Origin of the sequence: Catellatospora coxensis, from assembly GCF_016862635.1 — a bacterium.
Classification (GTDB): Bacteria; Actinomycetota; Actinomycetes; order Mycobacteriales; family Micromonosporaceae; genus Catellatospora; species Catellatospora coxensis.
Genome location: NZ_BONI01000006.1, coordinates 1 through 199,657, shown reverse-complemented (window position 1 = coordinate 199,657; position 199,657 = coordinate 1). Strand labels below are relative to the sequence as shown.

Sequence of the window (199,657 nt, the reverse complement as noted above, 5' to 3'; positions counted from 1 at the left end):
TGGTGCGGGTTCCGCAGGCGCGGGCCGGTGGCGGCCCGGCGAGCCTGCTGGAGATCAGGGATCTGCGGGTGTCGTATCGCGACCGTGGCGTGCCGCTGCCCGCGGTGCGCGGCGTGGATCTCACGCTCGGCGCGGGGCAGACGCTGGGGCTGGCCGGGGAGTCCGGCTGCGGCAAGTCGACGCTGGCGAGCGCGCTGCTGCGGCTGCTGCCGGGCACCGCCGAGGTGTCCGGGGAGATCCTGCTCAACGGCAGCGACGTGCTGAAGATGAGCTGGGGCCAGCTGCGCGCGGTGCGCTGGAACGAGGCGTCGATCGTGTTCCAGGGCGCGATGCACGCGCTCAACCCGGTGCGCGCCATCGGCCGGCAGATCGCCGAGGCGATCCTGCTGCACGCCCCGAAGTCGTCCGCGGCCACCGCGCGCAAGCAGGTCGGCGAGCTGCTGGAGCAGGTGGGCGTGCCCGCGTGGCGGGGTGAGTCGTACCCGCACGAGCTGTCCGGCGGGCAGAAGCAGCGCGTCATGATCGCCATGGCGCTGGCCTGCTCACCCCAGCTGATCATCGCGGACGAGCCGACCACCGCACTCGACGTGATGGTGCAGGCCCAGGTGCTGACCCTGCTCAAGCAGCTGGTCCAGGAGCGGGGCGTCGGCCTGATCCTGATCAGCCATGACCTGTCGGTGCTCGCGTCGACCTGCGACCGCGTCGCCGTGATGTACGCGGGCCGGGTCGTCGAGCAGGGACCGGGGCACCGGCTGTTCGCCGACGCCGCCCACCCGTACGCCCAGGCGCTGGCCGCGGCGTTCCCGGTGATCGGGGACATGGCCTCGCGCCGGGCGCCCCGAGGTCTGCCCGGCGACCCGCCGGACCCGCGCGAGCTGGGCGAGGGCTGCGCCTTCGCACCTCGGTGCCCGGTCGCGCTGCCCGAATGCGTACAGCACGACATCGCACTGCGCCCAGTGGACGCCGACCGCAGCGCGGCCTGCGTACACGTGGGGGTGGCGGCATGAGCGACCGTCTGTCGCGACAGAGCCGAGCGCAGGGTGACGAGCGTAGCGAGGAGCGGGCATGAGCGAGATCTCGGTGCATCCGGTGCTGGAGGCGCGGAACCTGCACGTCGGGTTCGGTGGCCGGGGCAGGGGCATCCCGCCCGTGCGGGCGGTGGACGGGGTGGAGCTGTCTGTCGACAAGGGACAGATCGTCGCGCTGGCCGGGGAGTCGGGCAGCGGCAAGACTACGCTGGCCCGGACCCTGCTCGGCCTGCAGCGGCCGTACCGGGGTGAGGTGCTGCACCACGGCAGGCCGCTGGACTACCGCGGCAAAGGGCTCAAGGCGCTGCGGCGCAGGGTGCAGCTGGTGCTGCAGGATCCGACGGGTGCGCTCAACCCGCGCCGCACCGTGTACGAGGCCGTCGCTGAAGGGCTGCGCATCCACCAGGTGCCCGGTGACGAGCGCGCGCTGGTCGCCAGGGCGCTGTCGCAGGCCGGGCTGCGGCCCGCGGAGCGTTTCTTCGGGCGGTATCCGCACGAGCTGTCCGGCGGGCAGCGCCAGCGCGTCGTCATCGCGGGCGCGCTGGTGCTGGAACCCGAGCTGATCATCGCGGACGAGCCGGTGGCGTCCCTGGACGCGTCGGTGCGCGGCGAGATCCTCGCGCTGCTGCTGTCGCTGCGGGACGAGCTGGGCCTGTCGGTGCTGGTCGTCACGCACGACCTCGGCCTGGCCTGGAACATCGCGGACCGGCTGGCGGTGATGTACCTCGGGCGCATCGTGGAGGTCGGGCGGACCGAGCAGGTGCTGGCCGCGCCGAAGCACCCGTACACGGCGGCGCTGCTGTCGGTGCTGCCGGAGGCTTCGGGGCGTACCCCCGTGATCTTGTCGGGCGAGTCGCCGGACCCGTCGCGGATCCCGGCCGGCTGCCGTTTCCACCCGCGCTGCCCGGCACTGGCCGGCGGCCTCGCCCAGCGGGCGGGCATCGCCGACCGCTGCGTCGGCGAGCCGCTGCCGGTGCTGCCGCTGCACGGCCCGCACGCCGCCGCCTGCCTGCTGTCGGGCCACGTCGGCGACGGCATCGCCGGCGCCGCCGCCGGCTCCCCCACCGGCCTCCACACCCCCTGACCATCCAGATCCGGCACCGCTCCGAAATCGCACGACGCGAGCGCGGCGGCTGCCTTATCGTCGGCCTTTCGGCGATGTCGGAGGGGCAAGTGGACGGGTATCGGGTGCGGTCCGCGAGCGAGGACGACTGGCCGTTGCTGGAGGCGCTGGAGGGGGCGGCTGATCGCGTCTTCGAGCCGATCGGATTCGGGCCGCTGCCGCCGGCCGCCCCGGCCGCCTCCTATGCCGACGCGGACTGCGTGCTGGTCGTGGGCGATCCGCCGGTGGGCTTCGCCCGGCTCGGGCTGGTCGACGGGACGGCCTACCTGGAGCAGTTGTCCGTGCATCCCGACCAGGCCGGGCAAGGCGTCGGCACTGCTCTGCTGGCGGCGGCGTGCGCGTGGGCGCAGGCCGCAGGCCATCGCGAGCTGACCCTGACCACCTACGCCGAGATCCCGTGGAACGGCCCGTTCTACGCCCGCCGCGGCTTCCGCCCGGTCGCCGAACCCGGCCCGCAGATGCGGGAGCTGCGCCTGCACGAGGTCGAGCTGGGCCTGGACGCGCTGGGGCCGCGCGTGGTGATGAGCCGGGCGCTGTGAGCCCGGAGGCGCTCGCGCTGATCGACGTCGACGGGGTGCTCAACCCGCACGGCTCGGCCGCCTGCCCGGCCGGGTACACCGAGCACGAGCTGTTCCCCGGGGAGCTGGTCCGGGTCCGGCCCGAGCACGGGCCGATGCTGCTGCGGCTGGCCGCGCGGTACACCCTGGTCTGGGCCACGTACTGGGAGGACGAGGCGAACCGGCTGCTCGCGCCGCTGCTGGGGCTGCCGCGGCTGCCGGTGATCCCGTGCGCGGGGCCGCCCGGCAGCGGGCAGGACAAGCTGATCGGGATCGCGCCCTGGGTCGCCGACCGGCCCGTGGTGTGGTTCGACGACCTGCACAGCGCGGCCGCCCACGAGTGGGCCGTGAGCCGGAGCGCGCCGACCCGGCTGATCCACGTCGACCCCGTCGGCGGCCTGACCGACGTCCACATCGATCAGGCACTGATGCGCGCGCGCGAGCGCTCCTGAGGGCCGGTGGCGAGCGGGCACAGCAGCACCGGTTCAGGCCGGTCAGCTGGCGAGCGACGCCACGATGACGATTCCGGCGGTCGCGGCGAACGGGGCGCCGGCCATCCAGCCGATGACGAGTCCGACGCCGTTGGCTCCGTCGCGGCGTACGGTCCGGGTGATGCCGAGGGCGACGATGAAGGCGGCGAGCAGCAGCTGGGCGGCGACGCCGCCGACGGCGAAGACCGGGCCCGGGTCGTCGGTCAGGATCGCCGGGAGCAGCGGCAGCGTCACGGCCAGGCCGTGTCCGGCCAGCGCGGTGCCGATGCCGGAGCGCACCCGCTGTACGCGGCGCGGGCCGCGCCCGGCGGCCGGCGGCTCGAAGGCGTCGGCACGGTTCGGGAAGGCCGGGGCGGCGAGCGGTGGGGCGGCGAGCGGCGGGGTGGCCGGCGGCGGGACGGCGAGCGCGGGAGCCCGGTAGGGATTGGGGGTCACCTGTTCATTGCACCAACCCGGCGGCCGTGCGGCCCTTTGCCCCACGAGGTCTTCACAGCATCCACACGACCTGCGCCGTCGGGGGGTGCGCGTTAAGAAGGGCACCTTCTTCAACGCGGAGCGTTGTGAAGGTGCCCTTCCTTTGCTTCAGAAGTCGGTGAGGAGGAGTTCGGCGATCTGGATCGCGTTGAGGGCGGCGCCCTTGCGGAGGTTGTCGCTGGAGCAGAAGAGGGCCAGTCCGTGCGGGGCCGTCTCGTCGCGGCGGATGCGGCCGACGTAGGTCGGGTCCTGGCCGGCGGCCTGCAGCGGGGTGGGCACGTCCGCCAGGATCACGCCGGGGGCGTGCGCGAGCAGCTCGCGGGCGCGCTCGGGGCTGATCGGGTTGGCGAAGCGGGCGTTGAGCTGCAGCGAGTGCCCGGTGAAGACCGGCACCCGGACGCAGGTGCCGGAGACCGGCAGCCCCGGGATGTCGAGGATCTTGCGGGTCTCGTTGCGGAGCTTCTGCTCCTCGTCGGTCTCGTCGGAGCCGTCGGCGACGATCGAGCCCGCGAGCGGGAGCACGTTGAACGCGATCGGGTGCGCGTACACCTTCGGCTCCGGGTAGGCGACGCCCCGGCCGTCGTGGGCGAGCGCGCGGGCCTCGGCGACCACGGCGGTGGCCTGCTCGTGCAGCTCCTCGACGCCGGTCAGGCCGGTGCCGGAGACGGCCTGGTAGGTGCTGGCGATCAGCCCGGTCAGCGTGGCCTCGTCGTGCAGCGGGCGCAGCACCGGCATCGCGGCCATGGTGGTGCAGTTCGGGTTCGCGATGATGCCCTTGGGGCGTACCTTGGCGGCCTGCGGGTTGACCTCGGCGACGACCAGCGGCACGTCCGGGTCCAGCCGCCAGCCGGACGAGTTGTCGATGACGACCGCGCCCGCGGCGGCGACCTTCGGCGCGAGCGCCAGCGAGGTCGTCTTGCCGGCCGAGAACAGCACGATGTCGAGCCCCGCGTAGTCGGCGGTGGCCGCGTCCTCGACGGTGACCTCGCCGTCGCCCCAGGGCAGGGTGCGCCCCGCGGACCGGGACGAGGCGAACAGCCGCAGCTCGTCGACGGGGAACTTGCGCTCAGCGAGCACCCGGCGCATGACGCCGCCGACCTGGCCCGTGGCTCCGACAATGCCGATTCTCATAAGCACAGGTTACTCAGAACGTTGATCTACCAGGCGCGCCGTCCCGTCATCCGGGCTGTGTCGGTCCGTGACGAGCGGCACGTCAGGCCCGGTCGACGCCCGGCGGCGGGGTGGTCAGCCGCGGCCCAGGGTGACGCCGATCGCGCCGACGACGACGCCGAGGGCGGCGAGCAGCCGCCGCCACATGTCGCGCTCACCCAGGAACCGCGCCCCGAGGAACACCACCAGCAGCACGCTGACCTCGCGCAGCGGCGCGACCACGGTCACCGGGGCCATCGTCATCGCGGTCAGCGCCAGCATGTACGCCCCCGGCGAGCAGACCGCGGTGCCGAACACCTCGCGCCGGTGCTCGCGCCACACCTGCCCGACCTTCGCCCGGTGCCGGATCAGCCACGGGGCCAGCAGCAGTGCCCGGCCCGTGTCGCCGCCCCAGTTGACCAGGATCGGCGAGAGCGCGGCGACCGCGACCGCGTTGCGGTCCCACAGGGTGTACGCGGCGATGAAGACGCCCGTCGCCAGCGCGTACAGGATCGGGGCCCGGCGTTTGAGGGCGTCGGGGGAGGGCTTGCCGATCAGGGCGACGCTGACCGACAGCGCGAGCGTGCCCGCCCAGCCGAGCAGGCCGGGGTCCTCGTCGAAGAACGGCACCGCGACGGCGCAGATCAGCACCGGACCCAGGCCCCGGGCGACGGGATACACCACGGACAGGTCACCGACCGCGTAGCCGCGCTGCAGCAGCAGGTAGTACCCGGTGTGCAGCAGCGCCGCGCCGCCGAGCAGCACCAGGCTGCCCCAGCCGAGCGTGTCCCACCCGGTGACCAGCGCCCAGATGCCGAACGGGGCCCAGATCAGCGCGGCGACCACTGACCACACCGCGACGAAGACCGTGCCCGCGACGGCGGCCCGCTTGGACAGCAGGTTCCACGTCGCGTGGCACAGCACCGACGCGGCCACCAGGGCGAACGCGGTGAGTGACATATCAGGCCACCGAGGCGGACTCGAAGGCGGCCGCAGCCTCGGCGTCCGGCGCGGCCCCGGCGGCGGGTCCGTGCCCGGCGACCGGTTCCCGGCCCGCGGTCGGCGGGATGGTCGGCCGCTCGGGGACGAGCGAGGTCCCGGCGAGGTGGCTCTCGCCGATCAGGGGCTGGCCGAGCACCGCCAGCACGGTCGGGGCGACCGATACGTGGCTGACGTCGGTGGGCGGGGCGGTGCCGACGCCCGCGCCGCAGGCGGCCAGCCAGGCGGAACGCTCCCAGCGGCTACGGCCGCCGTGGCCGCCCTCGGCACGGTGCCCGTGGTCGGTGACGACGAGGACCGTCCAGCTCTCGTCGGTGTGCCGGGGGCGGGCCCGGACGGCGCCGAGGACCTGGCCGAGGCGGCGGTCGGCGCGCTCGATCGCCGCCGTGTACTCCGCTCCGGTGCCCAGCTCGTGCGCCACCTCGTCGGGCTCGCCCAGGTAGACGAACGAGGCGTGGAACGTGCCCTGGCCCAGTGCCCGCGCGGCGGCGTCGGCGACGTGCTGGTCGGCCGCGTCGTGGCCGAGCGTGTGCCCGTCGGCGAAGGTGAGCAGGCTGGGCGAGGCGAACATCGGGCCGCCGTACGCCGTGGTGACCAGCGGGGCCCAGCTCGCCCCGACGAACGTGGTGAAGCCGCGGCGTTTGGCCGTGGTGAACACGTCGGGGAAGGCGTCGAGGCGGTGGCCCGTGAAGACGTTGCCGTAGATGCCGTGCACCCGCGGCCACAGCCCGGTCGCGACCGACGCCCAGGTCGGCCCGGACAGGGTGGGCGCGTCGGTGCTCAGCTCGAACTCGGCCAGCCACCCTTCGCGCTCGATCGCGTCCAGGTGGGGGGTGTGCGCCGCGCGGGCGGTGTCCAGCCGGACCCCGTCGATGCCGACGACCAGGATGTGTGCGCTCATGCGGTGGCTCCAGGGTGTTCAGGGCATGGTCGTTGACCTGCCCGCCGCGGGTGGGCGGGCAGGTGGTCAGGGACGTCCGGGCAGGATCAGGCGACGCGCATCCAGACGGCGCCGTTCGGGGCGACCTTCAGGTCCTCCAGCGGGTCGCTGGTGAGCAGCAGGTACTCGTAGGGCGGCAGCTCGGCGGGGGTGCCGCTCAGGTTGACCAGGCAGGCGAAACCGTCGCCGCGCTGGAAGTGCAGCACGCCGTCCGGGGCGGGCAGCCACTGCATCGGGCCGTCGCCGAGGTCCGGCTCGGTGCGGCGCAGGTGCAGGGCTCGGCGGTACAGCTCCAGCATCGAGCGCCGGTCCCCGGTCTGCGCCGCGGCGGACAGCCGAGCCCAGCTCGCCGGTTGCGGCAGCCACGGTTCGGCGGGGGCGCCGTCCGGGCTGAAGCCGTACGGCTTGGCGTCGCCCGACCAGGGCAGCGGCACTCGGCACCCGTCGCGGCCCCGGTCGGTGAACCCGGAACGCAGCCAGCGCGGGTCCTGCAGCAGCTCGTCGGGGATGTCCTCGACCTCCGGCAACCCGAGCTCCTCGCCCTGGTACACGTAGGCCGAGCCCGGCAGGGCCAGCGTGAGCAGCGTGGCGGCACGGGCACGCCGGGTGCCGAGCGCCGGGTCGCTGGGCTCGACGTGCTTGGCGTCGTCGAACGAGTGCGCGGTGTGCTCCCGGCCGTAGCGGGTGGCGTGGCGTACCACGTCGTGGTTGGACAGCACCCAGGTCGCGGGAGCGCCGACCATGGCGTGGGTGGTCAGCGTCGTGTCGATGACGTCGCGGAACGCGGCCGCGTCCCAGGGGCAGGACAGGAACGGGAAGTTGAAGCCGGTGTGCAGCTCGTCGGGGCGCAGGTAGCGGGTGAACCGGTCGGGGTCGTCGTCCCACAGCTCGCCGACGAACACCCCGCGCTGCGGGTACGAGTCAGCGATCTTGCGCCATTCGCGGTAGATCTCGTGCACGCCCTCCTGGTCGCGCCAGGGCCGGATGACCTCCGGGCGCAGCGTCGCCACGTCGGGCAGGGCCGGGTCCTTGACCAGGTGGTCGGCGACGTCGATGCGGAACCCGTCGACGCCCCGGTCGAGCCAGAAGCGCAGCGTGGTCTGGAAGTCCTCGGGCACGGCCGGGTTGTCCCAGTTCCAGTCGGGCTGTTCGGGGGCGAACATGTGCAGGTACCACTCGCCGTCGGGGACCCGGGTCCAGGCCGGGCCGCCGAAGTGCGAACCCCAGTCGGTGGGCGGCAGCTCGCCGTGCTCGCCGCGACCGGGGCGGAACCAGAACAGCTCGCGCTCGGGCGAGCCGGGTCCGGCCGCGAGCGCCGCCTGGAACGCCGGATGCCGGTCGGAGCAGTGGTTGGGCACCACGTCGACGATGACCCGCAGGTGGTGCTGGTGGGCCTCGGTGATGAACAGCTCGGCCTCGGCCAGGGTGCCGAAGATCGGGTCGATGTCGCGGTAGTCGGCCACGTCGTAGCCGGCGTCGGCCATCGGGGAGACGTACCAGGGGCTCAGCCAGAGCGCGTCGACGCCGAGGTCGCGCAGGTACGGCAGGCGCTCGCGCAGGCCGGTGAGGTCGCCGAGGCCGTCGCCGTTCCCGTCGGCGAAGCTGCGCGGGTACACCTGGTAGATGACGGCGTCACGCCACCAGGGGTGTTCGTGTCGTGCGGACATGTCGTCTCCGATGGGCGAGTGCGGGTGGGTAGCCCGATGGTAACGCGATGGAAAACGTTTTCCATCGCGGTCGCTCACCCTACCGGGGCGCTTTACTCACGGTCAACGGTCGGGTCCACGGTCGATGATCCGTTTTCGTGGACGCTGGGTGTCGCTATAGCAGCATCCAGCGTCCACAAAAACGGATCATCGCCGCAGGCGGAACGGCGCACGGCTGCCGCGTGACCGCCGGCCGCGCCGGCCGGGCGCAAGGTCGGTCATGAGTGGCGGGCGAGGAGTGCGGCGACGCGGTCGACCGGGAGGCCTTCCGAAGAGTTGCCGCTGCGGCCGACCACGGTCGGGGCGTTGAGCAGGCTGTTCAGCACGCTCTCCTCCGTCGCCTCGACCACGGCGGCGAAGAACGGGTCGAGCTGGCGGCCCTGCAGCGGGATGACGGTCGAGGCCGTGCCGCGCGGGGCGCGCAGGCCGGTGGCCAGGGCCAGGAAGATCTCGCCGCTGGCGTGGTGCGCGGTGGAGCCGGTGCGGGCCAGGCCGAGCCCGGCGCGGCGGGCCAGCCGCCGGCAGCCCGCCGGATCGATCGGCGCGTCGGTGATCACGATGACGATGCAGGAGCCCGCCGGCGGGGCGGTCGGCGCGGGCGCGGGCGGCAGCAGCCGTCCGACCGGGACACCGGCCACCGTCAGGCGGCCCCGCTCGCCGAAGTTCGTCATCACGAGCACACCCAGGGTGTGACCCGACGGCAGCACCCGAGACGCGGTGCCGATGCCGCCCTTGAAGCCCAGGCAGCTCATACCGGTGCCCGAACCGACCGCGCCTTCGGCGGGCGCGGCGGTGGGCAGTCCGGCCGCGCGGTCGGCGGCGGCCGAGGCGGCGCTCGCCCGCGCGGCGTCCAGCGCGGCGGCCACGTCATCGCGGGTGACCTGCATGCGGCGGGACTCGGACAGGAAGCTGTCGTCGCATTCGGCCACCACCGGGATGACCACGTCGTCGTCGCCGATGCCCGGCTCGGACTCCATGAGCAGCTCGCAGGCCGCGTCGTACACCCGGCCGAGCTGCATCGAGGAGGTCAGGAAGATCGGCGTTTCGACCAGCCCCCACTCCTGCGCGGACATGAAGCCGGTGCATTCGCCCGCCCCGTTGAGGACCGCGCCGCCCGCCGGGATCGGCTCCCGGAACGCGTTGCCACCCGGATCGAGCACCGTCACCCCGGTGCGGGCGACGCCCCGCCCGGCCGGCGGCGGCTCCTCGTCGCGCCACACGGTGGTGTGGCCGACGCCCACGCCGGGCACGTCGAGGATGGAGCGGCTGGGGCCGCTGGGCAGCTCACCGATGGTGATGCCGAGGTCGTCAACACGAGGCATGGGCGCAGCCTAACTGAGTCTCGACTCAGTAACGATCCCCGTCGCGGGCCGCCTGCGCTGGCATCATGCCGGGATGGCGAAGCTGGACCTGCCCGTGGTGTGGAGCGACGACGTGCTGCGGCACGTGCCCGACGCGGAGATCTGGATCGGGGTACGCACTCCCGGCACGGAACTGCCGGAGCGGGCCACGGTGCTGCGCTCGGCGCTGGTGCGGGCCGGGGCGCGGCTGGTCGAGGCGCGACCGCTGGGCGACGAGCTGCTCGCCCAGGCGCACACCCCGGAACTGCTGGCGCACCTCGAAGGCGTCTACGGCCAGTGGGTCGACGGCGGCTACCTGGAGTACCAGAACCGGGTGGTGCCGTACGTCTTCCCGACCCCGGCGATGCTGGAGGGGCTGCCGGTGCGCCGGCCCACGGCCACGCACGCGCGGGCGGGGCAGTTCTGCTACGACACGATGACCCTGGTCGGGCCGGGCACCTGGCCCGCGGCACGGGCTGCCGCGCACGCCGCGGCGACCGCGGCCGACCTGGTCGCCGCAGGGGAGCGGGCGGCGTACGCCATCTGCCGCCCGCCGGGCCACCACGCCACCCGCGGCGGCTTCGGCGGCTCGTGCTACCTCAACAACGCCGCGGTCGCGGTGCTCGCGCTGCAGCGGGCGGGCGTGGGCCGGGTCGCCGTGGTCGATGTGGACGCCCACCACGGCAACGGCACCCAGTCGATCTTCTACGACCGCGCCGACGTGCTCTACACCTCCGTGCACGTGGACCCGGGCGAGGGCTGGTTCCCGCACTACGCGGGCTTCGCCGACGAGACCGGCACCGGCGCGGGCGAGGGCGCGAACCGCAACGTGCCGCTGGCCCCGGGCACCGGCGACGAGGGCTGGCTGGCCGGGGTACGCGAGCTGGTCGAGTTCATCGGCGACCGGGCCGACGCGGTGGTGCTGTCCCTGGGCGTGGACGCGGCCGAGGACGATCCGGAAAGCCCGCTGCGGGTGAGCGAGGACGGCTACGGCCGCACCGGTGAGCTGGTACGCGAGCTGGGCCTGCCCGTCGTCGCCGTGCATGAGGGCGGCTATCACCTGCCGACCCTGGGCCCGCTCACGGTGGCCACCCTGGCGGGCGTCACCGGAACCCGCTAACCTCATCGCGGTAAGCGCTTTCCGACTGGGAGAGGTGGCGGGTCCGCGTGGAGTTCACGGTGGCGGGACGGGTGGTCGCGGAGTACAGCTCGGGCCTGGGGATCGAGGCGACGCTCGGGCCGCGGCCCCACCTGCATCCGATCCGGACGCTCGCCGGGACCGTGGTCACCGACACGCTGCCCGCCGACCACCGGTGGCACCTGGGCCTGTCGCTGGCCATGCAGGACGTCAACCGCAACAACCTCTGGGGCGGGCGTACGTACGTGCGCGACCAGGGGTACACCTGGCTCGACGACCACGGGTCGATCACCGGTGAGGGCTTCGACGAGGTGCGGCCGGACGGGTTCACCCAGCGGCTGGCCTGGCGCGGCGCGGACGGCAAGGTGCTGCTGTCGGAACGGCGCACGATGCGGGCCGCCGCGCTCGACGAGCGGTCCTGGGCGCTGGACCTGGGCTGGGCGCTGACCGCCGACGAGACCGTGACGCTGGGCAGCCCGGCCACGAACGGGCGGCCGGGCGGGGCCGGCTACGGCGGGTGTTTCTGGCGGGTGGCGCCGGGGGCGAACCTGGCGCTGACCGCGGGGGAGCTGACCGGCGAGGAGCAGGTCAACGGGAGTGCGGAGCCCGAGCTGGTGTGGCGGGGCGAGTCCGGCGGCGCGGCGTACACCCTGCGGTTCTCGGGTCTGGGCGACGGTGACCGCTGGTTCGTGCGCACCACCGAGGGACCGACCGGGTATCCGGGGGTCTGCGCGGCCTGGGCCTACGAGCACACCCGCACCATCGAAGCAGGCGACACCCGCACCGGCGCCCTCCGCGTCGTCATCAGCGACTGAGCCGCGCGGCGGGTCAGGCGAGGGCGGCGGGGTCGAGGCCGACCTCGCGGGCGGCGGCCATGCGCATCCATTCGAAGGCTTGCTTGCGGGAGATGGCCTTTTCGTGGACGGTGAGCTGGACGGCGAGGCCGTCGATGATGGCGTTGATGCGCCAGGCCGCGCCGGCCGGGTCGTCGCAGGTGAACGAGCCGTCGGCGACCCCGTTGGCGATGACCTCGGTGAGGCCCTCCTTCCAGCGCAGGTCCATGCGGCGCGACACCTTCTCCAGCTCAGGGGTGCGCAGCGCCTCCGACCAGCCGTCGATCCACATCATCCAGGACTTGGACCGCCCGGTCGGGGCGAGCAGTTTCACCAGCTTCTTGAGCTTCTCGACGGACGACGCGTTGGAGTCGATCACCGCGTGCAGCCGGGCCATGTCCTGCTCGGCGGCGTACGCGAAGGCCTGTGCGAGCAGCGCGTCCTTGCTGGTGAAGTGGTAGAAGACGAGCGCCTGGCTGACCCCGGCCGCCTTGGCGACGTCGGCGGTGCGGGTGTTGGCGAAGCCGCGCTCGACGATCACGTCCACTGCGGTGCGCAGCAGCGCGTCCAGGCGCACTTCGGCAGTTCGTCGAGCCACCGCTGAACCCTAACGCACGCCCGTCCATGCCCCGCCATCCACCAACTCGCCGACCAGCCCACCCGCCCGCCTCGCGGCCGCCCTTCCTGCCGCAACTCTTAAAAACCTGCGGCCTCACGAGAGGCCTGAAGCCGCGACTCTTCAAGAGTTGCGGCAGGTGGGGGAGGGGTCAGTGGGCGGCGGGGGCGGGGGTGGGGAGGGTGGTGGGGTCGGGGTTGGCGGCGGCGTCCGCGGCGATGCGGCGGCTGGCCGTGGTGGCCAGCAGGGCGCCGGTGGCGACCATCGCGGTGGCGATCAGGATGACGACAGTCAGGCTGGTGCCCTGGTTGATGACCAGGCCGGACAGCGACGAGCCGGCCGCGAAGCCGACGTAGATGCCGGTGCCGACCCAGGTGAAGGCCTCGGTGCTGCGCCCGGCCGGGGCGATCCGGGTGACCAGCGCGCACTCGACCGCGGTGGTCGGTGAGATGACCATGCCGCCGAGGAACAGGATCAGCGCCAGGCTGGGCAGGCCGAAGGCGAGCAGCATCGCGCCGAAGCCGATCGTGTTCAGGCACAGCAGCAGCGCGAACAGTTTCGCCTGGCCGAGTTTCGGGTTCATGCCGGAGAACCAGACGCCGCCGACGATGGAGCCCGCACTCCAGGCGGCCACCACCGCGCCCGCGGCCTGCGGCGCGCCCAGGTCGGCGGCGTACTTCGGGATCGCCACCTCCATCACGCCGTACGCGGCGGCTTCGAGCGCGCCGACGACCAGCACGACGACGAGGCTCAGCCGCATCAGCCGGTTGGCGCGCAGCGCGCGGTCACGAGCGGCGGCGCTCCCGTCCGAGCTGGTGGCCGCGGTGGCGAGCGCGGCGGTGCGCACCTCGCGGTAGCGGGCGGTCAGCCCGGGCGCCGCGGCCAGGCCGAGCGAGCCGACGGTGGCCAGCAGGGCGGTGACGACCACCGCGACGTACGGGTTGCTGACCGCGGTGACCAGGGCGATCAGCACCGGGCCGAGCACGTAGGTCAGCTCGACCGTGATGGCGTCGAAGGCGTACGCCGTCTGCACGTGCCCCGGGGCGAGACCGGGCAGCACGACGCGGGTGACCGCGCCGACGGGCGGGTTCGCGGCCCCGGCCAGCGCGGCGAGGCCGATGATCAGGGCCACCGGCTGGTGCGTCCACAGCGCGGCGACCATGCCGGTGAGCAGCAGCGCGTAGAGCACGCCGGTGACCCGCAGCACCGCGACGGCGTGCCCGCGGTCGCACAGCCGCCCCAGCCAGGGCGAGGTGAACGCGGTGATCGCCGAGTGCGCGCCGGTGGCGATGCCGGCCACGGCGTACGAGCCGGTGCCGTGCTGGACGGCGAGGATGAACACGAGGGTCGCCATGCCGTAGGGCAGGCGGCCGATCAGGGACGGCAGGGCCACCCGGGCGACACCCGGGCTGGCCATGAGGGCACGGTAACGGCGGGCAGCGGTGACGACCGCGAGGCCGGACATGGAAAGGTCTCCCAAGCAGGAAGTGAGGAAAGGGTCGACGTCGGCGCGATGGGGGACGTCAACCGAAGCGGCGGGCCGCCTGGTGGTTCCAGCAGCGCTTGCTCACGACGGCGTCGCCGTCGTACGCCTGCAGCGTGATCGCGACCGTCAGGTGGTCGGCGTCGGCGGTCAGCTCGACCGCGCATTCGGTGCTCACGCTGGTCTCGCCCCAGGTGAGCGTGAACCGGGCGGTGGACGTCGACGTCTGCCGCCAGGTGCGCCGGTCGACGCTGACCGAGGCGCTGTACCGGTCGGTGCAGGTGCCGCCGGTGATGTCCCACGTGGAGCCGTGCTCCACGGTGGCCGTGGTGACACGGTCGACGACGTCGTCGCTGATCCGCCACGCGACCGGGTCGCCCTCGACCGCGCGCTGCCCCTGGTCGTAGCGGGGCGCGGGGTCGTGGGCCTGCAGCGCGGGCAGGTGGATCGTGCTGCGGTCGCCGTCCACGGCCAGGGTCACCGGGCGCGGCGGCGCGACGGTGTTCGGCCAGTCCACGCCGCTGATCGACAGCCGCAGCCGGCGTCCGGGCAGCACCGTGTAGGCGCAGGTCTCCAGCTCGACCTCGGCGTCGGTGAATTCCCCCGGCGTGAGCGGGACCGGCTCGGTGCGGCCGTCGCGGTGGGTCAGGTTGAGGAATCCGCGCGTGATCAGCGTCGAGGTGCCGTCGTCGGCGACGTCGCACAACTTCACGGACACGCTCGCCACCGGCTGGTCGGCCGCGATACGCAGGCTGACCCAGCCGAGCCCGATGAGCGTCAGCGGCTCCGTCTCGGCGGGGAAGTCCCAGGTGAGCGAGGCGGCGTCGTCGAAGCGCTGGTCGGTGGGCTGGCCCCAGGGCAGCCGCCCGGCGCAGCTGTTCCACGCGGCGGTGCCGGTGTCGGCGCGGACCGCGAGCACCCGGGTGCCGCCGCCGATCGCCCAGGACAGCGGGCGGCGCCAGGTCGTGTTCGGCCAGTCCGGCATGGACCGCCAGGACCCCGCGACCTGCGCCGCGTCCGGCTCCGGGGTGCCGCCGGATTCGCGCAGGAAGAAGGTGTACGGCGGCTCCGCGTCCACCCCGTTGTCGGCGCCCCGCAGCCAGCGGTCGAACCAGCGCGCCAGCTCGGCGACCAGGTCGAGGTGCGGGCCGGGCAGCGCGGACTCGGCGGACATGTGGCTCCACGGCCCGGCCAGCAGCCGCGCCGGGGTACCCGCGTCGCGCAGCTGCGCGACGGTGCGGAAGCTGTTGTTGCGGTAGCCGTCGGCCCAGCCCGCGACGATCATCGTGGGTACGGCGATGCGGCCGTAGTCGTTGCCGTAGACCTCGTCGGTGTCCAGCGACGGGTCGCGCAGCGAGCCGTGCCGCCAGTACGGGCCGTCGGTCGCCTCGTCGAGCCAGCGCAGCAGCCACGGCTCGGTGCGGTCGAGCCGGTCGTGCCAGCGCTCGCGCCAGTCCGGCCCCGCGATAGACGGCACGGGCGGCAGCGCGTTCATCGCGATCATGTACGTCGGGTAGTCGACGACGTCGAGCAGCCGCAGCGAGCCGCCCATGTAGTGCACGTCGTCGGTGTACCGGTCGTCGGTCGCGTAGATCGGCACGATCGCCTTCAGCGCCGGCGGGCGGCGCATGGCGACCTGGATCGCGTTGAACCCGGAGTAGGACGTGCCGTACATGCCGACGTTCCCGTCGCACCAGGGCCGGCCGGCCAGCCACGCGATGACGGCGACCAGGTCGTCCTGCTCGCGCAGCGGGTACTCGTCGACGGCGATGCCCTCGCTGCTGCCGGTGCCGCGCAGGTCGACCCGGCACACGGCGTACGAGAACTCGTCGCGCAGGCGCTCGTACTCCTCGGCGTACGAGGAGGTGATGTCGTCCTTGCGGTAGGGCAGCGCCTCCAGCAGGCAGGGCTGCGGGCCGTCGGCGGCGGGGAGGTACAGGGACGCGGCAAGGCGGACCCCGTCGTCCATGGTGATCCAGACCTGCTCGCTGCGCCCTGCGGCCCGCGTGGCCATGCCGACACCCCTCCCGGTTCCCCCGCAAGGTTACTTGCTGACTGAGTCATCAGTCAACAAAGCTCGCATGAACCGCAGTGGTCACCCAGGTCACAGCCGTATGACGGGGCCTCAGTTCTTGTCAGGAGCGTGCAGCAGCGCCGTGATGCCGGCGAGAAAGGTGTCCGGATCGGGCCGTCCGAGCAGCACGCGCTGCAGCGCGTACCCGGGCACCATGCTGAACAGCACGGCGCCGACCGCCTCGGGGTCGGCGTCGGCGGGCAGCCGCCCGGCGGCCTGCTGGTCGCGAGCGATCTCGTCGAAGTGGCCGCGGACCCGCCCGTAGATCGTGCGGACGAACGCGGCCAACTCCGGGTTGCGCAGCGACTCGGCCCAGACCTGCAGGGCCATCGGGAACACGCCGTCCGGGCTGAACTGCGGGTCGACGGTCTGCAGCAGGCGGCGCATCACGTCCTCGATCGGCGGTGGGGGGTTGATCGCGCGCACCTCGTCGAGCAGGTCGCTGACTCGGCCGATCACCTGCTCGGCGATGGCGGTGACGAGTTCCTCCTTGCTCTTGAAGTAGCGGTAGAACGCCCCGACCGACAGCCCGGCCTCGGAGATCACGTCCTGCATCGAGGTGGCGTGGAAACCGTTGCGCGCGAAGCAGGCCCGGGCGGCGTCCAGGATCTGCTGGCGGCGGGCGGCGAGGTGGGCTTCGGAGACGCGTGGCATGGCTCTCATCGTAAAACGAACGATCGTTCTTGACAGGTGGCGGGCAGCAGGCGCATGGTTTCGCTAAAGAGAACGAACATTCGTTTTAAGGAGATCCACCATGCGCCGCACCCCGCCCCCGGCGGCCCTGGCCGTGGTCATCGCCGTCGGGGTGATGGCCCTGCAGGCCCTGCTGCTGCCCCTGTTCGCCGGACCCGCCGCCAACCTGGGGCCGCGTGACCTGCCCGTGGCCGTCGCCGGGCCCGCCCCGGCCGTCGAGGCCTTCACGTCCAGGATCGAATCGATGAGCCCGGGCGCGTTCGAGGTCACCGCGGTCGCCGACGCCGCCGCGGCCGACGCGGCGGTGCTCGACCGGCAGGCGTACGCCGCCTTCATCCTCAGCCCCACCGGCGTCACCCTGCACACCGCGTCGGGCGCCGCCCCGGCCGTCGCGAACCTGTTCGCCGCCGCCGCCACGCAGCTCGGCGCGGGCACCGGCATGCAGGTCACGGTCGAGGACCTGGCTCCGCTGACCGCCGACGACCCGCACGGGGCAGGCTTCGCCGCGGGCTTCTTCCCGTTGATCATCACGGCCATGGCCGCCGCGATCGCGCTCTACTTCGCCGTGCCGGCCTTCGCGGCCCGCGTCGTCGGCCTGTTCACCTTCGCCGCGCTGGCCGGTGCCGGCGGTGCGGCCGTGCTGCACAGCTGGCTCGGGGTCGTCGGCGGCGACTGGTGGGCGGTGGCCGGTGTCATCTCGCTGCTCACCCTGGCCATCAGCGCCACCATCCACGGGCTGGCCAGCGTCGCCGGCCCGCGCGGCATCGGCGTGGGCGCGGTGCTCGTCCTGCTGGTCGGCAACGCGCTCGGCGCGGTCGGCGCGGCCCCGGAGATGTTGCCGCAGCCCTGGGGCGAGGTCGGCCAGTGGTTGCCCATCGGGGCGGGCGCGACCCTGCTGCGCTCGGCCGCCTGGTTCGGCGGCGCGGGCGGCGGCGCGGCGGCCTGGGTGCTGGTCTCCTGGGCGCTGATCGGCCTCGCGCTGGTCGCCGTGGGTTGGCTCGGCCGCAAGGAGCAGGCGGCGCCGGCCGACGATGAGGCCCATGAGGCGGCCCGCCGTCTCGGCGCTACGGTGGCTGCCTGAGCTGACATACGCCGGGCGCGCCCGCCTGCGCGCCCGGCGTATCCCCCTGCGAAACGGGGTCCCCCGTACCCGCGGTACGGGAATCCGGAACGATGGTGTTCCGGAACAGGAATGCGCTCCCCGTGCGCGTTGTTGGCTCCGGTGGAACGACCATCTGCAGGAGGCGAACGACGTGCTCGACCCACAGAAGCTCTACCAGCTGACCGACGAACTGCCCGAGCTGGGCCGTCCGGTCCTGCTGCACGCGCTCTCGGGGTTCGTCGACGCCGGTTCGGCCGGCAAGCTCGCCCGCGAGCACCTGCTCGACTCGCTCGACTCGACCGTGGTGGCCGAGTTCGACCTCGACCAGCTCTACGACTACCGCTCCCGCCGGCCGCTGATGCACTTCTCGGCCGACCACTGGGAGGCGTACGACGAGCCCAAGCTGGAGCTGCACGCCCTGCGCGACCACGACGACACCCCGTTCCTGCTGCTCACCGGCCCCGAGCCGGACTTCCAGTGGGAGCGTTTCGTGGCCGCCACGACGGGCCTGATCGAGCAGCTCCAGGTGCGGCTGACCATCGGGGTGCACGCCATCCCGATGTCCGTGCCGCACACCCGCCCCGCCGGCATCACCGCCCACGGCACCCGGCCGGAGCTGGTGGTCGGGCACGAGCCGTGGATCGCCGACGTGCAGGTCCCGGCGAGCATGACCAACCTGCTGGAGTACCGGCTGGGCGAGGCCGGGCACGACGCCATGGGCTTCGCCGCGCACGTGCCGCACTACCTCGCCGACAGCGAGTACCCGCAGGCCGCCGAGCTGCTGCTGACGTCGGTGTCGCGGGCCACCGGCCTGCTGCTGCCGACCGAGGACCTGCGCGAGGCCGGCGACCGGGTGCGCGCCGAGATCGAGCGCCAGCTGACCGACAACCACCAGGCCGCGGCCGTGGTCAAGGCGCTGGAGGAGCAGTACGACGCGTTCATGCGCGGCCGCGCCAGCAACCTGCTGACCGAGCCCGCGCCGCTGCCCACCGCCGACGAGCTGGGCGCGGAGTTGGAGAGGTTCCTCGCCGAGCACAGCAAGGGCGACAAGAACGAGGGCTGACCCGGCACGGGCCCGCGCTGGTTGCGTCCGGCCGTCATCCTGTGCGGCATGGACGACGGGGATTCTCACGACGCAATGCGCCGCGCGCTGGCGTGGTCGGCGCATCCGATAAGCGTGGCCGGACTGGCCCTGCTGCTGGCCAATGACCACCTGTTCAAGGCCTGGCAGCCGGGGCCGGTCACCGGCAAGCTCAGCGACGTCGCGGGGATGCTGATGTTCCCGCCGCTGCTGGCGGTACTGGTGGCGGCCGTCGTGCCGCGCGTGCCGGCCCGCGCGCTCGCGGTCGGCGCGCTGGCCGCGACCGCCGCCGGCTTCGCGTTCGTGAAGGCGACGGCGTACGGCGCACAGCTCGCCTCGCAGGCGTGGTCGCTGGTCAACGAGCCGTCCCTGGTCCGAGCCGACGTCACCGACCTGCTGGCGCTACCCGCGCTGGCGCTGTGCCGGTGGGCCTGGCAGCGCACCGCCCGGCGACCGGCCCCGAGCCGTGGCACGGCCCGCCTGGTGCGCGGGGCGCTCCTGCTGCCGGTCGCGCTGCTGGCCACCACCGCCACCACTGCCAGCCCGCAGCGCGGGCCGGAGGCGATCCTGCTGCACGAGGACGGCGGGCGGGTGGTGCTCGGCGTGAACGGCAGGTCCGACGTCGAGTGGGCCGTCAGCGCCGACGACGGGCTCACCTGGACCGCCCTCGACCGCGAACCGGACAGCGCGACCGCGCTGCAGGCGTCGAGACAGGACTGCGCCGGGAGTGCCTGCTACCGGGTCGTCACGGGCGGACTGCGGGTCGAGTCCAGCGCGGACGGCGGCGTGACCTGGCAGACCGCCTGGGAGATCAGCGGCAGTCAGCTGGCGAAGCTGACCGAAGCCTACGAGCGACGTGGGCTCTTCGGCCCGACGGGTGAGCCGACCGGTGACCTGATGTCGTTCGCGCTGGTCGTGCGCGAGGTGGGCAACGGGCACGTGGTGCTGGTGGCCAACGGGCGTGACGGGATCCTGCGCCGCGGCGCCGACGGTCAGTGGACCCGGCTCGGTTCGTGGCAGGGCGGCGTACTGGAGCCACCGCCCGCGTTGGCGTAGGCGCATCGGGCGGCGGTGCTCGGCGATACGCGCCAGGGCGGCCACCGACGCTCGTACTCGAAGAGACACCGGGGCGGCACGCCGTGCGTGCCGCCCCGTTCCGTTCGGGCTGCCGCCGCTCAGGTCGCCAGGGCGAACTGGAAGCCGGTCGACACGTCCTTCGGCTTGTCCAGGCCGGTCACCACGGTCGCCGGGACGAGCACCGGGTCGAACCCGGTGAACCCGATGCCGACCTGGCCGGAGCTGTTGTCGCCCCAGGCTTTGATGACGCCGTTGCTGATGGCGACGGTGAAACCGCCGTCGAGGCCGGCGCCGGACCCGGCGGTGGAGATGTCGGCGACACCGGTCAGGCCGACCGCTTCGGCGGGGCGCAGCTGCGGGGTCGCCGTCGTGCCGAGGCCGAGCTGGCCGTCGCCGTTCGCGCCCCAGCCCTTCACCCGGCCGTTGACCAGGATCGCGAAGCTGGAGAAGCCGCCCGCGTTCACGGTCCTGGCCCCGGTGAGGTCGACGACCTGGGTCGGGGTCGGCACGGGGTCGGTGCTGGCGGTGCCGTTGCCGACCTGGGCGCGCGAGTTCTCGCCCCAGCCGCGGACGGTCCCGTTGCCGAGCACGGCCAGCGCGTGGCTGTCGCCCGCGTCGACCTGCTTGACCCGTACGCCCGCGAGGCCGCCCACCGTCACCGGCGTGGTCTGCGGGTCGAGGCCGACCTCGCCGATGCCCAGCTGACCCGAGCGGTTGTCGCCCCAGGCGCGCAGCGTGCCGTCGGCCAGCAGCGCCAGGCTGAACTGCGAGCCGGCGGCGATGCCGACGACCTTCAGCCCGGTCAGCCCGGTGACGGGGACCGCGGTGGTGCGGTCGTCGGTGGTGCCGTCGCCGAGCTGGCCGCGGTCGTTGTCGCCCCAGGCCAGCACGGTGCCGTTGGTGAGCAGGGCGAGGCTGTGCGCCCCGCCCGCGGCGAGCGCCTTCACCCCGCGCACGTTCGGCACGGAGCCGGGCACCGGCCGGTCGATGGTGGTGCCGTCGCCGAGCTGGCCGTCCCCGTTGTCGCCCCACGCCTTCACCGTGCCGTTGTGCAGCAGCGCCAGGCTGAACCGGCCGCCTCCCTCGACGTCGCGGACCTCGTCCGGCACGCGGGCGGTGACCGCGCTCGGCCGGGTGATCAGCGTGCCGTCGCCGAGCTGACCGGAGTCGTTGAAACCCCAGGACTCGACGCCCGCGACCGGCAGCTCCGGTTTCGGCTTCGGCTTCGGCTTGCCCTGGCTGCCCCCGCCACCGTGGCTGCCCCCGCCCTTCACGTCCTCCGCTCCGGCGGCGTGTGGCGCCGCCAGGGCGATGATGGTGCTGGCGGCGACAACGCCCAGGACGCGCAGTCCTGTCGTGATAGGTCGCATGTACGTTCCCCCGCATGGTTGCGACATGAGTCGGCCACCCCCGAGCGCGCAACAAATGCGCAGCTCACGGCCTCGTCGCTAGTTGTATCCCACGCCCGCCCCCGAACCACCACGACGCGCAGCGGCACCGGGGCCCGTCTGGCGATCTTGCGCGGGTGGCCTCGCGTCCGTCCGTTATGGGCGTGTCGTGGGGGACACTTACGCAAGATCGTTGCGGGGGTCGCCGACCGTTGCCGGGGTATTGCCGAACGGTGAACGTGCACGCATGATGACGGAACTTCGACGTGCACCGCGTACGAGAGTGAGGCGACGATGCCCTTTTCCAGCCCCATGGCCGACGTCGAGATCCCCGAGGTCTCCGTCCCGCAGCTCGTGATCGGACCCGCGGCGGCGCGCGGCGACCATCCCGCGCTCGTCGACGGCCGCACCGGGCAGACGCTGACGTACGGGCAGCTCGCGCACATGGTGGACCGGCTCGCCGCCGGGCTGGCCGGGGCCGGGCTGAAGCCGGGTGACGTGCTGGCCCTGTTCAGCCCGAACACGCTGCTCTACCCGGTGGTCTTCCACGCCGCCTTGGCCGCGGGTGCGACGGTCACCACCGTCAACGCGCTGGCCACGCCGAAGGACCTGACCACCCAGCTCAGCGACTCCGGCGCGAAGCTGCTGGTCACCGTGTCGCCGTTCCTCGACCGCGCGACGGCCGCCGCCGCCCAGGTGCAGGAGATCCTCGTCTGCGACACGGCTGAGGGATACCGCTCGGTGCAGGAGCTGATGGCCACGACCGAGCCCGCGCCGGTGGTCGAGATCGACCCGGCCACGGCGCTGGCCGTGCTGCCGTACTCCAGCGGGACCACCGGCGTCGCCAAGGGCGTCATGCTCACCCACCGCAACCTGGTCGCCAACATCGCGCAGACCCAGCAGGTCGTGAAGTACGACCCCGCCGACAAGGTGCTGGCGGTGCTGCCGTTCTTCCACATCTACGGGCTGACCGTGCTGATGAACATGGCCCTGTCCAAGGGCGCGACGCTGATCGTGCTGCCGCGCTTCGACCTGGCCGAGTTCCTGACCGCGATGCAGGACCAGAAGGTCAGCCGCGCGTTCGTCGCGCCGCCGATCGTGCTGGCGCTGGCCAAGCACCCGCTCGTCGACCAGTACGACCTGTCCGCCCTGCAGGTCGTGTTCTCCGGCGCGGCCCCGCTCGACGGCGAACTCGCGCAGGCCTGCGCGACCCGGCTGGGCTGCGTGGTGCAGCAGGGCTACGGCATGACCGAGCTGTCGCCGGTGTCGCACGCGCAGGTCCACGGCGACACCCGGGTCAAGCCCGGCACCGTCGGCCCGCTGATCCCGAACACGCTGGCCCGGGTCGTGGACGTGGCCACCGGCGACGACCTCGGCACCGGCGAGCCCGGCGAGCTGTGGATCAAGGGCCCGCAGGTGATGCAGGGCTACCTGGGCCGCCGCGCCGACACCGACGCGACCGTCGACGCCGACGGCTGGCTGCACACGGGTGACGTGGGCCTGGTCGACGCGGACGGGGACTGGTTCATCGTCGACCGGGTCAAGGAGCTGATCAAGTACAAGGGTTACCAGGTGCCGCCGGCTGAGCTGGAGGCGGTGCTGCTGGGCCACCCGTCGATCGCGGACGCGGCGGTGGTCGCCGGGCACGACGCCGAGGGCGAGGAGATCCCGCACGCCTTCGTCGCGGCCGCCCCCGGCGCCGAGCTGAGCGCCCAGGACGTCAAGGACTACGTCGCGGAGCGGGTCGCCCCGTACAAGCGGGTCCGCGCGGTCACCTTCGTCGACGCCATCCCGAAGAGCGCCTCCGGCAAGATCCTCCGCAAGGACCTCCGCGCCCAGCTGTAGCTGCCGCGGGGGGTGTGGGCAAAGGAAGGGCACCTTCTTAACGCTCCGCGTTAAAGAAGGTGCCCTTCTTAACGCGGGATGCGGGGTGAGCAGGGCCGATCGCGCGTGAACGGGCCGGTCGTCCGCCGGTCCACGTGACCGGCGCCCGCATCGGCGTGTTCGCGCCGCCAAGATCGGTCGATGTGCCGGGCACCTGTGCGTATCTTGAGCGCCGATACGACCATATGCCACGCAAATCGGGCGATCATGGCGGCGGTGGTTCGGCGCGCGCGGCACCCGGCTGTGCGGGTGCGGCGGGCCGAGGACTAGCGTGACCAGGTGTTCGCCGCGTTCGCTCCGATCTGGATGATCACCGCCCTGGGCTGGGGCACGATGCGCTTCGGGGTGCTCACCCGGGCCACCCAGCAGGCGCTGGCGCACTTCACCTTCGTCATCGCGATCCCGTGCGTGCTGTTCACGTCGCTGGTCAAGGTGCCGCTCGGGGACCTGCCGCTGCGCCCGCTGGCCGCCATCGCGCTGAGCACGCTGCTGATCGGGCTGTCGGTGTACGCCGTCGCGCGCCGGCTCATGCCCGGCCCCGACGGGGACCGGGTCATCGCGGCGATGGCCTCGGCGTATCTCAACGCGGGCAACCTCGGCGTGCCGGTCGCGGTGTACGTGCTCGACGACGTCTCGCTGATCATGGCGGTGCTGGTCTTCCAGACCATGCTGCTGACCCCGCTGATCGTCGGGCGGCTCGACGCCTCCGCGCACCGGGCCGAGCTGGACCGGCTGGCGGCCGAGGAAGCGGCACGGGCTGCCGTGAACGGTGCGGCCACGGGCGTGAGCACGGGGGAGGGTGTGCACGCCGGGGCGACCGGGCCGGCGCGCGGCACCGGGGCGGGGGAGCGGGCCGGTAGCGTCGCGGTGTCGCGCTGGCGGCGGCTGGCGATGCTGCCGCTGCGTACCCCCGTGATCCTGGGGTCGATGGCAGGTGTGACCGCGAGCGCGGCCGGGTGGCTGCCGCCGGAGTGGCTGCTGCGGCCGCTGGAGCTGCTGGGCGGCGCGGCGGTGCCGGCGGCGCTGTTCGCGCTGGGCATGTCGCTGCACCAGACGGACGCGTCGTCGTGGCGGCTGCCGGGGCGCGAGGTGACCGCGGCGGTGCTACTGAAGGTGGTCGCGCAGCCGCTGGCGGCTTATCTGATCGGGCGATACCTGCTGGGCCTGGACGGTGCGGCGCTGCTGGCGGTGACGCTGGTCGCGGGCCTGCCGACGGCGCAGAACACCTTCGTGTACGCCTCGGAGTTCCGTGCCTCGACCGCGCTGAGCAGGGACGCGATCCTGTTCTCCAGCCTGCTGTCGATGGGCACCCTCACCCTGATCCTCTGGCTGCTCGGCCCGGCCTGACGCGGACCTGCTCCGTGCCTGCTCACGGAGGGTGGAGCGTTAACAAGGTGCCCTTCCTCTACCAATAGCGTTAACAAGGTGCCCTTCCTTTTGGTGTGGTGGGAGGGAATGATGGAGGTGGAGCTGAGGCGCCGTCGTGCGAAGGGCAGAACCATTTGGTTCGTACGGGTGGCGTAGGCCGTGACGTCTGTCGTAGCCGGGTCCGGGCAGGAATCTGCACGTCGACCGAATCACAGACGTCTCAAGGAGAGTGCGTTGACCCCCGATCTCACGTCATCGCCGCACCACCGCCGCCGGTCTGACCGGCGCCTGGTCGCGCTCGGCGCGGCCGCCGCCATGACCGCCGCGACCGCCCTGGCCGGGGTGCTGCTGGCGACCACCGAAGCCTCGGCCGGCACCCTGACCGGCAGCTTCTACCGCGATCCCACGTCCGGCGTGAACCAGTGGCTCGCGGCCAACCCGAACGACTCGCGCGCGTCGCTGATCAGCCAGCGCATCGGCAGCCAGCCGCAGGCGCGCTGGTTCGCCAATTACAACCAGAGCACGATCCAGTCTCAGGTGACGTCATACGTCAACGCCGCGAACAGCGTGAACCAGATCCCGGTGCTCGTGCCGTACATGCTGCCCAACCGCGACTGCGGCGGGGCGAGCGCGGGCGGCGCGCCGACCATCAGCGCGTACCGGACCTGGATCGACAGCTTCGCCGCCGGCCTCGGCACGCGCACCGCCGTGATCATCCTGGAGCCGGACTCGCTGGCCCTGCAGACCTGCCTGTCGTCGACCGAGAAGGCCGACCGCAACTCCGCGATCAGCTACGCGGTGACGAAGTTCAAGCAGGTCAACCCGAGCGTGAAGGTGTATCTCGACGCGGGTCACTCGGCCTGGAACAGCGCGGCGGACACCGCGTCGCGGCTGCAGGCGGCGGGCGTGGCCAACGCGGCCGGTTTCTACTCCAACGCCTCCAACTTCCGCTGGACCGCCGACGAGATCAGCTTCGGCCGCAACGTGCTCACCGCGCTCGGCAACGGCAACCTGCACCAGGTCATCGACACCGCCCGCAACGGCAAGGGCCCGCTGGGCAGCGAGTGGTGCGACCCGGCGGGCCGGGGCACCGGGCAGGCGCCGACGACCGCCACCAACGAGGCGACCGTCGACGCGTTCATCTGGATCAAGCCGCCGGGTGAGGCGGACGGCTGCGCCGCGGCCGCGGGGCAGTTCGTGCCGGACCTGGCGTACTCGCTGGCGCAGAACGGCATCGTGACCAGCCCGCCGCCGAGCCCGTCCACGGTGCCGTCGCCGTCGGTGTCCCCGTCGCGCTCGGCGTCGCCGTCCCCGTCGGCTCCGCCGTCGCCCTCGGCCTCGCCGTCCACCCCGCCCTCGCCGTCCCCGTCGGCCAGCCAGGGCACCGGGGCCTGCTCGGTGAGCTACAAGATCGACAGCCAGTGGAACAACGGCTTCGTGGCGTCGGTGGTCATCACCAACCGTGGGCCGGCGCTCACGTCGTGGACGCTGACCTGGACGTACAGCGGCAACCAGGCGGTCACCAACGCCTGGAACGCCACGGTCACGGCCAGCGGGGCGAACGTCACGGCCCGCAACGCCGGGCACAACGGCAGCATCGCCACGAACGGGACCGCGAACTTCGGCTTCCAGGCGACGTACAGCGGGACCAACACGAATCCGACCGCCTTCAAACTGAACAACGTCACCTGCAGCTGAGAGCGGCTGAGCAGGACCGGAGGGCCGATACGCTCTGTATCGGCCCTCCGCCGTCGGCGCATGTGGTCGGCCCGGGCGGACACGAATACGATTCGGGTCCTACGGTGGATGTTCCGGTGACAGTGGAGGCAGGCATGGCGAAGGCACGTGGTCCGCAGGTGGGCGAGGTGGCCCCCGACTTCGAGCTGCCCTCGCAGGGCGGTGAGACGGTGCGGCTCAGCGACTTCCGCGGCAAGCAGACCGTGGTCCTGTACTTCTACCCCAAGGACAACACCTCCGGCTGCACTGCCGAGGCCTGCTCCTTCCGGGACAGCTACGAGGTCTTCACCGAGGCCGGTGCGCAGGTCATCGGCGTCAGCTCGGACTCCGTCGAGTCGCACGACGGCTTCGCCCAGCGCTACCGGCTGCCGTTCCTGCTGCTGGCCGACGCGGGCGGCGAGGTGCGCAAGGCGTACGACGTCCCGGCCACCTTCGGTCTGCTGCCCGGCCGGGTCACCTACGTCATCGACCGCGAGGGCGTGGTCCGCAACGTCTTCTCCTCCCAGGCCAACATCGGCAAACACGTCACCAGCGCCCTGGAAGTAGTCCAGTCCCTCGCCTGAACAAGAGCAAGCGTCAGGAAGGGCACCTTCTTAACGCTCCGCGTTGTAGAAGGTGCCCTTCCTGACGTCGCGATGCGGCTGAGCAGGGCAGACGTGCCCGGTTGGAGACGGGTGCGCCGCGTCGCCCAGGCGGCCGCCCGGCCGGCCGCGGTGGGCAGGGCGCAGCGGCTCGACGCCGACCGCCTTGGCCCGCGAGGTCGCCGTCGCCTAGGCTCGTGCCTGGACTTCGAAGGCGAAGGGCCGCTCGCCGCGCCCGAGGACCCCGAAGCGCGCGGGCCGCCCGGCGAGGCAGGTTACGACATGGCGCTGGCCCAGCATCCCCTTGACCACCGCTACCACGGCGAACACCCGGTACGCACCGTCGCCTACCTGCTGCGCGAGGACCGCTGGCGGCTGCTGCTCGGGGTGCTGGCGTTCGCCGTCAAGCACAGCCCGACCTGGCTGCTGCCCCTGGTCACCGCCAACGTGATCGACGTCGTGGTGCGCCACGAACCGGTCGAGCGGCTGTGGTGGAACGCGGGCCTCATGCTCGCCTGCCTGAGCCTCAACTACCCCTTCCACGTGCTGTTCGTACGCAACCACAGCGGCTCCGTCCGCCGGATGGGCACCCGCCTGCGCTCGGCCCTGTGCCGCCGGATGCAGGAGCTGTCCATCGGCTACCACTCCCGCTCCAGCGCGGCCGTGCTGCAGTCGAAGGTGATCCGCGACGTCGAGGCGATCGAGCAGATGGTGCAGCAGGCCGGCGACGTGGGCGTGGGCGCGCTGATGATGCTGCTCGGCGGCACCGTCGTGATCGCGCTGCGGGCCCCGCTGTTCCTGCCGGTGTTCCTGGTGCTGGTGCCCTGCGCGGCGTTCCTGGTGATGAAGCTGCGCAACCGGATGCGCACCGACAACGAGTCGTTCCGCCGCGAGGTCGAGCGGCTGTCGTCGCGGGTCGCCGAGATGACCACGCTGATCCCGATCACCCGCGCGCACGGCCTGGAACGCGACGCGCTGCGCCGGGTGGACGGCTCGCTGGACCGCGTACTGCGCGCGGGTCTGCGCCTGGACCTGCTCAACGGCCGCTTCGGCGCGCTGGCCTGGACCCAGATGCAGGTGCTGAGCGTGGCCTGCCTGGCCGGGTCGGCGCTGGTCGCGTACTACGGCTGGGCCCCGATCACCGAGGGCGACGTGGTGATGCTGAGCGCGTACTTCTCCACGCTGACCGGCTCGGTGATGACGCTGATGAGCCTCGGCCCGATCTTCGTCAAGGGGCTGGAGTCGGTGCGCTCGGCGGGCGAGCTGCTGCAGGCCCCCGACCTGGAGGTCAACGCGGGCAAGCTGCGGGTCGACGAGGTGCGCGGCGCGGTGCGGTTCGAGGGCGTGGGTTTCGCGTACGACGGAGCGGCAGGCAGCGCCGTACGCGACTTCGACCTCGACGTCGCGGCGGGTGAGCGCATCGCGCTGGTCGGCCCGTCGGGCGCGGGCAAGTCCACCATCCTGAACCTGGTCATCGGCTTCCTCCGGCCGACCTCGGGCCGCCTGCTGCTCGACGGCCGCGACATGGAGACCCTGGACCTGCGCACCTACCGGCGTTTCGTGTCGGTGGTGCCGCAGGAGCCGATCCTGTTCGAGGGCAGCATCTTCGAGAACGTCACGTACGGCATGGCCGACGTGCCCCTGGACCGGGTCCGCCAGGCGCTGGCCGACGCGAACGCGCTGGACTTCGTCGACCAGCTCACCGACGGCCTGGACACGGTCGTCGGCGAGCGCGGCGCGCGCCTGTCCGGCGGCCAGCGCCAGCGCCTGGCCATCGCGCGGGCGCTGATCCGCGACCCGCGTGTGCTGATCCTCGACGAGGCGACCTCCGCTCTGGACACCCACTCCGAGGCGCTGATCCAGCAGGCCATGGAGCGCCTGGTCGCGGGCCGTACCGTCTTCGTCGTCGCGCACCGGCTGTCCACCATCCGCAACGCCGACCGCATCATCGTCATGCGCGACGGCCGCATCGAGGAGATCGGCGACCACGGCGAGCTTCTCTCCCGCCGCGGCTCGTACGCCCGCCTCCAGTCCACCCAGCTCGCCTGAAGAAAATCCGCAGCTCAGCGGGTGCCGAAGGTTAAGAAGGGCACCTTCTTTAACGCGGAGCGTGAAGAAGGTGCCCTTCCTTTGGGGCCAGCAGGAAGAGTGCGACCGGCACGCCCAGGCCCGCGACGAGGGTGACGAGGCTCGCCCCGAGGTCGAGGCCGGTGAGGGTGCCGTGGTGGAAGGTGTGGAAGCCCAGGTGGAGGGTGTTGAAGGTGATGGAGCCGGCCAGGGCGAGGCGGGCGGTGGCGCGGCGGTAGCGGATCGCGGGTACGGCCAGCAGGACGGCCAGGGTCAGGAACGTCGCGCCCAGGTCGGCCGTGAGGTGCTCGTTGTACGGCGGGTACGCGGCGGTCCAGTGGTGGCCGAGGCCGGGGAACGTGGTGAAGAAGTGGCGCGGGGCGGAGTAGGCCCACAGCCCCCACCACAGGTGCACCACCGCCATGCCGGCCAGCCCGAGCCGGACGATGAGCTGCGTCATGCCTGCTCCTCGCTGCGCTCGTCGCAGGCATGGCCACTGGGCTCATGATTCGCTCGCTGCCGCTCGCTCATGGCCGCAGTGTGCCCTACACCTCCAGCTGCTGTACGGCCGCCTCGATGGCGCGGTGGAAGGTCGGGTACGCGTAGATCATGTGTTGCAGGACGTGCACCGGGACCTGGGCGTGCACGGCGACGGCCAGCGCGCTGAGCACCTCGCCGCCGGTCGGCCCGGCCGAGGTAGCGCCGACCAGCACGTCCCGGTCGCGGTCGGCGACGAGCTTGATGAACCCGTCGTTGCCCGCCTTGTGGATCCAGCCGCGGGTCGCCTCGGGGATCTTGGTGTACGCAGTCTGCACGTGGATGCCCTGGTGGCGGGCCGCCTCCTCGGTCAGCCCGACCGAGCCGATCTCGGGGTCGGTGAAGGTGACCCGGGGGTGCGCCCGGTAGTCGGCGGGCGGCCCCTCCTGGCCGAGGATGTCGCGGATCGCGATGGCCGCCTGGTACATCGCCATGTGCGTGAACGCGCCGTGGCCGGTGCAGTCGCCGACGGCCCACAGCCCGTCGGCGGCCCGCATGTGCCCGTCCACGGTGATCTCCTTGGCCGCCGGGTCCAGGCCGACCGTGTCCAGGCCGAGCTTGTGCAGGTCGGCGGTGCGCCCGGTGGCGACGAGCAGCTTCTCCGAGGCGAACGATCGGCCGTCCGCCAGGTGCACGGTGTTGCCCTCGACCCGGACCGCCCGGCAGCCGGTGTGCACGGCGACGCCGTCCCGCTGGAGCACCTCGGTGATCAGCTCCGACGACTCGGGCTCCTCGTACGCCATCAGCCGGTCCATCGCCTCGATGACGGTGACCCGCACCCCGAAGCGCTGGAACATCTGGGCCAGCTCCAGGCCGATCGCGCCGCCGCCGAGCACGGTCAGCGACGTCGGCAGCTCCTCGACCTCGATGGCCTCCTTGTTGGTCCAGAACGAGGTCTCGGCCAGCCCGGGGATCGGCGGGACCGCGGCCTTGGTGCCGGTGCCGAGGACCACGCCCTTGCGCGCGGTGTACACCTGCCCGTCGACCTCGACCCGCTTCGGCCCGGCCAGCTTGCCGGTGCCGCGCAGGAAGCGGCCGCCGCGCTCGGTGAACCGGTCGACGGCGACCTTGTCGTCCCAGAAGTCGGTGGCCTCCTCGCGGATGCGCTTCGCGACCGGCGCCCAGTCGGGGAAGACCTCCGAGGAGCCCGCCATGCCGTTGATCCGGCGGCCCTCGGCCAGCAGGCCGGAAGCCCGGATCATCATCTTGCTCGGGATGCAGCCCCAGTACGGGCACTCGCCGCCGACGAGCCGGTTCTCGATGCCGAGCACGCTCAGCCCGGCCATGGCCAGCTTGCCGCCGACCTCCTCGCCGCCGACGCCCATGCCGAGGACGATGACGTCCACTTCTTCAGCCATGAGTCCTGTATATCCGAATCCGGTCAGGCTGATGCGCGTACCACGAGTTCGGTCGGCAGGACCACGGACGGCGGGACCTCCTCGCCCGCGATCACCCGCAGCAGCTGGCGGGCCAGCTCGCGGCCCAGCTCCAGGATCGGCTGCCGGACCGTGGTCAGCGGCGGGTCGGTGTACCGGGAGATGTCGAAGTCGTCGAAGCCGACCACGGCGACGTCCTCGGGGATGCGCCGGCCGAGCTCGCGCAGCGTGGTGATGGCCCCGTGCGCCATCAGGTCCGAGGCGACGAAGACCGCGTCGAGCAGCGGGTCGTCCTCCAGCAGCTGGCGCATCGCGGTCGCGCCGGACTCGCGGGTGAAGTCGCCGACGGCCACGATCGAGCGCCGGTCGGAGCCGCGCAGCTCGGCCCGGTAGCCGGCGAGCCGGTCGATGCCGGCGACCATGTCCTGCGGCCCGGCGATGGTGGCGATCCGGGACCGGCCCGAGTCGAGCAGGTGGCGTACGGCGGCCCGCACGCCGCCGATGTGGTCCACGTCGACGTACGGGACCGCCGAGCGGCCCAGCGGGCGGCCGCTGACGACGACCGGCATGCCGAGCCGGTGCAGCTGCCCGGGCAGCGGGTCCACGCCGTGCGTCGAGGCGAACAGCACCCCGTCCACGTGGCGCGCGGTGGTGTAGCGCTCGACCCGCTCGTACCCGCCGACCGTGTTGGTCATCATCAGCACGAGCTGCTTGTCGGCGGCGTCGAGCTCCTGGCTGACGCCGTGGATGATGCTCGGGAAGAACGGGTCGTCGGAGAAGACGCGGCTGGCGCTCTCCGGCAGGACCAGGGCGATCGAGTCGGTGCGCTGGGTGACCAGGCTCCGGGCGGCCGCGTTGGGGATGTAGCCCAGCTCCTCGACGGCCCGGCGCACCGCGCTGCGGATCGGCTCGGCGACCTTGGGCGAGCCGTTGACGACCCGCGACACCGTCGCCCGGGACACCCCCGCCAGACGTGCCACGGCCTCCAGCGTCGGCCGCTCATGTGCCTGGCTCATGCCTTCTCCTCATTGTGCTCATCGCCGGTGGCAATGCCGCCGACCTGTGCCGGATCACATCCCGGCGACCGTGACCTTACCCCGTCCTCGTTACGGCACGAAGCTGCACGTGAGAGCGCTTTCAGGGAGAGAGCGTTTGCACAGCTTGGTAACGAGAAGGTAATCAGCCCTTGACAGGGCTTGAGGACGACTCCATCCTCTGCTGTGAGAGCGCTCTCTCAACCCGGCCGCGAATTGCCCTGATGAGCGGCCGGGTTCCTACTGACACCCCCAAGGAGGGTCGTCATGCGTGCCTCCCTGCGCCGCCTGCTGGTCCCGATCATGGTGACCGGACTGCTGGCGACCGCCGCGTGCGGTTCCGACGAGCAGCCCGGCGGCAACGAGAAGATCACTTTGAACGTCGCACTCTTCGGCGACTTCGGCTTCAAGCCGCTGTACGAGGAGTACCAGAAAGCGCACCCGAACATCACGATCAAGGAGCGGATCTCCGACTACGCCGCCCACCACCAGAGCCTGATCTCGCATCTGGCCACCGGCAGCGGTGCGGCCGACATCGAGGCCGTCGAGATCGGCTACCTGTCCAGCTTCACGGCCACCCCGAACCGCTTCCACAACCTGCTCGACCTGGGCGCGGGCTCGCTGGAGAGCCAGTGGCTGCCGTGGAAGTGGCAGCAGGGCCTGTCGACCGACAAGAAGACGCTGATCGGTCTCGGCACCGACGTGGGCGGCATGGCCATGTGCTACCGCACCGACCTGTTCAAGGCGGCGGGCCTGCCCACCGGCCGCGACGAGGTGTCCAAGCTGTGGCCGACGTGGGAGGAGTACGTCGCCACCGGCAAGAAGTACAAGGCCGCCGCGCCGAAGTCGTACTTCATGGAGGCCTCGGGCAACATGTTCCGGGCCATGGTCGAGCAGGCCTCGACCGGTGTGTACGACGACGCCGACAAGCTCATCGTGGACAGCAACCCGGCCGTGAAGAAGGCCTGGGACCTGACCGTCGACGCGATCGCCTCGGACCAGTCCGCGAAGCTCGCGGCCTGGACGCCGGAGTGGAGCGCGGCGTTCGGCAAGGGCACCTTCGCCACCATCGTGTGCCCGGCGTGGATGACGGCATACATCGAGACCAACGCCAAGGACGCGGCCGGCAAGTGGGACATCGCCGCGGTGCCGGGCGGGGCGGGCAGCATGGGCGGCTCGCACCTGGCGCTGCCCAAGCAGGGCAAGAACGCGCAGGCGGCGTACGACCTGATCAAGTGGCTGACCGCGCCGGAGCAGCAGAAGAAGATCTTCAAGGCGACCGGCAACTTCCCGTCGACCCCGTCGCTGTACACCGACCCGGACCTGACCGGGTTCAGCAAGCCCTTCTTCAACAACGCGCCGCTCGGCAAGATCTTCACGGCCTCGGCGCAGGCGGTGCAGCCGCAGCACCAGGGCCCGAAGCAGGGCGACGTGTTCAACACGATCGGCGCCGGGCTGGGCCGCATCGAGCAGGGCAAGCAGAACGCCGCCGACGCCTGGACCCAGGTCCTGTCCGACGTGGCCAAGCTGGGCTGACGCGCAGAGCATCCACCGATTTCCGGGGGCCGGGCGGCGCACATCGATGCCCGCCCGGTCACCGGGCCCTTCAGGGAAGGGGAGCGCTCCGTGCGCACCTGGCTCTACAAGGCGGACACGCAGCTGTCCCCGTACGTCTACATCTCGCCGTTCTTCATCCTCTTCGCGGTCTTCGGCCTGTTCCCGCTCGGCTACACCGCCTGGGTGTCGCTGCACGACTGGAGCCTGCTGTCCGACGAGCACTCGTTCGTGGGCCTGGGCAACTACTCCGAGCTGCTGGCCGACCCGTACTTCTGGAACGCCCTGCGCAACACCCTGTCCATCCTGGCCCTGTCCACCATCCCGCAGCTGATCCTCGCGTTGATCCTGGCGCACCTGGTGAACCGGCCGCTGCGCGCCAAGACGCTGTGGCGGCTGGGCATGCTGCTGCCGAACGTCACCAGCGTGGTCGCGGTCGTGGTCATCTTCAGCCAGCTGTTCGGCCGCGACTTCGGCCTGATCAACTGGCTGCTGGAGAGCTTCGGCCTCGGGCGCATCGACTGGCAGGCGGGGGTCGCGTCCTCGCACGTGGCCATCGCCGCGATGATCACGTGGCGGTGGACCGGCTACAACGCGCTGATCTTCCTGGCCGCGATGCAGGCCGTGCCCAAGGAGCTGTACGAGTCGGCCACCCTCGACGGGGCCACCGCCGGCCAGCAGCTCCGGAAGATCACCATCCCGTCGATCCGGCCCACCATCATCTTCGTGGTCATCGTGTCGACGATCTACGGCCTGCAGGTCTTCGCCGAGCCGCAGCTGTTCGCCGGAGGCGGGCCCAACGGCATCATCGGCGGCCCCGACCGGCAGTTCCAGACCCTGACCCTCTACATGTACGAGCACGGCTTCAACCGGGGCTTCGAGTTCGGCTACGCCTCGGCCACCGCCTGGGTGATGTTCGGGCTGATCGTGCTCGCCGCCGCCGTCAACTACCTGATCACGCGCCGGATCCGGAGCTCCCGATGACACGCAGACTCGTCTACCTGACGCTGACCGGGGTCCTGATGCTGACCGCGTTCCCGCTGTACTTCAGCGTCGTCGTGGCCAGCCAGGACAACTCCGCACTCTCGCAGGTGCCGCCGCCGGTGCTGCCGGGCGCCAACCTGATCGAGAACATCAAGCGCGTGTTCGAGACCGTGCCGTTCGACCAGGCGCTGCTCAACTCGGTGATCGTGTCGGGCGTCAACACCGCCTCGGTGGTGCTGTTCTCGACGCTGGCCGGGTTCGCGTTCGCGAAGCTGAAGTTCAAGGGGCGCACCGCGCTGCTGCTCACCGTGGTCGGCACCATGATGGTGCCGATGCAGCTCGGCATCATCCCGCTGTTCATGCTGGTCACCAAGCTGGAGTGGCACGACACGCTGCTCGCGGTGACGGTGCCCGCCCTGGTCAACGCGTTCGGTGTGTTCTTCATGACGCAGTACCTGTCCGAGGCGCTGCCGACCGAGCTGCTGGAGGCCGGGCGCATCGACGGCGCGGCCACCCACCGGCTGTTCTGGCACGTGGTGCTGCCGGTGGCCCGGCCCGCCGCGGCCGTGCTCGGCATGCTGACCTTCCTCAACGTCTGGAACGACTACCTCTGGCCGCTGGTCGTGCTGGCCTCGCCGGAGAACCAGACGGTCCAGGTCGCGCTGTCCCAGCTGCGGGCCGGCTACGTGCAGGACTACTCGCTGGCGCTGACCGGCACGATGCTGGCCACGCTGCCGCTGCTGCTCGTGTTCGGCCTGCTCGGCAAGCAGCTGATCGGCGGCATCATGCAGGGCGCGGTGAAGGGATGAGCCAGATGGCACAGGCCGAGGTGGCGGCGGAGACGCTGCAATTCCCGGAGGGCTTCCGGTGGGGGGCCGCGACGGCGGCGTACCAGATCGAAGGGGCCGCGGCCGAGGACGGGCGCGGGCCGTCCATCTGGGACAGCTTCGCGCGCCGGGACGGGCGGGTGTTCGCCGGGCATACCGGGGACGTCGCGTGCGACCACTACCGGCGCTACCGCGAGGACGTCGCGCTGATGGCCGAGCTGGGCATCGGCACGTACCGGTTCTCGATCGCGTGGCCGCGGGTCAAACCCGACGGGACCGGGCCGGTCAACGTACGCGGGCTGGACTTCTATGACCGGCTGGTGGACGAGCTGCTGGCGCACGGGATCGAGCCGATGGTGACGCTCTACCACTGGGATCTGCCGCTCGCGCTGCAGTCCCACGGGCGGGGCGGCTGGGGGGACCGGGACACCGCGGCGTACTTCGGCGAGTACGCCGCGGTGACCGCGTCCCGGCTCGCGGACCGGGTCGGCACCTGGACCACGCTGAACGAGCCGTGGGTCGCGGCGTTCCTCGGGTACGCCAGCGGCGACCACGCGCCGGGGCACACCGACAACCGGCAGGCCTTTCGGGCCGCGCACCATCTGCTGCTCGGGCACGGGCTGGCCGCGCAGGCGCTGCGCGCGGCGGGCGTACGGGAGCTGTCGCTCACCGTGAACCTGGCCCGGGTCAGCCCCGACGACCCGGGCGACCCGCACGACGTGGCGGCGGCCTGGCGCGTCGACGGGGTGCTCAACCGGATCTTCCTGGACCCGGTGCTGCGCGGCCGGTACCCGCTGGACATGCTGGGGCTGTTCGAGCGGTTCGGGGCCGCGGACGCGATCGCCGACGGGGACCTCGCCGTCATCGGCGCGCCGATCGACCTGTTGGGCATCAACTACTACCAGCCCGCCCTGGTACGGGCCCAGGTCGGCGCGGCGGCGCACCCGATGTACCCGGGCAGCGAGGGGGTGGCGTTCCTGCCGCAGCCCGGCCCGGTCACCGACATGGGCTGGACGGTCGACCCGAGCGGCCTGTCCGACCTGCTGCTGCGGCTGTCCCGGGAGTACCCGGGCACGCCGCTGATGGTGACCGAGAACGGCGCGGCGTACGCCGACGCGCGGGCCGGGGACCGGGTGGCCGACCCGGAGCGCATCGCGTACCTCGACGGCCACCTGCGCGCGGTCCACGCGGCGCTGTCCGGGGGCGCGGACGTGCGGGGCTACCTGGCGTGGTCGCTGCTGGACAACTTCGAGTGGGCGTTCGGCTACGACAAGCGCTTCGGTCTGGTGTACGTCGACTACGAGACCCAGCGCCGCTACCCGAAGGACTCGGCGCTCTGGTACCGCGACGTGACCCGGGCCAACACGCTCTGAGGCGCGGGCGCGATCCCGCACGGAGCGGACGACGACGTGTCGACCGGCCCGTGCGGGATCGCCGCGTTCGGCGGTCAGTAGACGGAGACGTTGTACTTGCCGAGCGCCTCCACCACGGGCTGGAAGTAGGTGATGCCGCCGGTCCGGCAGTTGCCCGAGCCGCCGGACGTGAGGCCGAGCGCGGTGCTGCCGGAGTAGAGCGGGCCGCCGCTGTCGCCGCCCTCGGCGCAGATGTCGGTGCGGATCATGCCCTTGACGGTGCCCTCGGCGTAGTGCACGGTCGCGTTCAGGCCGGTCACCGTGCCCGAGCGGGTGCCGGTGGTGCTGCCGCGGCGGGTCGCCGACTGGCCGACCACCGGGTTCGCGGCGGAGCTGAAGCCGCCGGTCTTGGTGACGGACGTGTTGGTGTACCGCACGATGCCGTAGTCGTTGCCCGGGAAGCTGGTGCCGGTCCGGTCGCCGAGCTTGGTGGTGTGGGTGGCGTTGGCGAACCACTCGCTGGCCAGGTCGGTGCAGTGCCCGGCGGTCAGGAAGTAGTACGTGCTGCCGTTGCGCACGTTGAACCCGAGCGAGCAGCGGTATCCGCCGCCGTAGATCGCGTCGCCGGCCCCGATGGTCGGGGTGAGCCGCCCGGCGACCGCCTGCAGCCGGGCCGCGCCGCCGGAACGGGCGACCGCCTGCGCGAGGCCCGTGTAGCGCGCGCCGGTGACGGTGCTGTCGACGTCCACGACGATCTGGTTGCTCACCGGGTCGACCGACCAGGCGGTGCCGACCAGGCCGCGGTCCAGCGCCGCCAGGAGCCGGTCGAGCTGCCGGGTGCTGCGGGTGACGAGGCGCGCCTGCGCGCCGGTGGCGCGTACCGCGTCGGCGGCCGCGGCGTCGGTGACGTTGACGACGGTGCGCCCGGCGGTGTCGACATAGCTGCCGGCGCTGCGGTCGTCGCCCAGCGAGGCGGCGAGCGCGACGCCGTCCACGTGGGACGGCGCCGCCTGGGCGGGTGCGGTGATCCCGACGAGGCCGGCTGCCACGGTGGCGGCGGTCGCGATCGCCAGGACGATTCTGGTGGCCCTCACATGTCCTCCCCTGATGAGCTCCGCCCGGTGGGACGGATCGCGCATCGATTGATGGACATGGTTCCAAGCCGATGGGGTGCGCCTCAACGGACCTTCGGGGGGTACGCCGTCACCTCGCCCGTGACGCGGACGGCGTCACGGGCGGCGGGTGTGCGGCCACGGCGGCTGGGTCATCGCCGCAGGTGAACGCTGGGGCCGCGTTAAGAAGGTGCCCTTGCGCTACCTATCGCGATGTGCAGGTGCCCTTCCTTTGTCCTTACGCCTCGAAGATGAGGCAGGAGGAGGTGGCGTGGGCGAGGAGGCGGCCCCGGTCGTCGGTGAGCTGGGACTGGGCGAGGGCGGTGCGGCGGCCGCGGGAGATGACGGTGCCCTCGCAGCGCAGCAGGCCGGAGTCGACGCTGACCGGACGGAGGAACTTCGTGGTCAGGTCGAGTGAGGTGTAGGCGGTGCCGGCGGGCAGCGTGCTGTGCACGGCGCAGGCGGCGGCCGTGTCGAGCAGGGTGGCCAGGATGCCGCCGTGCACGCCGCCGAGCGGGTTGTAGTGGAACTCCTGGGCGCGCATGGTGACCACGACGCGGCCCTCCTCGGCCTCCAGGCCGTCCATGCCGAGCAGGTGCATCACCGGCGGGGCCGGGAGCTCGCCGCGCGACATCGCCTGCAGCAGCTCCAGGCCGCTGAACCGGCCCAGCTCGGCGGCGTTGCGGCGCGGGTCGGACCAGGAGAAGGTGCGCGTGCGCTCCGCGGCCGCCAGGGGCGCTGTCGGCTCGGTCTGGGTCTGGGTCATGGACTCAGCCTCGCAGGCGGTTGCTGAGTCTGTCAACGAGACTTAGCCTGGTGGGGTGAGACCTAGCGCACTCGACTGGTCGGCCGAGAACTGCACCGTCGCCCGGGCCATGGCCGTGCTCGGCGAGCGGTGGACCCTGGTGGTGCTGCGGGAGGTCTTCAACGGCATCCGCCGCTTCGAGGACATGCGCGAGCACAGCGGCATGCCCCGGCAGGTGCTGGCCAACCGGCTCGCCATGCTGGTCGAGCAGGGTGTGCTGCGCCGGGTGCCGTACCGGGAGCCGGGCGAGCGCGAGCGGCATGAGTACCGGTTGACCGAGAAGGGCTTCGACCTGTATCCGGTGCTGGTCGCCGTACGGGAGTGGGGTGACCGGTATCTGGCCGATCCGGCGGGGCCGCCGGTGGACATGGTGCACCGGGACTGCGGGTCGCCCGTGCACGTGTCGCTGGCCTGCGCGGACGGGCACGAGGTGGGCTCGCCGCGGGAGGTGGTGACCCGGCCGGGGGCGGGGGCGATCCGGCGGGGGCGTACGCCCGCCGCCGCGCAAGCGGCCTGACCCGGCCCGGCGGCGGACCGCTCTCGCCCGAGCTGGTCGAACCCCGGGTGGCAGTGCGGCGGCGAACGGGAATCGGGTTGGTCCCGCACCGCCCAGGCTGGCAGCATGGCGCGGCGTGGAACGAGTGCTGATCCTGCCGCCGCGGGTGACCGAGACCGGGCTGGCCTTCGCGGACGCCGCGCGCCGGCGCGGCATGCGTGTCGAGACCCTGCACACCTGGCGGCTGCCCGAGCACCTGGCGGGCCACCCCGGGGCGCACCTCTACGCCGGGCCGCTGTTCGCCGACGCGGTCGGTGCGGAGCTCGGCGCGGGGCTGCTGGAACCGGATCAGGACTGGCTGGCCCGGCTGCCGCGCGAGGCGACCCGCCGCGACATCGTCTTCACCACGCTCGCGCAGGCGCGCCTGCTGGACCGGCCCGCGTTCGTGAAACCGCCGGACGACAAGAGCTTCCCGGCGAGGGTGTACCCGTCCGGGGCGGACCTGCCCGGCACGGACGTGCTGGAGGACGGCACCGCGGTGCTGATCAGCGACGTGGTGGCGTTCGAGGTGGAGTTCCGCCTGTTCGTGGCGGCGGGCCGGGTGCTCGCCGCGAGCAGGTATGCCGTGGGCGGCGAGCTGGACCTCGCCACGTCCGCGGAGGACGCGCGGTGTGCGGAGGCATCGGCATTCGCGGCGGGGCTGTTCGCCGCGGGGATGCCCGAGCTGCCGAGCGCGGTGGTGATCGACGTCGGGCTGCTCGCGGACCCGGCGACCGGGCGTCCGGAGTGGGCGGTGATCGAGGCGAACGCTGCGTGGGCGAGCGGGCACTACGCGGCCGACCCGGACGGGGCGCTGGACGTGGTGCTCGCGGCGAGCCGCCCGGTGGCCGACATCGCGCCGGCGGATCGGCACTTCCTGCGCCGCCTGCCGTCGGTCTCTCGCTGAGCCGCGCCGGTCGCCCGGCACCGCGCCGGACGTGCTCGGCGGGCCGCGAGGCGGTATCTGGTCAGGCTCGGGTGCTGCCGCCGCAGGGGGTGACGGTGATGGAGGTGAAGCCCTGCTGGGCGGTGGCGCCCTGGATGGTCACCGTGACGAAGATGTTCGTGGCCGCGCCGGTGAAGTGCTTCTTCTCCAGCTTGGGCAGGGTCGCGGTGTACCGGGCCATGGTGGCGTCGCGGGTCAGCGTGACCTCGCCGGTGTAGTCGCCGCCGGTCATCGTGTACCGCGCCTTGGCGGTCACCGGCGTGCCGCCGTCGGCGATCTCCGCGGTCACCGCGACGGTCTGCGGCGGCACGCCGCCGCAGGTCGGGTTGCCGACGGCGGCCACATTGGACTCCACGCGGCTGATGGTCGCGCCGCCGGACGTCGTGGTGGTGGCCGGGCCCGCGGTGGCGGGGCTTCCGGTGGGCCGGGCGGCGGCGGGTGAGGTGACTCTCTCAGGCGTGGCCTGGTCGCGGGTCCACGAGTCGCCGACGCCGATGCAGCCCTGCAGGCTGAACATGGTCACCACCGCGAGCACCGCCGTCACCGGCGCACGGAATCTGAGCACCGTGTGAGCTTAGCCAGGCTAACGGCGTTCGTGGGATCAACGTGTCATCCCATCCCGCCCCGGCGCTACCTGTCCGGGCTCCCACCGGTTTGGATGATCATGAAGTTGTGGCGGTGACACGCCGTCGAACCTGCCCATAAGTTCATGATCAACGCGGGGAGGTGGGGGTGGTGGGGTGGGGGTGGTGGGTCAGCCAGCGGGTGTAGGCGGGGGATTGGGTGGTGGCGTCGGTGTAGGACTCTTCGGCGTAGCGGATCAGGCGGGGGGCCACGCGGGCGGCGGGGGAGTCGGGGTGCCAGCCGAGGAGGTGGCGCCAGCGCAGGGGGGTGCCGGCGAGGGGGACGGTGCGTACGCCGGCGATCTCGCGGAAGGTGGGCTGGCACAGGGCCACCACGCTGCCGCCGCGGACCAGGTCGGAGCAGCCGCCGAGGTCGCTCTCGTGGATCGGGCTGGGGGTGAAGCCGGCGCGGGCGCAGGCGGCGGCGAAGCAGTCGGCGAAGCAGCCGTCGCCGGGAGTCGCCGCCCAGCGGGAGCCGGCCAGGTCGGCGAGCTCGATCTCGTCGGCGTCGGCGTACGGGTGGGAGGCGGGCAGCAGCACGAACACCGGTGCTATGGCGACGGTGTGCCAGCTCAGGCGGCCGTCGTCGGGCGGGGTGGCCTCGCCGCAGGCACCGATGAACGCGAAGTCGAGCCGGGCGTCGGCCAGCATCGCCGCCAGCTCCGCCGACGACCACGACGGGTACGTGCTCAGCTGCGCGCTGGGCTGCGCGGCGGCCAGCCGGTGCACCACGCCGCCGATGAGCGGGCCGTTCACCGCGCCGATCCGGTACCCGGGCAGCCCGTCGCCGCCCGAGTCGCGGGCCAGCCCGGCGAACCGGGTCGCCTCGTCCTGCAATCCCTGCACCGCGGGCAGCAGCACCCGGGCGCGGGCCAGCACCAGCTCGCCGAGCGGGGTCGGGCGGGCGCCGCGGCGGTCACGTTCGAACAGCCGGCCGCCGAAGGCCTGCTCGATGCGCTGCAACTGGGTGGTGAGCGCGGGCGCGGCCAGGCCGAGGACCGCCGCCGCCTTGGTCACGCTGCCGGCGTCGGCTATCGCGCAGACCACCCGCAGGTGCCGCAGCTCCAACCTCACCCGCTGATGTTATGGCCGCACCGGCGGCCCGGGAAGGTGTCGAGCGCGATCATCCGATCGGCCGGTATGGACGGAGATCGAAACTCGTCGGTAGGGTCGAGCCGGCAGGACGGCCCCGCCGGGCCTGGTCCAGGAGGTGGCGATGCGGCGCAGAGCGGCGCTGATCGGGCTGCTCGGCGCCGAGCTGGTGTCGACCGTCGGCTCGCGTATGTCCTTTCTGGCCATTCCCTGGCTGGTCCTGGTGACGACCGACGATCCGACGAAGGTCGGCGTGGTGGCGTTCGCCGAGGCGCTGCCGTACATCCTGGCCGGGATCTTCGGCACGCCGCTGGCGGACCGGTTCGGGGTGCGCGAGGTGTCCATCGGCACCGACCTGGGCAGCGCGCTGGTGGTGGGCGCGATCGCCGCGTTCGGTGGCGGCGACTTCACCGTGCTCGTGGCGCTCGTCGCGACGCTGGGCGCGCTGCGCGGGGTCGGCGACAAGTCCAAGCGGGTGCTGCTGCCGCCGGTGGTGGAGGCGTCGGGCACGCCGATGGCGCGGGTCACCGCGGTCTTCTCCGCGCTCAACCGGATGGCGATGGTGATCGGCGCGGCGGTGGCCGGGGTGCTGATCGCGTGGCTCGGCCCGGTCGGCGCGATCTGGGCCGACGCTGCGACGTTCGCGGCCTGCGCGGGTGTGGTCGTGGTGCTGGTGCGCATCACCCGGGAGCAGAACCACCCGGCCCGGGGCGCGCAGGAATCCTACTGGCAAGGGCTGCGCACCGGGTTCGGCTTCGTGCGGCGGGAGCGGCTGCTGCGCAGCCTGGTCGGCATGATGTTCGTGACGAACCTGTTCAACCAGGCCAGCGCGGTCGTCTTCATCCCGATGTGGGTACGCGAACACCTCGGCTCGCCGGTGGCGCTGGGCTGGATCGGCGGGGCCTTCGCGCTCGGCGCGATCGCGGGCGGGGCGGCGTTCGCGGCGCTGGTGATGCGGCTGCCGCGGTACGCGACCCTCGTGATCGGATACTTCGTCGGCGGCGCGCCGCGCTTCCTGGTGCTGGCGCTCAGCGACGACCTGCGGGTGGCGCTGGCCGTGTCGTTCGTGTCCGGGATGGCCATGTCGTCGGTGAACCCGACGTACGGGCTGCTGATGTTCGAGCGGGTGCCGCGGGCGATGCAGACCCGCGTGTTCGGGCTGACCGGCGCGATCACGTTCGGCGGCATCCCGCTGGGCGGCATGGTCGGCGCGTGGGCGGTGGAGACGCTCGGCCTGTCCGGCGGGCTGTGGCTGGCCGGGGTCGCCTACTTCGCGGCCACGCTGACGCCGGTGTTCGGGTGGCGGATGTGGCGGCAGATCAACGACATCGGTTCCGGCAGGGCCGCCCCGGACGTGCCGCTGTGGCAGGAGTACCTGTCCGAGCTGGGCCGCCGGATGGGGCTGGTGGACACCGGGCCGGCCGTGCCGGTGTCGGTGACGCTGGCGTACGCCGGGGGCGGCTGGACGGTCACCGCCCGCCGCGGCAGGCGGCGGCTGGCGCGGCCGTACGCCGTCACGTCCGCCGCGGCGCTCCAGCACGTCGCCGCGCTGGAGCTGCCCGAGGTGTACGAGACGGTGGAAGAGGTGCACCTGGCCCGCCGCCGGGACGCGCAGCTGCGGGCGGCGGCGGTGCGGGCGAACCTGCGCGAGCTCGAGTCGACGCTGACCGAGCTGCGGGCCGCGTCGGCTCAGTGGCCGCCCGGCCAGCCGGGGGAGCGGCCCAGGTAGGCGACGAGCCGATCGCCGGGCGGGGCGTCCGCGGCCGGTTCGACCATGACGCCGAAGGCCTTGCTGGGGCGGTCGGTGGGCCAGCGCAGGGCGATCTTCATGGCCGACGTGCTCAGGTCAGGGTCGAGCACGGCGTCCGAGCCGGTCGACTTGGCCACGTCCCAGGCGTGCACCAGGAAGTCGACGAAGTGCATGCCGAGCACGGTCTGGGCGGTGAACGCGCCGTAGCCGTACACCTCGATCTTGCGGTCCAGCAGCGTCTTCGCGCTGAACGCCTTGGTGACCAGGGCGACGGAGTCGGCGAACGCCCGGCGGGGGTCGGCGGGCGGGGTCAGGTCGTCCCAGACGGCCGGATCGGTGGGCTTGCCGGCCGCCGCGGCGGCGAAGCCGCGGTTGTGCCCGATCATGTGCCCGAGCAGCTGGCCGAGAGTCCAGTCGCCGCACGGCGAGGGCCGGGCGAGATCGGCGCGCTTGACACGGTTCACGGCCGTTGCGGCCGCGGCGAGCGCACGCCGGTCGAGGTCACGAAGGTCCATGTTCGCACCATAGTGCCGCAGCTCGGTGTGCTCCACCGCTGACACCGCCAGGCGGTAAAGCTGTCCGGACCGTCCAATCAGCTGAGTCGGCAGATATTGACTCGTGCAAACATTTCTTCGTAATTTGAGTCCGCGGCCGGGCCGCAGCTCCCCACGACGGCGCGTGGCCGGACGGCCGCGCCAAGGAGGTTCAACCTGTGAAGCACCCCTCGACGCGGCGGGCGCTGCTCGCCGCGGCCCTGCTGGCCACGACCCTCGGCGTGCTGGCCGGGCCCGGTGGCGGGGCCACCGCGGGCGCGAAGGACGAGTGGGTCGGCTCCTGGTCGGCCGCGCCCACCGGGGCGGGCGCGGGCCTGTCCGGCACCGGCTTCGCCGACCAGACCATCCGCATGATCGTGCACACCTCGGTCGGCGGCAGCGCGGCGCGCATCCGGCTGTCCAACACCTTCGGCACCGGCGCGGTGACCATCGGGCACGCCACCGTGGCCCGGCCCGATGCGGCCACCCCGGCGCTGACCGACGTGCTGCCCGCCAGCGTCGCCGAGCTGACCTTCAACGGCGCGCCCGGCATCACCATCCCCAAGGGCGGCCAGATCGTCAGCGACCCGCTGCCGGTGGCCGTGCCCGAGCTGTCCGACCTGGTGGTCAGCATCTACCTGCCGGTCGCCACCGGCCCGGCGACCTGGCACTGGACCTCGCGGCAGGCGACGTACTACGGCAGCGGCGACACCGCCGCCGAGCCCACCGGCGCGACCCTGACCGGCACCCGCAACTCGTGGTTCTTCCTCACCGGCGTCGACGTGCTCAGCCGCAGGTCGCCCGGTTCGGTGGTGGTGCTCGGCGACTCGATCACCGACGGCAGCCAGTCCACGATCAACGGCAACGCCCGCTGGACCGACCGGCTGGCCGCGCGCCTGCTGGCCGGGCACGCCCCGCACACCGAGGTCGGCGTGCTCAACCAGGGCCTGGCCGGCAACGCGGTCAGCCACGACGGCACCGAGATCGGGTACGCCGAACTGGGCGTGAACGGCCTGGCCCGGCTGCAGCGCGACGTGCTCAGCCAGACCGGCGTGCAGACGGTCGTGCTCGCGCTCGGCATCAACGACCTGCAGATCTACGCCGACCCGGCCGACAAGGTCATCGGCGGGCTGCGGCAGCTCGCCGCGCAGGCCCGGCTTGCCGGAGTGGACGTGGTGATCTCCACGATCACGCCGTTCGAGGGCTTCTCGTCCTGGACGCCGGAGAAGGAGCAGAGCCGCCTGGCGATCAACGAGTACCTCCGCACCCACCGGGCCGAGTTCACCGGCGTGGTCGACTTCGACCAGCTGCTGCGCGACCCGGCCGCGCCGTCGAAGCTGCGGGCCGAGTGGGACAGCGGCGACCACATCCACCCCAACGACGCCGGATACCAGGCCATGGCCGACTTCGTGCCGCTGTGGCTGCTGTCCTGAGCCGTCGCTGACACCGCGGGACCGGCACGGCTGCCCGTGCCGGTCCCGCACATCGGGCACCACCGGGGTCGAGAGGAAGAGGCATGGCCGTCCACGACGATCGTCCACTGCTGCTGATGGTCCGCACCGGCAAGCGCGAGTTCCGGGAGTACCTGCTCCGCTCGCTGGCCCCGGCCTACCGGGTGCACGTGTTCACCGGGGTCGCGCCGACCTGGGAGCTGGACTACGTCGCCGGCGCCACCGAACTGGGCAGCCTGCTGGACGTGACGGCGATGGCCGAGGCCGCCCAGCGGCTGCCCGGCGGCCCGGTCGCGGGCGTGTTCACCTGGGACGAGGCGCGCACGCTGCAGACCGCCGAGCTGGCCGTGGCGCTGGGCCTGCCCGGCGACCCGGCGGTCACCGCCCGCTGCCGCGACAAGCTGCTGACCCGCCGGGCCCTGGCCGCCGCCGGGGTCGCCCAGCCCGCGTCGGTGCCGGTCGGTTCGCTGTCGCAGGCCTTCGCCGAGGCCGCACGCATCGGTTACCCGGTCATCCTCAAGCCCAGCGACCTCGCGCTCAGCGTCGGCGTGATCAAGGTGGCGGAGCCGGCGGAGCTGGCCGCGGCGTACGAGTTCACCAGCGCCGTGCGGCACGGCGCGCTCCCGGACTGGCGGCCGCAGGTGCTGCTGGAGGAGTACGTCGACGGCGAGGAGATCAGCGTCGACGCGGCGGTGCACGACGGCCGGGTCACCCCGCTGTGCCTGGCCCGCAAGGAGATCGGGCACCCGCCGTACTGCATCGAGATCGGGCACTACGTGCACGGCGACGACCCGCTGCTGCACGATCCGCAGCTGCTGCGGCTGCTGCAGGACGCGCACACCGCCCTCGGGTTCCGCGACGGCGTCACCCATACCGAGATCAAGCTGTCCTCGCGCGGGCCGCGGATCATCGAGGTGAACGGGCGGCTCGGCGGCGACATGATCCCGTACCTGGGCCTGCGCGCCACCGGCGTCGACGTGGCGCTGGCCGCCGCCGCGGTCGCCTGCGGGCTGCCCCCGGTCGCGGAGCCCGACCGCAAGCTGGTGGCGGCGGTGCGCTTCTTCTACCCGGCGCGGCCGGACACCGTCATCGAGACGCTGGCGTTCGACCGGGCCGGGCTGCCGAGCGCCGTGGACGAGCTGGCGCTGCTCGCGGACCCCGGCGACCGGCGCTCACCGCCGCCGCAGGGCACGGTCAACGGCCGGGTCGCGTACGCCACCGCGGTGGCCGCCACCGCGCACGAGTGCGAGCGGGCACTCGACGCCGCGGGCGCGGCCCTGCGCGTCAACGGCGAACCTCCGGCTCACCACTCGTAGCCGAGGCGCTCGACGAGGTCGCCGTAGCGGGCCCGGAACGCGGTCAGGTGCTCGGCCGCGAGATGGTTGCGCCAGTCCCCGGCGACGCCGCGGCGGTAGTGGCTGTGCACGTCCTCCTGCCCGCGCTCGCGGCCCTTGGCGAGGCGGTTGAACGAGAACCGGGCGCACGCGTCGGCCACGTAGGCGCCCGGCAGCCGGCGCAGCGGCAGCCGGGGCAGCACGTGGCGCGGGTACGCCAGCGCCTTGGGGATGCCCCGGCGGGCCGCGACGTTCCAGCGGACCGCGGCCATCCGGGCCTGCTCCGGTCCGGAGCCCTCCGGGGTGAGCAGGTCCAGGTGGCCGAGGATCGCGCTCCAGGACTTCACCGGGTCGGTGATGGCGTCCTCCATGCGCACCTCCAGCACCCCGGCGCGGGCGTAGTCCCACTGCGCCATCGGGTCCAGGAACATGCCGCTGAACTCCACCTCGGCCAGCAGGCCGCCGGCCTCGTCGAGGGTGCGCAGGTTGCGCCGGTGCGCCACCAGCTCGGGCCAGGGCACCCCGCCGACCACCTCCGGGTGGCTGTGCAGGTGGCTGAAGTAGCCGGAGACCACGATGTCGCGCGGGTCGCGGATGAGGTGGAAGGCCCGCGTCTCGGGCAGCGTGTCCACCCACTCCGGCTTGGCGTTCGTCATGATCAGCAGGTCGGGGCGGGTGGCGCGGATGTAGTCGCCGAGGCTGTCGTACGGCGCCCACTGGTCCGGCACGTGGATCGTGTCGACCTTGAGGTTCAGCGCGAAGGCCGCTTCGTGCAGGATGGATCTGGCCCAGGTCGACGCAGACTTGTGGCGCGCGAAATACGCACGAAGCACCGGTTCACTCCCTGACGAAAGTCCTGATGGGACGCATTGCCGACGCCGCGGGATTGCTGCGTTGACAATAAATACATCTATGCAGGAAGCTTCGGCAGTGTCAAGAACGTGAATGGGTTGCGGTGGTCAGTCCGCCGGCAGCGCGGCGGCCTTGAGGATCTTCTTGCGCTCCTTGGCGGTCAGCCGGTCCACGTAGACCGTGCCGTCGAGGTGGTCGCACTCGTGCTGCAGGCAGCGCGCGATCAGCTCGGCGCCCTCGATGCGCACCGGCTCGCCGTGCATGTCCACCCCGGTCACCACGGCTACCGCCGTACGCGCCACGTCGCCGCGCCGGCCGGGCAGCGACAGGCAGCCCTCCCCGGACACCGCCAGCTCGCGCGGCGGCGGGGGCAGTTCCAGGACCGGGTTGACCACGTGGGCCACCACGTTCGGGCCGCCCGCCGTGTCGGGGCAGTCCATCACGAACACCCGCAGGCCGACGCCGATCTGGTTCGCGGCCAGGCCGACCCCGTTCGCGGCGTACATGCTGGCGAACATGTCGGCGACCAGCCGGTGCAGGTCCGGCCCGAAGCCGGTGACCGGCGCGGTGGGGCGGTGCAGCACCGGAGTGCCGTACAGCGTGATGTCCCGGGGGATCCCGGACCCGGCGGCCTGCTCGCTCACGCCGCGGTCCCGGCGGGCGGCAGCTCCCCGGTCTCGCGGGTGCCGCCCGAGCAGGGCGCGCCGACCTCCGGCCCGGCGTTCCGGCGGGCGGCGTTGACGAAGAAGTCGATGCGCGGATCGTCCGCGCTGTCCACCTTGAGCTGGTAACCCCAGGCCTGCAGCGAGATCGGCTTGTCCTGGCCCGGGAACGGGCTCAGCATCAGGTACTCCCGCCCCGACACCTTCGCCGCCAGCGCCCGGACGTCGCCGTCGCCGAGGTCCGGCCGGTAGGTGATCCACACCGCGCCGTGCTCCAGGCTGTGCACGGCCCGCTCGCTGGCGATCGGCGCGTCGTAGACGGCCCCGGAGCAGTTCTGCCAGGTGCCGTTGTGCTGCCCGCCGACCGGCGGCTGCTGCGGGTAGACCACCGCGCCCGGCGCGTGGTCCTGGCTCAGCGAGCCCTCGGCCAGGTAGTTGCGCACCCCGTCGATCCCGGCGAGCTGCTGCTGCCACGTGCCGGTCGGCGCGACGGCCGTCGTGCCGCCCGGCGTCTCGGCGCCGTCCCGCAGGTAGTAGAACAGCGCTCCGGCGACCCCGAGGCAGCAGCAGAGCAGCACGGCCACGCCGCCCGCGACCCACGCCCACACGGGCACCGCCGGCTTACGCGGCGGCGTGTTCGTGTAATCCACCATGGCGCGGCCTCCCCAGGAACTCGACTCGCCGCCGCGATCCTATCGACCCCCGCCTACAGGAGCCGAGGGGGCAGGTCAGGCGGTGGGGCGGATGTCGAAGCCGGACAGGCCCTCGGGGGTCTCCTCGAATACCGCCACGTCGTCGACGATGGCCAGCTCGGGGCCGTGCCGGGTCCAGGCGACCAGGCGGTCCACGCCGTCGGGCGTACCCTCGAAGACGGCCTCCACCGTGCGGTCGGGCCGGTTGCGCACCCACCCGGCGACGCCCGCCGCGCGGGCCTGCTGCCGGCAGGTGTCGCGGTAGTAGACGCCCTGCACCTCACCCGAGACCACAACCCGCCTGCGGATCATCCGTCAACCGTAGACTGGCGGCATGGCCCGGCCAAACGAGGTCGTCGCGGCGGCGCTGCAGGAGTACGCCGATCTCATCTCGATCACCGGCGGTGACGCCTTCCGGGCCCGCACCTACGAGAAGGCCGCCCGCGGCGTGGCCGGGCACTCCGCGGACGTGGCGACGCTCGACCCGAAGGGCCTGGAGCAGATCCCCGGCGTCGGCAAGTCGACCGCCGAGAAGATCGTCGAGTTCCTCGCCACCGGCCGGATGGCGGCCCTGGAGCAGCTGCGGGCCAAGGTGCCCGCGGGCGTGCTGGAGCTGATCTCCATCCCGGGCCTGGGTCCGGCCAAGGCCATGGCGCTGCACCGTGAGCTGGGCATCTCTTCGATCGACGAGCTGGTGCACGCGATCGAGGCGGGCAGGCTGGCCGGGCTGCGCGGGTTCGGGGCGAAGACCGCGGAGAACATCCTGCACGGCATCGAGGTGCTGCGGCACAGCGGCGGCCGGGTGCTGGTCTCGGCGGCGCTGGAGGTCGCCGAGGAGGTCATCGCGGCGCTGTCGGCGCTGCCCGGGTGCGAGAAGTGCACGTACGCCGGGTCGCTGCGGCGCGGGCGGGACAGCATCGGCGACGTGGACGTCCTGGTCGCCTCGCGCGACTCGAAGCCGATCATGGCGGCGTTCACGGAGCTGCCGCTGGTCGGCGAGGTCATCGCGGGCGGTCCGGCGAAGACGTCGATCCGCACCACCGGCGGGCTGCAGGTGGACCTGCGGGTGGTGCCGCCGGAGTCGTGGGGCGCGGCGCTGCAGTACTTCACCGGCTCCAAGGAGCACAACATCCGGGTACGCGAGATCGCCGTGCGCAAGGGCCTGAAGCTGTCCGAGTACGGGCTGTTCCGCGCCGAGGACGACACGCTGCTCGTCTCGGAGACCGAGGAGGAGGTGTACGAGCGGCTCGGCCTGCCCTGGATCGCGCCGACCCTGCGCGAGGACCGCGGCGAGGTGGCCGCCGCCCGCAACGGCACCCTGCCGCAGCTCGTCACCGAGGCCGACATCCGCGGCGACCTGCACACCCACACCAACCTCACCGACGGGGTGTCCACGCTGGAGGAGATGCTGGCCGCGGCGCGGGCCCGCGGCTACCGCTACTACGCGGTCACCGACCACGCCAAGAACATGCCGATGCAGCGGATGACCGACGCGAAGATGCTGGCGCAGCGCAAGAAGCTCCAGGCGCTGGCCGGGGACGGCAAGATGGCGCTGCTGCACGGCAGCGAGCTGAACATCGACCCGGACGGCGCGGTGGACTGGGATGCGGACTTCCTGGCCGGGTTCGACATCTGCGTCGCCTCGGTGCACTCGCACTTCACGCAGACCCCGACGGAGTTGACCAACCGGTTCGTGCAGGCGTGCGAGAACCCGTACGTCAACATCATCGGGCATCCGACCACGCGGCTGATCGGGCGGCGCAAGCCCGTCGAGCCCGACTGGGACGCGGTCTTCGACGCGGCCGCCGCGACCGGCACCGCGATGGAGGTGAACGCGTTCCCGGACCGGCTCGACCTGCCCGACGAGCTGATCATGCGGGCGCGCGAGCGCGGGGTGAAGTTCGCGATCAACACGGACTCGCACTCCACGGTGCACCTGGACATGCTGCGCTTCGGCATCGGGATCGCCCAGCGCGGCTGGCTGACCCCGGCCGACGTCATCAACACGTGGACGCTGACCAGGCTCAAGGGGTTCGTCGCCGCAAAGCGGCGCGCCGCGTGAACGCCGGCCGGCGGCCGCCGGCGTTGCGCTGATCCGGCCGCTCGGCGGTTTCCACTGACGTTGGCCTATCTCATCGAAAAATCGTGACTCGGATTCGATGTGATAGGCCAGCGTCTATCGGCGTGAGGCGCGGGCGTCCGCCGGCGCCGGCCGGTCCGGCTGGGGCCGATGTGGTCAGGTGAGGTGGTCGGTGAGCCAGGTGGTCAGTTTGGTCCAGGCCTGGGCGGCGGCGGGGGCGTTGTAGCGGGCGCCGGTGTCGTTGAAGAAGGCGTGGTTGACGTCGGGGTAGGTGACGATCTCGTACGTCAGGCCGGCCTTGCGCAGCGCGTCGCGGGCGGCGTCGCGGCTGGCGTTGACGCGGTCGTCGAGCTGGGCGTATATGCCCAGGACGGCGGCCTGCGGGGAGCCCGACAGGGACGCGCCGGCGGGGAACGGGCCGTAGAAGGGGGCGGCCGCCGACAGGCGGGGTTCGCCCGCGGCCAGCAGGGACCAGACCATGCCGCCGCCGAAGCAGAAGCCCGTCGCGCCGACGGTGTGCCCGGGGTTGCGCCGCAGCAGCTCGTCGATGCCCGCTCTCATGTCGGCGATGAACCGGGCCGGCGGGGCGGCGTTGAGCGCGGCGGTGGCCTGGGCGGGGTCGGTGAACTTCGCGGTGCCGCCCTCCGCGGAGAGCAGGTCGATCGCGAGCGCCGACCAGCCCGCGGCGGCCAGCCGGCCGGCGATCGAGGCGATGTGCTCGGTCAGGCCCTTGTTCTCGTGGACCACCAGCATCGACCCTTTGGGGGTGGCGGCGGCGGCCCAGCGTCCCTGCAGCTGCCCGTTCGGGCCTTGGAAGGTGATCGGCTCGGTGGGGGCGGGGCTGGGACCGGCCGGGCCGGTCACCGCGGGCGTCGGCGCTGCCTGCGGAGGTGTGGTGGTGCCGCGCTGGGCGTCGCACGCGGCCAGCAGCGGGGCTGCGACCGCCGCGCCGACGCCGAGCAGGCCCAGGCGGCGCAGCGCCTCGCGGCGGGAGATCAGGCCGTCGGCGTAGTCGACGACGACCTCGCTCGACAGATATTCGCCCAACTCAGACATGTCTCATTCATACTCCCCCGACCGGGCGGGGTGCGGGAGCCGGGCCCGCGCACGCGGCGCGGGCCCGGCCGAGGCCGCCGGCGAGCGGATCAGCGCTCGTCGAGGCTGTCGACGATGTTCTGCCGCCAGGTGGCGTGGTAGTCGACGAGCGGGTCGAACTTCGGGCCGGACCTGGGCGGGGTCAGGCGCAGCCGGTCGTCGAGGCTGATGCTGCGCCGGCCGACGGCCCACGCGGTGACCGGGTCGAACAGGATCTCGATCGCCGAGTTCCCGTCGGTCTGGCGGATCGCGACCAGCTCGATGTCATCGATCATGACCGTGCCGGCGGTGAGCCCGTCCATGCCCTGGAACGCGCGCAGCAGCGCGGCCCGCAGTTGCGGGCTGAGCAGGATGTCGCACCTCTGGTAGAGGTAGGTCATGGCGTCCCAGAGCTGCTGGTCCTTGGTGAACGTCTCGTTGTCGGGGACGTCGGCCCGCAGCAGGGCCAGCAGCGCCTGCGGTTCCGTTGTCAGTCCGGCAAGCCACTGCGGGGTCGGCGACACGATGCTCGGGCCGTTGTCGCGCAGGAAGTTGCGGGCGTGCTCCAGGTCGCCCTCGCGGTCGGCGCGCCCGCTGTCGAACATGTTCTCGTCGCCGTTCAGCACCTTCAGCGGGATCATGCCCTGCGGGTCCAGCCACAACTCGCGCGGCTGGAACTCGACCGTCCCGGCCCAGTTGTCGGTGAGGTGGACGGCCCAGCCCTCGATGAGCACGTGTACGAACTGCCCTGCTCGCAGGTCGACGGTCTGGGCGCGCTCGGCGGTGCGGGCGAGCTCCTCCAGCGCCGTGATCGCCTCCGGGGTGGTCCGCGTCAGCCCGGGGTTCGTGCCCCGCTCGGTGGGCAGCGGCTGGTGGGAGGCCTCGACCAGGGCGATGTTCGGGGTGGCGAACCGGTGGCCGCCGACCCCGCCGACGGTCACCGCGCCGAGCGCGACCGCCGTCACGGTCAGGCCCGCGGCTACCGGGACCAGCCATCGGGCCAGCCGCCGCGGAGCCCGGCCGCGTGCGGCGGCCTGCCGGGCGCTGAGCAGGTACCAGGTGCGGGAGACGGACTCGTCGGACGGGTCGGGCGAGCCCGGGGGCAGGTCGCGGACCGCGGTGAGGTCGGCGTCGGTGCGGGTCATCGGGAGCCTCCAGTGGCGGCGAGCGCGGACTTGATCTTCGTACGGGCGCGGTGCAGCGCCGACTGCACCGAGCCCAGCGGGATGCCGAGCGCCTGGGCGATCTCGGCGTACTCCAGCTCAGCGACGGCGAACAGCAGCAGCACCTCGCGCTGGCGGCGGGGCAGCTTGGCCAGGGCGGTCGCGACGCGGGCCACGGCGCGCTGCGCGTCGACGCGCTCCGCGGAGCGGGCGTCCGGCGCGACCTCGTCAGCGGCGTGGAACTGGGCGGCGGCCACGGCGCGTAGCGCCCGGACCTCGGTGCGGCGGTGGCGGCGCAGCAGGTTGCCGCAGATGCCGTACAGCCAGGGCAGCATCGCGCCGCGGGTGCTGTCGTAGTGGTGGCGCTGCTCGTACGCCACGAGGAAGGTCTGCGCCACGACGTCCTCGGCGACCTGCTCGCCGACCCGCTGGGCGGCGTAGCGGAGCAGGTCACGCGCGTACGCGTCGAACATGGCACCGAGGTCCGCCGGGTCGGGCGGCTCGGTCGTGCCGAAGGCGTCGGGCGGTTCGGCGGCCTCGACCGGCGGGGCGGCGCCCGGCGGCGGGTCGTGCTGGGTCGTCACGGTCATGCCAGTACTTGCCCACACGCGCCGGCCATGTTCCCGGTTCCTTCCGTCGCGCCCGGCCGCCCCGCGTCGCCGGGCCCCGTCGCCCGGGACGTCGAGGCTACGGGTCGGCGCGGCTGCGCGCTCGCCCCGCTCCGCTCCGCGGCACGTTTTCCGGACGACTGCCGCGTTTCCATGGACCGGTGGACGGGCGATGCGGGAGGCTGGACGGCATGAGTGCGGACGAGCGGGTATTCGTCATCGTCGGTGCGTCGCTGGCCGGGGCCAGGGCCGCCGAGGCGCTGCGGGCCGAGGGGTTCACCGGCCGGGTGTTGCTGATCGGGCAGGAGGAGGAGGTGCCCTACGAGCGCCCCCCGCTGTCCAAGGGCTTCCTGCAGGGCAAGGACCCGCGGGAGAAGGCGTACGTGCACCCGCGCGAGTGGTATGCCGAGCACGACATCGAGCTGATGCTCGGCCGCCGCGCGCTGGCGGTGGACCCGGCCGCCCGCACGGTGACGCTCGACGGTGACGAGCAGGTCTCGTACGACAAGCTGCTGCTGGCCACCGGCTCGAAGGTGCGCACCCTCGACGTGCCCGGGGCGGACGCGGACGGGATCCACTACCTGCGCGCCTACCCCGACTCGGAGGCACTGCGCCGGGCACTGACGGCCGATCCGCGGCCGCAGGTCCTGGTGGTCGGCTCGGGCTGGATCGGCCTGGAGATCGCGGCCGCCGCCCGGGGTTACGGCTGCCCGGTCACCGTCGTGACGCCCGACCGCGCCCCGCTGCGCCATGTGCTCGGCGACGAGCTGGCCGCGCTGTTCCGGGCGCTGCACGAGGCCAACGGGGTCGAGTTCCGGTTCGGCACCGGGGTGAGCTCGTTCGGCAGCCTGGACGGGGCGGTGCGCAGCGCGGTGCTCGACGACGGCACCGAGTTGGCCGCCGACCTCGTGGCGGTCGGCGTCGGCATCCGGCCCGCCACCGAGCTGGCCGAGCAGGCGGGACTGGCCGTGGACAACGGCGTCGTCACCGACGCGGGCCTGCTCACCTCCGATCCGCACATCTACGCCTGCGGCGACGTGGCCTCGTCCCTGAACCCCCTGCTGGACCGGCATCTGCGCACGGAACACTGGGCCAACGCCCGGGCCGGCGGCAAGGCGGCGGGTAAGGCGATGGCCGGGCAGGACGTGACCTACGCCCAGGTGCCGTACTTCTTCACCGACCAGTACGACCTGGGCATGGAGTACTGCGGCTGGGCCGGCCCCGGCGACTACGACCGGGTCGTGTTCCGCGGCGACCCGTCCCTGCGCGACGGCAAGTCCCCCGAGGTGATCGCTTTCTGGCTCACCGACGACGACCGCGTCGTCGCCGCCATGAACATCAACATCTGGGACGTCCAGGACGACCTCTCCGCCCTGGTCAAAGCGGGCTTCGCCGGCACCCCCGCCGACCCCGCCCGCCTCACTGACCCGTCCGTCCCCCTGCCCGCCACGCTGCGTTGATCATGAACTTATGGCACGGGTCGGCGGCGTGTCGCTGCCATAACTTCATGATCGTTGCAGCGGTCGTAGCATCTGTCCGATGGGGACGCGGCTGATCTTCGTACGGCATGGGGAGTCGGTGCACACGGTCGAGCGAATCGTGGGCGGGCGTGCGGGATGCCGCGGGTTGACGGCGCGAGGGCACGAGCAGGCGGCGGCGGCCGCGCGGCGGCTCGCCGGGGATGTGCCGGGGCCGGTCTCGGTGTACTCGTCGGTGCTGCGGCGGGCCGTCGAGACGGCGGCCCCGATCGCGGCGGCGCTGGGCGTCGTGGCGGACACCGACTGCGGGCTGTGCACCTGGCACTATCCGGCGTACGCCGACGGGCAGTCACTCGACGTGCTCAAGGGGGCCGAGCTGCCCGGCGGGGGAGTGCACCGGCCGTTCCAGCGGGAGAACGAGAGCTGGGCGGAGCTGGTGGTGCGGACCGGCCGGGCGATCATCGACATCGCGTACCGGCACGCCGGGGAGACGGTGGTGCTGGTCGGGCACAGCGAGACGGTCAACAGCTCGTTCCACGTGCTGGGGATGCAGCCGCTGCTGCGCGCGTTCGACACCGAGGTCGCGCCGGGCTCGCTGACCGAGTGGACCACCGACGGCGACCCGGCCTCTCCGCCCACCCGCTGGACCCTGCGCCGCTTCAGCGCCTGACCCGGCCCTGGCCGCTGGACTGGGCCCCGCCTCGGCGCCTGACCCGGCCCCACCTGCTGGACCGCGCGCCGGCACCTGGCCCGGCCCACGAACTCGGATCGCCTTTGCGCAGCTCGTCGGCCAAGTGATGTTAAGAAGGGCACCTTCTATAACGCGGAGCGTTAAGAAGGTGCCCTTCCTTTGTTCTTGGCCGGGTTCAGCAGCGGGGGTGGAAGTTGCGGGTGGCGAGCATGGTGCAGAAGGTGGACTTGGCGTTGGTGTATCGGGTCAGGCGGCCGTCGGCGAACCAGGTCGAGTTGACCGGGAAGTCGAAGGTGCCGTCGTTGATGCCGTCCCAGCCGTAGCGGAAGTCCAGGTTGATGTAGACGACGGCCTTGATCACGTTGGACAGGTCGTACGTGCCGGACAGGTTCGGGATGGGGCCGTTGTAGGCGAGCAGGCTGGACAGGCGCTGCATCCACTTGTCGCCGGCGACCGGCTCCAGGCCCGAGGTGTCGGAGCCGTCCGCGGTGAAGTTCATCATCCCGGACTCCGACACGATCATCGGCTTGCCGCGGTCCATGGCGAACTTCATCATCTTCAGCACGTTGCCGTCGTGGTCCCAGCTCTTCCAGACCGCGGTGTCGTTGCCGTACGCGTCCTTGGCCAGGTACGCGTTGCGGCACTGCGACGTGGACACGTCGTAGTTCGCGGGCGGGGTGCCGTTGTACAGGTACCCGTTGTCGTGGATCGGCATGCACAGCTCGTGCGCGAAGATGGAGACGCCGATCCAGTCGGTGACGGCGTCACCGGGGTAGAGCTGCTCGTACTCGCCGCGCACCGGGTGGTAGACGTAGCGCACGTTGCCGCCGACCTGCCCGGCGATGAGCTGCCGGATCTTCGCGAAGGCGTTCTTGTACGACGCGCACGACGCGTCCGTGCAGTGGTAGAAGCTGCTGACCTCGTAGTCGATCCGCAGCTGGAACGTCGCGGCGGGGTACGCCTTGATGAAGTTGACCAGGTTCGTGAACTGCGCCGCGTGCTGGCCGTTCGCGAGTTCCTGGGTGACCGCCCGCGAGCGGGCCGCCTTGGTGTTCTCATCGCCGCTCGTGTAGCCGGGCGGGTTGTCCTTCCAGCTCACGCCTACCTGGACGACCTGGCCGCGCTGGGCGAGCTGGGTGGCGAAGTCGCGATGGTTGGTGTTGACCCAGGTCCCGGACTTGACCTCGTAGTAGACCGAGCCGCCGTCCGGGGTGTCCACGACGCTGTCCATGTCCTGGTAGGACCCGGCGGTGGACTGCCCGGCCAGCATCAGCCGCTGGCCCGCGCCCGGGGTGGTGGTCGGCGACGGGCTCGGCGACGTGGTCGGGGACGCGCTGGGCGGGACGCTGGGCGAGGCGCTCGGCGGCGGGTTGGTGGCCGAGCCGCCGGTGCCGATGAACGTCACGTAGTCGAGGTCGGCGACCGGGGACGAGTCGTTGGACTTGAACACGATCGAGATCGTGGTGACCCCGGACGGGGCGTTGCTGAGGTTGTACGTCAGGTCCTGGTAGGTGGTCCAGGAGCCGGTGCCGAGCACGCCCGGCGAGGCCAGCACCGGGCCGGTCGGGGAGCCGGACCGGACCTCGATGGTGAAGGCGGAGTTGGTGGGCCGCTGCGACGAGTAGCGCAGCTTGATCTGCGTCGGCGCGGGCGAGCCCAGGTTCAGGTTGGTGAAGGTCAGCGATGCGCCGCCGGTGTTGCCGCGCACCTTCGCGCCGCCGGACGCGCCCGCGTCGGACACGATCGAGGCCTGGCTGAGTGTGTTCGCGGACTCGGCCTGGAGCTGGCCGTACGGGTTGCCGCCGGTGCCGCCGGTCGGCGACGGGGACGGGCTCGGCGACGCGGTCGGGCTGGCCGACGGGCTCGGCTGGGTCGACGGGGACGGCTGGGTCGACGGCGACGGTCCCGTGCTCGGAGTCGGCGGCGGGGAGTACGTGCCGGTGCCGTTGACGTACCGCGCGTTGCGCAGTTCGGTCAGGAAGCGCGACTTGATCGTCGGGTCGGCCTGGATGCGCGAGTCGCCCCAGTAGCCGTTGGCGCAGCCCGCCGAGCCGGCCGAACCGGTGCACTGCCACATCGTCTGCGCGTCCCAGTGCGTGTTGATGTAGGCGACGGCCCGGATCACGTCGGCGTTAGCGGCGATGTAGCCGAAGAAGTCGGCGTACCAGGTGTTCCAGATCTGGTCGGCGGTGACCGGCTGCGGGGCCTTGTTCAGGATGCAGCTGGCGGTGCGGGTGCCGGTGGTGAAGCCCTGCGGCGAGGACTCGGCGATCATGACGGGCTTGCCGTGGCCGCGGGCGAACGTGAGCACCCGGTCCTGCAGGGCGCGCGGCGACACGTCGACCCCGCGGCAGCTCCACTGGTACGCGGCGTACGTGCTGCCGTAGAAGGCGGACATGCCGACCCAGTCCACGACGTCGTCACCGGGATACCAGACGTCGTAGTGGTTGGCGGCGGTGACCACGTAGTTCCACTCGGGGTGGTCGGCGTGCTCGTTGAGCGGCCACGCGGCCGACTGCCACACCGTGGCGACCTTGCTCGCGCCGAGAGCGTCGATGCGGCCCTTGATGTAGCGGAACGCCTGCTTGTAGAAGTCGGCGCTGTAGCAGTTCCAGGGGCCGTCGAACTCGTAGCCGATACGCAGGAAGACCTCCCGCCCGGTGTTCTTGAACCAGGTGATCAGCTCGTCGACCTTGGCGCGGTACTGCGGGGTCAGCGTGACGACGTCGGCGTCGCCGGTGCCCGCGATGGCCCGCAGCGGCTGGTTGTAGCAGCCGGTCTTGGTGTCGGACAGGTACAGCCCGACGGCCAGCGCCGCGCCCGGGTACTGCCCGAGGGTGGCGTTGAAGTCGACCAGGCCCGAGCCGTAGTCGACGCCGGAGTTGACCCCGGCCAGGGCGTCCGGGAAGACGATGTTGGTGTACAGGGTGACGCCGCCGGGGCGCGGCGCGGTCGCGTCGGTGTCCAGCACCGCCGACTTGTACTCGGCCAGCGTGGTGCTGTCCTGGCCCATGAAGAAGCGGATCTTGCCGTCGGCGGGGAGGTTGCGGCCGTTGACCGCGGCCCCGGCGGCCGGCGCGAACGCCAGCGCGCCTGCCGCCGCCAGGGTGGCAGCCAGTATTGCCCCGAACGCGGCGCGACCGCGGCGGGGGAGCGAAGAACCCATGAGTGCCTTGCCTTCCGGAGCGAAGGATCGATGGCTGGGCACGCTAGGGCCTGTTACGAACACATGTCGCGAAGTTTCGAAACTCCCACCGCAACGCGCCGCCCCGGTCGCGCTGGGTGAAGGTCGGCGTCAGCGCAACGCGGCGGTGCTGTTGCGGAGGATGAGTTCGGTGTGGAGCTCGATGCGGGGGGCTTCCAGGTGTTCGCCGTTCACCAGGCGCAGGAGCAGGCGGGCGGCGGAGGCGCCCATCTCGTGCAGGGGCTGGCGGATCGTGGTCAGCGGCGGGGCGGTCCACTGGGCGTAGTGCAGGTCGTCGAAACCGACCACGGACAGGTCGTGCGGGATCTGGCGGCCGACCAGGCGCGCGGCCTCGTAGACGCCGGTGGCCTGCTGGTCGCTGCCCGCGAAGATCGCGGTGGGCGGGTCGGCCAGGGCGAGTAGCTGCTGGGCGGCGCGCAGGCCGCCGCTGTGCTGGAAGTTGCCGTAGCGGACCAGGTCGCGGTCGGTGGGCAGGCCCGCGGACTCCAGCGCGGCGCGGTAGCCGGCGATCCGGGCGCGGCTGCACAGCAGCTGCTCGGGGCCGCCGATCGCCCCGATCCGGCGGTGCCCGAGCTTGATCAGGTGCTCGGCGGCGGCGTACCCGCCGGAGAAGTTCGTCGCCCCGACGCTGGGCACGTCCGGCGGGGGCTGGCTGACCCCGTCGACCACGACGAAGGGCAGGGTGCGGCGCTGGAGTTCGGCGCGCTGGTCGTCGGACAGGTCCGACAGGACCAGGATCGCTCCCTGCGAGCCGCGCGAGATCAGCCCCTCCAGCCAGCGCCGGGTCAGGCTGGCCCGGTTGTGCACGGCGGAGACGACCAGGCCCAGCCCGGCGGCCTCGGCGACCTGCTCGACGCCGGTGAGGATCTCCAGGCCCCAGGCGCTGTCCAGCTCGTTTATGACCAGATCGATCAGGTCGCCGCGCTGTGTCTTGCGGCGCGGGGCCCGGGGGCGCTGGTAGCCGTACCGCGTCAGCAGGGTCTCGATCCGGCGGCGGGTCTGCGGCGAGATGTCGCTGTGGCCGTTGAGGACCTTCGACACGGTCGGCACGGACACGTTCGCCTCGCGGGCGATGTCGCCCAGCGTGCAGCGCGGGGCGGCGGCGGTCCGGCCTGGGGTTTCTGGTGCTGCGGTCACCGAGACAGTTTCGCAACACCCTCGACCGGATGACCACCATGTTTCGAAACTTGTTCTCGTTTGTTTCGGCCGCTCCTAGGTTGCTGTCACCGCGCCGCCGCCGGAGCTCCTCGGCATCCCGGCGGCGCGGCGCTCCCCCCAGAACTCATTTCCGGGCCGCCCGCCGGCCCGTTCATCGAGGAGGAACGCATGGCAGCAGGAGGCGTGTTCGCCCGCAGGGGCGTTCGCCTGGCCGCCGGTCTCGTCGCCGGAGCGCTCGCGCTCACCGGCTGCGGCGGCGGCGACGACAGCGCCGGCGAGGGCGACAAGATCACCCTCACCGTCGCCACGTTCAGTGACTTCGGGTACGAGCCGCTGGTCAAGGACTACATGGCCGCGCACCCGAACATCGAGATCAAGCTCCGGGTCACCGAGTTCGACCAGCACCACAAGCAGCTGGCCACCCGCCTGGGCGCGGGCGCCGGCGCGGCCGACATCGAGGCCGTCGAAGAGGGCTACATCCCGCAGTTCCGCCAGTCCAAGGACAAGTTCGTCAACCTGGCCGACTTCGGCGCCAAGGACCTGGCCAAGCAGTGGCTGCCCTGGAAGTGGGAGCAGAGCCTGGCCGACAACGGCAACTTCGTGATGGGCCTCGGCACCGACATGGGCGGCCTGGCCCTGTGCTACCGCTCCGACCTGTTCAAGGCGGCCGGCCTGCCGGTCGAGCGGGACGCGGTGTCGGCGCTGTGGACCGGCTGGGACGAGTACTTCGCGGTCGGCGACCGGTTCATCGGCTCCGGCAGCAAGGCCAAGTGGTTCGACGGCGTGGGCAACATCTACCAGGCCATGATGAACCAGACCCCGTACGGCTACTTCGACACCTCCGACGCATACGTCGGCGACAGCAACCCGGCCGTGAAGACCGCGTTCGACAAGGTCGCCGCGGTGGCCAACAAGCCGGGCATGTCGGCCAAGCTCGACCCGTTCAGCCAGCAGTGGAACGTCGGCTTCAAGCAGGGCACGTTCGCCACGCTGCCGTGCCCGAGCTGGATGCTGGGCCTGATCAAGGACGGCTCCGGCCCGGAGAACGCCGGCAAGTGGGACATCGCCAAGATCCCCGGCAACGGCGGCAACTGGGGCGGGTCGTTCCTGACCGTGCCGAAGCAGGGCAAGCACGCCAAGGAGGCGTACGAGCTGGCGAAGTTCCTCACCTCGCCGGAGTCCGAGGCCAAGATCTTCCAGAACGTCGGCTCGCTGCCGTCGCAGCCGGAGACCCTGAAGAACCCGGCCGTGCTCGGCTTCAAGAACGAGTACTTCAGCAACGCCCCGGTCGGCGAGATCTACGCCAAGTCCGGCGAGACCCTGCAGCCGAACTACCGCGGCACCAAGGACGCCGACGTGCGCCCCGTCTTCGGCCGGGCCCTGGCCCGCGTCGAGCAGGGCAAGCAGTCGGCGGCCGACGCCTGGACGCAGGCCCTGTCCGAGGCCGGCAAGGCCCTCGGCAAGTGAGAACCCGGGCGGCACGGCGCTACCTCTCGGCGCCGTGCCGCCCCCTTCTACCCCTTTCCAGGAGCTGACATGCGCGGGCGCCTCGACCGGCACCTCACCCCGTACCTGTTCGTCGCACCGTTCTTCGTGCTGTTCGCCGTGTTCGGGGCATACCCGCTGCTGGCGACGCTGTGGATGTCGCTGCACGACTGGCACCTCATCAACGGCGACGGCGGTTACATCGGCCTCGCCAACTACAGCGACCTGTTCGCCGATCCGGACTTCTGGAACGCGCTGGTCAACACGCTGAGCCTGTTCGTCATCTCGACGGTGCCGCAGCTGTTCATCGCGCTCGGCCTGGCCGCGCTGCTCAACACCAAGCTGCGCGGGCGCACCTTCTGGCGCGCCGGGGTGCTGGTGCCCAACGTGGTGTCCGTGGTCGCGGTGGCCCTGGTCTTCGCCCAGGTCTTCGGCCGCGACTTCGGCATCGTCAACTGGCTGCTCGGCCTGGTCGGCATGGAGCCGATCGACTGGCCCGCCAACGTGTGGTCCTCGCACCTGGCCATCGCCGCCATCGTGACGTGGCGCTGGACCGGCTACAACGCGCTGATCTACCTGGCCGCGATGCAGGCGGTGCCCAACGACCTCTACGAGTCGGCCCGCCTGGACGGCGCGTCGACCTGGAAGGCGTTCTGGACCGTCACGGTGCCGATAATCCGACCGACGATCCTGTTCACCACGGTCGTGTCCACCATCGGCGGCCTGCAGCTGTTCGCCGAGCCCCTGCTGTTCGAGTCCAAGGGCGCCTCGACCGGCACCGGCGGCTCCGACCGGCAGTACCAGACGATCACGATGTACCTGTACGAGAAGGGCTTCACGCTCTTCGACGCCGGCTCCGCCGCCACCATCGCCTGGGTGCTCTTCCTGATCGTCGCCCTCTTCGCATTGTTCAACTTCGCGGTGGTACGCCGCACCGTCGCGAGCCGCTGAGGAGCCCTCGATGACCACCACCACCGCAGCCACCGCCGTGCCGCGCCGCCGGCGCCGCGCCCGCCCCGCCGGGGGACGCGGCCGCCCGCTGATCTATATGCTGCTGGCCGCCGTGCTCGCCTCGTCGATATTCCCGCTGTACTGGACCTTCGTCGTGGCCAGCTCCGACAACAGCGCCATCGGCGAGGCCACCCCGCCGCTGGTGCCGGGCGGCAACCTGATGGAGAACATCAGCCGCGTCTTCGAGAGCTCCGAGTTCTCCCTCGCGCTGATGAACTCGGCGATCGTGGCCACCACCGTCGCCGTCGGCAACGTGTTCTTCTCGGCGCTGGCCGGCTTCGCGTTCGCCCGGCTGCGCTTCCGCGGCCGCAACGCCCTGCTGGTCACCGTCGTGGCGACCATGATGGTGCCGACCCAGCTCGGCATCATCCCGCTCTACCTGCTCACCACCGAACTCGGCTGGACCGGGCACCTGCAGGCGCTGATCGTGCCCGCGCTGGTGTCGGCGTTCGGCGTGTTCTGGATGCGCCAGGCCGTCGACGAGACCGTGCCCAACGAGCTGGTCGAGGCCGCGATGATGGACGGCTGCTCGCTGGTGCGCATCTTCTGGCACGTGGCGCTGCCCGCGATCCGGCCCGCCGCGGCGGTGCTGGGCCTGTTCACCTTCATGGGCGCGTGGAACGACTTCTTCTGGCCGCTGGTCGTGCTCAACCCGGAGAACCCCACCGTGCAGGTCGCGCTGTCCGTGCTGGCCAGCGGCTACTACACCGACTACGCGCTGATGCTGACCGGCGCGCTGCTCGGCGTGCTGCCGGTGCTCGGCGTGTTCCTGCTGCTGGCCCGCCAGATCGTCGGCGGCATCATGGCGGGCGCGGTGAAGGGATGATCCGCAACCCGATCCTGCCCGGCTTCCACCCGGACCCGTCGATCCTGCGCGTGGGCGAGGACTACTACGTCGCCACGTCGACGTTCGAGTGGATGCCGGGGGTGCGCCTGCACCACTCCCGCGACCTGGTGCACTGGCGGCCGCTGGGCGGCGCGCTCACCGAGCCGCGGCTGCTCGACCTGACCGGCACGCCCGACTCCGGCGGGGTGTGGGCACCCTGCCTGTCGTACGCCGACGGGGTGTTCTACCTGGTGTTCACGAACGTCGCCGGGTATGCGGGCGGGTTCTGGGACGTGCCGAACTACGTCGTCACCGCGACCTCGGTCGAGGGGCCGTGGTCGGACCCGGTGGTGCTGCACGCCCGGGGCTTCGACCCGTCGCTGTTCCACGACGAGGACGGCCGCAGCTGGCTGCTCAGCAACGACCTCGACTGGCGGCCGGGGCACCACTGGTCGGCGGGCATCATCGCGCAGGAGTTCGACCGGGCCACCGGCAAGCTGCTCGGCGAACCGGTGACGATCTTCAGTGGTACGCCCGCGCTGTACACCGAGGGGCCGCACCTGTACCGGCGCGACGGCTGGTACTACCTGCTCACCGCCGAAGGCGGCACGGGCTGGGACCACCAGGTCACGGTGGCGCGGTCACGAACGCTGCTCGGGCCGTACCAGGTCGATCCGCAGACGCCGCTGGTCAGCGCGGCGCGCGAGCCGAGGCTGCCGCTGCAGAAGGCGGGGCACGGCAGCCTGGTCGACACCCCGGCCGGGGAGTGGTACCTGGCGTACCTGGTCGGGCGGCCGCTCACCGAGCGCGACGAGTGCGTGCTCGGGCGGGAGACCGCGCTGGCCCCGGTGAACTGGACCACCGACGGCTGGCCGCGCATCGAGGGAGCACGGCCCGCCCTGACCGTCCCGGCGCCCGACCTCGCTCCGCACCCGTGGCCCGCCGAGCCGGCGACCGACGACTTCGACGCGCCCGTGCTCGGCCCGCAGTGGAGCACGCTGCGGCGGCCGTTCCACGCCGACTGGGCGTCGCTGCATGCCCGGCCCGGCCACCTGCGGCTGCACGGCGGGCGCTCGCCGTCGTCGAAGTTCGACACCAGCCTGGTGGCGCGCCGGGTCACCGCGGCGAAGTGCGGCTTCGCCGCGTCCGTCGAGGCCGATCCGCGCTCGCCGCAGCAGCTGGCGGGGATCACCGCCTTCTACAACACGCGCAACTGGCACTACGCGTACCTGACCTGGCGGGAGGGCCTGGGCCGCTGCCTGGAGCTGCTGTCCTGCGACCGGGGCCGGCTGCACCGCCCGCCGCACACCCCGGTCCCGGTCCCGCCGACCGGCCCGGTCCACCTCCGGGCCGACCTGGACCTGCCCGACCTGCGCTTCAGCTGGTCGCTGGACGGCCAGGACTGGCAGCGCCTGGGCTCGGCGCTGGACGCTCGCATCCTGTCCGACGAGCACGCCATCGAGGCCAGCCCCGAGGGCGTCTTCCAGATCTGGGGCTTCACCGGCGCCTTCGTCGGCCTGTGGTCCCACGACCTGTCCGGCAACGCCATGCCCGCCGACTTCGCCCACGCCACCTACACCGCCTGAGGCACCGTCCAAGGCAAAGGAAGGGCACCTTCTTATCGCTCCGCGTATAAGAAGGTGCCCTTCTTAACCTCGGCCTTCTGTCCGAGGTCGTGTACGGCGACCGCCGGATCGAGGGCGCGGTATGCCGTCCGGCGGGCCCGGTGCAGGTCCACGCTCACGTGATGGGCCAGGTGGATCTCGTCAGGACGGACGTCGAGCGCGTCCCGGGAGGGCCGGGGCAGGCGCGCCAGCGCCGAACGCAGGTTGGCGTACGCGCACCGTTCCGGCGCGGCGGGCCACAGGGTCTGCGCGACCAGGGCTCGCGGCACGGCGGCGCGGCAGCGCATCGCCACGAAGGCCAGCAGCCGGGCCGATCCACCCGACAGCGGCACGGGATCGTCGTGCACGGCGAGCTCGAATCCGCCGAGCAGCGAGAGGTGCGCCGCGGGTGCCGCCCTGTCGTCCTGCGCCCGAGGTAGGGACATCACCAACTCGTCTCGCCTGCCCGGCTGCGGCGCCCACCGCACCCACGAGCAGCCTACGGTCCTGACCATGCCGGTACAGGCCGGATGCCCGATCTGTCCGCTGCGCCGCCGGGGCCGTCACGCCCGCGTCACGTTCGGGTGACGGCGTCCGACCCAGAATGAGTGACCGGAAGCGTTGATCACCGACCGAGGGGAGGAAGACCCCATGCGTACCCGAAAGGTGTCAATTCTATTCGGCACCGCCGCGATAGCGGCCACCCTGGCCGTGTCCGCGCCGGCCTCCGCCGCGCCGGCGTCCTCCGGACCGGTTTCCGCCGCACGGTCGTCCACGGTGGCCGTGCAGGAGCAGCCCGTCATGGATCCGTGGCGCGACGGCTACCGGCAGGGCTACCGCGACGGCTTCAAGGACGCGAAGGAGGACTGCCAGCGTTCGTACGCCAGCCGGCAGTTCGACAACTGGAAGTTCGCCCAGGGCTACGAGGCCGGTTTCGGCGACGGGTGGGAGGCCGGTGTGGCCCGGTACTGCTGACACCGACACCTCAGGTGGGAGGCAGGCGAGGGCACCCTCCGCCGGGGCCCTCGCCATCGCGTACGGGACCGCGGGTCAGCCCCGGGGGTAGTCGAAGTTCTCCGGGGTCCACTGCTTCTCCTCGACGAGGACCAGCCAGTTGCCGGAGTTGTCGCGCATGACCGCCTCGACGCCGTACGGGCGGTCGGCCGGCTCCTGGAGGAAGACCACGCCCTTGGCGCTGAGCTCCTCGAACGTCTTGCGGCAGTCGTCGACGCTCAGGCCGAGCCCGCCCATCTGGCCCTTCTCCAGCTGGCGGCGTACGAAGTCGGCGGCGTCGGCGTCCAGCGGCGGCCCCGGCGTCATCAGGGTGACCTGCAGTTCGGGCTGGCTGGGGTGGCGGACGGTGACCCAGCGGAAACCCTCGCCCATGGTGATGTCGGTGCCGGGCTGGAAGCCGAGCACGTCGACGTAGAAGTCGCGGGCCTTGTCCTGGTCGAGGCAGTACACCGTGACCAGCGAGATGTTTGTGATCATGTCGTCAAGCCTAGGAGTCGGCGCTGAGCTGGGGCTTCTCCGAGATTGCGCCGCCCGCCAGGTCCCGGTTCGGGTGGCCGGTGGTGCCGCCGAGGTCGAACACGCCGCGCATGAACAGGTAGCAGCCGGGCACGTGCGGCCCGCCCCGGGCGGCCCAGCGGTCGCGGTATCCGGTCGGCGACTCACCGGTCAGCGCCGAGAACCGGGCCGAGAACGAGCCCAGGCTGGCGAACCCGACGATCATGCACACCTCGGTCACCGTGAGGTTGGCCAGGCGCAGCAGGTCCTGGGCCCGTTCGATGCGGCGGCGGGTGAGGTAGCGGATCGGGGTCTCCCCGTACGTCGCCTCGAAGCTGCGGACGAAGTGGAACTTCGACACCCGGGCGACCCGGGCCAGCCGGTCGAGGTCGAGCGGCTCGGCGTAGTGGCGGTCGATGTGGTCGCGCGCCCGTCGCAGGTGGGGTAGCAGCTCCACCGCCACCGGCCGGGTCAGCCTCGCCATACGTCCGAGCCTAGAGCCGGCCGCCGACGAAACCGGTCCGAGCATCCGGCCGGGCCGGGTCGGGCTGATCCCGTGCCGATCGGGCACGGGGGCGCTGCGGCCGACGCGTCCCAGGTGGCAGACTCGCGCGATGACCGACGGACTGGTGATCCCTGAACTCGACGCGGGACCGTTCCTGCTGCGCCCGTTCCGGACCGGTGACCTGCCGGTGATCCAGGAGGCCGCCGCGGACCCGTACATTCCGGTGATCAGTTCGGTGCCGGTGCCGTACAGCGCGGCCGACGGGCTGGCGTTCGTCCAGCGGCAGCACGACCGGGCCCGGGAGGGCGTCGGATACTCCCTGGCCATCGCCGACCGGGCCGGGGACCGGGCGGTCGGGCAGATCGGGCTGTGGCTCACCGAGCTGGCCGAAGGACGGGCCGCGACGGGGTACTGGATCGCGCCGTCCGGCCGGGGGCGGGGCGCGGCCGTGCACGCGCTGGCGGCGGTGGCCCGCTGGGCGCTGACCGACCTCGCCGTACCGCGGGTGCACCTGCACGTCGAGCCGTGGAACACGGCCTCGATCCGCACCGCCGAGCGAGCCGGGTTCCGGCGCGAGGGCCTGCTGCGCAGCTGGATGGAGCTGGGCGGCGAGCGTCGTGACATGCTGCTGTACGCCCGCGTGGCCGCCGACGAGCAGGCCCCGCCCGCTCCGTCGATGATGTCACCAGGCGTCGATGCGGTGGGTGCCCGCACGATATCGTCGCCGGATGGCCGCACCCCCGCAGCGATGGCCGCTGGCACCACGTGAGCTGGACGAACCGCATCCTTCCCGGCTGCGCGAGGACCACCCGGAGCGGGCCGAGATCCTGGCCCGGCACGCGGAGGCGCTGCGCGAGGGCTCCCCGGGTTACCTCGATCCGTCGTCCGGGCTGTTCGTGCTGAGTGCCGGTTTCCTGGCCAAGCGCGGTTTCTGCTGCACCCGGGGCTGCCGGCACTGCCCGTACGTGACCTGACCGGCGGGCGCCGGTCGGCGGGACGGCCGCAGTGCTGCGGTTCGGCTAGCCTGCGGTTCGTGATCGAGACGCGGCGTGCGGTGACGGGGGATGCGACGGAGCTGGTCAGGTTGCGGGCGGTGATGCTCGGCGCGATGGCGGGGCAGCCGGTCGAGCCGGGGCCGTGGCAGCAGGAGGCGCTCGCGCTGCTGCGGACGCGGCTGGCGGAGCCGGATCCGGTCATGGCGGCGTACGTGGTGGAGGTGCCGGGCGGGGCGGGGCTGGCGGCGTGCGCCGTGGGCGCGATCGATCTGCGGCTGGGTGGGCCGGGCAATCCGTCGGGGCGGACCGGGTACGTGTACAACGTGGTGACCGACGAGGCGTACCGCCGCAGGGGGTTCTCGCGGGCGTGCATGGAGGCGTTGCTGGGCTGGTTCGCCGAGCGCGGGGTGTCGACGGTCGATCTGCGGGCCACGGCCGACGGTGAGCCGCTCTACCGGGCGCTGGGGTTCGCGCCGGTCTCGCATACCGCGCTGCGATTGGCCGTCGGGCAGCGGTGATCTCGGCCGAAGCCCGCGCCGCGCATGGTCGGACGGAGGACGCGCCGGAAACCGCCGGGTGTGATGATGGCGCCAGATCTCAGCCGCGCCGGCGGCCGGGTCCCACGAGGTCCCCGGACGCGGCGCACCCACGCTGGGCACGACCTGGAGGCGTCAGGCGGGACCTGTCTCTGCATGGTGAGACAGGTCCCGGACTGTACTGCCCGTCGTGCTGCCATCCCGCCGCAGGCCAGCACGCATGCCGCGTTATGAAGGTGCCCTTCCTCTACGCATTTGGTGATGAAGGTGCCCTTCCTTTGGGGGGAGGTTGAGGCGGCCGGTGAGGGTGGCGCGGAGGCGGAGCGTGGTGCCGGGGGGTGGGCTGGTGGGCAGGAGGGCGGCGGGGGTGGCGACGTCGAGGGTGACGGCCGGGTGGACGTGTAGGCGCAGCCAGTGGAAGGGTTCGCCGGTCAGGGTGTTGGTGCGCAGTTCGGCGAGGCGGACGGCACCGTGCAGGCGGGCGCGGGGAGTGGGGGTCCAGGCCGGGTCGGCGTGGTGGGGGCGGGTGAGGTCGTCGCAGACGAGGCCGGGTGGCGTGGGGTCGTCCGGGGTGGGCGGCGGGTTCGGTTCGAGGGATTCGGCCAGGGCGGACAGGGTGATCTGACCGCGGGGGAGGGCGCCGCCGGCGACGTGCAGGGCGGTGTGGTCCTCCAGGTGTACGGCGACGGGGCAGAGCAGGCCGCCGTCGGTCTCGTCGAGCAGGTCCATGACCGCGGTACGGTCGTCGATCAGGCGGATGTTCTCGCAGGCCACCGCCACCGCGCCGCCGGCGAGTGAGGGTTGTACGTGGTGGATGCGGCCCCAGCGGGCCCGGGCGACCACTCGTGCGCCCGAGGTGTCGGTCCACACGTGGTCGCAGAACCGGCGGGAGTGCGGCACCGCGACGCCCGCGGTGACCACCGACATGGTGAGCTGCCGCAGGTCCTCCCGGGCGAGGTCGACGCCTATCGAAGCGAAAAGGCCTGTCACCTTGCCCTCCCCATCAAGGTCGGTCGGTCTACCAACGTACCCCGCAACCGAGGGCTGTCCCGTTGAACGCGCCACGGTACGGTGGGCACTCGGCGCACGCGGGAGACGGAGGCAGAGATGTTCTGGTGGAGGAGGCGAAAGTCGGCCGCCGGCAAGTGGATTGTCGTGGTCAGCCGCGTTCGTCCGCTTGACCCGAATGGTGGCGGACGGGACGAGCTGCGCTGGCCGGAACAGCGCGATGCCGAGCACACCACCGAGTCCCGTGACGCCGCGGACAGCCTCGCCGGTCGGTTGACCGCCGGAGACGGCGTGCAGCGGGGCCAGCACCGGGTGAAGGTGCTCTTCACCGGTCACTGACCTGATCGGACACTCGGGCGGTTTGTCCGAAAGGGATATTTCGCCCGTTTTGTAGTGACGGTGGCCGGCCGGGCCGCCGTCACTGGTCGGCAGGGCGCAGCCGCCGCGGATCGGGATCGCGTTCGGGGAACCGCTGCAGGTACTCCAGCTCCAGCTCGCGGCTGCGCTGATCATGGTTGGCCAGCGCGTGGTCCGAGCCGTGCACGAACGTGTCGTGCCGCGTACGGTGCAGCGACGCCAGCTCGCGGGACAGCTCGTGGTTGCTCAGCGCGGCGGCCGGTATACCGCTGCGGTCGGCCACGTCGGACCTCATCATGCACCTCCGGGTGGGTCAACCGGGCCGGACGGGCATGTCCGGCTCGGTACGATCACAGTGGGCATGTACCCACCGGCCGCGGTGGCTCACCTCTCCAGTCTGGCCTGCTCACGTGGGCCGCACCGGCCGAACCGGGGCACGCCGGCCGAACGAGGAGGTGCGTCGATGTCGGTGCGGACCGTGCGGCAGGTGATGTCCGCGCCGGTGATCAGCGTGGGCACCGCGACGCCGTACAAGGAGATCATCGACCTGCTGGCCGAGCACGGCATCAGCTCGGTGCCGGTGCTGGACCCCGGCGGCACGGTGGTCGGCATCGTCTCCGAGGCCGACCTGCTGCACAAGCTGGCCCTGAGCGGCGAGGAGCCGCAGCGGCACCTGTTCGAGCGGCGGCGCCGCGCGGTGGCCCGGGCCAAGGCGGAGGGCGACCAGGCCGAGGACCTGATGACCAGCCCGGTGATCACGGTCGCGCCGGACGCCTCCGTCGTCGCGGCGGCCCGGCGCATGGAGGACGAGCAGCTCAAACGGCTGCCGGTGGTGGATGCCGACGGCATGCTGGTGGGCATCGTGTCGCGGCGCGACCTGCTGCGCACGTACCGCCGCTCGGACGAGGCGATCCGGCACGACGTCGTGCACGACATCATCCAGGGCATGCTCTTCGTCCAGCCGCCGGAGATCGACGCGACGGTCGAGGACGGCGTGGTGACCCTGACCGGCGGCACCGGCCGGCGCAGCTCGGCCCAGATCGCCGAGCGCCTGGTGCGCGGCGTGCCCGGAGTGATCGACGTGGTCAACGCGCTGACCTTCGAGTACGACGACACCCCGGGCCTGGACAAGCGCTACGAGTTCAACGCCGAGGTGGACGGACCCGAACGTCCCCGCGACGGCACGCTGGGGATCGTCGAGTAGGCAGTGTCGAAGGGACGGGAGGCCCCATGCCGATCCAACGGGAGATGCGCAGCAAGCTGCGCTACCAGTCGAGCCAGACCAAGGAGCAGCTGCTCGGGGTGGCCAAGAAGCTCAACGTCACCGGCCGCTGGCACATGACCAAGGCCGAGCTGGTACGCGCCATCGAGAAGGCGAACAACCCGGCGCGCCGCAACCAGCGCGACCAGGGCTGACCTGGGGGTACTCTCAGCCCGTGCTCATCCCGCTCGCTCCGGGCGACCTCGCTCCAGGCTCACCCGTGCTGGCCGAGCTCGCCAGGCTCTACGCCGGAAACGCCGCCTTCCACCGCCTCAGCGGCGAGTTCGGCCCCGAGCCGGACACCGTCAGCCCGACCGAGGTGGCCGACGCGCTCACCGGCGAGCTGGCGATGCCCGGCGTCGAGGTGCTGCTCGTGCGCGTACCCCGTCCCGAAGCCGCACCCGACAGCGGCGATCCGCTGGCCGGGGTCGTGGCGCTGCTGGACGAGCACCCGGTGGACGGCTTTCCCTGGATCGGGCTGCTGATGGTCGACGCGCGGCGGCAGGGCCGGGGACTGGGCCGGAAGGTCGCGGAGGAGGTCCACGAGCGCCTGCGCCGCGCGGGCCGGCCCGGGGTGCGGCTGGCGGTGCTGGTCAACAACCCGGCCGCGCTCGCCTTCTGGACCCGGCTCGACTACGCCGAGATCGACCGCCGCCCCGACCTCCAAGCCGGCCGCGACTGCGTGGTCATGCACCGCGACCTGTGACCCCGCCGCGCGGCTAGGCTGTCGGGGTGCAGCAGCGAATGCTCGGCCGGACAGGCCGGAATGTGAGCGTGGTCGGGCTCGGCGCATGGCAGCTCGGCGCGGACTGGGGCAGCGTCAGTGAGGACGACGCCCTGGCAGTGCTCGCCACCGCCGTCGACGCGGGTGTGAACTTCATCGACACCGCCGACGTGTACGGCGACGGCCGCAGCGAGACCCTGATCGGAAGGTTCCTGCGCGAGCGCGGGGCCGACCACGGGATCACCGTGGCCACGAAGATGGGCCGCCGGGTCGCCCAGGAGGCGGCCAACTACAACATGGACAACTTCCGGGCATGGAACGACCGGTCCCGGGCCAACCTCGGGGTGGACACGCTGGACCTGGTCCAGCTGCACTGCCCGCCGACCGAGGTGTACTCCGCCGAGGCCGTCTACGACGCGCTGGACACCCTGGTCGAGGAGAAGCGCATCGCCGCGTACGGCGTCAGCGTGGAGACCTGTGACCAGGCGCTGACCGCGATCGCCCGGCCGCACGTGGCGTCCGTGCAGATCATCTTCAATGCGCTGCGGCTCAAGCCGCTGGAGCGGGTGCTGCCCGCCGCCGCGGCCGCCGGGGTGGGCATCATCGCCCGGGTGCCGCTGGCCAGCGGCCTGCTGTCGGGGCGCTACGACGAGCACACCACGTTCGCGGCGGACGACCACCGCACCTACAACCGCCACGGTGAGGCGTTCGACGTCGGCGAGACGTTCTCCGGCGTCGACTTCGCCACCGGCCTGGCCGCGGTGCGCCGCCTCGCCCCGCTGGTGCCGTCCGGCGCGACCATGGCCCAGTTCGCGCTGCGCTGGATCATCGACCAGCCCGGCGTCACCGTGGTCATCCCCGGCGCTCGCAATCCCGAGCAGGCCCGCGCCAACGCCGCCGCCGCCGACCTGCCCGCCCTGCTCCCCGACCAGCTCCGCGTCGTCACCGAGGTCTACGACGACCTGATCCGCCCCCAGATCCACCACCGCTGGTAACCCCGAAGCAAAGGAAGGGCACCTTCCCATCGCTCCGCGATGTAGAAGGTGCCCTTCCCATCTTCATAGGGCTGCGACCTGCGGCGACGACTCGTGCTGTGGCCGGCCGCCGCTCGCAGCACCACCTGTCCGGACCGTCGTCAGCGATCCGTTGCGAGCGGTAGCCGGATCACGTTCCAGGACAGCGGCGGCAGGGTCACGGTGAGGCGGCCGCCGTCGACCGCGGGCGCGGCCGACTCCCGGGGCGTGACGCGCTCGGGTTCGGTCATCGTGTTCGCGGCCGAGGGGTCGTCGTCCGCGAGCACCGAGTGGGTGGCCGGACCGGCCGGGGTGAAGCCGCCCAGGTGCACCGTCAGCGGCAGGGCCGCCGCCGGGTCGCGGTTGACGGCGAAGACGGTGAGCATGCCGTCCTCGCCGTGCACCGCGGTGGCGTGCAGCAGCGGCACGTCACCGAACTTCGGGGTCTCGTACGTCGGCGACGCGACGTGCAGGCGCAGCACCTGCCCGCGGCCGTACCGGGCGGCCTGGGCGAACGGGTGGAAGATGGTCTGCCGCCAGGCCGGGCCGGCGGGCTCGGTCATGATCGGGGCGATGACGTTGACCAGCTGAGCCAGGCAGGCCGCGGTGACCCGGTCGGCGTGGCGCAGCAGCGTGATCAGCAGGGTGCCGAACACGACGGCGTCGGTGACCGTGTAGACGTCCTCCAGCAGCCGCGGCGCCCGCGGCCACTCGCCCTGGCCGGGCCGCTGCCGGGACATGTACCAGATGTTCCACTCGTCGAACGACAGGGACAGCCGCTTCGCCGAGCGGTGCCGGGCGCGGGCCGCGTCGCACAGCGCGATCACGTCGGTGATGAACCGCTCCATGTCCGACGCGCTGGCCAGGTAGGAGGCCGGGTCGCCCGCCTCGGGGTCGTAGTAGGCGTGCAGGGAGATGTAGTCGACCTGGTCGTACGCGTGCGCGAGCACCGTCGACTCCCAGTCGCCGAACGTCGGCATGCCCGATCCGGAGCTGCCGCAGGCGACCAGCCGCACCGACGGGTCGATCATCCGCATCAGCCGGGCGGTCTCGGCGGCCAGGCGCCCGTACTCGTCGGCGGTCTTGTGCCCGACCTGCCACGGCCCGTCCAGCTCGTTGCCCAGGCACCACAGCCGGATGCCGTACGGCTCCGGCGCGCCGTGCGCCCCGCGCAGGTCGGACAGCGTGGTGCCGCTCGGGTGGTTGCAGTACTCCAGCAGGTCGGCGGCCTCGGCCGGTCCCCGGGTGCCGAGGTTGACCGCCATCATCGGCTCCAGCCCGGCGGACCGGGTGAACGCGGTGAACTCGCCGAGGCCGAACCGGTTGGTCTCGATCGTGCGCCAGGCCGGGTCGAGCCGGCGCGGGCGCAGGTCCGCCGGGCCCACGCCGTCCTCCCAGCGGTACGCCGACACGAAGTTGCCGCCCGGGTAGCGGACCATGGTCACGCCGAGCTCGCGGACCAGGGCCAGCACGTCGGTGCGCAGGCCGGCGGCGTCGGCGGTGGGGTGGTCGGGTTCGAACAGTCCGGTGTACACGCACCGGCCCAGGTGTTCGACGAAGGAGCCGAACAGCAGCGGGTCGACCTCACCGACGGTGAAGTGGGGGTCGAGGAAGACGGCGGCGGGGCGGGGTGGCGGCATGACGGCCAGCTTCGCGTACCCGGCGTGCGCCGTCCACAGCCGCGAAACTATCGCTCGCCCGAACCCGCATCGGACGCCGAGGTTGGTGGTGCCGCTCGACTCCTGATCGACGTTGGCCTATCTCATCGAAAATCCGAGCGCCGGATTCGATGAGATAGGCCAACGTCAGTGGAAGGCGCGGCTCAGTCGCGGGGGCGCGGGCTGGGGCGGCGGCGGAGTGTGGCCACCGCGCCGGCGGCCTGGGCCTTCAGGCGGGTGCCCTCCAGGCGGCGGGACAGCGCGGCAGCGAGCCACAGCGCGCCCGCGCCGAGCAGCAGCACGGTCAGGCCGGTCAGCACCAGGGTCGACGTGGACGGGCCCGAGGTGCCGGTCCGGGGCAGCTCGTCATCGCCGTCATCGCCGCCGCCACCGCCGTGGTGGTCGCCGCCGTCGTCATCGCCGTCGTCATCGTCGTCGTCATCGTCGTGGTGCGCCCCGGACACCCCGGTCGTCGGGGTCGCCGAGTCGGTGGGGCCTTCGGACGGCCACTGCGACGGTGCGGCGGTCGGGTCGGTGGGGGCGGTGGACGGGCTGTGCCCGCCGGGCGAGGTGCTGGTCGGCGTCGCCGAGTGGGTGCCGTACCCGCGGTGCTTGCCGCGGTCGTCGGGGCCGGCCGAGCTGGGCGCGACGAGCAGGAACATCACCGAGGCGACCACCATCGCGGTGACCGCGGTCGCGACGGCGGCGAGGCACGCCAGGCGGGACTGCTCTCGGGACATACGCATGGGTCGTCCTTCTCTGGCCGTCCGGGTGGGCGGCGGGTAGGAGGGCTGGCCGGGCTGCGGCACCACATGGACAACGCGTTTCTCCTGGCCCGGATACGGATGAGCTGGGACAAGACAGCGTGAAGCGGGCACGTGCCGCCCTCGATACCCGGCCGTTTCTATGCCGGTATGTCCTGAGTTGAGCCCGCAGAACGAGGGGGCGAACGTGGCGACAGAACCAGCGCGGGTGACACGTCGGCGGCCGCGGGTCGGGGCGGCCCTGGCGGCCGTCGGCGGGCTGGCCGGCGTGGGGCTGGCTGCCTGGTGGGCGACCGGCGGCACACCCGGCACGGGGGCCGGACTGGCGGAGGACGGCCACGACCACGGTCTGCTGCTGGGGCGGCTGACGGCGGAGTTCACCGGGCTGGTCGGCCGGCAGGAGCTGACCCCGGGTTTCGCCGCGCTGGCGATGCTGGTCGCGCTGGCCCTGGGCGCGGGCCACGCGCTCGCCCCGGGGCACGGCAAGCTGCTGATGGCGACGTACCTGGTGAACGAGCGGGGGGCGCTGCGCCAGGCGGTGTCGGTGGCGGGGACGGTCGCGCTCACCCATACCGCCGGGGTCCTGGTCCTGGGGGTGGTGCTGGCCGCCGGGCTGCACTTCGTCCCGCACCGGGTGTACACGCTGCTCACCGTGCTGAGCGGCGCGCTGGTCGTCACCGTGGGGCTGTCGCTGCTGCGCCGGGCCTGGCGCGACCGGGACCGCCCCGGCGCGCCCGCGCACGGACATGCCCACGACGGGCACGCCGGCTGCGCCGGGCACGGGGAGCGGCTGGGCGGGCGCGGGATCGTCGCGATGGGACTCGCGGGCGGGCTGATGCCGAGCCCGTCGGCCGTGGTGGTGCTGCTGGGCGCGGTGGCGCTGGGGCGGGCCTGGTACGGCGTGCTGCTGGTGGCTGCGTACGGCGGGGGCATGGCGCTGTCGCTGCTGGGCGTCGGCCTGCTGCTGACCCGGATGCGCGACCGGCTGGAGCGGGCCCCGCGCGCCTGGATGGCGCACCGCGCGTGGCGGCTGCTGCCGCTGGTCACCTCGTCCGCGGTGATCCTGGTCGGGGTGGGTGTGGCGGCGACGGCACTGCTGGCCTGACCGTCGTTTGTGGATACCCATCAATCTGGCATGGACATTAACAGTTAAGAGAGTTAATAATCAGGGCCATCCATTTCGAGGAGGGCCCGTGACCAGAAGACCACTCGCACTCTCCGCCGCCCTGTCACTGCTGGTCGCGGTCGGCGTCCTCGCCGTCGCCACCCCGGCCTCGGCGGCCAACCTGCTGGCCAACCCCGGTTTCGAGACCGGCACGCTGTCCCCGTGGAGCTGCACCGGCGGCCTCGGCTCCGTGGTCGGCACGCCGGTCCGCAGCGGCGCCAGGGCGCTGCAGGGCGCGGCGTCGGCCTCGGACAACGCCAAGTGCAGCCAGACCGTCGCGGTGCAGCCGAACACGGCGTACGCGCTGACCGGCTGGGTCCGCGGCAACTACGTCTACCTCGGCGTCGACGGCGGCGCGTCCACCTGGACTCCCGGCGCGGCCGCGTTCACGCAGCTCACCGTCAACTTCACCACCGGCGCGTCGCAGACCAGCGTGGTCGTCTACACGCACGGCTGGTACGGCCAGGGCACCTACTTCGCCGACGACATCAGCCTCGACGGCCCCGGCGGCACCGGCGTGCCCGGGGTGCCCGGCAATCCGTCGGCCGGCACGATCACCAACAGCTCCATCGCGCTGTCCTGGGGCGCGTCCAGCGGCACCGTGACCGGCTACCGCGTGTACGAGGGCAGCACCGTGCGGGCCACGGTCACCGGCACGAGCGCGACGATCAGCGGCCTGGCCACCTGCTCGGCGCACACGTACACGGTGGCGGCGTACAACTCCACCGGCGAGTCGGCCAGGAGCGGCGCGGTCAGCGCGACCACCACGGGCTGCACCGGCGTTCCGGCGACGCCGGGCGGCCTGGTCGTCACCGGCTCCACCGGCTCCTCGATCTCGCTGTCCTGGGTCGCCTCCTCCGGCGCGACCGGCTACCGGGTGTACGAGGGCACCGCCGTGGTCGCCACGGTCACCGGCACCACCGCGACGGTAAGCGGCCTGGCCGCGTGCACGACCCACGGCTACACCGTGGCCGCGTACAACGCCTCGGGCGAGTCGGCCAAGAGCGGCGTGGTCAACGGGACCACCACGGGCTGCTCCGTGCCGCCGACCCCGACGAACCTGCGGACCACCGCCATCGGCAACAACTCGGTGACGCTGGCCTGGAACGCCTCGACCGGTGCGACCGGCTACCGGGTGTACGAGGGCGCCACCGTGGTGGCCACCATCAACGGCAGCGGCACTGCGGCGACGATCAGCGGCCTGGCCACCTGCTCGGCGCACACGTACCAGGTCACCGCGGCCAACGCCGCCGGCGAGTCGTCCAAGAGCGGTCCGCTGGGCATCACCACGACCGGCTGCGTCAACACCGGGCTGCCCAAGCATGCGCTCATCGGCTACCTGCACGCCAGCTTCGCCAACGGGTCCGGGTACATGCGGATGGCCGACGTGCCGTCCTCGTGGGACATCATCAACCTGGCGTTCGGCGAGCCGACCTCGGTGACCTCGGGTGACATCCGGTTCCGGCAGTGCCCGGTGGCCGAGTGCCCGAACGTGGAGAGCGAGGCCGACTTCATCGCCGCCATCCGGGCCAAGCAGGCCCAGGGCAAGAAGGTGCTGATCTCCATCGGCGGCGCGAACGGGCAGGTCCAGCTCACCTCGACCGCCGCTCGGGACACGTTCGTCAGCTCGGTCAGCGCGATCATCGACAAGTACGGCCTGAACGGCCTCGACATCGACTTCGAGGGCCACTCGCTGTACCTCAACGCCGGTGACGGCGACATCCGGAACCCGACGACCCCGGTCATCGTGAACCTGATCTCGGCGCTGCGCACGCTGAAGGCGCGCTACGGCTCGAACTTCATCCTGACGATGGCCCCGGAGACGTTCTTCGTGCAGCTCGGGTACCAGTTCTACGGCGGCACGTGCAGCGGCTGCGACAACCGGGCCGGGTCGTACCTGCCGGTGATCTACGCGCTGCGCAACGACATCACGGTGCTGCACGTGCAGGACTACAACTCGGGTCCGATCATGGGGCTGGACAACCAGTACCACAACATGGGCGCGGCGGACTTCCACATCGCCATGACCGACATGCTGGCCGCGGGCTTCCCGGTGGCCAACACGGGCGTCACGTTCCCCGCGCTGCGCGAGGACCAGATCGCGTTCGGCGTGCCGGCCGCGGTCAGCGCGGGTGGCGGGTACACCACCCCCGCCCAGGTCCAGCAGGCCGTCAACTGCCTGGTCAAGAACCAGAACTGCGGCGGGTACACCCTGCGCGGCGGCACCAGCCCCGACTTCCGCGGCCTGATGACCTGGTCCATCAACTGGGACCGCTACTACAACTGGGAGTTCAGCAACTCCCACGAACCCTTCCTCAACGCCCTCCCGTAACCCGCCACCCCGCTCCGAGCCCCGCCCAGACCTCCCCGGCCTGAGCGGGGCTCGGCGTTTTGCGCGTGTTGATCATGAACTTATGGCACGGTTCGACGGCGTGTCACCGCCATAACTTCATGATCAACGAGGTGTGCCGGGCCGCAGGCCGCGGGCCGGGTCAGTCGAGGAGGTGGAGGCGTTTCATGTCCATGCCGCCCAGGCCGCGCGGTATGTCGGGATCTGAGTGCAGGTCCTTGCCGGCGCTGACAGCGTCGCTGGTGCTGGTGCGCTCATGCTCGCTGGCGAAGTCGGCCTCCTCGGCGAGCACCTCGTCCAAGGTCAGCGAATCGCGGGGTTCGGGCTGCATGTGGCCATTGTCCGCCCGCCGGATGGTTCGAGATCGCCCGATCGGGGAATCCCACTGTCAGCCCCGCCCCATCCGCCTGGTCATCGATCATGAAGTTAGGCCCGCGACACGCCGTCGAGCCGTGCCACAGGTTCATGATCAACGTGAAAGAACGGGGTGGGGGGTGGGGTTGGGGGAGTAGGTTGGGCGGTCTCACGTGCCGGTGGTGGATGGACGGGGGTGAGTGCGGTGGTGCAGCGGGAGATGGTGCGGGACGCGGGGGTGCGGATCGCCGATCGGGCCGAGGCCGAGGGGTATGTCGCCAAGGTGTGCTTCAAGACGGGGCCGCCGGGGCGGGTGGGCATCGAGCTGGAGTGGACCACGCACCACCTGGACGATCCGGCGCGGCCGGTCGATCCGGGGGTTCTCGGCTCGGCGCTGGGCGAGCACGCCCCGCGCAGTCTGGTGCCGGACAGCCCGCAGACCCCGCTGCCGTACGGCGGCCGGGTCACCCTCGAACCGGGCGGGCAGGTGGAGATCTCCACCGATACCAGCGACTCCCTCGCCGGGCTGCTCGACGCCACCATGGCGGATCTTCAGCAGCTGACCGGCCTCCTCGACCGCGCGGGCCTGGCACTGGACGGGCAGGGCTGCGACGCCCACCGCCCGCCGGGCCGCATCCTCGACACGCCGCGGTACGCGACCATGGAGCGCGTCTTCGACCGCTTCGGCCCGTACGGCAGGTTGTGGATGTGCGGCACGGCCAGCGTGCAGGTGTGCCTCGACGCGGGCCTGCCCGACCGGGTCGCGCCGCGCTGGCGGGCGCTGCACGCGGTCGGCCCGGCCCTGGTCGCCGCGTTCGCCAACTCGGCACGTTCGGCGGGCACGGACACCGGCTGGGCGTCGGCCCGGATGCGGGCCTGCCTGGCCGCCGACCCGATGCGCAACGGGCCGCCCGCCGACGACGCCGATCCGGTGGCCGGCTGGGCGCGGCGGGTGCTGGACACCCCCGTGCTGTGCGTACGCCGCGACGACGGCTCGTGGGACGTGCCGCCCGGGATCACGTTCGCGGACTGGATCGGCGGCGCGATGACGCCCGCACCGACCTATGCGGACCTCGACTACCACGTGAGCACGATGTTCCCGCCGGTGCGGGCGCGCGGCTACTTCGAGGTGCGCTACCTGGACATGCAGTCCGGCCTGGACTGGGTGGCCCCGGTCGCGGTGCTGGTCGCGCTGTTCGCCCGGGAGGAGACCGTCGACGCGGCGGCGGCGCTGGCCGCGCCCGCGGCGGGGCGCTGGGTGCAGGCGGCCCGGCACGGGCTGGCCGATCCGGCGATCGCCGCGGCCGCCCCGCGCCTGCTGGACCTGGCCTGCGCCGCACTGGAGCACACCGACCTGCCGGCCGCGACCGTCGAGGCGGTGACGGCGGTGGTGGAGCGGCGACTGCGCGAAGGAGGACTGAGATGAGCACGGGACTGCGGGAGCGCGCCGCGGCCGAACTGACCCGGACCCGGCAGCGCAGTGTCGGGCTGACCGACGCGGTGGACGACGACGACCTGGTGCGCCAGCACTCCCGGCTGATGTCGCCGCTGGTCTGGGACCTGGCGCACATCGGCAACCAGGAGGAGCTGTGGCTGGTGCGCGACGTCGGCGGCCGCGAGCCGGTCCGCGCCGACATCGACCAGCTCTACGACGCGTTCAAGCACCCGCGCGGTGAGCGCCCGCAGCTGCCGCTGCTGGGACCCGCCGAGGCGCGGGCGTACGTGCGCACCGTGCGCGAGAAGGTGCTGGACCTGCTCGACTCGGTGGAGCTGGCAGGCCGCCCGCTGGTCGAGCAGGGCTTCGCCTTCGGGATGATCATCCAGCACGAGCAGCAGCACGACGAGACGATGCTGGCCACCCACCAGCTGCGTACGGGTGACCCGGTGCTGGTCGCCGTCCCGCCGCCGCGCTCGCGGGCGATCGTGGCGGGCGAGGCGCTGATCCCGGGCGGCCCGTTCGAGATGGGCACCTCGCTGGAGCCGTGGGCGCTGGACAACGAGCGGCCCGCGCATCAGGTGCACGTGCCGCCGTTCCTCATCGACCGCGCGCCGGTCACCAACGCGCAGTACCAGGCGTTCGTCGACGCGGGCGGGTACGACGACCCGCGCTGGTGGACCGGGCGGGGCTGGGCGCACCGGCAGGAGGCCGGGCTGACCGGCCCGGCGCACTGGCACGGCGACGGCACGTACACCCGGTTCGGGCGGCGCGAGCCGATCGTCGGCGACGAGCCGGTCGTGCACGTGAACTGGTACGAGGCGAGCGCGTACGCGGCCTGGGCCGGACGGCGGCTGCCCACCGAGGCGGAGTGGGAGAAGGCGGCCCGCTTCGACCCGGCGACCGGGCGCTCGCGGCGTTTCCCGTGGGGCGACGAGGATCCGACGCCCGAGCACGCCAACCTCGGCCAGCGGCACCTCTCCCCGGCTCCGGTCGGCGCGTACCCGGCCGGGGCCTCGCCCGCAGGCGTGCACCAGCTCATCGGCGACGTGTGGGAGTGGACCGGCTCGCCGTTCGGCGGCTACCCGGGGTTCCGGGCGTTCCCGTACCGGGAGTACTCCGAGGTGTTCTTCGGCGACGACCACCGGGTGCTGCGCGGCGGCTCGTTCGGCACCGACGCGGCGGCCTGCCGGGGCACGTTCCGCAACTGGGACTACCCGATCCGGCGGCAGATCTTCAGCGGCTTCCGCTGCGCCCGCGACCCGCGCCCGGGGGAGGCGGCCGGCTGATGTGCCGCCACCTGGTCTATCTCGGTCCGCCGGTGCCGCTGGCGGCCCTGCTGGTGGAGCCGCCGTACGGGCTGCAGCACCAGTCCTGGGCGCCCCGCGACATGCGCGGCGGCGGGACGATCAACGTGGACGGTTTCGGGGCGGGCTGGTTCACCACCGCCGGACCGGTGCGCTACCGGCGGGCGGTGCCGATCTGGACGGACCGTAACTTCGCCGCGATCGCCCGGGTCACCGTCACGGGCTCGCTGCTGGCGGCGGTGCGCTCGGCGACGCCGGGCCTGACGGTCACCGACGATGCCTGCGCCCCGTTCAGCGGCGACGGCTGGTTCTTCAGCCACAACGGTTTCGTCGCGGGCTGGCCGGACACGGTGGCGAAGCTCGCCGAGCGGCTGCCGGTGACGGATCTGATGACGATGGACGCGCCCACGGACGCCGCGTTCGTGTGGGTGCTGGTCCGCAACCGGCTGCGCGCCGGGTACGGCCCGGCCGACGCGCTGCGCGCGACGGTGGCGGAGGTGAGCGCCGCCGCGCACGGCTCCCGGCTGAACCTGCTGCTCACCGATGGCGACAAGGCGTACGCGACGACCTTCGGGCACGCGCTGGCGGTCCACCACTCGCCCGGGCGCGTGGTGGTCGCCTCCGAGCCCTTCGACGACGACCCCGGCTGGGTGCAGGTGCCCGACCGCCGACTGGTGGTGGCGCACCCGGCCTCGTACACCGTGGAGGAAATATGAAGCTCGACGTGTACCTCACACCCGACGACCTGAGCGAGCAGCTGCGCGAGGACGCCCGCGAGGGCCTGACCTCGTCGCCGAAGTGGCTGCCGCCGAAGTACTTCTACGACGCGTACGGCAGCGACCTGTTCGAACGCATCACCAGGCTGCCCGAGTACTACCCGACCCGGGCCGAGCGCGCCGTGCTGGCCGAGCATGCGGCCGACATCGCCCAGGAGACCGGCGTGAAGACGCTGGTGGAGCTGGGTTCCGGGTCGTCGGACAAGACCCGGCTGCTGCTCGACGCGCTGCACGACACGGGCACGCTGGCCCAGTTCGTGCCGCTGGACGTGTCGGAGACGGCGCTGCGCTCGGCCGCCAAGTCGATCGACGGTGACTACCCCGACCTGGAGGTGCACGGCATCGTCGGCGACTTCAGCCACGACCTGCACCGCATTCCCGAGGGCGGCCGGCGGATGGTGGTGTTCCTGGGCGGCACCATCGGCAACCTGCCGCCGCTGGAACGGGCCGCGTTCCTGGAGGAGCTGCGCGACGTGCTGCACGAGGGCGAGTGGCTGCTGCTCGGCACGGACCTGGTCAAGGACCCGCAGACGCTGGTCGCGGCGTACGACGACGCGGCGGGGGTGACCGCGGAGTTCAACCTGAACGTGCTGCGGGTGCTCAACCGCAACCTCGGTGCGGACTTCGACCTGACCGCGTTCGAGCACGTGGCGCTGTGGGACCCGAAGCACAACTGGATCGAGATGCGGCTGCGGGCGACCCGGGACATGCGGGTGGAGGTGCCCTCGCTCGACCTGGACGTGGACTTCAAGGCCGGGGAGGAGCTGCGGACCGAGGTGTCGGCGAAGTTCGACCGGGTGCGGGTGGAGGCGGAGCTGTCCCGGGCCGGGTTCAAGGCGGCGCGCTGGTGGACCGACCCGCAGGGCCGCTTCGCGGTGACGCTGGCGCGGGCGGTGGAGTAGCCGGGTTCGGCCCCGGTGCCGCCGCGTTGGTGATGAGATGTCGGGTATGGGGGATCTGCGCCCGCGGATGCCCGGCGAGGTTGTCGAGAAGCCCCGCCTGACCTGGTTCGACTTCGTCATCACCGCCGTCGCGCTGATCGTCGGCCAGATCGACGAGCTGGTCGGCGCCGGCTCGCCGGGGTTGCTCGGCCGGTCCGCCGTCGCCGAGGTGCTCACCCTCGCCGCCGGGCTGTCCCTGCTCGCCCGGCGGCGCTGGCCGCGGGCCACCACGCTCTTCGTGGCGGCCTGCCACCTGCTGGCGTTCACCCCGTTCGTGTTCGCGGTGATGATGTACACGATGGGCGTCATCACCCGGACCTGGTGGCAGCTGGGTGTGCTGTCCGTGTTCGGGGTGGGCGTGCAGGCCCTGTCGGCGGCCGAGGGCCTGGACCCCGACGTGCGCGCCTGGGCGTACACCCTGTCGTTCGCGCTCGGGCCGCTGCTGCTCGGATATGCCGCAGGGGTGCGCCAGGAACTGGTGGTCAGCCTGCGGGAACGGGCCGGGGACCTGGAGCGCGAACGGGACATGATGGCGCAGACCGCGCGCCGCGCCGAGCGCGCCCGGATCGCCCGCGAGATGCACGACGTGGTGGCGCACCGGGTGAGCAACATCGTCGTCACGGCGACGGCGCTGCAGTCCGTTCCCGAGGCCCAGGTCCCGCCGCTGCGCTCGGAGGTGGACCGGATCCGCGAGGAGGGCCGCGCCGCGCTGACCGAGCTGCGCGCCCTGCTCGGGCTGCTCAACGCGCGCGGCGCGGCCGGAGAGCGGGCCCCGCTGGCCCCGCAGGCCACCGCGCGCGACCTGCCCGCGCTCGTCGAGCGCATGCGCGGCGTGGGCCGCATGCCGGTCGAGCTGGACGTCACCGGCTTTCCCGAGCTGCTGCCCGACCAGACCCAGCGGGCCGTGTACCGGGTGGTGCAGGAGTCGCTGACCAACGCGGTCAAACACGCCCCGGGGGCGGCGGTGCGGGTCGGGGTGCGGTGCGCCGCCGACGGCGTGCACGTGACCGTGGACAATGACGGGCCGCCGGGCGGCCGGGACGCGGGCCTGCCCGGCTCGGGGCGCGGCCTGATCGGGCTGAGCGAGCGCGTCGACCTGCTCGGCGGCGAGTTCGCGGCGTCGCCGCTGCCCGGCGGCGGATTCCGGGTGACCGCGGTCATCCCGCCCGCCGGGCGGCCGAGAGCCGTGCCGCCGGCCGGTGTCGCGGCGCGGCCGCGGCTCACCGGGGGAGAGGGCAGTTCATGATCAAGGTGATGATCGTCGACGACAACGACATCGTCCGGCGCGGCCTGCACACCATCATCGACGCCGCCGACGACCTGCGGGTGGTGGCCGACGCGGGCGACGGGCGCAGCGCGATCGAGGCGGCCCGGCGGGCCAGGCCCGACATCGCGCTGGTGGACATCCGCATGCCGGGCATGGACGGGCTGACCGCGACCCGCGAGCTGCTGGCGCTGGAGCAGCCACCGCACGTGATCATTCTGACCACCTTCAACACCGACGAGTACGTCGACGAGGCGATCCGGTCCGGCGCGGCGGGTTTCCTGCTCAAGGACTCCCCGCCGGAGGAGCTGCTGCGGGCGCTGCGCGCGGTGCACTCCGGCCACGCGATGCTCGACCCGGCGGTCACCCGGCAGGTCATCGACGCCATCGCCGACCGGGCGCCCCGGCTGACCGCCGAGGAGAAGGCGCAGCTGGATTCCCTGACGGCGCGGGAGGTCGACGTGCTGCGGCTGGTCGGGCGCGGACTGTCCAACGCCGACATCGGGGCCGAGTTGTTCATGACCGAGGGCACCGTGAAGGGGTACGTCAGCGCGATCCTGGCCAAGCTGGCGGCGGACAACCGCGTCCAGGCCGCCCGGCTGGCCTACCGGGCGGGCCTGGACAACGGCTGAGACCTGAGCCGGGCGGTCGCCACACCAAGAGCATTCGACTTGCCAGGCAGGTGGGCGAATGTGAGGTCAAGATACGCACAGGTGCCAGGCAAGTCGGATGACCTTGACGGCCGCGCGGGCCCGTGGGCGGCGTGGCGCTGGGTGCGATACGAGCAGATGTAGCTGTGGTGGGCGTTACTCGGCGAATATTTCATCATGCGTTGACTTGCTGCCGGGCTTGCGCGTTAAGCTTGCGTTAACGCATTAGTTGTGAAGACGCAAACAATGGGAGCCGCCATGGAGCCGCAGCTCGACCAGCTCGCCCAGGACATCGGGCTGTTCCGGCGTGCGCTCATCCCCGACTTCCTGCTCGGCCTGGTCCGCCGGATGGGCGACGAGGAGCCCAACCTGCTGCAGATGGCCACGCTCTACGTGCTCGACAGCGGCCCGAAGCCGACCGTGCGCGACCTCGCCGAGCAGCTCGGCCGTTCGATGTCGGTGACCAGTCGACTTGTCGACCACATGGTGCGGCGGGACTGGATCGAGCGGACGGAGGACCTGGCCGACCGCCGGGCCAAGCGGCTGCGGATCACCCCGGCCGGCCGCGACTACCTACGTGCCTTCGAGCGCGTCCGGGCCCAGGCGCAGCAGCAGCTGATGACGTACCTGACCGACGACGAGCAGCGCCAGGTGAGCGAGGCGATGGCGCTGCTCGGCAAGGCCTCGAGGAGGCATCTGGATGAGCGAGCGCAGGGAGCGGACCATGTGGGCTGAGACTCGTGCCGTCGACGAGCGCGGCGAGGAGGGGGCATGAGCGCGACGCTTACCCCCGCCACCGACCTCGTCCTCGACTTCGCCGACATCGACGCCGGGATGCTGGCGGTGGTCGGCGGCAAGGCGGGCAACCTGGGTGTGCTGACCCGGGCCGGGCTGCCGGTGCCGCCGGGGCTGTGCCTGACCACGGAGGCATACCGGGTGGTCGCCGACACGGCGCACCTCGACGAGATCCACGCCGCGCTGGCGCGTACCGCCCCGACCGACGTGCCCGCGCTGATCGCGCTGGCCGGCCGGGCGCGGGAGGCGCTGCTGGCGGCCCCGATCCCGGCGGGCATCGCCGCGGCCGTCGCCGCCGGGTACGGCCGGCTCGGTGCCGGTGTGCCGGTGGCGGTGCGCTCCTCGGCGACCGCGGAGGACCTGCCGTTCGCCAGCTTCGCCGGCCAGCAGGACACCTACCTGAACATCATCGGCGAGGACGCGGTCGTCGACGCCGTACGCCGCTGCTGGGCGTCGCTGTGGACCGACCGGGCCGTGGTCTACCGGGCCACCAACGGCATCGACAACCGCACGGTACGGCTCGCCGTGGTCGTGCAGCGCATGGTCGACTCGGCGGTGGCCGGCGTGCTGTTCACGGCGAACCCGGTGACCGGGCGGCGCCGCCAGGCCGTCATCGACGCGAGCCCCGGCCTGGGCGAGGCCGTCGTCTCCGGCGCGGTCAACCCGGACCACTTCGTGGTGGACACGGCGAACGCGACGATCCTCGACCGGCGGCTGGGCGACAAGCGGCTGGCCATCCGGTCGCTGCCCGGCGGCGGCACCGAGCACGTGAGCCTGCCCGCGGGCGGCGACACCGCCTGCGTCACCGACGCGCAGGTGCTCGCGCTGGCCGCGCTCGGCGACCGGGTGGAGGCGCACTACGGCGCGCCGCAGGACACCGAGTGGGCGATCGACGGCGACGGGGCGCTGTGGCTGACCCAGGCCCGTCCCATCACGACACTGTTCCCGCTGCCCGACCGTGCGCCGGGCACGGACACCCGGGCCTACTTCTGCTTCAGCGTGGCCCAGGGGCTGTACCGTCCGATCACGCCGATGGGCATGGCCGCGTTCCGGGTGCTGGCCTCCGCCGCGGCGCGCCTGCTCGGGTTCGGCGTGGCCGACCCGCTGGCCGGGCCGGCCGTGTTCGCCCCGGCGGGGCAGCGGATCTTCATCGACGTCACGACCGCCGTACGCAGCAGCATCGGCCGTACCCTGATCCCGAAGATCCTCGGAGTGATGGAGGCCCGCTCCGCGGCGATCTTCCTGAACCTGTTCGAGGACCCCCGGTTCTCGAACACGCGCCGCTCGCGCCTGCCGTTCCTCCGCCGGGTCGGCGGGGTGGCCGCGAAGCACCGGATACCGCTGAGACTGGTCGGGGCGCTGGCCAAGCCGCGGCGCGGGCTGGCCGCCGTGGACCGGGTCGGCGTGGAGCTGGAGCGCCGGCTCGCCGTGCCGGAGCGGGCGACCGCCGCCCAGCGGCTCGACTTCGTCGAGACGGTGCTCGGCATCGAGGTCGTCCCGCTGCTGCCGCGGGTGATGCCGGTGGCCGCGGCCGGGTTCGTGGCGCTGGGCATCGCCGACAGGCTGCTCGGGGCCGACGCGGCCGTCGGCGAAGTGCAGGCCGTGCTGCGCGGCATCCCGAACAACGTCACCACCGACATGGACCTGGAGCTGTGGCACCTGGCGGTCCGGCTGCGCGCCGACGAGGCCATCGCGCGGCTGTTCGCGTCGGCGAAGGTGGACGAGCTCGCGCATCGGTACACCGCGGGCACCATGCCTGCCGCGGCCCAGTCGGGGATCGCCGAGTTCCTGGCCCGGTACGGCCACCGCGCCGTCGCGGAGATCGACATGGGTATGCCACGCTGGTCCGACGACCCGCGCTACCTGCTCGGCGTGCTCGCCAACTACCTGCGCATGGACCCGGCCGACGGTGCGGCGCTGACCCCCGACCGGCTGTTCGCCCAGGGCGCGGCCGAGGCCGAGGCGATGGTCGAGACCCTGGCCGGGCGGGCCGCTCGGCGCAGCCGCCTGCGCGGCAAGGCGGTGCGGTTGATGCTCGGCCGGGCCCGGCTGCTGGCCGGGGTACGTGAGCTGCCCAAGTACTACATGGTGCGGATCATCGCCGGCTGCCGGCAGCAGATCGCGCTCGTCGGGGCGGAGCTGGCCAAGGAAGGGCGGCTCGAACAGGCCGACGACGTGTTCTTCCTCGACCTCGCCGAGGCCCGCGCGGCACTGTCCGGAACGGACCAGCGTGAGCTGGTCGAAGTGCGCCGTCGGGCGTACGACGAGGAGCTGCGCCGCCGCCACATCCCGCGCGTGCTGCTGTCCGACGGCACCGAACCGCAGGCGAAGCCGACCGAGGGCGGCGCCGACGGGGCGCTCGTCGGCACGCCCGCCTCGGCCGGCCGGGTCACCGGGACCGCCCGGGTGATCCTCGACCCGGTCGGGGCGCACCTGGAGCCCGGCGAGATCCTCGTCGCGCCGTCCACCGACCCCGGCTGGACCCCGCTGTTCCTCACCGCGGGCGGCCTGGTCATGGAGATGGGCGGGGCGAACTCGCACGGGGCCGTGGTCGCCCGCGAGTACGGCATCCCCGCCGTGGTCGGCGTCCCCGACGCCACCCACCGCATCACCACCGGCCGGCAGATCACCGTCGACGGCACCACCGGCACCGTCACCCCCACCTGACCACCCATCCCCTCCCGGGGGCGGCCCGACACCCCTGCGGGCCGCCCCCGCCCCCGCCCCCACCTGGCGCAATTCTTAAAGACATGCGCCATCGGCGGGCCGGTGAGGCCGCGACTCTTTAAGAGTTGCGGCAGGTGGGGCGGCCGGGGTCATTGGCCGAGGGCGCGTTGGAGGGCGCGGTAGATCTTGCCGAAGCGGGCGGCGTCGTCGATGCGGAGCAGGAGGACCTGGGCGCCCTGGGTCTCGGCCCAGACCTCGTAGATGGCGTTGCCGCGGTCGTAGCTGTCGTCGACGCGGTGCAGGGCCCACTCCCACAGCAGCGGCACCAGCCCGAGCGCCAGCAGCAGCACCGCGACCAGTAGCAGCGTGTCCCGCGGGAACGGGAGCCTGCCGAGCGCGGCGGCGACACGGGACTCGCCGTACGCGGATGCGATCAACCCGACCAGCGCGATGAACCCGGCGAAGGCGGACAGGATCATCAGGAGGTTGAGGATCCCGCGGCCGGCCGTGCGGCGGCGTACCCGCCAGTCCGGGCGCTCCTGGCGGTGCCAGACGTAACGCAGCTCGTCCAGGCGGAACCGGCGGTCCTCGACCTGGACGTACGTCGAGGTCACCGCCACCGTCTCATCACGATAGTAGGTGATCACGATCCCTCCGACGCTTCAGCGTTGTCTTAGGATCGCGCAGAGTGACCAAGTCGTCCGTGAGTGAATCGACGGTCCCTCGATCGTCCGACTTGCCCGGCACCCGTGCGTATCTTGAACCCGCTTTCGCCCACCTGCCTGGCAAGTCGAACGATCATCGGACGGGTCCGGCGGCCCTCGTGCGGTGGCCTGGCGCGGGGCCGACATACTGGGATGATGTTCACCCTGGACGAAGCGCGCACCCGGCTCGCCGCGCTGATGCCGCAGCTCGAGGAGCTCATCGGCGTACGGGCCGACCTCGCCGAGCTGCGTGCCGATCTGGACACCGGCGGGCACAGCGAGCTGGGCGGGCTGGCCGAGGCGAAGGCCCTGGAGGCGCGGCTCTACGCCGGGCTGGAGGAGATCGCCGACCAGGACATCGAGGTGAAGGGCTTCGCCCCGCTGCTGCTGGACTTCCCGGGTGAGCTCGACGGCCGCGCGGTGCGCTGGTGCTGGCTGGAGGGCGACGAGGGCATCGACTGGTACCACCGCAGCGACACCGGCTTCGCGGGCCGCCGCCCCTGCTGAGACCCCGTCAGCCGACGCGGTGGGCGCGGGCGGGCAGCTGCGGCCGGGGGCGTAGCAGCAGCCCGGCCTGCGCGGCGGGCAGCGGGCGGGACAGCAGGTAGCCCTGGCCGAGCCGGCAGCCCAGCGAGCGCAGGGCGGTGCGCTGGTCCTCGGTCTCGATGCCCTCGGCGATGGCGACCAGCCCGAGCGAGTCGGCGATGGCCAGGATGGCCCGCACGATGCTGAGGTCGATCTGCCCGCCGCCGGGCCCCGTGACGCCGCTGACGAAGGACTTGTCGATCTTCAGGATCTCGATGGGCAGCCGCTTGAGGTAGCTCAGGTTCGAGTACGCCGTGCCGAAGTCGTCGAGCACCAGGTGCACCCCGGCCGCGCCGAGCGCGCCCGCGTACTCGGTGACCTCGTGGCGCAGGTAGCTGTGCTCGGTGATCTCCAGCCAGATGTCGGCGGGGTGCAGCCCGGCGGCGCGGATGACGTCGAGCGTGCGTTCGGCGGCCTGCGGCTGGTGCAGCTGCACGGGGGACAGGTTGACGCTCATGCCCAGCCCGCGGCCCTCGGGCAGCCGGTGCCAGAGGGCGAGCTGGCGGCAGGCTTGGGCCAGCACCCACTGGCCGATCTCGACGATGGCCCCGGTCTCCTCGGCCAGCGGGATGAACACGTCCGGCGGCACGATGCCGTGGTGCGGGTGTGTCCAGCGCAGCAGCGCCTCGAAGGCGACGATGGCCCGGCTGTCGAGGGCGAAGATCGGCTGGTACGCCAGGTGCAGCTGGCCGCGCGAGCGGGCGAGCAGCAGCTCGGCGCGCAGGTCGAGGCGGTCCCGGGAGCGGTGCGAGGCGTCCTCGTCGAACACCTCGACCTGGCCGGCGCCGCGGGCCTTGGCGACGTACATGGCGGCGTCGGCGTCGCGCAGCATGGCGCTGGGGGTGGCCTGGCCGCGTACGCCGAGCACGCCGCCGATGCTGGCGGAGACCTGCACCTGCTCGCCGCAGACGACGAGCCGGTCGTCGAGGTCGGCGCAGACCCGGGCCCCGATCTCGGCGACCTCGGACAGCTGCTTGACCCGGTCGAGCACGATCACGAACTCGTCGCCGCCGAACCGGGCGAGCAGGTCGTCGGGGCGTACGCTGCCGCGCAGCCGGTCGGCGACCTGCAGCAGCAGCTCGTCGCCGGCCTCGTGGCCGAAGAGGTCGTTGACGGCCTTGAACCCGTCGAGGTCGCAGAACAGCACGCCGACCCGGGTCGGGTCGCCGGCGGACAGCAGGGTGTCCAGGTGCGACACCAGCGCGCTGCGGTTGGCCAGCCCGGTGAGCGGATCGCGGGTGGCCCGCTCGGCGAGCGCATGGTAGAGGTCGGCGTTGGTGAGCGCGACCCCGAGATAGTTCGCGAAGATCGTCATGATTTCGAGGGTGCCCTGCGCGAACGGGCGGGCCTGCTCGCGTCCGGCGCACAGCAGCGCGGTGGCGCCGTTCTCGCGGGAGACCGCGACCTTGAGCACCTCGGGCAGCCCCGCTTCGCAGGCGGGCAGGTCGTCGAGGCTCTTCGCGGGGACGGGCCAGTCCGCGATGATCCCCGGGGTCAGGCCGCGGTGGGCGCGCAGCCGCCCCTGGCCGCCCTCGACGGTGACCACCCAGGCCCGGTCCGCGCGGGTGAGCCGCAGCAGCAGTCCCGCCGCCTCGTCGAGCAGCGGCTCCACCTCCAGGTGGCGGGCCAGCAGGTGGCCGTAGTGGGCGAGCTGCTCGATGATCGCGTGGCGCTCGCGCTCCTCCAGCGCCATGTGCAGGCGGGCCGCGACCGAGGTGAGCATGCGCAGGTCGGGCACGGCGAACGGCTGGTCGAGGCTGCGGAACAGGATGAGCAGGGTGTCGGCGTAGGGCTCGGCCGACAGCGGGATCCACGCGGCCGACCGGATGCCCAGGCCCGCCACCGAACCGGGGACGTCCTCGGCGGGCACGTCGCGGTGCAGGGCGGTCGGCTCGGCGGTGGCCAGGGTGCGGCGTACGGCCTCGCCCACCGGCCAGCCCTCGGTGTAGGCCGGATCGTCCTCGGGCAGCCCGCACGACCCGGACACGATGAGCCGGTCGCCGCACACCCGGGCCATGCAGACGACGTCGGCGAAGAACGCGTCGGACAGCACGTTCAGCATGTCGCCGATGAGCTCCGCAGACCCGGCCGGGCGGCCCAGCAGGTCCAGCAGCTGGATGAGCCGGGTGGTGTCGCGGTAGGCGTCGCGAGCCGCGTCGACGGCTTCGGCGAGCTGCCGTCTGAGCTGCTCGGTCTCGCTGTCGGCGGGCACGTCCGCGGTCACAGCGCGATCGCGGTCAGTGTCGCGTTGTGGTATCCGGCGACGCGGGTGGTCCGGGCGAACTCGCCGTAGGTGTAGAAGCCGAACGTGGCCACGTCGCCGGCCGCGTCCTGGATCAGCGCCGCCTCCTTGGCGCCCTGCTCGGCCAGCACGTCCAGGCGGGCCACGCAGCTGAACGCGAGCAGCACCGACGCGTCGCGGCCGGCCAGGCTCTGCCGGACCACGTCGCCGGTGACCCGCAGCAGGTCCTCGGCCTTGCAGGAGACGATCTGCACCGGGGCGTACAGCGGCAGCGGGCTGAACGTCTTGAGCTCGCCGTCCTCGTCGATGTACGCGCCGCGCACCAGCTTGCTGCCGTCGGGCTGGATGAGCCCGAAGGCGTACGCCGACAGGTAACCCGGCGCGGGTTTGAGCAGGCCGGGGCGTTCGAAGGTGACCTCGTCGTGGAAGTGCTCGCGGAACACCTCGACGGCGGGGCGGCCGGCGATCTCCTGGATGACCAGCCCGTCGGACTTGGTGACCAGCAGCGGCAGGCCCACGTCGTGCCAGCCGTGCTCGGCGACCACGGACAGCGGCGTCGGCGAGGCGATCCAGACGGCGGTGGCCCCGCCGTCGGTGAGCACGTTGTCGTTCTCGAACACGCAGGTGCGGATGAGCAGCCGGTCGTCACCGGCGCTGCCGCCGACCACGGGCACCGGCGCGCCGACCACCTTGTGCACCCCGTTGAGCAGCTCCTGCTGGTGCCCGGCCAGGCCGGTGGTGAGCAGCAGCACCGCGGCGTGCGCGGACGGCTCCGGCCCGGCGGCCGCGCGGGCGGCCCGGGCCAGCCGCTGCCCGGCGTCGTCGCCGTTCTCGGTGACGCCGGTGACCGAGGCGGTGCCGAAGCGGTAGGGCCCCGCGGACAGCGCGAGCACGGACACCCCGAGGCCGGGGTTGATCAGCCTGCCGTCGTGGAACTGCCCGCTGGTCGTCGCGCCGACCAGGGGCGCCTTGCCGGTCGCCCGGCGTACCGCGTGCAGCAGGGCGATCAGGTCGTAGGAGACGGAGGCGTACACGATGATCAGCTCGGGCGGGGTGCCGTGCAGGCCCGCCAGGGCCTCGGCGGCGGCGGCGCGCCCGGCGGTGGCCGCGTCGGCGGCGTCGCTGTAGCCCACGCCCACCCGCAGCGGCTCGGTGACGGGCGTGACGACGGCGGGACGAGGTGCGGGTATGTCGACAGGCATGATCACTCCCGGCGCCCGACGGAGGCCCTCGCGGGCCACCTGACCTGGCACTTCACAAAGCGACCATAACTCGCTAACCGGGCGGCACGCCAAAGATCGCGTCTCATGGCAGCGCCCCCGACAGGGCCACGATCAGCGGCCCCAGCAGCGGCAGCAGCACCGCCGAAAAGGCATAGACGATGGTGTACGACAGCAGCGGCGTGGTGTTGCCCGCCGCCTCCCGCACCGCGTCCACCGCCGGGGTGCTGCACTGCTGGCCCGCGATGGAGCCGGCGACCAGCGGCGCGGGCAGCTTCATCAGCCGGCTGCCCACCCACAGGCTCAGCAGCGCCGGGATCGCCGTCACCAGCACCGCCGTCACCGGCAGCACCGCGCCGTACCGCTTCATCAGCGTGATCGCGGCCGGGCCGGCGCTGAGCCCGACCGCGCACACGAAGGTGGCCAGGCCGAACTGCTGGATCACCTGCGCCGCGGCCGGGTGGTACTGCCCGTAGGTCGGGTGCCGGGCCCGCAGCCAGCCGAAGAACAGCCCGCTGAACAGGCAGCCACCGCCGATGCCCAGCGACAGCGGCACCCCGCCCACCGGCATGGCCAGCTTGCCGACCAGCATGCCCACCACCACACCGAGCGCGATGAAGCTCAGGTCCGCCTTGACCGCCGGGTTGATCCGCACCCCGAGCAGCGGGGTGTACGCGGCGAGGTCGTGCGTCGCGCCGGTGAGCCGCACCGTGTCGCCGGTGGTGATGTCGGTGGACGGCTTGACCGGCAGGTCGTGCTCCATTCGGGACAGGCCGGTGACGAACACGCCGCGCGGCGGGACCTGCCGGTGCAGCTGCTCCAGCGTCCAGCCGCGGTAGCGCGGGTCGGTGATGACGACCTCCACCACGTCCAGGCTCAGCGGGTCGCGGCCGGTGCCCAGCGTCTCCGGCCCGATCAGGCGCTCCGCGTGGATCAGCGTCTCGCGATGGCCGACCACGGCCAGCCGGTCCCCGCTCCGCAGCACCGTGCCGGGCTCGAACGGGGTGATCTCGCCGCCCCGGCGCAGCCGCTCCACCGCCGCGCCGTCACCCAGCGCCTCGGCCAGCTGCGCCATCGTGCGCCCGTGCGCGGCGGCCACCACGTACACCCGGCCCACCACGCCCGGCACCGCGCGGGCCGTGCTCTCCGAGCGCTCGGGCTCGCCGCCGAGCTTGCGCCACAGCGCGCTCGCCTGCTCGCGCAGGTCGACGCGCATCAGCACGGGCACCAGCTGGCTGGTGAACAGGATCAGCGTGACCAGGCTGAAGATGTAGGCGATCGAGTACGAGGTGGCGAGGTTGGACTGCAGCTCGCGGACCCGCTCGGGGCCCACCGGCAGCGCGCCGATCGCCTCCCCGGCCGTGCCGAGCACCGACGACGACGTGGTGCCGCCGGCCAGCAGCCCGGCCGCGGTGCCCTGGTCCAGCCGCAGCGCCACGGTCGTCAGGCAGACCAGCGCGACCAGGGTCACCACCTGGATCGCGGTGAACACGGCGTAGCGCAGCGCCCTGCGGTTCAGGTGGGCGAAGAACGACGGCCCGGCCAGGTAGCCCAGCGTGAAGATGAACAGCGCGAAGGCGACGTTGCGCAGCTCGGGGCTGAGGGTGACGTTCAGCAGGCCGACGGCGAGCGCGACCAGCAGCGTGCCGGCGACGCCGCCGAGGGTGATCTTCCAGAAGCGCACCCGGCCCAGCGCGAAACCGGCCGCCAGGCAGGCGAACAGGGCCAGTCCCGGAGTGCTGCGCAGGAGGTCGCCCAGCCAGTCGAGCACCGTGCACCCCCGCCCCCTGAGTCACCTCATATTAGGACAAAGGGTTCTTCGCGTTACGGCATCTCGACCGTCTCGGCCCGCATGATCTCGGCGAACGCGGCCGTCAGGTACGGCTCCAGCCGCCGTCCCGAGAGGGTGAGCAGGTAAGCCAGCAGCACCGGGGCGTGCCAGGCGAGCCTGCGCGGGTCGGGCCGGGGCGCCCCGTCCTCCTGCTGGTGCACGCCCAGCGCGCCGGTCAGCACGGTGACCAGGGTGTCGACGTCCAGGTCGGCGGTCCAGGCCAGGGTTTCGCGCACGCACTGCTCCAGCACGTCCTGGATGTCCTCGCCGGCCAGGCCGTCCGGGTGCAGATCCTCCAGCAGCGCGCGGACCACGCTGCCGAGCACCAGCCCGACGTGCTCGGCGTCGGCCGCCGCCAGCCGGTCAGCCGCCCCGGCCAGCGCTTCCGCGTCGCGCGCCCGCGCCGCGTCCACCGCGTCGACCGCCGCCTCGGCGATCCCGCGCGCCACCGCCGGCAACCGCCGCAGCTCCCCACTCAACATCCCCGGATACTCCCACGCCCCACCGACCACCCGCCTCGGCCACCCCGCGCCCGCGGGTCGCCCACGCCTCCCCTGGCCCACCCGCCGCCCCGCCCTGCCCGCTCCGTCCTTTAATCGACGTTGGCCTATCACATCGAGTTCGATCGCCGAATACTCGATGTGATAGGCCAACGTCGATGGAAAACGGGTGCGCCAGGACGGCGGGCGGGCGGGGGCGGCGCGAGGCCGCCCCCGGGGTGGGTCAGCTGGGTTGGCTGGAGCGGAGGGAGATGGCCTTGAGGAAGATCTCGCCGATCTTGGCGGGGTCCTTCGCGGAGAAGACGCCGCCGCCGGTCAGCTTGGTGATCTGGTTCAAGGGGTCGGTGCTGACGTCGCCGATGGTGAGGATGACGACCTGGATGGGGCGCGCCGGGTCGGCGATCTCCTTCAGCTTGGCCAGCAGCGCCTCGTGCGAGATGCCGTTGTTGTCGTCGTTGTCGCCGTCGGTCATCAGCACCACGGAGTTGACCCGGCCGGGATCCCAGTCCTTCTGCACGGTCTGGTACGCGGCGAGGATCGTGTCGTAGAGACCCGTGTCACCGGTCGGCTTCGGCTGGATGGCGGACAGCGTCGACAGCATCTTCGTACGGTTCGACGACAGCGGCCCGATCGGCATCAGCTGCTTGTAGTCCTTCTTGCCGTCCAGCTCGGTGGAGAAGGTCCACAGGCCGACCGCCCACGAGTCGTCGAACAGCCCCAGGCCGCGCCGTGCCGCCTCCAGGGTCACCTGGGCACGGGTCGCGCCGCCCGCGGTGGCGACCTGCTGCAGCATCGAGCCGGACACGTCGATCACGGCGAGCATGCGCGCCGGCAGCGTCACGGCCACCCAGGTGGACAGGATGCGCTCGACGGCGGCGGTGGTGGTCGCGGCGGTCGGCGAGGCGGCCGGGGCGGGAGCGCCCATCACCTCGGGCGCGCCGCGCGGTGTCGTCGCGCCCGTGCCGAAGCCGCCGTCCGGCCCGCGCAGGCCGATCTTGGCGAGCCGGTCGCGGAAGGTGGGCGTCTGCAGCGCCTCCAGCAGGCGGCCGGCCGTGGCCTGGCGCTCCGGCTCGATGCCGGGCATCACGGCGTACGGGTAGTCCAGCGCGATCGGCGCCGGCTCCAGGTAGAGCCCGGCCAGCGGCACCGGCGGCTTCGCCGCGTTGTAGGCGATGACGGCCTGCTCGGACAGCGGGGCCGCGCCCAGCCCGGAGGCGATCGCGGCGGGGTCGTTGGCGCGGGGGAACCGGGCCAGTATGTCCTGGCGCAGCGCGGAGCGGCCCGCGGCCAGGGTGCGCAGCGCGCCGGTCGTGGCGGCCTGCGCGTTCGGCGAGGTGCTCGCCGCCGACGCCATGGCCAGCAGGCCGGACAGGCCGGCGGAGTCGCGTGTCGGCTCGACGATGCCGATGTGCAGCTTGGTGCCCGCGGTCATCTGCTGGAGCAGCGCCGGCCAGGTCAGCTTCGCCGTCGGCCAGCCGAGGCCGGTGGCGGCGGGTTCGGGCATGGCCACCACGACCGGGCTGCGCGCGATCGAGGGCGCCTCCTGCACGGCGGTGTTGGGCGCGGCGGCGCTCACCCGGGCCAGCCAGGTCGCCGAGTCCGGGATCCAGACGTCGGGCACCTGGGTGCTGCCGCTGGGCTGGCCGACACCGGTCAGCGAGAGCCCGCGCAGCGCGGCGACGGCGGCAGCCACGTCGGCGGGGTCGGCCGCGGTCACCTGTACGGCGATGCAGGCCCCGTCGATCTCGGCCTTCTGCGCGGAGAGCGCCGCGGCGGTCTCCTGCAGCGCCGGCGCCATCTCCGGCGGCGCGGCCACGGTCAGCGGCGCCTCCCCGGAGCAGGCCGGCTCGGCGAGCTGGCGGTAGGCGAGGAAGGCACCCGAAACGACCAGCGCGACCGCGAAGACTGCGGCGATGGCGCTGGTGGCAGGGTGGAAGCGACGTCTATTGCGATGGCGGCCCGGCACAAGAAGCTATGTTTCGTCAACGTGAAGGCGTCTCGCCACATACGTTCGGACGAATGTTACCGGGAAGGAACTTCCTGAACCGGCCTTGTGTACTGCCTGAACACCGCTAACCCGACGGAAAGATCACCCGTTACTCCTTCTGGCGGACCGGAATTCATCCCGTCCCGTCCCATTCCCCGGGACTTCTGGAGGTGCGGCGATGTGGACGTCCCGAATGCGCGGTTCGGCGCAGCGGCCCGCGGACGACCCGCCGGCCGGGTCCGGGGGACTCGCCCTCGATGACGTATCTCACGCCGACACAGCGCCCCACCAGGACGGGTACGGCGGCGACCCGGAGACCGCACTCGTCGAGTCCTACGACCGGCAGGTGCGCGTCGGCCGGCGGCGGCGCGCGTACGACGAGCCCGGCGAGTCCCGACCGGACGCTCCCGAGCAGTGGGCCGACGGCGACGAGGCCGAACCCTGGGACCTCCCCGAAGCGCGGGCGGGCGAGCCGGGCGGCGTCGAGCTGACCCGGGCGCGGCTGCTCAGCTTCACGCCGTACCAGCCCAAGCGCGACCGGCTCTGCACCGACACCGCGTCGCTGCTGCGGCCGCTGGTCCGGGCGGGGATCATCGACACCTGGGCCACCGACCACAGCTACCCGTCCCACCGGGCGTGGAAGCTGCTGCCCTCGCGCCTGGCGATGCCCCGGCAACTGCCCCTGGACGGCTACGTCGAGCCCGACGGCGGCATCACCCTGCTGCCGCTGCCCGACAGCTACGACGAGCCGCCGCTGTGCATGCTCGACTGGGTCATCGACTGGACCGCCGCGGGCCGCCTCGACAGCCGCTGGTGGACGACCGCCGTGCACGTCACCGCGTCGGCGGGCCTGCCGCCCACGGGCACGCTGCGCCCCTGAACGGCAGGCCGCGGTCAGGCGGCGGCGACCCAGGCGGGCAGGGGCTCGCAGGCCTCCCGCCAGGTGGCGGGCACCGCGTCGAGGCCGGTGCGGGCGGCCACGACACCGCCGACGATCGCGCAGGTCGTGTCGATGTCGCCGCCCGCCGACGCGGTCGCCCACAGCGCCTCGGTCAGGTCGTCGAGGTGCCGCGCGGCACACCACACGGCGTACGGGACCGTGTCCGGGGCGGAGATGCGCAGCCCGCAGCCGACCTCACCGGCCACCCAGGTCGGATGCCGGTCGAACGGCAGCCGCGCCACCCGGCGCAGCCCGGCGGCGACCTCCCCGTCCGGGGTGCGCGCGAGCACGCCCTCGATCAGCTCGCCCGCGGTGGTCCCGGAGACGGCCAGCGCCGCCGCCACGGCGACCGCGACCGCGCCCGCCACCGCCTCGGGGTGCGCGTGGGTGACCTCGGCCGAGGCGCGGGCCTGCGCGACGACCAGGTCCAGGTCGGCGGAGAACCACGCGCCCAGCGGCGCGACCCGCATCGCCGCGCCGTTGCCCCACGAGCCCTGGCCGCCGAACTGCCGCCCGGTGACCTCGCGCCAGTGCTCGCCCTCGAACACCGCGCGCAGCACCCCGTGCATGGACGGCCCGTAGTTGCGGTACGGGTCGGCGTCGTACGCGTTCGCGAACACCGCCGCCAGCGCGTCCTGGTCCACCGCGCCGTGCTCGGTGAGCACGCGCACGAGGGACAGCGCCATCGCGGTGTCGTCGGTCCACGGCCAGGGGCCGGAGCGGGCCTGCCGCTCCTCCAGCAGCCACTGGAACTTGTCGGCGGGCTGGAAGAACCAGGTCTCGCCGAAGGCGTCACCCAGGGCCAGCCCGCGCAGCGAGCACAGCGCCGCGGCACGGTTCGGGGTCATCGTTCGATGATCGCGCGCCACGCAATCGGATAACGCCGTCCGGGCCGCGTGCCGGGTAGGGCGGGTCGGGTTCCGTGCGGGCGGGGTGAGGGGTGATGCTGGTCGGGTGGACATGACCCTGAACGACGTCAGCCGCCCCGGCCGCCTGGCCGCCCCGGACGAGGGCATCAGCGCCGAGGAGCTGGCGCTGGCCGCCCGCAACCACGGCATGCCGCTGGAGGCGCTGCGCTACGACGTGACCCCGGCCGGCCTGCACTACCTGCTGATCCACTACGACATCCCGTACGCCGAGGAGGCGTCCTGGCAGGTCGCGGTCGGCGGGCTGGTCGACCGGCCGCTGATCCTGGACCTGGCGGCGCTGCGCGCGATGCCGTCCCGCACGGTACGGGTGACCATGGAGTGCGCGGGCAACGGCCGGGCCCGGCTGCTGCCCCGCCCGGTCAGCCAGCCGTGGCTGGTGGAGGCCGTCGGCACCGCGGAGTGGACCGGTGTGCCGCTGCGTGACGTGCTGGCCGCGGCCGGGATCGACCCGTTCGCGGTGGAGGTGGTGTTCACCGGGGCCGACCACGGGGTGGAGCGCGGGGTCGAGCAGGACTACCAGCGCAGCCTGCCGGTGGACGAGGCGCTCGGCGAGGACGTGCTGCTGGCGTACCAGATGAACGGCGCGCCGTTGCTGCCGCAGCACGGCTTCCCGGTGCGGCTGGTGGTGCCGGGCTGGTACGGCATGGCGCACGTGAAGTGGCTGCGCGAGATCACCCTGGTGGACCGGCCGTTCGAGGGCTTCCAGCAGGCGGTGGCGTACCGGGTGCGCCGCGACGCCGAGGACCCGGGCGTGCCGGTGACCCGGATCGCGCCGCGGGCGCTGCTGGCCCCGCCGGGTTTCCCCGACTTCATGTCCCGCACCCGGGTGGTGCGCCCGGGGCCGGTGCTGGTGGAGGGGCGGGCCTGGTCCGGCCGCGCGCCGGTGACCTCGGTGGAGGTCAGCGTGGACGGCGGGCAGACCTGGTCGGCGGCCGAGCTGGAGCCGGAGGGCGGGCACCGGTGGGCGTGGCGGCGTTTCACGTACGCGTGGGACGCGGTGCCGGGCTCGCATCTGCTGACCGCCCGCGCCGTCGACGCCCTCGGCGGGGAGCAGCCGATCGACCAGGCCTGGAACCGCGGTGGCTTCGCCAACAACGCGGTGCAGCAGGTGCCGGTCGCCTGCCTGGACTAAAGGGATCCGCGCGGGGCGACCCACTCGACGGGTTGCCCCGTGACGGCCGCGATGCGGTCGTAGTCCGCGTCGTAGTGCAACACGGTCGCGCCATGCTGCTCGGCCGTCGCCGCGATGATCAGATCGGGGAGCCTGAAGTGCCGGTGCTGGCTGCTGGCGGCCAGGCTGAGGTGCACTTCCATCGCCCGGTCCATGGCAGCCGTGGTCACATCAAGCCAGCGCTGACTCAGCATGGCCTCGTGCAGGATCCGGTATGCCTTCGGGTCGGGCGCGTTGTTGAGGAACTCCAGCGCCACCATGTGGCATGCCGCGAGTCTGCCCTCCAGCAGCAGTTGCTCGAACCGGCGGCGTACCTGCTCATGGCGGCTCTGCAGGACGTAGACCGAGGTGTCGGCCAGGAAGATCGGGGACGCCATCACGCCGCCCGGTGCGCGTCCGCCTGGCGGGCGTCCTCCTCCAGCCTGGACAGGTCGCGGCCACCGCCGTGACCGAAAGCGTGCTCCGCACCCGTGTAGTCCATCTGCACCGAGCCGAAAGCGGCGATGATGTCGCGTGCCCTGCGCCGCGCGGCGAACGTGCGCAGCGCCTCGTTGATCGTGGCGACCTTCGTGGTGGTTCCGAGCTCCTCCATCGCAGCCTCCAGCCACTCGTCGTTGACGTCCACCGTGATGCGCGTCATGCCATCGAGCATACACCAAGATCACCATATGGCGCGCACCAAGATCGTGAGATTGGCACACCGTGAGTGATCGGTTGTCGGCATCAGCCCGGAGCGTGAACTGGTCTGCCGGGTACGCCGGCGAGGCTCACTCGGTGGTCGAAAGTTGGGAAGGGCACCTTCACCTCGCGGAGCGATGTGAAGGTGCCCTTCCTTGCGCTCACGGGTGGCGGGGCCACCAGGTGCGGGGGCCGACGTGGTGGACGAGGGCGGGGACCAGGAGGGTGCGGACGACGAAGGTGTCCAGCAGGACGCCGAGGCCGACCAGGATGCCGACCTGGACCATGAAGACGATCGGCATCAGGGACAGCACCGCGAACGTGGCGGCGAGCACGACGCCGGCACTGGTGATCACGCCGCCGGTGACGGACAGGGCGCGGGTGACACCCTGGGCGTGGCCGTGTTCGGCGACCTCCTCGCGGGCCCTGGTCATCAGGAAGATGGTGTAGTCGACGCCGAGCGCCACCAGGAACAGGAAGCCGTGCAGCAGCACGGAACGGTCGATCGCGGGGAAGCCGATCGCGTGGTAGACCAGCGCGGCCGCGCCGAGGGCCGCGCCGAAGGACAGCAGCACGCTGCCGAGCAGGAGCAGCGGCGCGACCAGCGAGCGCAGCAGCACGATCAGCACGCCCAGCACCACCGCCAGGATCAGCGGGATGAGCAGGCGCAGGTCGGCGTCCATGGTGGTGTTCTCGTCGAGTTCCTGCGCGGTCGCGCCGCCGACCAGGGCCGACGGGTCGACGGTGTGCACGGCGTCGCGCAGCCGCAGCACCGTCTGCTCCGCCCGGTCGCTGGACGGCGCGTCGGCGAGCACGATGCGCAACCGGGTCCAGCCGCCCGCCGGTGACGGCTCCGCCTCACCGACCTCGGCCACGCCGGGCAGGGCGCGCAGCGTGCCGGTGACCTGGGTCGCGGTGGCGGTGTTCGTGTACACCTCGGTGGGGTCGCCGGAGCCGGCGGGGAAGTGTTCGGCGAGGGCCTCGAAGCCGCGTACCGAGTCGGGTTTGGTCACGAACGACTCGGACTGGCGCAGGCCGGTGCCGAGGGTGGTGGCCGCGAGGCTGAGCGCGGCCAGGGCGAGCGCGGTGACGATCCAGATCGGGCGGGCGTGCCGGGCCACGAACTCGGCGGTGCGCGCCCACAGGCCCGGTCCGCGGGCCGGCGCCGCGGTGTCGCGTACCGCGGGGATCAGCGGCCAGAACACCCGCCGCCCGCACATCACCAGCAGGGCGGGCAGCAGGGTGGTCATCGCCAGCAGCGCCGAGACGATGCCTAGCGCGGCGACCGGGCCCAGGCCCCGGGTCGAGTTGAGCCCGGCGGCCAGCAGCGTGAGCAGCGCCAGGATCACCGTGGCGGCCGACGCGATGATCGCGGGCAGGCTGTGCCGCAGGGCCAGGCGCATCGCCTGCCGGTGGTCGGCGTGCCGGGTCAGCTCCTCGCGGTAGCGGGAGATCAGCAGCAGCGCGTAGTCGGTGCCCGCGCCGAACACCAGCACGGTGAGGATGCCCGCGCTGGCCCCGTTGACGACCAGGCCGAGGTACTTCGCGCCGACGTAGACCAGCGCGCTCGCGAGCTGGCTGGCGACGCCCACGGCGACCAGCGGCACCAGTAGCAGCACCGGGCTGCGGTAGGTGAGCAGGAGCAGCAGCGCGACCACGCCGACGGTGACCCCGAGCAGCGTGGTGTCCAGCGAGTCGAAGGCGGCGTCGAAGTCGGCCCCGGCGGCCGGTCCGCCGGTCATCCACGCGCCGAGGCCGGTGGGCAGGCCCTCGGCCAGCACCGTGCGGGCCTGGTCCAGCACGGGGCCGATCGCCTCCTCGGCGGTCTGCTGCGGGCTGAGCGGCACGGTGACCAGCAGCGCCGCGCCGTCCTGCGACGGGATCGGCGGGGACACCGGGCCTGCGGCGAGGGCGGCCAGCGCGGTGGCGTCGCCGGCGGCCGCGTCGCGGTCGGCGCTGGTCAGGCCGCCTTCGCGGGCGTACACGAGCAGCAGCTGCTCCGGTTCGGCGGCCGGGAACTCGCGGTCGGCCAGTTCGAGCGCGCGGGTCGACTCGGCCGAGGCCGGCAGCCAGGAGCTGAGGTCGTTGGTCTCGACGTCGCCGACCTTGGCGAACATGGTGGCGGACACGGCGATGAGCAGCCAGCCGACGAGCACGGACCAGGCGGTGCGGCGGCCGGCGGGGGCGGTGGCGATCCGCTGCCAGGCGGAGGACATGGGCGGCCTTCCTGTTCGGGTTCTGGAACCCGGCCAGGTTCCCGGCCCACCCCCGTCGCGCACATCAGCACGAGCGCGTATCCCCACCTACGCCCCGCCGCGCCCAACCCCCGGTCGCAACTCTTGAAGAGATGCGGCTGTGGATCGACGGGATGGGCGCGCCTCTTCAAGAGTCGCGGCAGGCGGGGCGGGGTCAGGGGTGGGGGATGGGGAGGTTGGACTGGTAGGCGATGACGACGAGTTGGGCTCGGTCGCGGGCGTGGAGTTTGATGAGGGCGCGGCTGACGTGGGTGCGTACGGTGGCGGGGCTGACGACGAGGCCCGCGGCGATCTCGTCGTTGGACAGGCCGGTCGCGACCCAGCCCACGATCTCCCGCTCCCGGTCGGTGAGCAGGTGCAGGTCGGGGTGTACGCGCAGCGGCGGAGCCGCCCCCGGGGCCGCGCCGAACCGCTCGATGACCCGGCGGGTCACCGCCGGCGACAGCAGCGAGTCCCCGGCCGCCACGACCCGCACCGCGCGCAGCAGCTCGGCCGGCTCGGCGTCCTTGGTGAGGAAGCCCGACGCCCCGGCCCGCAGCGCCTCGAACACGTACTCGTCCAGCTCGAACGTGGTCAGCACGATCACCCGGGTGGGCCCGTCGAGGCGGCGCAGCACCTCCAGCCCGTCCATCCGCGGCATGCGGATGTCGAGCAGCAGCACGTCCGGGCGTTCGGCGGCGACGAGGTCGAGCGCGCCGACGCCGTCCTCGGCCTCGCCGACGAGTTCGAGGTCGGGTTCGCAGCTGAGCAGGGTGCGCATGGCCAGCCGCAGCAGCGCCTGGTCGTCGGCGAGCGCGACCCGGATCATGCGACCCCGCCCGGCAACGGGTGCACGCCGCGCGCCCGGTCGGGCAGGGGCGGTGGCGCGCTACGTTCCCGGTCGGGCACGGGGGCCGCAGCGGAAGCGTCGCCGTAGGGCAGCACGGCGTGCACCCGGAAACCGCCGCCGGGCAGCGGGCCCGCGTCCAGGACGCCGTGCAGGGCGCGGGCGCGCTCGTGCATGCTGTCCAGGCCGGAGCCGCCGGGCAGCGGGGCGCCGCCGCGGCCGTCGTCGGTGACGGTCAGCGTGACGCCCTGCGGGCCGTAGGCCACGTCCACGGCGGCCTGCCGGGCGGCGGCGTGGCGCAGCACGTTGGTCAAGGCCTCCTGCACGATGCGGTATCCGGCCAGGTCGACCGCGTGCCGCAGCGGCTGGGCGGTCCCGCGTACGTCGAGCTGGACCGCCAGCCGGTCGGAGCTGGTCGCGGCGACGAGTTCGGGCAGCAGGCCCAGCCCGGCCGCGGGGCGGTCGGGGGCGGGGCACGCGCCGGTGAACGCGGACAGGGTGACCCGCAGCTCGTCGAGGGCGGCGGTGCCGGCCTGCCGGATGGCCCGCAGCGACTCCTCGACCTGCGGTGCGGTGTCCGGGCTCCGGCTGAGCACGTGCAGCGCCGCGCCGGCGTTCATGCTGATCACGGCGAGGCTGTGGCCGACCACGTCGTGCACCTCCTGGGCCATGCGCAGGCGTTCCTCGTACGCGTGCCGCCGCCGCTCCTCGATCGCCGACTGCTCCAGCGAATGCCGCCGCACGCGCACCGCGATGCCCGCGATCAGCGGGGTGGCCAGCCAGAAGGTGGTGGTGGCCAGGTTGAACAGCACCCCGTCGGGCTCCTTCTCGACCCACGCGCTCAGCCACACGTAGAGCACGACGAGCACCGACGTCACCGTGACGGACCAGCCCGTGCCACGCCACGCGGCCAGCGAGTACACGGTGATCATGACGTACAGGAACAGCGGCCCGTACGGGTAGCCGGCGCCGATGAACACGGTGACCACGGCGAAGGTGACGGTGCAGGCGAGCACCGCCCAGCGGCGGCGCACCACCAGGGCCAGGGCGCCGAGGGCGAGCAGGGCCAGCGCCGTGGTGTCCAGCCGGAGCCGGTCGGGTTGCTCGCTCTGCGTGGGGAACGAGCAGCCGATCACCAGGACGCCGACGACCAGTGCGAACAGGGTGTCGGCGAGCTGGGGGCGGGCGGCCAGGCGATGGAGCAGGTGCACAGGGCGAGGTTACGGAGTCGGCGGGCCCGGCCGCATCCGCGCGGCGGCGTACGTCGGGCTGCGTACGCAGCGGATCACACCGGCGGCCTGGGCAAAAGGGTTGTTTTGCCGATAACAGACGGTGACTGACCGGAGACTGTTCATGGATACGCCGATGGGAGGGGTTGTCTGTGGGCACGTGTGAGGTCTGCAAGAACGACTACTGGCTGTCGTTCGAGGTGCACACCGCCGGGGGTGCGGTGCACGTCTTCGACTCGTTCGAGTGTGCGGTGCACATGCTGGCGCCGGTGTGCGAGCACTGCGCATGCAAGATCATTGGGCACGGGGTCGAGGTGTCCGGGCATTTCTACTGCTGCGCGCACTGCGCCCGCTCGGCCGACGCGCGGGAGGGCTTCAAGATCCGCGACGCCGTCGGCGTGCATCCGGGCTGAGTCCGGGGTGCTCGAAGGCTCCGTTTCTGCCGAAAGACGGGCACGAACGGAGCTTTTTACTATAAAAAGGTATGAGTCGGGCGCGCAGTACCGCCGGGTGGCGGATGTTTCGGTGCGCCGGGTGCCGGATCGTGGATGTCACGGAAGCACCGGCGCTCGTCGCTCCGCCATGCGGGCAGGCAGGTCCGGTCCTCCGCACCGACCACGACGACGAGCCGGCAGCTGGGAGATGAGCATGTACGTCACCGCGGATCACGCGCTGTGCCTGATCGACCAGGCCGTGGCCACCGGCGGCACGACCGCCCACGACGCCGGCTCGCTGCGCTCGGCGATCCGGGAGGCGTTCGCCAGCAACGCCCCCGTCGAGCACATCGCCACCCGTGCCCGCACCTCCATCCATGACGTGCTCACCGTCGTCAACGAGATGTACGCCGGACGCGCGGACCACTGACGTTCCTCGCACCCATCCCACCCCACCCCGAACACGGCGGCCCGCGAGGCGGCCACGTTCGGCCCCATGGCGCCGCCTGGGACATGCCTGACGACTAGGCTTGTCCCATGGCGGCGCCTGTGTTCGTGGGCCGCGATGCCGAGGTCGAACTCCTGCGGGAGCTGGCCCGGGCGGCGGCCGCCGGAACCGGCGCCGCGGTCCTCGTCGAGGGCGAACCCGGCATCGGCAAGACCAGCCTGCTGGACGCGGCCGCCGGCGAGTGCGGGCGGCTCGGCATGCGGGTGCAGCGGGGCGCGGCCGAGGACCTCGAACAGCAGCTGCCCTTCTCCGCCATCGGCGCGTGCCTCGGGCTGCTGACCGTCACCGACGACCCGGCCCAGGCCCGGGTGGCGCGGCTGCTGCGCGGCGAGGGCGTGCTGGCGCTGAGCGCGGCCGCCGCCAACCACCAGCTCGCGGTCACCGAGGCGATCCTCGACCTGGTCGACGCGTGGTGCGCGGCCGGCCCCGTCGCGGTCATCGTCGACGACGTGCAGTGGGCCGACCCGGCCAGCCTGGTGGTGCTGCACCGCCTCGGCCGCGGCATCGACGAGTACCCGCTGCTGGTCGTGGTCGCCACCCGGGCCACCAGCCGCGCCGAGGCCGCCGGGCTGCTGCGCAGCCTGCAGTCGCGCGGCGCGGACCTGGTCGAGCTGGCCGCGCTGCCCGAGGCGGCGGTGACCGCCCTGGTCGCCGACCGGCTCGGCGCGCCGCCCGGTCCGCGGCTGGGCCGCCTGGTGGCGGGCGCGGGCGGCCACCCGTTCTACGTCACGGAACTGCTGGCCGCGCTGACGCGCGAGGACCGGATCCGGGTGGTACGCGGCACCGCGGAGCTGACGCCGGACGCCGCCGACGCCGGAATGCCGCGCTCGCTGCTCGACACGATCCTGCGCCGGCTGTCCTTCCTGCCCCGCAAGGAGCGCGAGACGCTGCAGCAGGCGGCGGTGCTGGGCCGCGCCATCGACGTCGGGGAACTGGCGGCGGTGCTGGAGATGCCGGCGATGGCGCTGTCGGAGGTCATGTTCACGGCGCTGGACGCCGGCGTGGTCGTCGACGCCGGGCCGTACCTGGAGTTCCGGCACGCGCTGATCCGCCAGGCGCTGTGCGAGGGTGTGCCCGAGCAGATGCGCACGGCGCTGCACCTGCGCGCAGGGCAGGTGCTCACCGCGTCCGGGGCCCCGGTGGAGCGGGTCGCCGAACACCTGATCGCGGGCACCGCCCTCGACGCGGGGACGCTGGACTGGCTGGTCGCCTCCGCCGACGAGCTGATGGCCCGAGCGCCCGCCACGGCCGTACGGCTGCTGCGCCGGGCGCTGGCCGCGGTTTCCGAGGAACGGGCCGGGGAGCTGCGCTTCCACCTGGTGCGGGCGCTGATCTGGGAGAGCAGCCTGGAGGAGGCCGAGCAGACGGCCCGGGAGGCGATCCGGCTCGACCCCGACCCGCACCGGCGCAGCACGCTGTACTGGCTGCTCATGGACGCGCTGTTCCGGCAGGGCCGGCAGGCCGACGCGGTGCAGGTCGCGACGGCGGCGCTGGCGGCCGACGACCTGCCCCCGGCCGACGTCGGGCGCCTGCACGGGTTCTGCGCGAAGTGCCGGTTCTTCCTGCGCGAGCACCAGGCCGCCGCGAACGCCGCGGCGCTCGCGATCAAGCACGGCGAGCAGGCCGGCGACGGGTACGCGGTGGGGCTGGGGCGGCTCGTGCAGGGGGTGCTGCGCTTCGTCGAGGGCGACATCGGGCAGGGGCTGGCGCTGAGCGAGCAGGCTATCGCCGACCTGGGAAAAGGCGTGCTGCCCGACATGCCCGCCGGGCAGTGCGTGCTGCGCGGCTACTGCCTGCTGCAGCTGGACCGGCTGGACGAGGCCGAGCAGGAGCTGGCCGACGCGCTGGTGAGCAACCAGCGCTACGGCGGGCCGTACCTGACGCTGGTCCACGCGCTGCGGGCACAGCTGCGCTTCCTCACCGGGGCCTGGGACGACGCGCTCGCCGAGATCGAGGCCGGGCTGGAGTACCCGGACCCGCTGGGCGACAAGCCGTGGCTGCGCGGCCTGCGCCGGCTCATCGCGATCCACCGCGGCGAGCCGGTGCCGGAGGCCACGATCGTGGCGCAGGGGCAGGGCGGCGCGGCCGAGGCGCAGTACGTCTACCTGGACACCTGGGCGCGGGTGCTGCAGGAGGAGCCCGCGCGGGCGCAGCACTGCCTCGACCTGTTCTACCCGTTCTGGGAGCACGCCTCCGCGCGGGACCACCTGCCGCACCGGGTGATGTACCACATCTGCCCCGACCTGGCCCGGCTCGCGGCCGCGGCGGGCGACCGGGACCGCGCCGCCGCGCTCGTCGCCAAGACCGAGGAGCTGGCCGCCGCGCAGCCCGCGGTGAGCCTGACCGCGACCGCCCGGCTGTGCCGGGGGCTGGCCGAGGGTGATCCTGACCTGCTGCTGGCCGCCGCGGAGTCCTATGCCGACTGCGGCTGGCGGCTGTACGAGGCGCAGGCCCGCGAGGACGCCGCCGTCGCGTACGCGGCGCGTGGCGACGCCGAACCGGCCCGTGCCGCCCTGACCCGCGCGCTGGACCTCTACACCGCGATGGACGCCAGCCGCGACATCTTCCGGGCCGACGCGCGGCTGCGCCGGCTCGGGGTGCGCCGCGGCCGGCCGGGTTCCCGCAAGCGCCCCAAGCACGGCTGGGAGGCGCTCACCGAGACCGAGCACCGGATCGCGCTGCTGGTCGCGTCGGGTATGTCCAACCCCGACATCGCCGCCCAGCTGTTCCTGTCCCGGCGTACCGTCCAGTCACACGTGTCGAACATCCTCGCCAAACTCGGCATCCGCTCCCGTGTCGAACTAGCCGTCACCGCCCACCAGCGCGCCACCTCCCCCTGACGCCCGACCGCGCGGCGCGCGGCGCGTTCATGATCGCTCGACTTGCCTGGCACCTGTGCGTATCTTGAGGCCGCTTTCGCCCACTTGCCTGGCAAATCGAACGATCATGGCGGGCGCGGGCGGCGGTGGGGTAGGTCAGGACCAGCGGACGCGCAGGGGCAGGACGCGGGCGCCGGTCATCAGGCGCGGGTCGTAGAGTTCTACGCCGTCGGCGACGGCCAGGTCGGCGCAGCGGCGCAGCAGGGTCTGCACGGCGATGCGGCCCTCCAGCCTGGCCAGCGGCGCGCCGATGCAGAAGTGGATGCCGTGCCCGAAACTCAGGTGCGGATTCGGCGTACGCGCGATGTCGAAGGTGTCCGGCTCGACGAACTGGGCGGCGTCCCGGTTGGCCGAGGCCACCCACAGGATCAGCACCTTGCCCGCGGGCACCTGCCGCTCGCCGACCATGGCCGGGGCGGTGGTGAGCCGGGCCAGCCGGGGGAACGGCGAGCGGTAACGCAGCACCTCCTCCAGCGCGGCCGGGATGCGTTCGGGATCCGCGCGCAGCGCCGCGGCGGCGTCAGGATTCGCGTCCAGGCAGAGCACCGTGTTGGTGAGCAGCGTGGTGGTGGTGATGTGCCCGGCGATGAGCAGCACGCCGAGGAAGCCGACGATCTCCTCGTCGGCGAGGCGTTCGCCGTCGACCTCGGCCTCGATCAGGGCGTTGGTGAGGTCGTCGGCCGGGTTCGCGCGCCGCTGCCGGATGTGCGCCAGCAGGTAGTCGATCATGCCGCGCAGCCGCTTGCCGGCCTGCTGCATCATCTGCTCGTCCGGGATCACGGTGTCCGGCACCTGGGCGCTGAGCAGCTCGTCGGCCCAGCGCCGGAAGACGTCGCGGTCGGCGGCGGGCACGCCGATCAGCTCGGCGATCACGGTCACCGGCAGCGGGTAGGCCAGGGCCTGGACCAGGTCGACGCGCTCGCGCCCGGTCACCTGGTCGAGCAGCTCGTTCGTGATGGCCTCGATGCGCGGGGCGAGCCCGGCGACCACCCGCGGGGTGAACGCCTTGCTGACGATGCGGCGCATCTTGGTGTGCTGGGGCGGGTCCATGCGCACGAAGTTGCCGCGGCTGAACAGCTCGATCTCCTCCTGCGGCGGGACCAGGCCGGTCAGGTCGGAGGAGAAGACCGCCGGATCGGAGAGCACCTTCTCGATGTCGGCGTACCGGAAGACCTGGTAGGCGCCGTAGTGCTCGTCCCAGCTGACCGGGTCGCGCTCGCGCATGCGGGCGAACCAGCCCAGCACGTCGTCCAGCCGCCCGGGCACCTCGGCGAAGCTCGTGCTCTTGCCGGCAGTCACCACAGCCATCACTCCCCATCGATAACTTTGTCATCTTACCGGGCGATCAAAGGCTGTTTGCCTGATATGCGGAATCGGTCATGGTTTCCGGCGCGCGCGGACCGCTGCGCCTCTCGCCCCGCGCCGTCGCATTCATGACGCGGGGCGCTGCGCTTACCATTTGTCATGTTCGATGGATCGAAGCCCGCTGTCAGGGGAGCCTTCCGCGCCGACGAGACGATCGAGATCGGAATGATCGTGAGTCGTAAATGGAAGATCTGATGACAAACACTGTCCGTGTGGCTATTACTCACCCCTTGTTATATCGGCGGAGTTCATCGTACGATCGGCCGTCTGATGCGGGGGGATCCGCTTCCAGGGCAACAACTTCTGGCAGGTGAAGGACTCAGCGAGGCTCGTCGGGGACGAGGGGGGCGCATGATTCCGTACAGCCGAAGAGGACGGTCGGTCGGCGCCGCCACGGCGCTGCTGGCCGTCGTCTCTCTCCTGGCGCTCGCCGGGTGCTCGGCCGAGGTGCCGGAGCCCGCGGGGCTGCCGACGCAGCCCGCGACGCGCCCGTCGCCCGGTCCCGCGCTCAGCGACGACCAGCAGCGCACCGTCGACGCCGCCTGGACGGCCTTCGAGAAGCTGAACGGCGTCTACCTCACCGCCGGCCAGACCGGCAAGTACGACTGGAACAAGGACATCACCCGGCGGCCGCTCTACCGGTACGCGGCCGGCCGCTACATGGCCCTGCTGGAGCGCGACCTCGGGCTGCTGGCGGAGCAGGGACTGATCCGCACCGGAAAACCCACGGTCACGCTGCGCCGGGTCGTCTCGGTCAGCGCGACCTCGATCGTCGTGGAGGCCTGCGTGGACGACGCCGGCACGGACACCGTCAACAAGAAGACCCGCAAATCCGTCGCGGCCCCCGGGCAGAACAAGCGCTACCCGGTGACCCTGCGCGCCGGGCTCTACCCGGACAGCGTCTGGCGCTGGGTGGACTCGCACACCGACCGGGCGGCGTCGTGCTGACCCGGACCCGCGTGCTGGCCACGCTCGCCACTACCGCGGTCACGCTCGCGCTGACACTGGTCGTGACGCAGAGCCCCGCGCACGCCGACTACATCTACTGCCCGCCCAACAACGGCCCCTGCATCCTCGTCGTCACCGGTGGCGGTGGTGGTGGGGGCGGCGGCGGTGGCGGCGGGGGAGGCGGCGGCGGCAACGGCATCGACTGCGAGCACGAGGACTTCGTCGACCCCATCCCCTGCCACGACCTGAGCATGGGCTGGTTCAACCACACCGACAGCTGCTACTACAACCGCCTGGAGCTCGCCGACGACGACCCGATCTGGGGCGGCCACGACCCGGCGAAGGGCAGGATGTACGCCGTCTGGTGCTGGGGCGGCCTGTCCGCGGGCTGGCAGCAGGGCAGTGACGAGTACCTGACCGCCCCGCCGCCGGGATACGGGGCCATGCCCTCGCCGATGCTGCTGGCCGTGGAAGCGATCAAGTTGATGCCCATCAAGGGGCCCGACATCCACATGGCGCCCGATCCCGGCGGCGCGGGGCTGGTCGGCCTGCCGGTGTGGATGTGGACGCCGGTGCGGGAGGGCACCTGGGGCTCGGTCACCCGCCATGCGTTCGTGCCCGGTCTGACGGTCGAGGCCACCGCGACGGCGACCAAGATCGAATGGAGCATGGGCGACGGCACGACCGTCGTGTGCCACTCGCCCGGCACGCCGTACCACCCCGCCGACGGCAACAAGCCGTCACCGACCTGCGGGCACAGGTACACCCAGCCCTCCCGCGGCGAGGCCGACGGCACCTACGACGTGCGCGGCACCACCACCTGGCACGTGGAGTGGCACGTCGTCGGCGGCGGCGAGACCGGCGACCTCGACATCGAGCGGTTCACCACCACCGAGGTCCGGATCGACGAGATGCAGGTCGTGAACAAGTGAGCCGGCGTCCGGCCGGCGGGAACGTCGAGAAACGAGGCAAGGCGGCATGAGCGTCAACACCAGTGCGCCCGCGCGGGCGCTGCCCGCGGCGCCGATCCCGGTGCCCCGCACCGCTCCCCGGCGGCGGTCGCTGGCCCAGGGCGCGCTCGCCGTGCTCCTCATCATCGTCGGCGCGCTGACCGCGGCGTACGTCGCGCAGCGCATCGGCGGCACGCACGACTACCTGGCGATGGCCCGGCCGGTCGGCAAGGGCGCACAGATCAGCCGCGAGGACCTGGTCGTGGTACGGGTGAACCAGGCGGTGGGCCTGCGCCCGATCCCGGCGGCGAACGCCGCGCAGGTGATCGGCAAGCGCGCCGTCATGGCGCTGGTCCCGGGCACCCTGCTGACGCTGGACCAGGTCACCGAGACGCCCGTGCCGGCGCCCGGCCACCAGCTGATCGGCCTCGCGCTCGGCGAGGACCGGATGCCCTCGGCCGCCCGGCTGTCCGTGGGAGCCCAGGTGCTGCTCGTGGTGGTGCCCGAACGGACCGGCGGGCCGGACGCGCCCGACCTGGTGCCGCCGCGCACCGTCACGGCCACCATCGTGTCGCTGTCCCCGGGCACCAGGTCCGGCCGGACGGTGATCAACGTGGAGGTGGCCACGGTGGACGCGCCCTCGGTGGCCGCGCTCGCCGCCGCCGACCGCATCGTGCTCGCCCTCGACGGATCGTGAGCGGCCGCCGATGACTCTGATCGCGATCGTCTCCGCCAAGGGCTCCCCGGGCGTCTCCACCGCCGCGCTGGCGTTCACGCTGACCTGGCCGTCGCCGGTCCTGCTGGCCGAGTGCGACCCGGCCGGCGGCGACCTGCTGGCCGGCTACCTCGCCCGGTACGAGCTGCCCGCCAACCGCGGGGTGCTGCCGCTGGCGTCGGCGGCGCTGCGCGGCACGGCGGAGCAGGAGCTCGCCGGCAACCTCATCGACCTGGACGCGCCCCGCCAGCAGCGGATGGCGCTGCCCGGGCTGACCGAGCCGGGCCAGAGCGCCACCCTCAACCTCGCCTGGACCAGCCTCGGCGAGTTCTTCGCCCGGATGACGGCACAGATGGTGATCGCCGACTGCGGGCGGCTGTCGTCCGCGCACCCGCCATGGGCGCTGCTGGCACGGGCCGACCTGGTGCTGCTGGCACTGCGGCCGCACTCGCTGCGCACCGTGTCGCCGGCGCTCTCGGCGGTCGGCGCGATGCGCCGCCAGCTGCCGGCCGGGTTCGTGGAGAACAGCCTCGGCCTGCTGCTTATCGGGGGCGGGATCGCGGGCCGGGAGGTCTCCCGGCACCTGGGCGTGCCGGTGGTGGCGAACCTGCCGTGGGACCCGGCGACCGCGGGGGCGCTGTGCGGCGACGGCCGGGGCCGCCGCCGGGCCGCGCTGATGCGCAAGTCGGCCGCAGCCTACGAGAGCGTCACCGGTCTGATCGCGAGCCGCCGGATGGACAGCGCGCTGTCCCGCCGCGACACCGAACCGTTGCCGGTGACGTCGTGACGGCCCCGCGGTTCATCCCGATCCCGCCGGAGCCCGCGGCGGTGCCCCGGGTCAACGGGCACACCCGGGCGAGCTACCCGGTCCAGCAGCCGAGCCACCCCGACCAGCCGCCCGGCTATCCGGCCCAGCCGCCCGCCTACGCGCACCAGCCGCCCGGCGCGCACGCCGCGCCGCCGGCGCCGGTGGACTACGCGGTCGTGCGTCAGCTGCAGGGCCGGGTCACCGAGACGCTGACCCGCCTGCTCGCCGACGCGGCCAACGTCACCCCGGCCCACCGGCGGGAGACGGCGTCGCGGATCGGCCGCGAGGTCATCGCCGACTACGTGGTGGCGATGGCGCACGCCGGCACCCCGGTCAGCCCCGCGTACGAGCAGGCGCTGCTCGACGCGGTGGTGGCCGGCATGTTCGGGGCGGGCCGGCTGCAGCGCCTGCTGGACGACCCGAAGATCACCAACGTGCACATCATCGGCTGCGACCAGGTGCTGCTGCACCACGCCGACGGCAGCCGCAGCCGGGGCGAGCCGGTCGCCGACACCGACGACGAGCTGATCGGCATGCTGCAGGTGCTGGCGATGCGGGTGGCGGCCACCGAGCGGCAGCTGTCGGAGTCCAATCCCGAGCTGGACATGCAGCTGCCCGACGGCTCCCGGATGACGGTGCTGTACAAGGTGTCGCCGCGCCCGATCGTCTACATCCGCAAGCACAGCCTGTTCACGGCGACGCTGGAGGAGCTGCGCGACCGCTGGGGCATGATCGACCTGCTGCTGTACCGGTTCCTGATCAAGGCGCTGGAGTCCGGGGCCAACATCATGATCGCGGGGCTGGCCGCGTCGGGGAAGACCACGCTGCTGCGCGCGCTGGGCCGCACCATCCCGGTCGGCGAGCCGTACATCACCCTGGAGGAGTCCCGGGAGCTGGGGCTGCACGAGTCCCTGCAACCGTCGGACGAGAACTGGGTGATCAGCCTCGAAGCCCTGCAAGGCCACGGGGAGTACGACAACAACGGCAAGCGCCGCGGCGAGAAGACGCTGCACGACATGATGCCGATCACCCAGCGGCTCGGCGTGCGGCGGGTCATCGTCGGTGAGACACGCGGCCGGGAGATCGTGCCGATGCTGCGCGCGATGACGGTCAGCCGCGGCGCGATGTGCACCATCCACGCCCGGCAGGCGCGCGAGGTGATGGACTCGATCGTGCAGCTGGCCTGCTCGTACGGCAACGACATCGGCGCCGACCAGGCGCTGCGCATGGCCGCCCAGGGCATCGACCTGATCGTGTACACGGCGGTCGTCGACGAGCGGGCGATCGGCGGCGGCGAGCACCGCTTCGTGTCGCACGTCATCGAGGTCGGCGGCATGCGCGAGGACCGCGTGGTCACCACCACGGTGTTCGGGCCGGGCCCGGACGGCCGGGCCGTGCCGCGGCACCTGCCCGAGCGCATCCGCGACGACCTGATGGACGTCGGCTACGACCCGCGCGAACTGGTGCCCTACATCGAGGCCGGCTCGCACAACCGGGGCGCCTGGACCAGGGAGCTGCACGTCAAGCGGGTGCGCCAATGATCCGGATCCTCGCGGCGCTGTCCGTGCTGACGGCCGGCTCCGGCATCGTGCTGGCCGTGCTGTTCGCGATCGGCACGACCCGCCCGCCCGGCCCCGCGTCACCGACCCGGCTGTGGCTGCGCCGGTTCTGGCGCGGGCCGGGGCGCACCGCCGCGCAGCGCCGTACCCACCAGGGGGTGCTGATCTTCGCGGTGTGCGCGGGCGCGGCGGCCTGGCTGGTCACCGGATGGCCGGTGGGCGGGGTCATCGTCGCGCTGGCGGTGCCGGGGGTGCCGTGGCTGTTCTCCGCGGCCACCGCCGAGAAGAAGGCGCTGGCCCGGCTCGCCGCGCTGGAGGCGTGGACCAGGCGGGTGAGCGACTACGTGCGCAACGGCATCGGGTTGCAGGCCGCGATCGTGGCCACGGCCCGGACCGCGCCGCCGCTGCTCGGCTCCGAGGTGCGCACGCTCGCCGCGCGGCTGCAGGCGGGCACCGACCTGGCGACCGCGCTGCGCGCGTTCGCCGACGAGCTCGACGACCCCAGCAGCGACGAGGTGGTGGCGCCGCTGATCCTGCAGTCCGCGGACGGCGGTGAGGGCCTGTATCTGGCGCTGCTCGACATCGCCAACGGCCTGGCCGAGGAGATCGTCGCCCGGGCCACGGTGGACAGCGAGCGCTCGTCGGCCCGGTTCACGGTGCGCTTCCTGACCGGGGTGACCGTGCTGATGGTCGGGTTCGGCGCGCTGAACCCCGGCTACGCCGCGCCGTACCGCACCGGGCTCGGCCAGCTCATCCTCGCCTCGCTGGCAGGCCTCTACGTGGCCCTGATGATGTGGATCCGGGGCCTGTCCCTGCCGGAGCGGCTGCCGCGCCTGCTGCGCTCGGACCGGCACGCCGCGGTCCCGGAGGTGACGCCGTGAGCGGGCGATCCAGGTGGAACGGCGAGGTGGCGGCATGATCGGCGGCAACCTGTGGCTGGCGCTGGGCATCGCGGGCGGCGCGCTCGCCGGGTTCGGGCTGTACCTGCTGGTCGTGCAGTTCGTGCCGGCCACGCCGGCGCTCGGGCCGGCGCTGCGGCGGCTGCACCCGGGCGTGGACCCGCACTTCGCCCCGCCCTCGGAGACGCCCGCGCCCGCGGGTGACTGGATGTCGAGGCTGCGGCTGCCCATGGCCGATCTCGCGATCCTGGACCGCAGCCCGGAGCGGCACGTGTCCAGTGTGGCCCTGTCGGGGCTGCTCGGGCTGCTGCTGCCGGTGGTGGCGACGGTGGGCCTGGTGGTGGCCGGCCGCTCGGTGCCGCCGGCCGTGCCGGCGGCCGGGACGCTGCTGTTCGCGCTGGGCATGGCCGCGCTCGCGCACTACGACATGCTCAAGAAGGCGAAGGCCGCCCGGGTCGAGTTCGTCCGGGCGCTGTGCACCTACGCGACGCTCACCGCGCACCAGGTGCGTTCGGGGCACGGCGCGGTCGAGGCGATGGAGCGTTCGGCGAGCATCTGCGACGGCTGGCCGTACGTGCGGCTGCGCACCACGCTGCTGAGCGCGCAGCTGCAGATGCGCGCCCCGTGGGACGAGATGAAGGCGCTCGCCTCGACCATCGGCGTGGTCGAGCTGACCAGCTTCGCCGACATCATGCGCAGCGCCGGCACCGACGGCGCGCAGGTGTACCAGACGCTGCGCGCCCAGGCGGCCTCGCTGCGCGACCAGATCCGGGTGCGGGCGCTGGAGGGGGCCAAGACTCGCACGTCCAAACTGGACATCCCATCCACGATGATGATCATGATCTTGCTGGTCCTGATCGGATATCCGCTGATGGTCAGCCTGTTCACCTACAAATGAGGAGTAGGAGCCCGATGTTCACCAAGTTCTGCGCGGCCGTCGAGGTCCGTTTGCGGACCCTGATGTCCCCGGTCACGCGTGACCGGGGCGAGGGCCCCGTCCCGCACCTGGTCATGGTCGCCATCATGGCGGCCGCCGCTGTCGCTGTCGCCGTCGCCGTGTGGGGTATCGCCGACATCTGGGTCGGCGAGATTCCGGACCAGGCTCCCGCCGGCCCGGCCGGACCGTGATCCCACGCCCACTCCGTGACCGGCTCCGTTCGCGGAGCCGGTCGCGGGCGTGCCCCGACCGCGGCGACGGCCCCGTCGAGTTCGCCATCATCGCGGCTCCACTGCTGCTGCTGTCGCTGATGGTGGTGCAGGTGGCGCTGGTCTTCTACGCCCGCTCGGTCGCGCTCGGCGCGGCGACGCAGGGCGCCAACGCGGGCCGCCAGCACGGCAGCACCGACGCCGCCGCCACGGCCAACGCCAACGACTTCCTGCGCAGCATCGGGCCGGGCCTGCAGGCGCCGGTGGTCACCGTGCGGCGCGACGCCGCCAACACCGAGGTCACCGTGGTCGTCACCGGCCGCGCGGTGAACCTGATCCCGTTCCTGGGGCCGTTCGAGGTCTCGCAGCAGGCGCACGGCCCGGTGGAGAGGTGGGTGCCGTGAACGCGCCCTTCCGGCGGCGGGACCGCGGCTCGGCCGCCATCGAGCTCGCCATCATGGCTCCCTCGGTGCTGCTGTTCTTCGCCGCCGTCATCGTCGCCGGCCGGTACAGCCTGGCCCGGCAGGCCGGTGAGGCCGCCGCGTACGACGCCGCGCGCACCGCGAGCCTGGCCCGCACCGAGGCCGACGCCCGTGCCCAGGCGCTCACCGCCGCGCTCAACTCCTACCGGGCCGCGGGCCTGACCTGCGAACCGCTGGAGGCCGACGTCGACGCGGCCGGGTTCCAGCAGCCGGTGGGCGTCGCCGCCACGGTCACCGTCCGGGTGGTCTGCGTGGCGCGGTTCGAGGACATCTCGATGCCGGGCATCCCGGGCAGCTTCCGCATCGAGTCGTCGTTCACCAGCCCGCTCGACACCTACCGGAGCCGCACATGAGGTGGCGCGACGACCGGGGCAAGGCGACGGTCTTCATGGTGATCATGGCGCAGGCGTGGGTCTTCATGTTCGGCATGGTCGTCGTCGGCGGCGGGCGGATGCGTGCGTACCAGCGCGCCGACAACATCGCCGCCGAGGCCGCGCGCAGCGCCGGGCAGGCCATCGACCCGTCCCGGGCGATCCCGGGCGGCGACAAGGTCATCGACCCGGCGCTGGCCGTGAACGCCGCGAAGGTCTACCTGGACAGCGTCGGCGCGACCGGCACGGTCACCGTCGCGCCCGGCGGCGAGACGGTCACCGTACGTGCCTCCATCACCTACCAGAACCCCTCCGGCCTGGCCTTCCTCGGCGGGGCGACGTGGCGCGCCACCGGCGAGGCCACCGCGACACTCCTCATCGGATAGACCTGCTCGGCCGGCCGAGCAGCCACCAACGAAAGGGCGCGACCATGGCACCAGTCCGGCGCAACCGCCCCCACTGGACCCTGCGCCTGCTCGCCGGGCTGGCCTCGCTGACCGGGATCGTGGCGATCGTCGCGGGCGTGCCCGTGCTGCTGGTGGAGTTCGCGGGCAACCCGCTGCCCCGGCAGCTGCCCTCGCTCGACGAGATCACCACCGCGCTGACCTCGCCCGACAACGGCGACCTGTTCCTGCGCGCGCTCACCCTGGCCGGCTGGGTCGCCTGGGCCACCTTCACCCTCAGCATCCTGGTCGAGATCGGGGCCCGGATCAGCGGCCGCCGCGCCGCCCGGCTGCCCGGCCTCGGCCTGCAGCAGCGGGTCGCGGCCGTGCTGGTGAGCGCGCTGATCGCGGTGTTCGCCGGGGCGAGCGTGGCGACCGCCGCGCTGCCGTCCCTGCCCGCGCCCAGCGCCGCCCGGGTGGTGGCCACCCAGGCGGCCCCGTATGCCGGGGTGGTGGCCGCACCCCGGGTCGCGCCCGCCCTGGCGTACGCCGCGCCCGCGGTCGCGCCCGTGCAGGCCCACGCGGCGCCCGCGCCGGTGCAGGCCGCACCCGCACCCGCCGCGGCCGCGATGGAGCTGCACCAGGCCCCGCCCCGCCAGCGCGTCGAACGCCCCGTGTACGTCGTCAAGAAGGGCGACTACCTCGGCTGCATCGCGCAGCGCTTCACCGGCGACTTCGACCGGTACCAGCAGCTCGCGGCGCTGAACCCGCAGCTGATCCGCAACCCGAACCACATCGAGCCGGGCTGGCGCATCGTGCTGCCCGCCGACGCGCACGACCGCGGCGCGATCCGCCACGCGACCGGCAAGCTGCTGCTGCCCGCCGTCGAGACGCCCGCACCCCAGCAGCCCACCACCCCGCAGCAGCCGACCACGCCGCCCCCGCCCGCCACCCCGGCCCCGGCGACCCCGTCCCCGCAGGCCAGCCCGCCCCCGGCAACGCCCGCCCCGGCGACCGCGGTGACGCCCTCGGCCCCGGCCCCGTCCGGGTCGGCGGTGCCCGCTCCGGCCCACCGTCCGAACGTGATCCCGCTCGACGAGACCGACCCCGGCACCGGCCGGACCAAGGTGCTCGCGGCCGGCGCCGGGCTGGCGCTGGCCGGGGTGCTCGCCGGGCACGTCGTGGTACGCCGCCGGATCCGCCGCCTGCACCGGCTGCGGGTGGGCCGCCGTCGCGGCGTCGGCGGGGTACGCAGCCCGCTCGGCTACCGGGCCCGGGAGGTGCCGCCGCGCCACCGCGCCACCGAACGCCTCGACGCCGGGTTGCGCCAGCTCACCGCGGGCCTGCGCGGCCGCGCCCCGTGGGAGATGCCGGACATCGCCGCCGCCTGGGAGCACGGCGGCGACCTCGCGATCATCCTCGCCGCCCCGTGCGCGGACCCGCCGGAGCCGTTCGACGTGCAGTGGCCCAACACCTGGTCGCTGTCGGCGTCGTCCTGGCTGCCCGACCGCGTCGACACCCCGTCGCTGCTGCCCGGCCTGCTCAAGATCGGCACCTGGCCGCAGGGTGGCGAGCTGTTCGTCGACGGCGAGCGCACCGGCCTGCTGACCCTGCTCGGCGACCCGCAGCGCTGCGACGACCTGCTGCGCTACCTGGTCGCCGAGGCGGCCACCGCCAGCTGGGCCGACGAGGCAGCGGTCACCGTCGCCGGGCTGAGCAGCGCGGACATGCGCGCCCTCGGCTCGCTCAGCGACCGCGTACGCACCAGCTCGTCGGTCAGCGACGCCCTGGCCCGCATCGGCCGCCGCGCCGCCGCCAACGCCGCCGTGCTGCACGACTCGCAGACCGCCGACATGCCGACGGCCCGCATCAACAACGTCACCGGCGACGCCTGGGGCATCCAGCTGCTGTTCGTCGCCGACCCGTGGGGCGAGCACACCGAGCAGCTGCGCGACCTGGACGCGCTGCTGGCCGACCTGGGCCGGGTCGGGGTCGCGGTCATCGCCACGCACCCCACCGGCACCCGCTGGTCGGCGAGCATCTCCGCCGACGGCGGCGTGCACATGTCCTGGCTGGCCGTCACCGACATCACCGCCTGCGAGCTGACCAGCTCCCGGCTGGCCGCGCACGTGGCCGGCCTGGCCCAGGTGGCCCGGGTGCCGGTGCAGTCCACGGGGGCCCGCCACCGGCTGCGCTGACGAGACCTTGTCGACAACTCGTCTGCCCGGTGGACCGCCGCATCGGCCGATGGCTAAGGTCTGCACCGGCGTACGCGGCTGCGGCGACGCCGTCATGCGTGCTCAGGGGGGATCATGTCGGTCGACGACGGCACCGGACGCCGGCTGCGCGTCGGTGGCTGGATCCCCGACGACGGCTCCGCCCCGACGCGGCCGGATCCGCACCTGCCGCCGACGCGCGGGCACGACCAGCGGCAGGCCCCGACCGGACCCGGCCCGGCCGAGCCGGGGCATGACGGCATTCCGCCAGGCGGGGACTTCATTCCGCCAGGCGGTGACGGCACTCCGCCAGGCGGCGACTTCACCGAGGCGGCGCCCGCCTCCCACGGCATCCGCCGCGCCGACCGCCCGGCGTCCGCCAGGCCGGAATGGATCGGCGAGCCGGCCGGTCCGGCCCCGCGAGTCGACGCGCCACCGACGGCGTTCGTCGGCTCCGACGACTCCGACGCCCGTGCCGGCGGTGGTCCGGCCCCGCTCGGCCGTCGCCGGATCGCCACCGCCGGCCCGGGCAGGCGGCCCCTGCTGCTCGCGACGGTCGGCGGGATCGCCGCGTTCGTGGTCGTCGTGGTGGTGGCCGTCGCGTGGCTGACGCCGTCCGGCGTACCGGGGATCGGCGAACCCGGCCTGTTCACAGCCGGTGACGGCGCCGGCAGCGCGCCACCGGCCACCGATCCCGCGGCGGACCCGACCGCGACCCCGTCGGCCGGTCCGTCGGCGTCACCGTCGCCGAGCGCCTCGGCCGGCCCGGCAGCCGCCTTCCGCGCGGTCGCCTACGAGGCCGAGGCCCGCGGCAACACGCTGCTCGGCCAGGCCACGGCCGTCGGCATGGCCGGCGCGTCCGGCGGCACGGTGGTGCGCAACCTCGGCGACGGCACCGGCAAGCGGGACGGCGCGCTGCGGTTCAACGGGGTGACGGTGCCCGCCGCCGGCACGTACACGCTGACGTTCCACTACGCCCAGAGCCCCGGTCCCCGTGCCCACCAGGTGGTGATCAGCGTGGCGGGCGCGGCTCCGGTCACCGTCGCGGTCGACGCGGTGGACGGCTGCTGCGCGAGCCGCTCGGTCCGGGTCAGGCTGCGCCAGGGCGCCAACTCGATCACGTTCGACAATCCGAGCGGGCCCGCGCCCGCCGTCGACCGCATCGTCCTGAGCGCCTGAGCCGCTCGCCACGGCGACCGTCGGCTGGCTACGGTGTCGGCCATGCCGAAGCTTCTCGTCGAGCGCGCCATGGAACTCATGTGCGCCAACTACGTGTTCCCCGAGCGTGCGGTCCCGGCCGCGGCCGACGTCCGCCGCCGCCTGACCGAGGGCGAGTACGACGGCCTGGACGAGGCGTCGCTCGCCGACGCGCTCACCCTGCGGCTGGCCGAGCACTGCGCCGACAAGCATCTACGGGTACGCGTCCGCGACGCCCGCCTGCACACCACCGTCGACCCCGCCGAAGCCGACGCCGTGTACCGCGAGCACCTGCGGGTCACCAATCACGGCATCGCCCGCGTGGAACGCCTCGACGGCAACGTCGGCTGCATCGAGCTGCGCGGCGTCACCGCGGCGGGGCTCGGCGGCCGGGCGATCGCCGCGGCGATGGAACTCGTCTCCCAGACCGAGGCGCTGATCCTCGACCTGCGCCGCAACAGGGGCGGCTCGCCCGACGGCGCGATCTTCTGGACCAGCTACTTCTTCCCCGACGGCGAGACCCACCTCAACAGCATCGAGTCCGGCGCGGGCAGCTCACTGCGCCAGTACTGGAGCGTGGCCTACCTGCCCGGCGAGCGCTACCTGGACCGCCCCGTATACGTCCTCACCAGCGACTTCACCTTCTCCGCCGGCGAGGAACTCAGCTACAACCTCCAGTCCCAGGCCCGCGCCACCCTCATCGGCGAGACCACCCGAGGCGGCGCCCACCCCACCGAACGCTTCCCGATCACCCCCACCCTGGAGATCACCGTCCCGGTGGCCCGCTCCATCAACCCGATCACCGGCACCAACTGGGAGGGCACCGGCGTGATCCCCGACATCCCCGTCCCCGCCGCCCAAGCCTTCCCCCACGCCTACCGCCTGGCCCTGGACCACGTACTGTCCACCACCACATCCCCGGCGACCCGCGACGAGGCCACCACCGCCACCGCCCTCCTCCTTGGTTGATCATGAACTTATGGCACGGGTCGGCGGCGTGTCATCGCCACAACTTCATGATCACCGCTGGTCGGGTGGGTGCAGGTGGTTCCGGTAGTCGGGTGAGGACAGGAAGGCGGTGAGGGCGGGGCGGGCGTAGCCGGCCAGGTCGAGGGCCAGGATCTCGGCCGGGGGTACGAAGAGCATGGCGCGGCCCTCGCCGAGCACGACGTCGGACTGGCGGGCGGTGGTGCGGCCGTGGAAGAGGTAGCCGTACAGCGGGCTTTCCGGCATCGGGCCCGCCCAGAACAGGGCCAGCTCGCCGACGCGCAGGCCGGTCTCCTCGTACAGCTCCCGGTGGGCGACCTCCAGCGGCTGCTCGCCGGGCTCGGCGACCCCGGCAGGGAAGGCCCACTGGTTGGGGAACGTCGGCGCGTGCTCGTCGCGCTCCTGCAACAGCAGCGCCCCGTCGGCGTCGACCAGCAGCACCCCGGCCACGAACTTTCGCATGGGCGGGGATATCAGCCGGGTACGGCACACGGCAGGGGGCCGTTGTCCGGGCCGCTGTGGCGGCCGGGAGCCCGCGCGCAGCGCATGTCTCGCCGTGGTTCACATCATCTTTGCTGTGGCCACAGCAAAGATGATGTGAACGTGCCGAGACCGCTGTCGGTCAGCCGTCGCCACGCCCGGCCGACCGGGTCGACGTCGGCAGAGGACCCGTTCGAGCTGGTGCCGAGCCTGTGGGCGTAACCTGGCCCGGATCGGGGGGGTGCCTGTGCGGGCGGATGTGATCACGACGTTGCGGGCGGCGGGCTGCGTGTTCGCCGAGGACGAGGCCGATCTGCTGATCTCGGCGGCGGCCGGGCCGGACGAGCTGGACGAGCTGGTCGCGCGCCGGGTCGCGGGGCTGCCGCTGGAGCACATCGTCGGCTTCGCCGAGTTCTGCGGGCGGCGCATCGCCGTGGACCCCGGGGTGTTCGTGCCGCGCCGGCGTACCGAGCTGCTGGTCGAGGAGGCCGCGCGGCTGCTGCGGCCGGGGTCCGTGGTGCTGGACATGTGCTGCGGCTCGGGCGCGGCCGCGACCGTGCTCGCCGCGCACGGCGGCGTCGAGGTGCACGCCACCGACATCGACCCCGCCGCGGTGGCCTGCGCCCGCCGCAACGTGGAACCCCTCGGCGGCCACGTGTACGAGGGCGACCTCTACGAACCGCTGCCGGACTCGCTACGCGGCCGGGTGGACGTGCTGGTGGTGAACGTGCCGTACGTCCCGACGGACGCGATCGCGCTGATGCCGCCGGAGGCGCGGCTGTACGAGCCGACGGTCGCCCTCGACGGCGGCCCCGACGGGCTCGACATCGCCCGCCGAGTGCTGAGCGGTGCGAGTGACTGGCTCGCCCCGCAGAGTCGGCTGCTGCTGGAGACCAGCGACGAGCAGGCCGACACAGTTCGTGCCCTGTTCGCCGCTGCGGGTTTGGCCCCCCGCCTTGCCCGCTGCGAGGAACGTGGCGCAGTCGTGGCCGTCGGGCAGCGGGCCTGACGGCCACTGGCGGAGTCTCGGCGCCGGACCCCGGACCAGGCCGCCCACCACCGGGGTATGGAGGCGGTCGACCTTCCGAGGGCTCTCCACACCGGACCGCACCACGCCTTGCGCGGCGCGGGTACGGTTGCCGCGTGCCGATCGCCGCCGCCTCCCGCTGGGCCATGACCCTGTGGCTGGCCGTGCTGTGCACCGGCGCGGCGGTGGACCAGCCGAGCCTCGGCACGATGCTCGCCAGCGCGGCGGCCCTCCTGCTCGTCACCGCCCTGGCCGTGGCAGCCGCCTACGGCATCGGCAGCCGCCCATCGGGCCGGGCCGCGATCGACCTGGCGCTGCGCGAGCTGTCGAAACACGCGGGCGTGCTGCGCCAGCGCGACCCCGACGCGGCGGGCCGCCCGCGCCCCCGAGCACCCGGCTTCTCCCCTCTGGCCTGCTGACCCGGCGTGATCCGGGCGCGGCCGACACGGTCCTCGTCCACGCCCGCCGGTCGACCGACGTCCCGGCCGGGCAGCCGTACCCGCAGAGGGGTCTTTCTTCCATGTTCGCTTCGCTGTTCCATGCCGCGCACACCGCGGTCGTCCACCTGTCCACCGTGCTCGCCCCCGTCGGCGGCGTGGCCGCGGCGGTCGTCGCCGTGACGATGCTGGTGCGGCTGCTGCTGCACCCGCTGACCAGGGCCGCCGTACGCGGCGAGCGGGCCCGTGCCGCGCTCGCGCCGCAGCTGGCCGCCCTGCGCAAGAAGCACGGCAAGGACACCGCCGCGCTCGCCCAGGCCATGACCGACCTGCACCGCGAGGCGGGCGTGTCGCCGCTGGCGGGGTTCCTGCCGATGCTGCTCCAGGCGCCCGTCTTCATCGTGCTGTATCAGCTGTTCGCCAGCGCCACGGTCGCCGGTCAGGCCAACGTGCTGCTGGACAGCACGCTGTTCGGGGTGCCGCTGAGCGCGCACCTGCTCGCCCCGTCGGCGGTGTGGCTGCCGCACCTGGCCGTGTTCGGCGGCGTGGTGGCGGTGCTGACGGCACTGGCGTGGGCCTCGTCACAGCGGGCGGTACGCCTGGCCGCGTTGCATGCCGAACCGCCGACGGGCCTGCTGGCGACGCTGCCGCGGGTGCTGCCGTACGCCATCCTGCTCAGTGCCGTGGTGTTGCCGCTGGCCGCGCTGCTCTACCTGGTCACCTCGACGGCCTGGACGGTCGCCGAGAACGCGCTGCTGCGCCGCGGCTATCCGGCGGGAGCCGCGGCCGTGCGCCCGGCGGGCGGCGGTGCGGTGGCGTGACGTCGGTCAGACAGCCGATCGCGGGCACCGGGGTGCGTCGGTAGCGTCCTGGCGTGACCAAGCATCGGGCGAACGAGGACGACGCGACGACGATCCTGCCCAGGCTGAGCCTGCCGGCGACCGTCGAGGAGCTCGCGGCGCAGGAGCGGGCCTCGGCGCCGAAGCGCTCCCGGCGGCCGGTCGTGATCGTCGCCGCGGTCACCACCGTGCTCGCCACCGCGACGGCGGGCTGGGCGCTGACCCGGCCCGCCGACCAGGTGATCCCGCAGCCCGCGGCGCTGCCCACGGCGGGTTCGCGCGGATACGTCGACGGGTTCGGCGCGGTCGGCGAATCGGTGGCGCCGCCGGTACGCGAGCTGCCGCGCAGCCCGGCGGCGCACCCGTCGGCGGCCGGGCCGTCCTCCGCCGCGCCCGCGCCGGGGCAGTCGCTGGCCCCGTCGGCGCTGGTGGCGGGCACCCAGCGGTCGCTGCGTGCGGCCGACCGCCCGGACCGGTTCGTCCGGCAGAGCGGCGGCCTCGCCTCGCTCGTCAGCGTCACCCTGGCCAGCCCGGGCGGGGTGCGGCAGGCGGCCACCTTCACCGTCGCGGCGGGGCTGGCCGACCGGAACTGCTTCTCGTTCGTCGGCGTCGACGGCGGTTACCTGCGCCACCGGGACTGGCGGATCCGCCACGAGCAGAGCGACGGCTCGCAGCTGTTCCGGGCCGACGCGACGTTCTGCGTCCGGCCGGGCAAGGTGCCGGGCGCGGTCTACCTGGAGTCCTACAACTACCGCGGCTACTACATCCACCTGCGCGGTGAGGAGCTGTGGATCGACCGGTGGCGCGACCGGGACGACCGCTTCGACCGCGAGTGCGCCTTCGCGGTCAGCACACCCTGGGGCTGACCTGCAATTTGCATGGTCCGGGGCCATCCGTAGGCGGTCCCGGTTACTTGCGTATGGCTACGTAGCGCTCTACGGATTGTCGCCACAGCCGTGCTCGGCGATCGTTGAAGGCATGGGTGGACCACCTGGGAACCGCCGAGCGACTCCCCAGCGGCACGTGACTTCGTCTCCGTGTCGCTGGGTGGATTCGCACCCCGTCGGAGGGACCCGAACGGTTTGAAGGTAACGGCCGGTCACCGCCGGCCGGAACCAGTGCTCTCGCTGAGCGGTGTGGCAGGGAGATGCGTCGTCATCCAGAGCTGGCGGCGTACGACCCTGAGGTGGGGGAGCGGCCGATCGTCGCTCCTCCACCACCAGCACGAACAACAGGCTCGATCCACCGTCGCCCGGCCTGTGCCAGGGCCGCGACGGGGCCTGGGGAGGAGGTGGCCTCCGGTGCCGGCAACGGTTCCGGGGGCCGCTCATGCTTCCGCCTCGCTGCGCTCGGCTCCAGCATGAGTCGCTGTGCTCATGATTCGCTCGCTGACGCTCGCTCATGGGCTCAACCGGGCAGGTCCAGCTCCACCCCGGCCAGTTCGGCTCGCGAGTGGACGCCGAGCTTGTGCAGCGAGCGGGCGACGTGCTGCTCGACGGTGCGCGGCGACAGGAACAGCATCTGGGCGATCTCGCGGTTGGTGCGCCCCTGCGCGGCCAGCCGGGCCACCTCCCGTTCCCGGGGCGTGAGGCCGCCGCCGTAGCCGGGCCGCCCGCCCCGCGCCACGACCCCGTGCTCGCGCAGCGTGTGCTGGCAGCGGGCGGCGTCCCAGCCCGCGCCCAGTCCCGTGAACACGGCTCCGGCCGCGGCCAGCACCGCCAGCGCGTCGGCGTCGCCGGGTCGTTGGGCCAGTTCGCTGCGGGCCCGGCCCTCCTCGGCCTGGGCCGCCTCGTACGGGCGCGGCTGCGCCGCGAAGCCCTTCGCCGCGCCGGCGAAGTGGGGCACGGCCTCGGCGTGCCGGTCCTCGGCGGCCAGCAGGTGCCCGCGGCACAGCTCCAGGGACGCCGCCGCGAGCGGCGACTCCCGCCCGGCCATGCCCGCGGCGAACTCGTCGGCCAGGCCGCGCGCCTCGCCGGTCAGGCCCGCCTGGCCCAGCACGTGCACCGCGTACGGGGCCAGCTCGGCGGCCCAGTTCCAGATCCCCTTGGCGCGCACCCGGTCGACGGCGCGGCGGGTCTCGGCGACGGCCTCGTCGAGCTGCCCCCGGGCCGCGAGCACCCGGATGTACGCCCCGGACGCCGCGGCGACCACGGGCACCGTGCTGGTGTGCGGCGCGGCGACGCCCGCCGCCGCGAGTGAGGACTCGGCGGTGTCCCAGTCGCCGCGCGCCATCGCCAGCAGCCCGGTCACCAGGTGGCCCTCGACCTCCGTGGTGGGGCCGTCCGGCCCGATGAACTCGGTGGCCCGGTCGGCGAGGCCGGTCCAGCGGCCCATCGACCAGTCCAGGCGCAGCATCGTGCAGCGGGCCGTGGTGGAGGTGACCGACGCGCCGACCTGCGCGGCGAGGTCGGTGGCCTGGCGCAGGAAGTCCTCGGCGGCGCGGTGGCGGCCCAGCAGGATCGTCGCGTCGGCGAGGTTCTGCAGGCCGCGGGCGACCTGCTGGCGTACGGCCAGGTTCGAGCCGCCCTCGGTGGACAGCCGCTGCGCCACCGTCCACGCCACGGGGTCGCCGCAGTTCATCAGCAGGGTGGCCCGGTTGGCGAGCACGGCCATCTTGATGGCGGCGTCGTCGCAGGCCGCGGCGGCCTCCTCGGCGCGCTCCAGCCAGCCCAGGTCGTGGCTGAACGAGGAGAAGTGCAGCACCGGCCAGGACAGCACGGCCATGGCGCGGGCGGCCAGTGCCGGGCGCTCGTGCAGCTCGTCGACGGCCCGTTCCACCTCGGCCGCGCCCTCGGCGTACTCCCCGGCCTGGTTCATCAGCACCAGCCCCAGCTTGAGCCGCAGCTCGCCGCGGGCGGCGACGGGCAGCCGGTCGTCGGCGATGATGCGGCGCAGCAGCGCGACGGTCTGGTCGGAGCGGCGGCCGACCTCGGCGGTCTGCGCCAGCCGGATCGTCAGCCGGGTGCGCACGTTGCGCGGCACGGTCTGGTCGGCCAGCACCTCCTCCAGGGTGGCGATCGCGGCCTCGTTGTCGCCGTCGGCGATGTAGCGCTCGGCGGCCGCCTCGGCGTGCCGCATCCAGGACTTGTGCTGGCCGGAGCGGCGGTGGTGGTGGGCCAGCCGGGCCAGCTGCGGGGCCGCGTTGCCGTGGGCGAGCGCGGCCGCGGCGCGGCTGTGCAGCTCGCGCCGCCACGGTCCGGGCATCACCTCGTACACGGCGCGGGCGGCCAGCGGGATGCGGTAGCCGTAGCGCCCGTCCTCGGCCTCGGCGAGCACCGCCCCGGCCAGCACCTCCACGAGCGCGTCGCGGCCCTCGCCGGCGTCCATCCCGGACACCTCGGCGAGCAGCTCCTCGGGGACCGGCTCGTCGAGCACGGCGGCAGCCTCGGCGATGCGCCGCCCGGCCGTGGACAGCGCGGCGACGCGGGCGTTGGTCAGCTCGCGCAGCCGGGCGGGCGGCGCGAACCGGCCGAAGCCGTTGCCGTCGGGGTCCTCGCCGGGCAGGCGCAGCTGTTCGAGCACGTCCTCGATGACGCGGGGCACGCCGCCGGTGACCGTGGCGAGCCGGGCGGTGAAGTCGGCCGGCACGTCCGGGTTGGCCCCGCTCTGCCGCCGCACCTGGCGTACCAGTTGGCGCACCTCCTCGGCCTGCAGCGGATGGACCCGCACGGTGGCCGAGCGCATCTGCGGGGCGTACGCCGCGGCGACGCCGAGCGGCAGCCCCGGCACCGCCAGCTCCTCCGGCCGGTACGACAGCACCAGGCACACCTCGGGCAGCGGCGCGGACAGCAGCAGCGACAGCAGGTCGCGTGAGTCCGGGTCGATCCACTGCAGATCCTCGACGACCAGGGTGACCCGGCCCAGCGAGCCCAGCAGCGCGCGGATCGCCCGCAGCATCCGGTGGCGCTCCTCGGCGGGGTCGGCCAGCCCTGGCAGGTCCGGCGGCATGCGCTCGGCGAGTTCGGGCAGCAGCGGGCGCAGCGCGCCGAGCAGCGGGTTCAAGGCGGAGGCCGGCGGCAGGTGCGGCTCGGCGCTCAGCAGCAGGCCCGTCACCGCGGCCAGGGGCAGCGGCGGCCGGATCGGCGGGCACGCGGCGGCCAGCACCGTACCGCCGGCCTGCCGCCGCCACTCGTTGATCAGCCTGGTCTTGCCGCTGCCGGCCTCGCCCGCGACGAACAGCACTGCGGGTGGATCGGCCACAGCGTGGAGGAAGCGTTGCAGAGTCTCGTTGCGCCCGACGAACGCGCGGTCTGTCTGCACGACCGTATCTTCGCCGCTGTCGGGCATCGACGCCAAGTCGTCCCGTGCCGTGATCACGACAGCGGTCGTCCGGGCTTCCCAGGCCGGTCCACCGTGCGGGCCGTGGGTAGTGTGGCGGCGCGGGAAAGAGGAGGCGCGGATGGGCCGGGTCATCGTCATCGGGGACGTCGGCGGTTTCCCCGATCAGCTCAGCACGGCCCTGATCGCGGCCGGGGCGCGCAGGAAGGATCTGCGGCTGCCCGCCGACCTGACCGTCATCCAGGTCGGCGACCTCGTCGACCGCGGCCCGGACAGCTCCGGCGTGCTGCGCATCGTCGCCGGACGCCTCGACGACCAGCCGGACCAGTGGATCCAGCTGCTCGGCAACCACGAGTCGCAGTACCTGCCCGGCGGCGACCACTTCTTCCCGGAACGGCTGTCCAAGGACGACGCCCGCCTCCTGCGCACCTGGTGGGCGGACGGCAGGCTGCGCGTGGCGGCCGCGGTGCGCACCGCCGACGGCGACGACTACCTGCTCAGCCATGCCGGGCTGACGGTCGCCTGCTGGCAGGAGCTGGGCGAGCCGGCGACCGCGGCGGCCGCGGCGCGGCTGCTCGACGAGCGGCCCGAGCCGATGCTGTGGCGCGGTTTCTACACCGGCGCCGACGGCAAGTCCGGGCCGCTGTGGGCCGAGGCCGGCTCGGAGCTGTACGGCGAATGGCTCAGCTTCCACGCCACCGGCGGCTTCGTGCCGTTCGGGCAGATCCACGGCCACTCCCAGGTCGTGGGTTTCCGAGACCGGAGCTGGCGCTGCGGGGGGAAGATCCGGCAGCGGGCGACCGTCGACTGGGAAGCCCGGCACGTGCGGGTGCGCGCGGGCGGGCGGGTGCTCATCGGCGTCGACCCCAAGCACGGCCGCAGCGGGGCAGAATCATGGCGTCCCCTGGAGCTCGACGACACCACGGTGCTCTCCTTCGGCCAGCGGTCCGGCGACGACGTGCGGTCTGGCGACGAGGTGCGGCCTGGCGACGAGGCGCGGACGGGTGCCGCGGCGACCGCGGGTGGCGTACTGCGGTCGGGCGATGCGCCGGCCGGCGCTGCTGCCGGGACGGCGGGCGAGGCCACGCGGCGCGCGGACCGGCCGTACGACGTCGTGCTGTTCGGAGCGACGGGGTACACCGGCGGCCTGACCGCCGAATACCTTGCACACCACGCGCCGGAGGGCTGCCGGTGGGCGCTCGCCGGGCGTGACCAGGCCCGGCTCGCGGCGGTGCGGGACCGGCTGGCCGCCGCCGTGCCCGGCTGCGCCGAGCTGCCGCTGCTGCACGCCGACAGCGGCGACCCGGCGTCGCTGGCCGCGCTGGCCGCCTCGGCCCGCGTGGTGATCAGCACCGTCGGCCCGTACGTGCTGCACGGGGAGCCGCTGGTGGCCGCGTGCGCGTCGGCCGGCACCGACTACGTGGACCTGACCGGGGAGCCGGAGTTCATCGACGACATTTATGTGCGCCACCACGCCGCCGCCGTCGCGTCCGGGGCGCGGCTGGTGCACGCGTGCGGGTTCGACTCTGTGCCGCACGATCTCGGCGTGTACCTGACCGTCGGGCGGCTGCCGGCCGACGGCCCGATCCGGGTCGACGGCCACGTCCGCGCCGGTGGCACGGTGTCCGGCGGCACGCTGGCCTCGGCGCTGCTGGCGTTCTCCCGGCGGCGGGAGACCGCGCGGGCGGGCCGCGAACGCCGCGCGCTCGACCCCCGTCCGGCGGGCAGGCGGATCCGCACACCGCTGGGCGGGCTGCGCCGGGTGCACCCGGACAGCGGGCTCCAGGGCTGGTCGGTGCCGCTGCCGACGGTCGATCCGCAGATCGTGGGCCGGTCCGCGGCGGCGCTGGAGCGGTACGGGCCGGACTTCGCCTACACCCACAGCGCGGCGGTGCGCCGCCTGCCGGTCGCGCTGGCCGGGCTCGCGGGCGCGGCGGTGCTGTTCGTGCTGGCCCAGCTCGGGCCGGTGCGGCGGTGGCTGATGCGGCGGCGGCCGGGCGGGCAGGGGCCGAGCGCCGAGCAGCGGGCGAAGAGCTGGTTCACGGCCCGTTTCGTGGGGGAGGGCGGCGGCCGGCGGGTGGTGACCGAGGTGTCCGGTGGCGACCCCGGCTACGGCGAGACCGCCAAGATGCTCGCCGAGTCGGCGCTGTGCCTGGCCTTCGACGAGCTGCCGCCGACGTCGGGGCAGGTCACCACCGCCGTGGCGATGGGCGACGCGCTGGCCGCGCGGCTGGTGAATGCGGGGCTGCGGATCGAGGTGGAGCAGGCCTGAAGACGGCGATGGCCGCCGGGCGGGTGCCCGGCGGCCATCTGTCTGCCTGGGATCAGGTCAGTTCAGCTCGACCGGCATACGCCGGCGACGGGCCGTCATGAACACGACGACGCCGAGCGCCACGAGCGCGCCGCCCACGCCGGCGATCAGGCCGACCTGGACGCCGGTGACCGGCAGGCCGCCGCCGGTGCCGCCCGCCGCGTGCGTGATCGCCGCGTCGTTGTTGGCGTTGTTCGCGTCGGTCCACGGCTCCCAGCGGCCGACCGGGGTCAGCGTGGACAGGCCGTCCGCGCCGCTGTCGCCGGTGATCTCGAACTTGAAGTCCAGCGTGTACGTCTCACCGGCGCCGAAGAAGTAGCTCTGGTTCCAGCAGTGGTAGTACGTGTACCCGGGCTTGGAGCCCCGGCCCTCGTAGCCGTCGCCGACCTTCTCGATCGCCTCGCACTCCTTCGGCACGCCGACGAGCTTGGCCCATTCGGGCACGGTGATGCCGAACATCAGGATCGGCTCGCCGGAGCTGACCGAGTTCGCCGAGCTGGGGCCTGCGTTCTTCACGCCGAGCTTCGTCGTCACGACGTCACCGACGCCACCGGCCACGTCCGCGCCGATCGCGGCGAGGTCGAACGGGGTGTCGATGAGCCAGCTGGAGTCGGCCCAGTTGTCCCGAGTGTCGATCTCGACGACGCGCGCGCTGCGCTGGCTCGGCATGGTGGCCGGGACCAGCTCGAGGTGCTTGCCTGAGCCGCGCTCGGCGAAGCCCATCCGGGTACGCGCCTGGGCGGGGAGGTCCTCGCCGACGTCCACGCTGGAGCTGCCCCGCTCGAACTTCGAGGTGTCGGCCGCGATGCGGCCCTGGAAACCGCCCTTGATCTCGACGGCCTCGTTGGAGGCCAGCGGCTTCGTCAAGCGCAGGGTGCAGTAGACGTGCGTGCCCTGGGCCTCGTCCCAGACGGCGTACTGGCACTCCTCGTACTCGACGGGGGTGATGCCGTGGGTGAAGCTGAAGGTGAAGCTCAGCGTCGACACGGCCTGGTCGCCGACGTTGCCGACGACCATGGGCAGCGACACGTCCTCGCCGACCTTCGCCGCCTGGTCGTACTTGCCCTGGTCCAGGACGATCAGGTCGGCGCCGCTCTTGACGGTGACCTTGGTGTTGACGGTGTACGGCTCGTGGTCGGCCGACGACGTGGTCACCGGGACCTCGGCGGTCTTGCCCTCGGTCGCGCCTGCCAGCGGCTGCAGCAGCACGGAAATGATGCTGTCGACGCCGCCGTCGGCGAAGGTGCAGGTCGCGGCCTTGTCGACAACCTTGCACCGCTCGTCGTCGGGGTCGAGGAATGAGACCTTGGCGATGCCGTCCAGCTCGGCCAGGTCGAGGACGACCTTGCCGCCGGTGACGTCCTCGCCGAAGATGTACAGCGGGTAGACCTTGCCCGGCGCGCCGGCGGCGCCCATGGTCAGGTCGTCGAACTGGGCGCCGAAGTAGCCGGCGGCGTGGGCGGGCGCGGGGGCCAGCGCGATGGCGGCCGCGGCGACGGCGCCCACCGCCAGCAGGCGGCGGGGGATGGGCAGTCTCATGGGGTGTTGCGTCCTCCCGTGACGATGATCGTGCCGCCGCAGGATACGTAGAGCCTTTCATGTTCGCTGACCCACCGGTCAGGTCGTGGCCGGTCGGCGGCGGTGCTCGTCTTATCGGCTGACCTGCCTGTCGCCGGACGTCGTGCATGAACCGGTTCAGTCGAACGTTCGCCTCCCGGGGTGCGGGGGCCGGAGGGGGCACCTTAACCGGTTGCGCCCATCGGTGCATCAACCTATGCTGATGCCGACGCTTGTAGGGAGCCGTCGGGCTGCGTCATTCCGAGTCCTCGTGTCCGTCCCCCGTGCCGGCCATGCCGGCGGGGCTGCTCCCTCCGAGGTGAACATGAAGAGAAAGATCGCGCTGGCCGCTGCGTCCCTGCTGACGCTGGCCGCCGCCGTGGTGGCGTTCAGCCAGCCCGCGCAGGCCGCCACCGGCATCCGCGTCACCAACGGCAAGCTCGTCGAGGCCAACGGCACCGCGCTCAAGCTGCGCGGCATCAACCACCCGCACGCCTGGTACGCCACCCAGACCAGCTCCTTCGCCAACATCAAGGCGGCCGGGGCCAACTCCGTGCGCGTGGTGCTGTCCGGCGGGCGCTGGACCACCAACACCGCCTCCGACGTCGCCAACGTCATCTCGCTGTGCAAGACCAACAAGCTGATCTGCGTGCTGGAGAACCACGACACCACCGGCTTCGGCGAGCAGAGCGGCGCGGTCAGCCTGGACGCGGCGGTGAACTACTGGATCAGCATCCAGAGCGCGCTGACCGGCCAGGAGAACTACGTCATCCTCAACATCGGCAACGAGCCGATCGGCAACAACGCGGTCACCCCCAACTGGACCGACGCCACCAAGAGCGCCATCCAGCGGCTGCGCAACGCCGGGTTCCAGCACACCATCATGGTGGACGCGCCGAACTGGGGCCAGGACTGGTCGTTCACGATGCGCGACAACGCGCCGAGCGTGCTGGCCGCCGACACCACCGGCAACACCATCTTCAGCGTGCACATGTACGGCGTGTTCGACACCGCCGCCGAGGTGAACGCGTACGTCGACTCCTTCACCAGCCGCAACCTGGCGCTGTGCGTGTGCGAGTTCGGTGACAACCACTCCGACGGCAACCCCGACGAGGACACCATCATGGCCAAGACCCAGACCGCCGGCATCGGCAACATGGGCTGGTCGTGGAGCGGCAACGGCGGCGGTGTCGAGTACCTCGACATGGTGACGAGCTTCAACCCGGCCCAGCGCAGCACCTGGGGCAACCGCTACATCACCGGCAGCAACGGCCTGTCCACCACCTCGACCCAGGCGACCATCTACAACACCGGCGGCGACACGCAGGCCCCGACGACGCCGGGCACCCCGTCGGCGTCGAGCGTGACCTCTTCCTCCCTGTCGCTGTCCTGGACGGCGTCGACGGACAACGTGGGTGTGACCGGCTACGACGTGGTGCGGGTGTCGGGTTCGACGGAGACGGTGCTGGCCTCGCCGAGCACGAACTCGGCGGCGCTGACCGGCCTGTCCGCGGGCACGCAGTACACGCTCGCCGTGTACGCCAAGGACGCCGCGGGCAACCGCTCGGCCCGCTCGAACACGGTGACCGTGACCACCTCGGGCACCGGCGGCGACACGCAGGCCCCGACCACGCCGGGCACCCCGTCGGCGTCGAGCGTGACCTCTTCCTCCCTGTCGCTGTCCTGGACGGCGTCGACGGACAACGTGGGTGTGACCGGCTACGACGTGGTGCGGGTGTCGGGCTCGACGGAGACCGTGCTCGCCTCGCCGAGCGGCAACTCCGCCTCGCTGACCGGCCTGACCGCCGCCACGCAGTACACCCTGGCCGTGTACGCCAAGGACGCCGCGGGCAACCGCTCTTCGCGCTCGTCCACGGTGAGCGTGACCACGCAGTCCGGCGGCGGCACGGGCGGCTGCACGGCGACGTACGCGATCACCAACCAGTGGCCCGGCGGCTTCGGGGCGAACGTGACCGTGACCAACGGCTCCACCGCCAGCACCAGCTGGGCCGTGACCTGGACGTTCGCCAACGGGCAGACCATCACGCAGATCTGGAGCGCCCAGGACACCGCCAGCGGCGCGAGCCACACCGCGCGCAACATGAGTTACAACGGCAACCTCGGCCCGAACGCGTCCACGTCGTTCGGTTTCAACGGGACCTGGAACAACTCGGTCAACGCGGTACCGGCGCTGACCTGTACGCGCAGCTGACAGCCGCTTTGCGAACAGCCGCATCCGCCCCGTACCCGGAGGGCGGGTGCGGCTGTTTAGTTCCCGACAATTCCCTTCTCCATACGTATTGGGGAAATTAGGGCTTATTTGGAGACTTCCGCGTGTAAGAGCCTGAATTCTGCATTCCGCTCGTTAGCCTGTCGCACTGTCAGCGGACACCACACGAGCAGGAGGCTTTCACGCTATGGGTCATCGGAGATCGCTGCCCGTCGGTGCGGCGCTGATGTCTGGAATTCTCTCGATCGCCATGCCCGGCCCGGCCGCGCATGCCGCCGCGCCGCCGACCGCGCCCACCATCACCGAGCCCGGCGCCGACAACATGCTGGTCAGCGCGGCCGACGTGCACATGGAGGCGGCCCCGTTCAGCGACCCGGACGGCGACGCGCACCTGTGCAGCGAGTGGGAGATCGTCACCAGCGGCGGCGAGCGCGTCTGGGCCAGCGGCTGCACCGGCGGCGTGCTGCGCAACCACATCCACATGGGCGACGGCGTCTTCGAGAACTCGCACGTCGGGCGCAGCGACCTGATCCCCGACAAGGACTACGAGCTGCGGGTCCGCTTCAAGGACAGCAGCGGCGACCCGGGCACCGAGTGGAGCAACTGGTCCGAGCGCCCGTTCCGCACCGCCAAGGAGAGCAAGCCGCTGCCCGACGCCCCGCAGTGGGTGGTCAAGCAGGACGGCTACAAGGTCGAGGAGGTGGCCGGCGGGTTCCAGCTGCCGGTCAACATCGCGATGGTGCCCGGCCACGTCGCCGACCCGAGCAAGCCGATGTTCTACGTGACCGAGCTGTACGGCAAGATCAAGGTGGTCAAGGCCGACTACTCGGTGTCCACCTACGCCGACGACCTGCTCAACTACGACCCGACCAAGGCCTTCCCGGGCAGCGGTGAGATGGGCGTGGCGGGCCTGGTGATCGAGCCGCAGACCGGCGACATCTTCGCGTCGATGGTCTACAAGGACGGCGGCAACTACTACCCGAAGGTCGTCCGCTTCCACAGCACCGACGGCGGCAAGACTGCCGCGTCGAAGAAGACCATCCTCGACCTCGACGACGAGCCGCAGAGCGCCTCGCACCAGATCTCGAACCTGAGCATCGGGCCCGACGGCAAGCTCTACGTGCACATGGGCGACGCGATGGAGCCCGACACGTCGCAGGACAAGGACTCGGCGCGGGGCAAGGTGCTGCGGCTCAACCTGGACGGGTCGGTGCCCAGCGACAACCCGTTCTACAACTCCGGCGACGGCATCGGCGCCCGCGACATGATCTTCGCGTACGGCCTGCGCAACCCCTTCGGCGGCGCCTGGCGCGCGGCCGACGGCCAGCACTACTCCGTCGAGAACGGCCCCGGCGCCAACGACCGCCTCGCCCGCATCACCAAGGGCACCGACTACGGCTGGGGCGGCAGCGTCAACGACATGAAGAAGAACGCGCTCTACTACTGGGAGCGCACGCACGCGCCGGTGAACATCACCTTCACCGAGCAGAGCGACCACCACGCGGGCGGCTTCCCCGAGGACAAGTGGGGCCACGCGTTCGTCTCCGAGAGCGGCCCCACCTACGCCAGCGGGCCGCAGGAGAAGGGCAAGCGCATCGTCGAGTTCGGGTTCAACGGCGACGGCTCCGTCACCGGCCCGAAGACGCTGGTCGAGTACAACGGCAGCGGCAAGACCACGGTCGCCGGCCTCGCCGTCGGCCAGGACGGCCTCTACTTCACCGGCCTGTACCCGGACACCGGCACCGACCCCACCAAGGCCGGCGCGAAGATCTACCGGGTGCGCTACGCCCCGTCGCAGGCCGCCTCACCGGTCATGATCTACGGCGACCGCGACTTCAAGGGCTCCTTCCAGGCGCTCGGCGCGGGCGTGCACGACAACGCCAAGGGCGAGCTGGGCTCGGTCGGCAACGACAAGATGAGCTCGCTGAAGGTCGGCCCCGGCTACCGCGTCGTGGTCTGCCAGGACGACAGCTCCCAGGGCCGCACCAACGCCCTGAACCTCGGCGCATGCCGCTACTACGGTCCCGGCCAGCACGAGTTCGTCGGCACGGACCTCAACGACAAGGCGTCGACGATCGCCGTCCTGGGCGGCCCGGCCAAGGGCAAGGGCGTCACGGCGTACACCGGGACGAACTTCTCCGGCAGCTCGCAGGGACTCGGCGTCGGCGGCTTCGAGGCCAGCGTCGGCGAGCTGAACCAGGTCGACACCGAGACCAGCTCGATGAAGGTGGCCACCGGGCACGAGGCGCTGGTCTGCCAGCACGACCGCGACGCGGGCGTCAACAGCGGCCAGGTCGGCCCGTGCCGCTACTTCACCGCGGGCGACCACCCGGCGCTGGGCGACAACTTCGAGGACAACGTGCACCTGATCGCGGTCGGCGGCCCGGCCGTGACCGTGTACAGCGAAGCCGGTCTCACCGGTCTCTCCCAGCAGTTCCAGCCCGGCATCCACCAGGCCTGGCAGGGCAACCTGAACGTCGTCGGCAACGACGCGATCACGTCGTTCCGGGTCGAGCCGGGCTACCGGTTCGTGGCGTGCAGCAACGACGGCAAGAACTTCTCCAACAAGGGCGACCTCGGCCCCTGCCGCACCTTCGGCGCGGGCGAGCACTCGCTGCAGGGCAGCACGCTCGACAACAAGATCTCCCTGATGGCGGTGCTGGCCGGGCCGAGCAACGGCGCGCGCATGACGGTCTACCGGGACCGCGACTTCAAGGGCGTCTACAACAAGTACGGCATCGGCATCTACGAGTCGGCGGAGATCGGCCCGGTCGGCAACGACAAGATCAGCTCGCTGAAGGTGGCGGCCGACCACGAGGCCGTGGTGTGCCGGCACGACAGCGCCAAGGGCGAGGCCGACATCAACCCGTGCCGCCTGTACGTCGCCGGTGACCACAAGTACGTCGGCGCCGACCTCAACGACGACATCTCCCTGGTGGCCATCGCGAAGTGAACGCCCGCGCTCCTCTGCGGGCCGGGGCCGGGCCGGGTGGGGCTAGGGCAGGCCGAGTGTTGCCGGGGCGGCGAGCAGGTTGCGGGTCAGCTCTTCGACCAGGGGGGACTGCTTGCCGCGGCGGGTGATCAGGCCGATGTAGCGGGTCGGGGCGGGGGCGCGCAGGGTCAGCACGGACACCCCGGGCGGCGGACCGGCCAGCGCCACCGACGGGATCAGGCCGATGCCGACCCCGGCCGCGATCAGCGACACCGCGAACCCGTAGTCGGTGGTGCGGCAGGAGACGTTGACCTCGAACCCGGCGATCGCCGCGTACCCGTCGAGCAGCTCGCCGACGCTGACGCAGCCCTGCACCCACCGCTCGCCCGACAGTTCGGCGAGGTCGATCTCGTCGCGCCCGGCGAGCCGGTGCCCGGCGGGCACCACGATCCGCATCGGATCGTCGAGCAGCGGGGTCCAGGCCAGGCCGGACCGGTCGCCGGGCCGGACCGGGGGAGGGCCGTCGAAGTGGTACACCAGTGCCAGCTCCGCCCGGCCCTCGCGGACCAGGGCCAGGCTCTCCTCGGTCTCGCTCTCCAGCACGGTCAGCTCGGCCCGCGGGTGCGCTGCGGCGAACCCGGTGAGCGCGGGCGGGAGCAGCAGCTGCCCGCCGCTGATGAAGGTGGCGACGGCCAGCCGCTCGGCGCGGCCCTGGGCCAGCCGGCTGATGCGCTCCTGGGCGTGCACCAGCTCGGCCAGCACGACGTCGGCGGACTCGACGAGCACCCGGCCCGGGTCGGTGAGGGTGGTGCCCCGGGTGGTGCGTTCCACCACGGGCGTGCCGAGGCTGCGTTCCAGCGCGGCGATCTGCTGGGACACCGCCGACGGCGTGAGCAGTAACGCCGCCGCCGCGCCGCTGAAGCTGCCGTGCTCGGCCACCTCGCGCAGGATGCGCAGCCGCTGTACATCGATCATTAGAACCTCTGTAAGCCGCGTAAGGAAGTCATCACTACCGCTAACAACTCTAGCGCGCGAGGCTGAACACATGAAGCGTCAAGCCTGGGTCCTGCTGGCCGCGATGTCGGTGCTCTGGGGCATCCCGTACCTGTTCATCAAGATCGCGCTGACCGAGCTGTCGCCGCCGGTCGTCGTCCTCGGACGCACGCTCATCGCCGTGGCGGTGCTGCTGCCGCTGGCCCACCGGCGCGGGGCGCTGGCCGCGCTGCGTGGCAGGTGGGCCGCGATCGGGGCGCTGTCGCTGCTGCACGTCGTCGCGCCGCAGCTGCTCATCACGTACGGCGAGGTCCACATCAGCTCGTCGCTGACCGCGCTGCTGCTGGCCTCGCAGCCGCTGGTCATCGCCGTACTGGCGCTGCGCTTCGACGCCTCCGAGCGGGCCGGCGCCCGCAAGCTGCTGGGGCTGCTCGTAGGCCTGGTCGGAGTGGCCGCGGTGGTCGGCTTCGATCTCGGCGGCGGCGACGGCCTGGAACTGCTCGGCGCGGGCCTGGTCCTGCTCGCCGGGGTGTCGTACGCCGGAGCCACCACGCTGGTGAAGAAGCGGCTGTCGGACGTACCGCCGCTGGGTGTGGTCGTCGGCACCACCGGCATCGCCAGCGTGCTGCTCCTGCCGGCGGGCCTGCTGTCGGCCCCCGCGACGCTGCCCGCCCTGGACGTCTCGGCCGCCGTGCTGGCCCTCGGCCTGCTCAGCACCGCCCTGGCGTTCCTGGTCTACTACAGGCTCATCGCCCTGGCCGGCGCCGGCTCCGCCGCCCTGGTCTCCTACACCAGCCCCGCCGTAGCGGTCCTGCTGGGCGTACTCCTGCTCGCCGAACCCCTCACCCCGGCCACCGTCATCGGCTTCGCCCTCATCCTCCTCGGCTCCTGGCTCTCCACCCGCAAACCCGCCCCCAAACCGGCTCCCACCCCCACTCTCGCCCCCCGCCACCCCGCCCTCTCGCGTTGATCATGAACTTATGGCACGGCTGAACGGCGTGTCGCCGCCCTAACTTCATGATCGATCAGGCCCCCCACCCGTGCTGGATGAGGGGCCTGATCGATCATGAAGTTGTGGCCAGGACGCGCCGCCGAACCGTGCCATAAGTTCATGATCAACGCGGCACGGGGTGGCGGGCTGGGTCAGGCGGTGCGGGCGGCGGCGCGGGCCTGGTGGGCGGCGCGCTTGTCCTCGAAGCGGGAGGCGGCGGTGTTGAGCTTGGTGAGGACCTCCACCAGCTCCTCGCGGGTGCGCTCGCCCTCGGCGGACAGGCCGGTGCGCTCCAGGACCTTGAGCTGGCGCAGCACGGGCATGACCACCTCGTCGTGGTGGATGCGCAGGTCGTAGATGCCGGCCATGGCGATCTGCACCGACTTGCGGCCGAAGTTCTCGATGGTGTGGCCGGGCATCTGGAACGCCTTCACCACGCGCAGGATCGCCTCCATGGCCGCGTTCGGGACCAGCTCGAACGCCGCCGTCAGCAGGTTGCGGTAGAAGAGCATGTGCAGGTTCTCGTCGTTGGCGACCTTCGCGAGCAGGGCGTCGCAGATCGGGTCGCCGCTGACGCGCCCGGTGTTGCGGTGCGCGACGCGGGTGGCGAGCTCCTGGAAGGAGACGTACGCCAGGGAGCCGAGCACGTCGGGGTGGTCGGCGGTGTAGCCGGCCTCCATGTGCGTCATGCGGGCCCGCTCGAGGGCGATCGGGTCGACGGCGCGCGTGGTCAGCAGGTAGTCGCGGATCGCGGTGCCGTGCCGGCCCTCCTCGGCCGTCCAGCGGTGCACCCAGGTGCCCCACGCGCCGTCACGGCCGTACAGCGTCGCGATCTCGTGGTGGTAGCTGGGCAGGTTGTCCTCGGTGAGCAGGTTGACGATCAGCGAGGTGCGGGCGACCTCCGACAGCTTCGACTGGCTGGGGTCCCAGGCCTGGCCGCCGAGCGGGCCGTCGAAGTCGCTGCCCTGGCTCCACGGCACGAACTCGTGCGGGAACCACTCCTTCGCGGTGGCCAGGTGGCGGTTGAGGTTGGTCTCCACCACCGGCTCGAGTTCGCGCAGCAGTACCAGGGTGTCGGTGGTTTCGGTCGTCAACGCAGTCCTCCTGAGATGGGCTGGTAACTACGGTACCGTAACCTACGGCACCGTAACTAGTCCTCGTCTGCGGAGTCTTTGACCTGGTCGGGGGCGGGGGCGGTGCCGCCGAGGTGGGCGGGCAGCCACCAGGAGTCCTCGGGGCCCTGAGGTTTGTCCGGATACTGCTGCTGTGCCCGGTCCAGCAGTTCCTGCATACGGCGGTGCAACTCGGCTGTGACGATGTCGGACTTGTCCCGCTTGCTGGGATACATCGGCTCGCCGACCAAGATCGTCACCGCCACGTGCCGCTGGGTCAGCTTGCGCGGCCGCCCCTTCGTCCACAGGCGCTGCGGGCCCCACAGCGCCATCGGGATCAGCGGCACCCCGGCGGCCGCGGCCATCCGCCCCGAACCGCCCTTGAGCTCCTTGACCGTGAACGACTGGCTGATCGTCGCCTCCGGGAAGACGCCGATGACCTCGCCCTCCTTCAGCGCCTCCAGCGCCGCCTTGTACGACGACAGCCCCGCCTCGCGGTCCACCGGGATGTGATGCATCCCACGCATCAGCGGCCCGGCGATCTTGTTGGCGAAGATCTCCTGCTTCGCCATGAACCGGACGAGCCGCTTCGACGGCTGCGCGGCGAACCCGCACAGGATGAAGTCCAGGTAGCTGATGTGGTTGCAGGCCATGACCGCGCCCCCGGTGGTGGGCACGTGCTCGGCTCCCTGCACGTCGATACGCAGGTCAAGAACGCGGAATGCGGTCTTCGCGAGGGCGATCACGGGCGGGTATACGCGGTCCGACATGGCGTAACAGTAGAGCCCGTGGCCGGACGCCCCGACGGCGCGGCAGCCCCCACAGCGTCAGCGCCGCCCCAGCGAGCAGCAGCCCCGCCCCCGCGAACGCCGGGCCCGGCCCGTACGCGGCGGCCAGCGCCCCCAGCGCGACCGAACCCGCGGCCGCGCCCAGCTGCAGCAGCAGCGACTGCACCGACAGCACCGTGGCCCGCTCGCCGGCCTCGACCCGGTCGTGCAGCAGCCGCCCGACCGGCGCCACCGCCGCCCCCAACCCCAGGAACATCAGCAGGTACGCCGCACCGGCCGCGACCACGCCGACCCACCCGTCCAGCGCGGCCGTGCCGGCGAGGCCGCCCAGCGCCAGCGCGGCCAGCACCGTGCCCGCACACGCGGCCCGCCCCGGCGAGCCGAGCCACCTGGTCAGCGGCACCCCGAGCGCGCTGCCCGCCGCGTCCGCCGCGAAGCCGATCGCCGCCACCAGCGCGTACGCGAGCACCCCGCGCCCCGCCCCGCCCGACAGCACCGCCATCCACGCCGGGGTCAGCAGCTCGATCACCGCGAGCCCGGTCCCCGTCGCGGCGGCGACCAGCAGCACCCGCACCAGCACGTGATCACGCCCGGCCAGCCGCAGCCCGGTGCCCACGGTCGCGGGCACCCCGCGCAGGACCGCCCCGAATCGGGGCCGTGATCCCCGCGCCTCCGGCATCCCGAACAGCACGACCAGCAGCAGCACCAGCTCGCACACCGCCGCCAGCAAGACCGGCACGGCCAGCCCGGACGGCACCGTGTCGGGCACGGCCGGATCCCCCGTCGCGGCACCTGGCCAGAGGAACGGGATCAGCCCTCCGGCGAGCACGCCGAGGCCGAGCGCGGCCGAGGCGGCCACCCCTCCGCGGGCCAGGCCCGGACCGAGGTCTGCGTCGCGGCCTTGCGCGGCGTGCACGGCGTCGACGTACCACGCCTCGGCCGGGCCGGAGGACAGCGCGCGGGCCACCCCGCGCAGCACCGCCGAGAGGACCAGCAGCCACACCGCCCCGGTCAGCCCGAGCAGGGCCAGCCCGGCCAGTCCGGCGACGGCGGAGGCGGCCAGCACGGGCCGCCGCCCGAGCACATCGGACAGCCCGCCGGTGGGCAGCTCCAGCACCACGATGGTGATCGAGTACACCGCGCCGATCGCCGCGATCGCGCCCAGGCTCAGCCCGCGATCGAGCATCAGCAGCACCAGCGGAGCGGTGTACAGCCCGGCGGGCAGCCAGGTCAGGAACGCGATCGCCACGTAGCGGCGGCGCGCCGCGTCCGCGGTGATCACGCGGCGTCCCTCGGCAGGCCGGAAACGAGGATGCTGACCGGGCGCGCGGCCGGGTCGGCGGCGTCCTGCGCTACCAGCTCGTCGACGTGCGCGTAGAACCGGGCCCAGAGCGTGTTCACCGAGTCGGGCGTGAGCCGCACCAGCAGGTCGCCGATGCCGCTCGCCTCGACCCACTCCGGGGGCAGCGAGCCGAGCATGGCCTCGTACCCCTCGACGTCCCTGATCAGGACGTCCACCTGCTGGCGGCGCATCACCGCGGACGCCTCGCGGCCCTCCGCGGTGGCCGCCATGGCGGTGGCGCTCCACTCGTTGACCCGGTGCACGGCCTGCCAGCGCCGCGCCCGCGGGTGGCCCGGGTCGCCCGCCTCCGCGATGAACCCGTACTGCGCGAGTTTGCGCAGGTGGTAGCTAGTGGACCCGGTGTCGGTGGCGAACCGATGCGCCAGCTCGGTGGCGGTCGCGGGCCCGTGCTCGCGCAGTGCCCCCAGCAGCCGCGCGCGCAGCGGATGCGCGAGCGCCTTGAACTCCTCGACCTCGCCGACCCGGCGCACGCCGTCACTCTGACTCATGCCCCGCACGGTACCCATGCAGAATTTTCTTTGCAAACAGAATTCTGCAACACGTTGATCGTCCGAGTCGCCCGGCAGGTGTGCGTATCTTGAAGCCGCATACCGGCATGTGCCCGGCAAGTCGGGCGATCATGAGCGGGTGGGCGCCGCCAGACCTGCGGCCCGGAGCCGTGGCGCGATACGGTGGCTGCGGGATCCGTGAGACAGGGGAGGTGGACGTGGCCGTCGTGGTCGCGATCAGCGGCTCGCCGTCACCGACCTCGCGGACCGCGCGCGTGCTGGCCAACGTGGCGGGCGCGCTCGACGCCGAGATCGACACCATCGCCGTGCGCGACCTGCCCGCCGAGGTGCTGCTCGGCTGCGACCCGTCGCATCCGGTGATCCTCGACATCGCCGAGCGCCTGGCCGCCGCCGACGGCGTCATCGTCGCGACGCCGGTGTACAAGGCCGCCTACAGCGGCATCCTCAAGGCGCTGCTCGACCTGCTCCCGCAGTACGCCCTCGCGGGCAAGACGGTGCTTCCCCTGGCCACCGGCGGCACCGTCGCGCACGTGCTGGCCATCGACTACGCGCTGCGGCCCGTGCTCACCACCATGGGCGCGACCCACGTGCTGCCCGGCTACTTCGTGCACGACCAGCTGATCAGCGACGGCCCCGACGGCGACGTGATCATCGCCGAACCGGCCCGCACCCTGCTCGACGGCGTCGTCGCCGCCTTCGCGGCCGCCCTGACCCCGAAGGTGCGCGCCTAACCCGTCACGGCACCGTGCCGCCAGTCGGCGACGACCTCGATGTGCAGGTCGGTCCAGTCGCGATCCTGCCGCGGCCGCCAGTCGTCGACCGACACGCAGTGGTGCGGCGCACCACAACTGCCGCCCGTGCCCGGCCGCGGGCCCTCCGCCAGCCGCCGCAGGCAGTGCCCCCAGCCGCGGAAGGCGACCGTGCCGCCGACGACGAACACCGTGCGTCCCGACAGCTCGATGCGCAGGTGGTCGCGCTGCTCGACGTACCCGCGGGCGTCGTGGTCGACATCCTCGTAGGCGGGCAGCACCCCCGGCGGGATCACCGCCGTGTGCGGCGTGCCGCCCCGCAGCCGTGCCCGCACCTGCTTCCACCGCGACAGCGGAAACTGCAGCCGGTGGTGCAGCAGCAGGTCGAACGACGCCGCGCCGGTCCCCGCGAACGGCGTGTGCGCGGGTGGCGGGGCGGCCCGCATCGGCAGGTACACCAGCGAGTGCGGCGAGATCGTGGCCAGCGCCCACGCGGCGTGCAGCACGGCGGCCGCCGTCCGGTCGGTGTACATCAGCAGGCAGTGCGGTCGGCGGTCGGCACCCGCGGGGAACAGCGCCGCGCGGGGCAGCGTCCGGTAGGGCCGCAGCACGCGGTGGTTCAGCGGCCCCAGCCGCACCTCGTCGACGAGCGCCCGCAGTCGCATCCGGGCGGTCAGCGCTCTCCGGCGATGCGGAAGCCGTCGACGAGCGGGCCGCCGGTCTGCTCGATCAGCTCCGCGGCCAACGCGGGCAAGGCGGTCGGGTCGTCGCGTACGGCGAGCCAGCGCCGGGCGAAACCGGGATCGAAGTCGCGCAGTTCCCGGGCGCGCCACTTGCCGGTGCCGCGCCAGTGCGGCGGACAGGCCGTGGCGCAGGCGGCGTCGGCGACGGCCTGCCACAGCATCGCCGCGGTGGCGGCCGCCTCGACCGGGTCGCTCGCATGCGCCAGGTCGTCCGACAGGTCCGCGAGGCCGTAACGCACCATGTTCAGCTGGTCGGCGGTGAGCGGCCGCGGTCCGGCGGCGAGCACGCCCACGCAGTGCGCCTGCAGCCTGGTCGCGTGCTCGTCCGCGCCGGTGAGCAGCTGTCCCCCGGCGACCATGCGGTGCAGCGCGGGATTCCCGTCCCGCAGGTCGAATCCGAGGTAGCGGTCCAGTCCGGGCTGGTCATAGGCGAACAGGTCGACGTTGAACCCGGCCCACCGCTGCCACTCCCGGAACGGCAGCGCGTCACCCTCGTCGAAGAAGACCAGGATGTCGAGATCGGATCCGGGCGTACGCGCCGCCGTCAGCACGCTGCCGGTGAGCATCGCCCACCGGGCGTGGGGGTACCGGTCCTCGACGAGGCGCCGTGCGGCGGCCACAGGATCATCGTGCACATCTGCCAGGGTCCGGGCCGCGCGCCGCGCGGACAAGCGAATTCCGTCCCGGCCTCAAGCGCAAACCCGGTCGACGCAGCCGGGGCCGTCCTGGATCATCCTGGCCATGACAGTGCCGACGAGGCAGATCCGGGCGCTGCACGACGACGAGACCGTCACCGTCTACCAGGCGTACCGGCCGGAGATCGGTGACGCCGCGGCCGGGCTGGGGCGTTTCCCGGACTGGTACCGCCGCGACCGGATGACCTGGATCAAGCCGTCCTTCCTGTGGATGATGTACCGCTGCGGCTGGGCCACCAAGGAGGGCCAGGAGCGGGTGCTCGCCGTACGCCTGCGCCGCGCCGGCTTCGACGCCGCAGTACGGCAGGCCGTGCCCAGCCACCACGACCGCGACGTGTATCCCGACCAGGCCGCCTGGCGGCGGGCCCTGAAACGCTCCCCGGTGCGCGTGCAGTGGGACCCCGAGCGCGACCTGCACCTGCGCCCGCTGGCGCACCGCGCGATCCAGATCGGCCTGTCCGGCTCCGCCGTCGAGGGCTACGTGGACGAGTGGACCGTCGGCATCGACGACGTGACCCCGCTCGCCCACGAGATCCACGCCCTCGTCCGCTCGGGGAACCTGACCCAGGCGTCCGACCTGCTACCCCGCGAGCGGCCCTACACGGCGTTGGAGATCTAGCAGCTTTGTGGTCGCGCCGACGACCACAAAGCTGCTAGATCTCGTACACCGTGGTCGGCACGCCCGCGGCGAGCAGGGTGTCCGCGACGATCGGCTCGATGCGCTCCCAGCGGCCGCCGGCCAGGCCGCAGCCGATGCGCGGCATGTGCACGGAGGCGCCGAGCCGGATCGCCTCCCCGGCGAGCGTACGCAGGCAGGACTCGACCGCCTCGTACCGGATCGGCGGCCCGGAGCTGCCGGTCTTGATGCCGCGCTGGGCGACCATGTTCGCGACCCAGGTGTCCGGCAGCACCTGCACCAGGCGCACCGCGCCGAGGCCGAAGTCGTTGCGGGCCCGCTCGCGGTGCCAGCGGCGGAAGTCGCGTTCCGGTTCCGGCCAGCGCCGGGAGATCGCCAGCACGAAGCCCTTGCCCCAGCCGCCGATGTCGTTGCAGACGTGCGCGATCACCTTCGGGCCCTTGGCCTGCGGGCTGGTCGCGTCGCCCTTGATGATCGTCAGCGTGGTCACGCCGAGCATCATGCCGCCGGCGTGCGACACCGGTCGACCGAAATCGTGACGCGCGGCGGGCCCGCGCTGGGCGACACTGGCGGGCATGTCACCTCGCAGCGTCGCCGACCTGGTCTCCCTCGCCGAAGCCGGGCGGCGGTGGAAGTACCTGATGTTCTGGGGGCACCAGCCGAACGCCGACGGGAGCATCGGCCCGAGCTGCCTGAGCCAGTGGTGGGAGGCCCCGTTCACGGTCGACGGGCTGAGCTTCGCGACCGCCGAGCACTACATGATGTGGCGCAAGGCGACGCTGTTCGGCGACGCCGACGCCGCCGGGCGGGTGCTCGCGGCCGGGCACCCGCAGCAGGCCAAGGGCGTGGGGCGCGAGGTCCGCGGGTTCAGCCAGGCCGTCTGGGAGCGGGAGCGGTACGGAATCGTGCTGGCGGGCAGCGTCGCGAAGTTCGGCCAGGACGAGGCGCTGCGGTCCTACCTGCTGTCGACGGGCGACCGGGTGCTGGTGGAGGCGAGCCCGGTCGACGCGATCTGGGGCATCGGCCTGTCGGCCCGCGACGGCGACGCGTGGCACCCGCAGCGCTGGCGCGGCCTGAACCTGCTCGGGTTCGCCCTGATGGAGGCCCGCGAGCAGCTCGTGTCCGGCTGAGCCGTCACGTGGCCGGGTGCAGGTTCTCCCAGGAGCGCTCGCCCGGACGCTCGGCCCGCCACCGGTCGAGCAGCTCCCGCGCACGGTCCAGCGGCGCGGCGAGCAGGAACTGCTGGCGGCCGACGGGGATGACCCGCTCCTGCCGCACGGTCGACTCGCTGCAGCACGCGCACAGGTCGCGCCGGGTGGACGGCATCTCCATCCCGTACCTCTCCTGCGCGAACAGGTCGGCGAGCGCCTCCACGTCGGCCTGCTCGGGCGCGTCCGCGTCGACGGTCAGCGTGGCCAGGTCCGAGGGCGTGAACAGGGCGATCTCGTCGAAGACGGGGACGGTCCTGCCGCCGGACACCCGCTCGCCGTTGGGCACGCCGTCGTGCAGGACCACCTCGCCGTACCGGCGGGACGGGCGGAAGGGCACGTTGACGATCCGGGCCCGGGTCGGGCAGATCCGGATCGCCCAGACGACCTCCTGGCCGCCGCCGGTCTCGATGCGTACACAGGTCGGCCCGAGGTCCTCGGTGATCTCGCCGGTGCCGGCCGGCAGCCGCAGCCCGTAACCGGCCCAGGCGTCACGGGCGGTGTCCCATTCGCGCAGCATGGTCGCGGCGATGCCGAGGTTCCAGAACGCGGGCTCCTCCTTGCCGCGCTCGACCAGCGACGCGGCCGTCCGGCCGTGCTCGTAGGCGCGCGCCCAGTCCCGGGCAAACTTGTACGCCAGCGCGGCGTCGAACCAGGCGGCCCGCTGCGCCCTGCCCGCGGGCAGCATCGCCGCGGCGGCGGCGAGCTGATGGCCGGCCAGCGGCCAGTCCTCGGCCTCGAACGCCGCATAGGCGGCGGTGTGGGCGGCACGGGCCGCGGCGGTGATCCGGAAACGCCCCAACATGTGCCCTGCCCCTGGTCCGCAACGTGGTCGCCGCACGCTACCGCACGCCGCCGGACTGTGGGCCCGCGCTGGACGGCGTATCCTCGCGCGATGTGCGTCTCGGCTGACCATGCGGACTTCCGCGGCACGACCGTCTACGCAGGCCGCTGCAACCACCCGGTGCACGGGCGGATCGAGGTGTTCGGCTACCAGAACACCGCGGTGAACCTGGCGTCCGGCCCGAACGCGATGCTGCTGCACCTGCCCGGCCGCCATCTCACCCCGGACAGCTTCATCGACGTCGGACGCCACCGCGACGTGCTGGACCTGATGCTCGAGGCGGTCGGGGGCGGCGCGGCGGCCGCCGACGGCATGGATTGGATGGACGCCCCGGTCCCGCGGGCGCACGTCTTCGACCACGATGTGTACACGGTGGTGCTGGCCGACGACCCGATGGCCGGGTACGCGGCGCTGGAGCGCGTCCCGCCGCACCGGCGGCCGCCGGTGAGCCCGGAACTGTTCGAGTTCTACGCGCTGACCTTCCCGCGCCACACCATCGCGCTGTGCTGCTTCGACAACCGCGACGCGCTCCGGGCGAAACCGTTGCTGCTCTGGTACGAGCCGATCGACCCGGACCGGATCGTGCTGCCGGCCGTGGACTGCCACACCGGCGGCGTGCCGCTGCTCGGCAGCCCGGTGGACCGCGACCACGTGGTGATCTTCGGCGTGGACGAGGCCGACGTCGCCGAGGACTGGGGGCGCAGCCCCGACCACGTGTACAGCGCGGTCATGGACTGGCCGGGGGACATGCGGCACCGCCTGCGCGAGTTCCTGCCCGACCGGATCGTCGCCGCCGCGATCGACGGGCTGGACCGCCCGGACCTGCTGGCCAACGGCGACTTCGCCATCGACCTCGCCGCCCTGCTCGCCGACGAAGGCCTCACCCGCCTCGACAGCCTCCACCTCGTCACCCCCTGGCCCCCGACCTGGCGCAATTCTTGACAAGTCGCGGGCTCCGACGTGGGCCGATGCCGCGACTCTTTAGGAGTTGCGACAAAGAGGTCAGGTCGGGAAGGCGGGGAGGTGGCGGTCGCGGGCTGAGGTGAGGTGCTGGTGCATGGCGTCGGCGGCGGCGTCGGCGTCGCCCTTGGCGATGGCGGAGGCGATGCGCTTGTGCTCGCCGACGGTGTCGCCGGTGCCCGCCGACGGGAAGTAGATCCGGTGCAGGTGCAGGTGGGAGTGCAGCCGGATGATGGACTCGCGCAGCAGGCCGCTGCCGGACACCTCGGCGACGAGATCGTGGAAGCGGGCGTCGAGCGCGGTGAAGGCGGCGTGCCGGCGGTAGCCGTCACCCGGTTCCACGACGGCGACGGTCGCGGCGGCCTCCTCGCGGACCCGGCGGCGCTGCTCGGCGTCGGCGTACGTGGCGGCGCGGCGGGCGGCGGCGGGCTCCAGCAGCAGCCGCATCTCGAACAGCTCGTCGAACTCGGTGCGGGTGAGCAGCGGCGTGGTGGTGTAGCCGGACATGGCCCGCTTGCGCACCAGCCCGTCGGACTCCAGGCGGGCGAGCGCCTCGCGCACCGGGGTGGGGGAGACTTCGAGGGTACGGGCTAGCCCGTCGATGCTCACCCGCTCGCCGGGAGCGATGGCATGCTCCATGATGAGGGTCTTGAGCGACTCGTAGACGTCGTCGGTCAGCGTGAGCCGCTGCGCGGGCCGGATCCGGCCGGAGATGGGCGTAGTGGCCATCGGAACACCCCTTGACTGTCACCGTCGTGAGCGAGTACACCTTACCGATACGGCAATGATATAGGATCTATGATTCTCATGGACGTGACAGGGGGCAGACACGTGCGGATCGACGCGCACCACCACCTGTGGACCGCCGACTACGCCTGGCTGGCCGAACCCGGCCTGGAGCCGCTGCGCCGCGACTTCACCGTCGAGGACCTGCGCCGCGAGCTGCCCACCGGCAAGGTCGACGCCACCGTGCTGGTGGAGGCCGGGCGATGCCGGCTCGACGAGACCGTGGACTTCCTGGCGCTGGCCGCGGACGCCCCGGAGATCGCCGGCGTGGTCGGCTGGGCCTCGCTGACCGATCCGGACCTGCCCGGCACCATCGCCGCGCTGCTCGACGGCGCCGGCGGCGACCTGCTCGTCGGACTGCGCGACCAGGTCCAGGGCGTGACCGACCCGAACCACCTGGCCCGCCCGGACGTACGCGGCGCGCTGCGCGCGATCGGCTCCGCCGGGCTCACCTTCGACCTCGTCGTGCGAGCCGACCAGCTGCCCGCCTGCGCGGCCGCCGTCGCCGCCGTGCCGAACACCATGTTCGTGCTCGACCACCTGGGCAAACCGCGCATCACGCCGGACGGGCTGCGCGAATGGCGGGACGCCGTCGAGCCGCTCGCGGCATGCGACAACGCGGCGGCGAAACTGTCAGGGCTGCTCACCGAGGCCGGTCCGGGCTGGACGGTCGAGGCGATCGCGCCGTTCGTGGAGACCGCGCTGGAGCTGTTCGGCCCCGACCGGCTGCTGATCGGCTCGGACTGGCCGGTCTGCGAACTGGTCGCCTCGTACGCCGACGCGCTGGCCGCGGTCGGTTCCTGCCTGTCGGGGCTGTCGCCCTCGGAGCGGGCCGCCGTGGCGGGCGGCACCGCGATTCGCACCTACGGTCTGGAGATCAATCAATGAAGTTCATGCGGGTCGGCGCCCCGGGCGCGGAGAAACCGGTGCTGCTGTCCGGCGGCCGCCACTACGACCTGACCGGGATCACGCCCGACATCGACGGCGCGTTCCTGGCCGGGGGCGGCGTCGACCGGGCCCGGGCGGCCGCGTCGGACCTGCCCGAGATCGACGTCACCGGCCTGCGGGTGGGCGCGCCGGTGGCCCGGCCGGGCGTCGTGCTCTGCGTCGGGCAGAACTACGCGGCACACGCCGCCGAGTCCGGCGCGGAGCCGCCGACCACCCCGATCGTCTTCTACAAGGCCCCGAACACCGTGGTCGGCCCGTACGACGAGGTGCTGATCCCGCGCGGCTCGGCCGCCACGGACTGGGAGGTGGAGCTGGCCGTGGTGATCGGGCGGCGGGCCCGCTACCTGGAGTCCCCGGCGCAGGCCCTCGACCACGTCGCCGGCTACCTGCTGTCCAACGACGTGTCCGAGCGGGACTTCCAGCTGCGCCAGTCCGGCGGGCAGTGGTCCAAGGGCAAGTCCTGCGAGACGTTCCAGCCGCTCGGTCCGTGGCTGGTCACCCCGGACGAGATCGCCGACGTGCAGGGCCTCGGGCTGCGCTCCTGGGTCAACGGCGAGGTCCGGCAGGACTCCGACACCAAGGACATGATCTTCGACGTGGCGTACCTGATCTGGCACCTGTCGCAGTACACCGTGCTGGAACCGGGCGACGTGCTGAACACCGGCACGCCGGAGGGCGTGGGGCTGTCCGGCCGGTTCCCGTACCTGGCCGCGGGCGACGTGGTCGAGGTCGAGATCGACGGCCTGGGCCGCCAGCGCGTCACCATGGGCCAGGCCTGACGGGGCGATGACCCGGGGGCGGTGCGGGCGGCGGCGTCCCGCACCGCCCCCGTCCTGTGTGTACAGCACGACAGTTTCGGGGACAGCGGGCCTTGCCCGCCTTGCGTAACCTCTGGCGATCGGTCGTTCACACAGAGTCGGGGGACACATGAGACAGTTCAGAATCGCGGCGGGCGCAGCGGCCACCGTCGCGGCGCTGGTCGCGGCGCAGCTCGGCACGGTGTCACCGGCGGCTGCGGCCATCGGTTACGCCTCGATCTATTCCAGCGACCTGACCCGAGAGCTGCGGATGGCCTGCGACGGACCGTCGCACGTCTTCGGCACGGGCGGGCACGGGCACACGAAGTCCGACTTCGACGGCGACTACTCCGAGGACATCGTCACCTTCGGGGTCAACCAGACCACGGGCAACCGGGTGGTGGTCGTCCAGCTCACCGGGAAGCGCTGCGTCTTCTACGGCGCGGCGGCCGGGCTCGACTCCATCGTCTCCATGGCGGCGGGCGACATCGACCACGACGGCTTCGACGACCTGGTGCTCGGCCTGGCAGGGCAGACCGCGGGCGCCGGCGGCGTCTGGGTCGTGCCAGGCCACCCGTCCGGCCTCTACATCTCCGCCGCGGAGTACTGGGACCAGGACACCGCCGGTGTCCCGGGCCAGCGCAACGCGGGCGACGGCTTCGGCTCGGCGCTCGCGCTCGGCGACATCAACGACGACGGGTACGCCGATCTCGCGGTCGGCGCACCGGGCGAGCAGGTGAGCACGTACGCGGGCGAGGGTGCGGTGACCGTGCTCTACGGCTCCGCCACCGGCCTGACCGCCACCGGCGCGCAGCGCTTCCACACCAGCCTGTCCACAGTGCCGGGCACGCCCGCCGGTCCGGGCGAGAACTTCGGCCGGGCGCTGGCGATCGGCGACGTCACCGATGACGGCAACGGCGACCTCGTGGTCGGCTCCGCGGCCGGCGGCGGCAACGTCATGCTGCTGCAGGGTGCGGACACCGGGATCACCACGACCGACGTCGACGTCCTCACCGGCGCGGAGGTGTCCACGGCGAACGTGACCGTGCACGGCTTCGGCACCCGGCTGCTGGTCGCCGACGTCACCGGCGACGGCTTCGGCGACATCGTCGCGGGAACGCCGGACAGCGACGTGAAGGGCAAGTCCGGGGCCGGCGCGGTCGTCGTGCTGGAGGGCAGGGCCGGCGGCGTCCAGGCGACGGGCAAGCAGTTGCTCGGCCAGGGCAGCACGGCCGGCATCCCGGGCACCCCGACCGCGGGCGACCGCTTCGGGGCGTACGTCGCGGCCGGTGAGCTCACCGGCACCGCACCGGTCGACCTCGCGATCGGCGCACCGGGCGAGGACATCGCTGCGCAGCCCGACGCCGGTGTCATCGCGATCGTGCCGGGTCTGGCCACCCTCGGGGTGGGCGCCACGCAGATCAGTCTGTCCTCGATCAACATGGGCTCGCAGCCCGACGGCGAGTTCGGCCTGTGGCTGGCCGTGATCGACCGCTGGCACAACAACGCCCAGTTCGACCTGGTCGTCGGCCTGCCCGGCGCATCGGGCGGCACGCTGCCCCAGAACGGCATCATCTACGCGTTCGAGGGTGTGCCCGGCGGGCAGCAGTACGACGAGCTGTTCCAGGCTTACCTGGTCCAGACGCCGACCGACGTCGTCCTGCAGCGCCTGGGCACGTCCTGACGCACGGCTGAACGAAAGCGGCGCGGTCCCCCTGTGTGGGACCGCGCCGCCGGTCTTTGCGGCCCCGGTCAGCGGACCAGGCGCAGGCCGCTCATGCCGCCGTCGACGGCGAGCGAGGTGCCGGTGGTCGCGCCGGAGCGCGGCGAGGCCAGGTAGACGACGGCCTCGGCGACCTGGTCGGCGGTGACCAGGCGGCCCGTGGGCTGGCGGGCGGCGAGCTTGCGCTTCTCCTCGGCCGGGTCGTCGGCTCCGGCCAGCAGCCGGGCCACCCAGGGCGTGTCGACCGTGCCGGGGGCGACGCTGACCACCCGGATGCCCTCGCCGACCAGGTCGGCGGCCATGGCCAGGGTCAGCGCGTGCACCGCGCCCTTGGTCGCCGAGTACACGGCCCGGTTGACCAGGCCGGCCGTGGCGGCGATCGAGGAGATGTTCACGATCACGCCGCTCTTCGAGCCGCGCAGGTACGGCAGCGCGGCGCGGCTGGCGCGGGCGATCCCGACGACGTTGACGTCGAGGCAACGTTGCCATTCGTCGTCGGCGGCGTCCTCGACCGTGCCGACGGCGCTGATCCCGGCGCAGTTGACCAGGATGTCGAGGCTGCCCAGCCCGCTCGCGACCCGGGCCATCGCCTCGTCCAGCGGCGCGGTGACGTCGGCCGTGACGGCCAGGTGCCGGCCGCCCTCGGCGGGGGCGCGGTCGAGCACGGCCACCGCCGCGCCACGCTCGGCGAGCAGGTCGGCCACGGCCGCGCCGATGCCGGACGCGCCACCCGTGACCGCGGCCACCAGGCCTGCGAACTCAGTCAATTTTCCACTCCGGACCGTCGGGGAAGCTGTAGCGGAGCAGGGACTCCTCATGCATCCTGGCCGAGAAACCGGGCGCCTCGGGGGCGGCGTACCGGCCGTTCACGATGCGGACCGGGTCGGCGAAGTGCTCGTGCAGGTGGTCCACGTACTCGATCATCCGGCCGTCCAGGGAGGCGGCCACCGAGGTGTAGTCGAAGAACGACAGGTGCTGGACCAGCTCGCACAGGCCGACCCCGCCCGCGTGTGGGCAGACCGGCTTGCCGTACGCCGCGGCGAGCAGCAGGATCGCCAGGTTCTCGTTGACGCCGCCGACCCGGGCGGAGTCGATCTGCACCACGTCGATCGCGTCGGCCTGCAGCAGCTGCTTGAACATGACGCGGTTGTGCACGTGCTCGCCGGTGGCCACCCGGATCGGGGTGCCGCCGGGCCCGGCCTGGGACAGTCCGGCGCGGATCGCGGCGTGGCCGAGGATCTCGTCGGGGCTGGTGGGCTCCTCGATCCAGTACGGGTTCAGGTGGCCCAGGGCGCTCACCCAGCCGATCGCCTCGCCGACGCCCCACCGCTGGTTGGCGTCGATGCCGATCGGGAAGTCCGGTCCGAGCGCCTCGCGGGCGGCGGTGAACCGGCGCAGGTCGTCGTTGAGGTCCGCGCCGACCTTCAGCTTCACCATGGCGAATCCGTCGGCTACCGCGCGCAGCGCGCGCCGGGTCACCTTGGCGTCGTCGTAGCCGAGCCAGCCCGCCGAGGTGGTGTACGCCGGGAAGCCGCCGGAGATGAGCTCCCCGGTCCGGGCCGCGCGGCCGGGCGCGCGCTCGACGAGCAGGTCGCGGGCGGCGTCGGGGGTCAGCGCGTCGGTGAGGTAGCGCCAGTCCACGCAGTCCACGATGGTGTCGGGGGACAGGCTGGTCAGGTAGCGCCACAGCGGCAGCCCCGCGCGGCGCGCGGCCAGGTCCCAGGCGGCGTTGAGGACCGCGCCGGCGGCCAGGTGCATGACACCCTTCTCCGGGCCGAGCCAGCGCAGCTGGGAGTCGTGGGTGAGCCGGCGGCCGAACTCGCCGAGGTCCAGGGTGTCCAGGTCCTGGCCGACCACGTACGGTCGAAGCGCTTCGATCGCCGCGGCGCAGACGTCGTTGCCTCGCCCGATGGTGAAGGTGAAGCCGTGCCCGTCGGTGTCGCCGTCGGTGATCAGTTCGACGTAGGCGGCCGAGTAGTCGGGGTCCGGGTTCATCGCGTCGGAGCCGTCGAGGTGGCGGGAGGTGGGGAAGCGGATGTCGCGTACGCGCAGATCAATGACCTTCATCGCGCCGCGCCCCGGGGTGGGCGGTGGTGGGTCGGCATGTGCTTGGCTCCTTCCGGCTACATCCTGGATCCTATAGGATCTAGCCTCAAGAGCAAGATGCCGTCTAGGGAGGAGGACCCCGTCCGTGCGGATCGCACTGTTCGTCACGTGTCTCAACGACGCGCTGTTCCCGCAGGCCGGGATAGCGACGGTGACGGTGCTGGAACGGCTCGGCCACACGGTCGCCTTCCCCGCCGCACAGTCGTGTTGTGGCCAGATGCACGCCAACACCGGCTACGCCGCCCCCGCCCGCCAACTCGAACGCCTCACCGAATCCGCCTTCGCCGGCCACGACGTCATCGTCTCCCCCTCCGGCTCCTGCGTCGCACACCTGCGCGCCCACACCGCCCTCCCCGTCTACGAACTCTCCGAACTCCTCATAGACGTCCTCGACGTCACCGACGTGGGCGCGACCTTCCCCCACCGCGTCACCTACCACCCCACCTGCCACGGCCTCAGATCCCTCCGCCTGGGCGACCGCCCCACCACCCTGCTCCGCGCCGTCCGCGGCCTGGAGCTGATCGACCTCCCCGAACCCGACCAGTGCTGCGGCTTCGGCGGCACCTTCGCCCTCAAGAACGCCGCCGTCTCCGCCGCCATGCTCACCGACAAATGCACCAACGCAGCACTCACCGGCGCCGAATACCTGGCCGCCGCCGACAACTCCTGCCTCTCCCACATCGGCGGCGCCCTCACCCGCCACCCCCACGCCCCCAAACCAATCCACTACGCCGAAATCCTCGCCACCCCCGGACCCCTCTCATGACCCCCCGCCCCACCCACCCCTCCGCCCCGGCGATCTTGCGCGGACTGTGGGTGCGACACGCACTAATCGGACAGATGGCCAACAGTTCACGCAAGATCGTCGCGATCTTGGCCGGCGCGGCGCGGGCGCGGCGCGGCGTGGTGAGGGAGGGGTGCGGTGAGTAGGGGGTTGCCGATCGTGGCGGTGACGCCGTTTCCGGTGGCGGCGGAGCGGGAGCTGGGCGATGCGCAGTTGCGGGGGAATCTGGGGCGGGCGACGCGGACCATTCGGGAGAAGCGGGCGCGGGTGGTGGCCGAGGTCGCGGACTGGGAGGCGATGCGGGAGCGGGCTGCGGCGGTCAAGGACGAGGTGCTGGACGACCTGGGTGAGCTGCTTGCGCGGTTTGAGGCGGCGGCTGTGGCGGCCGGGGCGACGGTGCATCATGCGGCGGACGCGGCGCACGCCAATGCGATCGTGACAGAGCTGGCGACAGCGCAGCGGGCCGAGAGTGTTGTGAAGATCAAGTCGATGGCGACGCAGGAGATCGGGCTGAACGAGGCCCTGGAGGCCGCCGGGATCACGCCGGTGGAGACGGATCTCGCGGAACTCATCGTGCAGCTTGCCGATGACACGCCGTCGCACATCCTGGTTCCGGCGATCCACTACAACCGCAGGCAGATCCGGGAGCTGTTCGCGCGGCGGATGCCGGGGTTCAGCGAGACGTCGGACGAGCCGGCGGTGCTGGCGGGGGCGGCGCGGGAGTATCTGCGGCGGACGTTCCTGGCGGCGAAGGTCGCGGTGTGCGGGGCGAACTTCGCGATCGCGGAGACCGGGTCGCTGGTGATCGTCGAGTCGGAGGGCAACGGGCGGATGTGCCTGACCCTGCCGGAGACGCTGATCGCGGTCGTCGGCGTCGAGAAGCTGCTGCCCCGCTTCGCCGACCTCGGCGACTTCCTGCGGCTGCTGCCGCGCTCGTCGACGGGGGAGCGGATGAACCCGTACACCTCGATCTTCACCGGGGTGACGGCGGGCGACGGGCCGCAGCGGCTGCACATCGTGCTGCTCGACAACGGCCGCACGCACGTCGCGCAGGATCCGCTCGGGCGGGCGGCGCTGCGCTGCATCCGCTGCTCGGCCTGCCTCAACGTGTGCCCGGTGTACGAGCGCGCGGGCGGCCACGCGTACGGCTCCGTCTATCCCGGACCGATCGGGGCGATCCTGTCCCCGCAGCTCACCGGCCAGGACGCGGGGTTCAACAAGACCCTGCCGTACGCCTCGACGCTGTGCGGGGCCTGCTACGACGTCTGCCCCGTGAAGATCAATATCCCGGAGATCCTGGTGCACCTGCGCCAGACCGGGCCGAAGCCGGCCGCCGAGCGGGTCGCGATGTCGACCCTGAGCTGGGTGATGCGCGACCGTCGGCGCTGGCGCGCCGCGCTGCGGGCCGCCCGCACCGGAGCCGCGCCGCTGCGGGCCCTCACCCGCCGCCGGGGCGGCACGCTGCGGCGCGCGCCGTGGCCTCTGTCGGCCTGGACCGCACACCGCGACGCGCCGCTACCCGCGGCGGAGTCCTTTCGAGACTGGTGGAGGCGCACCCATGAGCAGGCATGACAGGACTGTCGCGGGGCCTGTCCGCGCCGTCGGCGAGCCGGTCGGGGAGCGGGTATGAGCCTCGCCGAGCTGTTCGCCGAGCGGGCCGGCGACTACCGCGCCGGGATGCACCACTGCACCGAGGAGGACCTGCCCGAGCTGCTCGGCCGGCTGCTGGCCGGTGCGTCCAAGGTGGTCCTGCCGCCCGGGCTGCCGGGAGCCTGGACGGCGGCGCTGACCGCGCCCGTCCTCCGCGACGGCCTCGCCGTCGGGCCCGGCCTGCTGACCGCGGCCGAGCTGGACCAGGCCGGGGTGTCGGTGCTGACCGCTTGCGCGGTGGCGATCGCGGAGACCGGCACCCTCGTGCTCGACGCCGGGGCGGGGCAGGGGCGGCGGCTGCTGACGCTGGTCCCGGACCACCACGTCTGCGTGGTACACGACGCGCAGATCGTCGCCGACGTGCCCGACATGATCGCCGCGCTGCCCGATCCGACACGTCCCCTGACGATGATCTCCGGGCCGTCCGCGACCAGCGACATCGAACTCAACCGGGTCGAGGGCGTGCACGGGCCGCGCCGCCTCGACATCGTCTGCGTCCACTGAACCCCGGAAAGGCACCTCTCATGACCAGAACGCTCGGCGGCTCCGCCGTCGCGGTCAGCCCGCTGGGCTTCGGCGCGGCGTCCATCGGCAACCTCTACCGGGCCGTCTCGCCGGAGCAGGCCGCGGCCACGGTCGAGGCGGCCTGGCAGGCGGGCATCCGCTACTTCGACACCGCCCCGCACTACGGGATCGGCCTGTCCGAGCAGCGGCTGGGCGGCTACCTGGCCGGCCGGCCGCGCGACGAGTACGTCGTTTCCACCAAGGTCGGCCGCATCCTCGTCGACGACCCGGACGGCGCGGGCGACGACATGGCCAACGGCTTCGCGGTGCCCGCGACCCGGCGGCGGGTATGGGACTACAGCGCCGCCGGGGTGCGCCGCAGCATCGAGGAGAGCCTGGCCAGGCTCGGGCTCGACCGGATCGACGTGGTGCTGATGCACGACCCGGAGGAGAGCCCGGAGCCCGAGCGGGTGCTGCGGGAGGCGTACCCGGTGCTGGACGGGCTGCGCGAGGAGGGCGTCGTCGGCGCGATCGGCGTCGGCTCCAAGGACCCGGCGACCCTGGCCCGGTTCGCGACCGAGACCGATGTGGACGCGCTCATGGTCGCCGGCCGGTACACGCTGCTGGAGCAGCCCGCGCTCGACGACATCCTGCCCGCCTGTGCCGCCCGCGGCATCTCCGTGCTCAATGTCGGCGTGTTCAACAGCGGCCTGCTGGCCGTGGAGTGGCCCGACGAGACCCGGCCGTACGAGTACGGCGCCGCGCCCGCCGACATCCTCGCCCGCGCCCAGGGCATCGCCACCACCTGCCGCCGCCACGGCGTGACGCTGCCGCAGGCCGCGCTCGCGTTCGCCGCCGCGCACCCGGCCGTCGCGTCGGTGGTGGTCGGCGCGGGCAAACCCGAGCACGTGCAGCGCAGCGCCGAGTGGTTCGCCCTGCCCACGCCGCCCGCGTCGCTGTGGGCCGACCTGGTCGCCGAGGGCCTGCTGCGCCCCGACGCCCCGGTGCCGGCGTGACGTACCTGCACCTCGACCTGGACAGCGGCGGCCAGTACACCGAGCCGGCGGTCGGCTGGGGCGGGCCGCTGCAGGCACTGTCCACGCTGCACCAAGCCCTGGCCGGGCCGGTCGACCCGGCCGATCCGCGGCTGCCCGTCGCGCTGGTCACCAGCACCGTCGCCGGGCTCGGCGCGGTCGGCACGGCCCGGGTCGCCGCCGTCGGCGTCTCGCCGCTGTCCGGCACGGTCGCCGAGACCCGTGCGGAAGGCCCATACGCGGCGGGTATGCGCGCAGCCGGGGTCACCGGCATCGGCCTGACCGGGGTGGCAGACCAGCCGTCGTACGTCGTCGTCGAGTCGGGACGGGCCACCGTGCTCCCGGCGGGCGAGCTGTGGGGCATGGAGACCGGCCCGGCCACCGAGGCGCTGCTGGCCCGGCACGGGCGCGACGCCGCCGTCGCCGTCATCGGGCCCGCGGGTGAGGCCGGGGCGCGGTACGCCAATGTGGTCACCTGCGGCGCGTTCCCGCTGCCCCGGCTCGGCTTCGGGGCCGTGCTCGGCGCCCGCCGCATCAAGGCCGTGGTCTGCGTGCCGTCCGGCGCCGCCCCGTGGCCGCACGACGTGCTCGCGGCGCAGGCGCTGTTCACGGCGTACCGCCGGGAGATGCCGGACCACCCGCTGGCCGGCTGGCAGCTCGCGGCCCCGGGTTTCGGGGCCTGGCCGGGCACGTCGACCGAACCGGGCGCGGCCGCCGTGCGCAACTTCGCCGACACCGCCACCGCTCCCGCGTCCTGGCCGGACCTGCACCCCGACCGCTATGCCGGGTTCCTGTCCTGGTCCGGCGGCTGCCCCGGCTGCCCCAACGACTGCGTGAAGGGGTACGCGGGCGCGGGCCTGCACCAGGAGGCCGTGGCGATGCTCGGCCCGAACCTCGGCATCGGCGACCTGGGCGCGATCCTCGCCGCCAACGCCCGCTGCCAGCAGCTCGGCCTCGACCCGGTGTCCCTGGGCGGAACCCTGGCCTGCGTGTTCGAGGCCGCCGAACGTGGCGTGCTGCCGCCGTGGCCGGCCGCCGAGCTGCCTTCGGGAGCCGGGTTCGGGGCGGCCGCGGTGCTGGTCGAGCTGGTCGAGCGCGCCGCCCGGCCGGGGCACCCGCTGGGGGAGGGCGCGGCCCGCCTCGCCGCCCGGATCGGCGCACCCGAGCTGGCCATGACCAGCCGGGACGTGGAGCTGCCGCCGTTCGACCCGCGCGTGCAGCCCGGCCTGGGGCTGATGTACGCGGCCGCGCCGTTCGGCCCGCGCTACGACGCCGTCGAGCACGACCTCGACTTCGATCCGGTGCACGGGCTGCCGCACTGCTACGACGAGGCCGAACGCATCGGGCTGTCCGTGCCCGCGCCCGCGTCCACCCTGGACGTCGCCCGCACGCTGCGCCTGGCCGACCTGTGGAGCGGCCTGGACGCGCTGCTGATCTGCCCGTTCGCCGGCACCCCGACCCGGCCGCTCACCCTGGACCGGGTGTGCGAGCTGGTCCGGGCCACCTCGGGCCGTCCGATCGCCCCGGAGCAGGTGTTCGCGCTGGGGCGGGACCGCCTGCGCGCCCAGCAGGAGATCAACGACCGGCTCGGCGTGCCCGCCGGGACCCTGCCCGCCAGGTTCTTCGACGAGCCCGTGACCACCGGCGTGTTTCGCGGTGCGGCCCTGGACCGGGCGGAGTTCACCACCGCCGTGGACGCCCTGCGCGACCACTGGCGCGCCGCCGCCTGACACGCGGCGCGCGCCCTGTGACCAGCGGCCGCTGCCGCCGCCAAGATCGTCCAACTTGCCTGGCACACGTGGGTATCTCGGGCTCGCTTTCGCGCAGGTGCCTGGCAAGTCGGGTGATCTTCAGCGGGGCGGCCGGCTGGCGGATTCAGTCCTGACCGGAATGCGCGAATCGCTGGATTCGGCACGGTGGAGCGGGGGTCGTTGCCTAGGCTTACGGCATGGCTCGTACCGCCGCTGACCAGGTGCGCAGTGAGGACTTGTTCACGACCGCGCTGTGGGGATACTCCATGGACGAGGTGGACGCCTACGTCGAGGACACCGCGAGACGCATGCGCCGGCTCGCCGCCGAGATCCAGCGGCTGTCCATCGCGGAGAACCAGCTCGGCGCCGCCCGGATCGAGATCTCCAAACTGACCTCCGAACTCGCCGAGGCCCGCCCGCTGGCCGGCGTCGGCCCCCGGGTGCAGGCGATCCTGCGGATGGCCGAACGGGAGGCCGAGACGCTGCGCCGGACCGCGTTCGAAGTGCTGCGCAAGGCCTACGAGGAGGCCCGCGAGGTCCGGCAGAAGACCGAGGACGACGCGTACCAGGCCAAGCGCGACTACGAGCTGGCGCTGGCCCACCGCCGCAAGCACGACAGGGACGAGCTGGCCGCCGCGGCCCTGGCCGAGGCCGCCCCGAGTGCCGAGCCGGAGCCCGAGCCCGAGCCGCGCGAGACCGTGGGGATGCGGGAGCTGTTCGCGGTCGCCTCCGCGAAGAAGCGCCTGCCGGTGGACGAGGCGGAGAAGCACGCGGCGAAGAAGCGCGTGCCGGCGGGCGAGACCGCTCGCAAGCCCAGCGGCGAGCCGGAGGTGCCCGAGGCCGGGTCGGACCTGGAGTTCGCACCGGATCTTGAAGCCGAACGCGACGTCGAGCCGGCTCCCGCCCGGACGGACACCCGCGCTGCGGGCCCGGCCAAGGCGAACGGTCGAGCCGCGGGCCTGCCATCGGCGAACGGCCAGGGTGCGGGCTCGCTGCCAGCGGACCCTCAAGCCGTGCGCTCGGCCCCGCAGGGCGGTCGGGCCGGCGGTGCGGAGCCGGTGAGCGGTGGGAGCGGCAAGTCCGCGGCGGACGTCGCAGCCGCCGATGCCGACCCCGTCGAGGCCGCAGCGCAGGGCGACGAGCCCGAGGGCTGGCCGCAAGCCGTGCCCGAGGTGCTGGAGGACGAGTACCCGGTCATCGAGGAGCCGGTGGAGCGGTTCCACAACGGCTCGAACAAGTCCCGCCGCAAGCGGGCCCGCAACCAGCGCGCCAACCCCGCCAACGCGCAGCCTGCCAACTCACCCGACCCCGCCGACACCCTGCCCGCCAAGCGCCCCTGAGCGGGCCCTCGCGAGGGCGTGAAGATTGTCGTTTGAGGTCATGATCTGCGGTCCGACCGCAGATCATGACCTCAAACAGTGATCACCAATCCGATGCCGCGAAGGTGCGGCGGCGGGGTCAGCGGGCTTCGCGCCAGCCGCGCTTGAGGTCGCCGTTCCAGCCGCGGCGGATGTCGGTGGCGGCGTGCGGCGCTCCGACGCGGAGCACGTCCCAGTGGCGGCGCGGCTCCTCGGAGCTCTTCAGCGTGATCCGGTCACCGACTCTGACCTTGGGCTCCACCCAGCACGTCAGCATCCGGTTTCCGGATCTCAGGTCGACCTGAACCAGCGTTGTCATGACGGCGACGGTAGCAGTGATCTTGATCTAAGTCCCCCGAGTTTCGGGCCCGCCGGGTGGGGACTGGTTCACATTCTGTTCACGGGAAGCGCGGGCGGGGTCACGCTGCGGGTACGGTGCCGCCCGTGACCCTGTACCTGCTCGCCTTCCTGGTGCTCACCGTGGCGGCCTTCGCCCAGGCCATCTCGGGCTTCGGCTTCTCCCTGGTCGCCGTGCCGCTGCTGGCGATGATCGTCGACCCGCAGCCCGCCGTGGTCGCGGCCACGATGGTGAGCTTCTGCCTCAATGCCGTCAACGCGTACGGGCACCGCCGCCACGTCGACACCGGCGCGGCCCGCCGCCTGCTGCTGTGGGTGCTGGCGGGGTTGCCGGTGGGCGTGCTGGCGCTGCGGCTGCTGCCGTCCGGCGCGCTGGTGGCCACGATCGCGCTGGTGACGCTGGGCTGCACGGTGGTGGTGTGGCGGGGCTGGCACATCGCGCCGGGCGGCTGGACCCTGCGTGGCGCGGGCCTGCTGTCCGGGGTGCTGACCACGGCCACCGCCACGAACGGCCCGCCGCTGGTGGCGGCGCTGCAGGCGATGCGGCTGGAGCCGCGCGCGTTCCGGGCCACGCTGGCGGTGCTGTTCGCCGCGGTGTCGCCGGTCGCGGTGGCCGGGTTCCTGGTGGCGGATCTGCTGAGCACCCGGGCGCTGCTGGTCGCGGCGGTCGGCCTGCCCGCGGCGGCGCTGGGCGGCTGGCTGGGCAACCGGGTGTTCGCCCGCTTCGACGCGGCGGCGTTCCGCCGGATGGTGCTGGGCGCGCTGGTGGTCAGCTCGGCGGCGGCGCTGGTCAAGGCGGGGGCCGGGGCGCTGTAGCCGGATGTCGCAGGGTGGGGGCAGGGTGGACGGCGTGACTGATCAACTGGTACGCCTCGTCCCGTGGTCCGACGACGATCTCGACCTGCTGCGCCGGGTCAACACGCCGGAGATGAAGAAGCACCTCGGCGGTCCGGAGACCGAGGAGAAGGTGCTGGCGCGGCACCAGCGTTACCTGGCGCTGCCGAACGGCCGCATGTTCCGGGTCGCGCTGGCGGGGACGGGCGAGCCGGTCGGCACCATCGGCCACTGGGACCGGGAGTGGCAGGGCGAGCAGGTGTACGAGACCGGCTGGAGCGTGCTGCCGGAGTTCCAGGGCCGGGGCATCGCCGTCGCGGCGGCGCGGGCGCTGATCGAGGCGGCGCGGGCCGACGGGCGGCACCGCTGGCTGCACGCGTACCCGGGGGTGGACAACGTGCCGTCGAACGCGATCTGCCGCAAGGCGGGGTTCGAGCTGGTCGGGCCGTACGACTTCGAGTACCCGCCGGGCAGCCTCATGCGCAGCAACGACTGGCGCTACGACCTGCGGAAACAGTGATCGGCCCGTACCCGCTAAAAAAATCTTGGAAGAATCTCCCCGTGGATGTAGAGACGGGCGTGCCGGCTCCGTCCGTGAGATGAGGGCGGGCCGACGGGGCCCGCCGGACCGGAGGGAACACCACGATGAAGTACCTGCTTCTGATCTACGGCAACCAGGAGAAGTGGGCGTCGATCCCGGCGGACGAGTTCCCGGCGGAGGTCGCCAAGCAGGACGCCTGGAACGTGAAGTACAAGGAGACCGGCGAGCTGCTGGGTGCGTACGGGCTCTCCGACGCCGTGGCGGCCAGGCTGGTGCGCCGGGTCGACGGGCAGCCCGCGGTGACCGACGGGCCCTACCTGGAGACCAAGGAGTACATCGCGAGCTTCTACCTGCTCGACTGCGAGAGCCAGCAGCGCGCGGAGGAGATCGCGGCGGACATGCCGTGGACCGACAAGGACCCGGTCGAGCTGTGGCCGGTGCTCCACGAGGCCCCGGGCAACGACCTGTGATCGTCGACCGGCGCGTCGAGGACCTGCTGCGCGAACTCGCGCCGCAGGTCCTCGGCGCGCTGGTGCGCCGCTACGGCATGTTCGACGCCTGCGAGGACGCGGTGCAGGAGGCGCTGCTGGTCGCCGCGCAGAAGTGGCCGGCCGACGGGGTGCCGGACAACCCGCGCGGCTGGCTGATCACGGTCGGCGCGCACCGCCTGCTCGACGAGGTGCGCAGCGAGTCGGCCCGCCGCCGCCGCGAGGAGACGGTCAGCCTGGCCACGCCGCAGTCCGCGCTGGTCGGCGCGCCCGCCGACGCGGAGCCCGACCGCGACGACTCGCTGACGCTGCTGTTCCTGTGCTGCCATCCGGCGCTGGCCGCGCCGAGCCAGGTCGCGCTGACCCTGCGCGCGGTCGGCGGTCTGAGCACCGAGCAGATCGCCACGGCGTTCCTGGTGCCGACGGCGACGATGGCGCAGCGCATCAGCCGGGCCAAGGCGAGCGTGCAGGCGGCGGGCGGGTCGTTCGCGATGCCGGACGCCGCCGAGCGCGCCGGCCGGCTGCGGGCCGTGCTGCAGGTCCTCTACCTGATCTTCAACGAGGGGTACGCCACCACGGCCGGCCCCGACCTCACCGCCCCGCAGCTGTCCGACGAGGCGATCCGGCTCACCCGCTGGCTGCGCCGCCTGCTGCCCGACGACGCCGAGGTCGCGGGCCTGCTCGCCCTGATGCTGCTCACCGACGCCCGCCGCCCCGCCCGCACCACCCCCGACGGCGGCCTCGTCCCCCTGGCCGAGCAGGACCGGCGCTTGTGGGACCGGGCCCGCATCGCCGAGGGCGTGGCCCTGGTCAGCGAGGCGCTACCCCGCGGCCTGGTCGGCCCGTACCAGCTCCAGGCCGCCATCGCCGCCGTGCACGACGAGGCCCCCGCCATGGCCGACACCGACTGGCCCCAGATCCTCGCCCTCTACACCCTGCTGGAACAGGTCGCCCCCAGCCCCGCCGTCACCCTCAACCGCGCCGTCGCGGTCGGCCACGTCCACGGCCCTCAGGCGGGCCTCGACCTCCTGACCACCCTGGACGGCGACTCCCGCATGACCAACCACCACCGCCTCCTGGCCACCCGGGCCCACCTGCTCGAACAAGCCGGCGACCACGCCGCGGCCGCCATCGCCTACCGCGCCGCCGCCGCCCTGGCCACCAACCTCCCCGAACGCCGCCACCTCACCACCCGCGCCACCCGGAACGAAGGAAGGGCACCTTCACAACGCTCCGCGTTGTAGAAGGTGCCCTTCCCCTCTCAGCGGCCGGGCTGAGCAGGCTCGTCGTGCGATTCGGTGCGCTGTCGGGCGGGTCGGCGGGTGGCGAGGCCACGCAGGGCGGCCAGGCCGATGACCAGCCAGACGACGTTGACGGCGACCGACGGGAGCGCGCGGTGCACGACGCCGTTGACCGCGAGCGCCACCGCCCCGGCGAGGTTGAGCAGCTGGTACGTCGTGCCCGCGGCGATCCGCCCGCTGGACAGCAGCCCGTACGCCAGCAGCAGCGCGGCCGCCCCCAGCCAGCCGACCACCTCGACGAGCAGCCCGACGCTCACGGCCGAACCCGGGCGCTCATCGCGGCACCAGCGCGTACGCCCGCACCGGGAACGTGCCGAAGTCGCGCACCGGGGCGGGCACGGCGTGCAGCCGGGCCCCGTGCACGGGCAGCTCGCCCAGCCCGGTCAGGTGCTCCAGGACCGGGACGCCCGCGTGCAGCAGGATCGAGTGCGCGGGCCGGGTCTTGCCGTCGGTGCAGTCGATGTTGACGCTGTCGATGCCGACCAGCTTCACCCCTGCGGCGACCAGGTGGTTCGCGCCGTCCTCGGTCAGGTACGGCGCGGCGACGCCGTACTCGGCGGTGCGCCAGCGCCGGTCCCAGCCGGTGTGCAGCAGCACCGCCTTGCCGGCGACGTCGTACGGCGCGAGCGCCTGCGCGGTGATCGCCCGCTCGGCCGCGCCGGTCAACCGGACCACGACGGCGGGCAGGTCGGCCAGCGACTCCAGCGGCAGCCCGGCCAGGTCCACGCCGCCCTCGTACCGGTGGAACGGGCTGTCCACGTAGGTGCCCGTGTTGCTCAGCATGCTGATCCGGTCGATGGTGAACTCGGTGCCCTCGGCGTAGACGCCGCGCGAGTCGGCGCGGGTCAGGTGCGGCAGGATCTCCGGCCCCGGCAGCCCCGGGTATGTGGTCATCCCGGCCTCGATGACGTGGCTCAGGTCGACCAGCCGGGTGCCCGGCCCGGTGGCGGCCTCGGCGGACGGGCCGCCCCGCGATCCCTTGTGCGCCTCGGTGAACACCTCGACCCCCGACAGCCGCACCTGGCCGACCATCAGCAGGCCGAGGTGGCTGACGAACAGGGCGGCCAGGTCGTCGGCGGTGACGTCCGGGCCGGGCACGTCCAGCCGGAAGCCCTGGACCTGCAGGCCGCCGCCGTTGGAGAAGGTCACGTCCGCGTCGAAGGACGCCCGGTACTCGGTCATGCCTCCATGATCCGCCGATGTCGGCATACAGCACAAGCGACGATCTCTTCACGCGGCATGTAGCCTGACTGAATGCAGATCGACCCGCGCCGCCTCGCCGTGCTGCGCGCCGTCGCCGACGCGGGCGGCGTGCTCGCCGCCGCGTCCGTGCTGCACCTGACCCCGTCGGCGGTGTCCCAGCACATCGCGCGGCTGGAGGCGGAGACCGGGGTGACCCTGCTCGACCGCTCGCAGCTCGGCGGGCGGCGCGCCGCCGGGCTGACCCCGGCCGGGCGGATGCTCGCCGGGCACGCCGCGAAGCTCGGGCAGGTGCTCGCGGCCGCGGAGCACGAGCTGGCCGCGTTCACCGGCCAGGTGGCCGGGCCGGTGAACGTGGGCGCGTTCCCGACCGCGATCCGCCACCTGGTCGTGCCGGTCGCCGCCGAGCTGGGGGAGAGCGCGCCCGCGGTGGCGCTGCGCATCCGGCAGTACGAACCGGAGCCGGGGCGCGCCGCGCTGCGTACCGGCGAGCTGGACCTGCTGATCACGGAGTCCGACGCGGCCGCACCCGCCCGCGATCCGGCGGGACTGCGCACCGTGAAGCTGTTCGACGACCCCTACCGGATCGTCGTGCCCCGCCGCTGGGGCCCGGTCAGCGACCTCGACGTGCTGCGCGACCGCCCCTGGGTGGACGGCCCGCCCGACACCGCCGTACGCCGCGTGCTCGATCGCGTCTGCGCCCAGCACGGCCTGACCCTCGACCGCCGGCACGAGTGCCTGGAGTTCCCCGCCGCACTGGCCGTCGTCGCCGCGGGCCTGGCGGCCGCCGTGGTCCCCGCCCTGGCCCTGCCCGAGCAGCACCCCGCCGTACGCGCCATCACCACCCCGCTGGTCGGCGCCCGCCGCCTCGACCTGATGCACCGCCGCGGCCGCCACGAACCCAGCCCCGCCGCCCGCCTCGTCGCCGCCGCCCTCACCACCCGAGCCCAAGCCACCACCCCATCCTCCTAGGACGCTCCACCAGCCGTGACGAAGGAAGGGCACCTTCTTATCGCTATGCGTTGTAGAAGGTGCCCTTCCCATCCTCGCGACGCTGTGAGCTGCGGCGTCACGTGTCGTCGGAGAGGGTGGCGGTGAGGCGGCCGACGATCGGCTCGAGGACCTGGTACGCGCCGTCGGAGAGGTCGCCGTCGCCGCGCATGTCGCGCAGCTTGGCCAGCAGCTCGCGGGCCTTGTCGGCGGCTTCGTCGTCGCCGTCGCGGCGCAGCCGCTTCTCGATGTCCTGAACCTGCTTGCGCAGCTCGGCGGCGTCCTTGTCGGCGATCCCGCCCGCCCGCGCCAGCCGGTCGATCTCCTGCCGCAACTGCGCGAGCGGGTCGGCGGGGCGGGTGGCCGACGGCTCCGACCGGGGCGCGTCAGCCGCGTTCGAGGCGCCCGGCGCGTTCGACGGCGCGGCCACGGCGGCGTCGCTGGGCGGGGCGCCGGCCGAGGCGAGCACGATCAGCATCAGCCCCGCCACGATGGCCACCACGCCCGCCGTGGCCCACAGCACCGGCCGCAACCAGCGGTCGGGCCGCGTGGGGCGGACGGGCCTGCGGGCGGGTTCGGGCCGCGCGGGCCGGGGCGGCGGCACAGCGGCCACCCCGACCAGGGTGCCCGGGGCCGGCCGGGTTCCGGACGGCGACACCGGCGCGGACACGAGGGTGTCCGACAGCTGAGCCGTCGCGTACGGGTCGGGCACGATCGTCTCGCCGATCGTCAGCAGCTGCGCGGCGACCTGCTCGGCGCTGCCCGGGCGGTGCCGGGGGTCGGCCGCGGTGAGCCGCCCGGCGAGTTCCGCGAGCGGCTCGGGCACCCCGGCGCGCAGCAGGTCGTCGCGTACGCCCTCGCCGTCGTGCCCGGCCGGCGGGGGAGCGCCGGTGAGCATCGCGTACAGCGAGCAGCCGAGCCCGAACACGTCGGTGCGCGCGTCGACGGGGCCGCCGGCGGCCTGCTCGGGTGCGGTGTAGCCGCGGGTGCCGGCGACCAGCGACGGGTAGGCCGCCTCCTGCCAGGCGGCGATGCCGAAGTCGCACACCTTGACCACGCCCGACGAGTTGACCAGCAGGTTCGCCGCGGTCACGTCGCGGTGCACGATGCCGGCCGAGTGCGCGGCGGCCAGCGCGGCGCAGGTCTGCACGGCGATGCCGACGGCCTGGTCGCGGTGCAGCGGGCCGTCCTGCAGCAGGGCGTGCACGCTGGGCCCGTCGACCAGCTCCATCACCACGTACGCCTCGGCGGCCTCGACGGCGACGTCGTACACCGCGACGATGTGCGGGTGCGGCAGCGCGGCGACGGCCTGCGCCTCACGCCAGAAGCGCTGCCGTGTCGCCCGGTCGGCGAACCGCGCCGGGTCCAGGATCTTCACCGCGACCGGGCGGCGCAGGCGCAGGTCCTGTCCACTCCACACGGTCGCCATGCCGCCGTGCCCGATCTCCTCGTCGACCCGGTACCGGGCGCCCAGCATTCTGCCCATCGTGTGGCCCTACCCGATCCGGCGGCCCGCAAACCGATTCCGGCCGACGTCACCCGCCCGAGTCGGGTAGCCGACCCGGGCCGCCGAGGTTTATGCGGATCTTGTGGGCTGTTTAAGGTCTCCACAAGGGAGTCCTCCGTAGCGTTTGCCGCATCGGCCGTGCACCGCGGTCACCGCCGCACGCCGCCGCCCCGCGAGCCGGGTTGCCGGCCGCGTGTGCCCCCGGCAGGAACGGAGTTCACCCCATGCGAAGACTGGTCGCCTACCCGCTGATGGCGCTGGGTCTCGTGACCGCGTCACTGGCGATCGCCTCGCCCGCGTCCGCTCACGGGTACGTCTCGTCGCCGCCGAGCCGCCAGGCGCTGTGCGCGTCGGGCCGGGTCGGCGACTGCGGGCCGATCCAGTACGAGCCGCAGAGCGTCGAGGGCCCGAAGGGGCAGCGCAACTGCCACGGCGGGCTGGCGCAGTTCGCCGTGCTGAACGACGACAGCCGCAACTGGCCCGCAACCTCGGTCGGCTCCTCGGTGACGTTCAACTGGGTGCTCACCGCCCGGCACTCCACCAGCAGCTGGGAGTACTACATCGGCAGCCGGCGGATCGCGTTCTTCGAGGACGGCGGACGCCAGCCCAACGCGACCGTGTCGCATCAGGTGAGCCTGGCCGGGTTCAGCGGCCGGCAGAAGCTGCTGGCGATCTGGAACATCGGCGACACCCCGATGGCCTTCTACAACTGCATCGACCTGCAGGTCGGCGGAGGCGGCCCGTCGCCGACCGCCGCCCCGTCGCCGACGGCCCGGCCCAGCGCGTCGCCGACCGCCCGCCCGAGCACCCGGCCGACGGTGCGGCCGTCGAGCCCCGCGGTCTCGCCGACGCCCCGCCCGACGGGCACCGTGCCCGGCGGCGCGCAGTGGGCCCCGGGCACCACCTACCGGACCGGTGACGAGGTCACCTACCAGGGCGTGCGGTACCGCTGCCGGCAGTCGCACACCTCGATCGTCACGTGGGAGCCCTCGTACTACACGCTGGCGCTCTGGCTGCCGATCTGACGAGCCTCCGGCGGGCCGTCCCCCCGTGCGGCCCGCCGGGCACCACTCCGCCTCCCCGCACCCCCGCCCCGGCGGTCACGCCGTCTCCGAACAGGACCCCGACGATGAGAGAGTTCCGCGTCGCGCTGGCCGCCGCAGCGCTCACCCTGCTCGCCGCCTGCGGCACCGCCGCTCCCGAGCAGACGACCTACCAGGTGCCGACCGCGCCGAAGGCTGATGCCACGTTCAACGCGACCGACGTGATGTTCCTGCAGATGATGGTCACCCACCACCAGCAGGGCCTGGAGATGGTCAAGCTGGCCCGTACGCGCGGGACCAGCGAGCAGGTGGCGATGCTCGCGGGCGCGATCGAGGTCACCCAGACCACCGAGCTGGAGGTCATGCAGGGCTGGCTGACCGGCTGGGGCGAGACGACCACCGCCGACCACCACCCGAACGCGCACGCCTCGCACGGCGGCCTGCCGATCACCGGCGCGGACGAGATGGCGGCGCTGCGCAAGGCCACCGGCAGCCAGTTCCAGACGACGTTCCTGAATCTGCTGATCGGCCACCAGCACAATGCCGTCGAGATGGCCCGCATGGAGACCGACGGCGGTGCCAACCCCCAGGTCAAAGACCTAGCCAACCGCATCACCCTGTCCCGCACCGAGCAGATCAAGCAGATGCTCGGCATGGTCGCGGCCTGATCCCCGCCCTGTCCAAGACCCCGACCGCCGGCGCTCAGGCGCCGGCGGTCTCCGGGCGCAGCACCGAGGAGAGCCAGGTCAGCTGGCGCTGCACCTGGTAGGCCTCGCCGCCTTCGTGGTGGTTGAACGGGTAGGCGTGGATCTCCCGTTCGGGGCGCTCCGGGCGGCCGTTGGCGGCGCCGTAGTGGTTGTGGGCGGCGAACACGCCGCGGGGCGGGCAGACGTTGTCGCGCAGCCCGGTGCCGAAGTGCGCGGGCGCGACGGCGCGGCGGGCGAATGCCACCCCGTCGACGTAGGACAGCGTGCGCCGGACGGCGACCTCGGCTTCCCGGTGTACGGCCAGGAAGTTCACGATCTCGCCGTACGGCGGCGCGTCGGTGATCTCGATGGCGCGCTGCACGTCGCACAGCAGCGGTGCGGTCGTGACCAGCGCCGCGAGGTCGGGTACGAGTCCCGCGACGGCCAGCGCCAGGCCGCCGCCCTGGCTGTTGCCGGTCGCGACGACCCGGCCGTCGACGCCGGGCAGCGCGCGGGCCGCGTCGACGGCCCGGACGGCGTCGGTGATCAGCCGTCGGTAGTAGTAGTCGTGCGGGTCCAGGATGCCGCGGGTCGCCGGCCAGGGGCCGCCGAGCGCGCCACCGTGCGGGTCGGGGGTGTCGCCGCCGCTGCCGTACTGGCCGCCCTGCCCGCGGGCGTCCATCAGCAGATGTGCGTACCCGGCGGCGGGCCAGGTCAGGCGCTCGTGGGGCAGGCCGCGGCCGCGGCCGTAGCCGACGTACTCGACGACCGCGGGCAGTGGGGTGTCGACCCCGGCGGGCCGGGTGTACCAGGCGCGTACGGGGTCGCCGCCGAACCCGCCGAAGGTGACGTCCCAGGTGTCGAGCAGGGGCAGGCCGGTCCGCACCGGGCTGACGTCACCGCGCAGGGGGTGGGCGGCGGCGTCCTTCAGCGTGGCGGACCAGAACTCGTCGAAGTCGGCGGGTTCGGCGACGTCGGGGGTGTAGTCGCGGAGCCGGTCGAGCGGCAGGTCGAACAGGGGCATGTTTCCTCACCGAGGGGTCGGGCGCGACGGTGGCTCGGGGTCCGCGCCGGGAGTCGGGCGCAGGTGCGCGGGTGGGGCGGTCGTCTCGCGGACGATGAGTTCGGTGACCAGGTCGATGCGGCTGGTCGCGGGGCCGGTCTTGTCGGCGAGGTCGAGCAGCATCTGGGCGGCCGCGCCGGCCATGTCGCGCAGCGGCTGGCGGATGGTGGTGAGGGCCGGGTCGGTCCAGGCGGCGACGGGCAGGTCGTCGTAGCCGATGACGGACAGGTCGTCGGGCACGTGCAGGCCTAGCCGGCGGGCGGCGCGGAGCACGCCCATGGCCTGCATGTCGGAGCCGGCGAAGATCGCGGTGGGCCGGTCGGGCCGGTTGAGCAGGTCCAGGGCGTGCTCATGGCCGGTGGTGACGTAGAAGGTGCCGTGCCGGACGAGGTCGGGGTCGACGGGGATGCCGGCTTCCTCGTGGGCGGCGCGGAATCCGGCGGTGCGGGCGCGGCTGCACAGCACGTCCTGCGGGCCGGAGATGACGGCGATCCGGCGGTGGCCGAGTTCGAGCAGGTGGCGGGTGGCGAGCAGGCCGCCGCTCCAGTTGTTCGCGCCGACGGTGGGCACCGAGGCGGAGGTGGCGCTGTCGGTGTCGATGACGACGAACGGAATGGCGCGGCGTTGCAGTTGGCGGCGCTGGGCTTCGGTGAGGTGGCACTGGACGAGCAGCACGCCGCGCGGGCGGCGGGCCACGACGGCGTCGAGCCATTCCTGGGGTGGGCGGTGCCGGCCGTCGAGTTGGGACAGCACGACGTCGATGCGCGCGGGCACGGTGACGGTCTCGATGCCGCGGATGATCTCCATGGCCCAGGCGGAGTCGTACTCGTGGAAGACGAGGTCGATCTGGCCCGCGCCGGTGGGCTGGCGGCGGGCGCGGCGGCGGTAGCGGTGGCGTTCGAGGCTGGCTTCGACGCGGGCCCTGGTCAGGGCGGAGACGTCGAGGCGGCCGTTGAGGACCTTGGAGACGGTGGCGGTGGAGACGCCGACCTCGTCGGCGATGGTCGCGATGGTCACCGTGCCGGAGCCGGTGCTCGGACGGGCCTTCGTCATGTGTCGCCTCGCCGTTTGCCTCGGAAGTTTCGGAGCGGACTCTACCACCACGATCGGCACTTTCGGCCAGAGTGTTCGGTGGAGCGGCTCGCCGGGATTGATGGTCCTCTCCGGATGGTCACGCACTGCAACCGTTTGCGTCAGCACTTCAGCAGCCCTTGACACGTCCGGGTGGGGCGCTTAAGTTGCCCGGCACAGGTAACGCAATATTTCCGAAACTTTCGGTGAAACTCGAAGTCCGGTTCTCGCCGTCCGCCATGGACGGCGGCGTGCCGTACGCCATCGCTTCGGTTTGAACAGGGGAGGTCCTCCGATGAGCGTGCCCGGGACGCTGGACCCGCCGCGGTCCACACCGGAGGTGGGCAAACCGCCTCCCATTCCCGCGCCGCCGCTGCGTCCCCGGCGGCTGACCTGGCGGCGGGCGCTGCGCCGGGACTGGCAGCTGTACTCGCTGGCGGTGCTGCCGCTGCTGTTCTTCGCGGTGTTCCGCTACCTGCCGATGATCGGTAACGTCATCGCGTTCCGTAAGTTCCAGCCCGGCGGCAACCCGCTCGGGGAGTACTGGGTCGGCCTGCGCTACGTCGAGATGTTCCTCAACGACCCGACGTTCTGGAACGTCTTCACCAACACCCTGATCCTCGGCGTGCTGAGCCTGGTCGTCTGCTTCCCGCTGCCGATCGTGCTGGCGCTGCTGTTCAACGAGCTGACCAGCCGCCGGCTCAAGCGTTTCGTGCAGTCGGTGTCCTACCTGCCGCACTTCCTGTCGGTCGTGATCGTCGCGGCGATGGTGATGCAGCTGCTGTCCGTCGACGGCACGGTCAACCAGGTGGTACGGGCGTTCGGCGGCGACCCGATCCCGTTCCTGCAGCAGCCCGAGTGGTTCCGGACCATCTACGTGTCCTCGGAGGCGTGGCAGACCGTCGGCTGGGGCACCATCCTCTACCTGGCCGCGCTGACCACGATCGACTCCGACCTGTACGAGGCGGCCCGCATCGACGGGGCCGGCCGGTGGCGGCAGACCTGGCACGTCACCCTGCCCGGCATCCGCCCGACGATGATCACGCTGCTGATCCTGAACATCGGCACGTTCATGGCGGTCGGCTTCGAGAAGATCCTGCTGCTGTACAACCCGCTGACCTACCCCACCGGCGACGTGATCTCCACGTACCTGTTCCGGATGGGCGTGCTGTCCAACAGCTTCAGCTACGCCGCCGCGATCGGCCTGTTCGAGGCCGTCATCGGCCTGACGCTGGTGCTGGCGGCCAACCTGATCGCCCGCCGCGCGGTGGGGACGAGCCTGTGGTGACCAGACGCCGCCGTATGCAGGTCACCCGCGGCTACCGGGTGTTCCAGGCCGTCAACGCGGTCGTGCTGACCCTCGTGGTGATCGTGACGCTGTACCCGTTCGTCAACGTGGTGGCCCGCTCGCTCAGCCAGGAGGCGTACATCCGGGCCGGGCAGGTCAGCCTGGTGCCGCGCGGGTTCAACCTGCACACGTACAAGCTGGTCATGGCCGACGAGATGTTCTGGGCCAACTACCGCAACACCGTCTTCTACACGGTCGTGGCGACCGCCGTCGCGATCACCCTGACCACCTGCTACGCGTACGTGCTGTCCAAGAAGCAACTGCGCGGGCGCTCGGCGCTGGTCGGCATCGCGGTGTTCACCATGTTCTTCTCCGGCGGCCTGATCCCGAACTACATCCTGGTCACCAGCCTCGGGCTGAAGAACTCGGTGTGGGCGATCGCGCTGCCGAACGCCATCAGCGTGTTCAACCTGCTGGTCATGAAGGCGTTCTTCGAGAGTATGCCGACCGAGCTGGAGGAGGCCGCCGCCGTCGACGGCCTGGACACCTACCGCATCCTGTGGCGCATCGTGCTGCCGCTGTCCAAGGCCATGATCGCGACGATGGTGCTGTTCTACGCGGTGGCGTTCTGGAACTCGTGGTTCTCGGCCTTCCTCTACATGGACCAGTCGGACCTGTTCCCGGTCACCGTCTACCTGCGCAACCTCATCGCCGGGGCGACCGGCGCGGGTTCCGTCGGCGCCGCCGACGCCGATCTGCAAACGGCGGCCAACATCCAGGCCGTGACGATCGTGCTCACCGTCGTGCCGATCCTGCTGGTCTACCCCTTCGTCCAGAGGTATTTCGTGTCCGGCGTGATGCTCGGGGCGGTCAAGGGGTGAACCGGTCGCAAGTCGAACCTTCCACTTCCAACCGGAAAGGCGCTTTCTGATGGCAACCCGCTCCCGCAGACGCGTCGCGGCCTTCGCGGCCGCGCTGCTCGCCGTGTCCCTCGCCGGGTGCACCGGCGACGAACCCACCTCCGACGACCTGTCCGGCAACCGCGTCGGCGCGATGGCCGACTACGGCGTGAACTCGCAGTTCAAGGCCACCGAGGCGCTGAACTTCTCGATCCTGTACAACAACCACCCGAACTATCCGCTCAAGAACGAGTGGCTGTTCTGGTCCGAGCTGACCGCGCGCACGGGCGTCACGCTGACGCCGACCGCGGTGCCGCTGTCGGACTACGAGCAGAAGCGCAGCCTGCTCATCGGCGCGGGCGACGCTCCGCTGATCATCCCGAAGACCTACCCGGGCCAGGAGACGCCGTTCGTGGCGTCGGGGTCGATCCTGCCGGTCAGCGACTACCTCGACCTGATGCCCAACCTCAAGGACAAGATCGCCAAGTGGAACCTGCAGCCTGACATCGACCAGCTGCGCCAGCTCGACGGCAAGTTCTACCTGCTGCCCGGCCTGCACGAGAACGTCTGGACGGACTACTCGCTCGGCGTGCGCACCGACATCCTCGCCCAGCTCAACCTCACCGTGCCCAAGACCTGGGACGAGGTGTACACGATGCTCAAGGCGATGAAGGCCGCGTACCCGAACCAGTACCCGATGTCGGACCGGTGGAGCAAGCCCACGCCCGGCGGCTCGCTGTTCAACTACATGTCGCAGGCGTTCAGCACCAACGGCGGCTGGGGCTACCGCAACGACTACTGGGACGCCAGCGCGAAGAAGTTCGTGTTCACCGGCGCCACCGACGGGTACAAGCAGATGGTCACCTACTTGAACAAGCTGGTGAAGGAGGGCCTGCTCGACCCGGAGAGCTTCACCCAGGACGACGACACCGCGATCCAGAAGCTCGCCACCGGCAAGTCGTTCGTGATCAGCGCCAACGCGCAGGAGCTGGTCAACAAGTACCGGCCGACGATGGCCGCGACCCAGCCCAAGGCCACCATGGTGAAGATCCCGCAGCCGACGGGCCCGGCCGGGGAGGTCAAGGCGGGCAGCCGGCTGGAGAACGGCGTCATGATCTCCAAGAAGGCCCGGGAGAGCAAGAACTTCGTCGCGATGATGCAGTTCATCGACTGGCTGTACTACTCCGACGCGGGCCAGGAGTTCGCCAAGTGGGGCGTGCCCGGCACCACCTACAGCAAGGACGCCTCGGGCAAGTTCACGCTCGCGCCCGACGTCGACTACGTCAAGCTCAACCCGACCGCCACCAAGCACCTGCAGAAGGACTTCGGCTTCGGCAACGGCGTGTTCGCCTACGGCGGCACCACGCAGCTGCTCCAGTCGACGTTCTCGGCCGAGGAGCTGGAGTACCAGAAGGCGATGGACGCCCGGAAGATCCTGCCGGTGCCGCCGCCGCACCCGTACGAGGACGCCGAGGCCGAGCAGGCCACGCTGTGGGAGACGCCGCTGAAGGACCACGTCGCCCAGATGACGCTGAAGTTCATCCTCGGCCAGCGCGACCTGTCCGAGTGGGACGCCTACGTCGCCGAGCTCAAGGCCAAGAACATGGACGCCTACATCGAGCTCGTGAACAAGGCGTACGACCGCTTCGCCAAGCAGCGGGGCTGACCCGAGTCCCGGCCCGGTCGCGCGCTGGCGCGGCCGGGCCGTTCGCACCGACGGTGAGGAACCGCCATGCGCATCCATGTACCCGAGACCGCCTCCGGCCGGCTCACCGACGCCTGGCGGTTCTGCGTCGGCACCGGCCGGTTCGAGCTGGCGCTGCGGCGCGACTACCAGGACTCGCTGGCGATGATCCAGCGCGACATCGGCTTCCGGCACATCCGCGGCCACGGGCTGCTGTCCGACGGCGTCGGCGTGTACCGGCCGTACGAGTACCAGGGCGCGGCCCGCACCCGCTACGCGTTCACGTACGTCGACCAGGTCATCGACGCCTACCTCGACCTCGGCATCAAGCCGTTCCTTGAGCTGGGGTTCATGCCCGCCGCCTTGGCCTCCGGCGAGCAGACCGTGTTCTGGTGGGCCGGCAACGTCACCCCGCCCCGCTCCTGGAGCCAGTGGGCCGACCTGGTCAAGGCGACCGTGTCGCACCTGGTGGACCGGTACGGGATCGAGCAGGTGCGGACCTGGCCGATCGAGGTGTGGAACGAGCCGAACCTGAAGGAGTTCTGGGCCGGCGCCGACCGCGACGCCTACCACCGGCTGTACGAGGTCAGCGCCGACGCGGTCAAGGCGGTCGACGCGTCGCTGCAGGTCGGCGGGCCGGCGATCTCGCCCGGGGCGGACGACTGGCTGATCCCGTTCGCGGAGTTCGCCGACGGGCGCGGGGTGCCCGTCGACTTCGTCAGCAAGCACGCGTACACCTCGGGGCCCGCCCAGCACGTGCCGTTCGGGGTGCACCAGACCCTGGCCCCGGCCGAGCGGCTGCTGGAACAGTTCGCGACCCCTCGCGAGCTGCTGGCCGCGACCGCGCTGGCCGGGCTGCCGGTGCACATCACCGAGTTCAACTCGTCCTACCGGCCCGACAACCCGGTGCACGACACGGCCCTGCACGCCGCGTACCTCGCGCCGGTGCTGGCCAACGGCGGCGACCTGGTCGACTCGTTCTCGTACTGGACGTTCAGCGACATGTTCGAGGAGGCGGGTGTGCCGACGTCGCTGTTCCACGGCGGCTTCGGCCTGCTCACCCACCGGCAGCTGCGCAAACCCACCTACCACCTGTACGCGTTCATGGCCCGGATGGGCGCACACGTCCTCACCCGCGGCGCGGACCACCTGGTGACCCGCGACGACACCGGCCGGGTCACCGTGCTGGCCTGGGCCCCGGTCGACGTCACCGGCGGGCCGCCCGTCGACGGGCACACGGTGCGGCTGTCGATCCCGGTCGGCGGACCCGGCACGGCGTCGGTGTACCTGAGCCGCTCCTCGGTCAGCGAGGAGGCGGGCAACGCCTGGGCGGCGTGGTGCGAGATGGGCCGCCCGGCCTCGCCCGGCACCCGGCAGCTCGCCGACCTGTACGAGGCCGCCGAACCGGTGCGCAGCCACCGCTCCCTGCCCCGCGCCGGCGGCTGCGTCGAGCTGGACCTGGTGCTGGCCCGGCACGAGGTGACCCTGGTCGAGCTGACCCCGGTCGTCGACGAGACCCCGCCCTGGTGGGACGACGACCGCCTGCTCGGCCTGAGCCGCCCCGCCCCGCAGCCCTCGGGGCGCGGTGATGGCTGAGACCGCCCGGTTCGGGCAGGGCGTGCTGTCACGGGCGGCCGCGCTGGTCTACGCGCTGCTGGTCGTGGAGTTGCTGCTCCTGCTGACGACGCTGCCCGGTCTGGTGCCGCTGGTGCTGCTGGCCCGCGACGCCGCCAACATCCCGCTGTACGCGGCCTGCGCGCTGCCGCTCGGCCCGGCCCTGTCCGCCGCCCTGTACGCGTTGCACCACCACCGCTCCGACCTCGCCGATCTCACGCCCGCCACCGCGTTCTGGCGCGGCTACCGGCTCAACGCCGGGCCGGTGCTGCGGGTCTGGGCACCGCTGCTGCTGTGGCTGGCCGTCGTCGCGGTCAACCTGGCCCACCTCGACGCCGCGGCGGTGCCCCGCTGGTGGGCGGGGCTGCTGGTGGTGCTCGTCGTCGCGGCGGCGCTGTGGGCGACGAACCTGCTGGTGATCACGTCGCTGTTCGACTTCCGGGTCCGCGACGCCGCCCGGCTCGCGTCGTACTTCCTCGTCCGCCGCCCGGCCGTCACCCTCGGCAACCTGAGCCTGCTCGTCGCGGCGGCCGGGCTGACCGTGCTGCTGTCCGAGGCGGTGCTCACCCTGTTCGGCGCGGTGCTGGTCCTGGTGCTGCTGCGCAACTGCCGCCCGATGGTCGGCCAGATCCGGATGGAGTTCACGGCATGACCCTGCCCGTCACCTCGAAGATCGGCTACGGCGGCGACTACAACCCCGAGCAGTGGCCGCGCGACGTGTGGACGCAGGACCACGAGCTGTTCGACCTCGCGCACGTCGACACCGTCACCGTCGGCGTGTTCGCCTGGGCGCTGACCCAGCCCGCGCCCGACGTGTACGACTTCACGACGCTGGACGCGATCGTGGAACGCGCCGCCGCCGAGGGCCGCGACGTGTGCCTGGCGACCGGCACCGGCGCGCACCCGGCGTGGCTGGCCCGAGCCCACCCCGAGGTGACCCGCGTCGACTTCGAGGGCCGCCGGCACCGGTTCGGCCAGCGCCATAATTCCTGCCCCAGCTCGCCGGTGTTCCGGCGGCTGTCGGCCGAGCTGGCCCGCCGCATCGCCGCCCGGTACGCCGCCAACCCGGCCGTGGTCGCCTGGCACGTCGGCAACGAGTACGGCGGGGCCTGCTACTGCGAGCTGTGCACCGCCGCGTTCCGGGACTGGCTGCGCGACAAGTACCGCACCCTGGACCGGCTCAACCACGCCTGGTGCACCATGTTCTGGTCGCACACGTTCACCGGCTGGGACGAGATCGAGGCCCCGTCGGCGCTGACCGAGCACTGGCGCGGCCCCGACCACACCGCCTTCCAGGGCATCACCCTGGACTACCTGCGCTTCATGTCGGACGCGATGCTGGCCAACTTCACCGACGAGAAGGCCGCGATCCGCGAGTCCGACCCCGACACCCCCGTGACCACGAACTTCATGGGCATGTACCGGCCGCTGGACTACCACCGCTGGGCCCCGCACCTGGACTTCGCGTCCTGGGACAACTACCCGCCCGACGACCGTTCCGCGGCCCGGATGGCGCTGACCCACGACCTGATGCGCGGCCTCAAGGACGGGCAGCCGTTCTGGCTGATGGAGCAGACCCCGAGCTGCACCGCGTGCCGCGACGTGAACCCGCTGAAACGGCCCGGGATCAACCGGCTGTGGAGCTGGCAGGCCGTCGCGCACGGCGCGGACGCGGTGCTGTACTTCCAGCTGCGGGCCTCGCGGGGCGCGAGCGAGAAGTACCACGGCGCGGTCATCGGGCACGCCGGCCGGGCCGACACCCGGGTGTTCGGCGAGGTCGCGCAGCTCGGCGCGGAACTGTCCCGGCTCGGCGGCGTCAGCCTGGGCGCGCGGACGCCGGCTCGGGTGGCGCTGCTGTTCGACTGGGACAGCTGGTGGGCGCTGGAGATCTCCGACGGGCCGTCCCGGCTGGTCCGCTACCAGCAGGTCGTGCTGGCCTACCACCGGGCGCTGTGGGACGCCGGGACCGACGTGGACGTGGTGCCGGTGACCGCCGACCTGAGCGGCTACGACGTCGTCGTCGCGCCCGCGCTGCACATGGTCAAGGGCGATCTGGCGCAGCGGCTGGAGATGGTCGCGGCCCGGGGCGGCTCGGTGGTGACGACGTTCCTGTCGGGGCGGGTCGACGAGGACGACAACGCGTTCCTGACGGACGTGCCCGGCCCGCTCGGGACCCTGATGGGGGTACGGGTCGACGAGTGGGACGCCCGCGAGGCCGACGTGGTCAACCCGGTGCGGCTGTCGGCGGGCGGCGAGGAACTCGAAGTCGCGTCGCGGCTGCTGTTCGAGCTGGTCATCCCGCAGGGAGCCGACGTCGTCGGGACCTACCGGGCCGACTTCTACGCCGGCACGGCCGCCGTCACGCGCAACACGTTCGGGGCGGGCCACGGCTGGTACGTCGCCGCCGGTCTGGAGCAGGACGGCGTGTCCTGGGTGATGCGGCAGGTGCTGGACCGGCATGGTCTCGTCGGGCCCTACGCCGACGTGGCCGACCTGGAGACCGCCGTGCGGGTCGCCCCGGACGGGACTCGGCTGCTGTTCCTGCTCAACCACGCGGCGGTCGCCGTCGAGGTGCCGGCCTGCGCCACCGGCGTCGACCTGCTCTCGGAGCAGCAGATCGAGCGCGGGCAGCCGCTCAGCCTCGCCCCGGCCGAGGTCATGCTGATCAAGTGCGACGGCGCGCCCGCGGCACCGTGACGGCACCGCAGGACCGTTGATCAGTGAATGCGGCGGCCGTGGGCGTCGGGAATGCCGGACTTGCGGTAGAAGTAGGTGTTGATCTGGTCGCGCCACTCCTGGGCACAGCGCAGCTGCTCATCGAGGCGCTCGCGGACCCGGGCGTCCACATCCGGGTCGACCAGTCCCGCGTCGCCCAGCCGCGCCCAGCTCGACCGCATCAGCGCCACCCGGTCCGCACCGTCGAAGTGCGTGTCGTAGATGTGCTGGACGACCGTCTTCCCGCTGTGCAGCACGTGGGTGTAGGGGACGTGATGGAAGAACAGCAGCAGCTCGTCGGGGCATGAGGCGGGCGACTCGTAGACGTCCGACCAGGGTTTCGGGTACTGGCCGGTGAAGCCGGTGCCGGTGGCGCGGGTGCGGTCGACGCCGATGCCGTCGCGGTCGGCGAAGTGGTAGGTGCCCCACGGGGTGTACTCGTAGCCGTCGACGTCGGGGCCGTAGTGGCTGCCCGGCCGGACCATGAACCCGACGCCCAGCGGTGCGGTGTAGGACTCGTAGACCTGCCACGAGCCGTCCATGACCTTGTGCACGGTGCGCCGGAGCAGGTCGGGGTCGGCGGTCGCGGCCGGGGTGAAGGTCAGCTCGATCCATTCGTCGAGCAGCGCGGCCGGGTCGAGCAGCGGGTTCCAGGCGAGGCGGCCGAAGGCGTACAGGTTGGCCTGGGCGAGCGGGTGGCCGGTCCAGAACGGGTCGTCGCCGACGTTGGACACGGCGACCAGGCCGCCCTGCCCGGACGGCCGCCGGCCGGGTTCGGCCCGCTCGTCGCCGTGGGCTGCCCCGGACGCGACCTCGGCGACGGTCGGCCGCGTCGCGCCCCAGGGCGTGAACGACAGCACCTCGCTCCACATCGGGCCCAGATAGCACACGTGCCGCTGCTGACCGGTGTACTCCTGGGTGACCTGCAATTCCACGGCCAGGTGCGTGCCTGGCATGGCGGCGATCACGGGGGACACCGGCTCGCGGGTCTGGAAGTCGATCGGGCCGTGCTTGACCTGGAGGACCACGTTGCCCGCGAAGTGGCCGTCGAGCGGCGCGAAGTGGTCGTGGGCGGCGCGGGCCCGGTCGGTGGAGCGGTCGCGCCAGTCCTGGTGGTGGTTGTAGACGAAGGCGCGCCAGTGCACGACGCCGCCGTGCGGTTCCAGCGCGGCCGCGAGCGTGTTCGCGCCCTCGGCGTGGGTGCGGCCGTACCCGAACGGGCCGGGCTGGCCCTCCGAGTCGGCCTTGACGACGTAGCCGCCGAAGTCGGGGATCGCCGCGTACACCCGCCGGGTCGTCTCGGCCCACCAGGTGCGCACGCCGGGGTCGAGCGGGTCGGCGGTGGGCAGGCCGCCGAGCGCGACGGGGGAGTTGAAGTTCACCGACAGGTGCACCCGGACGTGGTACGGCCGCAGCACGCCGGCGAGCGCCGCGACGTCGTCGAGCCGGTCGGTGAGCAGGTGTGCCTCGGTGGCGTGCACGTTGACGTTGTTGACGGTGACCGCGTTGACGCCGATCGACGCCAGCAGCCGGGCGTAGGCGCGGACCCGGTCCAGGTCACCGGTCAGCCCGCCGTCGCGCCAGAAGATCGAGCCGCCGGAGTAGCCGCGTTCGACCTGGCCCATCACCGGGTGGGTGTCGATGTTGTCCCAGTGGTTCAGCATCCGCCGCGCCGACACCGGGTGGTGCACGTCGATCGGCAGCGCCGCGCCAAACGCCGCCTCGCCGAGCCGGACCAGGTGGAACAGCCCGTAGAGCAGCCCCGCCGGGCCGTCGGCCAGGAGCACGGTGACGCCCTCGCGCCGGGCGAGCACGAAACCCTCCGTGCCGAGCGACCCGCGTCCCACCCGCCGGTCGACCTCGGCCAGCACCATGGCCGCCGGGCCGGGCAGGTCGTCCGCGCCCGTCAACGCCGACACGAGGTCGAACCCGGCACCTGCCCGGATCGATGCATCGTCGCTGTCGCTGTCGCTGTCGCTGTCGCTGTCGCTGTCGCTGCCGCGGGTGCCGGTGTCGGCCTGCTGCGGTCGTGCGGGCTGGTGGCGCAGGGTGCCGCCGTGCCGGTCCGCGGCTCGGGCGAGTTCCCGCACGACGGTCTGCGCGAGCGGCCCGTCGGCGCGGACCAGGACGCGGCGGGAGCCGACGGGCCGCCACGCCTCGTCGGGCAGCCACGCCGGATGGACCGCGTCACCAGTCATGGACGGTGCCGTCCTTGAGGCGGTTGACCGGCAGGTACGCGGCCACGTACGGGAAGCGGGCGGCGGCCTGCTCGTCGAGTTCGACGCCGAGGCCGGGCTGCTCACCGGGGTGCAGGTAGCCGTCGGTGAAGGTGAACGACTGCCGGAACACCTCGTCGGTCAGCGGGCTGTGCTGCATGTACTCCTGGATGCCGAAGTTGTGGATGGCCAGGTCCAGGTGCAGGGCGGCGGCCATGCCGACGGGGGAGATGTCGGTCGGCCCGTGGATGCCCGACTTGATCTGGTACTGCGCCGCGAAGTCGAGCAGCTTGCGCATGGCGGTGATGCCGCCGGTGTGGGTGACCGCGCTGCGCACGTAGTCGATGAGCTGCTCGCGGATCAGCGTCTGGTAGTCCCAGACGGTGTTGAAGACCTCACCGATGGCCAGCGGCGTCGTGGTGTGCTGCCGGACCAGGCGCAGCGCCTCCTGGTTCTCGGCCGGGGTGCAGTCCTCCAGCCAGAACAGGTCGTAGGGCTCCAGGTCCTTGCCGAGCCGCGCGGCCTGGATCGGGGTCATCCGGTGGTGGCCGTCGTGCAGCAGCGGCAGCTCGGGCCCGAACTCGCTGCGCACGGCCTCGAACACGCCGGGCAGGTGGCGCAGGTAGGCGCGGGTGTCCCAGTCCTCCTCGACCGGCAGCGGGGTGCGCTGGGCGGGCTCGTAGTCGTAGCGTTCGCCCTCGGTCTGCGCGGCGACGCCGTAGACCGCGTTGATGCCGGGCACCGACGTCTGGATGCGGATCGACTTGAAGCCCAGCGCGAGGTGCTTGCGTACGGAGTCGAACAGCTCGGGCAGGTCGCGGCCGGAGGCGTGCCCATACGCCATGATCCCGTTGCGGGACGCGCCGCCGAGCAGCTGGTACAGCGGCATCCCGGCGGCCTTGGCCTTGATGTCCCACAGGGCGACGTCGACGGCGGCGATGGCGGCCATGGTGACCGGGCCGCGCCGCCAGTAGGCCGAGCGGTACAGGTACTGCCAGGTGTCCTCGATGCGGTGGGCGTCGCGGCCGATGAGCAGCGGCACGACGTGGTCGGTCAGGTAGGAGGCGACGGACAGCTCGCGGCCGTTGAGCGTGCCGTCGCCCAGGCCGGTGATCCCGTCCTCCGTCGTGATCTTCAACGTGACGAAGTTGCGGCTGGGGCTGGTGACGATGACTTCCGCGGCGACGATCTTCACGGGGCGCCCTTTCAGGACGGTGCAGGTCCGACCAGCGATGCTAGGCTCATAAATCAGACGTAATCAAGGCCAGTCCACAAACTGGTATGTTGTATGGGATGGACACCCCGCCCGCCGCGTCCCGGCTGCATGCCCGCGTGCTCGACGAGCTCGGCGTCGCGATCTGCGGCGGCACGATCCCGCCCGGCACCGTGCTCTACGTCGACGAGCTGGTCGAGCGGTGCGCCGTGTCGCGGTCGGTGGTCCGCGAGGTGCTGCGGGTGCTGGCCTCGATGGGCCTGGTCGAGGCGCGCCGCCGGGTCGGCACCCGGATCCGTCCCGCCGCCGACTGGAACGTCTTCGACCCGCAGGTCATCCGCTGGCGGCTCGCCTCCGACCAGCGGCTGGCGCAACTGCGCTCGCTGACCGAACTGCGTACCGCCGTCGAGCCGCAGGCGGCCCTGCTCGCCGCCCACCGGGCGTCCTCCGCCGATGCCGCCGACCTGGTCGCGCTCGCCGCGAAGCTGTGGGCCGCGGCCGAATCCGGCGACGAGGCGGGTTTCCTGGCCGCCGACATAGAGTTCCACCGGCGGGTCCTGCTGCACTCCGGCAACGAGATGTTCGCCGGTCTGCACGAACTGGTCGCCGAGTCGCTGACCGGCCGCCACCACTACCACCTCATGCCGCAGCACCCCGACCGGCGGGCGCTCACGCTGCACGCCGACGTAGCCCAGGCGATCCAGCGCCGCGACGCCGACCGCGCCCGCGACGCGATGACCGCCCTCACCCGGCAGATCCACGACGAACTACCCGAGGTCGAAGGAAGGGCACCTTCACAACGCTCCGCGTTGTAGAAGGTGCCCTTCCGAACATGTGCCGGTCAGATGCCGCTGAGGGTCTGGGTGACGCCGGAGGCGAGCAGGGCGTCGTAGTACGCGCCGCCGGGGTAGTGAGTGGCGGTCGTCGTGCCGGCGACGCCGTCGACGGCCCAGGCGACAGCCAGGGACTGGAGGGCGGCGACGTTCTGCGCCTGCGGGGTGCCCGAGGTCAGCGTGCACAGGCCGTCGGTGCTGGCGCCCTCGGCGTCGCAGTGGCACCCGGTGCTCAGCCGTACGCCGAGGAACGGGCGGGGCACGTCGTTCGTCAGCTCGACGGTGCCGCTGGCGTTGCTGTTGGCCAGGTACGGCGGCGACGAGATCGTGTACATCGGCAGGGAGGTGGTCTTCAGGCCGTTGAAGGCGTTGGCCATGCTCTGCCCGACCGGCGACTTCACCGGGTCGAGCAGCACCAGCGCCTTCACCTTGGCGAACTGGGACGCGTACGACGTGCGCAGCCGGTTGGCGACGTAGGAGACGACCTCGCCGCCCGCGGAGTGCCCCGACAGCACGTAGCTGGTCGGCAGGGCCAGCCCGGCGCGCCCGGCCCGGGTGCGCGCGTCGGCGAAGCTGCGGCCGAGCTTGTCGGTGCCGTCCGTGGCCTTGCCGAGCAGGTCGGCGACGTTGTCGAGGAAGTCGGTGTTGTTGCCGATGTTGTTGACCGTGCACCCGTAGAGGTTGGCCGAGGGCAGCGTGGGCGCGAAGACCACGAAGCCCGCGGTGGCGTAGTGCTCGGCCAGGTCCTGCACGTTGCCGTTGCTGCGGGAGAAGCCGTGCTGCAGGTAGACCAGGCCGCGCGGGGCGCCGGCCGGGAAGTACCAGTCGGCGTTGGCCTTCATGGTGTAGAACGCGCAGCGGATGTCGACGGTGTTGCTGACCTCGACGACGCCGGGGGCGGCCGACGCCGCGGCCGGGGCGGTGAGGAAGGTGGCGGCCAGGGCCAGGGCCAGGGCGGCTCTGCGGAACGACATGGTGCCTCCGGTTTCCCTTAGTGAAACAGCGTTTCCCTTAGGGAAGATTAAGGAGGTCGATACCCGGGCAGGTCAAGGTCTTGGATGTGCCAAATTGGACGAAGCCGGGGTGTTGGCGTCCGCGGCGGCCCGGACGAACTCGCGTACCCGGGCGGTGGTGTTGGACTCCAGCCACACCGGCCCCCGCTCGATCGGCGGCGCGTCGGAGATCGGCACGTACGCGATGTCCGGCCGCGGGTGGTAGTGCCGTGTCTGCTCGCCGACCGGCAGCACGCCGCGGCCCAGCGCGACCAGCGACAGCATCTCCGAGAACGTCCGGCCCGACGGCCCCTTCGGCACCGGCCGCCCCGACGGCGTGTGCTCGGGCGTGCGGTCGCGCTTGAACTCCGCCGACGTCACCGCCGGATACTGGACCACCGGATGGTCGCCGAGCACCTCCAGCGGCACCGACTCCCGCCCCGCCAGCGGGTGCGCCGCGGCCACCGCCAGCACCCGCCGCTCCACCATCAGCGCCGGACCGCGCGCCATGCCGTCGAACGGGTACGCCGCGACCAGGATGTCGATCGAGCCGTCCAGCAGGCTCGCCCGCGAGTTGTACAGCTGCACCTCGTGCACCTCGACCTCGCACTCGGGAAACCGCGAGGTGAACAGGTTGACCGCCTTGAGCAGCACCGGCGCGAGGTACTCGCCGAGGAACGCCACCCGCAGCCGCCCCGCCACACCCCGCCCGGCGTCTACGGCCCGGCGCAGCGCCTCGTCCAGCTGCGCCACCAGCGGGGCGAGGTCGTCGGCTAGCTGCCGGCCGATCGGCGTGAGCCGCACGACCCGGCTGGTGCGCTCGAACAGCGGTGCGCCGACGCGCCGCTCCAGCTTCTTGACCACGTGGCTGATCCGGCCGGTCGTCACACCCAGGCGCTGCGCCGTACGGCCGAAATGCAGTTCTTCGGCCAGCGTCAGGAACGTCTCCAGCTCGTGCCGCTCCAGCATGCCGCCTCCGGTTCGTTGAATTCGAGTAAACGATCGTAGTCCGATCATGGCTTGGTCGGACCCGCCGGATGGCGAATCGTAAGAGGTGTCACCGGCCCCCCGGACAGACCGGGAGCAAGGCCCGCCCCGACCCTTCTCGAACGAGGAATCCACCATGACGACGAACATCACCGACTACCTGAGCGGCCTCGACGCCGCGCTGCGGGAGATCGGCGAGCAGGCCCGGCCGGTCATCGACGCCGCCCTGCCCGACGCCGGCAGCGCGATGTGGCACGGCCACCCCGTGTGGGGCCTCGGCGACGTTCCCGGCCGCCGGCCGATCTGCCTGCTGAAGGCGTACACCTCCTATGTCACCTTCGGCCTGTGGCGCGGCCAGGAGATCACCGACCCGTCCGGCCGGCTCGAACCCGGCGCCCGGCAGATGGCCTCGGTGAAGCTGCGCTCGGCCGCCGACGTCGACCCCGTCCTGTTCGCCGGCTGGCTGCGCCAGGCCCGCGCCCTGGAGGCGAACTGATGCGGGTCAAGGCCTTCGACCACCTGGTCCTCAACGTCACCGACGTCGAGCGTGCGCTGCAGTTCTACTGCGGGCTGCTCGGCCTCGAACCGGTCCGGGTCGAGCAGTGGCGCGCCGGGCAGGTCGGCTTCCCGTCCGTGCGGGTCACCGCCGACACCATCATCGACCTGGTACGGCGGCCCCGCGGCGAGTCGAACGTCGACCACCTCTGCCTGGTCGTCGACCCCCTCGACTGGCACGCCGTCATCGCCTCCGGCGTGTTCACCGTCCTGGAGGGACCGGTGCAGCGCTTCGGTGCCCGAGGCACCGCCACCTCCCTTTACGTCCAGGACCCCGACCACAACACCGTCGAGCTGCGCTGGTATCCCGCCGACGCTGAACCCCAGCCCGTTGCCTGACCCTCCCCGCCTGCCCGCTCCGTGCCCGCGGCGCAACCACCCGACGGACCCTCACCGGCGGCTGCGCGCTCGGGCCGGGCTGGTGCGGGACCACCGGAATCGCCGGGAACCGGCTACGCTTCGCGCCGTTCGGCGGCACGGCCATGGGAGGTCGGACGTGGGAACCAGCTACGAGAATCTGCTCCTGATCGGTGAACCTGAGCAGGTGCGCGCGGCGGCGGTCGCGGCCGGGTCGGACGGCTGGCTCGTGCCCGCCGGCCCTGGGCGGGTGGCGCTGCTGCCGCGAGAAGACCGCTGGGACGTCGCGGACGTGGCCGCGCCCGCCTCGCGGCTGAGCGCCGCACTCGGCACACCTGCCCTCACGAACGAGGTCATCGACTCCGACGCGGTCGTGATGACCGTCTACCAGGACGGCCGCGCGGTACACCGGTACGTCTCCGACGAGGCGGTGCTCGTCGACTGGTTCATCGACGACGACGGCAACGCCATGTTCCGGATCGGCGACGTCGAACACCCCGCGGATGCCGCCCACCCGACCGGGCCGTCGGGTGCGGATCCAGAGGTCTTCGCGCCTTTCGGTGTCGGTGTGGTGGACCGGGAACGGCTCGCCGCCGTCCTGCGCGGCGAGCCCGTCGACGGAGAGCGGCTGCGGGCTGACGACCAGCACCACAGGATCATCGAGGCGCTGCACCTCGACCCGGTCGCACTCACCACGGCGTTTCGGGGGTTCCTGGACGGCGACCTGCCCGGTGCGGTCAGGGTCCGGCCGGACGCGCCCCCGATCTGAGCCTCACCGGTCGGCAGGTCCTGCCAGGGACACGGTCGCGACCAGGCAGTCCAGGAAGTGCGCGGCCGGCGTGGCCGGCTCGCCCGGGGTGACCGCCCAGATCCGTCGCGGCGGGGGTGCCGGGCGCAGCGGCCGGACGACGACCCCGGGCACCGGACTGATCAGCGCTGACGCCGGCATGTACCGGCAGCTGCTGTCCGCCGCGCGGGGAACTGGCCGAGCAGGGCACCTTCACGTACGCCGACGACCAGGTCAGCCAGCACGACCTCAACGACATCTTCCGGGGCCGGGTCCGGTGAACCCGGCGGACCTGACAACGGCGGCGCGGCGTTGTACGCTTCCCCGCGATGACTACCTTCTCGATCAGATCGGGGGTCCCGTCCGCAAAAGGTGAGTGCTGATGCGCTCCTTGACTGCGACGACGGATACCCGTCTTGCCCTGTGGCTGCGCGTGCGCGAGTTCGCCGTGCCGCCCTCGATGGTCGAAAGTGCGACCACCCGCCGGGCCGCCGGTGACTGGGCCGGGGCTTGCGCCGCCGCACGTGTCGACGTCGATCTGAATCTGCGCGCCGTGGCGCGCGAGCACGGCCCGGAGTTCGCCGCGCGGGTCCGTGACGATCTCCGCCATCTCGCCCCTGACCTGCTGCGCTGGCACATGCCCAGGGTCGCCCCGGACGGACTGCTGCGCCCGGGACTGACCATCTCCCTGGCCCGCTACGACCTGGCCGGGGACCCGGTGCACCTGGTCGCCCGCACCGCGCCCGCCTGGGCCGACGCCGGGCAGCGGATCAGCCTCGCGCTGTGGGACGCCTCCGGGACCGGCCGGGTGCCGTACCTGCATCCCCATCCGCACCCCGACCGGCGGTTCCGGCTCGACCTGCACCGCCACCTGTGGGACGCACGCCGGTCCGGCGAACTGGCCCACCGGTCCGGAGCAGACGATCCGGCCGGCCTCGACGGACTGCCCGATCCGGACAGCCGACCCGACGTCGGCCTCACCGGCGGTGCTCGGCCGCCGACCGGCGTTCCGGAGGAGATCGGGTGCGCCGTGCACCGGTGGGCCGCGGAGGCGGAGCTGCTGCACGCCGCCGAAGGCCGGTCCGGTGGTGCGGTCACGGTGCGGCTCGACAGCCGGCACCGCTTCACGGTGGACGTCGGCGGCCCGCCGGGCGCGTTGCCGCGGATCACGGCTGTGCCGTCCCGGGACCGCTCGCGGGCCACGCTGCTGCTGCCCGACGCCGCGACCTGGCTGCCGCCCGACCTGGAGCTGCTCCGGCACGGCCTCATCGACGCCGACGGGCTGCACCCGCTCGTCGCGGCGGCGCTCGTGCCGGACCGCCCGCGGCCCACCCCGCGGACCGCCGACGACGCAGGCGGCACGCGGTACGTCGACTGCCGCGGAGCCCGGCACCGGATCGCCCTCGTGGACGGGGTCCTCACCGCGCTCGACCACGACCCGGTCGAGGTCCGCCGCGAGGAACTGCTGACCGCGTTGGGCGGCCCGCCGCTGCCCTGCCTGCGTGCCGTCGACGAGACACACCGGGCTCCGGAGTGCCTGGTCGACGTCCGCGCCCGCCTGGACCACGGCGACGCCGCAGGCGCGCTGGCGGCAGTCGAAGGCCTGCTCGGCCCGGACGTGCTGCTGCGCAGCGGCGCGCTGCGCGACGAGCTGGAGGCGGCGGCACAGGGCCGGATAACGCACGGGCTGTTCCGGGCGGGCCTGGCCGGGCTCGGTCGCGGCCCCGCTTCCCGGGACGAGCGGAGCCGCCTGACCCGCGGCGCCGTCCGGACCCGCCCGCGCCACGCCTCGGGCCGCTGAACCCGGCCTCCGGCTCGTGACCCCGGTCGCCCATCCGCCGTCGCGGAACGGGTGCCCCCATCGCGTCATCCCACCGGCCGCACCGCGGCCCCGCATACCCGAAGGTGATCGAACATGACCCTGCACGCCACTTCCGCAGACCGCCTCGCCGACCCCGCAGTGCCGCAGCTCGACGTCGCCGCCGAGCTGCTCGCGCTGCTCGGCGACACCACCACCGAGCCGCGCCCCGACACGCAACTGGAGGCGCTGACCCTGGCCGTCGCCGCCGACCTGCCGGTGCTGCTGTGGGGCGAGCCGGGGATCGGCAAGACCGCCGCCCTGACCCAGCTCGCCGAGTCCCTCGACCTGCCGCTGACCACGGTCATCGCCAGCGTGCACGAACCGTCGGACTTCTCCGGCCTGCCCGTCGTCGGCGACGACCCCGCCGTGCAGGGCGTGCCCATGGCGCCGCCGGACTGGGCCGTACGCCTGGTGCGGGCCGGGCGGGGGCTGCTGTTCCTCGACGAGCTGTCCACCGCGCCGCCGGCCGTGCAGGCCGCGCTGCTGCGGCTCGTGCTCGAACGCCGGGTCGGGGCGCTGACGCTGCCGCCCGGGGTCCGGATCGTGGCCGCCGCGAACCCGCGCTCGTCGGCCGCCGACGGCTGGGAACTCAGCGCGCCGCTGGCCAACCGGTTCGTCCACCTGCAGTGGACCCACGACCATGACGTCGTGGTACGCGGCCTCGGCGGGACCTGGCCGAGGACGTCGCTGCCGCGGCTCGACCAAAGGCTGCTCAGCGACGCCGTGGCCTACGCCCGCCGGGCCGTGTGCGGCCTGCTGGCGGCCCGCCCCGCGCTCGTGCACCGGCTGCCGAACAGCGAGACCCGCCGCGGCGGGGCCTGGCCGTCGCCGCGCAGCTGGGACATGACGCTGCGGCTGATCGCCTTCGCCACCGCGGCGGGCGCCTCGCGGGAGGTGCTGTCCCTGCTGGTCCGCGGCACCGTCGGCGACGGCCCCGGGCTGGAGCTGCTGGCGAGCCTGGACAGACTCGACCTGCCGGACCCCGAGACGCTGCTGGCCGACCCCGCGTCCGCGGTCCTGCCCGAGCGGGGCGACCTGCGCCAGGCGGTGCTCGACGGCGTCGTCGAGGCGGTCCGCAACCGGCCCGACCAGTCCCGTTGGGACGCGGCCTGGGCCGTGCTGGTCCGCGCCCTGGAGACCGGCGCGCCGGACCTGGTCGTCGTGCCCGCGGCGACGCTCGCCGCCCTGCGCGACGACGGCTGGACCGTGCCCGCGCAGATCGAGCGGCTCGCCGGGGTCGTGGCCCTGTCCCGGCAGGCCGACCTGGCCGCCGAGCGCACCCCCGTCGGCGCCGGCCGATGAGCATGGACACCGAGAAGCTGTACGCCGCCCGCCTGCACGCCGCCCGCGTCCGGCCGTACCTGGCGACGGCGCTGTTCGCGCTGCACGTCGTGGTGTCGCGGCGGGTGCCGACGATGGCCGTGGACCGGCACTGGCGCTGCTACGTCTCACCGGGCTTCGTGGACCGGACCCCGCTCGAAGAACTCGCCGGGGTATGGGTCCACGAAGTCTCCCACCTGCTGCGCGACCACCACCGGCGCGGCAACAGGGTCGCGGCCGAACGCGGCCTGACCGGCCCGGGCGAGCGCCTGCGCATCAACATCGCCGCCGACTGCGAGATCAACGACGACGTGTACGGCGACGGGCTGGCGCGTCCCGCCGACGCCGTCGACCCGGCACTGCTCGGCCTGGCCGACGGCGAGCTGATGGAGGACTACCTGCGGCAGTTCGGCCTCGGTCCGCGTACCCAGAACCTGGTCTGGCTCGACTGCGGCAGCGGCGCCGACGGGCTGGACCGCGAATGGGACCTGGGGCCGTGCGGCGCGCACGGGCTCGACGAGCAGGAGCAGGACGCGGTCCGGTTCCGGGTGGCGCAGGGCGTCACCGGAGCCCCCGGCACCGCCCCGAGGAGCTGGCAGCGGTGGGCGGAAGAGGTGTTCCACCCGCCGCAGGCGTGGCGCGACCTGCTCGGCGCGGCGGTCCGTTCGGCGGCGACCGCCTCCGGCGCGGGCGACGACTACACCTACGGCCGGCCGTCGCGCCGGTCCGCGGGCCTGCCCGGAGTCGTCCTGCCGAGCCTGCGGCGCAGGCCGCCCCGGGTCGCCGTGGTCATCGACACCTCCCGGTCGGTCAGCGACGCCGAACTGGGCAGCGCGCTGCTGGAGGTCACCGCCATCGCCCGCGCGCTCGGCGGGCGGCGTGACCTGGTCACGGTGCTGTCCTGCGACGCGGCGGCCGGGGTCGCGTACGCGCTGTGCCGGGCCGAAGGCATCCCGCTGACCGGCGGCGGGGGCACCGACCTGCGGGAGGGGTTCGCCAAGGCGCTGCGCCTGAACCCGCGCCCGGACGTCGTCGTCGCGCTCACCGACGGCCAGACCCCCTGGCCCGAGACGCAGCCGCCGTGCCGGACGGTGGTGGGACTGTTCCCCCGGGCGAGCCGCTGGAGCGAGGACGACGAGGAGTACGTGCCGGACACGCCACCGGACTGGGCGCGAGTGGTCACCATCGGCTGACCCCCGGACACGGCGTGCCGCGTCCGGGGGTCAGCTCTCGCCTTCCTCCAGCCCGAGACTGCCGGGCAGCCCTTCGATGTACGCGCTCAGGACTCGAGTGCGGCGGCCGCTCGGGCGGCCTGCTCGACGACGGCGTGGTACGCCTCGCGGGCCGCAGGGTCGGTCTGCTCCAGCTGCCCGGCCGCCATCCCGGTCCGGCCGTCGAGCCCCTCCCGCAGGATGTCGGCGTGTCCGGCGTGCCGGGTGGTGTCCTTGAAGACGTGAACCATGATGCCGAACAGCTTCACGTCCGGGTGTGACCACCACGGCACGTGGCCGGGGGTGTCGAGGGGGAGTGCGGCGATCGTCCTGTCGGCGTGCTCGCAGGCGCGCTGGTAGAAGGCGATGATCTGCTCCCGGGTCTCGGTCGCGGTGACCCACAGGTCGCTGCCGTCGGCGTCCTGCCACCGGCCGAGCGGCTCCGGGAACGGGCGGTCGAAGACGGCGCCGAAGTACCAGGCCTCCAGAGTGGCCATGTGCTTGACCAGGCCGAGGAGGTTGGTTCCGGTCGGCGTCAGCGGGCGGCGGACGTCGTACTCGGGCAGGCCGTCGAGCTTCCAGACCAGCGACGTGCGTACCCGCCGCAGCTCGCCGTGCAGGTACTCTTTCGCGAACTCATCGATCATGGAAGAAGAGCCTGCCAGCCGTCGGTGCCGAGCTCAACCCACACTCGGCGACGCGTGCGTGGGCGGTACCTTGGCGGCGTGCCGTACGCGGGATCGAGGACCAAGGACACCGGCACGTGGCTGCTGCCCGCCGACGAGAACGCTTTCGACCGCCTCCTCCGGGAGCGCATCGAGCTCATAGCCTGGCGCTGCTCGCACCCTGGTCCTGTCGGCCTCCATCCGACTCACATGCATCCGACTCTCGCCGAAGCGATGGCCTGCGGCAGTGTGCAGGCGTTTCTCCACCTGCCGTTCGGTGCGGCACTGCCGCAGACGGTGACCTTGGCGAACGGTGTCCGGCCGCCGGCGGGTCCACCGACCGAGGCGACCGTCCAGCTGCTCAGGGCAAGGATCCGGAACGGCCACGACGGGCGGTCCTTCGAGGCCGGCCGGCTGGCTGTGCGCTGGTACGAGAACGAAGTCAGTCCGGAGACGCACCGGACACTGGTCGGGCAGACCAGGCAGATCTGGTCGGCGCTGACCGCCGCGACCCGGCTGGTGCGGGTCGACGGGAGGGAGAAGCCCCTGTTCGGCTTCCGCATCGGCCAGGCCGCGGAAGCGATGATCCGGGAGACGGGCGGGCAGCTCGCCGTGTCGGGTGTGCTGCGGTTCCGGCTGCGTTAAGGCGCATGGCCGGCTTGCGATTCGCGTACGGGGCAAGCAAGGATCTTGGCGGCACGCGCGCTGAATGCCGGCGAGTCGGCGGGTTCAGTCGACACTCCCGCGCTTGGTCGGCATGGCTAGCATTTGCGCGCACCCCCCGACGGGACCGCGTCTCACCACCGGAGGTTTTGTGGCCACCTGGGCGCAACTGGCGAGCACGGAGCTGCTCGCGGCAGGCAATCCCTCCAAGAACCCGCTCGTTGGGCTCTTGCTATGCGTAGTGCTCGTGGCGGCTGCGGTCGGAATGCTTGTCTACGCAACCCGTGGTGACCGCCGTTAGGCCGGATCTGGTTGCGCAACCGTCTCCACGTACGAATCCGGCAGCCCGCGACTCACTCGGCGTCGATTGGTTCGACCTCTTCGGCGGTGGTCATTTCCCAACTCCAAGCTGAGTTGAGCTGAAGCTTAGGCAGCCCTGCCACGCCTCGTGCGGCATCCAGATACTGTGCAGATAGACGGCCGATTGTCAGGCGTTCGCGGCGGAAGTCGGCACGCGACCACTCTTGCTCCCTCGCGCGTGCGCAGAGACGATCAACTTCGCGATCGAGGGAAAGCACCAGATCAGTTAGTCTCGGCGAGGAAACCAGGATGACGGAGTACATTGCGCTGTTCCACATGCTTGTCGCATCGTGGTAGAGCGAGAGCGCCGTTTCCGCCTCCTTGGAAGTCTTGTCTCCCATGAAAGCGATCTCCCTCAGTCGGCGGATGACCACCTGAAGTGCGCTAACTAGTTCGGCGCTGGCCTTGATCTGAGCGTCACGTTGCCATTTAACGCGTTCTTTGCGATCCGAGGCTATAGAAACGAAGAGTCCACCGGCGATCGCCAGGATGCCGCCAACAATCGAGCCAAGGATCGCGTCCATGTGGCGAGTGTGGCTGTCCTGCGCAACGTTCGCCTCCGAGTCCATCGATGACGATCGCATATGGTGATCTCCTTGCGGCGGCGGTCTCAGACCACGTCGAGGGTTCTCGGTGCCGGTGGACTGCGTTTCCGCGACCTCCGCCACTCGTACGCGACATGGCTGATCTCCAGCGGCGTGCGCGTCAAAGAACGTTCAGAAGGTCATGGGACACGAGCAGGCATCAACGAACCGGTACACGCACCACTCTGGCGAGCACGCCAGCCGGGTGCGGAGCGCCTTCGCTGACTTCTCGCTGACTTCGCAACTCAAGACAACTCACAGAACGGCGAAAGCCCCTCCGAAGAGGGGCTCTAACCTGGTGTTCTTG

At 72.7% G+C, this 199,657-nt stretch carries 188 protein-coding genes and 1 pseudogene; 112 read left to right on the top strand and 77 right to left on the bottom strand.

Going from position 1 to position 199,657, the window contains the following annotated elements:
• The 4 genes from Cco03nite_RS05580 to Cco03nite_RS05565 all read left to right on the top strand — a co-directional run.
• Positions 1-1,007 (top strand): ABC transporter ATP-binding protein (locus tag Cco03nite_RS05580; protein WP_308440652.1); only part of this gene is annotated, 1,007 nt, incomplete at its 5' end.
• 58 nt (positions 1,008-1,065) lie between these two features.
• Positions 1,066-2,112 carry an ABC transporter ATP-binding protein gene (locus tag Cco03nite_RS05575; protein WP_203689109.1) on the top strand — a complete coding sequence of 349 codons (1,047 nt, stop codon included), beginning with the start codon at positions 1,066-1,068 and terminating at the stop codon, positions 2,110-2,112.
• A gap of 74 nt (positions 2,113-2,186) precedes the next feature.
• Positions 2,187-2,690 carry a GNAT family N-acetyltransferase gene (locus tag Cco03nite_RS05570; protein WP_203689107.1) on the top strand — a complete coding sequence of 168 codons (504 nt, stop codon included), beginning with the start codon at positions 2,187-2,189 and terminating at the stop codon, positions 2,688-2,690.
• On the top strand, positions 2,687-3,160 hold the full coding sequence (locus Cco03nite_RS05565) for an HAD domain-containing protein (protein WP_203689105.1): 474 nt from the start codon (positions 2,687-2,689) through the stop codon (positions 3,158-3,160). The genes Cco03nite_RS05570 and Cco03nite_RS05565 overlap by 4 nt, the downstream gene beginning before the upstream one ends.
• 42 nt (positions 3,161-3,202) lie before the next feature.
• Here Cco03nite_RS05565 and Cco03nite_RS05560 read toward each other — a convergent pair whose 3' ends face one another.
• From Cco03nite_RS05560 to Cco03nite_RS05535, 6 genes are all read right to left on the bottom strand, one after another.
• Positions 3,203-3,634, bottom strand: a complete 432-nt coding sequence (locus Cco03nite_RS05560) for a hypothetical protein (protein ID WP_203689102.1) — start codon at positions 3,632-3,634, stop codon at positions 3,203-3,205.
• A 147-nt stretch (positions 3,635-3,781) separates the two neighbouring features.
• A complete protein-coding gene (locus tag Cco03nite_RS05555; RefSeq protein WP_203689100.1) occupies positions 3,782-4,804 on the bottom strand; it encodes an aspartate-semialdehyde dehydrogenase in 1,023 nt (340 codons plus the stop codon).
• A 114-nt stretch (positions 4,805-4,918) separates the two neighbouring features.
• Positions 4,919-5,782, bottom strand: coding sequence for an EamA family transporter (locus Cco03nite_RS05550; RefSeq protein ID WP_203689093.1), 864 nt, complete (start codon positions 5,780-5,782; stop codon positions 4,919-4,921).
• Position 5,783: 1 nt separating this feature from the next.
• Positions 5,784-6,722: an alkaline phosphatase family protein gene (locus tag Cco03nite_RS05545; RefSeq protein ID WP_203689090.1), complete on the bottom strand. Its 939-nt coding sequence runs from the start codon at positions 6,720-6,722 to the stop codon at positions 5,784-5,786.
• A gap of 86 nt (positions 6,723-6,808) precedes the next feature.
• Entirely contained in the window at positions 6,809-8,428 is a 1,620-nt protein-coding gene (locus Cco03nite_RS05540; protein ID WP_203689082.1) for a glycoside hydrolase family 13 protein, read from the bottom strand.
• 257 nt (positions 8,429-8,685) lie between these two features.
• Positions 8,686-9,789 (bottom strand): P1 family peptidase, encoded by a 1,104-nt coding sequence (locus tag Cco03nite_RS05535; RefSeq protein ID WP_203689080.1) that lies wholly within the window; start codon positions 9,787-9,789, stop codon positions 8,686-8,688.
• 73 nt (positions 9,790-9,862) lie between these two features.
• Between Cco03nite_RS05535 and Cco03nite_RS05530 the strand changes: the two genes are divergently transcribed.
• Positions 9,863-10,927 carry a histone deacetylase family protein gene (locus Cco03nite_RS05530; RefSeq protein ID WP_203689078.1) on the top strand — a complete coding sequence of 355 codons (1,065 nt, stop codon included), beginning with the start codon at positions 9,863-9,865 and terminating at the stop codon, positions 10,925-10,927.
• A 47-nt stretch (positions 10,928-10,974) separates the two neighbouring features.
• Positions 10,975-11,760: a DUF6807 domain-containing protein gene (locus Cco03nite_RS05525; protein ID WP_203689077.1), complete on the top strand. Its 786-nt coding sequence runs from the start codon at positions 10,975-10,977 to the stop codon at positions 11,758-11,760.
• A gap of 13 nt (positions 11,761-11,773) precedes the next feature.
• Here Cco03nite_RS05525 and Cco03nite_RS05520 read toward each other — a convergent pair whose 3' ends face one another.
• The 4 genes from Cco03nite_RS05520 to Cco03nite_RS05505 all read right to left on the bottom strand — a co-directional run bounded on the left by Cco03nite_RS05520 (position 11,774) and on the right by Cco03nite_RS05505 (position 16,605).
• Complete coding sequence (locus Cco03nite_RS05520) at positions 11,774-12,376, bottom strand: TetR/AcrR family transcriptional regulator (RefSeq protein WP_203689075.1); 603 nt, start codon at positions 12,374-12,376, stop codon at positions 11,774-11,776.
• Between the two features lie 169 nt (positions 12,377-12,545).
• Positions 12,546-13,811 (bottom strand): MFS transporter, encoded by a 1,266-nt coding sequence (locus Cco03nite_RS05515; RefSeq protein ID WP_203689073.1) that lies wholly within the window; start codon positions 13,809-13,811, stop codon positions 12,546-12,548.
• Between the two features lie 106 nt (positions 13,812-13,917).
• Positions 13,918-15,891 carry a CocE/NonD family hydrolase gene (locus Cco03nite_RS05510; RefSeq protein WP_203689071.1) on the bottom strand — a complete coding sequence of 658 codons (1,974 nt, stop codon included), beginning with the start codon at positions 15,889-15,891 and terminating at the stop codon, positions 13,918-13,920.
• Positions 15,892-16,002: 111 nt separating this feature from the next.
• Positions 16,003-16,605 carry a TetR/AcrR family transcriptional regulator gene (locus Cco03nite_RS05505; protein WP_203689064.1) on the bottom strand — a complete coding sequence of 201 codons (603 nt, stop codon included), beginning with the start codon at positions 16,603-16,605 and terminating at the stop codon, positions 16,003-16,005.
• Positions 16,606-16,705: 100 nt separating this feature from the next.
• On the opposite strand from Cco03nite_RS05505, the gene Cco03nite_RS05500 reads away from it, so the two are divergent.
• The 3 genes from Cco03nite_RS05500 to Cco03nite_RS05490 all read left to right on the top strand — a co-directional run bounded on the left by Cco03nite_RS05500 (position 16,706) and on the right by Cco03nite_RS05490 (position 19,883).
• A complete protein-coding gene (locus Cco03nite_RS05500) occupies positions 16,706-17,725 on the top strand; it encodes a hypothetical protein (RefSeq protein ID WP_203689063.1) in 1,020 nt (339 codons plus the stop codon).
• Positions 17,726-17,897: 172 nt separating this feature from the next.
• Entirely contained in the window at positions 17,898-18,809 is a 912-nt protein-coding gene (locus Cco03nite_RS05495) for a proteasome assembly chaperone family protein (RefSeq protein ID WP_203689062.1), read from the top strand.
• Positions 18,810-18,923: 114 nt separating this feature from the next.
• Positions 18,924-19,883: a hypothetical protein gene (locus Cco03nite_RS05490; RefSeq protein ID WP_203689061.1), complete on the top strand. Its 960-nt coding sequence runs from the start codon at positions 18,924-18,926 to the stop codon at positions 19,881-19,883.
• A gap of 119 nt (positions 19,884-20,002) precedes the next feature.
• Here Cco03nite_RS05490 and Cco03nite_RS05485 read toward each other — a convergent pair whose 3' ends face one another.
• Positions 20,003-21,274, bottom strand: coding sequence for an RCC1 domain-containing protein (locus tag Cco03nite_RS05485; protein ID WP_203689060.1), 1,272 nt, complete (start codon positions 21,272-21,274; stop codon positions 20,003-20,005).
• A 312-nt stretch (positions 21,275-21,586) separates the two neighbouring features.
• Here Cco03nite_RS05485 and Cco03nite_RS05480 point away from each other — a divergent pair, with 312 nt between their 5' ends.
• The 5 genes from Cco03nite_RS05480 to Cco03nite_RS05460 all read left to right on the top strand — a co-directional run bounded on the left by Cco03nite_RS05480 (position 21,587) and on the right by Cco03nite_RS05460 (position 28,911).
• Entirely contained in the window at positions 21,587-23,137 is a 1,551-nt protein-coding gene (locus tag Cco03nite_RS05480) for an AMP-binding protein (RefSeq protein WP_203689059.1), read from the top strand.
• A gap of 318 nt (positions 23,138-23,455) precedes the next feature.
• Positions 23,456-24,523, top strand: a complete 1,068-nt coding sequence (locus Cco03nite_RS05475) for an AEC family transporter (RefSeq protein WP_203689058.1) — start codon at positions 23,456-23,458, stop codon at positions 24,521-24,523.
• A 255-nt stretch (positions 24,524-24,778) separates the two neighbouring features.
• A complete protein-coding gene (locus tag Cco03nite_RS05470) occupies positions 24,779-26,242 on the top strand; it encodes a glycoside hydrolase family 6 protein (RefSeq protein ID WP_239167139.1) in 1,464 nt (487 codons plus the stop codon).
• A 134-nt stretch (positions 26,243-26,376) separates the two neighbouring features.
• On the top strand, positions 26,377-26,844 hold the full coding sequence (locus Cco03nite_RS05465) for a peroxiredoxin (RefSeq protein WP_203689056.1): 468 nt from the start codon (positions 26,377-26,379) through the stop codon (positions 26,842-26,844).
• Positions 26,845-26,937: 93 nt separating this feature from the next.
• The gene (locus Cco03nite_RS05460; protein WP_239167138.1) at positions 26,938-28,911 is read left to right on the top strand and encodes an ABC transporter ATP-binding protein; all 1,974 of its coding nucleotides are present in this window, start codon (positions 26,938-26,940) and stop codon (positions 28,909-28,911) included.
• A gap of 49 nt (positions 28,912-28,960) precedes the next feature.
• Here the strand turns inward: Cco03nite_RS05460 and Cco03nite_RS05455 are convergent, their stop codons facing one another.
• The 3 genes from Cco03nite_RS05455 to Cco03nite_RS05445 all read right to left on the bottom strand — a co-directional run bounded on the left by Cco03nite_RS05455 (position 28,961) and on the right by Cco03nite_RS05445 (position 31,858).
• A complete protein-coding gene (locus tag Cco03nite_RS05455) occupies positions 28,961-29,389 on the bottom strand; it encodes a hypothetical protein (RefSeq protein ID WP_203689054.1) in 429 nt (142 codons plus the stop codon).
• Positions 29,390-29,474: 85 nt separating this feature from the next.
• Positions 29,475-30,824, bottom strand: a complete 1,350-nt coding sequence (locus Cco03nite_RS05450; RefSeq protein WP_203689052.1) for a dihydrolipoyl dehydrogenase family protein — start codon at positions 30,822-30,824, stop codon at positions 29,475-29,477.
• Positions 30,825-30,847: 23 nt separating this feature from the next.
• Positions 30,848-31,858, bottom strand: coding sequence for a LacI family DNA-binding transcriptional regulator (locus Cco03nite_RS05445; RefSeq protein WP_203689050.1), 1,011 nt, complete (start codon positions 31,856-31,858; stop codon positions 30,848-30,850).
• Between the two features lie 285 nt (positions 31,859-32,143).
• Here Cco03nite_RS05445 and Cco03nite_RS05440 point away from each other — a divergent pair, with 285 nt between their 5' ends.
• The 4 genes from Cco03nite_RS05440 (at position 32,144) to Cco03nite_RS05425 (ending at position 36,614) form a co-directional block, all read left to right on the top strand.
• Positions 32,144-33,412 (top strand): ABC transporter substrate-binding protein, encoded by a 1,269-nt coding sequence (locus Cco03nite_RS05440; protein ID WP_239167137.1) that lies wholly within the window; start codon positions 32,144-32,146, stop codon positions 33,410-33,412.
• A 90-nt stretch (positions 33,413-33,502) separates the two neighbouring features.
• A complete protein-coding gene (locus Cco03nite_RS05435) occupies positions 33,503-34,414 on the top strand; it encodes a carbohydrate ABC transporter permease (RefSeq protein WP_239167136.1) in 912 nt (303 codons plus the stop codon).
• Positions 34,411-35,223, top strand: coding sequence for a carbohydrate ABC transporter permease (locus Cco03nite_RS05430; RefSeq protein ID WP_203689047.1), 813 nt, complete (start codon positions 34,411-34,413; stop codon positions 35,221-35,223). The genes Cco03nite_RS05435 and Cco03nite_RS05430 overlap by 4 nt, the downstream gene beginning before the upstream one ends.
• A complete protein-coding gene (locus tag Cco03nite_RS05425) occupies positions 35,220-36,614 on the top strand; it encodes a GH1 family beta-glucosidase (RefSeq protein WP_239167135.1) in 1,395 nt (464 codons plus the stop codon). The genes Cco03nite_RS05430 and Cco03nite_RS05425 overlap by 4 nt, the downstream gene beginning before the upstream one ends.
• A gap of 74 nt (positions 36,615-36,688) precedes the next feature.
• Here the strand turns inward: Cco03nite_RS05425 and Cco03nite_RS05420 are convergent, their stop codons facing one another.
• On the bottom strand, positions 36,689-37,687 hold the full coding sequence (locus Cco03nite_RS05420; protein ID WP_239167134.1) for a S1 family peptidase: 999 nt from the start codon (positions 37,685-37,687) through the stop codon (positions 36,689-36,691).
• A gap of 256 nt (positions 37,688-37,943) precedes the next feature.
• A complete protein-coding gene (locus tag Cco03nite_RS05415) occupies positions 37,944-38,471 on the bottom strand; it encodes a PaaI family thioesterase (RefSeq protein ID WP_203689044.1) in 528 nt (175 codons plus the stop codon).
• Between the two features lie 55 nt (positions 38,472-38,526).
• On the opposite strand from Cco03nite_RS05415, the gene Cco03nite_RS05410 reads away from it, so the two are divergent.
• Positions 38,527-39,027, top strand: a complete 501-nt coding sequence (locus Cco03nite_RS05410; RefSeq protein ID WP_239167133.1) for a winged helix-turn-helix transcriptional regulator — start codon at positions 38,527-38,529, stop codon at positions 39,025-39,027.
• Between the two features lie 115 nt (positions 39,028-39,142).
• Positions 39,143-39,952 (top strand): ATP-grasp domain-containing protein, encoded by an 810-nt coding sequence (locus tag Cco03nite_RS05405; RefSeq protein ID WP_239167132.1) that lies wholly within the window; start codon positions 39,143-39,145, stop codon positions 39,950-39,952.
• Positions 39,953-40,013: 61 nt separating this feature from the next.
• On the opposite strand, the gene Cco03nite_RS05400 is transcribed toward Cco03nite_RS05405, so the two are convergent.
• Together Cco03nite_RS05400 and Cco03nite_RS05395 are read right to left on the bottom strand one after the other, a co-directional pair.
• Positions 40,014-40,556: a hypothetical protein gene (locus Cco03nite_RS05400; RefSeq protein ID WP_203689043.1), complete on the bottom strand. Its 543-nt coding sequence runs from the start codon at positions 40,554-40,556 to the stop codon at positions 40,014-40,016.
• 148 nt (positions 40,557-40,704) lie between these two features.
• The gene (locus tag Cco03nite_RS05395) at positions 40,705-41,688 is read right to left on the bottom strand and encodes a LysR family transcriptional regulator (protein ID WP_203689042.1); all 984 of its coding nucleotides are present in this window, start codon (positions 41,686-41,688) and stop codon (positions 40,705-40,707) included.
• A 142-nt stretch (positions 41,689-41,830) separates the two neighbouring features.
• On the opposite strand from Cco03nite_RS05395, the gene Cco03nite_RS05390 reads away from it, so the two are divergent.
• Positions 41,831-43,435 carry an MFS transporter gene (locus Cco03nite_RS05390; RefSeq protein WP_203689041.1) on the top strand — a complete coding sequence of 535 codons (1,605 nt, stop codon included), beginning with the start codon at positions 41,831-41,833 and terminating at the stop codon, positions 43,433-43,435.
• Here Cco03nite_RS05390 and Cco03nite_RS05385 read toward each other — a convergent pair.
• On the bottom strand, positions 43,396-43,971 hold the full coding sequence (locus tag Cco03nite_RS05385; RefSeq protein WP_203689040.1) for a TIGR03086 family metal-binding protein: 576 nt from the start codon (positions 43,969-43,971) through the stop codon (positions 43,396-43,398). The genes Cco03nite_RS05390 and Cco03nite_RS05385 overlap by 40 nt on opposite strands.
• A gap of 197 nt (positions 43,972-44,168) precedes the next feature.
• Between Cco03nite_RS05385 and Cco03nite_RS05380 the strand changes: the two genes are divergently transcribed.
• Both Cco03nite_RS05380 and Cco03nite_RS05375 read left to right on the top strand, forming a co-directional pair.
• Positions 44,169-45,422 (top strand): SGNH/GDSL hydrolase family protein, encoded by a 1,254-nt coding sequence (locus tag Cco03nite_RS05380; RefSeq protein ID WP_239167131.1) that lies wholly within the window; start codon positions 44,169-44,171, stop codon positions 45,420-45,422.
• Positions 45,423-45,505: 83 nt separating this feature from the next.
• On the top strand, positions 45,506-46,756 hold the full coding sequence (locus Cco03nite_RS05375; protein WP_203689039.1) for an ATP-grasp domain-containing protein: 1,251 nt from the start codon (positions 45,506-45,508) through the stop codon (positions 46,754-46,756).
• Here Cco03nite_RS05375 and Cco03nite_RS05370 read toward each other — a convergent pair.
• The 4 genes from Cco03nite_RS05370 to Cco03nite_RS05355 all read right to left on the bottom strand — a co-directional run bounded on the left by Cco03nite_RS05370 (position 46,744) and on the right by Cco03nite_RS05355 (position 49,292).
• A complete protein-coding gene (locus Cco03nite_RS05370; protein ID WP_203689037.1) occupies positions 46,744-47,607 on the bottom strand; it encodes a hypothetical protein in 864 nt (287 codons plus the stop codon). The genes Cco03nite_RS05375 and Cco03nite_RS05370 overlap by 13 nt on opposite strands.
• Positions 47,608-47,733: 126 nt before the next feature.
• Positions 47,734-48,270, bottom strand: coding sequence for a peptide deformylase (gene def / locus Cco03nite_RS05365; RefSeq protein WP_203689035.1), 537 nt, complete (start codon positions 48,268-48,270; stop codon positions 47,734-47,736).
• Complete coding sequence (locus Cco03nite_RS05360; RefSeq protein ID WP_203689033.1) at positions 48,267-48,941, bottom strand: thioredoxin-like domain-containing protein; 675 nt, start codon at positions 48,939-48,941, stop codon at positions 48,267-48,269. Before Cco03nite_RS05360 ends, def begins: the two co-directional genes overlap by 4 nt.
• Positions 48,942-49,016: 75 nt before the next feature.
• Positions 49,017-49,292: an acylphosphatase gene (locus tag Cco03nite_RS05355; RefSeq protein ID WP_203689031.1), complete on the bottom strand. Its 276-nt coding sequence runs from the start codon at positions 49,290-49,292 to the stop codon at positions 49,017-49,019.
• A gap of 22 nt (positions 49,293-49,314) precedes the next feature.
• On the opposite strand from Cco03nite_RS05355, the gene polX reads away from it, so the two are divergent.
• The gene (polX, locus tag Cco03nite_RS05350) at positions 49,315-51,042 is read left to right on the top strand and encodes a DNA polymerase/3'-5' exonuclease PolX (RefSeq protein ID WP_203689029.1); all 1,728 of its coding nucleotides are present in this window, start codon (positions 49,315-49,317) and stop codon (positions 51,040-51,042) included.
• Between the two features lie 174 nt (positions 51,043-51,216).
• Here polX and Cco03nite_RS05345 read toward each other — a convergent pair whose 3' ends face one another.
• The 3 genes from Cco03nite_RS05345 to Cco03nite_RS05335 form a co-directional block, all read right to left on the bottom strand.
• On the bottom strand, positions 51,217-52,116 hold the full coding sequence (locus tag Cco03nite_RS05345; RefSeq protein WP_203689027.1) for a dienelactone hydrolase family protein: 900 nt from the start codon (positions 52,114-52,116) through the stop codon (positions 51,217-51,219).
• 89 nt (positions 52,117-52,205) lie between these two features.
• On the bottom strand, positions 52,206-53,279 hold the full coding sequence (locus Cco03nite_RS05340; RefSeq protein WP_203689026.1) for a hypothetical protein: 1,074 nt from the start codon (positions 53,277-53,279) through the stop codon (positions 52,206-52,208).
• Entirely contained in the window at positions 53,276-53,887 is a 612-nt protein-coding gene (locus Cco03nite_RS05335; RefSeq protein WP_203689024.1) for an RNA polymerase sigma factor, read from the bottom strand. Before Cco03nite_RS05335 ends, Cco03nite_RS05340 begins: the two co-directional genes overlap by 4 nt.
• 209 nt (positions 53,888-54,096) lie before the next feature.
• Here Cco03nite_RS05335 and Cco03nite_RS05330 point away from each other — a divergent pair, with 209 nt between their 5' ends.
• Together Cco03nite_RS05330 and Cco03nite_RS05325 are read left to right on the top strand one after the other, a co-directional pair.
• A complete protein-coding gene (locus tag Cco03nite_RS05330) occupies positions 54,097-55,365 on the top strand; it encodes an NAD(P)/FAD-dependent oxidoreductase (protein WP_203689022.1) in 1,269 nt (422 codons plus the stop codon).
• Between the two features lie 79 nt (positions 55,366-55,444).
• On the top strand, positions 55,445-56,053 hold the full coding sequence (locus Cco03nite_RS05325; RefSeq protein ID WP_203689020.1) for a histidine phosphatase family protein: 609 nt from the start codon (positions 55,445-55,447) through the stop codon (positions 56,051-56,053).
• A gap of 196 nt (positions 56,054-56,249) precedes the next feature.
• Here Cco03nite_RS05325 and Cco03nite_RS05320 read toward each other — a convergent pair whose 3' ends face one another.
• Both Cco03nite_RS05320 and Cco03nite_RS05315 read right to left on the bottom strand, forming a co-directional pair.
• A complete protein-coding gene (locus Cco03nite_RS05320) occupies positions 56,250-59,240 on the bottom strand; it encodes a carbohydrate-binding protein (protein ID WP_203689018.1) in 2,991 nt (996 codons plus the stop codon).
• A gap of 129 nt (positions 59,241-59,369) precedes the next feature.
• Entirely contained in the window at positions 59,370-60,416 is a 1,047-nt protein-coding gene (locus Cco03nite_RS05315; protein ID WP_203689016.1) for a LacI family DNA-binding transcriptional regulator, read from the bottom strand.
• Between the two features lie 189 nt (positions 60,417-60,605).
• Here Cco03nite_RS05315 and Cco03nite_RS05310 point away from each other — a divergent pair, with 189 nt between their 5' ends.
• From Cco03nite_RS05310 to Cco03nite_RS05295, 4 genes are all read left to right on the top strand, one after another.
• Positions 60,606-61,904, top strand: coding sequence for an extracellular solute-binding protein (locus Cco03nite_RS05310; RefSeq protein WP_203689008.1), 1,299 nt, complete (start codon positions 60,606-60,608; stop codon positions 61,902-61,904).
• Between the two features lie 69 nt (positions 61,905-61,973).
• A complete protein-coding gene (locus Cco03nite_RS05305; protein ID WP_203689006.1) occupies positions 61,974-62,873 on the top strand; it encodes a carbohydrate ABC transporter permease in 900 nt (299 codons plus the stop codon).
• 97 nt (positions 62,874-62,970) lie between these two features.
• Positions 62,971-63,759 (top strand): carbohydrate ABC transporter permease, encoded by a 789-nt coding sequence (locus tag Cco03nite_RS05300; protein WP_239167142.1) that lies wholly within the window; start codon positions 62,971-62,973, stop codon positions 63,757-63,759.
• The gene (locus Cco03nite_RS05295; RefSeq protein ID WP_203689001.1) at positions 63,756-65,345 is read left to right on the top strand and encodes a glycoside hydrolase family 43 protein; all 1,590 of its coding nucleotides are present in this window, start codon (positions 63,756-63,758) and stop codon (positions 65,343-65,345) included. The genes Cco03nite_RS05300 and Cco03nite_RS05295 overlap by 4 nt, the downstream gene beginning before the upstream one ends.
• A gap of 32 nt (positions 65,346-65,377) precedes the next feature.
• Here the strand turns inward: Cco03nite_RS05295 and Cco03nite_RS05290 are convergent, their stop codons facing one another.
• The gene (locus tag Cco03nite_RS05290; protein WP_203689000.1) at positions 65,378-65,809 is read right to left on the bottom strand and encodes an AfsR/SARP family transcriptional regulator; all 432 of its coding nucleotides are present in this window, start codon (positions 65,807-65,809) and stop codon (positions 65,378-65,380) included.
• A gap of 331 nt (positions 65,810-66,140) precedes the next feature.
• On the opposite strand from Cco03nite_RS05290, the gene Cco03nite_RS05285 reads away from it, so the two are divergent.
• Positions 66,141-66,338, top strand: coding sequence for a hypothetical protein (locus tag Cco03nite_RS05285; RefSeq protein ID WP_203688997.1), 198 nt, complete (start codon positions 66,141-66,143; stop codon positions 66,336-66,338).
• Positions 66,339-66,413: 75 nt separating this feature from the next.
• On the opposite strand, the gene Cco03nite_RS05280 is transcribed toward Cco03nite_RS05285, so the two are convergent.
• Positions 66,414-66,854 carry a VOC family protein gene (locus Cco03nite_RS05280; RefSeq protein ID WP_203688995.1) on the bottom strand — a complete coding sequence of 147 codons (441 nt, stop codon included), beginning with the start codon at positions 66,852-66,854 and terminating at the stop codon, positions 66,414-66,416.
• A 10-nt stretch (positions 66,855-66,864) separates the two neighbouring features.
• Entirely contained in the window at positions 66,865-67,356 is a 492-nt protein-coding gene (locus Cco03nite_RS05275) for a helix-turn-helix domain-containing protein (RefSeq protein WP_203688987.1), read from the bottom strand.
• Between the two features lie 130 nt (positions 67,357-67,486).
• Between Cco03nite_RS05275 and Cco03nite_RS05270 the strand changes: the two genes are divergently transcribed.
• Genes Cco03nite_RS05270 through Cco03nite_RS05260 form a run of 3 tightly spaced genes read left to right on the top strand, consistent with a single transcriptional unit; the run spans position 67,487 to position 68,890 of the window.
• Positions 67,487-68,146 (top strand): GNAT family N-acetyltransferase, encoded by a 660-nt coding sequence (locus tag Cco03nite_RS05270; protein ID WP_203688985.1) that lies wholly within the window; start codon positions 67,487-67,489, stop codon positions 68,144-68,146.
• Positions 68,106-68,351 (top strand): C1orf53 family protein, encoded by a 246-nt coding sequence (locus tag Cco03nite_RS05265; RefSeq protein ID WP_203688983.1) that lies wholly within the window; start codon positions 68,106-68,108, stop codon positions 68,349-68,351. Before Cco03nite_RS05270 ends, Cco03nite_RS05265 begins: the two co-directional genes overlap by 41 nt.
• A 59-nt stretch (positions 68,352-68,410) precedes the next feature.
• Positions 68,411-68,890, top strand: coding sequence for a GNAT family N-acetyltransferase (locus Cco03nite_RS05260; protein ID WP_203688982.1), 480 nt, complete (start codon positions 68,411-68,413; stop codon positions 68,888-68,890).
• A 246-nt stretch (positions 68,891-69,136) separates the two neighbouring features.
• Here Cco03nite_RS05260 and Cco03nite_RS05255 read toward each other — a convergent pair whose 3' ends face one another.
• On the bottom strand, positions 69,137-69,898 hold the full coding sequence (locus Cco03nite_RS05255) for a hypothetical protein (protein ID WP_203688980.1): 762 nt from the start codon (positions 69,896-69,898) through the stop codon (positions 69,137-69,139).
• A gap of 117 nt (positions 69,899-70,015) precedes the next feature.
• Here Cco03nite_RS05255 and Cco03nite_RS05250 point away from each other — a divergent pair, with 117 nt between their 5' ends.
• A complete protein-coding gene (locus tag Cco03nite_RS05250) occupies positions 70,016-70,255 on the top strand; it encodes a hypothetical protein (protein ID WP_203688978.1) in 240 nt (79 codons plus the stop codon).
• A gap of 79 nt (positions 70,256-70,334) precedes the next feature.
• Here the strand turns inward: Cco03nite_RS05250 and Cco03nite_RS05245 are convergent, their stop codons facing one another.
• A complete protein-coding gene (locus Cco03nite_RS05245) occupies positions 70,335-70,568 on the bottom strand; it encodes a DUF6158 family protein (RefSeq protein WP_239167130.1) in 234 nt (77 codons plus the stop codon).
• Between the two features lie 168 nt (positions 70,569-70,736).
• Between Cco03nite_RS05245 and Cco03nite_RS05240 the strand changes: the two genes are divergently transcribed.
• Genes Cco03nite_RS05240 through Cco03nite_RS05225 form a run of 4 tightly spaced genes read left to right on the top strand, consistent with a single transcriptional unit; the run spans position 70,737 to position 73,253 of the window.
• On the top strand, positions 70,737-71,477 hold the full coding sequence (locus tag Cco03nite_RS05240) for a CBS domain-containing protein (RefSeq protein WP_203688974.1): 741 nt from the start codon (positions 70,737-70,739) through the stop codon (positions 71,475-71,477).
• 26 nt (positions 71,478-71,503) lie between these two features.
• Positions 71,504-71,689 (top strand): hypothetical protein, encoded by a 186-nt coding sequence (locus Cco03nite_RS05235; RefSeq protein WP_203688966.1) that lies wholly within the window; start codon positions 71,504-71,506, stop codon positions 71,687-71,689.
• A 20-nt stretch (positions 71,690-71,709) separates the two neighbouring features.
• Entirely contained in the window at positions 71,710-72,240 is a 531-nt protein-coding gene (locus Cco03nite_RS05230) for a GNAT family N-acetyltransferase (protein ID WP_203688964.1), read from the top strand.
• A 38-nt stretch (positions 72,241-72,278) separates the two neighbouring features.
• Entirely contained in the window at positions 72,279-73,253 is a 975-nt protein-coding gene (locus Cco03nite_RS05225) for an aldo/keto reductase (RefSeq protein ID WP_203689138.1), read from the top strand.
• A 140-nt stretch (positions 73,254-73,393) separates the two neighbouring features.
• Here the strand turns inward: Cco03nite_RS05225 and arfA are convergent, their stop codons facing one another.
• Complete coding sequence (gene arfA / locus Cco03nite_RS05220) at positions 73,394-74,911, bottom strand: arabinosylfuranosidase ArfA (RefSeq protein WP_203688962.1); 1,518 nt, start codon at positions 74,909-74,911, stop codon at positions 73,394-73,396.
• Between the two features lie 182 nt (positions 74,912-75,093).
• Entirely contained in the window at positions 75,094-75,675 is a 582-nt protein-coding gene (locus tag Cco03nite_RS05215) for a hypothetical protein (protein WP_203688960.1), read from the bottom strand.
• A 205-nt stretch (positions 75,676-75,880) separates the two neighbouring features.
• Between Cco03nite_RS05215 and Cco03nite_RS05210 the strand changes: the two genes are divergently transcribed.
• Both Cco03nite_RS05210 and Cco03nite_RS42205 read left to right on the top strand, forming a co-directional pair.
• Positions 75,881-76,798 carry a nickel/cobalt transporter gene (locus Cco03nite_RS05210; RefSeq protein ID WP_203688958.1) on the top strand — a complete coding sequence of 306 codons (918 nt, stop codon included), beginning with the start codon at positions 75,881-75,883 and terminating at the stop codon, positions 76,796-76,798.
• An 88-nt stretch (positions 76,799-76,886) separates the two neighbouring features.
• Positions 76,887-79,190, top strand: a complete 2,304-nt coding sequence (locus Cco03nite_RS42205; protein WP_239167129.1) for a fibronectin type III domain-containing protein — start codon at positions 76,887-76,889, stop codon at positions 79,188-79,190.
• 160 nt (positions 79,191-79,350) lie between these two features.
• Here the strand turns inward: Cco03nite_RS42205 and Cco03nite_RS05195 are convergent, their stop codons facing one another.
• Positions 79,351-79,539, bottom strand: coding sequence for a hypothetical protein (locus Cco03nite_RS05195; RefSeq protein WP_203688956.1), 189 nt, complete (start codon positions 79,537-79,539; stop codon positions 79,351-79,353).
• A 243-nt stretch (positions 79,540-79,782) separates the two neighbouring features.
• Between Cco03nite_RS05195 and egtA the strand changes: the two genes are divergently transcribed.
• From egtA to Cco03nite_RS05155, 8 genes are all read left to right on the top strand, one after another.
• Positions 79,783-80,988, top strand: a complete 1,206-nt coding sequence (gene egtA, locus Cco03nite_RS05190) for an ergothioneine biosynthesis glutamate--cysteine ligase EgtA (RefSeq protein WP_203689136.1) — start codon at positions 79,783-79,785, stop codon at positions 80,986-80,988.
• Complete coding sequence (egtB, locus tag Cco03nite_RS05185) at positions 80,985-82,286, top strand: ergothioneine biosynthesis protein EgtB (RefSeq protein ID WP_203688954.1); 1,302 nt, start codon at positions 80,985-80,987, stop codon at positions 82,284-82,286. The genes egtA and egtB overlap by 4 nt, the downstream gene beginning before the upstream one ends.
• A complete protein-coding gene (gene egtC, locus Cco03nite_RS05180) occupies positions 82,286-83,020 on the top strand; it encodes an ergothioneine biosynthesis protein EgtC (RefSeq protein WP_203688947.1) in 735 nt (244 codons plus the stop codon). The genes egtB and egtC overlap by 1 nt, the downstream gene beginning before the upstream one ends.
• Positions 83,017-83,982, top strand: coding sequence for an L-histidine N(alpha)-methyltransferase (gene egtD, locus Cco03nite_RS05175; RefSeq protein ID WP_203688945.1), 966 nt, complete (start codon positions 83,017-83,019; stop codon positions 83,980-83,982). The genes egtC and egtD overlap by 4 nt, the downstream gene beginning before the upstream one ends.
• A gap of 46 nt (positions 83,983-84,028) precedes the next feature.
• A complete protein-coding gene (locus Cco03nite_RS05170) occupies positions 84,029-85,267 on the top strand; it encodes a sensor histidine kinase (protein WP_203688943.1) in 1,239 nt (412 codons plus the stop codon).
• A complete protein-coding gene (locus Cco03nite_RS05165; protein ID WP_203688941.1) occupies positions 85,264-85,917 on the top strand; it encodes a response regulator in 654 nt (217 codons plus the stop codon). Before Cco03nite_RS05170 ends, Cco03nite_RS05165 begins: the two co-directional genes overlap by 4 nt.
• A gap of 276 nt (positions 85,918-86,193) precedes the next feature.
• The gene (locus Cco03nite_RS05160; protein ID WP_203688939.1) at positions 86,194-86,670 is read left to right on the top strand and encodes a MarR family winged helix-turn-helix transcriptional regulator; all 477 of its coding nucleotides are present in this window, start codon (positions 86,194-86,196) and stop codon (positions 86,668-86,670) included.
• Positions 86,671-86,706: 36 nt separating this feature from the next.
• Positions 86,707-89,397, top strand: a complete 2,691-nt coding sequence (locus Cco03nite_RS05155; protein WP_203688937.1) for a PEP/pyruvate-binding domain-containing protein — start codon at positions 86,707-86,709, stop codon at positions 89,395-89,397.
• A 149-nt stretch (positions 89,398-89,546) separates the two neighbouring features.
• On the opposite strand, the gene Cco03nite_RS05150 is transcribed toward Cco03nite_RS05155, so the two are convergent.
• Positions 89,547-90,044: a DUF6232 family protein gene (locus tag Cco03nite_RS05150; protein WP_203688934.1), complete on the bottom strand. Its 498-nt coding sequence runs from the start codon at positions 90,042-90,044 to the stop codon at positions 89,547-89,549.
• A gap of 213 nt (positions 90,045-90,257) precedes the next feature.
• Here Cco03nite_RS05150 and Cco03nite_RS05145 point away from each other — a divergent pair, with 213 nt between their 5' ends.
• Positions 90,258-90,608: a DUF2203 domain-containing protein gene (locus tag Cco03nite_RS05145; RefSeq protein ID WP_203688932.1), complete on the top strand. Its 351-nt coding sequence runs from the start codon at positions 90,258-90,260 to the stop codon at positions 90,606-90,608.
• Between the two features lie 7 nt (positions 90,609-90,615).
• Here Cco03nite_RS05145 and Cco03nite_RS05140 read toward each other — a convergent pair whose 3' ends face one another.
• From Cco03nite_RS05140 to Cco03nite_RS05120, 5 genes are all read right to left on the bottom strand, one after another.
• Entirely contained in the window at positions 90,616-92,910 is a 2,295-nt protein-coding gene (locus tag Cco03nite_RS05140; protein ID WP_203688930.1) for a putative bifunctional diguanylate cyclase/phosphodiesterase, read from the bottom strand.
• On the bottom strand, positions 92,907-94,130 hold the full coding sequence (locus tag Cco03nite_RS05135; protein WP_203688928.1) for an FIST signal transduction protein: 1,224 nt from the start codon (positions 94,128-94,130) through the stop codon (positions 92,907-92,909). The genes Cco03nite_RS05140 and Cco03nite_RS05135 overlap by 4 nt, the downstream gene beginning before the upstream one ends.
• A gap of 103 nt (positions 94,131-94,233) precedes the next feature.
• Positions 94,234-95,919 carry an aspartate-alanine antiporter gene (gene aspT / locus Cco03nite_RS05130; protein WP_239167127.1) on the bottom strand — a complete coding sequence of 562 codons (1,686 nt, stop codon included), beginning with the start codon at positions 95,917-95,919 and terminating at the stop codon, positions 94,234-94,236.
• A gap of 53 nt (positions 95,920-95,972) precedes the next feature.
• On the bottom strand, positions 95,973-96,461 hold the full coding sequence (locus Cco03nite_RS05125; protein WP_203688919.1) for a hypothetical protein: 489 nt from the start codon (positions 96,459-96,461) through the stop codon (positions 95,973-95,975).
• 241 nt (positions 96,462-96,702) lie between these two features.
• Positions 96,703-98,445: a VWA domain-containing protein gene (locus Cco03nite_RS05120; protein ID WP_203688917.1), complete on the bottom strand. Its 1,743-nt coding sequence runs from the start codon at positions 98,443-98,445 to the stop codon at positions 96,703-96,705.
• 199 nt (positions 98,446-98,644) lie between these two features.
• On the opposite strand from Cco03nite_RS05120, the gene Cco03nite_RS05115 reads away from it, so the two are divergent.
• Entirely contained in the window at positions 98,645-99,346 is a 702-nt protein-coding gene (locus Cco03nite_RS05115) for a hypothetical protein (protein WP_203688915.1), read from the top strand.
• A gap of 14 nt (positions 99,347-99,360) precedes the next feature.
• On the opposite strand, the gene Cco03nite_RS05110 is transcribed toward Cco03nite_RS05115, so the two are convergent.
• Positions 99,361-100,254 (bottom strand): ADP-ribosylglycohydrolase family protein, encoded by an 894-nt coding sequence (locus Cco03nite_RS05110; protein ID WP_203688913.1) that lies wholly within the window; start codon positions 100,252-100,254, stop codon positions 99,361-99,363.
• Between the two features lie 112 nt (positions 100,255-100,366).
• Between Cco03nite_RS05110 and Cco03nite_RS05105 the strand changes: the two genes are divergently transcribed.
• The gene (locus Cco03nite_RS05105) at positions 100,367-101,467 is read left to right on the top strand and encodes a sulfite oxidase (RefSeq protein WP_203689132.1); all 1,101 of its coding nucleotides are present in this window, start codon (positions 100,367-100,369) and stop codon (positions 101,465-101,467) included.
• Here Cco03nite_RS05105 and Cco03nite_RS05100 read toward each other — a convergent pair.
• From Cco03nite_RS05100 to Cco03nite_RS05080, 5 genes are all read right to left on the bottom strand, one after another.
• Complete coding sequence (locus Cco03nite_RS05100; RefSeq protein WP_203688911.1) at positions 101,464-101,883, bottom strand: PIN domain nuclease; 420 nt, start codon at positions 101,881-101,883, stop codon at positions 101,464-101,466. The genes Cco03nite_RS05105 and Cco03nite_RS05100 overlap by 4 nt on opposite strands.
• Entirely contained in the window at positions 101,883-102,146 is a 264-nt protein-coding gene (locus Cco03nite_RS05095; protein ID WP_203688909.1) for a type II toxin-antitoxin system VapB family antitoxin, read from the bottom strand. The genes Cco03nite_RS05100 and Cco03nite_RS05095 overlap by 1 nt, the downstream gene beginning before the upstream one ends.
• Before the next feature lie 199 nt (positions 102,147-102,345).
• Positions 102,346-104,400, bottom strand: coding sequence for an MMPL family transporter (locus Cco03nite_RS05090; protein WP_203688907.1), 2,055 nt, complete (start codon positions 104,398-104,400; stop codon positions 102,346-102,348).
• Between the two features lie 193 nt (positions 104,401-104,593).
• Positions 104,594-105,247 (bottom strand): response regulator, encoded by a 654-nt coding sequence (locus tag Cco03nite_RS05085; RefSeq protein ID WP_203688905.1) that lies wholly within the window; start codon positions 105,245-105,247, stop codon positions 104,594-104,596.
• Positions 105,244-106,476 carry a sensor histidine kinase gene (locus tag Cco03nite_RS05080; RefSeq protein WP_203688903.1) on the bottom strand — a complete coding sequence of 411 codons (1,233 nt, stop codon included), beginning with the start codon at positions 106,474-106,476 and terminating at the stop codon, positions 105,244-105,246. The genes Cco03nite_RS05085 and Cco03nite_RS05080 overlap by 4 nt, the downstream gene beginning before the upstream one ends.
• 170 nt (positions 106,477-106,646) lie before the next feature.
• Between Cco03nite_RS05080 and Cco03nite_RS05075 the strand changes: the two genes are divergently transcribed.
• The 3 genes from Cco03nite_RS05075 to Cco03nite_RS05065 all read left to right on the top strand — a co-directional run bounded on the left by Cco03nite_RS05075 (position 106,647) and on the right by Cco03nite_RS05065 (position 110,276).
• Entirely contained in the window at positions 106,647-106,907 is a 261-nt protein-coding gene (locus tag Cco03nite_RS05075) for a metallothionein (protein ID WP_120318848.1), read from the top strand.
• Between the two features lie 235 nt (positions 106,908-107,142).
• On the top strand, positions 107,143-107,358 hold the full coding sequence (locus tag Cco03nite_RS05070; RefSeq protein WP_203688900.1) for a hypothetical protein: 216 nt from the start codon (positions 107,143-107,145) through the stop codon (positions 107,356-107,358).
• Positions 107,359-107,465: 107 nt separating this feature from the next.
• Positions 107,466-110,276 (top strand): helix-turn-helix transcriptional regulator, encoded by a 2,811-nt coding sequence (locus tag Cco03nite_RS05065; protein WP_203688899.1) that lies wholly within the window; start codon positions 107,466-107,468, stop codon positions 110,274-110,276.
• A gap of 135 nt (positions 110,277-110,411) precedes the next feature.
• Here Cco03nite_RS05065 and Cco03nite_RS05060 read toward each other — a convergent pair whose 3' ends face one another.
• Positions 110,412-111,623, bottom strand: a complete 1,212-nt coding sequence (locus tag Cco03nite_RS05060) for a cytochrome P450 (protein WP_203688897.1) — start codon at positions 111,621-111,623, stop codon at positions 110,412-110,414.
• Positions 111,624-112,031: 408 nt separating this feature from the next.
• On the opposite strand from Cco03nite_RS05060, the gene Cco03nite_RS05055 reads away from it, so the two are divergent.
• The 14 genes from Cco03nite_RS05055 to Cco03nite_RS04990 all read left to right on the top strand — a co-directional run bounded on the left by Cco03nite_RS05055 (position 112,032) and on the right by Cco03nite_RS04990 (position 124,323).
• A complete protein-coding gene (locus tag Cco03nite_RS05055; protein ID WP_203688890.1) occupies positions 112,032-112,628 on the top strand; it encodes a hypothetical protein in 597 nt (198 codons plus the stop codon).
• Positions 112,622-113,560: a hypothetical protein gene (locus Cco03nite_RS05050; RefSeq protein WP_203688888.1), complete on the top strand. Its 939-nt coding sequence runs from the start codon at positions 112,622-112,624 to the stop codon at positions 113,558-113,560. The genes Cco03nite_RS05055 and Cco03nite_RS05050 overlap by 7 nt, the downstream gene beginning before the upstream one ends.
• A 46-nt stretch (positions 113,561-113,606) precedes the next feature.
• Complete coding sequence (locus tag Cco03nite_RS05045; RefSeq protein WP_203688886.1) at positions 113,607-114,275, top strand: SAF domain-containing protein; 669 nt, start codon at positions 113,607-113,609, stop codon at positions 114,273-114,275.
• 10 nt (positions 114,276-114,285) lie between these two features.
• The gene (locus Cco03nite_RS05040) at positions 114,286-115,080 is read left to right on the top strand and encodes a CpaE/TadZ family protein (protein WP_203688884.1); all 795 of its coding nucleotides are present in this window, start codon (positions 114,286-114,288) and stop codon (positions 115,078-115,080) included.
• 41 nt (positions 115,081-115,121) lie between these two features.
• Positions 115,122-116,642: a TadA family conjugal transfer-associated ATPase gene (locus Cco03nite_RS05035; RefSeq protein ID WP_373314212.1), complete on the top strand. Its 1,521-nt coding sequence runs from the start codon at positions 115,122-115,124 to the stop codon at positions 116,640-116,642.
• The gene (locus Cco03nite_RS05030; protein ID WP_203688882.1) at positions 116,639-117,541 is read left to right on the top strand and encodes a type II secretion system F family protein; all 903 of its coding nucleotides are present in this window, start codon (positions 116,639-116,641) and stop codon (positions 117,539-117,541) included. The genes Cco03nite_RS05035 and Cco03nite_RS05030 overlap by 4 nt, the downstream gene beginning before the upstream one ends.
• 34 nt (positions 117,542-117,575) lie before the next feature.
• A complete protein-coding gene (locus Cco03nite_RS05025; RefSeq protein WP_203688881.1) occupies positions 117,576-118,457 on the top strand; it encodes a type II secretion system F family protein in 882 nt (293 codons plus the stop codon).
• Positions 118,458-118,471: 14 nt separating this feature from the next.
• Positions 118,472-118,687, top strand: a complete 216-nt coding sequence (locus tag Cco03nite_RS05020; protein ID WP_203688880.1) for a hypothetical protein — start codon at positions 118,472-118,474, stop codon at positions 118,685-118,687.
• Positions 118,684-119,109, top strand: coding sequence for a TadE family protein (locus Cco03nite_RS05015; protein WP_203688879.1), 426 nt, complete (start codon positions 118,684-118,686; stop codon positions 119,107-119,109). Before Cco03nite_RS05020 ends, Cco03nite_RS05015 begins: the two co-directional genes overlap by 4 nt.
• Positions 119,106-119,540 carry a TadE/TadG family type IV pilus assembly protein gene (locus Cco03nite_RS05010; RefSeq protein ID WP_203688878.1) on the top strand — a complete coding sequence of 145 codons (435 nt, stop codon included), beginning with the start codon at positions 119,106-119,108 and terminating at the stop codon, positions 119,538-119,540. Before Cco03nite_RS05015 ends, Cco03nite_RS05010 begins: the two co-directional genes overlap by 4 nt.
• Complete coding sequence (locus Cco03nite_RS05005) at positions 119,537-119,944, top strand: TadE/TadG family type IV pilus assembly protein (RefSeq protein ID WP_203688877.1); 408 nt, start codon at positions 119,537-119,539, stop codon at positions 119,942-119,944. The genes Cco03nite_RS05010 and Cco03nite_RS05005 overlap by 4 nt, the downstream gene beginning before the upstream one ends.
• A gap of 44 nt (positions 119,945-119,988) precedes the next feature.
• The gene (locus Cco03nite_RS05000; protein WP_203688876.1) at positions 119,989-122,139 is read left to right on the top strand and encodes a LysM peptidoglycan-binding domain-containing protein; all 2,151 of its coding nucleotides are present in this window, start codon (positions 119,989-119,991) and stop codon (positions 122,137-122,139) included.
• 114 nt (positions 122,140-122,253) lie between these two features.
• Positions 122,254-123,336, top strand: coding sequence for a CBM35 domain-containing protein (locus Cco03nite_RS04995; protein WP_203688875.1), 1,083 nt, complete (start codon positions 122,254-122,256; stop codon positions 123,334-123,336).
• A gap of 42 nt (positions 123,337-123,378) precedes the next feature.
• The gene (locus Cco03nite_RS04990) at positions 123,379-124,323 is read left to right on the top strand and encodes a S41 family peptidase (protein WP_203688874.1); all 945 of its coding nucleotides are present in this window, start codon (positions 123,379-123,381) and stop codon (positions 124,321-124,323) included.
• Positions 124,324-124,374: 51 nt separating this feature from the next.
• Here the strand turns inward: Cco03nite_RS04990 and Cco03nite_RS04985 are convergent, their stop codons facing one another.
• Positions 124,375-124,803, bottom strand: a complete 429-nt coding sequence (locus tag Cco03nite_RS04985) for an NUDIX domain-containing protein (RefSeq protein ID WP_203688873.1) — start codon at positions 124,801-124,803, stop codon at positions 124,375-124,377.
• Between the two features lie 265 nt (positions 124,804-125,068).
• On the opposite strand from Cco03nite_RS04985, the gene Cco03nite_RS04980 reads away from it, so the two are divergent.
• The 4 genes from Cco03nite_RS04980 (at position 125,069) to Cco03nite_RS04965 (ending at position 127,990) form a co-directional block, all read left to right on the top strand.
• Complete coding sequence (locus Cco03nite_RS04980) at positions 125,069-125,830, top strand: putative protein N(5)-glutamine methyltransferase (protein ID WP_239167126.1); 762 nt, start codon at positions 125,069-125,071, stop codon at positions 125,828-125,830.
• 134 nt (positions 125,831-125,964) lie between these two features.
• On the top strand, positions 125,965-126,267 hold the full coding sequence (locus tag Cco03nite_RS04975; RefSeq protein WP_239167125.1) for a DUF6412 domain-containing protein: 303 nt from the start codon (positions 125,965-125,967) through the stop codon (positions 126,265-126,267).
• A 101-nt stretch (positions 126,268-126,368) separates the two neighbouring features.
• On the top strand, positions 126,369-127,106 hold the full coding sequence (locus tag Cco03nite_RS04970) for a YidC/Oxa1 family membrane protein insertase (protein WP_203688872.1): 738 nt from the start codon (positions 126,369-126,371) through the stop codon (positions 127,104-127,106).
• 53 nt (positions 127,107-127,159) lie between these two features.
• Complete coding sequence (locus tag Cco03nite_RS04965; RefSeq protein ID WP_203688871.1) at positions 127,160-127,990, top strand: AbfB domain-containing protein; 831 nt, start codon at positions 127,160-127,162, stop codon at positions 127,988-127,990.
• A 541-nt stretch (positions 127,991-128,531) separates the two neighbouring features.
• Here Cco03nite_RS04965 and Cco03nite_RS04960 read toward each other — a convergent pair.
• Positions 128,532-131,384: an ATP-binding protein gene (locus tag Cco03nite_RS04960; RefSeq protein ID WP_203688870.1), complete on the bottom strand. Its 2,853-nt coding sequence runs from the start codon at positions 131,382-131,384 to the stop codon at positions 128,532-128,534.
• Positions 131,385-131,523: 139 nt separating this feature from the next.
• Here Cco03nite_RS04960 and Cco03nite_RS42200 point away from each other — a divergent pair.
• Together Cco03nite_RS42200 and Cco03nite_RS04950 are read left to right on the top strand one after the other, a co-directional pair.
• Positions 131,524-131,907: pseudogene (locus tag Cco03nite_RS42200) on the top strand (metallophosphoesterase); the annotation flags it as partial.
• Between the two features lie 609 nt (positions 131,908-132,516).
• On the top strand, positions 132,517-133,674 hold the full coding sequence (locus tag Cco03nite_RS04950) for a saccharopine dehydrogenase family protein (RefSeq protein WP_239167141.1): 1,158 nt from the start codon (positions 132,517-132,519) through the stop codon (positions 133,672-133,674).
• 57 nt (positions 133,675-133,731) lie between these two features.
• On the opposite strand, the gene Cco03nite_RS04945 is transcribed toward Cco03nite_RS04950, so the two are convergent.
• Positions 133,732-135,252, bottom strand: a complete 1,521-nt coding sequence (locus tag Cco03nite_RS04945) for a hypothetical protein (protein WP_203688869.1) — start codon at positions 135,250-135,252, stop codon at positions 133,732-133,734.
• 343 nt (positions 135,253-135,595) lie between these two features.
• Here Cco03nite_RS04945 and Cco03nite_RS04940 point away from each other — a divergent pair, with 343 nt between their 5' ends.
• Positions 135,596-137,482 (top strand): cellulase family glycosylhydrolase, encoded by a 1,887-nt coding sequence (locus Cco03nite_RS04940; protein WP_203688868.1) that lies wholly within the window; start codon positions 135,596-135,598, stop codon positions 137,480-137,482.
• A gap of 244 nt (positions 137,483-137,726) precedes the next feature.
• Complete coding sequence (locus tag Cco03nite_RS04935) at positions 137,727-140,453, top strand: PQQ-dependent sugar dehydrogenase (RefSeq protein WP_203688867.1); 2,727 nt, start codon at positions 137,727-137,729, stop codon at positions 140,451-140,453.
• 42 nt (positions 140,454-140,495) lie between these two features.
• On the opposite strand, the gene Cco03nite_RS04930 is transcribed toward Cco03nite_RS04935, so the two are convergent.
• Complete coding sequence (locus Cco03nite_RS04930; protein WP_203688866.1) at positions 140,496-141,407, bottom strand: LysR family transcriptional regulator; 912 nt, start codon at positions 141,405-141,407, stop codon at positions 140,496-140,498.
• Positions 141,408-141,477: 70 nt separating this feature from the next.
• Between Cco03nite_RS04930 and Cco03nite_RS04925 the strand changes: the two genes are divergently transcribed.
• Positions 141,478-142,395: a DMT family transporter gene (locus tag Cco03nite_RS04925; protein WP_203688865.1), complete on the top strand. Its 918-nt coding sequence runs from the start codon at positions 141,478-141,480 to the stop codon at positions 142,393-142,395.
• Positions 142,396-142,568: 173 nt separating this feature from the next.
• On the opposite strand, the gene Cco03nite_RS04920 is transcribed toward Cco03nite_RS04925, so the two are convergent.
• The 4 genes from Cco03nite_RS04920 to Cco03nite_RS04905 are packed head-to-tail and all read right to left on the bottom strand — an operon-like array spanning position 142,569 to position 146,167.
• Positions 142,569-143,510 carry an acyl-ACP desaturase gene (locus tag Cco03nite_RS04920; RefSeq protein WP_239167124.1) on the bottom strand — a complete coding sequence of 314 codons (942 nt, stop codon included), beginning with the start codon at positions 143,508-143,510 and terminating at the stop codon, positions 142,569-142,571.
• A 56-nt stretch (positions 143,511-143,566) separates the two neighbouring features.
• Positions 143,567-144,298 carry a lysophospholipid acyltransferase family protein gene (locus Cco03nite_RS04915; RefSeq protein ID WP_203688864.1) on the bottom strand — a complete coding sequence of 244 codons (732 nt, stop codon included), beginning with the start codon at positions 144,296-144,298 and terminating at the stop codon, positions 143,567-143,569.
• Positions 144,237-145,598 carry an MFS transporter gene (locus Cco03nite_RS04910; RefSeq protein ID WP_203688863.1) on the bottom strand — a complete coding sequence of 454 codons (1,362 nt, stop codon included), beginning with the start codon at positions 145,596-145,598 and terminating at the stop codon, positions 144,237-144,239. The genes Cco03nite_RS04915 and Cco03nite_RS04910 overlap by 62 nt, the downstream gene beginning before the upstream one ends.
• A complete protein-coding gene (locus tag Cco03nite_RS04905; RefSeq protein WP_203688862.1) occupies positions 145,595-146,167 on the bottom strand; it encodes a winged helix-turn-helix domain-containing protein in 573 nt (190 codons plus the stop codon). Before Cco03nite_RS04905 ends, Cco03nite_RS04910 begins: the two co-directional genes overlap by 4 nt.
• A 218-nt stretch (positions 146,168-146,385) precedes the next feature.
• Between Cco03nite_RS04905 and ssuE the strand changes: the two genes are divergently transcribed.
• Entirely contained in the window at positions 146,386-146,919 is a 534-nt protein-coding gene (ssuE, locus tag Cco03nite_RS04900) for an NADPH-dependent FMN reductase (protein ID WP_203688861.1), read from the top strand.
• Here ssuE and Cco03nite_RS04895 read toward each other — a convergent pair.
• Positions 146,916-147,602, bottom strand: coding sequence for a hypothetical protein (locus Cco03nite_RS04895; protein ID WP_203688860.1), 687 nt, complete (start codon positions 147,600-147,602; stop codon positions 146,916-146,918). The genes ssuE and Cco03nite_RS04895 overlap by 4 nt on opposite strands.
• Positions 147,603-147,610: 8 nt before the next feature.
• On the bottom strand, positions 147,611-148,300 hold the full coding sequence (locus tag Cco03nite_RS04890; protein ID WP_203688859.1) for a nucleotidyltransferase domain-containing protein: 690 nt from the start codon (positions 148,298-148,300) through the stop codon (positions 147,611-147,613).
• Positions 148,301-148,421: 121 nt separating this feature from the next.
• On the opposite strand from Cco03nite_RS04890, the gene Cco03nite_RS04885 reads away from it, so the two are divergent.
• Entirely contained in the window at positions 148,422-148,994 is a 573-nt protein-coding gene (locus Cco03nite_RS04885; RefSeq protein WP_203688858.1) for a DUF4291 domain-containing protein, read from the top strand.
• 34 nt (positions 148,995-149,028) lie between these two features.
• Here the strand turns inward: Cco03nite_RS04885 and Cco03nite_RS04880 are convergent, their stop codons facing one another.
• Positions 149,029-149,502, bottom strand: coding sequence for a macro domain-containing protein (locus Cco03nite_RS04880; RefSeq protein ID WP_203688857.1), 474 nt, complete (start codon positions 149,500-149,502; stop codon positions 149,029-149,031).
• Between the two features lie 85 nt (positions 149,503-149,587).
• Between Cco03nite_RS04880 and ybiA the strand changes: the two genes are divergently transcribed.
• Positions 149,588-150,142, top strand: coding sequence for a riboflavin biosynthesis intermediates N-glycosidase (gene ybiA / locus Cco03nite_RS04875; RefSeq protein WP_203688856.1), 555 nt, complete (start codon positions 149,588-149,590; stop codon positions 150,140-150,142).
• A 4-nt stretch (positions 150,143-150,146) separates the two neighbouring features.
• On the opposite strand, the gene Cco03nite_RS04870 is transcribed toward ybiA, so the two are convergent.
• Positions 150,147-151,025: a hypothetical protein gene (locus tag Cco03nite_RS04870; protein WP_203688855.1), complete on the bottom strand. Its 879-nt coding sequence runs from the start codon at positions 151,023-151,025 to the stop codon at positions 150,147-150,149.
• Positions 151,026-151,115: 90 nt separating this feature from the next.
• Between Cco03nite_RS04870 and Cco03nite_RS04865 the strand changes: the two genes are divergently transcribed.
• A complete protein-coding gene (locus Cco03nite_RS04865; RefSeq protein WP_203688854.1) occupies positions 151,116-152,006 on the top strand; it encodes a hypothetical protein in 891 nt (296 codons plus the stop codon).
• 60 nt (positions 152,007-152,066) lie between these two features.
• On the opposite strand, the gene Cco03nite_RS04860 is transcribed toward Cco03nite_RS04865, so the two are convergent.
• Positions 152,067-152,753: a GntR family transcriptional regulator gene (locus tag Cco03nite_RS04860; RefSeq protein ID WP_203688853.1), complete on the bottom strand. Its 687-nt coding sequence runs from the start codon at positions 152,751-152,753 to the stop codon at positions 152,067-152,069.
• Between the two features lie 78 nt (positions 152,754-152,831).
• Here Cco03nite_RS04860 and Cco03nite_RS04855 point away from each other — a divergent pair, with 78 nt between their 5' ends.
• The 3 genes from Cco03nite_RS04855 to Cco03nite_RS04845 all read left to right on the top strand — a co-directional run bounded on the left by Cco03nite_RS04855 (position 152,832) and on the right by Cco03nite_RS04845 (position 156,239).
• On the top strand, positions 152,832-153,698 hold the full coding sequence (locus Cco03nite_RS04855) for an amidohydrolase family protein (RefSeq protein ID WP_203688852.1): 867 nt from the start codon (positions 152,832-152,834) through the stop codon (positions 153,696-153,698).
• Positions 153,695-154,537, top strand: coding sequence for a fumarylacetoacetate hydrolase family protein (locus Cco03nite_RS04850; RefSeq protein ID WP_203688851.1), 843 nt, complete (start codon positions 153,695-153,697; stop codon positions 154,535-154,537). Before Cco03nite_RS04855 ends, Cco03nite_RS04850 begins: the two co-directional genes overlap by 4 nt.
• Before the next feature lie 148 nt (positions 154,538-154,685).
• Entirely contained in the window at positions 154,686-156,239 is a 1,554-nt protein-coding gene (locus Cco03nite_RS04845; protein ID WP_203688850.1) for an FG-GAP repeat protein, read from the top strand.
• A gap of 68 nt (positions 156,240-156,307) precedes the next feature.
• Here the strand turns inward: Cco03nite_RS04845 and Cco03nite_RS04840 are convergent, their stop codons facing one another.
• Positions 156,308-157,045 (bottom strand): SDR family NAD(P)-dependent oxidoreductase, encoded by a 738-nt coding sequence (locus Cco03nite_RS04840; RefSeq protein WP_239167122.1) that lies wholly within the window; start codon positions 157,043-157,045, stop codon positions 156,308-156,310.
• Positions 157,038-158,345: an enolase C-terminal domain-like protein gene (locus tag Cco03nite_RS04835; protein WP_203688848.1), complete on the bottom strand. Its 1,308-nt coding sequence runs from the start codon at positions 158,343-158,345 to the stop codon at positions 157,038-157,040. The genes Cco03nite_RS04840 and Cco03nite_RS04835 overlap by 8 nt, the downstream gene beginning before the upstream one ends.
• Positions 158,346-158,469: 124 nt before the next feature.
• Between Cco03nite_RS04835 and Cco03nite_RS04830 the strand changes: the two genes are divergently transcribed.
• The 6 genes from Cco03nite_RS04830 (at position 158,470) to Cco03nite_RS04805 (ending at position 165,447) form a co-directional block, all read left to right on the top strand.
• Complete coding sequence (locus Cco03nite_RS04830; protein WP_203688847.1) at positions 158,470-159,150, top strand: (Fe-S)-binding protein; 681 nt, start codon at positions 158,470-158,472, stop codon at positions 159,148-159,150.
• Between the two features lie 156 nt (positions 159,151-159,306).
• A complete protein-coding gene (locus Cco03nite_RS04825) occupies positions 159,307-160,740 on the top strand; it encodes a lactate utilization protein B (RefSeq protein ID WP_203688846.1) in 1,434 nt (477 codons plus the stop codon).
• A gap of 54 nt (positions 160,741-160,794) precedes the next feature.
• On the top strand, positions 160,795-161,322 hold the full coding sequence (locus Cco03nite_RS04820; RefSeq protein ID WP_203688845.1) for a LutC/YkgG family protein: 528 nt from the start codon (positions 160,795-160,797) through the stop codon (positions 161,320-161,322).
• 20 nt (positions 161,323-161,342) lie between these two features.
• Entirely contained in the window at positions 161,343-162,338 is a 996-nt protein-coding gene (locus tag Cco03nite_RS04815) for an aldo/keto reductase (protein ID WP_203688844.1), read from the top strand.
• A complete protein-coding gene (locus Cco03nite_RS04810; RefSeq protein WP_203688843.1) occupies positions 162,335-164,086 on the top strand; it encodes an aldehyde ferredoxin oxidoreductase C-terminal domain-containing protein in 1,752 nt (583 codons plus the stop codon). The genes Cco03nite_RS04815 and Cco03nite_RS04810 overlap by 4 nt, the downstream gene beginning before the upstream one ends.
• A 218-nt stretch (positions 164,087-164,304) precedes the next feature.
• Positions 164,305-165,447 (top strand): DivIVA domain-containing protein, encoded by a 1,143-nt coding sequence (locus Cco03nite_RS04805; RefSeq protein ID WP_203688842.1) that lies wholly within the window; start codon positions 164,305-164,307, stop codon positions 165,445-165,447.
• 118 nt (positions 165,448-165,565) lie between these two features.
• Here the strand turns inward: Cco03nite_RS04805 and Cco03nite_RS04800 are convergent, their stop codons facing one another.
• Positions 165,566-165,784, bottom strand: a complete 219-nt coding sequence (locus Cco03nite_RS04800) for a hypothetical protein (RefSeq protein ID WP_196279752.1) — start codon at positions 165,782-165,784, stop codon at positions 165,566-165,568.
• Positions 165,785-165,909: 125 nt separating this feature from the next.
• Between Cco03nite_RS04800 and Cco03nite_RS04795 the strand changes: the two genes are divergently transcribed.
• The 4 genes from Cco03nite_RS04795 to Cco03nite_RS04785 all read left to right on the top strand — a co-directional run bounded on the left by Cco03nite_RS04795 (position 165,910) and on the right by Cco03nite_RS04785 (position 168,929).
• Entirely contained in the window at positions 165,910-166,638 is a 729-nt protein-coding gene (locus Cco03nite_RS04795) for a sulfite exporter TauE/SafE family protein (protein WP_203688841.1), read from the top strand.
• 34 nt (positions 166,639-166,672) lie between these two features.
• Complete coding sequence (locus Cco03nite_RS04790; RefSeq protein WP_239167121.1) at positions 166,673-167,176, top strand: GNAT family N-acetyltransferase; 504 nt, start codon at positions 166,673-166,675, stop codon at positions 167,174-167,176.
• Between the two features lie 125 nt (positions 167,177-167,301).
• Positions 167,302-167,667, top strand: coding sequence for a YciI family protein (locus tag Cco03nite_RS42190; protein ID WP_239167120.1), 366 nt, complete (start codon positions 167,302-167,304; stop codon positions 167,665-167,667).
• Positions 167,664-168,929 carry an RNA polymerase sigma factor gene (locus tag Cco03nite_RS04785; RefSeq protein WP_239167119.1) on the top strand — a complete coding sequence of 422 codons (1,266 nt, stop codon included), beginning with the start codon at positions 167,664-167,666 and terminating at the stop codon, positions 168,927-168,929. Before Cco03nite_RS42190 ends, Cco03nite_RS04785 begins: the two co-directional genes overlap by 4 nt.
• Before the next feature lie 17 nt (positions 168,930-168,946).
• On the opposite strand, the gene Cco03nite_RS04780 is transcribed toward Cco03nite_RS04785, so the two are convergent.
• Positions 168,947-169,243, bottom strand: coding sequence for a CBU_0592 family membrane protein (locus Cco03nite_RS04780; RefSeq protein WP_203688838.1), 297 nt, complete (start codon positions 169,241-169,243; stop codon positions 168,947-168,949).
• A gap of 16 nt (positions 169,244-169,259) precedes the next feature.
• Positions 169,260-170,168, bottom strand: coding sequence for a cyclase family protein (locus tag Cco03nite_RS04775; protein WP_203688837.1), 909 nt, complete (start codon positions 170,166-170,168; stop codon positions 169,260-169,262).
• A gap of 72 nt (positions 170,169-170,240) precedes the next feature.
• Here Cco03nite_RS04775 and Cco03nite_RS04770 point away from each other — a divergent pair, with 72 nt between their 5' ends.
• Positions 170,241-171,158 (top strand): LysR family transcriptional regulator, encoded by a 918-nt coding sequence (locus tag Cco03nite_RS04770; protein ID WP_203688836.1) that lies wholly within the window; start codon positions 170,241-170,243, stop codon positions 171,156-171,158.
• Positions 171,159-171,255: 97 nt separating this feature from the next.
• Here Cco03nite_RS04770 and Cco03nite_RS04765 read toward each other — a convergent pair whose 3' ends face one another.
• On the bottom strand, positions 171,256-172,653 hold the full coding sequence (locus tag Cco03nite_RS04765; protein ID WP_203688835.1) for a serine/threonine-protein kinase: 1,398 nt from the start codon (positions 172,651-172,653) through the stop codon (positions 171,256-171,258).
• Positions 172,654-172,907: 254 nt separating this feature from the next.
• Here Cco03nite_RS04765 and Cco03nite_RS04760 point away from each other — a divergent pair, with 254 nt between their 5' ends.
• Positions 172,908-173,708, top strand: a complete 801-nt coding sequence (locus Cco03nite_RS04760) for a lytic polysaccharide monooxygenase (RefSeq protein ID WP_203688834.1) — start codon at positions 172,908-172,910, stop codon at positions 173,706-173,708.
• Positions 173,709-173,812: 104 nt separating this feature from the next.
• The gene (locus Cco03nite_RS04755) at positions 173,813-174,394 is read left to right on the top strand and encodes a DUF305 domain-containing protein (protein ID WP_203688833.1); all 582 of its coding nucleotides are present in this window, start codon (positions 173,813-173,815) and stop codon (positions 174,392-174,394) included.
• Positions 174,395-174,428: 34 nt separating this feature from the next.
• Here the strand turns inward: Cco03nite_RS04755 and Cco03nite_RS04750 are convergent, their stop codons facing one another.
• Positions 174,429-175,436, bottom strand: coding sequence for an acetylxylan esterase (locus Cco03nite_RS04750; protein WP_203688832.1), 1,008 nt, complete (start codon positions 175,434-175,436; stop codon positions 174,429-174,431).
• Positions 175,437-175,442: 6 nt separating this feature from the next.
• Positions 175,443-176,528 (bottom strand): LacI family DNA-binding transcriptional regulator, encoded by a 1,086-nt coding sequence (locus Cco03nite_RS04745; RefSeq protein ID WP_203688831.1) that lies wholly within the window; start codon positions 176,526-176,528, stop codon positions 175,443-175,445.
• A 313-nt stretch (positions 176,529-176,841) separates the two neighbouring features.
• Here Cco03nite_RS04745 and Cco03nite_RS04740 point away from each other — a divergent pair, with 313 nt between their 5' ends.
• The 6 genes from Cco03nite_RS04740 to Cco03nite_RS04715 all read left to right on the top strand — a co-directional run bounded on the left by Cco03nite_RS04740 (position 176,842) and on the right by Cco03nite_RS04715 (position 184,728).
• A complete protein-coding gene (locus Cco03nite_RS04740; RefSeq protein ID WP_203688830.1) occupies positions 176,842-177,834 on the top strand; it encodes an ABC transporter permease in 993 nt (330 codons plus the stop codon).
• On the top strand, positions 177,831-178,715 hold the full coding sequence (locus Cco03nite_RS04735) for a carbohydrate ABC transporter permease (RefSeq protein ID WP_239167118.1): 885 nt from the start codon (positions 177,831-177,833) through the stop codon (positions 178,713-178,715). Before Cco03nite_RS04740 ends, Cco03nite_RS04735 begins: the two co-directional genes overlap by 4 nt.
• 49 nt (positions 178,716-178,764) lie before the next feature.
• On the top strand, positions 178,765-180,399 hold the full coding sequence (locus tag Cco03nite_RS04730) for an ABC transporter substrate-binding protein (RefSeq protein ID WP_203688829.1): 1,635 nt from the start codon (positions 178,765-178,767) through the stop codon (positions 180,397-180,399).
• 66 nt (positions 180,400-180,465) lie between these two features.
• On the top strand, positions 180,466-182,013 hold the full coding sequence (locus tag Cco03nite_RS04725; protein ID WP_203688828.1) for a GH39 family glycosyl hydrolase: 1,548 nt from the start codon (positions 180,466-180,468) through the stop codon (positions 182,011-182,013).
• Complete coding sequence (locus Cco03nite_RS04720; RefSeq protein WP_203688827.1) at positions 182,006-182,683, top strand: YesL family protein; 678 nt, start codon at positions 182,006-182,008, stop codon at positions 182,681-182,683. Before Cco03nite_RS04725 ends, Cco03nite_RS04720 begins: the two co-directional genes overlap by 8 nt.
• The gene (locus tag Cco03nite_RS04715) at positions 182,680-184,728 is read left to right on the top strand and encodes a beta-galactosidase (RefSeq protein WP_203688826.1); all 2,049 of its coding nucleotides are present in this window, start codon (positions 182,680-182,682) and stop codon (positions 184,726-184,728) included. The genes Cco03nite_RS04720 and Cco03nite_RS04715 overlap by 4 nt, the downstream gene beginning before the upstream one ends.
• A 20-nt stretch (positions 184,729-184,748) precedes the next feature.
• On the opposite strand, the gene Cco03nite_RS04710 is transcribed toward Cco03nite_RS04715, so the two are convergent.
• Positions 184,749-186,944: an alpha-glucuronidase gene (locus Cco03nite_RS04710; protein ID WP_203688825.1), complete on the bottom strand. Its 2,196-nt coding sequence runs from the start codon at positions 186,942-186,944 to the stop codon at positions 184,749-184,751.
• Complete coding sequence (gene manD, locus Cco03nite_RS04705; RefSeq protein ID WP_203688824.1) at positions 186,934-188,157, bottom strand: D-mannonate dehydratase ManD; 1,224 nt, start codon at positions 188,155-188,157, stop codon at positions 186,934-186,936. The genes Cco03nite_RS04710 and manD overlap by 11 nt, the downstream gene beginning before the upstream one ends.
• Positions 188,158-188,255: 98 nt before the next feature.
• On the opposite strand from manD, the gene Cco03nite_RS04700 reads away from it, so the two are divergent.
• Positions 188,256-188,990 (top strand): FadR/GntR family transcriptional regulator, encoded by a 735-nt coding sequence (locus Cco03nite_RS04700; RefSeq protein WP_239167117.1) that lies wholly within the window; start codon positions 188,256-188,258, stop codon positions 188,988-188,990.
• A gap of 26 nt (positions 188,991-189,016) precedes the next feature.
• Here the strand turns inward: Cco03nite_RS04700 and Cco03nite_RS04695 are convergent, their stop codons facing one another.
• Together Cco03nite_RS04695 and Cco03nite_RS04690 are read right to left on the bottom strand one after the other, a co-directional pair.
• Positions 189,017-189,982, bottom strand: coding sequence for an alpha/beta hydrolase (locus Cco03nite_RS04695; protein WP_203688822.1), 966 nt, complete (start codon positions 189,980-189,982; stop codon positions 189,017-189,019).
• Positions 189,983-190,054: 72 nt separating this feature from the next.
• Entirely contained in the window at positions 190,055-190,969 is a 915-nt protein-coding gene (locus Cco03nite_RS04690) for a LysR family transcriptional regulator (RefSeq protein WP_203688821.1), read from the bottom strand.
• Positions 190,970-191,123: 154 nt separating this feature from the next.
• Here Cco03nite_RS04690 and Cco03nite_RS04685 point away from each other — a divergent pair, with 154 nt between their 5' ends.
• From Cco03nite_RS04685 to Cco03nite_RS04675, 3 genes are all read left to right on the top strand, one after another.
• The gene (locus Cco03nite_RS04685; RefSeq protein ID WP_203688820.1) at positions 191,124-191,483 is read left to right on the top strand and encodes a DUF1801 domain-containing protein; all 360 of its coding nucleotides are present in this window, start codon (positions 191,124-191,126) and stop codon (positions 191,481-191,483) included.
• A complete protein-coding gene (locus Cco03nite_RS04680) occupies positions 191,483-191,881 on the top strand; it encodes a VOC family protein (RefSeq protein WP_203688819.1) in 399 nt (132 codons plus the stop codon). Before Cco03nite_RS04685 ends, Cco03nite_RS04680 begins: the two co-directional genes overlap by 1 nt.
• Before the next feature lie 157 nt (positions 191,882-192,038).
• Positions 192,039-192,668, top strand: a complete 630-nt coding sequence (locus Cco03nite_RS04675) for a hypothetical protein (RefSeq protein ID WP_203688818.1) — start codon at positions 192,039-192,041, stop codon at positions 192,666-192,668.
• 3 nt (positions 192,669-192,671) lie between these two features.
• Here the strand turns inward: Cco03nite_RS04675 and Cco03nite_RS04670 are convergent, their stop codons facing one another.
• Positions 192,672-192,848: a hypothetical protein gene (locus Cco03nite_RS04670; protein ID WP_203688817.1), complete on the bottom strand. Its 177-nt coding sequence runs from the start codon at positions 192,846-192,848 to the stop codon at positions 192,672-192,674.
• Between the two features lie 220 nt (positions 192,849-193,068).
• On the opposite strand from Cco03nite_RS04670, the gene Cco03nite_RS04665 reads away from it, so the two are divergent.
• From Cco03nite_RS04665 to Cco03nite_RS04655, 3 genes are all read left to right on the top strand, one after another.
• Positions 193,069-194,487 (top strand): hypothetical protein, encoded by a 1,419-nt coding sequence (locus Cco03nite_RS04665; protein WP_203688816.1) that lies wholly within the window; start codon positions 193,069-193,071, stop codon positions 194,485-194,487.
• Positions 194,488-194,601: 114 nt separating this feature from the next.
• On the top strand, positions 194,602-195,849 hold the full coding sequence (locus Cco03nite_RS04660) for an AAA family ATPase (protein WP_203688815.1): 1,248 nt from the start codon (positions 194,602-194,604) through the stop codon (positions 195,847-195,849).
• Positions 195,846-197,060 carry a vWA domain-containing protein gene (locus Cco03nite_RS04655; RefSeq protein ID WP_239167116.1) on the top strand — a complete coding sequence of 405 codons (1,215 nt, stop codon included), beginning with the start codon at positions 195,846-195,848 and terminating at the stop codon, positions 197,058-197,060. The genes Cco03nite_RS04660 and Cco03nite_RS04655 overlap by 4 nt, the downstream gene beginning before the upstream one ends.
• Positions 197,061-197,146: 86 nt before the next feature.
• Here the strand turns inward: Cco03nite_RS04655 and Cco03nite_RS04650 are convergent, their stop codons facing one another.
• A complete protein-coding gene (locus tag Cco03nite_RS04650) occupies positions 197,147-197,725 on the bottom strand; it encodes a DinB family protein (RefSeq protein WP_203688814.1) in 579 nt (192 codons plus the stop codon).
• 228 nt (positions 197,726-197,953) lie between these two features.
• Here Cco03nite_RS04650 and Cco03nite_RS04645 point away from each other — a divergent pair, with 228 nt between their 5' ends.
• Positions 197,954-198,388, top strand: a complete 435-nt coding sequence (locus Cco03nite_RS04645; RefSeq protein ID WP_203688813.1) for a hypothetical protein — start codon at positions 197,954-197,956, stop codon at positions 198,386-198,388.
• A gap of 371 nt (positions 198,389-198,759) precedes the next feature.
• Here Cco03nite_RS04645 and Cco03nite_RS04640 read toward each other — a convergent pair whose 3' ends face one another.
• Positions 198,760-199,290 (bottom strand): hypothetical protein, encoded by a 531-nt coding sequence (locus Cco03nite_RS04640; RefSeq protein WP_203688812.1) that lies wholly within the window; start codon positions 199,288-199,290, stop codon positions 198,760-198,762.
• Positions 199,291-199,657: the final 367 nt, after the last annotated feature.

Excerpts from the sequence above, each read along its gene's own strand:
- Cco03nite_RS05575 (WP_203689109.1), top strand. The coding sequence starts at position 1,066 with ATGAGCGAGATCTCGGTGCATCCGGTGCTGGAGGCGCGGAACCTGCAC.
- Cco03nite_RS05570 (WP_203689107.1), top strand. The coding sequence starts at position 2,187 with ATGTCGGAGGGGCAAGTGGACGGGTATCGGGTGCGGTCCGCGAGCGAG.
- Cco03nite_RS05555 (WP_203689100.1), bottom strand. The coding sequence starts at position 4,804 with ATGAGAATCGGCATTGTCGGAGCCACGGGCCAGGTCGGCGGCGTCATG.
- Cco03nite_RS05550 (WP_203689093.1), bottom strand. The coding sequence starts at position 5,782 with ATGTCACTCACCGCGTTCGCCCTGGTGGCCGCGTCGGTGCTGTGCCAC.
- Cco03nite_RS05545 (WP_203689090.1), bottom strand. The coding sequence starts at position 6,722 with ATGAGCGCACACATCCTGGTCGTCGGCATCGACGGGGTCCGGCTGGAC.
- Cco03nite_RS05540 (WP_203689082.1), bottom strand. The coding sequence starts at position 8,428 with ATGTCCGCACGACACGAACACCCCTGGTGGCGTGACGCCGTCATCTAC.
- Cco03nite_RS05535 (WP_203689080.1), bottom strand. The coding sequence starts at position 9,789 with ATGCCTCGTGTTGACGACCTCGGCATCACCATCGGTGAGCTGCCCAGC.
- Cco03nite_RS05530 (WP_203689078.1), top strand. The coding sequence starts at position 9,863 with ATGGCGAAGCTGGACCTGCCCGTGGTGTGGAGCGACGACGTGCTGCGG.
- Cco03nite_RS05515 (WP_203689073.1), bottom strand. The coding sequence starts at position 13,811 with ATGGCCAGCCCGGGTGTCGCCCGGGTGGCCCTGCCGTCCCTGATCGGC.
- Cco03nite_RS05510 (WP_203689071.1), bottom strand. The coding sequence starts at position 15,891 with ATGGCCACGCGGGCCGCAGGGCGCAGCGAGCAGGTCTGGATCACCATG.
- Cco03nite_RS05505 (WP_203689064.1), bottom strand. The coding sequence starts at position 16,605 with ATGCCACGCGTCTCCGAAGCCCACCTCGCCGCCCGCCGCCAGCAGATC.
- Cco03nite_RS05500 (WP_203689063.1), top strand. The coding sequence starts at position 16,706 with ATGCGCCGCACCCCGCCCCCGGCGGCCCTGGCCGTGGTCATCGCCGTC.
- Cco03nite_RS05485 (WP_203689060.1), bottom strand. The coding sequence starts at position 21,274 with ATGCGACCTATCACGACAGGACTGCGCGTCCTGGGCGTTGTCGCCGCC.
- Cco03nite_RS05480 (WP_203689059.1), top strand. The coding sequence starts at position 21,587 with ATGCCCTTTTCCAGCCCCATGGCCGACGTCGAGATCCCCGAGGTCTCC.
- Cco03nite_RS05465 (WP_203689056.1), top strand. The coding sequence starts at position 26,377 with ATGGCGAAGGCACGTGGTCCGCAGGTGGGCGAGGTGGCCCCCGACTTC.
- Cco03nite_RS05455 (WP_203689054.1), bottom strand. The coding sequence starts at position 29,389 with ATGACGCAGCTCATCGTCCGGCTCGGGCTGGCCGGCATGGCGGTGGTG.
- Cco03nite_RS05450 (WP_203689052.1), bottom strand. The coding sequence starts at position 30,824 with ATGGCTGAAGAAGTGGACGTCATCGTCCTCGGCATGGGCGTCGGCGGC.
- Cco03nite_RS05445 (WP_203689050.1), bottom strand. The coding sequence starts at position 31,858 with ATGAGCCAGGCACATGAGCGGCCGACGCTGGAGGCCGTGGCACGTCTG.
- Cco03nite_RS05440 (WP_239167137.1), top strand. The coding sequence starts at position 32,144 with ATGCGTGCCTCCCTGCGCCGCCTGCTGGTCCCGATCATGGTGACCGGA.
- Cco03nite_RS05430 (WP_203689047.1), top strand. The coding sequence starts at position 34,411 with ATGACACGCAGACTCGTCTACCTGACGCTGACCGGGGTCCTGATGCTG.
- Cco03nite_RS05425 (WP_239167135.1), top strand. The coding sequence starts at position 35,220 with ATGAGCCAGATGGCACAGGCCGAGGTGGCGGCGGAGACGCTGCAATTC.
- Cco03nite_RS05415 (WP_203689044.1), bottom strand. The coding sequence starts at position 38,471 with ATGACCCAGACCCAGACCGAGCCGACAGCGCCCCTGGCGGCCGCGGAG.
- Cco03nite_RS05390 (WP_203689041.1), top strand. The coding sequence starts at position 41,831 with ATGCGGCGCAGAGCGGCGCTGATCGGGCTGCTCGGCGCCGAGCTGGTG.
- Cco03nite_RS05385 (WP_203689040.1), bottom strand. The coding sequence starts at position 43,971 with ATGGACCTTCGTGACCTCGACCGGCGTGCGCTCGCCGCGGCCGCAACG.
- Cco03nite_RS05375 (WP_203689039.1), top strand. The coding sequence starts at position 45,506 with ATGGCCGTCCACGACGATCGTCCACTGCTGCTGATGGTCCGCACCGGC.
- Cco03nite_RS05360 (WP_203689033.1), bottom strand. The coding sequence starts at position 48,941 with ATGGTGGATTACACGAACACGCCGCCGCGTAAGCCGGCGGTGCCCGTG.
- Cco03nite_RS05355 (WP_203689031.1), bottom strand. The coding sequence starts at position 49,292 with ATGATCCGCAGGCGGGTTGTGGTCTCGGGTGAGGTGCAGGGCGTCTAC.
- polX (WP_203689029.1), top strand. The coding sequence starts at position 49,315 with ATGGCCCGGCCAAACGAGGTCGTCGCGGCGGCGCTGCAGGAGTACGCC.
- Cco03nite_RS05345 (WP_203689027.1), bottom strand. The coding sequence starts at position 52,116 with ATGTCTGAGTTGGGCGAATATCTGTCGAGCGAGGTCGTCGTCGACTAC.
- Cco03nite_RS05340 (WP_203689026.1), bottom strand. The coding sequence starts at position 53,279 with ATGACCCGCACCGACGCCGACCTCACCGCGGTCCGCGACCTGCCCCCG.
- Cco03nite_RS05335 (WP_203689024.1), bottom strand. The coding sequence starts at position 53,887 with ATGACCGTGACGACCCAGCACGACCCGCCGCCGGGCGCCGCCCCGCCG.
- Cco03nite_RS05330 (WP_203689022.1), top strand. The coding sequence starts at position 54,097 with ATGAGTGCGGACGAGCGGGTATTCGTCATCGTCGGTGCGTCGCTGGCC.
- Cco03nite_RS05325 (WP_203689020.1), top strand. The coding sequence starts at position 55,445 with ATGGGGACGCGGCTGATCTTCGTACGGCATGGGGAGTCGGTGCACACG.
- Cco03nite_RS05320 (WP_203689018.1), bottom strand. The coding sequence starts at position 59,240 with ATGGGTTCTTCGCTCCCCCGCCGCGGTCGCGCCGCGTTCGGGGCAATA.
- Cco03nite_RS05310 (WP_203689008.1), top strand. The coding sequence starts at position 60,606 with ATGGCAGCAGGAGGCGTGTTCGCCCGCAGGGGCGTTCGCCTGGCCGCC.
- Cco03nite_RS05305 (WP_203689006.1), top strand. The coding sequence starts at position 61,974 with ATGCGCGGGCGCCTCGACCGGCACCTCACCCCGTACCTGTTCGTCGCA.
- Cco03nite_RS05300 (WP_239167142.1), top strand. The coding sequence starts at position 62,971 with ATGCTGCTGGCCGCCGTGCTCGCCTCGTCGATATTCCCGCTGTACTGG.
- Cco03nite_RS05295 (WP_203689001.1), top strand. The coding sequence starts at position 63,756 with ATGATCCGCAACCCGATCCTGCCCGGCTTCCACCCGGACCCGTCGATC.
- Cco03nite_RS05290 (WP_203689000.1), bottom strand. The coding sequence starts at position 65,809 with ATGTCCCTACCTCGGGCGCAGGACGACAGGGCGGCACCCGCGGCGCAC.
- Cco03nite_RS05280 (WP_203688995.1), bottom strand. The coding sequence starts at position 66,854 with ATGATCACAAACATCTCGCTGGTCACGGTGTACTGCCTCGACCAGGAC.
- Cco03nite_RS05275 (WP_203688987.1), bottom strand. The coding sequence starts at position 67,356 with ATGGCGAGGCTGACCCGGCCGGTGGCGGTGGAGCTGCTACCCCACCTG.
- Cco03nite_RS05270 (WP_203688985.1), top strand. The coding sequence starts at position 67,487 with ATGACCGACGGACTGGTGATCCCTGAACTCGACGCGGGACCGTTCCTG.
- Cco03nite_RS05265 (WP_203688983.1), top strand. The coding sequence starts at position 68,106 with ATGGCCGCACCCCCGCAGCGATGGCCGCTGGCACCACGTGAGCTGGAC.
- Cco03nite_RS05250 (WP_203688978.1), top strand. The coding sequence starts at position 70,016 with ATGTTCTGGTGGAGGAGGCGAAAGTCGGCCGCCGGCAAGTGGATTGTC.
- Cco03nite_RS05245 (WP_239167130.1), bottom strand. The coding sequence starts at position 70,568 with ATGAGGTCCGACGTGGCCGACCGCAGCGGTATACCGGCCGCCGCGCTG.
- Cco03nite_RS05240 (WP_203688974.1), top strand. The coding sequence starts at position 70,737 with ATGTCGGTGCGGACCGTGCGGCAGGTGATGTCCGCGCCGGTGATCAGC.
- Cco03nite_RS05235 (WP_203688966.1), top strand. The coding sequence starts at position 71,504 with ATGCCGATCCAACGGGAGATGCGCAGCAAGCTGCGCTACCAGTCGAGC.
- Cco03nite_RS05225 (WP_203689138.1), top strand. The coding sequence starts at position 72,279 with ATGCTCGGCCGGACAGGCCGGAATGTGAGCGTGGTCGGGCTCGGCGCA.
- arfA (WP_203688962.1), bottom strand. The coding sequence starts at position 74,911 with ATGCCGCCACCCCGCCCCGCCGCCGTCTTCCTCGACCCCCACTTCACC.
- Cco03nite_RS05215 (WP_203688960.1), bottom strand. The coding sequence starts at position 75,675 with ATGCGTATGTCCCGAGAGCAGTCCCGCCTGGCGTGCCTCGCCGCCGTC.
- Cco03nite_RS05195 (WP_203688956.1), bottom strand. The coding sequence starts at position 79,539 with ATGCAGCCCGAACCCCGCGATTCGCTGACCTTGGACGAGGTGCTCGCC.
- egtA (WP_203689136.1), top strand. The coding sequence starts at position 79,783 with ATGGTGCGGGACGCGGGGGTGCGGATCGCCGATCGGGCCGAGGCCGAG.
- egtB (WP_203688954.1), top strand. The coding sequence starts at position 80,985 with ATGAGCACGGGACTGCGGGAGCGCGCCGCGGCCGAACTGACCCGGACC.
- egtC (WP_203688947.1), top strand. The coding sequence starts at position 82,286 with ATGTGCCGCCACCTGGTCTATCTCGGTCCGCCGGTGCCGCTGGCGGCC.
- egtD (WP_203688945.1), top strand. The coding sequence starts at position 83,017 with ATGAAGCTCGACGTGTACCTCACACCCGACGACCTGAGCGAGCAGCTG.
- Cco03nite_RS05170 (WP_203688943.1), top strand. The coding sequence starts at position 84,029 with ATGGGGGATCTGCGCCCGCGGATGCCCGGCGAGGTTGTCGAGAAGCCC.
- Cco03nite_RS05165 (WP_203688941.1), top strand. The coding sequence starts at position 85,264 with ATGATCAAGGTGATGATCGTCGACGACAACGACATCGTCCGGCGCGGC.
- Cco03nite_RS05160 (WP_203688939.1), top strand. The coding sequence starts at position 86,194 with ATGGAGCCGCAGCTCGACCAGCTCGCCCAGGACATCGGGCTGTTCCGG.
- Cco03nite_RS05155 (WP_203688937.1), top strand. The coding sequence starts at position 86,707 with ATGAGCGCGACGCTTACCCCCGCCACCGACCTCGTCCTCGACTTCGCC.
- Cco03nite_RS05145 (WP_203688932.1), top strand. The coding sequence starts at position 90,258 with ATGTTCACCCTGGACGAAGCGCGCACCCGGCTCGCCGCGCTGATGCCG.
- Cco03nite_RS05135 (WP_203688928.1), bottom strand. The coding sequence starts at position 94,130 with ATGCCTGTCGACATACCCGCACCTCGTCCCGCCGTCGTCACGCCCGTC.
- Cco03nite_RS05125 (WP_203688919.1), bottom strand. The coding sequence starts at position 96,461 with ATGTTGAGTGGGGAGCTGCGGCGGTTGCCGGCGGTGGCGCGCGGGATC.
- Cco03nite_RS05115 (WP_203688915.1), top strand. The coding sequence starts at position 98,645 with ATGTGGACGTCCCGAATGCGCGGTTCGGCGCAGCGGCCCGCGGACGAC.
- Cco03nite_RS05110 (WP_203688913.1), bottom strand. The coding sequence starts at position 100,254 with ATGACCCCGAACCGTGCCGCGGCGCTGTGCTCGCTGCGCGGGCTGGCC.
- Cco03nite_RS05105 (WP_203689132.1), top strand. The coding sequence starts at position 100,367 with ATGACCCTGAACGACGTCAGCCGCCCCGGCCGCCTGGCCGCCCCGGAC.
- Cco03nite_RS05100 (WP_203688911.1), bottom strand. The coding sequence starts at position 101,883 with ATGGCGTCCCCGATCTTCCTGGCCGACACCTCGGTCTACGTCCTGCAG.
- Cco03nite_RS05095 (WP_203688909.1), bottom strand. The coding sequence starts at position 102,146 with ATGACGCGCATCACGGTGGACGTCAACGACGAGTGGCTGGAGGCTGCG.
- Cco03nite_RS05090 (WP_203688907.1), bottom strand. The coding sequence starts at position 104,400 with ATGTCCTCCGCCTGGCAGCGGATCGCCACCGCCCCCGCCGGCCGCCGC.
- Cco03nite_RS05085 (WP_203688905.1), bottom strand. The coding sequence starts at position 105,247 with ATGATCCGGGTCGCGCTCGCCGACGACCAGGCGCTGCTGCGGCTGGCC.
- Cco03nite_RS05070 (WP_203688900.1), top strand. The coding sequence starts at position 107,143 with ATGTACGTCACCGCGGATCACGCGCTGTGCCTGATCGACCAGGCCGTG.
- Cco03nite_RS05065 (WP_203688899.1), top strand. The coding sequence starts at position 107,466 with ATGGCGGCGCCTGTGTTCGTGGGCCGCGATGCCGAGGTCGAACTCCTG.
- Cco03nite_RS05060 (WP_203688897.1), bottom strand. The coding sequence starts at position 111,623 with ATGGCTGTGGTGACTGCCGGCAAGAGCACGAGCTTCGCCGAGGTGCCC.
- Cco03nite_RS05055 (WP_203688890.1), top strand. The coding sequence starts at position 112,032 with ATGATTCCGTACAGCCGAAGAGGACGGTCGGTCGGCGCCGCCACGGCG.
- Cco03nite_RS05045 (WP_203688886.1), top strand. The coding sequence starts at position 113,607 with ATGAGCGTCAACACCAGTGCGCCCGCGCGGGCGCTGCCCGCGGCGCCG.
- Cco03nite_RS05040 (WP_203688884.1), top strand. The coding sequence starts at position 114,286 with ATGACTCTGATCGCGATCGTCTCCGCCAAGGGCTCCCCGGGCGTCTCC.
- Cco03nite_RS05030 (WP_203688882.1), top strand. The coding sequence starts at position 116,639 with ATGATCCGGATCCTCGCGGCGCTGTCCGTGCTGACGGCCGGCTCCGGC.
- Cco03nite_RS05025 (WP_203688881.1), top strand. The coding sequence starts at position 117,576 with ATGATCGGCGGCAACCTGTGGCTGGCGCTGGGCATCGCGGGCGGCGCG.
- Cco03nite_RS05020 (WP_203688880.1), top strand. The coding sequence starts at position 118,472 with ATGTTCACCAAGTTCTGCGCGGCCGTCGAGGTCCGTTTGCGGACCCTG.
- Cco03nite_RS05005 (WP_203688877.1), top strand. The coding sequence starts at position 119,537 with ATGAGGTGGCGCGACGACCGGGGCAAGGCGACGGTCTTCATGGTGATC.
- Cco03nite_RS05000 (WP_203688876.1), top strand. The coding sequence starts at position 119,989 with ATGGCACCAGTCCGGCGCAACCGCCCCCACTGGACCCTGCGCCTGCTC.
- Cco03nite_RS04995 (WP_203688875.1), top strand. The coding sequence starts at position 122,254 with ATGTCGGTCGACGACGGCACCGGACGCCGGCTGCGCGTCGGTGGCTGG.
- Cco03nite_RS04990 (WP_203688874.1), top strand. The coding sequence starts at position 123,379 with ATGCCGAAGCTTCTCGTCGAGCGCGCCATGGAACTCATGTGCGCCAAC.
- Cco03nite_RS04985 (WP_203688873.1), bottom strand. The coding sequence starts at position 124,803 with ATGCGAAAGTTCGTGGCCGGGGTGCTGCTGGTCGACGCCGACGGGGCG.
- Cco03nite_RS04970 (WP_203688872.1), top strand. The coding sequence starts at position 126,369 with ATGTTCGCTTCGCTGTTCCATGCCGCGCACACCGCGGTCGTCCACCTG.
- Cco03nite_RS04945 (WP_203688869.1), bottom strand. The coding sequence starts at position 135,252 with ATGAGACTGCCCATCCCCCGCCGCCTGCTGGCGGTGGGCGCCGTCGCC.
- Cco03nite_RS04940 (WP_203688868.1), top strand. The coding sequence starts at position 135,596 with ATGAAGAGAAAGATCGCGCTGGCCGCTGCGTCCCTGCTGACGCTGGCC.
- Cco03nite_RS04935 (WP_203688867.1), top strand. The coding sequence starts at position 137,727 with ATGTCTGGAATTCTCTCGATCGCCATGCCCGGCCCGGCCGCGCATGCC.
- Cco03nite_RS04930 (WP_203688866.1), bottom strand. The coding sequence starts at position 141,407 with ATGATCGATGTACAGCGGCTGCGCATCCTGCGCGAGGTGGCCGAGCAC.
- Cco03nite_RS04925 (WP_203688865.1), top strand. The coding sequence starts at position 141,478 with ATGAAGCGTCAAGCCTGGGTCCTGCTGGCCGCGATGTCGGTGCTCTGG.
- Cco03nite_RS04915 (WP_203688864.1), bottom strand. The coding sequence starts at position 144,298 with ATGTCGGACCGCGTATACCCGCCCGTGATCGCCCTCGCGAAGACCGCA.
- Cco03nite_RS04905 (WP_203688862.1), bottom strand. The coding sequence starts at position 146,167 with ATGAGTCAGAGTGACGGCGTGCGCCGGGTCGGCGAGGTCGAGGAGTTC.
- Cco03nite_RS04895 (WP_203688860.1), bottom strand. The coding sequence starts at position 147,602 with ATGCGACTGCGGGCGCTCGTCGACGAGGTGCGGCTGGGGCCGCTGAAC.
- Cco03nite_RS04885 (WP_203688858.1), top strand. The coding sequence starts at position 148,422 with ATGACAGTGCCGACGAGGCAGATCCGGGCGCTGCACGACGACGAGACC.
- ybiA (WP_203688856.1), top strand. The coding sequence starts at position 149,588 with ATGTCACCTCGCAGCGTCGCCGACCTGGTCTCCCTCGCCGAAGCCGGG.
- Cco03nite_RS04870 (WP_203688855.1), bottom strand. The coding sequence starts at position 151,025 with ATGTTGGGGCGTTTCCGGATCACCGCCGCGGCCCGTGCCGCCCACACC.
- Cco03nite_RS04865 (WP_203688854.1), top strand. The coding sequence starts at position 151,116 with ATGTGCGTCTCGGCTGACCATGCGGACTTCCGCGGCACGACCGTCTAC.
- Cco03nite_RS04860 (WP_203688853.1), bottom strand. The coding sequence starts at position 152,753 with ATGGCCACTACGCCCATCTCCGGCCGGATCCGGCCCGCGCAGCGGCTC.
- Cco03nite_RS04855 (WP_203688852.1), top strand. The coding sequence starts at position 152,832 with ATGGACGTGACAGGGGGCAGACACGTGCGGATCGACGCGCACCACCAC.
- Cco03nite_RS04850 (WP_203688851.1), top strand. The coding sequence starts at position 153,695 with ATGAAGTTCATGCGGGTCGGCGCCCCGGGCGCGGAGAAACCGGTGCTG.
- Cco03nite_RS04845 (WP_203688850.1), top strand. The coding sequence starts at position 154,686 with ATGAGACAGTTCAGAATCGCGGCGGGCGCAGCGGCCACCGTCGCGGCG.
- Cco03nite_RS04835 (WP_203688848.1), bottom strand. The coding sequence starts at position 158,345 with ATGAAGGTCATTGATCTGCGCGTACGCGACATCCGCTTCCCCACCTCC.
- Cco03nite_RS04820 (WP_203688845.1), top strand. The coding sequence starts at position 160,795 with ATGAGCCTCGCCGAGCTGTTCGCCGAGCGGGCCGGCGACTACCGCGCC.
- Cco03nite_RS04815 (WP_203688844.1), top strand. The coding sequence starts at position 161,343 with ATGACCAGAACGCTCGGCGGCTCCGCCGTCGCGGTCAGCCCGCTGGGC.
- Cco03nite_RS04805 (WP_203688842.1), top strand. The coding sequence starts at position 164,305 with ATGGCTCGTACCGCCGCTGACCAGGTGCGCAGTGAGGACTTGTTCACG.
- Cco03nite_RS04800 (WP_196279752.1), bottom strand. The coding sequence starts at position 165,784 with ATGACAACGCTGGTTCAGGTCGACCTGAGATCCGGAAACCGGATGCTG.
- Cco03nite_RS42190 (WP_239167120.1), top strand. The coding sequence starts at position 167,302 with ATGAAGTACCTGCTTCTGATCTACGGCAACCAGGAGAAGTGGGCGTCG.
- Cco03nite_RS04775 (WP_203688837.1), bottom strand. The coding sequence starts at position 170,168 with ATGACCGAGTACCGGGCGTCCTTCGACGCGGACGTGACCTTCTCCAAC.
- Cco03nite_RS04770 (WP_203688836.1), top strand. The coding sequence starts at position 170,241 with ATGCAGATCGACCCGCGCCGCCTCGCCGTGCTGCGCGCCGTCGCCGAC.
- Cco03nite_RS04765 (WP_203688835.1), bottom strand. The coding sequence starts at position 172,653 with ATGCTGGGCGCCCGGTACCGGGTCGACGAGGAGATCGGGCACGGCGGC.
- Cco03nite_RS04760 (WP_203688834.1), top strand. The coding sequence starts at position 172,908 with ATGCGAAGACTGGTCGCCTACCCGCTGATGGCGCTGGGTCTCGTGACC.
- Cco03nite_RS04755 (WP_203688833.1), top strand. The coding sequence starts at position 173,813 with ATGAGAGAGTTCCGCGTCGCGCTGGCCGCCGCAGCGCTCACCCTGCTC.
- Cco03nite_RS04750 (WP_203688832.1), bottom strand. The coding sequence starts at position 175,436 with ATGCCCCTGTTCGACCTGCCGCTCGACCGGCTCCGCGACTACACCCCC.
- Cco03nite_RS04745 (WP_203688831.1), bottom strand. The coding sequence starts at position 176,528 with ATGACGAAGGCCCGTCCGAGCACCGGCTCCGGCACGGTGACCATCGCG.
- Cco03nite_RS04740 (WP_203688830.1), top strand. The coding sequence starts at position 176,842 with ATGAGCGTGCCCGGGACGCTGGACCCGCCGCGGTCCACACCGGAGGTG.
- Cco03nite_RS04730 (WP_203688829.1), top strand. The coding sequence starts at position 178,765 with ATGGCAACCCGCTCCCGCAGACGCGTCGCGGCCTTCGCGGCCGCGCTG.
- Cco03nite_RS04725 (WP_203688828.1), top strand. The coding sequence starts at position 180,466 with ATGCGCATCCATGTACCCGAGACCGCCTCCGGCCGGCTCACCGACGCC.
- Cco03nite_RS04720 (WP_203688827.1), top strand. The coding sequence starts at position 182,006 with ATGGCTGAGACCGCCCGGTTCGGGCAGGGCGTGCTGTCACGGGCGGCC.
- Cco03nite_RS04715 (WP_203688826.1), top strand. The coding sequence starts at position 182,680 with ATGACCCTGCCCGTCACCTCGAAGATCGGCTACGGCGGCGACTACAAC.
- Cco03nite_RS04710 (WP_203688825.1), bottom strand. The coding sequence starts at position 186,944 with ATGACTGGTGACGCGGTCCATCCGGCGTGGCTGCCCGACGAGGCGTGG.
- Cco03nite_RS04700 (WP_239167117.1), top strand. The coding sequence starts at position 188,256 with ATGGACACCCCGCCCGCCGCGTCCCGGCTGCATGCCCGCGTGCTCGAC.
- Cco03nite_RS04695 (WP_203688822.1), bottom strand. The coding sequence starts at position 189,982 with ATGTCGTTCCGCAGAGCCGCCCTGGCCCTGGCCCTGGCCGCCACCTTC.
- Cco03nite_RS04690 (WP_203688821.1), bottom strand. The coding sequence starts at position 190,969 with ATGCTGGAGCGGCACGAGCTGGAGACGTTCCTGACGCTGGCCGAAGAA.
- Cco03nite_RS04685 (WP_203688820.1), top strand. The coding sequence starts at position 191,124 with ATGACGACGAACATCACCGACTACCTGAGCGGCCTCGACGCCGCGCTG.
- Cco03nite_RS04680 (WP_203688819.1), top strand. The coding sequence starts at position 191,483 with ATGCGGGTCAAGGCCTTCGACCACCTGGTCCTCAACGTCACCGACGTC.
- Cco03nite_RS04670 (WP_203688817.1), bottom strand. The coding sequence starts at position 192,848 with ATGCCGGCGTCAGCGCTGATCAGTCCGGTGCCCGGGGTCGTCGTCCGG.
- Cco03nite_RS04665 (WP_203688816.1), top strand. The coding sequence starts at position 193,069 with ATGCGCTCCTTGACTGCGACGACGGATACCCGTCTTGCCCTGTGGCTG.
- Cco03nite_RS04660 (WP_203688815.1), top strand. The coding sequence starts at position 194,602 with ATGACCCTGCACGCCACTTCCGCAGACCGCCTCGCCGACCCCGCAGTG.
- Cco03nite_RS04655 (WP_239167116.1), top strand. The coding sequence starts at position 195,846 with ATGAGCATGGACACCGAGAAGCTGTACGCCGCCCGCCTGCACGCCGCC.
- Cco03nite_RS04650 (WP_203688814.1), bottom strand. The coding sequence starts at position 197,725 with ATGATCGATGAGTTCGCGAAAGAGTACCTGCACGGCGAGCTGCGGCGG.
- Cco03nite_RS04645 (WP_203688813.1), top strand. The coding sequence starts at position 197,954 with ATGCATCCGACTCTCGCCGAAGCGATGGCCTGCGGCAGTGTGCAGGCG.
- Cco03nite_RS04640 (WP_203688812.1), bottom strand. The coding sequence starts at position 199,290 with ATGGACGCGATCCTTGGCTCGATTGTTGGCGGCATCCTGGCGATCGCC.